Raw genomic sequence first — 228456 nt, 5'->3', positions numbered from 1 at the left:
TGAGCGCAGGCCGGTCCACGGCGTAGATCTGCCAGAGCGCGGACAGATCGAGCAGGCCGGGCACTTCGATGACATCGCCGGGAGCCACATCGAGCTCGCGCAACAGCAGTTCGAGCATGCTCTCGGTCATGTCGTCGGACACTTCCAACCGCACCGGTGAGCCGAATCGCCGGCGCGCCAGTTCACGTTCGAGGGCCTGCAGCAGGTCCTCGTCGCGATCCTCCTCGACCTCGAAGTCGGCATTTCGGGTGATCCGGAACGCGTGGTGCTCGACGATCTCCAGGCCAGGGAACAGCACGGGCAGGAACGCCGCGATGAGTTCCTCCATCGGCAGGAAACGCACGACGGCCGATCCGTCGGCGGGCGGGCTCAGTTCCACGAAGCGGCCGACGTTGTCGGGCACCTTGATCCTGGCGAAGTGCTGTCCGCCGTCTTCGGGATGCTTGACGGTGATCGCCAGGTTCAGGCTCAGTCCGCTCACGAACGGGAACGGATGGGCCGGATCGACCGCGAGCGGGGTGAGGACCGGGAACACCTGCTCGTGGAAGTAGGTGGAGAGCTTGGCGCGTTCGGTTTCGTCGAGCTCCGCCCAGTTGACGATGACGATGCCCTCTTCGGCCAGCGCCGGGCGCACCGAGCTGAGGAACACCTTGGCGTGCCGGTTGGCGATCTGCTGGGTACGTTCGTTGATGCGGCGCAGCTGTTCGCGCGGGGACAGGCCGTCGGCCGAGCGCACCGAAAGTCCCATCTCATCGCGGCGTTTGAGCCCCGCCACCCGGACCATGTAGAACTCGTCGAGGTTGGACGCGAAGATCGCCAGGAACTTGGCCCGCTCGAGCAGGGGCAGCGACGGGTCGGCGGCCAGCGCCAGGACGCGGGCGTTGAAGTCCAGCCAGCTCAGCTCGCGGTTGAGGTAGCGATCCTCGGGCAGCGCGTCGTCCACCGCCGGCGACGTGGCCGCCGGTGGCGCTTCTGGTGTCGCCGACTCGATGGGCGCGCCCGATCCAGCCGAGGCGCTGCCCAGGTGGGAGTTGTCCGAACGGGTTCCTGGCGCGGCTTCGGTGGCTTCGCTCATCTGTCCGATCATTCCCTATCCCACGGGTGCGCGGCTACCTGCCGACGTGCCTGCCGAGGGTGCGTGTGGTGGCGGTACCGACCCCGAGTCGTCGCGCCGCCTGAAGGTCGTCGGGTGTATCGATGTCGCAGCGCAGGCCAGGCCACGCCCCGGTGAGTTCGATCGCGCCGGAGTGTCGATGGCGCGCAGCCGAATCGGATCCGAAGTGCGGGGCCAGCGAAGTCCCGAACGCGAACAGTGCGGACGTTCCCGTCCCGTGCCGGTCCCCGACGAAACTCCGTTGATGACCACGGGCCATCGCGAGGGCCTCGGCCAATTCCTGGGATTGCAGGGCGGGCAGATCCCCTTGGAGAACAACGATATTCGATGCGGTGGAGCGAAGTTCGGCCTCGGCCGCGGTGATGGCGTTGTTCAGTGGGTCACCATGGCCGGGCGGAGTCGGATCCTTCAATACACCGGCACCGAGTTGGCGGGCGGCGTCGGCCGCGGTGTCATCGGGGGTGACGACGGTCACCGGGGCGATCGCGGACGCGGCGTTGATGGTGTCGACGAGCATCGCCAGCACGACGGCCTCCCGCGTGGACGCGGAGAAGATGGGCGCCAGCCGGGTTTTGGCGGCCGACAGCCGCTTCACCGCGATGATGAGGGAGACGTCAGCGGCCTGCGTTGCTGCTGCGGCGTTGTCGCTTCTGGAGCCGCTCATGGGTTCATCCTGCCAGCCCGGCCGGTGTCGGCGGGTGGCGCGGCCGCCGGGTTAGGGTGATCGGGTGGTAGAGGCTGCGGTGATGGGTGCCGGTGCGTGGGGGACGGCGCTGGCCAAGGTGCTGGCGGACGCGGGTAATCCGGTGACGGTCTGGGCACGACGCCCCGAGGTTGCCGACGAGATCAACACCGATCATCGCAACAGTCGCTACCTCGGTGACGTCGTTCTGCCGTCGACGGTCAAGGCCACCACCGATCCGGCGGAGGCACTTACCGGCGCCTGCACGGTGCTGCTCGGTGTTCCGGCGCAGCAGCTGCGCGCCAACCTCGAGGGCTGGAAGCATCTGATCGGTGACGACGTGACATTGGTCAGCCTGGCCAAGGGAATCGAGCTCGGCTCGCTGATGCGGATGAGCCAGGTCATCGTCCAGGTGACCGGTGTCGATCCGTCCCGGGTCGCTGTCGTGACGGGACCGAACCTGGCCAGCGAGATCGCCGAGGAGCAGCCGGCGGCCACCGTCGTCGCCTGCAGCGACTCCGGACGCGCGGTCACCCTGCAGCGGGCCTTGGCCACCGGATACTTCCGGCCCTACACGAACGCCGACGTGGTGGGGGCCGAAGTCGGCGGGGCGTGCAAGAACGTCATCGCGCTGGCCTGTGGCATGGCGGTGGGTGTCGGGCTGGGGGAGAACACCGTTGCCGCCATCATCACTCGCGGCCTGGCCGAGGTCATGCGGCTGGGTATTGCGCTGGGTGCCACACCCGCCACGCTGGCGGGGCTGGCCGGCGTGGGAGATCTCGTGGCCACGTGTACCTCCGAGCACTCCCGTAACCGCACCTTCGGGGTGCGGCTGGGCAAGGGCGGCACCATGGAATCGGCGTTGGCTGCGGCGGGTGGACACGTGGCCGAGGGCGTCGCCTCGTGTGAATCAGTGCTCGCGCTGGCATCCAGTTATGGTGTCGAGATGCCGCTGGCCGACGCCGTTCATCGGGTGTGCCACAAGGGATTGTCGGTCCACGAGGCAGTCTCGGGGCTTTTGGGTCGCAGCACCAAACCGGAGTAGGGATCCTCCGGGACGAGGAGGAAAAACAGGTATGGACGGCTTGTACGGGGATTCCACCCGGAGCGTCAAAGCTGTTGGTCTGGAATCGGTTCCGGGACAGCCAGTGGCGCCCATGCCGGTGCCGGCGTCGGCATACCACCTCTCACCCGACGAGGCTGAGCCGCTGGACAGCTACGGACGCAGTTCCAACCCGTCGTGGCGGCAACTGGAATCGGCGCTCGCCGAACTGGAGGGGGCGGCCGCAGCGCTCACGTTCGGATCCGGGATGGCTGCGATCACCTCGGCGCTGCGGGTGCTCGCCAAACCGGGAACCACCCTTGTGGTCCCGGCCGACGGCTACTACCAGGTGCGCCGGTACGCATCTGAATACCTTGCGCCACAAGGCGTCACGGTGATCGAGGCCCGGGTTGCCGAGATGTGTGAGGCCGCTGCTCGTGCTGATGTGGTGCTCGCCGAGACGCCCGCCAACCCGGGGCTCGATGTCGTCGACCTGCACCGGCTGGCCATGACCTGCCGTAGTCGCGGAGCCACCCTTGTCGTCGACAACACCACTGCCACACCGCTTGGCCAGCAACCACTTTCGCTCGGCGCAGACCTCGTGGTGGCCAGTGCCACCAAATCACTGTCGGGGCACAGCGATCTGGTGGCCGGTTATGTCGCCGGCAGCCAGCCCGAGCTGATGGCCGCGATGGAGTCCGACCGACTGCTGGCCGGGCCGATCCTGGGCGCATTCGAGGCCTGGCTCGTGTTACGCAGCCTCGGCAGCGCCGGGCTGCGCTTCGAACGCCAGTGCCAGAACGCCGCAGCCCTGGCGATGATGCTGCGCAGCCATCCCGCGGTGCGCTCCGTGCGCTATCCCGGGCTGCCCGGCGATCCGGCACACGAGCTCGCGGCCACCCAGATGAAGCGGTTCGGCGGATTGGTGTCGATCGAGCTGGCCGATGCCGCCGCCGTCCATGCGCTGGTGGAGCGCAGCACTCTGCTCATCGCCTCGACGAGCTTCGGAGGTATTCACACCTCGGTGGATCGCAGGGCCCGCTGGGGTGACCCGGTTCCGGCCGGCTTCGCCCGCATCTCGGCCGGGATCGAGGACACCGAAGATCTGATCGCCGACATGGAGCAGGCCCTTCGGGGGTGAAAGTCCAGGTCGGGATGCGCCGACAGGCAGGAACCGACCGGGGCGGTAGCCTCTCTAGGTTGTGACAGCCCGCAATCAGACCGGATCCCGCACCCGCGTCGCCGTCGTCTACGGCGGGCGTAGCTCCGAGCACGCGATCTCCTGCGTGTCGGCCGGCAGCATCCTGCGCAATCTCGATCCCGAGCGGTTCGAGGTGATCGCCGTCGGGATCACCCCGGATGGTTCCTGGATGTTGACGGACGGACGCCCCGAAACGCTGGCGATCACCGACGGCCGGCTGCCCGAGGTCACAGAGACTTCCGGAACCGAGCTGGCGCTGCCCGCCGCCCCGAACCGCAGCGGCCAGCTGCTGGCGCTGAGCAACGGCCCCGGTGAGCTGCTGGCCGCTGTCGACGTGGTTTTCCCGGTGCTGCACGGTCCCTACGGCGAGGACGGCACCATCCAGGGGCTGCTGGAGTTGGCCGGGATTCCTTATGTTGGCTCCGGCGTGCTGTCCAGCGCCGCCGGGATGGACAAGGAGTTCACCAAGAAGCTGTTGGTCGCCGAGGGCCTGCCGATCGGTGACTTCGTGGTGCTGCGCCCCAACCAGCCCACCATGGACCTGGAGCACCGCGAACGGCTCGGCCTGCCGGTGTTCGTCAAGCCCGCGCGGGGCGGCTCGTCGATCGGCGTCAGCCGGGTCGCGGCATGGGACGAACTGCCCGGGGCGATCGAACTGGCCCGCCGCCACGACCCGAAGGTCATCGTCGAGGCCGCGGTACCGGGCCGCGAACTGGAATGCGGTGTGCTCGAGTTCCCCGACGGCAGCGTCGAAGCCAGCACGGTTGGCGAGATCCGGGTGGCAGGAGTGCGCGGACGCGAGGACGGTTTCTACGACTTCGCCACCAAATACCTCGTCGACGCGGCCGAATTGGATGTGCCGGCCAAGATCGACGACGACGTTTCCGAGGAGGTCCGCCGGCTGGCGGTGCGCGCGTTCACCGCGATCGACTGCCAGGGGCTGGCCCGTGTCGACTTCTTCCTGACCGACGGTGGCCCGGTGATCAACGAGATCAACACCATGCCGGGGTTCACCACCATCTCGATGTTCCCGCGGATGTGGGCGGCCAGCGGCGTCGACTACCCGACATTGCTGACCGCGATGGTCGAGACCGCACTGGCGCGCGGCACCGGCCTTCGCTGATCCGCGGGCGACGTAACGGAGCGTTTCAGCGCGCCGGCGCCGGCGCCGGCGCCTGGGCCGGCATCGTGCGAGCGACCTGACCGGAGATCTGCTGGATGGGTGTCGGCCCGGAGCCGGCAGGCAGGGTCAACGCGACGTACACCGGGCGGTCCACCGCATACCAGGTGCTGCGGGCCTGATCGTCGGCGACGTCACCCGGGCCGGCCACGCCCGTGTCTCCCACCCGGAACCACTGCACCTCGTCGACCACCTGCAGTGGGGTGCCCACGACGAAATCGGCAGGGCGTTCCAGCCCGCAGCGCAGGACGACCGGCTCGGTGTCCGGCTCGGCGCGCCAGGCCGCGGTGGCCGGTGGCGTCGGATCGACGGTCGGGGCGCGCCGGAAATCGCCGAGTTGCTCGGGCAGCGCGTTGAGCAGGTCGTGACATTGTTGGCTGTCGGCCTGGGGCGCCGGGATCGCCGGGATGGCGACGGGCTGCTGGTCAGGGGACTGCTGTCGTGACGCCGCGATGCCGAGGACGGTGATCAGCACCGAGACCGCGACGACGACCGCCGCGATGAGTAAGGCGCGGGGAGGTCCGTCGACGGCATGCGAATCGGTCACACCACCAACTCTATGGCTGGCCCGTGTTGGCGATCGGGCAGGTCAACGTCCGGGTGATCCCGGGGACCTGCTGCACCGCGGGCACCACGTCGGACTGCAGCACGGTCAATGTGTCGGCACTGATGCGCAAGACCACGTCATAGGGCCCGGTCACGTATTCCGCGGACACCACGCCCGGCAGGCCGGCGAGTTGTTTTGCGACGACCTCGGCGCGGCCCACCTCGGTCTGGATCAGGACAAAAGCCTCCACCACCGGCTGTCTCCTCCATCTCGCTGCATAAACTGCTGGCCGCAGGCACCAAACGTACCGCAGGTCGGGTCCGGGTTCAGGACGCGGCAGCCGACCGGCAGGAGGCCATATGACGGGTGAGACCATCGGCGACGATCCCGGTGACGACAACGCCGACACCCTGGCGGGAGCCGGCGAATTCGTCGTCATCGACCGCTTGGTGGCCGGGCGCGCGCAAGCCGACGCCGTGACTCTCGGTCCGGGCGACGACGCGGCGGTGGTGACGGCCGCCGACGGCCGCATCGTGGTCTCCACCGATATGTTGGTGCAGGACCGTCATTTCCGGTTGGACTGGTCGTCGCCGCACGACATCGGGCGCAAGGCCATCGCCCAGAACGCCGCCGACATCGAAGCCATGGGCGGGCGGAGCACCGTATTCGTGGTGGCGTTCGGCGCACCGTCGGACACCCCCGTCGGCGCCGCGGCGGAACTGGCCGACGGTCTGTGGGACGAGGCGCGTCTGCTGGGCGCGAGCATCGCCGGCGGAGATCTGGTGAGTGCCCCGCAATGGGTGATATCGGTCACGGTCCTCGGTGATCTCGGTGGCCGGGAACCGGTGTGTCGCAGCGGTGCCCGGCCCGGCGACACCGTGGCTGTGGTGGGGGAGCTGGGTCGTTCGGCGGCCGGATACGCGCTCCTGCAGCGTGGAGTCGACGGATTCCCGGAACTGCGGCAGCGACACCTGACACCGCAGCCGCCCTACGGGCAGGGTGCGCACGCCGCCGCCGGCGGAGCCACCTCGATGACCGACGTGTCCGACGGCCTGCTCGCCGATCTGGGCCACATCGCCTCGGCGTCCGGGGTCGGCATCGACGTGGCTCGCGGTCTTCTCGACGGAGATCGAGAAGCGGTCGCCGAGGCTGCCGCGGCCGTGGGAGCCGATCCGTGGCAGTGGGTGCTGGGCGGCGGTGAGGACCACCCGCTGGCTGCCACATTCCCGGATGTGCTTCCCCCAGGCTGGCGGGCCATCGGACGGGTGATCGACAGCCCGGCCGAGGTGCTCGTCGACGGCGCGCCGTGGGGCGGCAGTGCGGGATGGCAATCGTTCGACTGATGGCACGCTAGGTTGGTTTGTCGTGATGCGGACGCGAGGGGCGAAACGATGACGACGGACGCGAGGAGCGAGACAGTTACGGCGGACGCGACGGGCGGTTCAACGGGTGCGCGTCCCCTCGACGAACTCGTCGACGCCGGCTGGGCGCGCGCCCTGGAGCCGGTCGGAGTGCAGGTCGCACAGATGGGGCAGTTCCTGCGCGACGAACTGACCGCAGGCAGGCGCTATCTGCCCGCGGGCCAGAATGTTCTGCGCGCCTTCACCTTTCCGTTCGAGAAGGTGCGCGTACTCATCGTCGGGCAGGACCCGTATCCCACACCGGGGCACGCCGTGGGTCTCAGTTTCTCGGTCGGTGCCGACGTGCGCCCGCTGCCGCGCAGCCTGTCGAACATCTTCACCGAGTACTCCGAGGATCTCGGCTATCCGCAGCCTGCCAACGGCGATCTCACCCCGTGGGCGGAACAAGGGGTGATGTTGCTCAACAGAGTGCTGACCGTGTCCCCGGGCACTCCGGCCTCGCACCGCGGCAAGGGCTGGGAAGCGGTGACCGAGTGTGCGATCCGGGCTTTGGTCGCGCGGGAGCAGCCGATGGTGGCGGTGCTGTGGGGCCGTGATGCGTCGACGCTGAAACCGATTCTGGCCGAAGGCGACTGCGCCACGATCGAATCACCGCATCCGTCACCGTTGTCGGCGTCGCGGGGATTCTTCGGATCACGCCCGTTCAGCCGGGCCAATGAACTGTTGCAGCAGAAGGGCGTCGATCCGATCGACTGGCGGTTGCCCTGACGCGGTCAGGGCATCGGAACCGCGGGCGGGGCGGGGATCGCAGGCGGCGCCGGGATCGGCGGGGGTGACGGGATGCCCGGTGAAGGAATCTGGACGGTGACGTCGCCGCCGCCCTCGGTCGGAGGACTGGGCATCTGAGCCGACGGCGATGCGGGTGCGGGCGACACCGGGGTTTCGATAACCGTGGTTTCGGTGCGAGTCGCCGGCCCCTCCGAGGTCACCGGAGCCTCGGTCGTCGTAGGCGTCTCCGAGGTGGTGGTGTCGTTGCCGGAGGTATTACCGCCACACGCGGTCAGCATCGAGCCGACCGCGAGTGCGGCAGCAAACACGTAGAGCGGTGTATGTGATGCACGACATGGGGTCATGACGGTAGTAAGTACCCGCCGTGACCTCAGATAAACAAGACTGCCGCGCACCGATCAGGCGCGCGACGTCAGCCGCGCGAGACCTTGCCGGCCTTGATGCAGGAGGTGCAGGCGTTCACGCGCTGCTTGTTGCCACCCGGACGTGACACGGTACGCACCGACTGGATGTTCGGATCCCAGCGCCGGCTGGTCCGCCGATGCGAGTGCGACACCGACTTGCCGAAGCCAGGCGCCTTTCCGCAGATATCGCACACGGCAGCCATATCAACAACTCCTCGAAATCAGTACTTGGGGGCTGGGCCCGCTCGCCGTAGAACGGCGGGGCTCGACCCGACAACCTGATCAGAATACCGGGAGCCCTGAGGATCGCCAAAACGGCTCGTGAACACCATTCCAGGTTGTCCACAGGCAGTGGTGCTCTGATCGGGTTTGTCGCCGGCAGTGGATAGGCTGGCGCCCACGGCGGTGACCGCGTCGCACACGGGTCGCACAGGGTTTCGGTGGGAATCTGATTCGGGGATTGGGAGGTCCGATGTCGGCACGGCGGCTGGATGCCCCTGCGCTGCGGGCGTGGGCCCACGCTGCCGTCGATGACCTGATCATCCACACCGACGAGATCAACCAGCTCAACGTTTTCCCGGTGGCCGATGCGGACACCGGGACAAACATGCTGTTCACCATGCGTTCGGCGTGGGCGCACGTCAAAGCCGAGCGCGACGATCAGGACATCCCCGCGGTGGCCAGCGCGTTGGCGGCCGGCGCTTTGCAGGGCGCCCGGGGCAACTCCGGGGTGATCCTGTCGCAGATTCTGCTCGGGCTGGCCGAGGTGATCACCAACGCGGCGGCCCAGCGCGACGGCGCCCTGCCCGCCGTCGATGGCGCGCTGTTCGCTGCGGCGCTTCGCCACGCCGCGGCGCTGGCCGGTACCTCGATGGGCGCGCCTGTGCCTGGCACGATCGTGTCGGTGCTGGAGGCCGCGGCAGAGGCTGCCGAGCATTGTGCGGCCGAGGGCGGCGATGTCGCCGATGCGGCGGCCGCAGCCGGTGACGCCGCGTCGGCAGCCCTCGATCGCACTCCGCAGCAACTCGACGTTCTGGCCAGGGCCGGTGTGGTCGATTCCGGGGGCCGCGGCCTGCTCGTTCTGCTCGACGCGATGACCGCGACGCTGGTGGGCCATGCGCCCCGCAGGCCGGTCTACGCCCCTGCCTCTCCGCAAGCGGTTTCGGCGGCCGCGGACCTCGCCGCCACCGAGGCGCCGCCGCAGTTCGAGGTCATGTACCTGCTGACCGGATGCGGCGCCTCCGCTGTCGAGGGATTGCGCGCGACGCTGGAGCAGATGGGTGAGTCGGTGGCCATCGCCGCCTCGGGAAGTGATCAGTATTCGGTGCACGTCCATGTGGACGACGCCGGCGCGGCGGTCGAGGCCGGGCTCGCGGTCGGGTCGCTGAACCGCATCCAGATCACGGCGCTGACCGGCGCTCCGGGCCTGAGGTCCGCCGGTGGCTGGGCCCGGGAACGGGCGGTGCTGGCCGTCGTCGACGGGGACGGCGGCGTCGAACTCTTCGCGGGGGAGGGTGCGCATGTGCTGCGGCCCGAGGAGGGTGAGCCGATCAGCGCCCAACAGTTGCTGCGTTCGTTGATCGACGTGGGCGCCGCCCAGGTGATGGTGTTGCCCAACGGATACGTCGCCGCCGAGGAGTTGGTGGCCGGCTGCACCGCCGCGATCGGCTGGGGCATCGACGTCGTACCGGTGCCTGCGGGTTCGATGGTGCAGGGACTGGCCGCGCTGGCTGTGCACGACGAGAGCCGGCAGGCGGTCGACGACGGATACACGATGGCTCGAGCCGCCGCGGGCGCGCGGCACGGCACGGTGCGGATCGCCACCGAAGAGGCCTTGACCTGGGCGGGCGGTTGTAAACCGGGCGACGGCCTCGGCATCGCCGGCGATGAGGTGTTGATCGTCGGGCCCGATATCACCGCGGCGGCCGCCGGGTTGATCGACCTGTTGATGGTGGCCGGTGGCGAGCTGATCACGGTGCTGACCGGTGAGGGTGTGGATGGCGCCGTGGGGGAGGCGTTGCAGGCGCATGTGCACCGCGAGCACCTCGGCGCCGAGCTGGTCACCTATCACACCGGTCACCGCGGCGACGCCTTGCTGATCGGGGTGGAGTAGTGGCCACCCTCGGCGACCGGCTGGACTTCATCCTCGGCAAGAAGGGCGCGGACAAGCTCTTCGACAATTTCGGTCTGCGGACTGTCAACGACCTGCTGCGCCACTATCCGCGCAAGTACAGCGAGGGCATGTCGGTACGTGGTGAGGACGACGCCCTCGACCTCGAGGAAGGTGAGCACGTCACGTTCGTCGACGTGGTGACCGACACCAAAGACGGTCTGATGCGCAGCCAACCCGGCAAGCGTGCCCGCAAATGGCTGCGCGTCACGTTGGGAGAACACCGGCCCAAGGTGACCGCCACGTTCTTCAACGCCGGCTGGATGATCGATCAACTGCCCACCGGTACCCGGATCATGCTGTCGGGGGAGGTTGGATTCTTCAAGGGCACAATGCAATTGACGCACCCGGCCTATCTGGTGCTGGATTCCCCGACCGGCAAGACCCCCGGTAGCAAGGCGATGAAGGCGATCGCCACCAGCTCAGGGGCGACTGGTGACGAATTGCTGTCGGCGTTCGAGCGGGACTTCTTCCCGATTTATCCGGCCAGCGCCAAGGTGCAGAGCTGGGACATCTACGCCTGCGTGCGTCAGGTGTTGGACGTGCTCGATCCCGTCCCGGATCCGCTTCCGGAATCCTTTGTGCGCGAGCGGGATCTGATGAGCGAGGACGAGGCGCTCCGGGCCATCCACCTGGCCGAGAACTCGGCCGACCGGGATCGGGCAATGGAGCGGTTGACCTACGACGAGGCGATCGGGCTGCAATGGGGTCTGGTGGCACGGCGTTACGGCGAGCTGAGCGAATCCGGGCCCGTTGCGGTGCGCAGGAACAACGGGCTTGCCGCCGAGATGGCGACCCGCCTGCCGTTTGCGCTCACGCAGGGCCAGGCCGAGGTGCTCGACGTGATCTCGGACGAACTGGCCGCGACGCGCCCGATGAACCGGATGCTGCAGGGCGAGGTCGGGTCGGGCAAGACGATCGTCTCGGTGTTGGCCATGTTGCAGATGGTCGACGCCGGCTACCAGTGTGCGCTGCTGGCGCCGACGGAAGTGCTTGCCGCCCAGCATGCCCGGTCGGTCCGCGATGTCCTGGGGCCGCTGGCCATGGCAGGCCAACTCGGTGGGGCCGAGCACGGTACCCGGGTTGCGTTGCTGACCGGTTCCATGACGCCGCAGCAGAAGCGGGAGGTTCGCGGCGAAGTGGCCTCCGGCGCGGCGGGCATCGTCATCGGTACCCACGCACTGCTGCAGGAGGCGGTCGAGTTCCACAACCTCGGGATGGTCGTGGTTGACGAGCAACACCGATTCGGGGTGGAACAGCGGGATACCCTGCGCGCCAAGGCACGTGACGGAGTGACCCCTCATCTGCTGGTGATGACCGCGACGCCGATTCCGCGCACCGTGGCACTGACCGTCTACGGTGACCTGGAAACCTCGACGCTGCGCGAGCTACCCCGGGGTCGCCAGCCCATCACCACCAACACCATCTTCGTCACGCAGAAGCCGACGTGGCTCGACCGGGCGTGGGCCCGGATCCGGGAGGAAGTCGGCGCCGGACGCCAGGCCTACGTGGTGGCCTCGCGCATCGACGAGTCGGACAAGTCCAAGGACAACAACGGTGGCGAGGGCGGCCCCCCACCGGTCACGGTCCTCGAACTGTTCGACCGACTCAGCGCGGGACCGTTGGCAGGGTTGCGGCTCGGCCTCATGCACGGCCGGCTGTCCGGGGAGGACAAGGACCTGGTCATGGGCGCGTTTCGCGCGGGAGAGATCGACGTTCTGGTGTGCACCACGGTGATCGAGGTCGGCGTCGACGTCCCCAATGCGACCGTCATGGTGGTGATGGATTCCGACCGTTTCGGGATCAGCCAGCTTCATCAGCTGCGCGGCAGGATCGGTCGCGGTCAGCACCCCAGCCTGTGTCTGCTCGCCACCCGGCTGCCGGAGACCTCGAAGGCCGGCGAACGGATCAAGGCCGTCGCCGCCACGCTCGACGGGTTCGCCCTGGCCGATCTCGATCTGCGGGAGCGCCGTGAGGGGGATGTGCTGGGGCTCAACCAGTCCGGGCGCACCATCAATCTGCGTTTTCTGTCGCTCGCCGATCACCTGGGTGTGATCACCGATGCCCGGGAGTTCTGCGAGTCGCTGTATGAGAAACGGCCTGACGATCCCGGGATGGCGCTTCTGGCGGCCCAGTTCGTCGACACCGACCGCGTCGAATACCTGGACAAGGCATGACCCGCAGCCGGGTGTGGTGGCTGGCTGCCGCCGTCGCACTCGCGGTGGTGGTCGCCATCCAGGTGAGCACCTCGGCTGACCGCTCCACGCGGTTCGCGGCGCAGGCGCAGCCGCCCACCGTCGCTGCAGGGTTCGATCTGTTGGCCGGAGTACCGGAGGTGCCGATCCGATTGCACGGCAACGACTATCGTCGTGCGGCATTCGGTGAGTCCTGGGACGACGACAACAGTGCGCCGGGCGGGCACAACGGCTGCGACACCCGCAACGACATCCTCAACCGCGATCTCGTCGAGAAGACCTTCGTCGCGATCAAGCGATGTCCGGCGGCTGTGGCGACGGGCACCCTGCACGACCCCTACACCAATGCGGTGGTGCCGTTCGTGCGCGGCAATCAGACCGGCGCCTCGGTCCAGATCGATCACATCGTCCCCCTTGCGTTGGCCTGGGATCTCGGAGCGCGTGACTGGCCGGACGATCTGCGGCTGCGCTTCGCCAACGACCCGGCCAACCTGCTGGCCGTCGCCGGCAAGCCGAATCAGGACAAGGGCGATCGGGAGCCCGCGCACTGGATGCCGCCCAACCAGGCGTTCTGGTGCCAGTACGCGGTGCAGTTCGTCGAGGTGCTGCGTGGCTACGCACTTCCGGTCGACACCGCGTCAGCCGGGGTCCTGCGTGACGCCGCGGGTACCTGTCCTACCGGCTGAGCGGCTGCGCGTCTACAGATCCACGATCCAGTTCTGGCCGTTGAGGTCGTGGCCGAAACTGTGGTGAGGCTCCTCGTCGACAAGGCGGAATCCAAAGGTTTGGTAGATCTTTCGAGCCGCCACGAGCACATCGTTGGTCCACAGGGTGACCTTGCGGTAACCGGCTTCGCGGGCGAACCTCAGGCACTCCTCGACCAAGCGGGTGCCCAGTCCGAGTCCGCGGGCGTCCGGGGTGACCAACAGAATCCGCAACTTCGCCACCGTCGGCTCGTCGCCCGCCATGCAGAAGATGCATCCGGCTCGCTTGCCGTCGACTTCCGCGATCCAGCCGGATTCGCGTGCCGGATCGTTGTTTTCGGCGAAGTCGGCCACGATCTTGGCGACGAGGGTCTCGAAGTCGGTATCCCAGCCGAATTGCCGGTCGTAGATTTCGCCGTGCGCCATGATCACCCAGCCGAGATCGCCGGGGTGATCCGCGCGGCGCAGAACGACCTGCCTTTCATCGACGGCCTGCGACATGGTGTGGACCTCCGCGTCAGACTACTGACACACTCGTTTCAGTAGCGGTAGGCTACCAACGTGCCAGCGGATACGACAACCCCGTCAGCCCGGCAGGTCGAACTCCTTGAGGCGTCCTACCAGTACGCACTCGCCCACGGCCTGGGTGACTTGTCGCTGCGGCCGCTGGCGGCCGCGATCGGATCCAGCCCGCGGGTGCTGCTGTTCCTGTTCGGCAGCAAGGACGGTTTGGTGCGCGCGCTTCTGGCGCGGGCGCGCACCGATGAGCTCGCGCTCCTGCAACGGCTTCGGGAAACTGTCGGCACCGACCGGGTCGGGCTGGCCGTGGCTGTCGAAGAGATCTGGAATTGGCTTGCCGCCGTTGAGCATCGGCCACTGTTGGCGCTGTGGGCCGAGGCCTACGCCCGCTCGCTCGTCGAACCCGACGGCGCATGGGCCGGGTTTGCGCGCGCGACCGTCGAGGACTGGCTCGACGTGCTGTCCGAATGTCAGCCGGCGCACGAGAAGGGCGGCAAAGACGGCGCCGCGGCCCGGACGCTGGCATTGGCGGTGTTGCGCGGCGGGCTGCTCGATCTGTTGGCCACCGGCGACACCGAACGGGTGGCCATGGCTATCCGCCTGCAGCGGGCGCTGCTGGTGAATAGCGGACAGCCGTCGGGAACTCAGCCCGTATAGGTTGCCGGGTCCGGCCGGAACCGGGTGCCGTCGTCGAGGCCGTTGAGGCTGTTCATCTGCTCGTCGGTCAGCTCGAACCCGAACACATCGAGGTTGGACGCGATCCGTTCCGGGTTGGTCGACCGGGAGATCACGATGTTGCCCAGCTGGATACTCCAGCGGATCAGCACCTGCGCGGGCGTCCTACCGTGCGCTTCGGCGATGGCCGTCACGGCCGGGTTGTCGAGCAGATTGCCGACCCCGAGCGGGCTGTAGGCCTCCGTCACGACGTTGTATTTGGCGTTGGCCTCGCGCCATGCGCTCTGATTGAGCAACGGGTGCAGCTCGATCTGGTTGACCGCGGGCGCCGTGAAGGTCAGGTCGACGATGGTCGAGAGGTTCTCGGGGCTGAAGTTGGACACACCGGTGGAGCGCGCCAGGCCTTCCTGCTTCAGCGCCATCAGGCCACCCCAGCTGTCGACGTACTTGCCGATGTCGCTGCCGGGCCAATGGATCAGGTAGAGGTCCACGTAGTCCAAGCCAAGCCGCTCCAGACTGGCCCGCCCGGCGTTCTGGGCGGACTGGAAACCGTGATCGGTCACGGCCAGCTTGGTGGTGACCGACAGTTCCTCGCGCGGGATACCCGATGCCGCGATGGCACGTCCCACGCCCGCCTCGTTGTCGTACGCGGCGGCCGTGTCGATCAACCGGTGGCCCGCCTCCAGCGCTGCGGACACCACGCCCTCTGCCTCGGAGTCCGAGAGTCCGCCGACGCCGAAGCCGACGACCGGCATCGTACGGTCGTCGTTGAGCGTGACGGTGGGAATCGCTGCCCCGTCCGAGGAGGTCATGTCACCTATCCTGTGAAGTTGAAGGTTCGGGGATCGGGCCCCAGGCGTGTGTCCGTCTCCAACGTGGCGATGGCCGCCATGTCCGTTTCGTCCAGATCGAAATCGAACACGTCGAAGTTACTCACAATCCGCTCGGGGTTGACCGACTTGGGGATGACGATATTACCCAGATGTATATGCCACCTAATCAGTACCTGTGCGGGGGTTTTGCCGTGCCGTTCGGCGATGCCGGCGATCACCGGATCGGTGAGCAGCGACCCCTGACCGAGCGGGCTCCACGCCTCGGTGGCGATGCCCAATCTGGCATGCACCTCGCGAAGCTCGTGTTGTGGTAGCAGCGGATGCAATTCGATCTGATTGACCGCGGGCACGATGCCGGTGGAGTCGATGAGCACGGTGAGGTGCTCGGGTTCGAAGTTGCTCACGCCGATGGAGCGCACCCGACCCTGATCGTGCAGGTGGGCAAAGGCCTTGAAGGTGTCCACGTAGTCGTTGTTGGCCGGCACCGGCCAATGGATCAGATACAGATCGAGGTAGTCGACACCGAGCCGGTCCAGGCTCGCGTCGAATGCGGCCAGCGCCGCGTCATACCCCTGATCGCTGTTCCACAGCTTGGTCACCAGGAACACGTCCTCGCGGGGCACCCCGGAGTTGACCAGGCCGCGGCCGGTCTCGGCCTCGTTGCGGTAGGCGGCGGCGGTGTCGATGTGCCGGTAACCCGCCTGCAGGGCCGCGGTCACCGCGCGCTCGGTCTCCTCGGCAGGGGTCTGCCAAACCCCCAACCCGACTTGCGGTATCGAATTACCGTCGTTGAGCGTGACACGAGGACTCGAAGAGGGAGCAGCCATGACTGAAAGTCTGCCAGGCGGACCGGCCCGAGGCGGATCTGACGGTCAGCGGCGGGACGCCGTCCGACAGATGCTGCTCGGACGGGCGACCGCGTTCACCTTGGCGGCGATTCCCCGGATTTCGGATCGGACCAAGCGTCTGCTGCTGGGCGGGCGTTCGGTCGTCGTCGACGGAAACACCCTGGACACCACCCTGCAATTCACCCTGGCCGCCGAGCACGCGGCCGGAGTGGGTGGTCTGGTCGCCGATTACCGCCCCGGTTCCGGCGTCGAGGTCTCGCGGGCCGCGCTGCGTGAGACGGCCGCAATGATGAAGGTCCGGATCCATGCGGACGTCACCGACATTTCGATTCCCGGGCCCGCCGGGCCGATCCCGGCGCGACGGTATGTCCCTGACGGCACCGGAGCCTCGCCGATCTCGGCGTTGCTGCTGTATTTCCACGGTGGTGGCTTCGTCCTCGGTGACCTCGACACCCACGACAGCCTGTGTCGCTTGATCTGCCGGGACGGCGGAGTCCAGGTGATCTCCGTCGGCTACCGGCTGGCGCCCGAGCACAAGGCGCCGGCCGCCACCGACGACGCCTACGCCGCCTACCGCTGGGCACTCGACCACGCCGCCGGCCTTGGAGCCAACCGAATCGTGGTCGGGGGAGACAGCGCGGGCGGCAACCTGGCCACCGTGGTGGCCCAGCAGGCTCGTGACTCCGAACTGCCGCTGCCCGCGCTGCAGTTGCTGCTCTACCCGGTGACCGACGTGTCGAGCGAGACGCGATCCAAGACGCTGTTCGCCGACGGCTACTTCCTGAGCAAGCGTGACATGGAGTGGTGCACCGCGCACTACCTCGACGGCGCCGAGGTGTCCGCCGAGGATCCGCTGGTGTCCCCGTTGCTCAGCGAGGATCTTTCCGGCCTGCCGCCGGCCCTGGTGGTCACCGCCGGGTTCGACCCGTTACGCGATGAGGGCAATCGGTATGCCAGGGCCATGCAGGACGCCGGGGTGGTGGTCGATCTCCGGGAGGAGCGGTCGATGATCCATGCGTTCGCCAACTTCTTCCCGCTGGGAGGCGGCAGCGCCACTGCCACAGGCGCACTGATCTCCGCGCTGCGCGCACATCTCAGCCACGCCGAAAGTTGACCTGACCACGCCGGTACGCTTGTCGACGTGGCCAAACCGAAGAAGACCGCGAAGTACGACCTCAAGGCAGCTGACCGCAAGCGCAACCTGTGGGTGCAGATCGGGCTGACAGCCGTGGTGGTGCTGTTCGCCGTCGGCCTGGTGCTCTACATCGTGACGACCGGCCACAAGCGGCCGGCCTCCGGGGAAGCCCGGGCGGTGCACGTCTCCGCGCCCAATGTGATCACCAAAGAGGGCACATCGGAGCCCAAGGTGACGCTGAGCCTCTTCGAGGATTTCCTGTGCCCGGCGTGCGGTCATCTGGAGCAGCAGTTCGGCCCGACCATCAACAAGCTCATCGACAGCGGTGCCATCGCCGTCGATTACCACATGGTGGCGATCCTGGACAAGGCCGGCAACGGTTACTCGTCGCGGGCCGGCGGCGCCGCGTACTGCATCGCCGATGAGTCCATCGACGCCTTCCGCCGCTTCCATTCCGCGCTCTACACGCCTGGAATCCAGCCGGAGGAAGGCGGCGGTGTCTACCCGGACAACGCCCGGATCATCGAGCTGGCCCGTCAGGCCGGCGCGGCCGGTGAGGTGCCCGACTGCATCACCAAGGGCCGCTACGTGGAGATGGTGCAGGGTATGGCCGCGGCCACCGGCATCAACTCGACACCGACGGTTCGTTTCAACGGCGAGGAATACAACCCGACCACTCCTGACGCGCTGATCGCGAAGGTCAAAGAGGTCGTCGGCGACCTGCCCGCGCTGAAGGGCCCGGCTCCCGGCCCCGCCGCACCCGCCCCCGGTGCGCCCGCTCCCGTAGCGCCCGCGCCGGCCGCACCCGCCCCCGCAGCGCCCGCACCCGCTCCGGCGCCGGCCAACCCATGAGTGACACCGCCGCCGAGCTCGACGAACTTGGGACCGAGGATTCCTCGGGAGTAGCCGTCGGCAAGCTCAGTGCCGTCTGGGTGCTGATCGCAGGTGTCGTCGGCCTGGCGGCGGCGATGGCGTTGACGGTCGAGAAGATCGAGCTGCTGATCGATCCGTCCTACGTGCCGTCCTGCAGCATCAACCCGGTGATCTCCTGCGGCTCGGTGATGACCACCCCGCAGGCATCGGTCTTCGGATTCCCCAACTCGCTCATCGGCGTGGTCGCATTCACGGTCACTCTGGTCACCGGAGTGTTGGCGGTCGCGGGTGTTCGGCTGCCCCGGTGGTACTGGGCCGGGCTCGCGGCCGGGAGCTTGCTGGGTGCCGTCATGGTGCACTGGCTGATCTTCCAGAGCCTCTACCGCATCGGCGCGCTGTGCCCGTACTGCATGGTGGTGTGGTCGGTGACCATCCCGCTGTTGGTGGTCGCCGGTTCGATCGCACTTCGGCCGCTGCACACCAACACGGTGGCCCGGGCGATCTACCAGTGGCGGTGGTCGCTCGTGGCGCTCTGGTTCACCTCACTTTTGCTGTTGATCTTGGTGCGTTTCTGGGAATACTGGTCAACGCTGCTGTAACACTTCCGAAACAACTTGTCGGTTAGGTCTACCCGTGATTTCCAAGCTGTTAGTCGCCAATCGTGGCGAGATCGCGATCCGCGCGTTTCGTGCTGCTTATGAGATGGGCATCGCGACGGTGGCCGTGTACCCGTATGAGGACCGCAATTCGTTGCATCGGCTGAAGGCTGATGAGTCCTACCAGATCGGTGAGATCGGCCATCCGGTACGGGCGTACCTGTCGGTGGACGAGATCATCAGGGTCGCCAAGCATTCGGGCGCGGATGCGGTGTATCCGGGTTACGGGTTCTTGTCGGAGAATCCGGAGTTGGCGTCGGCGTGCGCGGAGGCCGGGATCACCTTCGTGGGGCCTTCGGCGCAGGTTCTTGAGTTGACGGGCAACAAGTCGCGGGCGATCGATGCTGCCCGGGCTGCGGGGCTGCCGGTGCTGGCATCTTCTGCGCCGTCGTCGTCGGTGGATGAATTGGTCGCTGCGGCAAGGGATATGGCGTTCCCGGTGTTCGTCAAGGCGGTGTCCGGCGGTGGTGGGCGCGGGATGCGCCGGGTGAGCGATCCGGATGCGTTGGCCGAGGCGGTGGAAGCGGCTTCGCGTGAGGCGGAGTCGGCGTTCGGCGATCCCGCGGTGTACCTGGAGCAGGCGGTGATCAATCCGCGCCACATCGAGGTGCAGATCCTGGCCGATACGCAGGGCAACGTGATGCACCTGTTCGAGCGGGATTGCAGTGTGCAGCGGCGGCATCAGAAGGTGATCGAGCTGGCCCCGGCGCCGAATCTGGATCCTGAATTGCGGGAACGGATTTGCGCGGACGCGGTGGCCCTGGCCCGCCAGATCGGCTACAGCTGTGCTGGCACCATCGAGTTCTTGCTCGATGAGCGCGGTCATCACGTGTTCATCGAGTGCAATCCACGGATTCAGGTGGAACACACGGTGACCGAGGAGATCACCGATGTGGATCTGGTCGGCTCGCAGTTGCGGATCGCGGCGGGGGAGAGCCTGGCCGATCTGGGGTTGGACCAGGATTCGTTGGTCATTCGCGGGGCGGCGATGCAGTGCCGGATCACCACCGAGGACCCGGCCAACGGTTTCCGTCCGGACACCGGCCGGATCACCGCCTACCGCTCGCCCGGCGGTGCCGGGGTCCGGTTGGACGGTGGCACCAATGTCGGGGCCGAGGTGTTGGCGCATTTCGACTCGATGCTGGTCAAGCTGACCTGTCGCGGACGTGACTTCTCCACGGCGGTGGCCCGGGCGCGGCGCGCGCTGGCGGAGTTCCGCATCCGCGGAGTGTCGACGAATATCCCGTTCCTGCAAGCGGTCATCGATGATCCCGATTTCCGCGCCGGACGGGTCACCACGTCGTTCATCGACGAGCGCCCGCAGCTGCTGACCGCGCACACCCCGGCTGATCGCGGCACCAAGATCTTGAACTATCTGGCCGATGTCACGGTGAACAAGCCGAACGGGGAGCGCCCGACGGGGGTGTACCCGCAGGACAAGTTGCCGCTGCTGGATCTGTCGACGGTGCCGGCGGCGGGTTCGCGGCAGCGTCTGATCGAGTTGGGTCCGCAGGGTTTTGCGGCCTGGATGCGTGACAGTAAGGCACTCGGGGTCACCGACACCACGTTCCGTGATGCGCATCAGTCGCTGTTGGCGACCCGGTTGCGCTCGACCGGGCTGCTCAAGGTGGCGCCGTATGTGGCGCGGATGATGCCGCAGTTGCTGTCCATCGAGTGCTGGGGTGGAGCGACTTACGATGTGGCGCTTCGGTTTTTGAAGGAAGATCCGTGGGAGCGGCTGGCCGCGCTGCGCGAGGCGGTGCCCAACATCTGTCTGCAGATGCTGCTGCGGGGCCGCAACACGGTGGGCTATACGCCGTATCCGGAATTGGTGACCTCGGCGTTCGTTCAAGAAGCCACCGGAACTGGCATTGATATCTTCCGGATCTTCGACGCGTTGAACAATGTCGAGTCGATGCGCCCGGCGATCGATGCGGTCCGCGAGACCGGCACGGCGATCGCCGAGGTGGCGATGTCCTATACCGGAGACCTGTCGGATCCGGCGGAGAATCTGTACACGCTCGATTACTACCTGAAGCTGGCCGAGCAGATCGTCGACGCGGGTGCCCATGTGCTGGCGATCAAGGACATGGCCGGATTGTTGCGTCCGCATTCGGCGCATCTGTTGGTCAGTGCGTTGCGGTCGCGGTTCGACCTGCCGGTGCACGTACACACCCATGACACCCCGGGTGGGCAACTGGCCACCTATCTGGCGGCTTGGCAAGCCGGTGCGTCGGCGGTCGACGGGGCCGCGGCGCCGTTGGCCGGCACCACCAGCCAGCCCGCGTTGTCCTCGATCGTGGCCGCGGCCGCGCACACCGAGTTCGACACCGGGCTGTCACTGGACGCGGTGTGCGATCTGGAGCCGTACTGGGAAGCGCTGCGCAAGGTGTACGCACCCTTCGAATCTGGCCTGCCTGCTCCCACCGGACGGGTGTACACCCACGAGATCCCCGGCGGTCAGTTGTCCAATCTGCGCCAGCAGGCCATCGCGCTGGGGCTGGGGGACCGGTTCGAGGACATCGAGGCCAACTACGCCGCCGCCGATCGGGTGCTGGGCCGGTTGGTGAAGGTGACGCCGTCGAGCAAGGTGGTCGGCGATCTGGCGTTGGCGTTGGTGGGGGCCGGTGTCAGTGCCGAGGAGTTCGCCGCGGACCCGGCGCGGTTCGACATCCCCGACAGCGTGATCGGGTTTTTGCGGGGCGAGCTCGGTGACCCGCCGGGCGGGTGGCCGGAACCGTTGCGCACCAAGGCACTTGAGGGCCGGGGCCCGGCCAAGCCGATCCAGGAGCTCTCGGTTGAGGATGAGCAGTTGTTGGCGGCGCCGGGGCCCAAACGTCAGGCGGCGTTGAACCGGTTGTTGTTCCCGGGGCCGACCACGGAGTTCGAGGCACACCGCGAAACCTACGGTGACACCTCCAGCTTGAGCGCCAACCAGTTCTTCTACGGGCTGCGCTACGGCGAGGAGCATCGCGTGGAGCTCGAGCGCGGTGTGCAGCTGCTGATCGGTCTGGAGGCCATCTCCGATGCCGATGAGCGCGGGATGCGCACGGTGATGTGCATTCTCAACGGGCAGCTGCGCCCGGTACTGGTGCGCGATCGCAGCGTGGCCAGTGAGGTGCCCGCCGCGGAGAAGGCCGATCGCAACAATCCCGATCATGTCGCAGCCCCGTTCGCCGGTGTGGTCACCGTCGGTGTCAGCGCCGGTGACACCGTCGAGGCCGGCGCGACGATCGCCACCATCGAAGCGATGAAGATGGAAGCCGCGATCACCGCCCCCAAGGCCGGCACCGTGCAACGTGTCGCGGTGGCCACCACAGCACAGGTCGAAGGCGGTGACCTCCTGGTGGTGGTCGGTTCGGCGGGCAGGAGCGAAGCGACCGGGGGATCGGGTTCGGCGGGCAGGAGCGAAGCGACCGGGGAATCGATCTGACTCGCATCATCGCCGGTGCACTCGGCGGCCGCCGGATTCGGGTGCCCCAGCACGGGTCCGGGCTTGGCACCCGGCCGACCTCCGACCGGGTCAGAGAGGCCGTCTTCAACGCATTGGCGGCGCGACTCGATTTCGCCGGATTGTCGGTGCTTGACTTGTACGCGGGTTCGGGAGCGCTTGGCCTGGAAGCCCTTTCGCGTGGTGCGACCTCGGGGGTGTTTGTCGAGGCCGATCAGCGCGCGGCCGCTGTCATCGCCGAGAACATCGCGTCGCTGGGCGTCCGTACCGCGGCGGTGCGCCGGGGCAGTGTCGACAAAGTGTTGGCAGGCGGTGCCACGCGGCCGGTGGATCTGGTCTTCGCCGACCCGCCGTACGACCTCGACGACGCTTCGGTCGATGCGATGCTCACGGGGCTGGTCGATGGCGGGTGGGTGGCTGTCGGCAGCGTCGTCCTGGTGGAGCGGCGCGCATCGAGTGGGCCGGTCAACTGGCCGGAAGGCTGGGATGCGCTGAGTGCCCGGCGCTATGGCGATACTCGGGTGGAACTGGCCGAAGTGGGTTAGCGGTTCGGTCGATGCCCATACGGTGCCGGCCGGCCTGTAGCGTCGTCACCCATGAGTGGCGCGGTATGCCCCGGCTCCTTCGACCCGGTGACCCTTGGCCATGTCGACGTTTTCGAGCGTGCGGCGGCGCAGTTCGACGAAGTCGTGGTGGCGGTTCTGGTGAATCCCAACAAGAAGGGCATGTTCGATCTCGACGAGCGCATGGCGATGATCACCGAGTCGACCACGCACCTGCCGAATCTGCGGGTCGAGTCCGGTCAGGGCCTGGTGGTCGATTTCGTCAGGACGCGCGGGCTGACCGCGATCGTCAAGGGATTGCGTACCGGCACCGACTTCGAGTACGAGCTGCAGATGGCGCAGATGAACAAGCATGTGGCCGGTGTCGACACGTTCTTCGTGGCGACCACGCCGCAGTACTCGTTCGTGTCGTCGTCTTTGGCCAAGGAGGTCGCATCGTTGGGCGGCGACGTCTCGGCGTTGCTGCCCGAGGCGGTGAACCGCAGGTTGCAGGAAAAGCTGAGCGGTTAGCCCGCGACCGCGACGGGTATTGGTTCGGGTGGCGCTCAGCCCATGGCGCCCTACTTCGAAAACCGATTCCGCGGAGGTCCGTGCCGTGCCCAAGACATTCGTCCAATCCACCGAAGATGTCGTGAAGTTCCTCAAAGACCAGCATCACCTGATCGAGGATTTGTTCGAGGAGGTGTTCTCCGCCTCCACCGCCAAGGCGCGCGAAACGGCGTTTGTCGAACTGCGCCAACTCCTTGCTGTGCACGAGACCGCCGAGGAGATGGTGGTGCACCCGCGGGTTCGTCGGGTGGTCGCCGGCGGCGACGACATCGTCGACGCCCGCCTGCACGAGGAACACGCCGCCAAGGAACAGCTGTCCAAGCTCGAGGGCATGGATATCGATTCCGAGGAATTCATCGATGCGCTCGCCAGCTTCCGCGAGGCTGTGATCGATCATGCCGAGCACGAGGAGCATGAGGAGTTCGACAAACTGCATCGCAAGCTCGACGCAGATGAGCTCGAAGCGATGGTCAAGGCCGTGCAGGCGGCCGAGGCGATCGCACCCACCCGCCCGCATCCCGGGGTGGAATCGGCCGGGCTCAATTTCGCTGTCGGGCCGTTCGCGTCGATGCTCGACCGCGCGCGAGACCTCATCGGCGCGGCGATGCGCTGATGGTGCCGGTACTCACAGCCGGTGATGGCTCGGGCGACACACCGATTGTGCTCCCCAGTCACAGGCGTAACACCAGGCACACTAGTCACTAACAACGAGGCCTGGAGGGTTTTGCCGTGTACCGAGTTTTTGAAGCGCTCGACGAGCTCGGCGCGATTGTGGAAGAAGCGCGCGGTGTGCCGATGACCGCTGGTTGCGTGGTCCCGCGCGGGGATGTGCTGGAACTGATCGACGACATCAAGGACGCGATCCCCGGCGAGCTCGACGATGCCCAGGATGTGCTCGATGCACGTGATTCGCTGCTGCGCGAAGCCAAGGAGCACTGCGAGTCGGTGATGTCGAAGTCCAACGCCGATGCCGACGGCATGCTCAACCACGCCAGGGGTGAGGCTGATCGGCTGCTCGCAGACGCCAAGGCGCAGGCTGACCGGATGGTGGTCGAGGCCCGGCAGCACAGCGAACGCATGGTCGGGGAGGCACGCGAAGAGGCGGCCCGCCTGGCGGCCTCGGCAAAACGCGAATACGACGCGAGCACCGGCCGGGCCAAGGCGGAAGCCGATCGCCTGATCGAGAACGGGAACCTTTCCTACGAGAAAGCCGTGCAAGAGGGCATCAAGGAGCAACAGCGCCTGGTTTCGCAGACCGAGATCGTGTCGACGGCGACCGCCGAGGCCACCCGGCTCATCGATGCGGCTCACGCGGAAGCCGACCGGTTGCGCGGCGAGTGCGACATCTACGTCGACAGCAAACTGGCCGAGTTCGAGGACTTCCTCAACGGCACGTTGCGGTCCGTCGGCCGTGGACGTCACCAGCTGCGCACGACGGCCGGCACGCACGACTACGCCACCCGCTGACCCCCGCGTGCGGCATCGTCGCGCACTGCGTCGTGGTGCGATCTGACGTCGCCGTAGGATCGATGCATGGCGACGCATGCGAAATCAGGCAGGCATGGCGCGGGCCACAGAGGCCCCCGATCGCCCTTGGTGATCGATGTCTCCCGGCTAGGTCGGCGGCCGGGTTCGTTCCTGGCCCACCAGGAGACGGTGCCCAGTCCGGTCCGGATCGGGGCCGAACTGGTTGCCATCGAGAAGGGTGCACCACTCGAACTCGATCTGCAGCTGCAGGCGGTGTCGGAGGGCGTGCTGGTCAGCGGAACCGTCTCGGCTCCCACGGTCGGTGAATGTGCCCGCTGTCTGACCGCACTGACCGGTGACGTCGAGATCGACCTCACCGAGTTGTACGCGTACCCGGACAGCACCACCGACGAGACCACCGAGGCCGACGAGATGGGTCGGGTCGGCGCCTCTGGTCAGGCCGACACGGTCGATCTGGAACAGCCGATCATCGACGCTGTCGGATTGGCTCTGCCGTTCTCGCCGTTGTGCCGTCCGGACTGCCCGGGCCTGTGTCCTGACTGCGGGGTCGCGCTCGCCACCGCCGAGCCGGGCCACCACCACGACAAGATCGATCCGCGCTGGGCCAAGCTGAGTGCCATGCTGCCCGACGACGACCGGCCCAGGGGCGACGAGTGACCGACTCGCACGACGCGCTGCTGGGCGTACTCGGTGTCGACCTGCCAGACGACCTGCTCACCATTGCGTTGACCCATCGCAGCTACTCCTATGAGAACGGCGGCCTGCCGACCAACGAGCGGCTGGAGTTCCTCGGAGATGCGGTGCTCGGGTTGACCATCACCGAGGAGCTCTATCACCGCCATCCCGAACGCTCGGAAGGCGATCTGGCGAAGCTTCGGGCCAGCATCGTCAACACCCAGGCGCTGGCCGATGTCGGTCGCGGGCTTACCGACGGTGGCCTCGGCAGTCACCTGCTGCTCGGCAAGGGGGAGGAGAACTCCGGTGGTGCCGACAAATCCAGCATTCTCGCCGACGGTGTCGAATCCCTGCTCGGCGCAATCTATTTGCAGCACGGCCTGACCACTTCGCGGGAGGTGATCCTGCGGTTGTTCGGTGAGCTGCTCGACACGGCGCCGACGCTGGGCGCCGGACTGGACTGGAAGAGCAGCCTGCAGGAGCTGACGGCCTCCCGCGGGCTCGGTGCCCCGAGCTACGTGGTGACCTCCACCGGGCCCGACCACGACAAGGAATTCTCGGCCGTCGTGGTGGTGGCCGATGTCGAATACGGCAGGGGTGTGGGGCGTAACAAGAAAGAAGCCGAGCTCAAGGCCGCCGCGGCGGCCTGGAATGCGCTCGACGATGCGTGAGTATCGATGCCCGAGCTGCCCGAGGTAGAGGTAGTCCGCCGGGGTTTGCAGGAACATGTTGCGGGCAAATCGATTTCGGCGGTGCGCGTGCATCACCCGCGTGCGGTACGTCGTCATGAGGCCGGCCCGGGCGATCTGACGGCGCGGTTGCTCGGTGCCCGCATCACCGGAACCGGCCGACGCGGCAAGTACCTGTGGCTGACGTTGGGCGAAGACGGCGGCGACGACGAGACTGACGCCTTGGTGGTGCATCTGGGGATGAGTGGCCAGATGCTGCTGGGTCCCATCCGCGACGACCGGCATCTGCGGATTGCCGCGGTGCTCGACGACGGCACGGCCCTGAGTTTCGTCGACCAACGTACGTTCGGTGGCTGGCAATTGGCCGAGTTGGTGACGGTGGACGGCACCGCCGTGCCACAACCGGTGGCACACGTCGCCCGCGATCCGCTCGACCCGCTCTTTGACCGCGACCGCGTGGTTACGGTATTGCGCCGCAAGCATTCCGAGATCAAACGTCAGCTGCTCGATCAGACCGTGGTATCCGGTATCGGCAATATCTACGCCGACGAGGCGCTGTGGCGGACCAAGATCAACGGCGCCAGAACCGCTGCGCTGCTGCCGCGCCGCCGGCTGGCCGAGGTACTCGACGCGGCCGCCGAGGTGATGACCGACGCGCTGAGCCAGGGTGGTACGTCGTTCGATTCGCTGTATGTGAACGTCAACGGCGAATCCGGTTACTTCGAACGGTCTTTGGACGCCTACGGCCGTGAGGGTGAGCCGTGCCGGCGGTGCGGAGCGGTGATGCGCCGCGACAAATTCATGAACAGGTCATCGTTCTACTGCCCGAAATGTCAGCCCCGCCCCCGGGGCTGACCCCAAACCGATCAAGGCATGCTGGGCATGCCCGGCATGTCGGACATGCAGATCTTCCACGATCCGCTTTCCTTGCGCAGGTACAACTTGCCGGGGCCCGCGCTGCTGGAGATGTCGACGACCGCTTTGTTGCCGTTCACCGTGATCTTGGTGATCTCCGCCGTACCGCTGGAATCGGTGGTCTTCGGAATGTCGATGGCATCCAGCCCGCCGATCTTCTCGAAGAGGTCCTGATCGGCCTGGCAGAAATAGGGGAGCGCCTCGTTGAGGTCGCTGCTGCTCGACATCACCTCGTCGAGGAAATCCCGGACCTCCTGCTCGGCAGAGCTCTCGCCGGACTGTGAGGAGCCCGCGCTGTTGCGGCTGCCTGAATCCGAACCGCCACCGAACGCGAAGAAGGCGATGCCGCCGACCAACACCAGCACGGCCACAACCACACCGATGATCGCGAACAGTTTCCCGTTGCCTCCGCCGGGCGGCTTGGGGGTGGGGTAGCCGTACGGCTGTTGCGGTGCACCGTAGGGCTGGGCACCGTAGGGGGGGCCGTACGGCTGCTGGGGCGTTCCGTACGGCGAGCCGTACGGCGCCTGAGGCTGCTGCGGTGTCCCGTACGGCGAGCCGTACGGATCCTGAGGTTGCTGTGGCGCTCCATACGGTGACCCGTAGGGCTGCTCGGGTTGCTGTGGCGCTCCATACGGTGACCCGTAGGGCTGCTCAGGCTGTTGCGGTGATCCGTAGGGCTGAGCAGGGTTGGCACCGGTGTTCGGATATCCCTGAGGACCGCCCTGCTGATACGGCTGCTGCCACGGCCCGGGAGAACCCGATGGCGGGGTGGGCGGATTGCTCGGCGGATAGGTCACGGTGCTCCTTGGCGAAGTCGGTCTACCGAGTCTATCGTCGCTGCCTGCCTCACCGTCGTGGTGAACGGGGGCCGCTGGCGTGCTGGGCGGACCATCACCGCTGGAATAACCGGGTGTCGCGGCGTGTAGAAATACCGCATGACCGAACTTTGGGTTGACCGCACCGGCGTCCGCAGGTATGTAGGGCGCAGTTCACGGGGCGCAGAGGTACTCGTGGGCAGTGAGGATGTCGAGGGCGTGTTCACGCCGGGCGAATTGATGAAGATCGCCCTCGCGGCGTGCAGTGGTATGTCGAGCGATCAGCCGTTGCGTCGACGCCTGGGCGACGACTATCCGGCGACGATCCGGGTGTCCGGGCCGGCGGACCGTGAGCAGGAGCGCTACCCGCTGCTGGAGGAGAAACTCGAGATCGACGTGTCCGGTCTGTCCGAGAGCGATGTCGCCAGGCTGTTGACGGTGGTCGAGCGGGCGATCGATCAGGTCTGCACAGTCGGACGCACGCTGAAATCGGGCACCGAGGTGAAGTTCGAGGTCGCCACTCGATGACCGGACCGGGACTCCCCGCGGCAGGAACCGAGTCCGAGGTGCGCCTGAGCGCCTGGGTGCACGGTCATGTGCAGGGCGTGGGGTTCCGCTGGTGGACCCGGTCACGGGCTCTTGAACTGGGACTGACGGGGTTTGCCTCGAATCGGCCCGACGGCAGGGTCCATGTCGTGGCGCAGGGATCGCGGGCGAACTGTCAGCGATTGCTTGAGCTGTTGCGGAGCGGTCAGACCCCGGGGGTCGTGGATAACGTCGTCGCAGATTGGGCGGATTCCGACGCCCCGATGACGGGGTTTCACGAACGGTAGCCGAGTCGGCGGTAGGGTAAGACGCCGTGCACCTCAAGAGTCTGACGCTGAAGGGCTTCAAGTCCTTCGCCTCGCCGACGACTCTGCGCTTCGAACCCGGAATCACCTGCGTTGTCGGTCCCAACGGATCGGGCAAGTCCAACGTCGTGGACGCCCTGACCTGGGTGATGGGTGAGCAGGGCGCCAAGACTTTGCGCGGCGGCAAGATGGAGGACGTCATCTTCGCCGGCACGTCCTCGCGGGCGCCGCTGGGTCGCGCCGAGGTGACGCTGACCATCGACAACTCGGACAACGCGCTGCCCATCGAGTACTCGGAGGTGTCGATCACCCGCCGGGTGTTCCGTGACGGCGCAGGCGAATACGAGATCAACGGCAGCAGCTGCCGGTTGATGGACGTCCAGGAGCTGTTGAGCGATTCGGGCATCGGCCGCGAGATGCACGTCATCGTCGGCCAGGGCAAGCTCGCCGAGATCCTGGAGTCGCGTCCTGAGGACCGCCGCGCCTTCATCGAAGAGGCCGCCGGTGTCCTCAAGCACCGCAAGCGCAAGGAAAAGGCGGTCCGCAAGCTCGACTCGATGGCGGCGAACCTGGCCCGGCTGACCGACCTCACCACCGAATTGCGCCGCCAGCTCAAACCGCTGGGTCGCCAGGCCGAAATGGCGCGCCGTGCGGCGACCATCCAGGCCGACCTGCGTGACGCCCGCCTGCGACTGGCGGCCGACGACCTGGTGAGACGCCAAGTCGAGTTCCACAACACCAACCAGGCCGAGACCACCCTGCGCCGCGAGCATGACGAGGCGACCGTCCGGCTGGAAGCCTCGACCGTCGAACTGCAGGCGCACGAGGCCGCGGTGGCCGAACTGACCCGCCGCGCCGAGGCCGCCCAGCAGACCTGGTTCCGGGCCTCGGCCCTGGCCGAGCGGGTGAGTGCGACCGTGCGCATCGCGACCGATCGGGCCCAGTTGTTCGAGGCTGAGACCGAGTCGTCCACCGGGCAGGATCCCGAGGCGCTGGAAGCCGAAGCCGACGAGGTTGCCGAGCTCGAGATGGAGCTGCTCGGCGAGCTCGAGGAGTCGCGCATCGTCTTGGAAACCGCTCGCGCTGAGCTGGCCGAACGTGAGCGAATCGCCGCTGAGACCGAACGGGCGGCGCGTGAGGCCGCACGTGCGGAGGCCGACCGTCGTGAAGGGCTGGCCCGGTTGGCCGGTCAGGTCGACACGATGCGCATCCGGGTCGAGTCGATCGATGAGGGCGTCATGCGCCTGTCGGTCAACATCGAGGAAGCTGCCGCCAAAGCCCAACAGGCGCAGGCTGAATTCGAGACGGTGCAGAGTCGGGTCAGCGAACTCGATGCCGGCGAAGTCGGTTTGGACGAGCAGCACGATCGCTCGGTGACCGCGTTGCGACTTGCCGACGAGCGGGTGGCCGAACTGCAGACTGCCGAGCGTGCCGCGGAGCGACAGGTCGCCTCGTTGCGGGCCAGGATCGAGGCGCTTTCGGTCAGCCTGGACCGGCGGGACGGTGCCGCCTGGTTGCAGAAGAACCACAGTGGCGCAGGACTTTTCGGCAGCATCGGTGAGCATCTGAAGGTGCGGCCGGGGCATGAGGTGGCGGTGGCCACGGTGCTGGGTGCGGCAGCCGACGCGTTGGCGGCCGAGGATTTCGGGGTCGCCGCGGCCGCCGTCGCCGCGCTCAAGGAATCCGACGGCGGCCGGGCGGCGCTGTTGCTGGGGGACTGGAAGACCAACGGCTCGGCCCCTTCGGGTGTGCTTCCCGACGGTGCGATCTGGGCCAACGACGTGGTCTCCGTCCCGGATCGGTTGCGCGGTCCGATCACCGCGATGCTCGCCGGAGTGGCCGTGGTGGCCGATCTGCCGGCCGGTGTGCAACTGGTGTCGGCGCGACCGGACCTGCGTGCGGTGACGGCGGACGGTGACCTGGTCGGCGCCGGCTGGATCAGCGGCGGCTCCGACCGCAAGCCCTCCACCCTCGAGATCAGTGCCGAGATCGACAAGGCCCGAGCGGAATTGGAGGTCGCCGAGCGGCAGACCGGCGAGCTGGCGGCCGCCTTGTCGGGTGCGCTGGCCGAGCAGGCGGCGCGGCAGGAGTCAGCCGAAGAGGCGATGGCCGCGCTCAACGAATCCGACGCCGCGATCTCGGCGATCTATGAGCAACTGGGCCGCCTGGGGCAGGACGCCCGTGGTGCCGGTGACGAATGGCAGCGCCTGATCCGCCAACGCGACGAGCTGGAGGCCGGGCGTACCAAGACGGTCGAGGAACTCACCGAACTCGAATCCCGGCTGCACAACGCGGAACGGCTTCCGACATTCGAGGCCGAGCCTGTCGACCGTCAGGCTTCGGTGGCCGCCGCCGAGGCCGCGCGTTCGGTCGAGGTCGAGGCCCGATTGTCGGTGCGTACTGCCGAGGAACGCGCGAATGCGGTTCGCGGGCGCGCTGATTCACTGCGACGGGCCGCTGCGGCCGAGCGCGAGGCGCGAGTGCGGGCACAACGCGCCCGTGAGGCTCGTGAACACGCGGCGCGGGTGGCTGCAGCGGTGTCCGAGTCCGGGCGCATCGTCGCCCAGCGATTGAGCGCCGTGGTGTCGGTGGCCTCGCGGATGCGCGACGAGCTGGCCACCGAACGTCAGATGCGCGGCACGGCGCTGTCGCAGGCGCGGGAGGCGGTCACCGAACTCAACGCGAGGATCACCGCGCTCACCGACGCGCTGCACCGCGACGAGATGGCCAAAGCCCAAGCGTCGCTTCGTATCGAGCAGCTTGAGGCCCAGGTGCTCGAGCAGTTCGGAATGCCCGCCGCGGACCTGGTCGCCGAGTACGGTCCACAAGTCGCTCTGCCGCCCACCGAGCTGGAGATGGCGGAGTACGAGCAGGCACGGGAACGCGGCGAGCAGGTCATGGCACCCGCTCCGATGCCGTTCGACCGGCCGACCCAGGAGCGCCGGGCGAAGAAGGCCGAACGCGAACTCTCCGAGCTGGGACGGGTCAATCCGCTTGCGCTGGAAGAGTTCGCGGCGCTGGAGGAACGCTACAACTTCTTGTCGACCCAACTTGAGGACGTCAAGGCCGCGCGGACCGATCTGCTCGACGTCATCGCCGACGTCGACAACCGGATCCTGCAGGTGTTCACCGAGGCCTACGTCGACGTGGAGCGCGAGTTCGAGAAGGTGTTCGCCACCTTGTTCCCCGGCGGCGAGGGCCGGCTGCTGCTGACCAATCCTGCCGACATGCTGACCACCGGCATCGAGGTCGAGGCCAGGCCGCCCGGTAAGAAGATCAAACGACTGTCGCTGCTGTCCGGCGGTGAGAAGTCATTGACGGCGGTCGCCATGCTGGTCGCCATCTTCCGGGCCCGGCCGTCGCCGTTCTATGTGATGGACGAGGTCGAAGCCGCCCTCGACGATGTGAACCTGCGCCGACTGATCAGCTTGTTCGAGCAGCTGCGTGAGCGTTCCCAGCTGATCGTGATCACACACCAGAAGCCCACCATGGAAGTCGCCGACGCGCTCTACGGCGTGAGCATGCAAGGTGACGGCATCACCACGGTGATCTCGCAGCGCATGCGCGGGCAGGAACTGGCGGCGAGTTCAGGCTGAATACCGTTCGCTACGAACCTGTTCGATAGATCGACGGCGGTCCCCAGCCTGGCCCGGCAAAGCAACTGTCGGCAGCCTGAGCGGGGCAGGCATGCACCTGTGCCGGGGCCGGCGGGGGTGCCGTCGACGTGGTCGAGTCCGACTGGAATGTCACGTACGACGACTTCATGACCGGCACGGCAGCGGCGGTGCGCTCCTTGTAGTACGCCTTGATCTCGACATCCGACGGCATCTTCTGGTCGGCTTTGACAACCGCACTCCATTTGCCGTCCGAGACATTCGCGCCCGCGGACCAGGTCGGGTCGGCTGCGTCCGGCGGGGTGATCAGCACGCCGACCGCCTCGACGCGAGGTACCGCCGTCCCTGCGACGGTGACCTTGGTACCGGAATCGCTGAACTTCACCGAGTCAACCCAGACGTGGCCAGAGCCTTGGATCTCCGTGACGGGCGTCGACGAGACGTTGCTATCTCCGGGGCCGCCGATCTTGTCGAGAATCGACGGCATAGCCGCGATCAGCGCTCCACCGAGGGTGCCGATCAGACCGATGACGGCCGCGTTGGCCGCCGTCGGTTTCTTGCTGGTGGTGCTCGTGCGTCGCCGTCTGGGACGCGCCTGGTTCGCGGTACTGACGGCTGGGGTGTTCGTAGTCATGGCGGTGCGCCTTGTGTCTGGTGTTGTCCCCGCCGACGGGTTGCCGGCTGCGGTACCGAAATGATCACGCCATGATCAGGTACCGCGCATGCGTAGTGGACTACTCGAATGTGCCGGTGCACCGCGTTCTGGGATCTCACTTCGGGGACATGTCACGTCGGGAACATGCCACTTCGGGAACAGGGTGGCGAGCGTGGGGGTGAGGTCCGGATTCCCCCGCGGGTCCGGGCCCCACCCCCACGCTCGAGCCGGCCGCGGGTCTATGCCGCGTCGGAGTGCGCGGCGCGATGGCCACCGCGCGGCGTGGCCTGTGAACCGTTGCCTTTCGTTTCGGTGGTCGCGGATTTGGTTTGGGGCGAATCGCTTTCGTTCCGGTGATGGACCCTGTGGCTCGGCCGCGGGTCGTCTGAGCCCTGCGGCTTGGCGCTGTCCACCTCGGGGGAGAGGGCCTGGCGCACCGACTGCCGGATTCGCTCGGCCGTCGATCTGGGCGGCGTCTTGGTCTTGAGCTTGGCCTTGATGCCGGTTTCGGCTTTCTCGGAGGTATTTACGTCGGTATCGAGCTCAGGGTTGTTCGCCTCGACATCGGACTTCGGGGTGTCGGCCTCAGGCCTGGCGAGGGTGTCGTCATCCGTCGCGGGGTTCGTGTCGGTCGCGTGCTTCCGGGTGGATTCGGGCTGGGGCTCCCGCGGCGTCGACAGATCGGATGTCACCTTGTTCGGTGTCGAACTATCCAGTGTAGCAACGCGTTCCGTGCGGCGAAGAGTGTCATCGGCGGTGTCGAATCCCAAACCGGCGAGCGCATCGCGCACACCCTGCTTGGCTGCGGCGCTCAGATCCGACGCCAACTTGTCGAGATCGACGTGGGGTATGAGCCCAGCCCGCGTCGGGACCCCCATGTTCTCCGGAGTGCGGTCGTAGGCGAGATCGATGAGCACCCTCAGGGTGGGCTCGACCAGGTCGAGCACGGGCGACGGAACTCCGATGTCGCGCAACGGCTGAAGTAGCGGAAGGTGTTCGGTGTGCACCAGGTAGTAGGTGGTGTTGCCGGACGTGTGGGACTGGAATGTGCTCGGATCGTTCAGGTTGACCACAGAGGACCCATAGTTCGGATGCAGATAGAAGTACCCGAACAAGGCGTTGAGGTCGGCCAGCAGATTCAGTGGGTATTTGGGGAAGTCGGCGATCAGGTCGTACTCGCGGGCGACGTCGATCGTCTGGTATTCGTCGTCGGGTGTGGCGCCGTCGAAGCTGACGCCGAGGATCGGGACGAAAAGACCACCGAACCGGGCCAGGATGCCGCCGTTGGGGCGGTTGGGGTTGGCCACGAGCACAAACGACAGTTCGTCGGCAGAGGGCACGATGGCGCCCTGTGCTCGCAGATCGGCGAGATTGCGCTTCTCCCGGGTGGCGATGTTGGCGCTCTGCGAGTAGCCGACGACGACCTTCTCTCCCGGTGTGGCCGATATGGCGTTGTTCAGGCTGAGTACACCGCGGGCGACGGAGGTGTCGAAGCTGATGTCGGTCAGGCTGGTTGCGGGCCAGAACTGCTCGGGCGTCGACACCCAGTGCAGGTCGTCCTCGTCGAGGTGCCGGTCGGACAGATAGGTGTTGTTCACCTGGTCCACATACGTCCCGGTGCCCCATTGGTGCGGGGCTCCCAGCGCCTTCATCCCGGTCCCGCCCATGATGAGCGCCGTCGCCGCGAGCTGAACCAACGTGCTCATGCTCGCGGTCAGCACGAGCCCGACGGTCCCGACCAGGGCGACCAGCATCAGTGCCGGCACCCGAAGCACACGAATGCGCATCCTTGTCCTCCCTTTCGCGAAAATCCCAAGGGAAGGACCACATGCCGATCGACCGCTGAAGCCATTCCCGACCCATTTGGATGATGGACCATGTCAACGCCAGGCGTCAGCAATTTCACAAAAATGAGCTGATAAAACGAATATTGCAGTCCAGGGCGACAATTGGTCGCGAAATAGGCCAGTTCCAGCTAAGTCGTAGTGGGATTTACGGCTCGCTTGAGAATGTGGGATCACTCGCCTGGTGAGTAGAAGATACAACTGTGGTACGTCCATGTACCGAGGAATTGGGCAATTTGGTCTGCCGACAGTTCGGCCGGCATGGGCGTCCGCGGTGGCCGTCGGCGAGCGGGCGAGAAACGGGGGCGGTCGTTCCCGGGCGGCTGCCCTGAGACAATGGCGGCGTGTCAGAAGGTGCGTTGTTGGGTCTGTGGATCGCTATCGCGGTCGTCGCCGTTCTTGTCGTCGTTGCACTCACCGTGGGGCTGGTGCGTTACCGGCGGCGGCGGATCAGCCTCTCTGAGCGCGACACCACCAAACCGATCGACCGCTCCGGGGGCTACACGGCCTCCTCCGGGATCACGTTCAGCCAGGCGAAATCTCCGACGGCCGAGCCCATCGACACCAGTGGGCTGCCCGCGGTCGGCGATGACGCCACCATTCCGCGTGATGCACCCAGACGCACCATCTCTGATGTTCAGCTGCCGGAACCGCCGGCGGAACCGGCCGCACCGGCGAAGCCGGAAGTGGCCGCCGAGCCTGCCGAGCCTGCCGAACCGGAAACGGCCCCAGAGCCTGAACCTGTCGTGCCCACCGAGGCGCCCGATCCTGTCGCCGCAGCCGTCGAGGAAATCGCCCCGGCCGAAGGGCGGATGGACCGGCTGCGAGGCCGCCTGTCCAAGTCACAGAACGCTTTGGGGCGCAGCATGCTCGGATTGCTCGGCGGAGGCGATCTGGACGAGGACTCGTGGGAGGCGATCGAGGACACCCTGTTGATCGCCGACCTCGGCCCGGTGATCACGGAATCCGTTGTCGCGGCGCTGCGTGAGCGGATGGCCAGCAAGAGCGTGCGTAGCGAAGCGGATGCGCGCGCGGTGCTGCGCGAGGTGCTGATGTCGGAACTGCGACCGGAACTGGACCGGTCGATCAAGGCGCTGCCGCACGCTGACAAGCCTTCTGTGTTGTTGGTGGTCGGAGTGAACGGCACCGGCAAGACCACCACCGTGGGCAAGCTGGCCCGAGTGCTGGTCGCCGATGGCCGCCGCGTGGTGCTCGGCGCCGCCGACACGTTCCGCGCCGCGGCCGCCGACCAATTACAGACCTGGGCCGCGCGCGTCGGCGCAGAGGTGGTGCGGGGCGCCGAAGGCGCCGATCCCGCATCGGTGGCGTTCGACGCGGTCGACGAGGGCGTCAAGGCGGGGGCTGATGTCGTCGTCATCGACACCGCGGGACGCCTGCACACCAAGACCGGCCTGATGGATGAACTCGGCAAGGTCAAGCGGGTGGTGGAAAAGCGGGCCACTGTCGATGAGGTGCTGCTGGTGCTCGACGCCACCATCGGCCAGAACAGTCTCCCGCAGGCCAAGGTGTTCGCCGAGGTCGTCGACATCACCGGAGTGGTGCTGACCAAGCTCGACGGCACCGCCAAGGGCGGCATCGTCTTCCGTGTCCAGCAGGAACTCGGCGTCCCGGTCAAGCTCGTCGGGCTCGGCGAAGGCCCTGACGACCTCGCTCCGTTCGAGCCCGCGGCCTTCGTCGACGCCCTACTGGGGTGACCAAAAACCCAGGCAAACGCACGGTGTAACACCGGCGAAACGCAGCCTGCCTATCCGTTCACACGAGCGAAACGCAACGGCGCCGTGGCTGAAACATCCACTCAGCATTGTCTTGGACCAGGTCAATGGTCGTAAATCCTTGCGACCGTGGCGTGGTGAAGGAGGAAACTGCGAGTGGAGCAATTCCCGATATTGGGTGCGCCGGACACCGGGGACACAGCATGGATGCTGGCCAGCGCCGCACTTGTGCTGTTGATGACGCCGGGTCTGGCCTTCTTCTACGGCGGCATGGTGCGTGCCAAGGGCGTGCTCAACATGATCATGATGAGCGTCAGCGCGATGGGTGTCGTGACTGTGTTGTGGGCGCTGTACGGCTATTCGATCGCGTTCGGTGACAACACCGCCGGGGTGATCGGCGATCCGGCACAGTTCTTCGGCCTCAAAGGCCTGATCGGTGGGAACGGTTCGGCCGATGCGCCCATCGCGCTGGCCGGGACGATTCCGGCCACCGTGTTCGTGGGATTCCAGCTGATGTTCGCGATCATCACCGTCGCACTGATCTCCGGTGCTGTCGCCGACCGCATCAAGTTCGGCGGCTGGCTGCTGTTCGCCGCGCTGTGGGCCACCTTTGTCTACTTCCCGGTCGCCCACTGGGTCTTCGACTTCGATGTCAAGGGTTCCGATGGTGAGACGGTGATCCACCACGGGGGATGGATCGCCAACCAGCTCAAGGCGATTGACTTCGCGGGCGGCACCGCGGTGCACATCAACGCGGGCACCGCAGGCCTGGTCCTGGCCATCATCCTGGGCAAGCGGCTCGGATGGCCCGGTACGCCGATGCGCCCGCACAACCTTCCGTTCGTGATGCTGGGCGCCGGCCTGCTCTGGTTCGGCTGGTACGGGTTCAACGCCGGATCTGCCGTGTCGGCCAACGGAATTGCCGGTTCGACCTTTGTCACGACCACGGTGGCGACCGCGACGGCCATGCTGGCCTGGCTGCTCACCGAGCGACTCCGCGATGGACATGCCACGTCTCTGGGTGCGGCGTCGGGCATCGTCGCCGGGCTGGTGGCGATCACGCCGTCCTGCTCGTCGGTGAATGTCGTGGGCGCGCTGGTGATCGGTGCTGTCGCAGGTGTGCTGTGTGCGCTGGCGGTGGGCCTGAAGTTCAAGTTCGGCTTCGACGATTCGCTCGACGTCGTGGGCGTGCACTTGGTCGGCGGCATTGTCGGCACGTTGCTGGTGGGCCTGGTGGCGACCAAGGAAGCGCCTGCCGCGGTCGCCGGTCTGTTCTACGGCGGCGGGTTCGACCAGCTGTGGCGACAGGCGGTCGGGGCCGGTGCGGTTCTGCTCTATTCGGCGGTGGGTACCGCTATCTTGGCGTTGATTGTGAAATACACCGTGGGCCTGCGCCTGGACAAAGAAGAGGAGGCATCCGGTATCGATGAGGCCGAGCACGCCGAGAGTGCCTACGACTTCGTCGCTGTCGGAACCGGTTCTGTTCTTGGTCGTCACGGCGGGGAGGAATAAGGGAATATGAAGCTGATCACTGCGATCGTCAAGCCGTTCACGCTGGAGGATGTCAAGACCGGCCTGGAGCAGACGGGCATTCTGGGCATGACCGTCAGCGAGGTACAGGGCTACGGCCGTCAGAAGGGCCACACCGAGGTCTACCGAGGAGCCGAATACTCGGTTGACTTCGTGCCCAAGGTTCGGGTGGAGGTCGTAGTCGACGACTCTGCCGTCGACAAGGTCGTGGACGTCATCGTGCAGGCCGCACGTACCGGCAAGATCGGCGACGGGAAGGTCTGGGTCAGCCCCGTCGACACCGTGGTTCGGGTGCGTACCGGCGAGCGGGGGGCTGACGCCCTGTAGGCGGAGCGTCCATCGAGGCGTCCTCTCCCGGCTGGCAATCGCGTGAGCACTACCCGGCGATCGGCCGGGGAGGAGTCGAAATGACAGAGAACAACCGAGAATTCACCGGAGCCTCCCCAAAGGAGGCTCCGGTGCCTTCATCGCGTCCCGCCAACGATCTGGCGGCGGCCACCCGACAGTTGCTCGGCGGAGGGGCGCGTCAGCTGGATGCGGCGGCTCTGCGCAACGCACTACTCGATTTGCACGAATTCTGGCTCACGACAAAGGCCGCCGAGATAGGGATCACGGCCACCAGCGGATTCTCGATCGTGGCAACCGGCGGTCTCGGCCGCGGCGAGATGTTGCCGTACTCCGATCTGGACCTCACGTTGTTGCATGACAACATGCCGGTCGAGCTTGTCTCCGAGGTCGCCGAGAAACTCTGGTATCCCTTGTGGGACGCCAATATTCGTATCGATCACAGTGTGCGCACCGTGCCCGAGGCGCTGAAGGTGGCCGGTGAGGACATCTCGGTGGGCCTGGCGATGCTCGACGCGCGTCACATCGCCGGCGATGCCGATCTGTCGGCGCTGCTGGTCGGCGGCTCGCGCCGGCAGTGGCGGATCGGAATCGCCTCGCGTTTCGACGAGCTCGTCGAGCATGCGCGGGCGCGGTGGGAGCGCAGCGGCCAGATCGCGCACCGCGCCGAACCGGACCTCAAGTCGGGCCGGGGCGGCCTGCGCGATGTTCAACTGCTCAATGCGCTCGCCATAGCGCAGCTGGCTGACGTATATCCGAGTCGAGCCCTGGCTTCGCCGACCGGAACGCTGGGTGATGCCCATCTGGCGCTGCTCAATGTGCGCACCGAACTGCACCGGGTCTCCGGCCGCGGCCGGGAGCTCTTGCTGGCCCAGCATGCCGACGAGATCGGCGCGGCCTTGCGAATCGGGGACCGGTTCGATCTGGCCCGCATGCTCTCGGATGCGGCCCGCACCGTGAGCTACTACGTCGACTCGGGAATTCGCACGGCCGCCAATGCCTTGCCGCGCCGCGGGTTTGCGGCATTGCGCCGTCCGGTGCGCCGCCCACTCGACGAAGGGGTGATCGAGTTCGCGGGCGAGGTGATCCTGGCCCGCGATGCCCGACCGGAACGCGATCCGGGGTTGATTCTGCGGGTCGCGGCCGCATCGGCCAGCACCGGATTGCCCATGGCGGTGTCCACGCTGAGCAGGTTGGCCGAAACCGCGCCGGAACTGCGCACACCCTGGCCGCGTCAGGCGCTCAAGGACCTGCTGGTGCTGCTGGCGTCCGGTCCCGCCGCGGTGGCCACCATCGAGGCCCTGGACCGAACGGGCCTGTGGGGCCGACTGTTCCCGGAGTGGGGTGCGGTGCGCGACCTTCCGCCACGCGACGTGGTGCACATCTGGACGGTTGACCGCCACCTGGTTGAAACCGTCTCGCGGGCAGCCGCTTTCACCACACGGGTATCTCGGCCGGATCTGTTGCTGCTGGGGGCGCTGTGCCACGACATCGGCAAGGGCCGCGGTGGCGACCACAGCGTGATCGGCGCGGAGCTGGCCACCCAGATCGGCACCCGGCTCGGTCTGTGGCCGTCCGACATCGAGGTGCTGTCGAAGATCGTCCGGTACCACCTGCTGCTCCCCGACACGGCGACGCGCCGAGATCTGCAGGACCCCAAGATCATTGACGGGGTAACCGACGCTCTCGGTGGCGATATGGTGCTGCTGGAGCTGCTGCATGTACTGGCCGAGGCCGATTCGCTGGCAACGGGTCCGGGGGTGTGGGGTGACTGGAAGGCATCGCTGATCGGGGACCTCGTCAGACGGTGCCGGCTGGTGATGGCGGGCGAACCGCTGCCGCAGCCCGATCCGATCGAGCCTCGGTTCATGGAGCTGGCCGCGGACGCGGGGATCCATGTCGAACTCGCGCCGGGCGAGGGCCCGCACATCTACGACGTGACGATGATCGCCCCGGACCGGCGCGGGCTGCTGTCCAAGGCGGCCGGCGTGCTGGCATTGAATTCGCTGCGGGTCCATTCGGCATCGGTCAACAGTCACGAGGGCTCGGCGATCAACACCTTCGTGGTGTCCCCGCACTTCGGTGCTCCGCCGGCGGCCGAACTGCTGCGCCAGCAGTTCATTCTGGCGCTCGAAGGGGAACTGGACGTGATCGGCGCCCTGGAGCGGCGCGATCAGGAAGCCGCCCAGTATCCGACCACCCGGGCCGGCGAGATCCTCGCGTCGGTGCCGGCCAACCACGTGCCCGCCCCGCCGCGCATCCTGTGGTCGCCCGGCGCCGCACCTTCAGATCTGGTCGTCCAGATCCGCACGATCGACCGGGCCGGTCTGCTGGCGCGGCTGACCGCGGTCTTCGAGCGTGATGGTGTGGACGTCGCCTGGGCCAAGGTGACCACGCTGGGCTCGTCGGTGGTCGACGTGTTCTGCGTCACCGCACCGGCTTTGGCCGCCGACGAAGCGGCTCGGGCCGCATTCCGTGCGGAATTGGAACGTGACATGTTCGCGATCCTGCCCGCGCCGCCACCGGCCAAACCGGTGCAGCAGGCCGGCTGACGGGTAAGCGAAGATTGGCCGCATGACCAATTTCGCGGGCCCGCACTTCGGGCACGGTGTGCCGCCTGGCTATAGCCACAGCCCGCCGCAGCAGTACCCATACGGGGCTCCGTATGGGTACCCGGCCCCGATCCCGGCTCCGGAGCCCGAGCGGTTGTCGCCGGCCTTGCAGGCCCTCATCAGCGCCTTGCTGCTGTTGCCCACGATCCTGATCTTCTTCCTGCACTCGTCGCTCAGGCAGGCGCCCTGGGTGAAGGACTGGTCTGAACCGCTGCGCAATGCGTGGGCCTTGGGTTCCAACGCCGTGCTTTGGCTGTACTTCCTGGTTGTCATCGCTTTCTGGGCACGGCGTAACCGACGCGTTGCCGCCGTCAGCACCGTCATCGCGATGACGGTGCTCGACACGGCGGTGGTGGCTGCGTACCTGTGGTACCCGTCCCTGTATCGGATGACGGGCGGCTCAGATGCGCTGATGTGGGTGCTTGACGCGTGTCCCGTGCTGATCGCAGTGGGTCAGGTGAGCGCCTGGGGCATAGCGCGTCGACGCAACAAGATCTGGGCCGTCGGCCTGATCGCGACTGTGGTGCTCGCGACCATCGATCAGGTGGTTCGTCGAGCGCTGATCCGCGACGCGGTTCACAACCACGACTCTTTCGACGATGCGTGGTGGAACCAGTGGTGGGGCGCGGCGGCCACGAAGCATAGGTATCTTCGTGCTTTCCTGCCTGATCTGCTGGGCGGCGGACGCCATGAGCTCCGGCTCGCGGCGCACGGCCGCGCCACAATTCGGCGGCCCGCTAGGCTTACCACGTGTTTGAGAGCCTGTCTGACCGGTTGACCGGAGCCCTGCAGGGCCTACGCGGCAAGGGGCGGTTGACCGACGCCGATATCGACGCCACGGCGCGCGAGATCCGGTTGGCCCTGCTGGAGGCCGACGTCTCGCTGCCGGTGGTGCGTGCCTTCGTCGCGCGGATCAAGGATCGCGCCAAGGGCGCCGAGGTCTCGGCCGCGCTGAACCCCGCGCAGCAGGTGGTCAAGATCGTCAACGAGGAGCTGATCGGCATCCTCGGCGGCGAGACCCGTCAACTGGCCTTCGCCAAGAACCCGCCGACCGTGATCATGCTGGCCGGCCTGCAAGGCGCCGGTAAGACCACGCTGGCCGGCAAGCTGGCGAAATGGCTCAAGGGACTGGGTCATACCCCGCTGCTGGTGGCGTGTGACCTGCAGCGACCCGGCGCGGTCAACCAGCTGCAGATCGTCGGTGAACGTGCCGGCGTGGCAGTCTTCGCCCCGCACCCCGGCACGGCGCCCGGCGCGCACGAATCCGACGGCGCGGGGGATCCGGTGGCGGTGGCCGCGGCCGGCCTGGCCGAAGCCCGGGCCAAGCACTTCGATGTCGTCCTCGTCGATACCGCGGGCCGGCTCGGCATCGACGACGAACTGATGAGCCAGGCGGCCGCGATCCGTGACGCCGTGCGCCCGGACGAGACCCTGTTCGTCCTCGACGCCATGATCGGCCAGGACGCCGTCGCCACCGCCGAGGCGTTCCGCGAGGGCGTCGGATTCACCGGTGTGGTGCTGACCAAACTCGACGGCGATGCCCGCGGTGGTGCGGCCTTGTCGGTCCGCGAGATCACCGGCATGCCGATCCTGTTCGCGTCCGCGGGGGAGAAGCTCGAAGATTTCGATGTCTTCCACCCCGACCGGATGGCCAGCCGCATTCTGGGGATGGGCGACGTGCTCACCCTCATCGAGCAGGCCGAGCAGGTCTTCGACCAGCAGAAGGCCGAGGAGGCCGCCGCCAAGATCGGCTCGGGTGAGCTGACGCTCGAGGACTTTCTTGAGCAGATGCTGGCGATCCGCAAGATGGGCCCGATCGGCAACCTGCTCGGCATGCTGCCCGGGGCCGGTCAGATGAAGGACGCGCTGGCCGCGGTCGACGACAAGCAGCTGGACCGCGTGCAGGCCATCATCCGCGGCATGACTCCCGCCGAGCGGGCTGATCCCAAGATCATCAACGCGTCCCGGCGGCTGCGCATCGCCAATGGCTCCGGGGTGACCGTGTCCGAGGTCAATTCGCTGGTCGATCGGTTCTTCGACGCCCGCAAGATGATGTCGTCGATGGCCGGCCAGATGGGCATGCCGTTCGGTCGCAAGAACACGCCCCGTAAGGCCGCCAAGGGCAAGAACAAGCAGGCCGGTAAAAAGGGCCGTAAGGGCGCGGGCCCGACGCCACCCAAGGTGCGCAACCCGCTGGGTGCGGCCGGGCTTCCTGCCGGGTTCCCTGACCTGTCCAACATGCCCAAGGGCCTGGACGAATTGCCGCCCGGCCTGGCCGATTTCGACCTGTCCAAGCTGAAGTTCCCGGGCCAGAAGTAATTCGGTGCACGCGCTCCACCTCCGGGGACGCGGGCTCCCCGATGGTGAGCCCGTCCAGTGGTGGGTGGCTGGCGGCGTGCTGTCAGCGGAGCCGATTGCCAACGCCGACACGGTGTTTGACGGCGGCTGGATCATTCCTGGACTGGTCGACGCCCACTGCCACGTCGGCCTGGGCCCCGGTGGTGCCGTCGACCTCGACGAGGCGGTCACCCAGGCCGAGACCGAGCGTGGCGCCGGTGCGCTGCTGCTGCGCGACGCCGGTTCGCCGGTGGACACCCGCAGCTTCGACGACCGTGAGGACCTGCCGCGCATCATCCGGGCCGGCCGGCATCTGGCCCGGCCCAAGCGCTATTCACCCGGTTTGCCGATCGACATCGAGGACGAGTCGCAACTGCCGGCGGCCGTGGCCGAGCAGGCCCGCTTCGGTGACGGCTGGGTGAAGCTGGTCGGCGACTGGATCGACCGCGGCATCGGAGATCTGGCACCGCTGTGGTCCGACGAGATCCTGAAAGCCGCGATAGACGCTGCCCACGCGGAGGGGGCACGAGTCACGGCGCACGTGTTCGGCGAGGATGCCCTGCCGGGTCTGATCAAGGCCGGCATCGACTGCATCGAGCATGGGACCGGCATCACCGACGACACCATCGAATTGATGCTCGAGCACGGCACGGCGTTGGTGCCCACGCTGATCAATATCGAGAACTTTCCCGGCATCGCCGATGCGGCCGGCAAGTACCCGGCATATGCCGGGCACATGCGCGATCTCTATGCGTCCTGCCGCAGCCGGGTCGGCGCGGCCCACGAGGCGGGGATCCCGATCTACGCGGGCACCGATGCGGGAGGGATGATCGCCCACGGCCGCATCGCCGACGAGATCGAGGCGCTCAAGGGCATCGGGATGAGCCCGACCGCCGCGCTCGGCGCGGCCAGTTGGGATGCCCGGACCTGGCTCGGCCGACCCGCACTGGAGCACGGAGCGTCCGCCGACCTGGTGTGTTACACCGACGATCCGCGTGACGGTGGGGTCAGCCACCCGGATCTGGTGATCCTGCGCGGTCGCGTGTTCTGACCGGCGCACGCCGCCGCAGGTACCGGCGAGATCAGGCCGGCCGGGTTCCCAGAAAGATGGGATCCGTCTGCAGCAGCGTCAAGTTGCGGATCATGTGTTGAGTTTCGGTCTTGTACTTCAGGAAGTGCGGTGACTGGATATGCGAGTGGTAGGCGTCCATGTCGGCGTAGGTCTCGAAGATCCTGATGTGCGTCGGCTCGTCTTTGATCGAGACGGCGTTCAGGCTCAGCACGCCGGGTTCGACACTGATGGAGGCGTTGATCTCCTCGGTGAGCGCCGCCTTGTACTGCTCGATGTAGTAGGGATCGATCTGCAGCTCCGCGATGCGCACGATCGGAGTCTGGGTTTGGGATGGTTGGCCGGGGCTGGGTACGGGATCAGCGAGGGCGGTTCCCGATGACACCAGCATCCAGAGGCCAACGATGACTGTGCCCAGGCCGGACATGAGTCGATATTTCATCATGACCCTCCTGCCATTGCCGCGTCGGCGACTCTGTCCAGCAAGGCTCGCAAGCGTTTGGTGTTTGCGGGTCCGAGTTGCGTGCCGATTTCGTCCTCTACTTCGGCAACGATGGCATCGGCGCGGCGCAGGGCGTCCCGGCCTTCGTCGGTGAGGTGCAACTCCTGCACATGGCGGTGGCGTGGGTGCGGCCTGCGCTCCAGTTGGCCGCGTTTCTCCAGGCGGTCCACCAACGAGGCCACTGCTTGTGGAGTGACGTTCAGGCGCCGGGCCACCTCCGCGCCGGTCAAGCCCGGATCGGAATGAACCGAGATCAGGAGTGAATAGTGCGCCACGGGTATGCCCAGCGGCCGCAGTCGCTGCTCCTTGAGTGTCTGCACGGCGCCTTCCGCTTTACGCAGTGCCCAGGTGACGCGGTTTAGCGCATCGGGACCGACGGGTCCGTGGTCATCGCCCTTCACTCGTCGAGGGTACGACATTGGACGCGCTGTAGACGTTTGCTAAGAGTCAACCCACTGACAGCAACGTGATTCGGTCGTCAACGCCTAACTGTGGACTTCGCGTGCTGACCTGGGCGAACAATGCCCCGATTCCTTGTACGCAAGACCTTGTCTAGCATCAAACGTTTGATATAGATACGATGTTTTATAGTTGCCTTGGATGGTCGGCGCGGCTCAATCGGGAAGGCGTTGCCATGCGGTGTGGTCGACGTGTGCCGCTGACCTGGGTGACGTTGAGAAGCGTTTGACGGCCCGGCTCACGAAGAGGACTTGAGATGGAATTGACGGATAGGACCTGGCTCATCACAGGTGGTGCGACCGGTATCGGGCTTGCGTTGGCGAAAGCGGTCGGTGCGCGGGGCAATCGCGTCATCATCTGTGGGCGTAGTCAGGAGAAGCTGGACAGAGCGTGCAGCGAGGATCCTAATTTGATTGCACGCCAATGCGATGTTGCGAATACGGCGAGTAGGGACGCGCTGGTGAACTGGCTGGCTGCCGAGCACCCCGACCTGAGCGTGCTGGTAAACAACGCGGGGATACAGATTCCGCGGGACTTCAGTGGCGATGATGCGGCTCACGATCTGGATGCCGAGATCGCGATCAACCTTGCCGCACCGGTACATCTGATCGACGACTTGTTGCCGAAGCTGCGCCGGCAACCTGAAGCGACGATCATCAACGTGACGTCGGGATTGGCCTTTGCGCCGCTGGCCGTCTTTCCCGTCTACTGCGCGACGAAAGCGGCGCTGCACTCGTTCACTCTGAGTCTTCGCCACCAGCTTCGCGGCAGCCATGTCGAGGTCATAGAAATGGCACCGCCGATTGTTGCGTCGGGTCTTCGGTCGCAATCCAGCGCAGAACGTAATCCCGCTGCGAGTGCGGCGGTGACGGCTGAAGAGTTCGTCGCAGAAGCCTTGCCGCTGCTGGAGCGTGGCGACGCGGAGGTGTTGGTCGGCCAGTCGGTCGGCACCCGCCGCGATGGTGAGGCGTTGTTCGACCGGATGAACCCGTGAGGAGCGTGCGGTGAAGGTATTGATGGTGGGCGCGACCGGGCTGCACGGTGGCTTGGTGTTGGGGGAATTGGTTCGTCGCGGGGTGTCGGTGCGTGCGCTGGTGCGCAACCCGGAGCGGGCGGAGTTGGCGCGGAACAACGGTGCCGATGAGGCCGTGATCGGTGACCTCGCACGCGAGGCCAGCCTTCGTGACGCAGTTGCCGGTATGGATGGTGTCTTTCATCTCGGTCCCGCATTCGTGCCCGGCGAGACGGAGATGGGCGTGGCGATGGTGCGTGCTGCACAAGACGCCGGCGTACGAAAGTTCGTTTTTTCCGGTGTGATTCACCCATCGATCTCCTCGCTGACCAACCACACCGCAAAGCTGCCGGTCGAAGAGGCGCTGTGCGAGTCGGGCATGGAGTTCACCATCCTGCAGCCGGCCCGGTTCATGCAGAATCTGAGGTGGTCGTTACCCGAGGTCCTCACCGACGGCAAGATCACGGTGCCGTACTCGGTGACATCGAAGATGTGCTGGGTGGACTATCGGGATGTCGCAGAGGTGGCCGCGCGTGGGCTGACGGGAGATGAACTCGCATATGGCACGTTCGAGCTGTCTGCACCGGGCCTTCTCGACAGCAACGAGACCGCCGAACTTGTCGGCACCCTCGTGAACCGACGTGTTGTGGCCGCACAGATCCCGCGGGAAGTCTTCGCATCACGCATCTTCGATGGTCCGATGCGGGAGGGCATGTTGCGCATGCTGACCTACTATGACGAGCACGGCCTGTCCGGCGGCAACGGCCTGGTACTGCGAGCAATCCTGGGCCGCGAACCCCGCACACTAACCGACTACATTCGCGAGTGCTTCGCCGACGTTGACGGGAAATGACGGCACCTGCTGTCGTCCGGATCACTCCGCAGCAGGCGGGCTGGCTACCTATGGCCGCCGACGTGTCCCCGGCCTGCGGCGCGAAGAGGTTGCCATGTTGGCCGGCGTCAGCACCGACTACTACCGAAGCCGGACGCAACCCATACGACCGTAGTCTGACCGATCTCATCGGCGAACTGGTCACGCGGAGTGAAACATTCAGAACCCGGTGGGCCGCCCATAACGTGCGGATGCATCGTTTCGGAACGGAGAGGTTCAATCACCCCGCCGTGGGCCAACTGAGCCTGACGTTCGAGGCCATGGCGTTGTCAGCAGACGACGGACTCACATTGGCCGTCTACACCGCTGAACCGGAAAGCTCGTCGGCCGACGGATTGAGACTGCTCGCCACCTGGGCGGCGAGTCGCGACGTTACGGTTCCCGATCGACTCAGTAGACATCGCGCAGATAGCGATGGGTCTTAATGAGGTCGTTGACGTACGCATGCGCGGAGTCGGCGTCCATACCGCCGCTCTCGGCGACGATCTCGTGCAGGGCGGCATCGACATCCTTGGCCATGCGGTCGGCGTCGCCACATACGTAGAGGTACGCGCCGTCCTGCAACCAGGCGAACAACTCGGCTGAGTTCTCCCGCATGCGTTGCTGCACATACACTTTCGCATCCTGATCGCGGGAGAAGGCCATGTCCAGTCGCGTGAGAGTGCCCGACTCGACGAATGCCGTCAGCTCCTCGCCGTAGAGGAAGTCCGTGGCCCGGCGCCGGTCGCCGAAGAACAGCCAGGACCGACCCGTCGCAGCGGCAGCCTGCCGCTCCTGCAGGAACGCCCGGAACGGCGCGATGCCCGTGCCCGGCCCGATCATGATGATCGGTACGTCGCCGGTCGGCAGCCGGAAATGGTGGTTGGGACGCAGGTGAATCCGGACGGTCTGGGTGCGCTCGGCCAGATAGGTCGATGCCACCCCGCCGTGCCGGCGGTCGGCGCCAGGGTAGCGCACCGTGGCCACGGTCAAGTGCACGTGATCGGGATGTACCAGCGGGCTTGAAGCGATCGAGTAATCGCGGAACTGCAACGGGCGCAACGTATCGATGACCTCTTCGACCGTCAGCTCGGTCCGTCTGATGAGGTCGAGCACGTCCTCGCCGTAGGCGGCGGTCCCGGCCAACTCCTGTAGCGCGCGCGAGGGCGTCCGGATCTCGAGCTGATCGGTGAGCAGAACTCCCAACGTCTCATCCGCATCGGCGACGCGATATTCGGGACCGATGTTGAGTTCGGTCAGGATCGCTGCGACCAGTTCAGGGTCGTTGGTCGGGTGGACGGCCAGCGAGTCGCCGGCCTGATAGGTGATTCCAGACCCGGTCAGGTCGAGCTCGTAGTGCCGCACCTCTTTGTCGGATTCTGATGAGGTGAGTAGACGATTGACTCTCAGCGGTGCGGCGAAGGGCCGGTTGCGCTCCTGGCCGCGGGGTGAGGGCGCGGCGACGGCGACGGGTGGGGCGGTGGGACCGGCCTGTGCTGCGGTGAGCTGCTTGACGAGGTCGGTGGTCCAGGCGGCAGCGGCTTCTTCGTAGCGGCCGTCGATGTCGACCCGCTCGGCCAGGCGGGTCGCACCGAGCTCTTCGAGCCGGGTGTCCAGGAGTTTCCCTGCGTTGCAGAACAATTCGTAGGATGTGTCGCCGAGGGCAAGCACCGCGAAGCTCATGTGCTCGAGCCGCTCGGTCGAGGTGCTGATCGCCTCCCAGAACAACGTGGCGGTGTCAGGGAACTCGCCGTCACCGAATGTCGACGTCACCACGATGAAATGCGTTGTGGTACTGAGAAGGCCGATTTCCACCTGATTGAGTTCGACGGCCTCGGCCGGGATTCCGGCGGCAGTGGTGGCTTCGGCGAACGACATGGCGGCGTCTTCGGCGTTGCCCATGTCGGTGCCATAGGCGACGACCAACGAGAACTCACGGTCCGACACATCGGCTCCCCTCGTCGCGCGCGGGTACTCCACGCGAATTTAGGGTCACCTTAGTTTGGCGCCAGTCTCGCTGGGGCCCTACCTTTTACCGCAGGCGGGCACGGTCAGTGGGAGAACCCGTAGTCGAACAACTCGATCGCCTGACCATAGAGATCGCCCGTGCCGTACATCTGGACCACAACCAGGCGCCGGTTGCCGCGTTGGGCGGCACCCACATACGTCTTGCGGGCGAGATCGGTGTACCCGGTCTTGCCTGCGATATCGCCGGGGTAGCGCTGGAGCAGCTCGTTCTGATTGGTCAGAGTCTTACCGGGGAACTGCGTCGAGGGTTGGCGCATGATCTGGGCGATCAACGGATACCGCAGCGCCGCCCGCAGGATCACCGCGAGATCGTGCGGAGTGGTGACGGTCTCCCAGCCGGGACCGTCGAGGCCCGACGGGGACGAAGCCCGGGTATTGCGGGCGCCGACACTGGCGGCCTTGCGGGTCATCGCCGCGACCGTGGCGGGCCGTCCACCCAGCATGTCGGCGAGCATGTTCGCCGCATCGTTGCCTGACACCATGAGCAGGGCTTCGAGCAGTTGGCGGGTGGTGTAGGGCTGTCCCGGCGTGAGACCCACGCATGAGCACTCGACCTTGGTGTGGGACTCGTTGGCCCTGGCGAAATTGTCGGGCCGAAGGTGGTCGAGCACGACCATCGCCAACAGTGGCTTGATGGTGCTGGCCGGGGCGTACGAACCGTTGGGATCTTTGGACGCCAGCACCTGGCCGGTGTCCAGATCGGCGACCAGCCAGGCCTTGGCCGGTCCATCGGGAATCTGGGCGCCGGCGGGCTGACCACTTGGCTGCGCGACGACCGGCGGAGCCCCGATGGCCGCGGCCGTCATCGCCGTGCCGAGGCCGAGCGCGAGCGTCACGAACAGTCTTCGCACGAGCGCCGACGCTACGCAGCGTTGGACTCTTTCAGCGCGCGGTCAGGTTTCCTTCAGGTATCGGACTGGCCGGAAAATCTAGAGCGCGCCGATGCCGGCCGAGCGGTCTTGCGCGAAACCCCAGTCCAACAGGCTGGTGGCCTGGTCCCAGTAGGTCGGTCCGCCTTCTTTCACCAGCCCGTACATCATCGCGATCACCAACCGCCGGCCGTCGCGTTGTGCCGCGCCGACGAATGTCTTTCGCGCCACATCGGTGAAACCGGTCTTACCGCCGAGCATCCCCGGATAGCGGCCCAGCATCTCGTCCTGGTTGACCAACGTGACGGGCCCCGCGGCACCGGGGAACGACGCCGACGGCGACGATGTGATCGCGGCGAACACCGGATTGGCCAGTGCGGCGCGGAAGATGACGGCCAGGTCCCGCGGCGTGGTGGCCCCGTCGATGCCGGGCCCGTTCAGTCCCGACGGCGATCCGGCATGGGTGGCGTTCGCGCCGAGCGCCACGGCCTTGGCATTCATCTTGTCGACAGCGGCGCCCTTTCCGCCGAGCATGTGCGCCAAGGTGTCGGCGGCGTCGTTCCCGGAGACGAGCAGCAGGGCGTCCAGCAGCTGTCGCGTGGTGTAGGTACGGCCGGCTTTGATCCCGACGCAGGTGCACTCGACTTTCCCGTCGGCTTCGTCGGCGACGACGGTGGCGTCCAGCGGAAGTTCGTCGAGAGCGACCAGCGCCAGCAGTGTTTTGATGGTGCTGGCGGGTGCGTGCGGGACGTTCTGGTCCCGACCGGCCAGGATCTGGCCGGTATCCATGTCGGCGACGATCCAGGCCGGGGCGGGCCCGTCGGGGATCGGCGCCGCGCCGACCTGCTGCACACCGGCGTCGGCCGAGGCGGTGGGCGAGCCGGCCACCGCGCCGACTACAACTGTGGGAAGGAGTGCTGCGAGACAGAGGGCGACTATTCCGACGAGCCTGACCATGTGCACTGACCCTAAAGCGTGCACGTACTCGCGCATAGGCGCGCACGAAGATTCGACGAATTCGAGGGGAGACACCGTGGCAGAACCCGCCACCATGCCCGAGGCGGAACGCAAGTGGATGGTCGACACCTTGCTGGCGTTGCTGCAGACGCCGAGCCCGTCGGGACGCACCGACGCGGTGATGCAGTTGATCGGCGACATACTCAACGATGTCGGCGTGCCGTTCACGTTGACCCGGCGCGGCGCGTTGACCGCCGAGCTGCCAGGTGAGTCGGCCACCATCGACCGGGCGCTGGTGGTGCACTCCGACACCATCGGATGCATGGTCCGGAATCTGAAGGACAACGGCCGTCTCGAATTGGTCCCGGTCGGGACGTTCTCCGCGCGGTTCGCTGCGGGCGCCCGGGTGCGGATCTTCTCCGACGACCCCGACGAGTTCTTCACGGGCACGATCATGCCGCTCAAGGCCAGCGGCCACGCCTACGGCGACGAGATCGACACCCAGCCCACCGACTGGGACCACGTCGAGGTCCGGGTGGACCGCAACGTGTCGACGCGTGCGGATCTGGAGCGTCTGGGTCTCAACGTGGGCGACTTCGTCGCGCTGATCGCCAGCCCGGAACTGACCGAGGACGGATTCGTGGTTTCCCGGCATCTCGACGGGAAAGCGGGGGTGGCGGTCGCGTTGGCCCTGGCCAAGTCCATCGCCGAGCAGAAGATCGTGCTGCCGCACCGCGCGACTCTCATGGTGACCATCACCGAGGAGGTGGGGCACGGCGCCAGTCACGGCCTTCCGCCGGATGTGGCCGAGTTGGTCTCGGTGGACAACGCGGTCTGCGCCCCCGGGCAGCACTCGATCGAGCACGGTGTGACGATCCCGATGGCCGATCTGCACGGCCCGTTCGACTATCACCTGACCCGCAAGCTCTGCCGCCTGGCCAAGGGACAGGGCATCCCGTTCGCGCGTGACGTGTTCCGTTACTACCGGTCCGACGCGGCAGCCGCCATCGAGGCGGGCGCAGGTACGCGGGCGGCGTTGGTGGGGTTCGGTCTGGACGGCAGCCACGGCTGGGAACGGACCCACCTGGACTCGCTGGAGGCCACCTATCTACTGCTGAATGCCTGGCTGCAGACCCCGTTGACGTTCGAGGCGTGGGATTCCAGCCCGACCGGTGCGCTGCGTGATTTCCCGTCCTCGAAACAGCCGGCGCCCAGTGAGCAGTGGGTGCCGCTGTCCCGCGGCGACTACACCGAGCCGGGCGACGCCTCGCCGGGGGAGCATTGGCCGCCTTCGGAGGGCCCGCAATCCTGACGCGGACGTGAGGAGCAATCTGGGTCGGCGCACGCGAGGAGCAATCGGGGCCGGTGGTGTTGAATCGAATGGTGCTGAGCCTGGAAGAGATTTCGGACCGCCTGGAGATCCAGCAGTTGTTGATCGACTACTCCACGGCGATCGACCGACGACTGTTCGACGACCTGGATGCGGTCTTCACCCCCGACGCCTATATCGACTACCGGGCGATGGGCGGCATCGACGGTCACTATCCGGAGGTCAAGGCCTGGCTGGCCGAAGTCTTGCCGAACTTTCCGGCCTACGCCCACATGCTCGGCAACTTCGATGTCCGCATCGAATACGACCCGGCGGGTGACACCGCCTCGTCCCGCACCATCTGCTTCAACCCGATGGTGCTGCCCGGCCTGGAGCAACAGGTGTTGTTCTGCGGGCTCTGGTACGAGGACGAGTTCGTCCGCACCGCGGACGGTTGGCGGATGAGCCGCCGTGTCGAGACCAAGTGCTTCGACAAGGTCGTCTGAGTCGCCCCCGGCGACGTGTCGTCTGAGTCGCCTCCGGCCTGGCGCAATTTTGGTCCGTACTGCCTGCTCTGGCACAATTGGCGGCTGTCTGCCGCGCGACTCGTTCAATGCGCTGCGCGGCGGTCACACACGTAAGGCAAAACCGGATCGGGCAATTCCGCCCGCATCGCCGAATTGCAGCGTGACATTCGAGGAGAAGTGCTTAACCATGGCTGTCAAGATCAAGCTCACCCGGCTTGGCAAGATCCGCAATCCCCAGTACCGCATCGCTGTCGCCGACGCGCGCACCCGCCGCGAAGGTCGCGCCATCGAGGTCATCGGCCGTTACCACCCCAAGGAAGAGCCGAGCCTGATCGAGATCGATTCGGAGCGCGCGCAGTACTGGCTGGGTGTCGGTGCTCAGCCCACCGAGCCGGTTCTGGCCCTGCTGAAGATCACCGGTGACTGGCAGAAGTTCAAAGGCCTGCCGGGCGCCGAGGGCACGCTGAAGGTCAAGGAGCCCAAGCCGTCCAAGCTGGACCTGTTCAACGCGGCGCTTGCCGAGGCCGACAGCGGCGCCGGTGCCGCGGCTGTGACGCCCAAGAAGAAGAAGGCGCCGAAGAAGGATCAGCAGGACGAGGCCGCTACCGAGGCGACCGGCAGCGAAGCTGAGGCACCCGCGGCCGCTGCCGACGAAGCCGCAAGCGAGAGCTGAGCATCGCAGTGAGTTCTGTCGTGGTCGACGCCGTCGAGCACCTGGTCCGCGGCATCGTGGACAATCCCGACGACGTACGTGTCGACATGGTCACCAGCCGCCGTGGGCGGACTGTCGAGGTGCATGTGCACCCCGATGATCTGGGCAAGGTCATCGGGCGCGGCGGCCGCACGGCCACTGCGCTGCGGACCCTGGTCGCAGGCATCGGTGGGCGCGGTATTCGCGTCGACGTGGTGGACACCGACCAGTAGCGTCGGATTCATGGACCTGGTTGTCGGGCGGGTTGTCAAAGCTCACGGCATTACCGGCGAGCTTGTCGTCGAGATCCGCACCGACGACCCCGACGCCCGGTTCTTCCCTGGCGTGGCCCTTCGTGGCCGCGCCAAGGGAGGGGCCGAGCGTAATTTTTCGGTTGAGTCGGTGCGTGATCACGCGGGTCGGTTGCTGATTCGTCTGGCCGGCATCGCCGACCGCAATGCGGCTGACGCGTTGCGTGGCACGGTGTTCGTCGTCGACACCGCCGAATTGCCTGCGATCGACGATCCCGACGAGTTCTATGACCATGAACTCGAAGGGCTGCGGGTCGTCACGGTCGACGGCACCGCCGTCGGGGTGGTCCGCGAGGTACTGCACACCGCGGCGGGAGAACTGTTGTCGGTCAAGGCCGACGCCGATGGCCGCGAGATACTCGTCCCGTTCGTGAGCGCCATCGTCACCTCGGTGTCACGGGACACCGGCACTGTTGTCATCGATCCTCCGGATGGTCTGCTGAATCTGGACCTGGTCTGACGGGCCGCACTGTGCACATTGATGTCCTGACGATCTTCCCGGCCTATCTCGATCCGATCCGGCAGTCGTTGCCGGGCAAGGCGATCGAGGCCGGAATCCTCTCCGTGGCCGTGCACGACCTGCGGAACTGGACCCGTGACGTGCACCGGTCGGTCGATGATTCGCCGTACGGTGGCGGTCCGGGAATGGTCATGAAGGCGCCCGTATGGGGCGAAGCGCTCGATGAAATCTGTTCTGAAGAAACACTTCTGGTTGTACCTACTCCCGCGGGGCGACCGTTCACCCAAGCCGTGGCCGAGCGTTGGAGTACCGAGTCGCATCTGGTGTTCGCCTGCGGCCGGTACGAGGGGATTGACCAGCGCGTGGTCGAGGACGCCGCTCGCCGGATGCGGGTCGAAGAGATTTCCATCGGCGATTACGTGCTCAACGGCGGCGAATCCGCGGCCCTGGTGATGATCGAGGCAGTGGTCCGGCTGATGCCCGACGTGTTGGGCAATCCAGCATCGCACCAACAGGATTCGCACTCTGACGGCCTGCTTGAGGGGCCGAGCTACACCCGTCCGCAGAGCTGGCGTGGGCTCGACGTGCCCGATGTGCTGCTGTCCGGGGATCATGCCAAGGTCGCGGCCTGGCGTCATGAACAATCGTTGCAACGCACCCGCGAGCGCCGGCCGGATCTTCTCGACGAATCCTAGATCCGGCCGCCGGGGAACATCGTCTTGACGGCGTCGGTGATGGTGTCGCGTGCGGTGGCGGCGTTGGTGGGCTGCAGTGAGCCGATCACCATGATGAAGCGACGGTCGGGCCCGATCACGCCGGTCGACAGGTGCATCCAGTCCGAACCGATACAGCACATCCAGCCCTGTTTGACCGCGACCGGTTCGGAGTAGAGGCCTTCGGGGATGCCGAATCGTTGGGGGTAGATCCCGCCCGGTTGCGTGCCGTCGATGGCGTTCGGGGTGGACTGGGCCAGGTTGGACAGGATGACGTTGGCCTGTTCGGCGGGCAGGCTGCCGCTGCCGTTCATCAACATGTCGTAGTAGCGCACCAGATCGGCGGCGGTACTGATGGTGTTCCACCACCGGCCGTCATTCGGTGGCCGCGTCGAGCTCAAGCCATAGCGGGCGGTTACCCGGTTGATGATCGCGCTGCCGCCGCTGCGGTTCCAGAAGACCTCGGCGGCACTGTCGTCGGAAGACCGCAGCATGACGTCGAGGTTCTTGCGGTCCTCGGGACTGAGGACAGTCTGGCCCTTCGCTTCCTGTAGCAGCAGATCGTCGGCGATGAACAACTTGACCACCGACGCGATGGCGATGGTCGTCCCGTTTCCGTTTGACACCAGCTGGCCGGTGTTGCGGTCGAGCACCAGCACGGTGATCTCGGCGCCCGCGTCGGCGGCGTCCTCGGTGGCTTGTTGCGTGCGGTCTTCGAGCCCGGTGAAGCTGGCGGCGGGTTCACCGGGCGACGCCTCGGGCAGCGGAGCCATGCCGCCCTGGGGGACGACGACGGTCAGCTGAGGTGCGTCGGGGGCGACCGGGGGAGTTCCGTAGACCCGGGCTTCGCAACCGACGGTTACGACGGCCGCGGCGACCACCGCTGTCATGCTGACCGCGCTCGCCATCATCCGCTTCGACGGCCGCCCTGGCATGGTCCTCCTTGAACCGTCAACAAATCCGATGGGCTCTGCGGGACCGGCCCATCGGGTGGGTGAAGCCTAACTGTTCGCCGTGCGGCGCGCGTCGTTAGTCGTGCTCGAAGTATGCTGCCGGAGTCGATGCGGATGGGTGCCGTGACTCACCGGATTTCACGGTATGGGGACCCGTCTGGCACAATTGAGCAGTTGTCTGCGCAGGGCTGGGCCGGCTTGTCCGCGTTCCGCTGCGAGATACACCCCGATACACCCGAAAATAGCTTCGGCTGCGCACGAGTTCCGCGCAGATCCGGAGCCGCGAACAACAAGGAAGTGTCACCGATGAACACGCTGGACTTCGTCGATCAGGCGTCGCTGCGCGACGACATCCCGACCTTCAGCCCCGGCGACACCGTCAATGTGCATGTGAAGGTGATCGAGGGCTCGAAGGAGCGCATCCAGGTCTTCAAGGGTGTCGTGATTCGTCGCCAGGGTGGCGGCATCCGCGAGACCTTCACCGTGCGGAAGGAGAGCTACGGCGTCGGCGTCGAGCGGACCTTCCCGGTGCATTCGCCCAACATCGATCACCTCGATGTCGTGACCCGCGGTGACGTGCGTCGCGCCAAGCTCTACTACCTGCGCGAACTGCGTGGCAAGAAGGCGAAGATCAAGGAAAAGCGCTGAGCCCGCTGCTCCGCCTGACGAAGCTCTCGTCGCGGGACCGGTCACGACGCTCGCTACTGTGGTGCCTGTGACCGGACCCACCGACTCTGCCGACGCGCGCTCGGAGGGCAACCTCGAAGCCGACTCTGATTCAGATTCCGCCTCCGCTTCAGATGCGACGGAGTCTGCCACCGGTGAAGCGCCGGACGAGTCACCCGAACGCAAGCACTCCACGGCGCGTGAGATCGCCATTCTGGCCGCCATCGCCCTGGTGCTCTACTACGTCACGCTGACGTTCATCGCGCGGCCCTACCTGATTCCCTCGGAATCCATGGAGCCCACCCTGCACGGCTGTGCCGGCTGCGTGGGTGATCGCATCATGGTCGACAAGGTCACCTACCGGTTCTCCAAGCCGGAGCCCGGCGATGTGGTGGTGTTCAAGGGCCCGCCGTCGTGGAACGTCGGCTACAAGTCGATCCGCTCGGACAACACCGCGATCCGCTGGGTGCAGAATGCCCTCTCGTTTGTCGGGTTTGTGCCGCCGGACGAGAATGACCTGGTCAAGCGGGTGATCGCGGTGGGTGGTCAGACGGTGCAATGCCGTGCTGACAGCGGGCTGACGGTCGACGGCAAGCGCCTGAACGAGCCGTACCTGGATCCGGCGACCATGATGGCCGACCCGGGGATCTATCCGTGCCTGGGCCCTGAGTTCGGGCCCGTCACCGTCCCGCAGGACCGGTTGTGGGTGTTGGGTGACAACCGAACCCACTCGGCCGATTCGCGGTTCCACTGCACCAATCTGACCGAGGACACGCGTCCCGACGCACGGGAACGTGTGTTGTGCACCGGCGATCCGATGGCCGGCACCGTTCCCGTGGAGAATGTAATCGGAAAGGCACGGTTCATCGCCTGGCCACCGTCCCGCTGGGGCGGTATCAATGGCGTGAACCCGCAGACCAACTCTTAGGAGCTGCCCTGTGCCGCCAGTGGTGAAGGCGTCGTGGCCGCCGCGAACGGTGATCCGAAGGTCGTCGGGTCTGCGCACCCTGGAATCCGCGCTCTATCGCAACGGTCTCGGCCCGGTCGCCGGGGTGGACGAGGTGGGACGCGGAGCCTGTGCGGGACCGCTGGTGGTCGCAGCCTGCGTGCTGGGCCCGAATCGAATGGACAGCCTGGCCGCCCTCGATGATTCGAAGAAGCTCGGTGAGCGCGAACGCGAGCGGTTGTTCCCTCTGATCCGCCGGTATGCCCTGGCGTATCACGTGGTGTTCATTCCGTCCGATGAGGTGGACCGCCGCGGCGTCCACGTCGCCAATATCGAAGGCATGCGGCGTGCGGTGGCGGGGTTGTCCCTACGCCCCGGTTACGTGCTGTCCGACGGGTTCCGGGTTCCTGGCCTGGCGGTGCCGTCTCTGCCGGTGATCGGTGGAGATGGCGCGGCTGCCTGCATCGCTGCGGCCAGTGTGCTGGCGAAGGTCAGCCGGGACCGGCTGATGGTCGAGATGGAACGCGACCATCCGGGCTACGGGTTCGCCGAGCACAAGGGCTACAGCACCCCGGCGCACTCCGCGGCGTTGGCGGAGTTGGGGCCGTGTGCGGAGCATCGCTACTCGTATGTGAACGTGCGGCGGGCCGCAGAGATGACGGACGTGCGGCGGGCCGCAGAGATGACGGACGTGCGGCGTGCCACAGAGATGACGGACGTGCGGCGGGCCGCAGAGATAACTGGAGTGCGACGGGAAATGGCACCAATGCGGCATGCTGAAAAGGCGTACGCAAAGATGGGCGACAAGGCATCAGCACAACGAGAAGGACAGCACACCAGATGAGCGCCGAGGATCTCGAGAAGTACGAAACCGAGATGGAGCTCTCGCTGTACCGCGAATACAAGGACATCGTCGGGCAGTTCAGCTACGTCGTCGAGACCGAGCGCCGGTTCTACCTGGCCAACAGCGTGGAGCTGATTCCGCGCAACTCCGAGGGCGAGGTGTACTTCGAGTTGAGGCTCGCCGATGCCTGGGTCTGGGACATGTACCGCCCGGCCCGGTTCGTCAAGCAGGTGCGGGTGATCACGTTCAAGGACGTGAACATCGAAGAGGTCGAGAAGCCCGAGCTGCGGTTGCCGGAGTAACAGCGAACGGAGGGCGAGGCGATGGCGAATGTCAGTGGTGGACCCGACGATATTCGCGGCCGTGCCGACGCGGTGCTGGCGCACTTGCCCGACGTACGTACGTGGCAGGAGCCGCTCTACCGCGACTTGCACGAGCATCCCGAACTCTCACATCAGGAGCGGCGCACCGCTGATGTGGTGGCCGCGCGGCTGCGGGATTCAGGGTTGACCGTCCATGAAGGTGTCGGTGGCACCGGCGTGGTCGGCGTGCTGGGTAACGGTGACGGCCCTCGGGTGTTGATGCGTGCGGATATCGATGCGCTGCCGGTGACGGAGGCGACCGGGCTGCCGTACGCGAGCTCTCACGAGGGCGTCATGCATGCGTGTGGGCACGACGTCCATGTGACCTGCCTGTTGGGAGCGGCCGAACTGTTCTCTCGCGCAACAGAACACTGGACGGGCACGTTGATCGCGCTGTTCCAGCCCGCCGAAGAAGTTGGCGACGGAGCCCGCACGATGATCGATGACGGTCTGGCCGAGCTCGTCGGCCAGGTGGATGTGGCGTTGGCCCAGCACGTTTTTCCGGCGCCGGCCGGGCAGGTGCGCACTCGCAGCGGTCCGGTGTTGTCCGCGGCCGACAGCATGCGCATCACGGTCTACGGTCGCGGCGGGCACGGCTCGATGCCACAGGCGACGGTGGACCCGGTGGTGTTGGCGTCGATGATCGTCATCCGGCTGCAGACGATCGTGTCGCGCGAGGTCGATCCGACCCAGACGGTCGTGCTGACCGTCGGCAGTATCCGGTCGGGGACCAAGAGCAACGTCATCGGGGACCACGCGGTACTCGAACTGAACCTGCGCACGTTCGACGAATCGGTGCGCGCCGCGGTGCTCGCCGCGATCCGACGTGTGGTCGTCGCCGAGTGCCAGGCTTCCGACTCACCGCGCGACCCGGAATTCGAGCTGTACGACAGCTTTCCGCTGACCGTGAACGACGCGGAGGTGACGGCCCGGGTCGTGTCTGCTTTCGGCGAATACTTCGGCGACCGGGCACAGTCCATGCCGGCCGCGTCTGCCAGCGAGGATTTCAGCGAGATTCCTGTGGCGCTGGGGGCGCCGTACACCTACTGGGGGTTCGGCGGCGCCGACGAGCAGGCCTACCGCGACGCGGTGGCCGCGGGTCGGGTGAGCGCGGACATCCCAGTGAACCACTCACCGCGGTTCGCCCCGGTGCTTCAGCCGACGCTGGACACCGGTACCCAGGCGCTCGTGGTGGCGGGGCTCAGTTGGCTTTAGCCGTGAGGTGCTGGTCGAAGAAGGCGAACACCCGCGACCAGGCATCAGCGGTGGCGGCCTCGTTGTAGCCGAAGCCGGCGATTCGCAGAAAGGACTGTCCCGGTAGCTGATTGGCGAAGCTGTGCCCGGCCTCGGGGTAGACCTTGATATCGGCCGGGATGTTCTTGGTGTCGACGATGCGTCGTAACCGGTCCGGTGCACCGACGCCCATCGGGTCGCGGCGGCCGAAGCTGGCCACCACCGGGCATGAAGCGTCCAGTGTCTCGTCGAGCCGCCGTGGCAGTGGAGTGCCATAGAACGGTGCTGAGGCACCAAAACCCTTGGGGCCCAGGATGAGGGCGAACTGTCCGCCCATGCAGAACCCGGCGATTCCGATGGTTCCGGTGCATTGCGGGTGCGTTTGCAGGTGGTCGCGGGCGGCCAGGATGTCGTCGAGCGCCCGGCCGCGCTGGGTGAGCAGCTCACGGAACACCCGGGTGATGCACCGGGCCCGGCCACCGCGGGAGTAGAGATTCGGCGTGAGCGCGAGATAGCCGGCGGCCGCGACGCGTTCCGAGATCGACTGATTGTCCGGTCCATAGCCGATCGCGTCATGGATGATGACGACCCCGGGCCACGGCCCTTCACCACCAGGAACGTCCAGCAGCGCATCGATCGGACCGGCTGGGGTGTCCACGGTGATCGTCGTCACCAGACCCAGGGTAGCGGGCGACCGTCAGGTTCCGCAGAACGTGCGGTAGGCGCCGAAGTCGGCGGGCGCGGGCTGGGCATACCGTTCGAGCCCGGGACGCTCGTCGTAGGGTGCCGCGACGGCGTGCATGAGGTGTTGGACGGGTTCCAGGTCACCTTCGGTCGCGGCATTCAGGGCCTCTTCGACCAGATGGTTGCGCGGAATGTAAACGGGGTTCACCCGGTCCATCGTGTCGGCATCGGGCTCATGGGCACGCCACCGCGCCAGCCACTCGTCGAATTCGCCGGCGATCGTGTTCTCTCCGCGGGCGGCACGGCCGAGGTCGCGGAAGAACGACGTGTAGTCAATTCGGTTCTGCTGCAACAGGGCAAGCAGGTCGTCGATCAGTGCGCGGGCCGCCTCGCCGTCGATATCTGCGGGCAGTCCGAGCTTGGCGCGCATCCCGGACGACCATGCCGAGTCGAACTGCTGCCCGAAGCCGTGCAGCGCTTGGGTGGCGAGTTCGACGGCCTGCTCACCGTCCTCGGCGAGCAGGGGGAGCAGGGTCTCGGCAAATCGGGCGAGGTTCCATGCCGCCACCGTGGGTTGGTTGCCGAAGGCGTAGCGGCCGCCGTGGTCGATCGAGCTGAATACCGTTGCGGGATCGAAGGTGTCCATGAAGGCACACGGCCCGTAGTCGATGGTCTCGCCGGAGATGGTCATGTTGTCGGTGTTCATCACGCCGTGTACGAACCCGACCATCATCCACTGGGCGATCAGCTTGGCTTGCGCGGAGATCACTGCCTCGTAGAGCGCCAGGTACGGATTGGCGGCGTCCGCCGCGCCGGGGTGGTGGCGTGCGATGGCGTGGTCGGCCAGCCGGCGCAGGAGCCCGATGTCCCCGGCGGCCTGGCTGTACGCGACGGCGTACTGGAAGCTGCCCACCCGCAGATGGCTGCCGGCCACCCGGGCCAGCACGGCCCCGGGCAGCAGGGTCTCTCGCCGGACCTGTCGTCCGGTGGCCGCGACCGCCAGCGCGCGGGTGGTCGGAATGCCCATGGCGTGCATCGCCTCGCTGACGATGTACTCGCGCAGCATGGGCCCGACGACGGCGAGACCGTCGCCACCCCGGGCGAACGGGGTCCGTCCCGATCCTTTGAGGTGCAGGTCACGGGGATTGCCACCGGTGCCGACGAACTCGCCGAGCAGCAGCGCACGGCCATCGCCCAGGCGCGGGACGTAGCCGCCGAACTGATGACCGGCGTAGGCCTGCGCGACGGGTGTCGCTCCGGCGGGGACCACGGTGCCCAGCAACAGGCCGAGGCCGTCGGGGCTGCGCAGCCAGACGGGGTCGAGGCCGAGTTCGGCCGCCAGCGGTTCGTTGAGCACGAGCAACCGCGGCGCCGGAGCCGCCTCGGCCTGCCACGCGACGGCCATCTCGGGCAGGGCCCGGGCGAATCGATTGTCCAGGATGACAGCCGGATCGGATGTGACGCTCACGTCTCGAGCCTACGGAGCTTCAGAGGCTGCCCAGGTCGTCGGGGACATCGACGGCGTACTGCCGGAGAATGTCGAGCGGTACGACATCGAGGGTGCGTTCGTGGGTGGCGGCCAGCACCACCGGTGCGGCATTACCGTCGTTGTGCGCACGCAGCCAGTTGACCGCGGTGACACACCAGCGGTCACCCGGCGTCAGGCCGGGAAATCGGAACTGCGGTGCCGGTGTCGACAGGTCGTTGCCGATCGACCGCTGATGTTCGAGGAACTCGGCGGTGACCACGGCGCAGATGGTGTGCCGGCCCGCGTCGGCGTCTCCGGTCGAGCAGCACCCGTCGCGGTAGAAGCCGGTGAGCGGGTCGGTGCCGCACTCTTCGAGCGTGCCGCCCAGTACGTTGCGGTCAGCCATTCAGGTATCGCCCCTTCGCCACTTCGCGCTGCTTCACAGTGCCGCCGAGATTCGATGTGCGGTCTCGCGCACCGCACTTCCGAACCTGGCGAACTTGTCGGCCGTAATTCTGCTGCTCGGTCCCGATATCGAGACCGAGCCGATGGGTTCGCGTTGGGCATTGACGATACTGGCGCCGAGCGCGGTGATGCCGGTATTCAGGCCCTGTTCGTTCACCGAGTATCCACGGGTGCGCACCAACTCGATGGTCTCGCTCAACCGGTCCGGATCGGTGATGGTGTGTTCGGTCTGCGGGTCCAGCGGCTGCGAAAGATATCGCGTGACAAAATCGTCGGTGCTGGCGGCGAGAAATGCGATTCCGGTTGCGGAGGCGTGCAACGGAATTCGTGATCCCAGCGGCATGAAGGCACGTAGTGGGTGCGGGGTGTCCAGGCGCTCGATCAGGACCAGCTCTGGTCCGTCCGGTGCGGCGAGGTGGATGGTCTCGGTGGTATCCAGCTGCAACTCGTTGAGGAACGGGAGCGCGGTTTCGCGCATCGGCTGATGATCGCCGGCCCGGCTGCCGACGGAGAATGCGCGGTAGGTCAGGTTCCACCGGGTGGGTTGCGTGGAAGTCGGTCGCAACCAGCCGATCTCGTGCAGCGTGAGCAAACACCGCTGCACGGTGCTCTTGGGGAGGCCGACCGTACGGGTGAGCTCGGACAGTCCGACCGGCTGCAGCTTTGCGACGGTTTCCAGCACCTGAAACGCGGACACCACGCTGTTCGTCGACATGTGCCTCCTCGGCGATCCACATTGACCGGCGACGCGGATGTGAGCTAGCTTACCCGGACCGGTTCATACAGTAGACCACTGTGCCACATAGTGGACCAGTTGGGAAGCGGGTCCAACGTTTCGAAAGGCGATGGAATGACAATTCAGCTGCTGGCGCTGGCGATCTTTGTCGGCGTATTCGCGGTGTCGGCATGGCGCAACGCCCATTTGGGTGTGTTGATGTTCGCGGCGGCCTCGGCGGTGGGGCTCGGGCTGGCGGGCATGCCGATCGACGACATCATCGACGGCTTCCCGATCGACATCCTCGTGCTACTGGTCGGGGTGACCTACTTCTTCGGCATCGCACACGCCAACGGCACCATCGACCGGATCATCGAGGTGACCCTGGCCAAGGTCGGGCACCGCACAGTGCTGTTGCCCGTGGTCTTCTTCCTGCTGACCGCGGCGATCTCGGCGATGGGCTCCCCGCTGGGCGGGTTGGTGATGGCGCCGATCGGGATGATGGTGGCGGACAAGCGGGCGATCGATCCGATGCTGATGGCACTGTCGATCGGTACCGGTCTGAGCGCCGGGGCGTTCGCACCCACCAGCCTGTTCGGCATCGTCACCTACGGCACCGCACACCAGGCCGGCATCGATCTCAACCCGTTCGTGCTGTTCGTCGTCGCCCTTGTGGTCAACCTCGTGTTGCTTGCCGCGGCTTACGTGCTGTTCGGAGGGCTGAAACTGCGGCACCGCAACACGGTCGCCGAGCCGGCGGTGGCGCTCGCAGCCGAGGACCGGCTCGTCACAGTCGGCGGCGGAGGTGGGCTCCCTGCGGCTCACGGTGGCGCGTCGAGTGCGGACCTGCCCTCTGATACCGAACGTAAACCCTTCGCGCCCAATCAGATTGCCACCGTGGCCGCCATGGTCGGCCTGATCGGCGCGGTCATCGGAATGTCGCTGGCAGGCATGGATCCCGACATCGGCGTATTGGCGTTCGCTCTTGGAGCCGTCCTGACCCTCGTGGATCCACGATCGGGCAACAAGGCGATTCCGCGGATCGACTGGTCGACAGTTCTGCTGGTGGGCGGCATCATCACGTTCGTCGGCGTACTCGACAAACTCGGCTCGGTCGACCTGCTCGGTGAGTTCGCCGGCCATATCGGCGTTCCGCTGCTGGCCGCGTTGTTCATCTGCCTTGTGGCCGGGCTGGTCTCGGCGTTCGCCTCGACCACCGGAATGCTGGCGGCACTTGTTCCGCTCGCGTTGCCCCTGGTGGCCGCCGGAGGCATCCCCGGCTGGGCTCTGATGTGTGCGCTGGGCGTGTGTGCATCCATCGTCGACGTGTCGCCCTTCTCCACCGTGGGCGCGACATTGGTGGCGACCACGGTCGACGAAGCTCAGAGGCCGCGCATGACCAGGCTGTTGATGCGCTGGGGGCTGTCGATGGTGGTGATCGGCCCGGTTCTGCTGGTCGGCGCCCTCGTTCTCCCGGGCACGGTGTTGTAAGTGTCCGTCAACGATGAAAGGACTTGTCCGCCGATGCTTTTGACGTCCCTCGACCCTGCCGGGATCGACTCGGTCGACACCGCTGCCGCCGTCTCGGTGGGCGCACGGAGCATGTCGCGGGGGCAGCTGTTCGATGCCGCCTGCGCGCTTGCCGGCGCCCTGCCCGACGGGGGACCGGTTGCGGTGTGTGCCCAACCGACGCTGGAGACGGTCGTCGCCGTCGTCGGCTGCCTGTTGTCCGGGGTGCCGGTGGTGCCGGTTCCGCCTGACTCCGGCCCCGCCGAGCTGCGGCACATGCTCACCGATGCCCGGGTCACGTGTTGGGCGGGACCGCCTCATCGGGACTCGGAACTCCCGGCGATACCGGCGACTGTCCTGGGTCGCGGGAGCGGGGAGCTGCCGGCCGCACCGTCGCCCGAGGCGCTCGCGATGATCCTGTACACGTCCGGTACCACCGGGGCTCCCAAGGGTGTCAACCTCAGCCATCGGGCCCTGGCGGCAGGTATCGACGCCGTGGCCGACGCGTGGCGATGGACAGCCGACGACACGGTGGTGCACGGTCTGCCGCTGTTCCATCTGCACGGACTGATGCTCGGCGTGCTCGCCTCGCTGCGCATCGGCTCCCGGGTGATCCATACCGTCAAACCACGACCGGAGCGATATGCCGCCGCGACCGGCACGATGTACTTCGGGGTGCCGACCGTGTGGTCGCGCATCGCGGCCGACGAAGTATCGGCTCGGGCGTTGCGTGGTGCGCGGTTGTTGGTGTCGGGCAGCGCACCGTTGGTCACCCCGGTTTTCCACCGCATCGCCGAGCTCACCGGTTGCACTCCGATCGAGCGCTACGGGATGAGCGAAACGATGATCACCTTGTCCACCCGCGCCGACGGTGAACGCCGGCCCGGCTCGGTCGGCCAGCCGGTCCTCGGCGTCGAAACGCGCTTGCGCACAGAGGATGACGAGGTTGTTCCGCACGACGGCGCCAGTATCGGACGGCTCGAGGTGCGCGGACCCATGCTGTTCGACGGCTATCTCAACCGGCCCGAGGCTACGGCGGATGCATGGACCGGCGACGGCTGGTTCACGACCGGAGATGTCGCCACCCGCGACGGGGACGGGTTCCACCGGATCGTCGGTCGGGAATCGGTGGATCTGATCAAGTCGGGCGGCTATCGAATCGGTGCGGGTGAGGTCGAAACTGCGTTGCTCGCACATCCGTCGGTGCGTGAGGCGGCCGTTGTCGGGCGCACCGACGCCGACTTGGGGCAGCGGGTGGTGGCGTATGTCGTGACCGATGACGGCAACCGGCCCGCACTCGCGGACGGCCTCATCGAGTTCGTGGCCGACACGCTGTCGCAGCACAAGCGACCGCGCGAAGTCGTGTTCGTCGGCGAGCTACCGCGAAACGCCATGGGCAAGGTGCAGAAGAAGCTCCTGGCCGATTGAGCGGATCACGGTGCCGGTTGCGGGCTGGCGCTGCGCTGCGCGTCGAGAATGAGCAGCGCGACGTGCAATGACGTCATCGATTCGCCGTCGTCGAGGTTGACGCCGAGCCGGCGCTCGATGGAGGCCAGTCGGCTGTAGAGCGCCGGCCGGCTCATGTGCAGGCGTTTGGCCAGCGCGGACTTGTTGCCTGCGAGTTCCAGGTAACCCCGCAGCACCGCCACGTCGTCGCTGCCCTGTTCGGCGTCGTGGATGAGCAGGTTCTTGAGTTCGGTCTCGGCGAACATCTGGACTCGCGGATCGTCGAGGAGCAGGGTGATCAGCCCGCGCAGCCGGACATCAGAGGCCCGGACGAACGGGCGGGCCAGATCTGACATCGATGCGGCGACCTCGGCGACATGGGCGGCTTCACGCAAGCCATGGACGGCGTCGGCGAACGCGCCCGCGCTCGCGCCGACAGCGATGACCACCTTGTCGGTGTCGCCGCCGCGGGCGATCGCCTCGCGCCAGCCTTCGGCCAGACGGCTGAGCGCGGCATCGACGCTCAGCCCGCGTCGGGGATTCAGTGCGAGCACTAGGCCGATCTCGCCGTCCCGCCGGATCGAGCAGATCGCGCTGTGGCCTTGAGCTTTGACACTGTGGACGACCGCGTCGAGGATTCGGATGTTGCGGCGTTGGGTGCCGACCGGGTCGAGTCGGTCCGGCGGCGCACCGACCCGGATGGTGGTCGGTAGGTGGGGCCCACCGGCCCGCAGGCCCAGCGCCAGGGCGCGGGCGTCGGCCTCACGGTCGTCGGCGATCCGTCCACCCAGGACGTCGTCGATCAGCCCGCTCTGAGCCTGATGTTCGAGGCCGGACCGGCCGCGCTCGGCCATCCTGTGCAAGGCCAGCGCTTGTGCGGCACGTTCCAGCACCATCGTGGTTTTCGCCGGTGCGGACGGGGCGTGCGGAACGATGAGCCGTCCCCACTCCTCGGCGCGAGGGCCCACGGCGGTCGTGGCCCACGGTTCTGCCATCGTCCGGGACCGCCGTTGCCAGTCGGACAGCACGGTGGTGGCGGGCTCATTGCGCGGTGAGATCGCCAGCACCTGGTGCGACAGGTCCTCCAGCACCACCGATTCGTCGAGCATCTCGGCGGCTGCGCGCACGATGTCAGCCATGGTGGGCCGCTTCATGCTCAGCTCGGTGAAGGTCTTGTGGGTCCGGTGGGCGAACTCGAGTTCTTCGTATTGGTCGGCGACGATGAGCCGGTGCACCGCTTCGGTGACTTCGACGAACTTGGTCTCCCGGTGCAACACCACGAGTGCCAGACCGAGAGTTTGGGCCATGCCGCCGACGCTGTCGGGCAGCGATTCGATGCGGGTGCCCAGTTCGACCACCACGCCGACGACGCCGGCGCGCTGCATGCGCCGTAGGTAGTCCCTTGGCGCGTCACGCAATGCGGCTCCGGTGGTGAGCACCAGCTCGCCGCCCTGCAGCAGGCCGGCAAGGTCGGGCATGTCGCTGACATGGACCCAGCGCACCGGTCGATCGAGCTGTTGGGCGCTGAGTACCTCAGGCTCCCCGGCCTGCACCACGGGGAGCGTGATGATGTCGCGCACTGTCGGGATCATTTACAAAGTGTAATGAACAAGTCCATCGGGCTTACAGGATGACGGTTCTGACGCATCCGATGTTGGCCCAGAGTAATACCCGTACCCCAAGCTACAGAGAGGTTCGGACCCCATGAGCAATGTCATCCAGCACTGGCGCGACGGCAAGATCTTTGCCGGCACCTCGACTGCCACCGCCCCGGTCACCAATCCGGCCACGGGCGCGGTCACCGGTGAGGTCGCCCTGGCCAGTGTGGATGACGCACGTGCGGTGATCGACGCCGCCGCGGCCGCCTTCCCGGCCTGGCGTGACACGTCGCTGGCCAAGCGCACCTCGGTCCTGTTCGCGTTCCGCGAATTGCTCAACGCTCGCAAGGAGGAGGTGGCCGCGCTCATCACCGCCGAGCACGGCAAGGTGCTCTCCGATGCCCTCGGCGAGGTCAGCCGTGGCCTCGAGGTCGTCGAGTTCGCCTGCGGCATCCCGAATCTGCTCAAGGGTGGATTCACCGAGAACGCCTCGACCAACGTGGATGTGCACTCCGTGCTGCAGCCGCTGGGACCCGTCGGCATCATCTCGCCGTTCAACTTCCCGGCCATGGTGCCCATGTGGTTCTTCCCGATCGCGATCGCCGCGGGCAACACCGTGGTGCTCAAGCCCTCGGAGAAGGATCCGTCGGCAGCGCTGTGGATGGCCCGGCTGTGGGCCGAGGCCGGCCTGCCCGAGGGCGTGTTCAACGTGCTGCAGGGTGACAAGACCGCGGTCGACGAGCTGCTGACCAACCCGAAGGTCAAGGCCATCTCCTTCGTGGGCTCCACTCCCATCGCGCAGTACGTGTACGCGACCGCCACCGCGGCAGGTAAGCGTGTGCAGGCCCTCGGCGGGGCCAAGAACCACGCGGTGATCCTGCCCGACGCCGATCTGGACCTGGCCGCCGACGCGATGGTCAACGCCGGTTTCGGTTCCGCCGGTGAGCGCTGCATGGCGATCTCGGCCGCCGTCGCCGTCGGCCCGATCGCAGACGAGCTGGTGGCCAAGATCGCCGAGCGCGCCGCCACCATCAAAACCGGTGACGGAACCAAAGATTCGGACATGGGTCCGCTGGTCACCAAGGTTCACCGCGACAAGGTGGCCTCCTACATCGATGCCGGCGAGGCTGACGGCGCCAAGGTGGTGCTCGACGGTCGCACCGTGCTGGACGGGGCGGGCGAACGGTCCGAAGGCGGCTTCTGGCTGGGACCGACCCTGCTCGACAACGTCACCCCCGAGATGAGCGTCTACACCGACGAGATCTTCGGACCGGTGCTGTCGGTGCTGCGCGTCGAGACCTACGACGAGGCCATGGAATTGATCAACAACAACCCCTACGGCAACGGCACCGCCATCTTCACCAACGACGGTGGCGCAGCCCGGCGTTTCCAGAACGAGGTCGAGGTCGGCATGGTCGGCATCAATGTGCCGATCCCGGTTCCCATGTCGTACTACAGCTTTGGCGGCTGGAAGGCGTCGCTGTTCGGTGACAGCCATGCCCACGGCGCCGAAGGTGTGCACTTCTTCACCCGGACCAAGGCCATCACCACCCGCTGGCTGGACCCCAGCCACGGCGGCATCAACCTCGGCTTCCCCGAGAACAAGTGAGAGAATTCCACTCATGACTGTGACTCAAGAGTCCTCCGTGCTGCCCAACGGGTTGACCGTCGAGGCGGCCAAGGCCGAGGCCGCGCGGGCCTACGAACTCGACCGCGCACACGTGTTCCACTCCTGGTCGGCGCAGGAGGAGATCTCGCCGATGACCATCACCGCCGCCGAGGGTTCCTACGTGTGGGACGGTGACGGTAACCGGTTGCTGGACTTCTCCTGCCAGCTGGTCAACACCAACATCGGCCACCAGCACCCCAAAGTTGTTGCCGCCATTGCCGAACAGGCCGCCAAGCTGTGCACGGTGGCTCCGCAGTACGCCAACGCGGCACGCTCGGAGGCGGCCCGGCTGATCGCCGAGCGCACCCCCGGTGACCTGAACAAGGTGTTCTTCACCAACGGCGGTGCCGACGCCGTCGAGCACGCGGTGCGGATGGCGCGACTGCACACCGGCCGCTACAAGGTGCTGTCCCGCTACCGCGCGTACCACGGCGGTACCGACACGGCGATCAACCTGACCGGTGACCCGCGGCGCTGGCCCAACGATCGCGGCAACGCCGGCATCGTGCACTTCAATGGACCGTTTCTGTATCGCTCGTCGTTCTACGCCGAGACCGAGGAACAGGAATCCCAGCGCGCGCTGGAGTACCTCGACAAGCTGATTCAGATGGAGGGCCCGTCCACCATCGCCGCGATCATCCTGGAGTCGATTCCGGGCACCGCCGGCATCATGGTGCCGCCGCCCGGATACATGGCCGGGGTGCGGGAGATCTGCGACCGGCACGGCATCGTGTTCATCGCCGACGAGGTGATGGCGGGATTCGGGCGCAGCGGAAAGTGGTTCTCGATCGACCATTTCGATGTGGTGCCCGATCTGCTCACCTTCGCCAAGGGCGTGAACTCCGGATACGTGCCGCTCGGTGGTGTGGCGATCAGCCCGCAGATCTACGAGACGTTCGCGCATCGGGCCTACCCGGGTGGGCTGACCTACTCCGGGCATCCGCTGGCCACCGCGGCCGCCGTGGCCACCATCAACGCGATGGCCGACGAAGGCATGGTCGAGAACGCGGCCACGATCGGCGCCGAGGTTCTGGCCCCGGGGCTGGCCGAGCTGGCTGCCAAGCACCGCAGCGTCGGTGAAGTCCGCGGTGCCGGTGTGTTCTGGGCCGTCGAACTGGTCGCCGACCAGCAGACCCGGGAGCCGCTGGCGCCCTACGGCGGCTCGAGCCCGGCGATGAACGCCGTCGTCGGTGCGTGCAAGGCCAACGGCCTGCTGCCGTTCGCCAACTTCAACCGCATCCACGTGGTGCCGCCGTGCAACGTCACCGCAGAAGAGGCGCGCGAAGGTCTGGCGATCCTGGACAAGGCACTCGACGTCGCGGATCAGCACGCGGTTTAGCGTCTTTCTCCATCGAAATTGCGCTCAGGGACGAATTTCTCGTGATTCTTGTTCCTGAGCGCAATTTCGTTATGCGGTACCGAGTCTCATGCTCATGACTGCGCTCTCATGATCAGGAGGCGCAATGCGCGATCTCACCGGGGGTCTTCTCAGTGCCGTCAATGTTCGCTGTTGCCATCGACGATCGCTTGACCGGCTCAGATGTATATGCCGCCGTCGACCCCGATGGCGTGTCCCGGTGATGTAGCACGTGGCAACGGCGCCGGCCCATGGCCGACGTTCAGCGCGCCTGTCGTCATCGAGATTGCCCTCAGGGACAAGAATCGCGAGAAATCTGTCCCTCAGTTCAATCTCGGTGTACGGACTTGACGCCCGTCCTTGCATCGGGTTGAGACACTGGACGGGTGCGTTCACCTGCCCAGTGCTGGCTAACCGACATGGACGGCGTCCTGGTGCGCGAAGAACACGCGCTCCCGGGAGCCGCTGAATTCCTGCAGACCCTGGCCGACAAGGAACGGCCATTCCTGGTGCTGACCAACAACTCGATCTTCACGCCGCGCGATCTGGCCGCCCGGCTGGCGCGTTCGGGATTGCTGGTACCCGAGGCGTCGATCTGGACGTCGGCCCTGGCCACGGCGGCGTTCCTGCGCGATCAGCAGCCGGGCGGTTCGGCGTATGTGATCGGTGAGGCCGGGCTCACCACCGCGCTGCACGAGGCCGGCTACACATTGACCGACATCGATCCGGATTACGTGGTGCTGGGGGAGACCCGCACCTATTCATTCGAGGCGATCACCAAAGCCGTCCGGCTGATCCTCCGCGGAGCACGGTTCATCGCCACCAACCCCGACGTGTCGGGACCGTCGGCGGAAGGCCCTCTGCCGGCGACCGGATCGGTGGCCGCGATGATCACGAAGGCCACCGGACGTGACCCGTATTTCGTCGGCAAACCCAATCCGATGATGTTCCGCAGCGCGCTCAATCGCATCCAGGCACACTCGGAGACCACCGTGATGGTCGGGGACCGGATGGACACCGATGTGGTGGCGGGGATCGAGGCCGGGTTGGACACCATCCTGGTGCTCACCGGGTCGACATCGGTCGACGACATCGAGCGATATCCGTTCCGGCCGAGCCGGGTGCTGCCGTCGATCGCCGAAGCCATCGAATTGATCTGAGGCACTGAGGGCGGCGCGCCGGCATCTCACCCCGAATCTGGCATTGCGACGCGCTGATCGCATAGAGTATCCAATATTAGCGAAAGCGAGACCCGATGCCACCGCGAACAGTCACCCGGCGTGCAGCCGCAGCGTCCGACGCCGCCACGAGCACGCGGTCGGATTTCGTCCGGCCCAAAACCGCTCAGCAGGCGGTGGCGGAAGCACTCCGACGTGACATCACCAGCGGCAAACTCGCGCCCGGCAGCTGGATCGTCCAGGAGAGCCTGGCCGAGCAATTCGGCATGTCGCGCATTCCGGTTCGCGAGGCCCTGAAAACGCTTGAGGCCGAGGAATACATCACCTATGTGCCACACAGCGGGTACCGCGTCGCCCAACTCGGGCTGGACGAACTCGTCGAGGTGTTCCGGATTCGCGACATCCTCGAGGCCGAGCTCATCCGCGATGCGATGCCTGCGGTCACCGATGAGCTGATCGATGCCATGCGCGAGCAGATGTCCGTGATGGACCGGGCTGCCGCGGACGGTGACCTGATCGAGGTCGGGCTGGCCAACCGTAGGTTTCACTTCCTGTCCTTCGAGGCCAGTCGGATGGCGCGCACCAAGCGCATCGTCACCCAGCTGTGGAACACCGCCGATGCGTATCGCCCGATGTACGCGCATCTGATGGATTTGGAGCAAGTCAACAGCGAGCATGTGCTGTTGGTCGAAGCAATGGCGGCGCGCGACCTCGAACGCGTGGTCGCCTTGAACCACCAGCATCGCGTTCATGCCATCGACCATCTGCGCACCGTGTTCGGTAACCGGGACTCCGGAGAGTGACGCCCTGGGAACGCTTGGCTGCCTTGGGAATCGAGCTTCCGGCTGCGGTGGAGCCCAAAGGTGCCTACTTTCCGAGCCGTCGGTGTGGAAACCAACTGTGGATTTCGGGAACCACCGCACGGCGTCCGGACGACCCGGGCGCGGTCGGCGTGGTGGGTGACGGCGTGACTTCCGCGCAGGCAACGGCGCAGGCGCGCTTGGCTGCCCTGAATCTCGTGTCGGCACTGGATGCGGCCGCGGGACTGGATTCGATCGCCGGTCTGGTGCATCTGCGTGGATATGTGCGCGCCGCTTCTGATTTCGATTCCCACCCCCGCGTGATCGATGGAGCGTCCGAACTGTTGCTCGATGTGTTCGGTGAAGAGCGTGGTGCGCACGCCCGCACGGCCATCGGAGTCGCATCGTTACCCGGCGGCGCGTGTGTGGAACTCGAGCTCGTCGCCACCGTGCGCGACTGATCAGGCCGGTCGCTGAGCCATGCGTCCGATCGCCAGGCCCAGCGCGATCCCGGCCAATGTGGTCAACAAGATTGAAAGCCAGTCATTTTCGGTGGACTCGGCTGGTTGTCGTGCCACGATCGCCTCGGCAACCTGCGCATCTTGGGCACCGTCTGGCCCGACGATCATCGTGTTGAGCTTGCGGACGAACTGCCCGATGATGCGGTTGCTGACCTGAGAGATGACACCGCTGCCGAACTGTGCGATGCGGCCGCCGAGTTCGAGGTCGGTGCGTACCGTGACTTCGGTCTGTGCGCCCCGTTCGCAGGCCGACATGGTGACGGTGGCCTCGGCCGAGCCATTGCCCTTCCGGTCGCGGGCCCGCCCGCGGACCACCATCTCGTGCGCGCTGTCGTCGCGGCGGATCACGGTCGCCGTGCCGGAGAGCGTGAGTCCGACCGGCCCCACCTTGACGGCGACGTTGGCGCGGTAATCGTTGCCGCCGTCGTGGCTTTCGAGTGCTGCACCGGGGATGCACTCGACCACACGGGGTACGTCGGTCAGCACCGCCCAGGCGATGTCCAATGGGGCATCGACGGAGAACTCGTTGATCAGCTGCATGGGGTTCTGTCTCCTCAATTCCGCGTTGCGGTTGTGCCTCCCGGAGGCCCGACCTACGATTGGATACGATATCCAACGTCGCCCAGGAGGTCGATAGTGCTGAGTAAGGGAGTCGGTCTGTTTCCGACCGAACCGGTGGGCACGATGTGCGAATACGTGCGATTGAGTGAATCGCTCGGCTACGACAACGTGTGGTTCGGGGATTCGCAGAACATCTGGCGGGAGTCCTCCACCGTCATGGGGGCCGCGGCCGTCGGAACCGAACGCATCATCTTCGGCACCGGTGTCACCAACGCGGTGACACGTCACCAATCTCTGCTGGCCTCGACGTGGGCAACGCTGGCCGAGTACACCGGCGGCCGGGTGGCATTGGGCATCGGCACCGGCGACTCATCTTTGCGGACAATGGGTCTCAAGCCGCTCAAGCTGGCGGAACTCGAAGAGTCGATCCGCGAGCTTCGCGCGTTGTTCAGGGGAGAGAAGGTGGTGGAGCCGTCCAGCGGTGCCGAATACCACCTCAACTACCTGACCAAGCCGATGGACGTTCCGATCTACATCGCGGCTTCCGCCCCGAAGATCCTGCGAATGTCGGGCCGCATTGCCGATGGCGTCATCGTGCTGGTCGGCACTGCCCCCCACTTCATCGAGGCGGCGTTGCGGACGATCGAAGCCGGCGCGGCCGAGAGTGGTCGTTCCCTCGATGACATCCATATCGTGCTGTGGACACCGACCGCCATCGACGACGATCGGACCAAGGCACGGGATCTGGTGCGTGCGCACGTGTCGCGCGTGGCGATCCGGCCGCTTCCTGCCAAGGTGGAGCCCGCTCTGGAGAAGGCCATCGATCGGATCCGCGACTCCTACGACTACTACCAGCACATGAACCCCGAGGCCTCGCACGCCGACCTGGTGCCCGACGAACTGGTGGACCTGTTTGCGCTGGCCGGGACCGCGGACGAATGCGCGCAGCGTCTCAAAGAGATCGAAGCTCTTGGTGTCGACCAGGTTTCGATCGTGCCGTTCGTGGCCCCGGGGGAGAGCCGGGCGCCGACCATTCGTACCTTCGCGGACATCGTCGACGGCCGTGGCTGAGCGCCCCGTCGGTGAGTTTCCCGCGCCGGGAAGTGCGGTGCCGGGCGCTCCGCCACCGCTGAACCGGAAACTGACTGCGGCCGACGGCATTTCGGTTGCGGCCGTCCAAAGTGGGGAGCCGGTCCTCGTGGGCACGGTGGCCCCAGCGGTACCTCGACCTTCGGGGACGAGGTTCACCACGGCGGCGGCGCTGATCGGGGTGGCTGTCGGCCTCGAACTGTCCCGGTTCTGGACGAGTGGCGGCGCCGCTCACAATGGTCCAAAATGTTGACCTAGATCACAGTGATTCGTATAGTGTATCCAATATTCAACCCTCCGGAGGTTTGCGTCCATGGCCTGGTTTCGTAAAGTGTTCGCCGCGGCGGGTACCGCGGTGGCACTCGTCGCGGCAGTGTCCGCATGTGCCGACGAATCGACAGGCCCGGAAGGTGGCGGAGCGGACAAGCTGAGCATCTCGGCCACCGGCGTCGACAGCTTGCCGTTCATGGCGATACTGCAGGTCGGTATCGACAAGGGCTGGTTCAAGGAACAAGGTCTCAACGTCGACCTCTATTCCGGTGGCGGTGGCGGCAACACTCTGCGGGTGGTCACCAGCGGTGACGCCGATATGGCGATCGCGGGCAACAGTTCGGTGATTCTCGCGGCGCAGCAACCGAATTCGAACCTCAAGGTGGTCGCTCCCTGGTTCCAGGTCAACGACTTCTCATGGATCTCGCCTCCCGGCCGGAAACTGGAGAACGCCACCCTCGGTTTCAGCTCCGCGGGCTCTTCCACCGAACTGATCGTCAAGGGACTTGAGCGCAAGCTCGGTGTGAAGTCGCAAGCGGTCGGCCCGATGGGTGACAACTGGACTGCCGCCAAAGCCGGCCAGATCACCGGGGGCTGGGCCATGCAGCCGTTCATCGCCGACAAACAGGCTTCGGAACATGCTGAGGTGCTTGTCGATTCGAGGGATGTGGTGGGTGACCTGCCGGCCGACCTCGTGGCCGTGAACGCCGACTACGCTCAGCAGAATCCCGACAACGTGCGTGCGTTCTTCACCGTCGCCGACCGACTGAACGATTGGCTGGTGGCCAATCCCGATGAGGCCGCCGACCAGATCGCGCCCCTGGTGGGGGTGACTCCCCAGGTGATGAGGTCCGCGTTCGCCAGTAATCCGGATCTGGCGAAGGGTTATTCGCTGAAGGTCGACGCGGACGGTCTCAAGAACCTCTCCGAGTTGATGGTCGGCGCCGGTCAGATTCCGGCGCAGATCGACTGGGCCGCAACGCTGGATCAGCAGTACCTGCCCGACGACGCGCAGACCGACATCTGAGCTTGACCAGGGTCAGTACCTCTGAAAGGCGTACCTATGGATCGTGACGGTATCCGCATCGACGACGTCTCGGTGGTCTTCGATACACCGGCCGGCAAGGTGACGGCAGTGGCCGATATCAAACAGCATGTGCCGCATTCCAGTTTCGTGTCCATCGTCGGACCGAGCGGATGCGGTAAGTCGACCCTGCTGGCGGTGATCTCCGGGTTGCAGGAGGCGTCGACGGGACTGGTGCGCGTCGCCGGGCGGCCGGTCAACGGGCCTGACCCCTCGATCGGTGTGGTGTTCCAGGAGGATTCCACGTTGCCGTGGCGCACGGTCGAAGAGAACGTGGCGTTCGCGATGGAGATGATCGGCACGGACAAGGCCGATCGCCGGAAACGGACCAGGGAGACGATCGAACTCGTCGGTCTCGGTGGTTTCGAAAAGTCCTACCCCTCCATGCTTTCCGGTGGGATGCGGCAACGCGTCGCGCTGGCGCGCACCTTGGCGGTTCAGCCGGAGGTGGTGCTGATGGACGAGCCGTTCGCGGCGCTCGACCAGCAGACCCGGCTGTTTCTCGGCGCCGAGGTGAGACAGATCTGGGCCAGGACCAATCAGACCATCGTGTTCGTCACCCACGACATCGCCGAGGCGATTCTGCTCTCACAACAGGTTTGGGTGATGTCGTACCGGCCGGGTTCGATCATCGATGTCGTCGACATCGACCTGCCCGACGAGCGTGACGCGAGCATGGTCTCCACCCCGCGGTTCAATGAACTCCAGAACCGGATCTGGACATCGCTGCAGGCCGAATCCATGCGTGGATTCCGACAGCAGGAAGCCCAGAAGAAGGTGGCTACGTGACGACCTCATATGTCGCGAAGGACGACCTGCCCACCGAGAGCATGAGTACCGGCGCCGGTCGCCCGGAGCCGGAGCGGCGCAGGAGGCGGTTGAGCAACTCGGCCATCAGCATGCTCTCGACGCTCGTGCTCATCCTTGTCTTCGTGCTGGCGGCCGAACTGGGTGCCCGGACCGGGATGTGGAGCGACCGTATTCTGCCCGCCCCATCGGTGATCCTGTCCGAACTGGGGCATCTGCTCGGCGAAGGGCAGTTTTGGAACGACGCGGCCAGAACCGGTGTGGAGGTGGCGTTCTCGATTCTGTTCGGCAGTCTTTTGGGTTTCGTGGCCGGGCTGACGTTCTGGAAACTGCCTGCCATCGGGCGCGTCTTCGAGCCGTACCTGGTGTCGTTCTATGCGGTGCCGCTCGTGCTCTTCTATCCAGTGATGATCGTGATCGTCGGGATCAACGCGTTGTCCGTGATCATCCTAGCGACCGTCATGGCAGCCATCCCCATGGCGCTGAACACAGCGGTCGGGCTCAACACCATGCCGCCGGTGTACATGAAACTGGCCCGATCGCTGAAGGCCTCGCCCCGACAGACCTTGTTCGCGATCGCGATCCCAGCGGCCGGACCGTACATCGTCGCGGGCCTGCGCTTGGCCGTCGTGTACGCCCTGATCGGCACCATCGCGATGGAATTCACCACTGCGCAGGCAGGTCTGGGCTACCGCATCCGGTACCTCTACGAGATTTTCAACAACGACGAGATGTTCGCCTACATCGCGGTTGTGCTGGTCCTGTCGTGCGTTCTCACCGCGGCGCTGGCGACGGTCGAACGCATTCTGCTGCGCGGGAGGAACCGATGACCTCGACCCTGCGGTCACCTGCCGGACAACCTCCACTGGACGCGACGCGACCCACGTCGCAGCGGTTGCGCGCAATCCTGGGTAATCAGGCCGTCGGAGCGACACTGCTGGCACTCGTGGTGGCGATCGTCTGGGAGGTCTTCTCCGCTCTGACCTTCGTGATTCCCTCCCCGGTGGAGACTTTCCGCGTGCTGGCCCGCAACCTTGCCGATCCCGGGTACCTGTTCGATCTGCGGGTCACCGCGCAAGCGGTGTTCCTGGCGTTCGTGATCGGCACTGCGGTCGGCGGGGCACTGGGGCTCATACTCGGTCTCTCGCAACGGTTGCGCGTGCTGTTCGAACCGATGCTGATCGTGCTGAACGGAATACCGAAGATCGTGCTGTACCCGGTGCTGCTGCCGATCTTCAGCCTGTCCGGTTCCAAGATCGTCATGGGAGTGCTTTTCGCACTGTTTCCGGTATTGATCAACGTGACCACCGGGGTGCAGGAAATCCCGCGGGTGTATTGGAAATTGGCCCGGTCGGTCCGGGCCAACCCCTGGCAGATGCTGGTGCACATCATCATTCCCGCGATCCGGCGGCCGCTGCTGACCGGGATCCGGCTGGCGGTGAGCCTCGCGGTGGTCGGGGTGGTGCTCTCGGAGTTCTTCGCAACCAGGCGGGGTCTGGGCCGCGTGGTACTGCAGTCCTACAGCCATGGCGACTATCCCTCCATGGTGGCCACCATCATGCTGTTGATCACCATTTCGTTCGGCATCTCGATTGCGCTGTGGCAGTGGGAGAAACGACTTCATTGACCGCGAACGAATCGGCGCAGGGACACATCGGAAGTTCGGTCCGGCGCCGCGAAGACGAGCGCCTGCTCGGCGGCCACGGTCGATTCGTGGCGGATTGCGCAGCGGGTGCCCACCACGCCGTGTTCCTGCGGTCAGCCCAGCCGCACGCCAGGATCGTCGGGCTCGACACATCGGCTGCCGAGCAGATGCCTGGTGTGATCGGCATCTACACCGCCGATGATCTGGGGCTGCACGGTGTCCCCATCCCGTCGCTGACCACTCCGGATCCGCATTTCGCGGCGGCAACGTCATGTGTGCTGGCCGAGCAGCGTCTGCCGATTCTGGCCCACGACCGCGTGCACTACGCCGGGCAACCGGTGGCTGTGGTGGTCGCCGAGGACAGATACCGGGCCGAGGATGCACTGGAGGCCATCGAGGTCGACTACGAGCCGCTCGCCGCTGTGACCGATCCGTTCAGTGCGCTCGATCCCGGGTGCACGCCGCTGTTCGAGCACCTCGACAGCAACGAAGCGGCGCGGCTGCACTATTCGTTCGGTGACGTCGAGCGCGAGTTCGCTTCGGCTGCAGCGGTGGTCAGCGGTACCTACCGGATGAACCGGCACGGCGCGGTCCCGCTGGAATGCCGAGGCGTGCTGGCGCAGTTCGACGCCCGGCGGCAGCGGGTCGAGGTGACCACGTCGACCCAGGTTCCGCACATGGTGCGTAACGCGATCTGCGCGGTGACCGGATGGTCTCGCCAGGACGTCAAGGTCGAGGTTCCCGACGTGGGCGGCGGCTTCGGTACGAAGGCCAACGTGTACGGAGAAGAGATCCTGCTGGCGCTGCTCGCGCGGCACACCGGCCGCCGGCTGATCTGGGTCGAGGATCGTCAGGAGCACCTGCTGGCCAGCGCGCAGGGCCGAGACCAGGTGCACCGCACCAGACTCGCGGTCGATCGCGAAGGCCACATCCTGGCCTGGGCGGACGATTTCGTGGTCGACATCGGCGCCGGAAGCCTGTGGGTGGCCGGCATCATCGCCAACACCGCGATCCATCTGCTCGGCCCGTACCGGATACCGGCCGCACAGATTTCGGGCCGCGCGGCGCTGACCAACAAGACGCTGGTCGCGCAGTACCGCGGTGCCGGCAGGCCCGAGGCGACGTTCGCCCTGGAACGCAGCCTCGACGCCGCGGCCCGCGAGATCGGCCTGAGCACCGACGAGATCCGGCGGCGCAACCTGCTCACCGAGGCCGACATGCCGTACCCACGGCCGATTCCCTACCGTGACGGGGTACCGATCCGCTATGACGGGCGCGATTACCGGGCCTGTCTGGAATCGGTGCTCGACGCGCTCCCACGTGATGAGTTGGCCGGCTGCGCAGCTGAATTCCCGCAGTACCACGTCGGCTACGGGCTGTCGTCCTACTTGGAGGCCACCGGCCGGGGCCCGCACGAGACCGCGCGGATGCGTCTGCTGCCCGACGGGCACTTCGAGGTCACCGCCGGAGCGGCGTCGGCAGGTCAGGGGCACGAGACCGTGTTCGCACAGGTGGCCGCCGAGGCATTGGCGGTGCCGTTCGATCAGGTCCACTACGTGCCCGGCGACACCGAGCGGCTACCCGACGGGGTGGGCACGTTCGCCAGCCGCTCGGCGATCCTCGCCGGCTCGGCGGTGCACAAAGCCGCAGGCGCACTGATCGAGCTGGCCACCGAACGGGTGACAACCCTGTCGAACGCCGAACCCGGGGACGTCCAGTACGCCGAGGGCCGGTTTCACATCGCCAGGGACCACTCGATCAGCTGGTCCGAACTCGCCCGCGCGGCCGCGGTGGGCGGGGAACACGAGAGTGGCGGTGCCCTCGACGTCACTGCCGTGCACCGTGTTTCGACCGTGACCTGGACGATGGGTGTGCACGCTGCGATCGTCGGTGTGCACCGGCGGACCGGAATCGTGAAGGTGCTGCGCTATGCGGTTTCGCACGAGGGTGGACGCGAGATCAATCCGAAAATCGTCGAGGGGCAGATCATCGGTGGTGTCGCGCAGGGGGTCGGCGGCGCGCTGTTCGAACAATGGAAGTACTCCGAAACCGGTCAGCCCCAATCGACCACGTTTGCCGCCTACCACCTGCCGTTGACCACCGACATGCCGATGGTGCGGGTGCGTCATCTCCATGTCGATACCCCGGCGAACCCGATCGGGGTGCGCGGGGCGGGGGAGAGCGGGACCATCGCCGTGTACGCCGTGCTCGCCGGTGCCGTCGACGATGCACTCGGCGGGCGGATCCAGATCGACAGCACCCCGATCTCCACCGGACAATTGTTCCGGGCGCTCGATCGGCAAGCATCATGAAACCAGCGCCCTTCCACTACTTCCGGCCGGATTCGGTCGGCGAGGCCCTCGAGCAGTTGGCGCGCTATCCAGATGCCAAGGTGATGGCCGGCGGACAGTCCTTGATGGCGTTGATGAACCTGCGGCTGGCCCGGCCCAGTGTGGTCATCGACATCGGCCGTCTCGACGAACTCAAGCGGCTCTTCGACGACACCGACGCCCTGATCCTCGGGGCGCTGGTGACCCACCGCACCGTTGAGGTCGATCCGCTGATCGGCGCTCGCACACCACTGCTGGCCGCTGCTGCCGGCCATATCGGGCACATCGGTATCCGGAACCGTGGAACTCTCGGCGGATCGGTGGCTCACGCCGACCCGGCAGCCGAGATGCCCGTGGCCACCTTGGTTCTCGGCGCGACATTTCACACCGAATCCGCGCGCGGCGGCCGACGAGAGGTCGCGGCCGAGGACATGTTCGTGTCGTTCTACACCAACGCGCTCGAACCGGACGAGATGATCACGTGGGTATCGGTACCGGCCATCCGGCGGGGCCAGGGTTGGGGATTCGTCGAATACGCCCGGCAGCACGGTGATTACGGTCTGGCCGGCGCCGGTTGCCTGCTGAGTGTCGACGGGGACGGCCGAGTCGAGTCGTTGCGCGCCGGAGTGCTCAGCGCGGCGGATCGGCCGCTGTTGTTCGTGGGCGACGATGTGGTCGGCGAGCGCCCCTCGGCACGACTGTGGCGAACGTTGGCGCAGCGCTGGGCAGGTACCACCCAACCGTCCTCCGACGATCCGGACTACTCCCGGCGGTTGTGCGCCGAGGCGCTGGCGCAATCGCTCGCAGAGGCTCAACGGCGCATCGAAGAGGGACAGGAGGCCGTCCATGCAGGCAATTGAGACGTCTGCGACGGATATGTCGAAACCCCCGGCGGGAGTGCCGATATCAGCCGTCGTCAACGGCAGGCTGATACAGCGGACGGTGGCGCCCCGGTTGACGCTGGCCGACTTTCTGCGCGACGAACTGGCCTTGACCGGAACGCATCTGGGTTGCGAGCACGGTGTGTGCGGCGCGTGTTCGGTATTCCTCGACGGCCGGAGTGTGCGCACCTGCCTCATGCTGGCAGTACAGATCGACGGCATGCGGGTGACAACGGTCGAGGGTCTCGAGGAGTTCGAGGAGACCAGGAAACTCCGGCAGGCCTTCTCCGAACGGGGCGGCCTGCAGTGCGGCTTCTGTACACCGGGATTTCTGGTCACTGCCGTCGAACTGTTGCGCGATCCCGACACCGAGAAGCCACTGACCGAGGGTTCGGTACGAGAGGCGTTGTCGGGCAACATCTGCCGTTGTACCGGGTATCAGGGCATCGTGCAGGCGGTGCTGGACGCCGCCGACCAATCCGGGTGATGACGCCGCGGCCGGGATCGGCGGGCGACGCCGTGGGCGTCGGCCGGATCCGCACTCCCGAGTTGCTGCGCCCGGTCGGCAACAGCCGGTGGGGCATGGCCGCCGCGTTGGCCATCGCCCTGGGTGCCGTCCTTTCGGCTACCGCGCTGTTGGGGCGGGCCGAGTGGGGATCTGCGGTGGGGCTGGGGTTCGTGCTGACCGCCGTTCCCGAAATACCCACGGCCTGGCGGGCTGCCGTGCGCACCATGGGTGTGCGGGCGGTGACGGTGATGGCCGGTGGGGCACTCGTGGTCGCCAGTGCGCACAACGCCGCTGTGCTGGCGGCGCTCACCGTGGTGGCGGCGATCGCGGGTGCTCTGATACCCGGTGTCGGGGCGACGGCCGGCCTCGCGGTGGTACTGATATCGATCGATCTGGGTTACGGCACCGAGAGTTCGGCCGCACTGTGGCCATATCTCGTCGGTATCGCCATCGTGTTCGCGGCCTGGGTGACGTGGTTCGGGGTATCCCGGCTGCGGCACCGCGGCGAGGACGAGGCCACCGGGACGGGTGTGTCGGCCGGTATGGCTCACGCGGTTCGTGTCGGGGTCGCCGTGGCACTGGCCGTGTCGATGGCGGCGCTGTTGCCCGCGGACTTGGTGGGCGGCCATTGGCTGGTCACCAGCGTGCTGCTGACCATTCAGCCGAGCCAGTCGCAGACCGGCCAGCGGTTGGCTCAACGGCTTTCGGGTAACGCGGTCGGTGCGGTGATCGCCGCGGTGCTGCTGGGGACACGCCCGCCGGCGCCCGTGATGATCGGACTGACCGTGGTGTTGTTTCTGCTCGCGATGGCACTGCGGCCGGTCAACTACACGTGGTGGGCGATCACCGGCCCGCCGGTGCTGCTGGTGATCAGCGAGTACCCGGAATTGTTCCCGTGGTACGAGGGGGCCGTGCGGCTGGCGATGAATTTCGCCGGCGCGCTCATCGTGGTCCTCGTCGTGTTCGTCGCGCCTCTGTTGGCTCCGATGTGGTTGCGGCAGCGTTGAATTCGATCCGTGGCGCACCGTTCGGTGCCGAGGCCGTGTTCCCGGGACATCCCCGTTGCACTATGCCGAATCGAAGGCATCGGATAGTGTATACAAAATCCAATGGTGGGAGGATTTGTGACCACACTGCTCGTGGAGGACATCGGTCTGCTGGTGTCCGGCGATGTGTCGACGCCGCCGCTGCGTGACACCACGCTGCTGATCGAAGACGGACGCATCGCAGGTATCGGTGTCGACCATTCCGGCCCTGACCACGTGATGTCCGCCGGCGGACTGACGGTGATGCCGGGCCTCGTCGACGGGCACGTGCATCCGACGTTCGGCGAGTGGACACCGGCGCAGAACTCGATCGGCTGGATCGGCAATTACCTTCAGGGCGGGACCACTTCGATGGTGTCGGCGGGCGAATTGCACATTCCGGGCCTGGACTTCGGTGCGCTGACGCCGGAACTGGTGCTGAGCATCGCGATCACGTCCAAGCACACCACCGGGCGTGCGCGTCCGTCCGGAGTGAAGGTCAACGCGGGCACGGTGCTCCTGGTACCGGGCATGACCGAGGAGCACTTCGACCGGGCGCACCGCGAAGGCATCGAGCACCTCAAGTTCATCTTCTACGACTGGAACCGGCTGGGAGACGGCGAAGCTCAGCGCTATGTCCACTGGGCGCATGAGCGCGGCATGACGGTCAAGATGCACTCCGGCGGCGTGTCACGGTCGGGGTCGAGCCGGGTGGCAGGACGTGACGTCGTGGTGACCGTCAAGCCGGACATCGTGGGCCACATCTCGGGTGGGCCGATACCGCCACCCGACCAGGACATCGTGGCGATCATCGCGGACCTGCCTTCGGCTCATGTCGAGGTGTGCAGCTCGATGAACTACCGGGCGACCAAACTGGTCGTCGATCAACTGTCCGCCCGCGGTGAACTCGGCCGGCTCACGCTCGGCACGGACACTCCCGGCGGCACGGGCGTGATCCCGCGGGGAATGCTGCGCAACGTCTGCTTCCTGGCGTCGATCTGCGGCGTCGATCCGCTGCGCGCCGTTGCGGCTGCCACCGGCCAGACCGCGCGGGCCCACGGCCTCGACACCGGGGTGCTCGCGGAAGGGCGACCGGCCGACCTGCTGGTTCTCGGGCCGGTCACCGGATCGACCGCCGACGACGCCCTGGAATGCTTTGCCCTCGGTGATCTGCCCGGCATCGCGACCGTAATCGTCGACGGTGTTCCGCTGGTCAAGACCCGCAGCGAACAGACCCCACCGCCGAGCCGCGCGGTGAGATGGCGCGGCGAGCCCGTGCCGGCCGCACAATCCACGCCGCGCCGCATCGGGTGCTGCTGAACCGACAATCACCAGGAGTCCAGAAACATGGCTGAAGCCGCTGTGGCCCAACGCAGTTCCGACACCGTCCGCGCCGACGCGATGTTCGGTGTCGATGCGCTGCTCACGGCCGAAGAACGCGAGATCCGCGACACCGTGCGCTCGGTCGTGCGACGGAGAATCAGTCCGTACATCGCGGGCTGGTACGAGAGCGGCGAACTGCCGGCCCGTGAGTTGGCCGGTGAGCTCGGCGAGCTGGGGCTGCTCGGTATGCATCTGCAGGGTTACGGGTGCGCGGGCACCAGCGCGGTGGCCTACGGTCTGGCCTGCATGGAACTGGAGGCCGGCGATTCGGGGATCCGATCGCTGGTCAGCGTGCAGGGCTCGCTGGCGATGTTCGCCATTCATGCGTTTGGCAGCGATGAACAGAAGAACCACTGGCTTCCGGAGATGGCCGCGGGTCGTGACATCGGGTGCTTCGGCCTCACCGAACCCGACCACGGTTCCAATCCGGCGGGGATGCGAACCCGAGCCGAGCGGGCCGGCGGCGATTGGGTGCTGACCGGCACCAAGATGTGGATCACCAACGGGTCGGTGGCTGACGTCGCGGTCATCTGGGCCCGCACCGACGAGGGTGTCCGCGGCTTCGTCGTCCCCACGGACACACCGGGTTTCACCGCCAACACGATCAAGTCGAAGATGTCGCTGCGGGCGTCGGTGACCAGCGAGCTGGTGCTCGAAGGCGTCCGGCTGCCCGACAGCGCGCGCCTACCCGGGGCGACCAGTCTCGGCGCCCCACTGCGCTGTCTGAACGAAGCCCGCTTCGGCATCGTGTTCGGTGCTCTCGGTGCGGCGCGGGACTGCCTGCAGACCGCGCTGGACTATGCGCGCTCGCGAGAACAGTTCGGCCGGCCGATCGCCGGCTTCCAGCTCACCCAGCAGAAGCTCGCGGACATGACGCTGGAGTACGGAAAGGGACTCCTGCTGGCACTGCACCTCGGCAGGCGCAAGGACGCCGGCGACCTGGTCCCGGATCAGGTCAGCCTCGGCAAGCTCAACAATGTCAGGGAAGCCCTGGAGATCGCCCGCACCGCCCGCACCATCCTGGGTGCCAGCGGTATCACCGCCGAATATCCGGTGATGCGGCACGCCAACAACCTGGAATCGGTGTTGACCTACGAAGGCACCAGCGAAATGCATAGTCTGATCATCGGGCAGGCGCTCACCGGAATTCCGGCGTTCCGCTGACGAGTCGGCGTTGCGTATCGTCCACCCACCGCGAGCTCAGGAGGCCAGGTGGCCAGTCGTCACCACGAAGCCATCGACGAATACTTCTGCACCACCGTCTCGGCGCTGACCGGACCTGGTGACCAGCCGTGGCCTGTCGGGTCGGCGTTGACCGAACCGGATGCGTTGGCTCTCTTCGATGCCCAGCTGGGCAGTCGGCACCTCGATCTGGCCGCGCGCTGGCTGCGGGCGCAGGGCAAGGGTTTCTACACCATCGGGTCATCCGGGCACGAGGGCAATGCGGCGGTCGCCGCGGCGCTGCGCGCCGACGATCCGGCGCTGTTGCACTACCGCTCGGGGGGCTTCTACCTGGCCCGCGCCGCTCAGGTGGCCGGCAGTGATCCGGTGCGCGATGTGCTGCTGGGTCTGGTCGCCGCAACCGACGAACCGATTTCGGGCGGCAGGCACAAGGTGTTCGGCCGCCACGACCTCGGGGTCATTCCGCAGACCTCGACCATCGCGTCGCATCTACCGCGTGCGCTGGGGGTCGCCTTCTCGATCGCCAGGGCCCGCAAGCTCGATGTCGCGTGCCCATGGCCGGATGATGCCGTCACGGTGTGCAGCTTCGGAGACGCCTCGGCCAACCACTCGACGGCCGTCGGCGCGATCAATGCCGCGCTGCACGCCTCCTACCAGGGGCTGCCCATGCCGTTGCTGTTCGTCTGTGAGGACAACGGCATCGGGATCAGCACCAAGACGCCGCGCGGATGGGTGGCCCGGACCTATGCCCACCGCGAGGGACTCCAGTACTTCGCCGCCGACGGCTCCGACCTGATCGCGGCCTTCGAGACCGCGCTGGCCGCCGCGCAGTGGGTACGCAACCATCGCAAGCCCGCTTTCCTGCACCTCGGCACGGTTCGGTTGATGGGCCACGCCGGGTCCGACTACGAACCGGCGTATCGCAGGCCAGACGAAATCCTGGCCGACTACGACCGTGACCCCGTCCTCAATACGGCGAGAATCCTTGTGACACACGGCGTACTCACGCCAGAACAAGCCGTCGAGCGCTATGAGGCCAAGCGCACCGAGGTGATCGGGCTGGCGGGGGAGCTCAGCCGGTCCGCACAGCTCGACAGCGCGCCGGCGGTGATGAAACCGCTGCGTGACACTCTCGACGAAGCCCGGGCGGTCTCCGTCACCGGCCCGGGGGCCCCGGACGGTGCGCCGCTGACCCTGGCCCTGGCGATCAACCGGGCCCTCAAGGATGTGCTGCAGGCGCACCCGGAGACGATCGTGTTCGGGGAGGACATCGCCCGTAAGGGCGGGGTTTACGGGGTGACCCGTGGCCTGCAGGCGGCTGCCGGGCCCGCGCGGGTGTTCGACACGCTGCTCGACGAACAGACGATTCTCGGCCTGGCCCTGGGCGCCGGTGTCTCGGGCCTGCTACCGATCCCGGAGATCCAGTATCTCGCCTACCTGCACAACGCGGCCGATCAGATCCGCGGTGAGGGAGCCACCCTGCAGTTCTTCTCCAACCGTCAGTACCGCAACCCTATGGTGGTACGGATTGCGGGCTACGGCTACCAGAAGGGGTTCGGCGGACACTTCCACAACGACGACTCGATCGCGGCAATCCGTGACATTCCAGGGGTGGTGATCGCGTCACCGGCCCGGCCCGATGACGCGGCAGCGATGCTGCACACCTGCGTGGCTGCCGCGAAAGCCGCTGGCGCGGTGTGTATTTACCTCGAACCGATCGCTTTGTACCACACCAAGGACCTGTACGACGACGGCGATCAGCAGTGGCTGGCGAGCTATCCGGCCCAGCCGGTGCGCATCGGTGCGGCCCGCACCTACGGCGACGGTGCCGACCTGACCATCCTCACCTTCGGGAACGGACTGTGGATGAGCCTGCGGGTGGCCCGTCGCCTCGAACAGGCCGGGATCGCGGCCCGCGTGGTCGACCTGCGTTGGCTGTCGCCGTTGCCGGTCGAGGACATGCTGCGGGAGGCGGATGCGACCGGCCGCGTGCTCATCGTGGACGAGACCCGCCGCACCGGGGGTGTGGGGGAAGGTGTGCTGGCCGAACTCACCGACCACGGCTTCTCCGGCCCGTTACGGCGCGTGGCCAGTGCCGACAGCTTCATCCCGCTGGGCGATGCCGCGCTGGAGGTGCTGCTGTCGGAAGACACCATCGAGGCCGCCGCGGTGAAACTGGTCGGCGAACGGCCTTGATAGCTTGACCTGATGGCAGAACCTGCAGTGCCGGATCAGACCCGTCCGCTGGCCGGAATGCGCATCATCGAGATCTCCAGCTTCGTCGCGGTGCCGCTGGCCGGCATGACCTTGGCCCAGTTGGGCGCCGAGGTGGTGCGCGTGGACCCCATCGGGGGTGCTGCCGATTATCACCGCTGGCCGCTCACCGACGGCGGCGACAGCATCTACTGGGCCGGGCTGAACAAGGGCAAGCGCTCTCTGGCCGCCGATATGCGCTCACCCGAGGGGCAGCAGCTGGTACAACGGTTGATCGCCGAAGCCGGCGTGCTCATCACGAATGTAGCCGGGCGGCAATGGCATTCGTACGACGTGCTGGCGGCGCTGCGGCCCGACCTGATCCACGTCGAGGTGTCGGGGCGCGCCGACGGTGGCACCGGGGTGGATTACACGGTCAACGCCGGGCTGGGCTTCCCCATGGTCACCGGGCCTGCGCAGTTGGCCACCCCGATCAACCATGTGCTTCCCGCCTGGGATGTCAGCTGCGGTCTTTACGTGGCGCTGGCAGTCAGTGCCGCGCTGCGTCACCGCGATTCGACCGGTGAGGGTGCGCGGATCAGCATTCCCTTGGAGAACGTCGCCCTCGCCACGGCAGGCAATCTCGGATTCCTGACCGAGGTGATGATCAACGGTACGGGGCGCGAGCGACTCGGCAATACCCTGTACGGCACCTACGGACAGAACTTCACCAGCAGCGACGGGGTCGGTTTCATGCTCGTGGCGCTGACCGGTCGGCATTTCCGCGACCTCACCGAAGTCACCGGGACCACGAAAGCCGTTGCCGCCCTGGCTGAGGCGTTCGGGGCGGACTTCACCGACGAAGGTCAGCGCTACATCCACCGCGACGCCCTGACGGGACTTTTCACGTTGTGGTTCAGCCAGCACACCGCCGACGAGATCAGTGCGGCGCTCTCGGGCACCTCGGTGCTCTGGGAGCGGTACCGCAGCTTCGCCGAGGTCGCCGTCGACCAACGGGTGGTCGCCAACCCGCTTTTCACCCCGCTGGAGCAACCGCGTATCGGCACCTACCTGGCGCCGGGCCTGCCGGTGTCGATCGGCGGCCTGTATCCGCCCGCCGTCGCTGCCCCCGCGCTCGGTGACGACACCACCGCCGTGCTCGCCGAACACCTCGGACTCGGTGCCGACGAGATCGTGGCACTGACCGAATCCGGCACCGTCGCAACGGGTGCCGCTCAGTGAGCACCCTGCTGAAGCTATTGAACGTGCGCGCCGACACCGCCGCCGACGGCGAGGTGTTCACCGGACAGGCCAGCGGCCCGGCCGGCAAGCGGGCCTACGGCGGCCTGCTGGCCGCACAGAGCCTGGCGGCTGCCTGCCGGACAGTGGGCGATGACCGTGCGCCCACCAACATGCACCTGCAGTTCCTGCGCGGTGGGGACGCAGGGGAGGCGGTCGAGCACCGCGTGCGGCGCGTGTACGACGGGCGCACCGCCTCGGCCCGCAGCGTCGAATCGTATGAGCACAACCGCATGCTCACCACGGCCACGGTGTCGTTCGCGACGGCGCTCGCCGGACCCGAACACGGGCTGGGCGCGATGCCGCACGATCCAGAGGTGCTGCCGTGCACCGGCCCGCCCGGCCCGGCCCCCTCTCTGCCGCTCGACGAGTTCGACATCCGCATCGCCGACGACGGGTCAGGTGAGGGGTTCGTGCGCAGGATGTGGTGGCGGGTCACCACCGACTTGCCCGAGGATCCGTTGGTGCACATGCTCATCGCCGTGTACATCACCGACCTGTACGGCATCGACCCGGCTTTGGCTGTACACGGGCACAGCATGCGGTCGCGCAGTCACCGCAGTGGCACCACCGATTCGTCGATCTGGTTTCACCGTCCGGTGCGCGCCGGAGAGTGGAACCTGTTGGAGTCGCGCTCGCCGGCCGCCGCGCGGGGCCGCGGGCTGATCACGTCGAGCCTGCTGCGCGCCGACGGTGCGGTCGCCGCCACCCTGGTGCAGGAGGGGCTGGTCGCGGAGCGCCCGGCGGACTGACCGGCGCGACGGTGGCCCGGGCGCGCTTCCCGGGGCGGAAACTCCGGACTCGACCACGGTCAGAGTCCACGGGCCAAGCGGAACGGCTCCATCGCCATGTCGAGAATCTCCGGGGTGAGCAGGCCGTCAGCGTATTCCACCCAGCACCAGCTGCGGGCCGGCACGCAGCCCGACGAGCTGGCGGTGAGGCGGCCGAAGTAATGGATGTAGCTTCCCGACCTGTCGAACGTGAAAGTGTATGATTCCGAGCCGATTCCGGCTTCGAGACGGATCAGCTTGCCGGCATCGTCGAAAGTCGGCGTTGCCGTGACGTCATCGTGCGCCGTCGTGACGCCGTCGATGACGTGGTAGCCCGGGCCGAATGTGACTCCGTCGCGTCCTTGCCAGAAGCAGCCACCGCCCCATTGTCCGTCCTGGTCTTCGTGAAGCCATGACACCCACATACCCTGCAGGCCGCGGACGATCGGCAGCTCCGGATACACCGCTCCGCCAGGCCCGTACGCATAGTCCTGATGCAGGTAGCCGGAGACCGGTACTCCCTGGATGGTCCCGGCGGCGGCCATCAGCTCGTGCCGGTAGTAGACCTGTTCGGCGTCACCGTCGCGGACCGAGACGTGAACCGTGAACACATCGGTGACGTTGGTGCCGTGCATCTCCCAGCGGCCTGCGGCGTCATACCAGTGCAGCCCGCCGGTATCGCGTTCGATACGACCGCTCGGGTAGCTCAGAGTCACCTTCTCGTCGATATCGGTGTAGGTCATGGGTTCGAACCAGTCGATCGTCGAGTATTCGGCGAACAGGTGCGGCGGATCCGGGTCGAATGATGCAGGCAGCCGCTTGAAGCCGGTGATCGGCGACACCACGTGCGTCATGCCGGGAACGAAGTCATCGGCCCCGCGTAGCCCCCAGTATGTGTGCCCCGCGGCATCGCTGACCACCGCGCCGATCCACATACCGGCCAGCCCGACACCGGACCCCGGTGTCCAGTCCCGACGGTAATGATCCAGTGTGGGCGATTGCGTCGCCACGGTGAACCGAACGCTGTCCTCCTGTTGGCTGCCGGCTGCTTCGGTCATGGTCAAGCCCCCCTGTGTGAAGTAGATGGCATCCCTGATTCAGCTGTTCTCACGCAGATCCTTTGTGGCAGTGAAGATTGTTCGAACACCTTCGGCGGCGCGGACCAGTTCGACAACAGATTCGGCGTCCAGGATTACATTTAAATCTCTAGAGATATCCTTGTAAAGGATGTGCTTGCGCCACGGACTCTCGGCCACTGGCGGTTTTCGGGCCATCGGACAGCTTCATCTTTGGTCCAGATCGATTGGACGGTAGGGAGACAAGTGGCCAAGCCGAATACAGACAAGGGCGGGGCGTCTGGCGGCTCCGCGTCTGGAAAACCCAAGCAGATAGCCGACGAACTGCGTGACTTGATCATCTCCGGCGCGCTCGACGAGGGTGACCTCCTCGGCACCGAGGCCGAGTTACTGGAACGCTTCAAGGTGTCCCGCCCGTCGCTGCGCGAGTCGTTGCGCATTCTCGAGGCCGAAGGCCTGATTTCGGTGTTGCGCGGCGCCTTGGGCGGCGTGGTCGTCCACCGGCCCGATCAACGGATGACCGCGCGGGCTGCGGCACTCGTGATGCAGGCCCGCAGCATTTCGCTGGTCGACGTCTTCGAAGCGAGTGCCGTGATCGAACCCGCCATGGCGCGGATGGTGGCCATGTCCCGCGGACGCGAACGTGGCGCTGCGCGTTTGCGCGAGTTCGTGATCGAGATGAAGCGCACCGTTCAGGATCCGGTCGGCTGCACCACCGCAATGGTCGGATTCCACAGCGAGATGGTGCAGTTGGCGGGAAATCAGACCCTGATCGTCATCTGCGAGATGATCAATGAGGTCATCACCCGCGCCGCGGTGGCTGACATCTTGACGCGAAGCCAGGGTGAGCCGGTCGCTTCGCGGCGTCGCACCATCCGCGAATTCGAACAACTCGTCGACCTGATCGCCGCGGGGGACGGAGACGCCGCGCAGGCCCACTGTGCCGCACATATGGCCCGGCTGCGCCGGGGCTTGCTCGGGGAACGTGGCAGTTCGACCATCGAGGTGAACCGCCATCGGTGACGATGGCCATCATGTCCCACTCATGACCTGACGGGGCTTTCTCTGGACTCCGGCCCGGTGCTGGGTTAGTTTTGGAGCCGTTCGAATTGTCAGATGTTTCGCCGGATAGTGCTGTCGGCGCTCGACATGCTGGAGGCGCACATGGCTGACGTCACCCCGGCCCGCATCGGATTGCTCATCGACTACCTGGATGAGGATGGCGGCTACGACGAGAACATCCTTCCGGCACTGCAACTGGTCGCCGGCGAGTATCCGGAACGTGGAATCCTGGAGCGGCCGGTCGAATTCGTCGTCCGCGCGGTACAGGGCCTTCCACAAGGATCGTTCCGGGCGGTGCGCGCCGCCTTCGACGAGTTGATCGAGCAGGATGTGCTGGTGATCTTCGGGCCGTGGGTTTCGGAGAACGGTGTCGCTCTGCGTCGCTACGTAGAGGATCTGGCCGAAATCCCGATCATCACGATGGCTGCTTCCGAAAGCATGCTCGGCGAATGGGTTTTCGGTCTCCCGGCAGGTTCCATGGAAGAGGAGCCGATCATCATGGCCACCGTCGCGGCGCTCGACGGTTGCCGACGCGTGGGCCTGGCCTTCGAGGACAGCCTCATCGGCCGCGAGTATTTGCGAACCACGCGCGAAGCCTGCCGTGACGCCGGCTTGACGATCACGGCCGAGGTGGCGATTCCTCAGCTCGAGCGCGAGAAGCGGACGGCGGTAGCCGTGCTGGCCGCCGACAAGCCCGACGCCATCATGCACGTCGGCTTCGGACTCGGGATCATCGGCATGAACGCGGCCTTGTCCGACGTGGGCTGGATGCCGCCGCGCTACACCACGACAGCATTTGAGTTCGCCGCGACCGGGCAGTGGTGGCGTGAGCAGCTCGCAGGGTGGATCGGGCTCGATCAGTACGACGAACGTAACCCGACCGGGCAGGCGTTTCTCGACCGATTCGAGCAGGCCTACGGCCGCCGTCCGGAGTACTTCTTCCCGCTCTACACCTACGACGTGGGTCGGCTGATGATGACCGCACTTGCCACGGCCCGGCCGTTGACGGGTCCGGCCGTCAAGGAGGCGCTGGAGCGCATCAAGATGCTGCCTGCGGCGACAGGCGCACCCGGAACACGTATGAGGTTCGGAAAATTCATCCGCCACGGCTGGGTGGGCAGTGAGTTTCTCGTCGCCCGGCGCGTGCTACCCGACGCCAGCGCCACGGTGCTGCACGCGACGATCGAAGGTCGCGTCGTCAGCTGAGCCGCGCACTGACGATGAAGTAAATATCTACATAGATATAGACGTCGATGCCAGCCGGTGGTCCTGGACCTGTTGGCCGCGATATGCCGCTGGCGCCCTCGATATTGACGTCGATCACCGAATCTTTGAGGCGGAAAACCACTCGTCATTCTCAGCATCGTGCGGTATACATCTAGATGTATCGATGATCGTCGCCAGTTGACGTACCGGTCGTTTCCGGTGACGGGCCCTGGCCGGTGTCAGACGCTGCAACGCTCGGCTTGGGGAGGATCGTGGGGCGACACAACGGTATTCGGCACGGGATCATGCCGGTGCCGGCACTGAGGCCGCTTGCCGGGCTGTTCACAGTGGTGGCAATCGGGCTGATCGTGGCGCTGGTGGCCGTGCTCTTCCAGGGTGGATTGACTCCGACCGTGCCGGTGACGGTGTTCGCTTCGCGGGCCGGTCTGGTGATGAATCCCGACGCGAAAGTCGAGCTACGGGGTGTGCAGGTCGGTACCGTGTCGTCGTTGGAAACGCTGTCCGACGGCCGGGCGATCTTGCACCTGGCGATGGACCCGGCGCAGCTGCCCTCCATTCCGGACAACGTGAGCGTCAACATCGCCTCGACCACCGTGTTCGGCGCCAAATACGTTCAACTTCTCGATCCGGCAGAACCGTCGGCGCAGGCGCTGCATCCCGGGCAGGTCATCGACACCCGTCAGGTCACCGTCGAGATCAACACCGTCTTCGAACAATTGACCCAGGTGTTGTCCGCCATCGAACCGGCGAAGCTGAACGAGACCCTCGGTGCCATCGCGGCAGCGGTGAATGGACGAGGCCGCGAAATCGGTCAGATGTTGGTCGATCTGGACGCCTATCTGGCGGCGCTCGAGCCGAGTCTGCCCGCGCTGAGTCATGTCCTTGCCGCCATGCCGACGGTCGCCGGCGCCTACGCCGACTCCGCGCCCGATCTGTTGGCGGTGGCAGGACATTCCAGCAAGATCAGTCAGGGCATCATCGACGAGCAACACAACCTGGATGCGCTGTTGCTCAGCGTGATCGGGCTGGCAGACAACGGAAATGACGTGTTGTCGGCCAACCGTGCACCGCTGACCGACGTGGTCCATCTGTTGGCACCCACCACCGACCTGACCAACGAATACAACCAGGCCCTGTATTGCCTGATGGGCGGATTGGTGCAGGGCGCGTACCTCAAGCAACCGCAGGTCCCCGGGGCACTGGTGAACGCCGGCTTCACGATGGGGCGTGAACGTTACCGCTACCCAACGGATCTGCCCAAGGTCGCCGCGACAGGCGGCCCCCAATGTGTCGGGGGCTTGCCGAACGTCCCCTTCGAGGCCAGACCGCCGTATGTGGTGGCCGACGTCGGCATCAACCCGTCCCGCTATGGCAACCAGGGAATCCTGCTCAACACCGATGCTCTCAAACAATGGTTGTTCGGACCGCTCGCCGGACCGCCGCGCAACAGTGCCCAGATCGGTCAACCGGGATGAGGGCCACCCGGGCGCCCCTGCTGAAATTCGGCACATTCGCCGTGGTGATGGTCATGGTGACCGCACTGCTCTTCGCGATCTTCGGCCAGTACCGGCCGGGGCCGGCCAACGGGTACTCGGCGGTGTTCGCCGATGCCTCACGGCTCAAAGTCGGAGATTCGGTCCGGGTGGCGGGCATTCGTGTCGGCACCGTCAACAGCGTTTCTCTGCAACCCGACATGACCGCATTGGTCGGGTTCGACGCCGACCGCACCGCGGTACTGACGTCCGGGACGAAAGCGGTCGTGCGCTACCTCAACCTCGTGGGGGACCGCTATCTCGAACTCACCACCGGGCCAGGGGAGAGCAGAATTCTCAAGGCGGGATCCCGGATTCCCATCGAACGCACTGCACCCGCTCTGGATCTCGACCTGCTGCTCGGCGGGCTGCGACCGGTGACCCAGGGGCTCAATCCGCGTGACGTCAACGCGCTGACCCAGTCACTGCTGCAGGTGCTGCAAGGCCAGAGCGGTGCCCTGCAATCCCTGTTCTCGCACACGTCGTCGTTTTCCAACGAGTTGGGAAACAACGATCACGTGGTTCAACAGTTGATCGACAATCTCAACTCGGCGGTCGGCACGCTCACGAAGAACGGCGACGACTTCGCGGCGACAGTCGACCGTCTGCATCAGTTCATCGGACAGCTGGCATCCCATCGCGATCCGGTCGGTGAGGCGATCGAGGCGCTCGACAACGGAACCGCGACACTTGCCGACCTGCTGACCCAGGCACGTCCGCCGCTGGCCGGCACGGTCAACGAACTGAATCGGTTGGCCCCCAACATCGAAGCACTCAAGGACCACCTCGACGTCGGTCTACAGAAGGCGCCCGGGAACTACCGCAAGCTCAAGCGCCTGGGTGCCTACGGCAGCTTCTTCAACTACTACCTGTGCGGGATTTCCGTCCGCGTCACCGACCTGCAGGGCCGGACGGCGGTATTCCCCTGGGTCAGACAGGAAACGGGGAGGTGCTCGGACAACTGATGCTGAAATACCGCGGATCCCAACTCATCCGACGCGGAGTCGTCGGAGTCGTCCTGGTACTGCTGGCCGTGGCAGTCGGACTGCAACCCCAGCAATTGCTGTCCCGGGCCACGCACCTGCACTACCAGGCGCTGTTCGACCAGGCCGGTGGCCTGACCGAGGGAAACGACGTCACCATCTCCGGTATCAACGTCGGGTCGGTGTCCGATGTGGAGCTCCGCGACGGGCAGGCACTGGTCATGTTCGCCGTGGAAGCACGCATTCCGCTGGGCAACCAGACGCGTGCCCACATTCGCACCGGCTCACTGCTGGGACAGCGGGTGCTGACGGTAGAACCCGTGGGCCCGGGCAGGTTGCGGCAGACCGACGTCATCCCGTCCAGCCGGACTTCGTCCCCCTATTCACTGACCGAGGCGGTCGGGGACCTCACCACCGACGTCGCAGGCACCGACACCGCCACTCTCAATCAGTCTCTGGATGCGCTGTCGACGACCATCGACGCTGTCGCTCCCGAGTTGGGGTCGACTTTCGATGGAGTGACACGTCTGTCACGGGCCCTCAACGCCCGCAACCAGACCCTGGGCGAATTGTTCAAGAACGTCAGTGATGTGAGTGCCATCCTGTCGACCCGCAGCCAGCAGGTGAACTCACTGATCCTCAATGCGAACGATCTCCTGGATGTACTGGTCCGGCAGCGGCGCGCGATCGTCGACCTGTTGGCGAACACCTCGGCCGTGGCTCAGCAGTTGTCGGGAATGGTGCACGACAATCAGGCCAAACTCGCCCCGACCCTCGACAAGCTCAACACGGTGACGGCCGTACTGCAGAAAAATCGGGACAACATCGCCAAGGCGATTCCCGGCCTGGCGCAATACGAGCTCACCACCGGTGAACTGGTCGCGAGCGGGCCGTATTACCAAGCCATGATCGCCAACCTCGCCATTCCGCAGATGCTGCAACCGTTCCTCGACTACGCCTTCGGCTTCCGCAGAGGCGCCGGCGCCGGGCAGCCGCCGGACAATGCCGGTCCCCGGGCGGAATTCCCCATACCGCGCAACGGCATTCCACAGACGCCAGAAGGGTCCGGGCCGCCATGACCCACCACCGTGCGACCGCGATTCTCGCGAGTGTGCTGATCGCACTGATCGGTGCCGCCACGTTCCTGATCCAGCAGGGAATTCCACGGACCATCATCGCGTATTTCACCTCCGCGACGTCGATCTACCCCAAAGACGAGGTGCGGGTGGCCGGGGTGAAAGTCGGTACGATCACCGGCATTACACCGGAAGGTGGCCGCGTCAGGCTGGAGCTGCAGGTTGACCAGGGTGTGCCGATTCCGGCCGACGCCAAGGCGGTCATCGTCGCACCGAACCTGATATCGGCCCGGTACGTCGAACTCACCCCCGCCTACCGCTCCACGGATCCCGCGGCCAACGGCCCCACGATGGCCGACGACGCGGTGATCCCCATCGATCGCACCGCGGTACCGGTCGAGTGGGACGAGGTCAAGAACCAACTCATGCGGTTGGCCACCGAACTCGGTCCCAACAGCCAAGTTTCGACGCCGGCGATCGCGCGCTTCATCGAAACCACCGCCAACGCACTCGACGGAAACGGTCAGAAGCTGCGCCAGACGCTGTCTCAATTATCAAGCGTGGGAAGGATCTTGGCCGACGGTAGCGGGAACATCGCCACCACGATCAAGAATCTGCAGACCCTCGTCTCGGCCCTGCGTGACAGCGCCCCGCAAGTCGTCGAATTCCAAGGGCGGTTCGCCACCCTCACCAGCGTTCTCGACGACAACCGGTCGGATCTCGACGCAGCGTTGAAGAACCTCTCCTCGGCCATCGACGACGTGCGGGGGTTCCTGGCCGAGACCCGCGACCGGACCAGCGAACAAGTGCAGCGCCTCGGCGAAGTGACCGGCAATCTCGTCGAGCATCGCAAGGATCTCGAACAACTGCTCCATGTCGCAGGCAATGCCATCGCCAACGGATATGCCGATTACAACCCCGATACCGGAACGATCCTGGGCTCGGTATCGTTCAACAACTTCTCGAACCCACTCCAGTTCATCTGTGGGGCAATCGGTGCCGTGAAGAACACCACCTCGACGGAGACGGCGAAGCTGTGTGCACAGTATCTGGGGCCCGCGCTGGAGTCGCTGAATTTCAACAACGTGCCGTTTCCGGTCAATCCGATCCTCGCTCCCGCGCCCACCAACGTCATCTACACCGACCCCAGCCTGGCGCCGGGCGGGACGCCGGACCCGGGCGTACCTGAACCGCCCCCGGCAATTTCGGCCTTCACGGGCGCTGACGGCGATGTCGCACCACCGCCAGGCTGGAATCAGCCCACCGGTCCTCCCGGCGTACTCGGCCCGCTACCGGCCGCACCGTCTCCGGCGATCTACCCGGGGGCGCCTGCGCCCACACCGCCGAGCACGGAGAACCTGTTGCTGCCGTCTGATCGACCACTGCCGCCGGCACCCGGTGAAGGGGTACCACCATCGTGACGAGACGCCGTATCTTTCACACCGTTCTGGTTCTCTCCGTCACGGCGACCTTGAGCGGATGCGGATTCGGCGGGCTGAACTCGCTTCCGCTGCCGGGTACCGAGGGGCGCGGGAGCGGCGCGGCCGTGTACCACGTTGAGATTGCCAATGTCGGTACCCTGGAGTCCAATTCACCGGTCATGGTCGACGACGTCGTGGTCGGCAGCGTCGGCAAGATGACCTTGCGGGGACAGCACGCCGATGTCGAGGTGCACGTGAAAGAGGGCACCGTTGTCCCTTCGAATGTCGTTGCCACCATTGGTCAGACGAGTCTGCTGGGGTCGATGCACCTGCAGCTCAATCCACCTCCCGGCAAACCCCCGACGGGCCGCCTGGCGGTCGGTGCCACCATCGGGCTCGACAAGTCGTCGACCTACCCGTCGACCGAACAAACCCTCGCGTCGTTGTCGGCGGTGGTCAACTCCGGCGGTCTGGGCCAGATCGGCGATATCACCCATAACTTCAACGCCGCCCTCTCCGGTCGTGAGGACACGGTTCGCGACCTCATCGCGAGGCTGGACACCTTCGTCGGCGTCCTCGATCAGCAGCGTGGCGACATGGTCTCGTCGATCCAGCAGCTCAATCGGTTCTCGGGCACCCTGGCCGGGCAGCGCGTGGTCATCGCACAGGCGATGCAGGCCCTGCCGCCGGCGCTTGACGTGCTCATCGCCGAAGAACCTCGATTCGTCGCCGCGCTGACGAAGCTGCGGGCCTTCAGCGAAACCGCGACCGGCCTCATCAACGACACACAGGACGACCTGGTGCGTAATCTGCACAACCTGGAACCCACGCTTCGCGCCCTGGCCGACGTCGGTCCCGGTCTCGTCGACGGGCTGATGTTCGCGACGGTGTTCCCGTACGGGCAGAACATCGTCGATCGCGGCCTCAAGGGCGACTATCTGAACCTGTTCGCCGTCGCGGACATCACCGTCCCGCGCCTGAAGCGGACCGCGTTCCTCGGTACGCGATGGGGGATGCCCGGAGCCGAACTCGTCCCCGCACCGGGCGATCCCGGCTACGACTGGTATTACACCAAGAACCCACTCGGGCAGCCGGTTGCAGTACCGCCCGGCGGCAGTGAGGTCCCGGCGCCGGCTCCTCCCGTGGGGCCGCCGGTCATGCTTCCGGGTGGGTTGCCGCAGTCGGCACCCCCGCCGTCGACTGCGCCGGTGCCGGCCGCGGGTGAGGGTGGGCGCTGAATGTTGACCCGATTCGTCCGCATGCAACTGACGATCTTCGCCATCGCGTCACTCATCGGAATGGTGGCCATGGCGGTGGTCTACATGCGTGCGCCCACGATGCTGGGCATCGGCCGCATCACCGTCACCGTGGAGCTGCCCGCCACCGGCGGGCTCTACCGGTTCTCCAATGTCACCTACCGGGGTGTGCAGGTCGGCAAGGTGACCGCTGTCGGGCTGCACGGTCGCGGCGCCAAAGCGACCTTGTCGCTGGACAACTCACCGAAGATCCCGCAAGATCTGACGGCTCAGGTCCGCAGCGTCTCGGCGGTCGGTGAGCAGTACCTCGACCTTCTCCCGCGAAGCGACGCCCCGCCCTACCTGCATGACGGTTCGGTCATCGCGATGGCACACACCACCGTCCCGCAGCAGGTCGGTCCGCTGCTCGATCAGACCAGCGCACTGCTCACGAGCATCCCCAAGGACAAGCTCGCCGCGCTGCTCGACGAGTCGTTCCAGGCGTTCAACGGTGCCGGTTACGATCTCGCCTCCCTGATCGATTCGTCGGCGAAACTGTCGGGCAGTCTCAACGGCGTCCGCGAGCCCAACCGTGCTCTGGTGGAAGATGCGGTGCCCCTGATGGATTCACAGGTTGCGGGCGTCGAGGACTTGCGCGCCTGGACTCACGCCCTGGCGGGGGTGACCGGCCAACTGGCCGATTCCGATCAGGATGTGCGTTCGTTGTTGAGAAACGGACCGGCCACGGCCGACGAGGCGTCACGGCTGCTGCAACAACTCAGGCCCACTCTTCCGGTGCTACTCGCCAACATGACATCGCTCGGCCAGGTGGCGCTGACCTACCGGCCGAGCCTCGAACAGATCCTCGTGCTGCTGCCGCCGTTCATGGCCAATCTGTTGTCCGAGGGCCCTGACCACAATCCGACCGGCCTGGGGCAAGGAGATTTCACTCTCACGGTCGGTGACCCACCGACGTGCACGGTGGGGTTTCTCCCGCCGAGCGCGTGGCGCTCACCGGAGGACACCACCGAGGTGGACACCCCCGACGGCATGTACTGCAAACTGCCCCAGGACTCTCCGCTGGCAGTACGGGGCGCGCGCAACTACCCATGTATGGGCAAGCCCGGCAAAAGGGCACCGACCGTCGAGATCTGCGACAGCGACGAGCCGTTTCAGCCGCTTGCGATGCGTGAGCACATGCTCGGTCCCTATCCGCTGGACCCGAACCTGATCTCGCAAGGCATCCCGCCCGACGATCGTGTTGAGCGGGACCGGCATCTCGAGGGGCCGGTCGGTGGGACCCCGCCGCCGGCTCCCGGTGCGGCCCCCGCCGAAACACCCGTGACTCCAGGGGAATCCGCGCCTGCGCCGCCACCCGTCGACCCGGGTGCGATCCCCGTGGCGCCCAGTGCCTACGGCGGGGCCGGCGAAACGGGACCGTCTGTCGCATTCGCCCGCTATGACCCGGCCTCCGGCCGTTACGTGGATCCTGACGGCCGGACCTTCACCCAGACCAACCTGGTGGCCTCAGCCAGGGCGGAGACATGGAAGGACCTCATCATGGCGGAACACGCATGAGATCGATGACGGCGGTGATGACATGTGTCGCAGCCGTCGTCGTAGCCCTCGGGTGGGCGCCGCAGGCCGGTGCTGACTTCTGCGATCCCTTGCCGAACGGACGCTTCACCGCGACGTCGGACGGTGTGTGGGCCAAAACCAACGATGTCTTTCGCGATGAAGCCACTGTGACGAGCACGTGGACCATCACCTCGTCGTGTACCGGCGAGCCGCTCGACTGCGCCGGACATGTCGCCAGCAGCCAGGGATGGGACGCCCCGATCCACTGTGAATCCGCCGGCCTCTGGAATATGCGGCGTAATCACGACAATTGGCAGATCTGCCCGGACGGCACCGCGGTTCCCGGTCGGCAGCTTCTGTATTTCTCGGCCGATCTGACCGGTGCACCGAGCTTTTCCGCTGTGCGGAAGTACTCCGGTTGGGATCGCACTGTCGGTGTCAGCGGCGGGTGCGGGCTCAACCAACCCTTGGTCATCGAGATGCCGTTCCGGTTGGAGTCATCTCCGTAGTGCTGGCGCGAGCCGCAGCCATTCATCAAAGCGCTTCGGCCGCAACGGCAGTCGGCAAACCCGCGCATGGCGTGCGCGTCGGCGCGTGCGAAAAATGTGTAGAGGTATACGACTCGGGTCTGGCCATCCGGATCAGGCCCACTGTGTTAACGTCGATAAATACTTCAGAATATGAAATAAACCTGGTGTCAACGGAGGTCTGGGATGGGGCGCGCACGGGTGAGCAAAGATTCGGCCGGCCTGGGGACGGCAGACTACGTGGTGGTGGGCTCGGGTAGTTCCGGCGCGATCGTGGCCAGGCGGCTGGCCGACACCGGCGCCATGGTCACGCTGATCGAGTCGGGGCTGCGCCGCCGCGGCCCGCTGGTCACGGTTCCCGGCATGTGCGGGGCCATTCACGCCGCCACCGCGCTGCAGCGGTTGGTCACCTGGCCGGCCTACAGCGTCCCGCAACGGCACATGTTGGGCCGCAGGCTTCCTCAATCGCACGGCCGCGTACTGGGTGGGGGCAGCGTGATAAACGGGATGGCGTTTGTCCGCGGAAACCGGCAGAACTACGACGACTGGGCGGCCGTCGGAGCCACCGGTTGGGGGTTTGGCGATGTGCTTCCGTCGTTTCGTCGGCTGGAGAGTTTCGAGGACGGCCCGAGCGAACTGCGCGGCGGTGACGGACCGATTGCGGTGGAACGGGCCACGGGCCTGGCGACGATCACCGAACGCTATATGGTCGCGTTGGGGGCGACTGCCGGTGTTGGGCAGAATGACGACTACAACGGTGTGCGGCAGGCTGGGGTGGCGCCACTGCAACAGAGTGTCGGGGCCGGCCGCAGAGCGGGCACCGATCGCGGCTATCTGCGGGACGCCCCACCAAATCTGCGGATCCTCACCGGTGTGACCGCGACGCGCGTGGTGGTCCGGAATGGCCGCGCCGTGGGGGTGGAGCTGGTCGCGGACCGCAATCGACGCGAGATCGGTTGCGTGCGCGCGAGCCGCGAGGTGATCGTCAGCGCGGGCGCGCTCGGGTCGCCGCGGCTCCTGATGCTCTCCGGCATCGGCCCGGCGGCCCACCTGCGCGAGCATGGGATCACGGTGACGGCCGACCTGCCGGTCGGCGACAATCTGCACGATCATCTGTTTGTCCCGATGTCGTACAAGGCGACTGGCGGCCGGAGCGCGTCGCCATTGAGTTTCGGCCGAGCGGCGGTCCGTGAATGTGTACGGCCACGATCGACCTATCTGGCGCATACCTTGTTCGAGGCAGTGGCATTCGTAGACAGCGGAATACGAACGGGCACCGACGTTCCGGACTTGCAGATGTTCATCCTTCCGATGAGTTATCCGGCGAACCAAGACGCGCCGGGCCTGCACTTGGCCGCCGACTCGGCGCCGTCGTTGACCTTGATGCCGACGATGATCTACCCCGACAGCCGGGGCACCCTACGGTTGGCCTCGACCGATCCGTTCACCGCTCCTCTCATCGATCCCAATTACCTGGCCGAGCCCCGCGATGTGGAGACCCTGGTGGCGGGGATGGAACTGGTGAGACAGACCTTGGCGCATTCGGAAATCGCCGGGGTCGTCGGACGCGAAGTGTTGCCCGGTTCCGATCGGACAGGCGCCGAACTCGCGGAGTTCGTCCGGAACAATGCTTCGGGTGTGTACCACCCCGTCGGAACCTGCCGGATGGGTACGGACGAACGCGCCGTCGTCGACCCAACACTGCGCGTCCGGGGCATATCGGGGCTGCGCGTGGCCGATGCGTCGATCATGCCGAACATCGTGGGCGGCAACACGAACGCCGCGGCGATGATGATCGGAGAGCGGGCCGCCGAGCTGATAGCAGGTGCCTGAGCTTCGCATGGCTCACGCCGGCGGGCAGCACACGCTCGCACGTGCGCTGCCGGCCGGCGGGAGTGATCCGGCGACCCGGAGGCTACCGGGGCTTGCAGCGGTCGGACTCCACGACGATGTCCGTCGGGCGGCCTGCGGGCTGTCCGATCTGCCACGTGCTGGCGGCGCCTGCGGTGAACGGTCCGGGGGCTCCTTGCGATTCGTAGTATCCGCGCGGGTCCCAGGTCTTGGCCTGCGGGTAGGGCCAGGGGCAGGCGACGGCGGACGCCGCGCCGGTTGCACGTACCAGCCAGAACGCGGAGCTGAAACTGATCATCGCAATGTTCAGGACAATCGCCATGATCAGAAAACTGGCCAACTTGGGGCGGCGCGCGGCAAGCGGCACGCGCAGGACGATCTTGTCTGCCAGCGACTTTCCGCTGTCGTCGCGGTAGAGCAGTACCGACGCCGGGATCATGATGATGGTGATGAGCACGCTGGCCATCAGCAGCGGGAACTGACTGTTCTTACCCACGTCGATCGATCCGAAATCGACGACATGGGTATAGGTGAGGAACTGGGTCCGGGTGAGCAGGATTTCCTGGGCCGCATCCCAGATGACGCCGATGACGAACGTCAGCATGGCTATGGAGATCAGCGGATGGCGCCACACGAAGGCGTCGGCGCCGCGGCGTCGTTGTGCGGCCCGCAGGATCGGCATCGCCAGGAAGTAGGGGAGCAGGACGTAGGGGGCGTAGATGACCGAGGTCAGCGGTTCGATGACCGGAGAAATGTTGAGCCACGGCCATTCTCGCGGAAAGTGCCAGAGGTTCGGGTTGTAGACCAACCCGATTGCCCAGTTGTTGATCGGATCCCACCAGAACAGCGTGGTGGAGGCGAGGATCATGAGGATCACCGGGTGCCCGGGATTGCGCCTCCAGACCACCACCGAGACGACGATGGTGACCACGAGCAGCAGTGCGCCCAATATCTGGCCCCACAGGACGAAGTCGATGGCAGGCCACAGGGGTTCCACCGGTGGCGGTTTGCCGATGCCGCCCGGATTCACGTTCTCCGGGGAGGCGGCGCCGTGCTTTTCCGCGGTGAGCAGAACGAAGACCGCCAGGGCGGCGACGACAGCCCAACAGCCGAGGGCCTTCCAGGACAGTGTGGTGCGTGCGTGGTCGGTGACCGTTGACGGCTCGACACGAACTGATGGCTTCATTGCACTCCGCGCTGTTCTTCCGCGCACTGTGGTGACGCGTCAGGCGAATCTCACCCTGTGATCGAGCGTAACCCATATTGTTCAGATTCTGAACTAACTCTCGGAAGCCGCTGGCAGGGAAAGCGGCCGGGTATCCTATGGCATCGTGACCGAGACCATTGGGGCTGCCGACGACGGGGACATCATCGACTTCCTCGGCGCCGCCACCGATGTCCGGCGGATGATCTCGATGCTCACCCTGCCCGTGGCGCGCGAGTACGGAATCTCTGAACGAGCACTGGGCATCATCTTTCTGGTGTATGCGGGGCTCGACCGGCCCGGCCTACTGATCGACTATCTCAACGTGCTGCCCAGCACGATCACCTCCGACATCGACAAATTGGTCGCCGCGGACATGCTGCGACGCACATCGTCGACCGATGACCGGCGGGTCACCCGCATCGAGGTGACCCCGCGAGGTCTTGCCGCACAACAGAAGTCATTGCGTCAGCTGCACGAGTTCTTCCGCGCCAAGGCGGCCGGCGTGGCCCTCGACGAGCTTCAGGCGTGCATCGCCACGCTGCGCAAGCTCAGCGGGTTCGCGCAGTCGGCGGTTCCCAATCCACTGCGCAAGGCCGACGACGACAAGTGACGCTGCCGCGTCGCGGGTGGGCGATGTCCGTCCGGGCTCGCGTTCCACAGTCGTAGCCTGTGGATGAAATCGGCGCTGGGGATAACCAGCCGTGACCGGACGGTTCTGTCGGACCTGTTCTGCACGGTGGGGCCATGAGTTCTCTGACACGGGCCGAGATCGGCGCACTGGGTGAACAGTTGGCGTCCGAGCACCTGGCGGCACAAGGGTTTCGGACGTTGGCCCGGAACTGGCGGTGCCGTTACGGCGAGCTCGACGTCATCGCGGAGGAGGTGACCACCAATACGGTGGTCTTCGTCGAGGTGAAGACCCGCACCGGGGACGGGTTCGGCGGGCTCGCCGAGGCGGTCACGGAGCAGAAGGTACGCCGCATCCGGCGATTGGCGGCGCTGTGGCTGGCTGAGCAGGAAAGTCGGTACGCGGCGCTGCGCATCGATGTGATCCGGGTGCGCCTCGGACGCCGCCGGGAGCCGGAGCTCACGCACCTCAAGGGGGTGGGCTGAAATGGGTTTGGGTAGAGCATATTCGGTGGCTGTGCGGGCCGTGGACGGCGTCATCGTGGAGATCGAGGCAGACATCAGCTCGGGGCTACCCAGCGTGAACCTGGTGGGCCTGCCGGACACCGCGCTGCAGGAATCACGAGATCGGGTGCGAGCGGCGATCACCAACTGCGGCAACGAATGGCCGATGTCGCGCCTGACGTTGGCATTGTCGCCGGCCACATTGCGCAAGGTCGGTTCAGTGTACGACCTGGCACTGGCCGCGGCGGTGCTCTCGGCGCACACCAAGACGGCCTGGGCACGATTGGAGAAGTCGGTGCTGCTCGGTGAACTCGCGCTGGACGGCCGGGTCCGTCCGGTGCACGGTGTGTTGCCCGCGGTACTGGCCGCCAAGCAGGAGGGCTGGCCCATGGTCGTGGTTCCCGTCGAGAACTTGGCTGAAGCCAGCCTGGTGGACGGGATCGAAGTGTGCGGTGTGCGCACGCTGCGGCACCTGCAGGCGTGGCTCGACGGCAAAGAAGATCTGCAACCGCGGGTCGCGGCGCCAGGATGCGCACCGCAGCCCATGGCGGATCTCGCCGATGTGGTGGGGCAGGGTCAAGCACGCTACGCCGTCGAGGTTGCCGCCGCGGGTGCCCACCACCTGATGCTCACCGGGCCGCCGGGCATCGGGAAAACAATGTTGGCCCAGCGGCTTCCGGGGCTGTTGCCGTCATTGTCGTCCACTGAATCGCTTGAGGTCACCGCCATCCATTCCGTGGCGGGCTTGTTGGCGGGAGACACACCGCTGATCACGCGACCTCCGTTCGTGGCACCGCATCACACGTCGAGCGTTGCGTCCTTGGTCGGCGGCGGAAGTGGGTTCGCCCGGCCTGGAGCGGTCAGTCGGGCCCACCGGGGGGTGTTGTTTCTCGACGAGTTCGCCGAAATGGGTTCAAGTGCTCTCGAAGCGTTGCGAACTCCATTGGAAGACGGCGAGATCCGGCTGGCTCGCCGTGACGGGGTGGCATGTTATCCGGCGCGGTTCCAACTGGTCCTGGCGGCCAACCCGTGCCCGTGCGCCCCGCCTAATTCGGCCGACTGCGTCTGTTCGGCCCAAGCCAAGCTGCGCTACCGCGGCAAGTTGTCGGGGCCACTGGTGGACCGGGTCGACTTGCGTGTGGAGCTGTACCCGGTCACCGCGGGGGCGTTCATGCCGCAATCCGGTGAAGCCAGTGATGTGGTCCGTGAGCGTGTCGCCGCGGCGCGGCTCGCCGCCCAGGAACGGTGGAAACCCTATGGGATCGGCACCAATGCCGAAGTCGGCGGCTCGTTGCTGCGGCGCGAATTCCGGTTGGCGAAAGCTGCGATGGAACCATTGCGGTCCGGGCTCGACCGCGGCGTGATCAGCATGCGCGGTGCCGACCGGTGTTTGAGAGTCGCCTGGACTTTGGCGGACCTGGGCGGACGCAGCATGCCCACCCTGGACGACGTCGCCACGGCACTGAGCTTCCGGCAGGCCGGGGGTATGCCATGACCGACGAAACGCGGCGGGCATGGGCCTATCTGTCGCGGGTCGCCGAGTCGCCGTGTCCCGAGTTGGCCTCCCTGGTCGAGCAGGTAGGTCCCGTAGAGGCGGCCGGCCGCGTCAAGGCCGGCGATATCGACCGGGAGGTGTTGTCCCGGGTCGAGGCACGCCGAGAGTTCGATTGTGCGGCAGATGACCTGGCGGTACTCGACAGAATGGGTGGGCGGTTGATCACGCCCGATGACGATGAGTGGCCGCTGCTGCGATTCCGGGCCTTTCGGGGAGATGGGGTGGCCAAGCGCCGCAACGGTCATCCGCCGTTGGCGCTGTGGGCGGTCGGGCCCGTGCGCCTGGATGAGGCAACCGAGCGCGCCGCGGCCATCGTCGGCACCCGTGCGGCCACGGCCTACGGCGAGCACGTGGCCGCCGAGTTGTCCGCCGGACTGATCGAACGGAATGTGACGGTGGTGTCCGGCGGGGCCTATGGCATCGACGGCGCAGCGCATCGCGCCGCGCTGGCCTGTGAAGGCGTGACGATCGCGATAGTGGCCGGCGGCATCGACAATCCTTATCCGGCCGGACACAGTGCACTGTTTCACCGGATTCGCAAGGAATGCCTGCTGGTCAGCGAATATCCGCCGGGGACAGCGCCGGGCCGGCTGCGATTCCTGACCCGCAACCGTCTGGTGGCTGCCCTGTCCGGGGCGACAGTGGTGGTGGAGGCGGGGCTGCGCAGCGGTGCGGCCAGTACGGCGGCGTGGGCCCGAGCGCTGGGCCGCGAGGTGTGCGCGGTACCGGGTCCGGTGACCTCGGCCGCATCGGCCGGTTGTCATGCGCTGCTGCGGGACGGCGCCGTCCTGGTGGACCGGGCCGAGCAGATCGTCGAAATCGTCGGTCGGATAGGCGAACTGGCGCCGGAAGAGCCACATCCGTGCGGGCCGCTCGACGGACTCACGCCGGTCGAGAAACAGGTGTACGACGCGCTGCCTGCGCGCGGCGCGCACACGGTGGACGACATCGCGATGCTTGCCGCCCTCGCCACGCACCAGGTACTGGCGCCGTTGACGATGCTCGAGTTGGCCGGGCTCGTCGAAAGCGTCGACGGCTGCTGGCGGATCGTGCGTCGGCGTCGGCAGTCCGTGCGTAAATGACGCATACGTAGACCTCGATGGATTGGCCCCGATTAGCTGTCGTGAACGCCGGCCCGGTGTTAATTTGCCTTCATCGAGTGAGCTCACAGACCCAGGCGTACCGGGACTACGTCGGCCGTACGCCGGGCATGGGGGAGGGTGTGACATGAGCACAGCCGCTGACCGCGCTGCCCAGTTGGCATTGGTCGCTCGCCTGCGATCGGCATATCCGGAGTTGCCCGATGCGCCGACACCGGATCTGCTCGACCATGACCGCTTCACCGCATACATGAAGCCGGTGCACGACGTCGGCGGGGAGCCGGACGCGCCCATCAAGTACGAGAACAAGGATTACGAGTACTGGGAGCACATGACCTATGTCATCTGCGAAGTTCTTGCCTGGCGGGGCATCTGGCTCTCGGAGGAACGGCGACGGATGGGCAACGTCGACGTCGGGCGGGCGGTCTATCTGGGCTTCCCCTACTACGGCCGCTGGCTCTTGTCCGTGGCGCGGGTTCTCGTCGAGAAACACCACATCGGACTGACCGAACTGTCGGAACGGATGGCCGAAGTCCAGGAACGCTACGCCGGCGGGCTGGCCGGTAGACGTCTTGAAGCCCGGCCGAGATTCGAAGGCGACGGCTCGAACGTCAAGCGCAACAGCCATATTGTGCACGCCAAGGGCAAGGGAGATCCGCAGGTGTACGCCGGCCGGGCGGGGGAGCCGAAGTTCAAGGTCGGCGATCCGGTGCTGGTGCGCGAGCTCCCGGTGCTGTTCTACACCCGCACTCCCGAATATGTCCGCGGTGCCCGCGGTGAGATCGCCGCGGTGGCATACGAAAGCCCGGCGGCCGAGGACGAAACCTGGGACCGTACCGACGCCACCCCTGAGTGGTTCTACGTCGTGAGTTTCACCATGGCTCAGTTGTGGGACGGCTACACCGGAACGGCCGCCGACACGTTGAGAACCGAGATTCCCGAGCACTGGCTGCAGGCAGCCGGCTGACCTCTACCGCCGATCAGCTTCCTCACGAAGGGCGCACCATGGCAGAGCACGATCACGATCACGATCACGAGCGCACCGTCAAGCCGATGGTCGACGAGATCACCGATTTCGAGGTACTCGAGATCGCGCTGCGCGAATTGTGTATCGAGAAAGGCATTTTCACCGCGGAGGAGCACCGGCTGTTCACCGAGTTCGCCGAACAGATCGGACCGACTCCGGCCGCCCGGCTGGTCGCCCGGGCATGGCTGAACCCCGACTTCAAACGGCTGGCGGTGGCCGAACCGATGACCGCCAGCAAGGAGGTGGGCGTCGACTGGCTGGAACCCACCGGTTTCGGTACACCAAGCGACTTCACGGCATTTCAGATTCTCGAAGACACCCCGACCGTGCATCACGTGATCGTCTGTGCGTTGTGTTCCTGCTATCCGCGCCCGATTCTCGGCAACTCACCTGAGTGGTACCGGACACCGAACTACCGGCGCCGTCTGGTGCGCTGGCCCCGGCAGGTCTTGTCCGAGTTCGGGCTGTGTCTGCCCGACACAGTCGAAGTGCGGGTGCAGGATTCGAATCAGAAGCACCGCTTCATGGTGATGCCGATGCGCCCGGAGGGTACCGACGGCTGGACCGAGGACCAGCTCACCGAGATCATCACCCGCGACTGCCTCATCGGTGTCGCACTGCCCAAGCCCGGGGTGACCACCAATGTCGTCACCGACACCCGGCCTGCGATGCACCCCGCCGGTGAGTGAGGAGGGCACGGTGACTGAGGAGGGCACGGTGAGTGCGCCGAACGAATCGGGACCGCTCGGAGACGGCCCTGTACCGACCCTCGCGCGGATCGTGGAACGCAATCAGGTCTGGCCGCTGATGGCCGCCAAATACGGCGTCGAAAATCTGGTTCCGCCGTGGAAGACGAGCCTCGACGGTTTCTGCGATGCCCTCGACCAGGCCTCATGCGAGGCCAAGGTGCCGGATTTCAAACAGCGTCGCGATGAGGAGGACCTGCTGTCGGCGACGGTCTATGCCGAGCTGCCGTATCCCGAGAACCAACTCGTCGCCCTCGCGCATTCGCTGCTGGCCCGCGGCGTGATCACCGAGGCCGAGCTGCAAGAACGGCTCGCTGTGGTCAGGAGAAGGCTAGAGGCCTGATTCACGTAGCCCCCGGGCCGGCCGGTGACCTCCGTATAGTCGATGAGGTCGGCTAACAACCGAGCAGCGGATGATTTTGGAGGCGCCATGGCAGGACGGCCCGTGCACACGTTTCAGGTGGTGCATCGCGAACAGCTGACCGACCATTTGGTCAGACTGGTGCTGGGCGGATCAGGTGAGGGCACAGGCTTCGACACGTTCTCGCCCAACGACTTCAGCGATGCCTACGTCAAATTCGTCATCGTTCCCGAGAATGTGGACGTATCAGTGCTGCCGAAACCGTTGACACTGGACAGTTTTCAGGATTTGCCCGCCGAACTGAGACCGACTGTGCGTACCTACACGGTGCGCAAGTTCGACACGGAGCGTGGCGAGATCACGGTCGATTTCGTCGTGCACGGTGAGCAGGGTGTGGCCGCACCCTGGGCGGCCGCGGCGGTGCCCGGACAACCCGCCTACCTGATGGGGCCCAGCGGGGCCTTCACCCCGGACCCGGCTGCCGACTGGTACCTGCTGGCCGGCGACGAGGCTGCTCTACCGGCCATCGCCGCAGCGCTGGAAGCCTTGCCGGACAACGCGATCGGCAAAGTCTTCATCGAGGTGGGCGGCCCCGACGACGAGGTCGAGCTCACCGCCCCCGCCGGCGTGGAGGTCAACTGGGTCTACCGAGGGGGACGCGCCGACCTCGTCGGCGACGACCGGGCCGGGGACAACGCGCCACTGATCGCCGCGGTCAAGGACGCGCCCTGGCTGCCGGGCCAGGTGCAGGTGTTCATCCACGGCGAGGCCCAGGCCGTCATGCACAACCTGCGCCCCTACATCCGCAAGGAACGGGGTGTCGCCGCGAAGTGGGCCGCGTCGATCTCGGGATACTGGCGCCGCGGGCGCACCGAGGAAACCTTCCGGCAGTGGAAGGCCGAGCTGGCAAAAGTCGAGGCCGACACCGCCGGCTGAGCGCAGGCTGCCACCCCGGATGGCTCCGGAGTGGCAAGGTAGCCGTCATGGCATACGGCGATTACCAACTCGAGATCTACCTGCAGGGGCTGTCGGGCGTGCTGCCGAGCATGCCGATGGACTATGCGGGGCTGGAGGCCAAAGCCCAAGCCGCCATGCCGGCGTCGATCTGGTCCTACGTGGCCGGCGGTGCCGGCGATGAACGCACGCAGCAGGTCAACCGCACCGCCTTCGACCGGTGGGGGTTGATGCCGCGGATGTTCAACGCCCACCGGGAACGGGATCTGTCCGTCGACCTGTTCGGGCTGACGCTGCCCTCCCCGTTGTTCATGGCGCCGATCGGGGTGCTGGGCATCTGCGGGCAGGACGGCCACGGCGATCTGGCCGGTGCACGCGCCGCCGCTCGGACCGGAGTGCCGATGGTGGTGTCGACTCTGACCGAGGACCCGATGGAAGACGTCGCCGCCGAATTCGGTGACACCCCGGGCTTTTTCCAGCTGTACACCCCGACCGACAAAGAGCTGGCGGCCAGCCTGGTGCGGCGCGCGGAGAAAGCCGGGTTCAAGGGCATCGTCGTCACGCTCGACACCTGGGTGCCGGGTTGGCGTCCGCGGGACCTGACCACCTCGAACTTCCCGCAACTGCGGGGCAAGTGCCTGGCCAACTACACCAGCGACCCGGTGTTCCGGGCCGGTCTGTCCCAGCCGCCCGAGGAGAATCCGCAGGCGACCGTGCTGCGCTGGGTGAGCTTGTTCGGTAACCCGCTCACCTGGGACGATCTGCCGTGGCTGAGGTCGTTGACCGAGTTGCCCCTCATTCTCAAGGGCATCTGCCACCCCGACGACGTGCGGCGCGCCAGGGATGGCGGTGTCGACGGCATCTACTGCTCCAATCACGGTGGGCGCCAAGCCAATGGCGGCCTGCCCGCGATCGACTGCCTGCCCGGCGTGGTTGAGGCAGCCGACGGACTGCCGGTGTTGTTCGACTCGGGGATCCGCAACGGAGCCGACATCGTCAAAGCACTTGCGCTGGGCGCCACCGCCGTCGGCATCGGCCGCCCGTACACGTACGGACTGGCATTGGGCGGGGTGGACGGCATCGTGCACGTGCTGCGTTCGCTGCTCGCCGAGGCCGACCTGATCATGGGAGTCGACGGATATCCGACGCTGGCAGATCTCACGCCTGAGGCGCTGCGCCGGGTGGACTGACCTTCAACGGCGGGGACCGGTTCACGGTAAAAGCCGCAGGTAAAGCTGCAGATGTAAAGGCAGCAGACGATTGCTGGCCAATGATTATTCATAGGTGTAGCATTTTCCTCCATGAGTGTAGAAACCGTCCGCGAGCGGGCTGCCCACCTGGGGCCCGAGCGGCGGCGCCCGCAGGTGCTGGATGCGGCCCTCGCAATTGCGGTGACCGACGGGGTCGCGGCTGTCACCATCGGCGCGGTGGCGCAGCGACTCAAGGTCACCCGTCCGGTGGTGTACTCGTGTTTTCCCGACCGGGTCCAATTGCTGAGGGCATTGCTCGAACGGGAGTTGGCGCTGCTGGTCCAGGGGGCGATCGATGCGCTGCCCCATGGCCGGGCCGACGCCGACGCAATGGTGTTCGTCGAGGGCTTCCAGGCCCTGCTTGAGACGGTCGCCGGCAGGCCTGATTCCTGGCGGCTCGTGATGAGCGCCGACCCGGACCCGGCCGTAGCGAAACACTTCCGCGACGGTCGCGCCCTGATGGTGGGCAAGGTCTCCCGACGGCTGGCGCCCACGCTGGAACGTTGGGGCACCACCGACGCCGGCAAAAAGCTGCCGGTGCTGGTCGAGCAGTTCGTGTCCACCTGTGAAGGCGCGGTGCGGACGTTGTTGCAAGACGACGGAAAAGACTGGACCCCAACCACATTGGGTGAATTCATCGGATCGGCCACCTACCGGGCGTTTCGCGCCGCCTGATCCAGAACAGAGGAGTTGTCACATGTCTGATCTCCAGCCGATGGCTGACTACGGGTTCTTCGGGCCGGATTCGGTGACCTGGAAGGTCTGGGGCCATGCCACCACGCCGATCATCGGACTGCAACGCGCCGTGGTGGTCGAGGAACTCGACCCCGCCCTGATCGCCGCGGTCGACACCACCGGCGCCAATTACGACCGACCACGTACCCGTTACGACCGGACGGTGCGTTACTTCGCCATGGTGGCCTTCGCCGACACCGAATCGGTGCTCAAAGCCGCCGATGTGCTGGTGAAGGTGCATTCGAAAGCTATTGGTACCGAACCCGTGAGCGGCAACAGGTACGACGCCAATGACCCGCAGTCGCAGCTGTGGATCCTGCTCACCGGCTGGCACTCGGTGCTCAAAGCCTACGAGCTCTACGGCGGCGGAAAGCTGACGGTCGAGGAGGAGGCGCGCTACTGGCAGGACTGTGCCCGGGCCGCCGAGTTCCAGACCTGCGATCCGGCCGACGTCCCGCGGACCCGCGATGGCATCAACGACTACTTCGAGCAGATGCGGCCGCGCCTCGCCGTCAGTGAGGCGGCCCGCGCGATGATGGACCACCTGCTCGATGCCAAGGTGGTGTTACCGCCCGCGCCGCGTGCCGCGAGACCGGCAGTCGAGGTACTCAACTGGTTCCTGCGTGCGGGCACCATCGCCACGATGCCACGGTGGATGCGCCGGCTCAGTGGATTCGACCAGCCACGGATCGTCGATTGGGCCGTGCGGCCGGTGCTCAAGCTCGGTTTCGGCGTGGTCGACCGTGTTCCGCGGCTCAAGCTGTTGGTGGCCAAGATCATTGCACCGTCGGTGGTGCCTATCGCAGGCCCTTACATCATGGGCATCCCGCCACGGTCGGCTGAGGTGCTCAGCCCCGCGGAGGGCCGCTCGCGCTACGGCTACGTCAAACCCGCCGACGCGCACAAGGAGCTGCGGGCCCGGCAGCACGAGCGGGTTTTCGGACAGGGACAACTGCCCAGCGACGAAGGCCTCATCGAATCTCAGTCCTACCTGGGGAGTTTGGCGTGACCGCACGATCCGATGTCCTCTTCGACCCGAACCGGACCGATTTCGGCCAGTTCGACACCAGGACTCGGGAGCTCTTCCGGGCCACCGTCGATTTCTTCGAGTCCCACGGCAAGCGGTGGCTCAAGCAGCAGGACCGGGATCGGGTCTGGTACAGCGATTTTCTCGACCTGGTCAAGCGGGAGGGCATCTTCGCGACGTTCCTGACGCCGGCGTCGGAGGCCGGCGGCGATCCCGACAAGCGCTGGGACACCGCCCGCAATGCCATGTACAGCCAGATCCTCGGGTTCTATGGCATGCAGTACTGGTATGTCTGGCAGGTCACGATCCTCGGACTCGGCCCGATCTGGCAGTCGGAGAACACGGTGGCGCGGAAGAAGGCTGCCGCCCTGCTGGATTCGGGCGAGATCTTCGCGTTCGGACTGTCCGAGCAGGCCCACGGTGCCGACGTCTATTCGACTGACATGGTGCTGACGCCCGACGCCGGCAACGCGGCAGACGGGTCCTATACCGCGACCGGCGGCAAGTACTACATCGGCAACGGAAACCTGGCCGGCATGGTCTCGGTGTTCGGCCGTCGCTCCGACAAGCCCATCATCGACAGTTCCGATCTCGACCGGCGCCGTCCCGAGCAGGACTTCGAGGGATACCTTTTCTTCGCCGCCGACAGCCAACATTCGAAGTACCACCTCCGCAAGAACGTGGTCGACGGCCAGATGTACGTCGCCGCGTTCGATCTGGAGGACTATCCGGTCAGTGCCGACGACATCCTCCATGCGGGCAAGTCCGCCTTCAACGCCGCGATCAACACCGTCAACATCGGCAAGTTCAACCTCGGCTTCGGGGCGATCGGTGCCTGCGAACACGCCATGTACGAGGCCGTCACCCACGCGGAGAACCGCGTGCTGTTCGGCCATCGGGTCACCGAGTTCCCCCAGATCCGACGAATGCTCGCCGACGGCTACGTCCGCCTGATCGGGATGAAGCTTTACAGCGAGCGGGCCATCGACTACCTGCGCAGCGCAAGTCCGGATGACCGGCGCTACCTGTTGTTCAACGCGATCGAGAAGATGAACGTCACCCGCGAGGGTGAGAAGATCGTCACGCTGCTCGCCGACACCATCGCGGCCCGCGCCTTCGAATCCGACATGTACTTCACCATGGCGCTGCTGGGGCTCACCGGCCTGCCGCGACTGGAGGGCACGGTGCACGTCAACATGGCCCTGTCGCTGAAGTTCATGCAGAACTACATGTTCGGGGCAGCGGATGCCGCGCTCGCCGCGCTGTCGGTTCTGCCTGTCGGCCGCGCCCCGGCGCCGCTGGTGAGCGCGCTCGCCGGAGGTTTGCGTGCGGCCGGCGGTGCCATCGCGGGGTCACCTGTGGCGCAACGTATTCCGCAACTCAAGCCGCTGCTGGCCGACGTGCCGCAGATTCCGACGCGCAGAGATGCGGCCAATGACGACTTCTTGTTCCGGCAGGGGCCGAGCAGCGGGTTGGCGAAGATCCGGTTCGGGGACTGGCAGTCAGTGCTGCGCAGGTTCTCGTCGACACCGAATGTCGCGGTCTTCCTCGACCAGGCCCTGGCGCTGCAGACCCTGCTCGTGGTGGCCACACCCACCACCGATCAACAACGCAACGTCGACTTCCTGTTCGCGATCGGAGAGATGTTCACCCTCGTCCCATACGCCCAGCTGATCCTGGAGCAGGCGGAGATCGAAGCGATCGACACCGATCTGATCGACCAGCTGTTCGAGGTGCTCGTCACCGACATGTCCACGCACGCGACCAAGCTCCATTGCCATCCCGACGCCACCGCCGTTCAGAAGCAGCGTGCCCTCGACATCGTCGAGCAGCCTGTCGCCGATGCTGCGCGACGCGATCGCGTGGTGGCAGGCGCGCGAGCACTGGCCGGCCGCTACGAGATGAACCCGTGATGGTCACGCGACGGTAGCGGCCCGGCGCGTCGGATGCAGCGCGGGCGTACTTCTGCCACCGTGGCACGGTGCCCGCAGTCCAGGATGTGCTCGCCGAGTTCGATGAATACCTGGCGTTGCAGTGCGGGCGGTCCGAGCACACCCGACGGGCCTACCGGGGAGACCTGAGAGCACTGTTCGACTACACCGGCGGTGGTCTGGAGACCTTGGCGCTGCCGACGCTGCGTTCCTGGCTGGCTAACCAGGCCGCGGCCGGAACCGCGAGAACCACCCTGGCTCGGCGCACCTCGACGGTCAAGACCTTCTGCACATGGGCGGCCCGGCGGGGCCTTCTCGCGGAAGACGCCGCGGCCCGGTTGCAGGTACCCAAGGCCCACCGCACCCTACCTTCGGTGCTGCGCCGCGATCAGGCGATCGACGCCATGGAGGCCATCAATTCCGCTGCGCGCGAAGGCGACCCAATGGCACTGCGGGATCGGCTGATCGTGGAGATGCTCTACGCCACGGGTATTCGCGTCAGCGAGTTGTGTGGGCTCGACATCGACGACGTCGACACCTCACGCCGGGTGCTGCAGGTGCTGGGCAAGGGCAACAAGCAGCGCACGGTCCCGTTCGGCGAACCGGCGCGCATCGCCTTGACGGCCTGGCTCGCCGAGGGCCGGCCCTCATTGGCCACTGACGATTCCGGTCCCGCGTTACTGCTCGGGGCGCGCGGCAAACGGCTCGACCCGCGCCAGGCCCGCACCGTGGTGCACCAGACCATCTCGGCCGTGGACGGCGCACCCGACATCGGCCCGCACGGACTGCGCCACAGCGCGGCCACCCACCTGCTCGAAGGGGGCGCCGATCTGCGCATCGTGCAGGAACTGCTGGGTCACACCTCATTGGCCACCACGCAGCTCTATACCCATGTCACCGTCGAACGTCTGCGCGCTGTGCACGACCAAGCCCACCCGCGGGCCTGAACAGGGGGACAGTGCGCGACATTCTCGAGCCGACCCGAAGAACCGTCGAGTTGTCGTCGGGGCCGGTGTCCTACCTCACCTGGGTTCCCGAGCGGCAGGCGGCCGCGGTCGTGTTGCTGCACGGCGGCGGTGTGGACAACGCATCGCTGTCATGGGGTGGTATCGGTCCTCGACTGGCTGAAGCGGGTTACCGCGTGATCGCCCCGGACCATCCGGGCTACGGTCACAGTCCGCCGGCGCGGCTGCCGATGACGCAGGAACGCCTTGTCGCCTACGTGGGGCAGTTCATCGACGCGATGGAGTTGGACCGCTATGCGATCGGCGGTTTGTCGCTGGGCGGCGGCATGACCATCGGCCACCTGCTGGACCGCCCGGACCGCGTGACGGGAGCTGTCCTGCTGGGCACCTACGGCGTCATGCCCCGGTTGTCCGACGGGCCGCTGTCGGGCGTGCGTCAACTCATCACCTGGGCGATGGTGCGGACGGGTGTGCTCGGTGCGGTGACCCGTTGGGCCGGCACCAGCCGGTCTGCGATGACCCGCAGCATGCACGCCTTGATCAGAAACCCAGGTCAGTTGTCCGACGCGTTGATGGACGAGATCATGGCTGCGGCAGGGCAACCCGACGGATTCGACGCATTCGAACAATGGCAACGCGATCAGGTGCGGTGGAACTCGCTTCGCACCGAATACACACCGCGGCTGGGCGAGGTGAGATGCCCGGTACTCGTGATCCACGGCGACCGTGACTCCGGCGTGCCCCTGGCTCGGGTCCGCGCCGCTGTTCGTTTCATGCCGGACGCGCACCTGAAAATCATTGGTGGCGCCGGACATTGGGTTCAGCGCGACCAGCCGGATCTCGTGCTCGACGCCCTCATCGGATTCCTTGAGCGCATCAACGCAGAAGCTTGAGCACCTCGGCGATGTGCGGCAGGGCTGATTCGCGGCCGGGCCATTCGTCGAACACCGTCCAGTAGCTGATGCCGAATCGGTTTTGACGGTCGGCCAATGCCTCGGCCATCTGCTGATGGGTGCCCAGCAGCACGAAGGGGGAGTCCAGCAGCAGCTCGGGATCTGCGCCGAGCGGCGCGGCGATTTCGGCGGCAGCCTCCGCAGGGTTGTCGGTGTGCACCACGAACTGGATGAGCGCGTTCAGTTCGATGTCCTCGAAGCGATCGCCTGCCGCATCGCGCAACACCGAGATGCGGTCCTGTAGGCCCGCCGCGTCGAAGTGGGTCAACCGGACTTCGGTGGCGTCGTGGTTGTGACTGAAACCCGCCAGTCCGGCGATATCGGCCACCCGCCCGGCCAGCCGCAACACCCGGGTGCCGTTGCCCCCGACCAGCAGTGGAACGGCCACGTCCGGAGCCGCGACCAGCTCACCGCCAGCGGCGCGCACACAGTAGTGCGCGCCGTCGACGTTGATCGCCTCACCCGCCAGTAGTGCGCGGATCACCTCGACCGACTCGACCAGGCGGTCCACGCGCGTGCCGGCGGAATCGAACCTGAGACCGGCGGCGTCGTACTCGGACTTCATGTGGCCCGCGCCAAGACCCAGCTCGAAGCGACCTCCCGACAACGCCGCTGCTGTCGCCACTTCGCGCGCGACGTCGACCGGGTGACGTAGGTCGTTGTTGAGCACCAGAGTTCCGGTGTGAAGTCGACTCGTCACCGCGCACGCGGTGGCCGCGCCGGTGAACGGTGACAGCGACGCCATCAGGTGGTCGGGGATGGTCAGGACGTCGAATCCGGATTGTTCGACAGTGACGGCGAATTCGGCGAAGTCCCCGCCTCGGGGCAGCGCGGTGTGCAGGCCGAATCGCATGGGGCGGTTGCGGTGGGCTTGTGACGCCACGGTCATGTTTTCGACAGTAGGCCGCTCTGACTGCGGTGTGAGGGTGTGCGGACTGCTAGTCGGTGGTCGTTGTGCTGCCCGCGGCTTCGCGCTTGAAGTGCAGGTGCGAAACAACCAACCCGAATACCAACAGCACACCGGCGAACAAGAGGATGCCGCCGAAGCTCAGCAGATGGAAGCCCTCATCCCGATTTCGCGATCGTTGCTCTTCGTAGTCATAGAGCCACGATGAGTGCCGAATGAGATTGCGGCACTGATCCCCCTGGTGCATCACCCAATTACCGCAGGTGACATCAGTGCCGAAGGCCAGTTCAAAACCGGGGATGGCCAATGCCAGACCGACGCCGAAGCACACGACTGTGAATATCGACAGGAAGATCCATCGCGCCTTGCTCACATTGGGCACCTTTCGTGTCCGAGGCCAGGAATGAAACTAGCGGCACCATCAGCGCCGCATCAGCACCAAATTCCAGATAGCGCGCTGCCAGAATGGCCGGCTGCCGCCGGAGATTGCAGGTGCTATGTGTCCTTCAACCGCCCAGCGGCTTGAGCCGGATCGGGGTTTCGGCCAGGAGCCCCAGCGGATCGACGTAATCGGCCCGGGCGGCCGCGCCCCACATCGCTCCCCAGTGCAGGCAGGCCCGCGCCGGACAACCGGGGTGACCTGCCAGCAGAGTGCCGAGCAGCTGCCCGGCCGTCACCGTCTGACCGGGGCGTACCGCGGCCTGCACCGGCTCATAGCTGGTCCGCAGGCCGCCCGGATGCGCGATGGAGACCACCGGACGTGCTGCCAGCACGCCGGCGAACACCACCGTGCCGGGCCCGGCCGCATACACGGGTTGCTGCGGTGCGCCCGCCAGGTCGACACCCCGATGGCCGCGTTTCCAGTTGGGGGAGGGAGCATCGAAATACCTGGTCACGGCGGGTGGAGGGGTCAGCGGCCAATGTAGTCGCGAGCCCGTGGCGTGGGCGTGTGCCGGCCAGAGCGATGCCGCACCCAGCATCAGCACGGCGACGGCAAACCTCACGCCCTCAGTTCAGCGCCACGCCGGGTTGTGCGGAAGCCCCAACATCCAGGGCTGTGGATAAATCCGTGCGGCTTCGCCACCTGGTAAAAGCACCCCTGTTCAGCGTGTAAACTTCTACCCGCAGCTCGCTAGCGGGCTGACTTCGCGTGTCTGCGCATTCGGCTGCCTCAACGGGGTCGTACCTGGATGCCGACGGTCCTGAACTGGGATTTCCAGATCAGGTTCGGCAGCCAGCGGGCACCAGGGCTTGGCATCACCCGACGCCGGGCGACAACCGACAGATAAAGGAACCATCTACTCATGGCTGTTGTAACCATGAAGCAGCTGCTTGACAGCGGCGCCCACTTCGGGCATCAGACCCGACGCTGGAATCCCAAGATGAAGCGGTTCATCTTCACCGACCGCAACGGCATCTACATCATCGATCTGCAGCAGACGCTGACCTACATCGACAAGGCCTACGAGTTCGTCAAGGAGACGGTGGCCCACGGCGGCACCGTCCTGTTCGTCGGCACCAAGAAGCAGGCGCAGGAGTCCATCGCCGCAGAGGCCACCCGCGTCGGCATGCCCTACGTGAACCAGCGCTGGCTGGGCGGCATGCTCACCAACTTCTCCACCGTGCACAAGCGCCTTCAGCGTATGAAGGAGCTCGAGGCCATGGAGCAGACCGGTGGCTTCGAGGGTCGCACCAAGAAGGAAATCCTCATGCTCACGCGTGAGAAGAACAAGCTTGAGCGCAGCCTCGGCGGTATCCGTGACATGCAGAAGGTGCCCTCGGCCATCTGGGTCGTCGACACCAACAAGGAGCACCTGGCGGTCAACGAGGCCATCAAGCTCGGCATCCCGGTCATCGCGATCCTGGACACCAACTGCGACCCCGATCAGGTCAACTACCCGATCCCGGGCAACGATGACGCCATTCGTTCCGCTGCACTGCTGACCAAGGTCGTGGCCTCCGCGGTCGCCGAGGGCCTGCAGGCCCGCGCCGGCCAGGGCGCCGGTGAGAAGCAGGCCACCGAGGGTGTCGAGCCGCTCGCCGAGTGGGAGCAGGAGCTGCTGGCCGGTGCGACGGCAGGTGCCGCCGAGGGTGAGGCCGCTGCTGCACCCGAAACATCCACTGACGCTTAGTAATTCCAGGAGAAGTCTTAAATGGCTAACTACACCGCTGCCGACGTCAAGCGACTGCGGGAGCTGACCGGCGCCGGCATGCTCGCCTCGAAGAATGCTCTGGTCGAGGCCGGCGGCGACTTCGACAAGGCTGTCGAGCTGCTCCGTATCAAGGGCGCCAAGGACGTCGGCAAGCGCGCTGAGCGCGCCACCGCCGAGGGTCTGGTCGCGGCCAAGGACGGCGCACTGATCGAGCTGAACTCCGAGACGGACTTCGTCGCCAAGAACGCCGAATTCCAGGAGCTGGCCGACCAGGTCGTCGCGGCTGCCGCCGCTGCGAATGCCGGCGACGTGGATGCACTCAAGGCTGCCAAGGTGGGAGACACCACGGTCGATCAGGCCATCGCCGACCTGAGCGCAAAGATCGGCGAGAAGCTCGAGCTGCGTCGTGCCGCCTACTTCGACGGCACGGTCGAGACCTACCTGCACAAGCGTGCCGCGGACCTGCCGCCGGCCGTCGGTGTGCTGGTCGAGTACCAGGCCGGCGACGCGGCGAAGGGCAAGGAGGCCGCGCACGCGGTCGCCCTCCAGATCGCCGCGCTCAAGGCCAAGTACCTCACCCGTGAGGACGTGCCCGAGGACATCGTCGCCAACGAGCGCCGGATCGCCGAGGAGACCGCGAAGTCAGAGGGCAAGCCTGAGCAGGCGCTGCCCAAGATCGTCGAAGGTCGCGTCACGGGCTACTACAAGGACGTCGTGCTGCTCGACCAGCCGTCGGTGTCCGACAACAAGAAGACCGTCAAGGCTCTGCTGGACGAGGCCGGAGTCACCGTGACCCGCTTCGTGCGGTTCGAGGTCGGCCAGGCCTGACACCAGAAGACCCGGGCGGCATATTCACACCCGATTGACGGCTAGGCCGCACACCGATTGACGGCTCGGCCGTCAGCCGCCCGCCGCAAAACCCCGCACTCATTCCGGCGATCCCGGAAAGTGCGGGGTTTTGTTCATTCGTGATGTGGTCGGTGCCGGGTAGTTGCCCACGCTGGGGCGGGGAGCTTTGCCGATGTGGGAGTGTGGCAGGTACCAATGGTGTTGGAGGTGACATGCGCATAGGTGTGGTTTTTCCGCAGACGGAACTCGGCGGAGATCCGGGAGCCGTGCGCGCATACGGCCAGCGTGTGGAGGAATTGGGCTTCACGCATATCGTGGCCTACGACCACGTCGTCGGCGCCGATCCGGCCGTTCACCGCGACTGGGCGGGTCCCTACGATCTGTACACCACATTCCACGAGCCCATGGTGATGTTCGGTTACCTGGCCGCCGTCACGTCGTTGGAGCTGGTGACCGGGGTGGTGATCCTGCCGCAGCGCCAGGCCGTACTGGTGGCCAAACAGGCGGCCGAGGTGGACCTGCTCACCGGCGGGCGGCTGCGGCTCGGCGTCGGGCTCGGCTGGAACGCGGTCGAGTACGAGGCACTGGGCCAGGATTTCGGGAACCGTGGCAAGCGCTCCGAGGAGCAGGTCGAGCTGATGCGCAGGCTGTGGACCGAATCGTCGGTCACCTTCGAGGGCCGTTACCACCGGGTGACCGGTGCCGGACTGGCACCGTTGCCCGTGCAGCGTCCGATCCCGGTGTGGTTCGGAGCCGCCTCAGCCCGGGCGTTCGAGCGTGCCGGACGTCTGGGGGACGGCTGGTTTCCCATGGTTGGCCCCGGCCCCGAGCTCGAGGACGCCAGGGCCAGGGTGGAACGTGCTGCTGTCGCCGCCGAGCGCGATCCGGCGACCATCGGGATGGAGGGGCGCGTGTCCTGGTCCGGTGATCCGGAGCAGACCGTGGCCGACATCGCGGCATGGGCCGACGCCGGGGCCACCCACGTCGCCGTGAACACGATGGGGGCTGGACTGCGGACAGTCGACGAGCATCTGGCCGCGCTGCAGAGCGTGGCTCGGACGCAGTGACGTCGGCTGCTAGCGTCGCAGCGTGACTAGCGGTCCGCGCGCGGCGCGAAAAGCAGCGACCCGTTGTAACGCCTTCGGCGACGACGCGCTCGGTGAGCACGATGCCGTCGGCCTGGTAGAGGAACTGCGGTCGGGTCGGGTATCGGCAGCCGACCTGATCGAAGCCGCCATCGCCCGGGTCGAGGCGGTCAATCCGACTCTCAACGGTCTGGCGTTCGAAGCCTACGACCGGGCCCACGCCCGCGGCGCCGCACCCAGCCCTTACGGCGGGTACTTCGACGGCATACCCACCTTCGTCAAGGACAACGCCGCGGTCGAGGGCATGCCGACCATGCGCGGTACCGACGCGTGGGAACCCCGGCCCGAGACGGCCAACGGCGACTTCGCCCGTGCCTTCCTCGCCACGGGCCTGGTGCCGCTGGGCAAGACCCGGCTCTCGGAGTTCGGCTTCAGCGCGTCGTGCGAGCATCCGCGACTCGGGCCGGTCCGCAATCCGTGGAATCCTGCCTACACCGCGGGCGCCTCCTCGTCGGGTTCCGGCGCGTTCGTCGCGGCGGGAGCGGTTCCCATCGCCCACGCCAACGACGGCGGCGGCTCGATCCGGATTCCCGCGGCGTGTAACGGGCTGGTCGGGCTCAAGCCGACTCGGGGCCGCCTGCCGCAGGACAAGGATCTGCGCCAGATGCCGCTGCGGATCGTGTCCGATGGCGTGCTGACCCGGTCGGTGCGTGACACGGCGGCGCTGTTCCGGGAGATGGAACGCGTGTACCGCAATCCCAAGTTGCCGCCGATCGGCGACGTCAGCCGTCCTGGCAAGCAGCGCCTGCGCATCGCGGTGTGCACGCAGTCCGTCGTGCATGATGCCGGCCCGGAGATGACCGAGCTGACCCACAAGACCGCGGCGCTCCTCGAGGAACTCGGGCATCGGATCACGGTGATCGGCAACCCGGTCCAAGCGCGTTTCAAGGACGACTTCTTGTTGTACTGGGCGTTTCTGGCGTATGCGTTGGTGCGCGGCGGGAAGCGGTCGTTCGGCCCGAGTTTCGACCGAGACAAGCTGGACCACCTCACGCTGGGACTGGAACGGCACGCATCGCGCAATCTGTATCGTGTGCCGGCGGCGATAGCCCGGCTGGCACGGTCACGGCGGATCACCGAGCGGCTGTCCGCCAGCTACGACGCGGTGCTCATGCCGACCCTGGCTGAGCCAACCCTGGAGATCGGGCGCCTCGATCCGACGGCGGATTACGAGCAGATCATCGACCGGTTGCTCGGCTGGGTGGCGTTCACGCCGCTGCAGAACGCGACCGGAGACCCGGCGATCTCGCTGCCGCTGACCCAGACCGCAGCCGGTCTTCCGGCGGGCATGATGCTGTCGGCCACTCGCGGCCGCGAAGCCCTGCTGTTGGAGCTGGCCTACGAGCTCGAGGAGGCCCGGCCCTGGGCGCGGATTCAGGATGCGGTCGAGGCCCCACTTAAACGGGTGCGAAAAGCAGTGAAATAGGCTCGTTTTGAGCTCGACGCCGTAGGTTGACGACGAAATCCGTTGTGTCGGCGACATCATGACGTAACGCCGATCAGTGGGTGTTAACTCGCGTGACACCGCGATCTGCTCCAGGTGAAACACGCGGCTCGCAGCATTCCCCACTGTGGAGACCGTAGCTTCGATACCGTCGTCTCAAGCATCCACAGCCCGTCGATCGCCGGAGATCGCGACGACTGTGGGGCGGACCGGGGGTACCTTCGGGTGCCTGATTCGATTCGCACTGGCGAACATTCGTCGCCGGCCCGAACGGTTCGTGCTGTCGGTGCTCGGGATCGCACTGGCGATCGCCTGCGTCACCGTGGTGCGCACCATCTCATCGAGTTTTGCGATCACGGGAGCTGATTCGGTCACCGACGTGCTCGGTGGCGCCCAGCTGTGGGTGGTGCCGGCCGCCGGTGTGCACTACGACAACGAGGTCCGCGCCCTGGTGGCCGATGGGCCGCCGCCGGCGCTCGACCTGCCCGACGGCTGGCATGGCCGAATGACGATCTCCGGGGTGACGATGATCGACGGTGCTGCGGTGTCGCTGCGCAGCGGTGACGAAATATCTTCTGGACAAGCGGTTTTGGGCTCCGGTTTGGCTGATCGTTTGGGTGTCGCGTCGGGAGACGTGATCGATGTGGGCGCACTGCCGCTGACCGCGAAGGTCTCAGGCCCGGGGGAGTCGATGATCGTGGCACCCGCGTTGGCGCGGCTGCTGGTCGGCGACAACGGCTGGTGGACGATCAACGCGCCGCCGGGCGACGAACATCGCCGGGACCTGGCCGAAACCTTCGGCGCCGCCGTCGGATTGCCGTCCACGGCGGATCCGTCGGTGCGGCCGGAACCCGGTGGGAGCGGCCTGATCTACGACACGGTCGGCGGATCGGGTCCACTGAGCTTCGAACAGAAGTTCTCGGCGTTGTTCTCGGGGCAGGTGACCGGCTCGACCCTCGGCCTGATCTCGACCATCGGGCTGGCTCTGGGCTTCGTCATCGCGGTCTCTTCGTTTCTCGCCGCGGTCGCCGAACGCAAGCGCGAATTCGGCATCATGAGCAGTATCGGACTGGCCGACGAAGTGCTCTATTTCTTCCTGGTCGAATCGGCGATCGTCTTCGTGGTGGCCTATGTTGCCGGTGTGCTCGGCGCGGGAGTCGCTGTGGCACTGGTTATCCCAGAAATCGCCACACCGACCGCGTGGGCACAGGCGGCCGGCATGGTGGCCGCGTTCCTGCCTGCCATGGCCATCGTCGGCGCCCTGGTGCCTGTGCACCGGCTTCTGCAGCAACGTCCGGTCGATCTTCTGGGGGCAAGGTGACGAACGCTCGCGTGAGGAACAGACGGCAGGGGATCGCAAAGGGTCTGGCCTACGGCTGGTTGGCGGCACTTCGGCGTATCCGCGAAATGGTCCTGCCCGTGGTGACCACCGCCACCGGCTCCTTCTTGGTGGTGCTGGTGTTCGGGATGTCGGCCGGAATTCGCGCGCAGTCAGCGACACTCGGACACGCCGAGGAGATCGACCGGGCGGTGATCCTGATCGCGGTCACCGTGCTGCTCGTCGGGGTGGTCGAAGTTGCGGTGGCCACCACCCGAACCGTGGCGCACCGGACCCGTGAGCTCGGGGTGCTCGGAGCCAACGGCATACCCCGCGCCCCCGTGATCGCCGCTCTTCTCGTCGAACCGGTGGTGGCGGCGGTCCTGGGCGCGCTGCTGGGTGCGGTCTCCGCAGGTGTCACCGGCATCGTGGTGGAGCTGGTGGGTCTGGCGCCGACCGGGGTGTCCTACGCCGGGTTGGCAGTCGGCGCGGCGATCGCCCTCGGGGTCAGCGTCGCTGCCGCGGTCGCAACGAGTTTCGTGCCGACCTTCAACGCCGCATCACGTCCGCCCATTCGATCCCTTACCGCGGGAGGTTAACCCGATCATGACCGCACTCGACGATGCCGTAACCACCGCTGCACCTGACACCGGGCCCGTCACCAAGCCTGTCATCGAGGTCAGCAATGTATGGAAACTGCACAAGCTCGGCGACGAGGTGGTCAAGGCCCTCGTCGCCGCTGAACTCCAGGTGATGCCGGGGGAGTTCGTCTGCCTGATGGGACCGAGCGGCAGCGGAAAATCCACCCTGCTCAATATCATCGGCGGGCTGGATCGTCCGACGAAGGGCACTGTCTCGATCAGCGGTCAGGACACCGCGCAACTGACCGAGAGCCAGTTCGCGGCATTGCGTCACGACACCATCGGGTTCATCTTTCAGAGTTACAACCTGATCCCGTTCCTGTCGGCGGTCGAGAACGTCGAACTTCCCCTGATGTTCGAACCCTATGACCGGAAGTCGTTGCGCAAGCGTGCAACCGAACTGCTGGAGCTGGTGGGGCTGGGGCATCGCATCCACCATCAGCCCACCAAGATGTCTGGTGGTGAACAGCAGCGCACCGCGATAGCCCGGTCGCTGATCAGTAACCCGACGCTGGTACTGGCCGACGAGCCGACAGCCAACCTCGACCACCGCACGGGGGAGACGGTGGTGCGCATGCTGCGCGACCTGTGCTCGACATTGGGCGTCACGGTCGTCGCAAGCACCCACGATCCCACGGTGGCCGATGAAGCGAGCCGTGTCGTCCGGATGCGAGACGGACAAATCGTCAGCTGAATCAACGGTATTGGGAGACGACACACATGACACAAGAACTGACCGCGCACGCGAGGAGCAATCCAACCGAGGCCGCGGCGCCGTCAGAGCGTGACAAGCTGATGACGACCGAGCTGGTCCCTGAACAGATCCTGCCCAAGGTGATGAGCACGTTCGGCCTCACTGCGGCCTACGTGTTCATCATCTGCTGGGTGACCGGCTCCTCGGTGATGGCCGCAGGAGGATGGACTGCGATCCCGATGTGGGTGCTGGGCATCCTGACGTTCCTGATCCCTGCCGGAATGGCCGTGGTGGAGCTGGGCAACCTCTGGCCGGGGCAGGGCGGGGTCTACATCTGGGCCACCCGCACGATGGGGGAGACCTGGGGATTCATCGGCGGGTACCTGTCGTGGGTGCCGGTGATCCTCAACGCCGCATCATCGCCCGCGGTGGTGTTGCAATTTCTGCTACTGGCTTTCCACACCGAACTCGGCCTGACCACCAGCATCATCCTGCAATTGGTGATTCTGTGGACGGTCATCGGGCTGGCGCTGGCGAAACTCGCCGCCAATCAACGGATCATGAACGTCGTCTTCGTGGTCTACGCGATCTTGACGCTCACGATCTTCATCTGCGGCGTGCTCTTCGCCACCAAGAACGGCTCGGCCACCCCGTTCAGCTGGTCCGACGCGACGATTCCGAACTTCGCAGTCGCGGGCTTCCTGTACGGCACGGTGCTGCTGTATCTGCTCGGTGTCGAGACCCCGTACAACATGGGCGCGGAGTTCCTGTCGGTGCGCAAGAGCGGGCCGAAGATGATCTTGTGGGGTTCGGCCGCGCTGGTGGCGATCTACCTGATGACCACGCTCGGCACGATGATGGCTCTTCCCGGCGACCAGATCAATCCGGTGACCGGTGTCATCGGCATGCTGGATGTCGCCGGCTTCCCGGGTCTGATGGAGATCTGCGCCGTCGTGTTGGCCTTCATCATCATCGTGGCGCTGATGACCTACCAGGTCGCGTACTCGCGGTTGATCTTTGTCTCCGGGCTGGAACGTCACCTGCCGCGCATCTTCACCCACCTCAATCCGCGCACCCGCAATCCGGTGACCGCGATTCTGATCCAGGGCGTCATCTCGTCGCTGATACTGGTCGGGCTCTACTCGCAGTCCAGCATGGCCAACGTCACCATCTACCTGCAGGGCGGCCTGTCCACGGTGTGGCTGTTGTCCGGGTTCTTCTTCTTGATCCCGGTGCTGGTGGCGCGCAAGAAGTACGCCGATCGCTATGAGACCGAACAGTTCTGGCGTATCCCCGGCGGAATGGTCGGGGTATGGATCACCGTCGTGGTGGGCACGCTGGCCACCATCGGTGGCGTCTACTACTCGTTCGTGACGCCGTGGATCAAGGGAGTCTCCACCGCCAACTGGATGACCTGGGTGGGCAGCATCAGCCTGGGCATGTTCGCCCTCGGTCTGGTGGTGTACGTCTTCGGCCGCCGCTCGGCACACAAGGTATCGCAGGAAGATGCCCTGGCCCATCTCGCCGTATTCGACCTCGACAAGACTGAAGCGGAGGACACACCCAAATGACCATGGACAGCACCCTGGTGCCGACCGAATCGACCGACGCCGCCGGCCGCTATCCGCTCGATCCGCTGACCGGCGCCGAGATCGAGGCGGCCGCGGCCGTCATCACCGAATCGGACTACGCCACACCGACCTTGAAGTTCGTCATGATCCAGCTGGCCGAGCCGGCCAAGACTGCCGCGCTGTCCTTCACAGCGGTGACCGAGGTCCCGCGTCAGGCGTTCGTGACGATGTATGACGGTGCCGCCAAGCTGATCTACGAGGCCGTCGTCGACCTCGATGCGCGGGTGATCGATTCGTGGACCCCGATTCCCGGCCGGTTCCCGTCCTATCTCGTCGAACACATGACGGGGGTGGAGGAGAAGGTGCGGGAGGACCCGCGATGGCAGGAGGCCATGCGCAAACGGGGTGTCACCGATTTCAGCCTGGCGATGATCGACCCGTGGCCTGCCGGCTATTACGGCGCACAGGACCACTACGAGAACTCGCCGCTGATCTGTCGGCCGCTGACCTTCATGCGCGCGGCACCGTCGGAGAACGGCTACGCGCGGCCCGTCGAAGGCCTGATCGTCACGTTCGACCTCGACAATATGGAGATCGTCGACATCGAGGACCACGGTGCGGTCCCACTACCGTCCAAGAGCGGCAACTACTCCGGGCAGTTCATGTTCACGCCCGACAACCGGCCTGCATTCACGCAGTTTCGTGACGACGTCAAGACAATCGACATCGCCCAACCCCACGGGCCCAGCTTCACCGTCGACGGATGGAACGTCACCTGGCAGAAATGGTCATTGCGGGTCGGGTTCAACCCCCGTGAGGGCCTGGTGCTGCATGAGGTGACCTACACCGACCGTGGCGAGGTCCGGCCCATCATGTATCGCGCCGCACTGTCGGAAATGGTGGTGCCATACGGCGATTCGTCGCCGACACACTGGAACAAGAACGTCTTCGACATGGGTGAGGTGGGGATGGGCTTCTCAGCCAATCCGTTGACCCTGGGTTGTGACTGTCTCGGTGAGATCTTCTACTTCGACGGTACGGTCAACGACTCCAGCGGCAACGCCGTCACCATCCCCAACGCGATCTGTATGCACGAGGAGGACTACGGGATCTCCTGGAAGCACACCGATTTCCGCACCGGCGAGGTTGAGGTGCGGCGGTCCCGGCGGTTGGTGATCTCGATGATCTGCACGGTGGGCAACTATGAGTACGGCTTCTTCTGGTACTTCTACAACGATGCGTCCATCGAGATGGAGGTCAAACTCACCGGCGTGCTGACCACCGGCGCGATTCCCGACGGCGAGACCCCGCGCTGGGGCAAGATGGTGGCACCCGGGATGTACGGACCCAACCACCAGCACTTCTTCAACTTCCGCATGGATATGAGCATCGACGGTCCGGGAAACAGTGTGTACGAGGTGGATTCGATCCCCGAGCCAAACCCGGAACTGAACCCGCACCACAACGCCTGGATAACCCGGGACACCCTGGTGGCCTCGGAGTCCGAGGGCGCCCGCGACTGGGAGCATTCGACCGGTCGGTACTGGAAAGTGGTCAACCCGTCCAAGCTCAACGAATTCGGCGCACCGGTCGGCTACAAGCTGATGCCCAAGGACATCGTCCCGGTGATGGTGCAGGAAGGCTCGGTGATCTATGACCGGGCCAGATTTGTCCAGCACAATTTGTGGGTCACCCGTTATGACGCGAGGGAACTCTACGCCGCGGGGGACTACATGTATCAGAGCGCCGAGGCCCAGGGGCTACCGCAGTATGTGGCCGACGACGCGCCGCTCGCGGACACCGACGTCGTGCTCTGGTACACCGTGGGTGCCCACCACGTGGTGTGCCCGGAGGACTGGCCGGTGATGCCGTGCCACTACACCGGCTTCAAGCTCAAACCGGTGGGATTCTTCGATGGCAACCCGGCACTGGACGTTCCCCCCTCACCGCCGGCGGCCTGCCATCACCACTGAGATGGCGTCAACCGATAGGGCTCACGCGCGTTCGATCTCAGATTGCGCTGCCGCCGCCATCGGCGTGCAGCGTCGAACCGGTGATGAAACTCGAGCGTGGTGAGGCGAGGAACAGCACTGCGTGGGCGATTTCCTCAGGATCGGCGGTGCGTCCCAACGGCAGTGAGCGGCCGAGCTCTTCGTTGGTCTCGCCCCACTCCGCCGCGACGCCCTCGGTTCTGGTGGGGCCCGGCGCGACGCTGTTGACCCGGACGCCACCCGCTCCGAACTCGGCAGCCCAGGTGCGGGTGAGCGATTCCACGGCCGCCTTCGAGGCACTGTAGGCGGATGCACCCGGGACTCCCTTGGAGGCGACCATGGTCGTGACGTTGATGATGCTGCCGCGTCCCCGTTCCAACATGCCCGGCACCAGCCCGGCGGCAAGGAAGTAGACCCCGCGAACATTGGTGTCGAACGTCTTCTCGAATGCGCCGAGTTCCTGGTCCACGGTCAGCGCTGCGGGGAAGCTGGCGGCGTTGTTGACCAGGATGTCGACGTTACCGGCCTGCTGGATAAGTGTTTTCACCGAATCCATGTCGGACAGGTCGGCCCGCACAAAGCGAACGTTGCCGTCGACAGCGGCAGCGGCGGCCTGTCCGCGGCCTGGGTCCCTGCCGGTGATGATCACTGATGCGCCCGCGCCGGCAAGCAGCCGGGCGGACGCCAGGCCGATGCCTGCGGTGCCGCCGGTGACCAATGCGGTCTGGTCTGACAGTTCCACTGTCCACTCCTTCATGCGATGTGTTGTGAGATGTCGGAATACCGATCGGGGGCGAGGGGAGCCAGGGAAGCCCGGAGTCGCTGCCGACTCCGCGACACCCGGGACATCACCGTGCCGACAGGGACGTTCATGATCGCCGCTGTCTCTGCGTAGGTGTATCCCTGGACCTCGGCGTAGTACAGCGCCGTGGTGAACCCTTCGGGCAACGCGGCAAGCGCCTCTCGAAGTTCGTTGTGCGGCAGGTTGTTCAGGACCTGTGCCTCGGCCGACTGCAACCCGATCGCGGAATGCGCCGCCGCCTGGATAAGGTCGTGGTCGGTGATCTCGTCGACCGCGACTTCCGCCGGCCGCCGTTGAGCGCGGCGGTGGGCACTTACCCAGCGGTTGTAGAGGATCCGGAACATCCAGGCCTTGAGGTTGGTGCCCTCCTTGAAAGTCCGAAATCCTGCGTAGGCGTGCAGCAGGGTGTCCTGCAGCAAGTCTTCGGCGTCGGCTTCGGTGCGGGCCAGGCGCCGCGCGCCGCGCGCCAGTGCGTCGAACAGCGGCACCGCCTCTTGGGCGAATCGTGCCGCGAGGTCTGGGTCGGGATCGGACCCGCCGGCGAGCTTCATGTTGGACCTCCAGGTGCTGCGATGGTGGGGTGAAAGCCCGCTCGGACTGTCGAATCAAGACTGCTGGTTGTGCGAGCGGAGCGGACCCCTGGAAGTCCGTAGTCCGTGGTCAGTAGTGGCCGACGGTGTCGGTGCGCGCCGGCGTGGTGCAGGCCGGTTTTACCTCGGGGCAAAGGAGGGTTACTCCGGCGTCAGGACGGTTTCCATCCTGACGCCGGAGAACCCACCCCGGACGCCTCAACCCGCGCCGCCGTCTACAACGGCATGACGCGCACCATCCCGTTCGGCTTTCGCCTCACACGAGGTCAGTAATCCCAGACTGCGGGCACGCACCGGAATACGTCGCCTGTGACTGCCACTCGGCAGACGGACGGGAACGGAAGGTGAGTTGCCACCAGCGACTCGCCCGTCGCTGCCAGCTCCCGCAGCAGACGGATGCGGACGCGGGCCGCTTCCTCGGGGTCGTGTTCGAATCCGTTCTGCCACTCGGGATTGTCAAATCCGGGGGCGAACACGGCGTCGCCGGCGAATGTCAGCTTCTCGCCGCGGGACTCCAGGCGGACGACGCTGTGCCCCGGGGTGTGACCACCGGTACGAGTGATGAGGACCCCCGGTGCGACCTCGTACTCCGTCTCGAACGTCTGCAGTTGGCCCCGGTATTCGTCCAAGAATTGCGTGGCGACCCTCCGAAGCACGTCCGGTATCGGCTGCGGCATGACGGTGCGGGAGAAATCGGGTGCCTCCCAGAACTCGGCCTCCGCGGTGGCCGCGTGAACCCGCAGGTCTGGACGCAGGCGCGCCTTCAGCCCGTCGGTGAGCAGCCCACCCACGTGGTCCATGTGCATGTGGGTGAGGACCACGTCGGTCACGGATGCGAGATCGACACCGGCGGCCTCCAGTCGCTGGACCGTCTGGCCGGCCCGGGGGAAATCCGGGAACTCGAGCCCGAGACCGGCGTCGACCAGGATGGTCTGGTCGCCGCTGCGCACGACGACCACGTTCAGCGGCCAGTCGACGACCTCCGGCGGCAGGAAATTGTCACCCAACCAGCTCGCCAGTTCGGCAGGCTCGGTCTTGGTTGCCAAGGTCGAGGCGGTGATCGGCAGCACTCCGTCGCTGATGACCAGCACTTCGATGTCACCGACTTGCTGCGCGTAGCGCGACGGAACCAACTCGTCGAGACCCGAACTGCCGAGCCGCGAAATGTTGTCCAAGCTCATGTTTCTCCTCCTGATGGCGTGACCGAAGAAATCTTCGAAATGGGTGTTCTGTCTGTGGAACGCCCTCCGGTGGCGCGAACTATCCAGGCGATCAGACACCGGTCACGCCTGGCAATCGCGTCGATGAGTGCTTCGAGAACCGGTCCGCGAGGAGTGGATGTCGAGTGGGCTTCGCAGTCCCGGGTAACTGGCGGCCGCCGGTGCGATGATCGGGCCCTATGCTTTCCTGCAAGTGGAGGAACCGAACGCGGGTTGTCCTCCTATGATGACCGGCAGGTATCACTGTTGCGGGGGGTGTGAATGACGTCTGGGCCGAATGACCCGAACCACTCGATGAGCTATGACCCGCCAGGGGAGGATCGAGGATCGATTCGCTGGCAGGATCCGGCCACCGCCACGCCGCGACCTCCGACCGTGGCCGAGGCGCGCCAGCGAGACAAGGCACAGAAGGCCCGTGAGGCCGCCGAGCGATTCGCGGCCGTGCAGGAGCAGAAGGCCCAGGAGCGCAAAGCCAGGAACGGCAAGATCCTGATGGGCTCGGCTGCCGTGGTCGGTGTGGTGGGCGTGGTCGCGTTGGGCTACCACCTGCTGCACAAAGAGGAAGTCGCGGCGTCGTGCGTCAAGGACGGCACCAACGAGGTGGTGCCCGACTCATATTGCTCCAGTGGCCACAGCAGCTCCGGCGGCACCTTCATCTACCTCGGCTCGCCGTACCGGTACTACTACGGCGGCAACAACGGCGGAGTAGGCACCATCGCCCGTGGCGGAACGCTGGAGATGCCCAAGGGCGCCACCGCCAAGACGAAGTCGGGCACCTCCATCTCGCGGGGCGGATTCGGCTCGTCATCCAGCTACGGCGGAAGCTCGGGCAGCTGAATGCGCCGTGAACGCAGTTCCCCGCGAGCCGGCTGGGAACAGATCGTCGCCGACCAGGGCATGTGCTTCGGAACTCCGGCGCGCGACGCGACCGGTGCCGACCGCCCGTACTGGGACGAATCGGTTCACTATGTCTTCGACATGGACGAGGTGCTGTCGATCGAGGCCTCGGTGGAAGTGCTGCACTCGATGTGCCTGGAGGCGGTCGAACACGTCGTACTGACCGAGCGCTACCGCGACTTCGGGTTGCCCGAATGGAGCTGGGAACACATCGAGAAGTCCTGGCGGCGCAGTGACCCGCACCTCTACGGCCGGTTCGACCTGCGCTACGACGGCCGCAGGCCCCCGGTGCTGCTGGAGTACAACGCCGACACCCCGACCACATTGTTGGAAGCAGCGATCCTGCAATGGCACTGGAAGACCGACGTGTACCCGGCCGATGATCAGTGGAACTCGTTGCACGAGAAGCTGGTTGAGCGCTGGACTGAGATCCGGGACCGCCTCCCTGGGCCGGAGACCTACTTCACCTGGTCGGGTGCCGAGGTCAGCGGCGAGGATCACGTGACCGTGGCCTATCTGCAGGAGTGTGCGGCCGAGGCGGGCCTGCGCACGGTGGGTCTGGCCATCGAGGACATCGGCTTCGACGCAGACCTCGACAGGTTCGTCGACCTGGAGGAAGCACCCATGTCGTCGATCTTCAAGCTCTACCCGTGGGAGTGGATGCTGGACGACGATTTCGGCCGCCGGGCCGTCGAACAGATGCCTGCCACCATGTGGGTGGAACCGTTGTGGAAGACGCTGCTGAGCAACAAGGCGATCCTGGCGGTGCTGTGGGAGATGTACCCCGGGCATCCGAACCTGTTGCCCGCCTACGTCGACGATCCGCATGAGCTGACCGACTATGTGCGCAAACCCAAACTGGGACGCGAGGGCGCCAACATCACCATCGTGGGCGCCGGCTTCGAGACCGAGACGGGTGGTGTGTACGGCGAAGAGGGCTACGTGTACCAGTTGCTCGATCCGCTACCGCAATTCGACGACATGCGGCCCGCTTTGGGTGCGTGGATCGTCGGCGACGAATCCGCCGGCCTCGGCATCCGCGAGACGTCTGGTCTCGTCACCGACAACGGCGCTGCCTTTGTGCCGCACCGCATCCCGCTGTGACCTGGAAGGAATAACCCTATGACAACCACTCTGGTTGCGCTCGACTCCGATTACTGGTCGGTTCTCGGCCACGGGGTCTCGGCGATCGTGTTGTACACGATTGTCGGTGTGGCACTGATGGTCCTGGGTTTCTACGTGATCGACTGGACCACGCCAGGGCCACTGCGTACCTTGGTGCGAGCCGGCCGGCCCAATGCCGCCGCGGTGACGGCCTCCGGCGTGGTGTCGATGGCGTTCATCATCGTTCTCGCCATCTACTCCTCGTCGGGCGACCTCATCCACGGTCTCATCATGACTTTGGTGTTCGGGCTCTTGGGAATTGCGGCCCAGGCATTCTCGGTCCGGCTCATCGGCGCGATCAAAGGTATCGACATCGGCATGGTGCTGGCTTCCGAGCGGTTCACTCCCCAGGTCCTGGTCGTGACAGCCTCCTACCTGGCGTTCGGGCTGATCGTCGCCGCCGCGATCCTCTAGTCCGCGCTACAAGGCGCGGCAGACTTCGGCGGCCGCACTCGTCAACGCGGCCGGGCCGTCACGCAAAGCCTGTTCCAGTGGGGTGCCCGGCGCGGTGATGGGGACCAGTTTCTCGACTCCGTTGGCCAGCAATACGTCCGCGTCGGCCGCCACGCGGCCCGCGAAGATCACCACCCGTGCACCGGCATGTGCGGCCAGCTGGGCGACACCGAACGGTGTCTTGCCCAACATGGTCTGGGCGTCGACACTGCCTTCACCGGTGAACACCCAGTCCGCACCGGCCAGCGACTGCTCCAAGCCCACAGTCTGGGCGACCACTTCGACACCCGGAGCGCATTCGGCCGCAAGGAATTCCATCAGGCCGAAGCCCAGTCCGCCGGCAGCGCCGGCACCCGGGCGGTCGGGCAGGGCGTGGCCGAGCGCGGCGCGGGTCACCTCCACCAACCGGGCCAGCGCGGCGTCGAGCACCTCGACATCTGCCGGCGTAGCTCCCTTTTGCGGGCCGAAAACCGCACTGGCGCCGGCGTTTCCGAGCAGCGGTGCGCTCACGTCGGAGGCGATCCGGACATTGACATCGGCCAGCCGGGGGTCCAAACCCGAGACGTCGATGTGCTGCAACCGGGCGAGTGCGGCGCCGCCGGGTGGCAGTGCGGCACCGTCGCCATCGGTGAACACCACACCGAGACCGGCGAGCATACCGGCCCCGCCGTCGTTCGTCGCCGAACCGCCGATCCCGATCAGCAACTCGGCCGCACCGTGATCCAGAGCCGAGGTGATCAGCTGCCCGACGCCGAATGTGCTGGCGCGCAGAATATCCCGATCCGCAGGGGCCACCAGCTCCAGACCGGAGGCGCCGGCCATCTCGATCACGGCCAGGCGGCGCCCGGGGACGTAGCCGTATGTGGCGCGTGCGGGCCGGCCCAGCGGATCGCTGACGTCGACCGTGATGCGGTCGCCGCCGAGCGCGTCGACGACGGCGTCCACCGTCCCTTCGCCACCGTCGGCCATCGGCACGCCGATGCACTCGGCACCGGGCAGGACCGACCGGACACCGTCGCGCATCGCTGCCACCGCGCGCGACGCGGTCATCGACTCCTTGAAAGAGTCCGGGGCCAGAACGATCTTCATCGGAACTGGGACACTACCGACTGCGGCGCCACGGGGCGCGGCGGAGCGAGTCCCTCAGATCACGGCTTGGGCCAGGAGTCGCTTGAGTTCGCGCCGCTGGCCCGAGTCGAGTCGGTCGAGGACCTCATCCTCAGAGGCGAGGACCGCCACTTCGGCCCGTTTGAGCAACTCGGCTCCTTCGGCGGTCAGTTCGGCCGGAAGTGCTCGTCCCGAATCGACGGTGGCGGGTCTGCGAACCGCACCGCGCTCCTGCAATCCGCGCACCACGTTGTTCATCGCCTGCGGTGAGACGTTGGTGTGGCGGGCGAGTTCGGCGTTGGACTGACCGGGGGCCATGGACAGTATTCGCAGGCAGACGAATTCCGGCAGCGTGAGTCCGAGCGGTTGCAGCTGCATGGTGACCTTCGGCTGCAGCACCGCAACCACGCGGTAGATCAGGTATCCGAGGGGCTGCTCCTCGAGGCCGCTCGCCAGGTCGGAATTCATATCAAGCATATTGACACATATCAACCAGGTTGATATACCGGACGCATGACCACACCAAGCGAGATGTCAGACGCAATGTTCGAATCGGCTTACCGCGGTGAGGCTCCCGAGTTCGCCGGGGCGCGCCCGCCGTGGAGCATCGGCGAACCGCAGCCGGAGATCGCGGCACTCATCGCCGAAGGCAAGTTCCACGGCGACGTGCTCGATGCCGGCTGTGGTGAAGCCGCCACGGCGCTCTATCTGGCCGAGCAAGGATTCACCACGGTCGGGCTCGACCAGTCGGCCACCGCCATCGAGCTGGCCCGGGCCGAGGCCGCAAAGCGGGGGCTGGAGAACGCCAGCTTCGAGGTTGCCGACATCAGCGCGTTCACCGGTTATGACGGCCGCTTCGGGACCATCGTCGATTCAACGTTGTTCCACTCCATGCCGGTGGAACTTCGTGACGGCTACCAGCGGTCGATCGTGCGGGCCGCGGCGCCCGGCGCCTCGTACTTCGTGCTGGTGTTCGACAAGGGGGCGATGGGCGACACCGGGCCTGCAAACCCGGTCAGCGAGGACGAATTGCGGGAGGTCGTCGGCAAGTACTGGGTGATCGATGAGGTCCGCCCGGCCCGTATCCACGCCCACGTGCCACCGGAATTCGCCAACTTTGCCGGCTTCGCCGGTGCGGACCTCCGCGACGAGGCCAACGGCCGCAAGTCGATGGCGGCCTGGCTGCTTCAGGCACACCTGGGGTAGGTGCAGGCCGGCGCGCCCGCCGGCGACACTCGGTCCGCGAACGCTCCCCGAGCTAGGTGTGCTGCCCGCCATAGGGCAGGATGGAGAGGCCGTCCAGGGTGAACCCGGGTGGCTCTCTACATGCGAGGAGTGCCGAGGAGACCGATGGCGGATCCGAATATCGCCGGCGAGGGCGCAGCACCCATTCGTCCCTTCTATACAAGGGTTCTGCTGAAGCTTGGCGGAGAGATGTTCGGCGGTGGCCAGGTCGGCCTCGACCCCGATGTCGTGCACCAGGTGGCCCGCCAGATCGCCGCAGTGGTGCGCAGCGGCGTCCAGGTCGCGGTCGTGATCGGCGGCGGCAACTTCTTCCGCGGCGCCCAACTGCAACAGCGCGGCATGGAACGCACGCGCAGCGACTACATGGGCATGCTCGGAACTGTGATGAACAGCCTTGCGCTGCAGGACTTCCTGCAGAAGGAAGGCATCGACACCCGCGTGCAGACCGCCATCACCATGGGCCAGGTGGCCGAGCCGTACATCCCGCTGCGCGCCGTGCGTCACCTGGAAAAAGGTCGCGTCGTCATCTTCGGGGCAGGCATGGGCCTCCCGTACTTCTCCACCGACACCACCGCCGCGCAGCGGGCCCTGGAAATCGGGGCCGACGTTGTGCTGATGGCCAAGGCCGTCGACGGTGTCTACACCGCCGACCCGCGGGAGGACCCGACCGCCGAGCTGCTCACCGAGGTAAGCCATCGCGAGGTCATCGATCGCGGCCTGCGCGTGGCCGACGCCACCGCCTTCAGTTTGTGCATGGACAACGGGATGCCGATGCTGGTCTTCAACCTGCTCACCGAAGGCAATATCGCCCGCGCGGTGGCGGGTGAGAAGATCGGAACACTGGTCACCACCTGAACGGGAAACGGGAGAAGCCGACGTGATCGACGAAACTCTCTTCGACGCCGAAGAGAAGATGGAAAAGGCCGTAAGTGTGGCCCGTGACGACCTGGCCACCATTCGGACCGGCCGGGCCAATCCGGGCATGTTCTCCCGTATCAACATCGACTACTACGGGGCGATGACGCCGATCACGCAGATGGCGAGCATCAACGTCCCCGAGGCGCGCATGGTCGTCATCAAGCCCTACGAGGCGGCCCAGCTCAAGCCGATCGAGGACGCGATCCGCCACTCCGACCTCGGGGTCAACCCGACCAACGATGGCAGCATCATCCGTATCTCCATTCCGCAGCTCACCGAGGAACGCCGCCGCGAGCTGGTCAAACAGGCCAAATCAAAGGGCGAGGACGCCAAGGTTTCGGTGCGCAACATCCGCCGTAAGGCGATGGAAGAGCTCAGCCGTATCAAGAAGGACGGCGAGGCCGGCGAGGACGAGGTCGGGCGCGCGGAGAAGGACCTCGACAAGTCCACCCACACCTACACCAGCCAGATCGACGAGCTGGTCAAGCACAAGGAAGGCGAACTGCTGGAGGTCTAGTGGCCGATCAGCAAGTACCTTTCGTGGCAAAGACACCGGTCGGAGAACCGAAGAAGAAGCAGTCCCGGGCCGGCCGTAACCTTCCGGCCGCCATCGCCGTCGGCGTCGTTCTCGGCGCCATGGCGATCGGCACCCTCCTGTTCGCGCCGATATGGTGGCTGCCGTTGCTCGCGGTGGCCATCGCCATCGCCACCCACGAGGTGATCCGGCGGCTGCGTGAGCACGGATATGTGCTGCCCGCCGTGCCGTTGCTGCTCGGCGGCCAGGCGATGATCTGGCTGACCTGGCCTTTCGGAGCGGTCGGGCTGCTGGGCGCGTACGGCGGGACGATCGTCGTCTGCATGGTGTGGCGTCTGGTCGGCCAGGGTCTGAATCAACAACCGGTCAATTACCTGCGCGACATCGCCGCCACGGTTCTGCTGGCCACGTGGGTGCCGATGTTCGCCGCCTTCACCGCCCTGCTCATCTTCGCCGACCACGGCGGTGCCCGGGTTTTCACCATCATCGTGACGGTGGTCTTCGCCGACATCGGCGGTTATGTCGCGGGCGTCCTGTTCGGCAAGCACCTGCTGGCCCCGGCGATCAGCCCCAAGAAGTCCTGGGAGGGTCTCGGCGGTTCGCTGGTGTTCGGCATCGCCGCGGCGGTCCTCTCGGTCGCATTCCTGCTCGACAAGCCCGCGTGGGTGGGCGCGCCGCTCGGCTTGCTTCTGGTCATCACCGGCGTGCTCGGCGACCTCGTCGAATCACAGATCAAGCGCGACCTCGCCATCAAGGACATGGGCACGCTGCTACCCGGTCACGGCGGGATCATGGACCGTATCGACGCGATGCTGCCCTCGGCCGTCGTCGGCTGGATCGTCCTGACGCTGCTGGCGTAGGCCGCGTTGACCGCGCGCGCCGGATGCGTTCAGCCAGCACGCCATCGCGCCCAGGACCAGACCGGCGGCGATGCCGATGTCCATCCGTTCCCCGAGCATCAACCAGGACAGCACCCCCGCGACCGCGGGGATCACGCAGAACAACATCGCGACCGCCGAAGCGCCGTGCAGATTGATGGCCCGCACGTACAGCGACACCCCGAGTATGGCGTTGAGCAGTACCACGCCGGTCACCGCCAGCACTGCTTTGGTGGCGTCATGCACCTCGACCGGCGTGCTGAGCGCGAGCGCCAACGCCGGCACGAATGCGACCGCGTTCTGCACGGAGGTCGAGGCCCGAAAGTCGACGTCTGAGCAGAACCGTTGCTGGTAAACACCGCCTGCCGCCAGTCCGAGCAATGCCACCAGAAGCAATCCGACCACCGGGTCGATCCCGCCCGAGCCGATCAGTCGCGTCGCGCACGCTGCCAGCACGGCGGCCACCCCGAGCACCAAGGCGACCACACGCCGTGGCGTCAACCGGTCGCGCAAGAACATCGCGGCCAGCAGTGCGGTCGCAACCGGATTCATCGCTATGACAACCGCGCACAACACCGCCGGTGCCCCATGCTCGATCGCGAGGTAGAGCGCGCAGAACTGCACGGCCTGCATGAGCAGACCCGCCACGGCGACGTGGAAAAGCTTGCGGCCGGTGGGGAAGCCGACCCGGGCCACGCCTGCCCAGGCGCCGAGGACCAGCCCCGCGAGCCCGAACCGAACAGCCAGTACCGCCATCGGGGAGAGGGCGTGCACGGCCAGGTTTCCGATCGGGTACCCGAGGGCGTAGAAGAACGTCACGGTCGTCGCCGTGCTCGTCGGCATCGGCTGAATTGCCCCTCGCGTGCGCAGCGCAGTGGTCGCCATGATGCCCATGGTGGTTGAGCCCCGTGCCGCCGGTCCAACGATTATCGCCAATCGCGATCGATCGCTGATGCTGATCAATTACCAGGAATAACACGGCGAATACCACTAACTTCCTCGTTTTTGATCGTAAGCACTGATCGGAGTACCTTTGCGGCATGGGACAGGTGCTGGACATCGCACCGCTGCGCAGCCTGGTCGCGGTGGCGGACTGTGGCGGGTTTCACCGCGCAGCGGCGGTGTTGCACATGACTCAGTCCGCGGTCAGTCAGCACGTACGGCGTATCGAGGCCGTCGCGGGGGGTCCCGTCGTCGAACGGTCCGGACGCGGTGTGGCGTTCACCGAACTTGGGCATCGCGTTCTCGGTCACGCTCGGGCAATCCTCGCCGCGCACGACGCGGCGCTGGCCGATCTCGGTGCGGCCGAGGAGCAGGTGCTGCTGATCGGCGCCACCGAACACGGCGCCGATGTCATGTTGCCCGCCCTCACCGCGGCGCTGGGCGAGCGGTTGCCCAACTGGCGTCTACGGTTTCGTCTCGACCGCAATGTCACGCTCGCCGAGGCCATCGAACACGGGCTGGTCGATCTTGCCGTGATGCTCGACGGTTCCGGACTGGATCCCGCTCACGCCTCCGGAACGGTTGCGCTGAAGTGGGTTTCGGGCCGCACGTTCGCTGCGGTGAACCAGCCATTGCCGGTGGTGATGTTCTCCGAACCCTGCACGCTGCGCGAACCCACATTCGCCACGCTCGACCGGTGCGGGATCGACTACCGCATCGCCGCCGAATCCGCGAACCTGGCCGGCCTGTTCGCAGCGGTGCGCTCTGGCCTGGGCGTCGCGCTGCTGCCGATGATCGGCCGACTTCCCGACGGGCTGTGTCTGGCCGAGGGGCTGCCCCCGGCCAGCCGCGCATCGGTGTTCGTCCGCGGTCGCGCCGGAGTGGACGCCGAGGTACTGAACACCGTCGAGCAGACAGTTCACGACGTTCTCGCCGCACAAGCCTGATACTGGAAAAGACATGAAGCAGGAATTGGTCTTCGAAGCACCCCGACGCGGCATGCCGCCGCGGCACCTTGCCGACCTCGACGAGGACGGCCGTTCCGCCGCGGTCGCCGAGCTGGGATTGCCGAAATTCCGGGCCAAACAGCTGGCCAATCAGTACTACGGCCGGCTGATCGCCGACCCGCAGCAGATGACCGACCTGCCCGCGGCCGTGCGCGATCAGGTGGCCGACGCGCTGTTCCCGACATTGATCACGCCGGCACGGGAAATCCAGTGCGACGCGGGGGAGACCCGCAAGACGCTGTGGCGCGCGGGCGACGGCACGACCTTCGAGTCCGTCCTCATGCGTTACCCGCAGCGCAACACCGTGTGCATCTCCTCGCAGGCCGGCTGCGGCATGGCCTGTCCGTTCTGCGCGACCGGACAGGGCGGCCTGCAACGCAATCTGTCCACCGCCGAGATCCTCGAGCAGGTCCGGGCGGCCTCCTCGGCCATGCGTTTGGAACATGACGGGCGGCTGTCGAACATCGTGTTCATGGGCATGGGCGAGCCGCTGGCCAACTACAACCGGGTGCTGGCCGCCGTGAAGCGGATCATCGCGCCGCCGCCCAACGGGTTCGGGATCAGTGCGCGATCGGTGACGGTGTCGACGGTGGGGTTGGCGCCGGCGATCCGGAAACTGGCCGACGAGCGTCTCGGTGTCACGCTGGCCGTGTCGTTGCACACTCCCGACGATGAACTGCGCGACACGTTGGTGCCGGTGAACAACCGGTGGAGTGTCGACGAAGTTCTCGACGCCGCGCGCTACTACGCCGACGTCACGGGCCGGCGGGTGTCCATCGAGTACGCGCTGATCCGCGATATCAACGACCAGCCTTGGCGCGCAGACCTTTTGGGCAAGAAGCTACACAGCAAGCTGGGGCCGCTGGTGCACGTGAACCTCATCCCGCTCAACCCCACACCGGGTAGCAAGTGGGACGCCAGTCCCAAACCCGTCGAACGGGAGTTCGTCAAACGTGTTCAGGCCAAGGGCGTGTCGTGCACAGTGCGCGATACCCGGGGGCGTGAGATCGCCGCGGCATGCGGCCAGTTGGCCGCCGAGGGCTGAGCCCTCAATTCAGCACGAGGGCTGAGCCCTCAATTCAGCACCGAGGGCTAGTGTCTCTGCGTTGACTCTGCGGGTACGGCGCCCTCTACTCGCGTTTTGTCGCCATAGTTGCAGGATCGATGGGCTTTGGTGGACTCCGCCCGCCCCCGACTCTCCCGAGATTGAACGCAGGGACGATTCCGACGCGGATATGGTCCCTGAGTTCAATCTCGGCGAGGAGCCGTCACGTGGTCGGCGGGTTGGTGAACCAGAGGTTTTCCTCGCGCAGGCTGCGACTGCGCCAGCCGTCGGGCGTGCGCACCAGTTCGTGGTGGTAGTACCCGCCGCACGCGCTCATCTCCGTCATGCCCGGTAACTGCATGGGGTTGTAGAACATCGCGCGCACGGTCGCGTTGTCGCCGTCGCTCTCGAGGATCTCGACGTTGGTGATGTAGTGCATGCTCCACGGGATGACACCGAAGTTCGCGGCGAACCAGTCGACGACGTCGTCGCGGCTGCCCACGACGGCGCCCGCCGACGAGTAGTCGATCTGGGCGTCCTCGGTGAACACCGACCGGTACAGCTCCCAGTCCTTGGAGTCGACTGCCCGGGCGTATCGGTACAGCAGGGCTGCGATATCGGAATGTCGACTCACCCGGGCATGCCGATGGTCTTGGACTCGAAGTACTCCTTGAAACCTTCCTCGCCGTTGCGCCGTCCCAGTCCGCTCTGCTTGGAGCCGCCGAACGGGCTGTTGATGCCGAAGTGGCTGCGGCTGTTGATCGTGACGTTGCCGGTCCGGATACGCCGCGCGATCGCGAACGCGCGGTCCACGTCGCCGGACGAAACCTCCCCGGACAGGCCGTAGATGGAGTTGTTGGCGATGGCGACCGCCTCGTCGTCGGAGTCGTACGGCGTGACCGTCAGCACCGGTCCGAAGATCTCCTCCTGGGCCACCTGCGAATCGGGGTCGACGTCGGCCAGCAGCGTGGGCTGGGTGTAGTAGCCCGTGGGCAGGTTCTCCGGAACGCCGCCGCCGGTGACCAGCCTTGCACCCGAGTCGATGCCGGATTTGATCAGCCCGAGGACCTTTTCGCGCTGGGTCTGGCTGATCTGCGGACCCTGCATGATGCCCGGGGTCCACGGGTCGCCGACCGGGAAGTTCTCCATCGCGCCCTTGAGCATCTCTACGCCCTCGTCGTAGCGGCTGCGGGGGAGCAGGATCCGGCTCGGCAGGATGCATGACTGCCCGCTCATGACGCAGGCCATCATCGCCGCGATGGGCAACGCCGAGTTGAAGTCGGCGTCGTCGAGGACGATGTGGGCAGACTTGCCGCCCAGCTCGAGCATGGTCTTCTTGACGGTGGACGCGCCGGCGGCCAGGATGGCGCGCCCCGTGGCCGTCGACCCGGTGAAGGTGATCATGTCGACCCGCGGGTCGGCGGACAGGGCGGCGCCCACCTCATTGGCATTGGATACGACGACGTTGAACACGCCGGCCGGGATGTCGGTGTGCTCGGCGACGATGCGGCCCAACTCGGTCCCCGACCACGGCGTGAGCTGCGCCGGCTTGAGCACCACCGTGTTGCCCGCCATCAGCGCCGGAACCGTCTCGGCGATGTTGAGGTAGAACGGCACGTTCCAGGGGGTGATCGCCCCGACCACGCCGACGGGCTCGTAGGCGATCTTGCGCCGCGCCGGCCCCAGCTGGGTTTGGTGCACCCCGTTGTCGACGACGTACTCGAAATTCCTACCGTGCTCTGCCCAGTGCTTGACCTCGCCGATCGGATCCTCGATCTGCGAGCCGGTGACGGTGATCGGACAGCCGACCTCGGTGACCAGCACCCGCCGCAGCCGCTCCTTCTCGGCCTCCAGCGCATCGTGCAGCTGCATCAGGCAGTGGTAACGGAATTCGACGTCACGGCTCCAGTCCGTTTCGTCGAAGGCACGCCGGGCAGCGGCCACCGCACGCTCGACGTCGGCCACCGTGCCATCGGTCGCCTGGCCGGCCACCTGCTCGCTGGCCGGATGGATCACGTCGAATTTCGCACCGCTGCCGGTGTATTGGAGCTCACCGTCGATGAGCATCCGTTCGTCACCGGCGAGCACGCCGGTGTCGCTCTGCACCTGAGTCATACCGACAGCTTTACAAAAATTGCGTCTCGTGTCACCCCTTTGGAGAAACGGTTGACCGATCGGCAAGTCTCTGCGATCGTAGAGTCTCGCTCAGGACGACGGAGTGGAGGTGCCCAAGGGCCAATGCACAAGACCGGTCAGTTCGCGTCGGGCTGTTTGATGCCGACGGCGTGGCGCAGCTGCGCGAGGAACTGATCGCCGTCATCGCTGCGCACGATGTAGTGCGAGACCGCGACCCGGATCGCGGTGGCAGCCTTTACCGGGGCGTTGGCGCCCGACAAGAGTTTGAGCAGCCGCGCCCGCATCAGTGGTATGACGTTGGCCAGCTGGGCGATCACCACTTCGGGTTCGATGTCGACCAGCCGGACACCGGAATACGACTGCTGATATTGCACGATGAAACGCAGTGCGGCGTCGAGCTTCTCGGTGCCCCGAAGGCCGACGGTGGCGCGGCTCATGCCATGGTCGAACATCTCGCGCTCGTAGGTGCCGAACGCGTCGAGAAGTTCCTGCTTGTCGGCGAACCAGCGGTACAGCGTGGGGCGGGAGACACCCGCCTGCAGCGCCACTTCCGAAAGGCTCAGCTTGGTCTGGCCGCTGCGGGCCAGCACCTCGGCCGTCGCGACGAGTATCCGGTGTCGCGTCGAGGTGTCTTCGACTGATACGTCCCGCTGCGCGGGTACAGGTTCATTCACGTCCAGGCCTTGGTTCATGGTGGTTCACCAAATGGTAGGACCATCAGAGCAACTTCTTGAGTATTGCCACAGTCTCCAGGTCGGCCAAAGCTGCCACACCCCGCCTGGCGCCTTCCAGAGCGATGCCTTCGTCCTGCATCCCGCCGAGGCCGGCAGTGATCACCGGGGCGGCGTACGCGTAGATCGCGCCCAGCCGGTACCGCTCCCACAGGTCGTCGCGATCCAGCGTCGGACCGCCCGCCGCGGCCAGCGCGCGGCGGTACTCGTCGAGCAGGTCACGTTCGGCGGCTTGCCGGTCGAGCGTGGTCATGCAGGTGGCGAGGGTGTACGCCAGCTCACGGCCGGGATGGCCGCGGCGTACGGCCTGCCAGTCGAGCAGTCCGGCCGCACCGTCGCGGAAGAACAAATTGCCCGGGTGCGCGTCACCGTGCATCACGGTGTGCGGCGGACGGTCGAGGAGTTGGGCCGCCGCCCGATAGTTCTCATCGATGAACCGGCCGTCGGCCACGGGGATGTCGGTGGTCTCGGCGAGTCGCTTGGTCGCGAGCTTGAGCAGTGCGCCGGTCATCAGCGAGGTGTGGTCACCCGATGCCGAGTAGAGCCATCCGAGCGGCCCGCTGCCGCTGCGCGCCGGCAGCCGATTCCAGAACGCCGCATGCACGCGGGCCAGCAGCTCGACGGTCTGTGCCGCTCGGTCCTTGTCCAGTGGGTGCAGGGTGTCGGGGAATTCGCAGGGACTCGACGCCAGGTCCTCCAGCACCACCACGTACCGCCCGGTGAGGCCGTCGAAGGCCGCGCCGTAGGCACGCGGAACTCCGGGCAGCCCGCCGGCCAGCTGTTGGTAGAAACGAACCTCGGTGTGGCCCAGCCTGCCGAGCTCGCCCATCATGCGCGTGGCCGCGGTTTCGGCCGGCATCTTCACGAACACCGATTCGGGCACCCCGGAACCTGTCAGCGCCAGCCGGGCGCGCGACGACGTACCCGCATCGCCGCCGATGACCGACACCGATTCGACCCTGCGTCCGGTCAGTTCCGACAGGTATGCCGGATCCAGGTCGGCGATCCGGCGTGGCAGTGCCCGCATGCGCCCGATGACCGCATCGGTTGCGATACGTTGCACGCCGTGGCCGATATGTCCGGCCAGACCGGCGACAGGGACGAGACGGCGGGCCGGTGTAAGCATTCGCCAAGTTTACAAATGCGCGGCAAATTGTAAAGCGTTTTCGGAAAGGAACGGCGATGGCGGGTCCGTTGGAGGGGTTTCGGGTCATCGAGTTGGGTGTGTGGGTGGCCGCCCCGGCCGCCGGAGCAATCTTGGCCGACTGGGGCGCGGACGTCGTCAAGATCGAGCCGCCGTCGGGCGACCCGGCGAGAACGTTCGGGCGGATGCTCGGCCTGGATCCGGACCTGGGTGTGGCGGCCAATCCGCCTTTCGAGATGGACAACCGGTCCAAACGAAGCATCGTGCTCGACCTCGGTACCGCCCAGGGGCGTGACATCGCAGGCGAATTACTTTCCAGCGCGGACGTTTTCCTGACAAACGTGCGGCCTGCCGCGTTGCGGCGGCTGCAACTCGACTTCGACACCGTCGCAGCGCGCAATCCACGCCTGGTGTACGGACTTGTCACCGGATACGGATTGACCGGACCCGAGGCCGACCGGGCGGCCTACGATGTCGCCGCTTTCTGGGCCCGCGCGGGCTTGGCCGACCTGCTCACCCGCCCGGGGGACACCCCACCGTTCCAGCGCGGCGGCATGGGGGACCACTCCGCGGGAATGACGCTGGCCGCAGCGGTGTGCGCCGCGCTGCTGGCCCGAAATCGCACGGGCACAGGTCAATTGGTCAGCACCTCACTCTACCGCCAGGGCGCCTACACTGTCAGCTTCGACCTCAACACGCTGCTGATGAGTGGTCAGCAGATCGCGATCGGACAGCGCGAGGCGATGGCCAACCCCTGCATGAACAACTACACCGCAGGTGACGGGAAGCGGTTCTGGATCGTCGGACTGCAAACCGACCGGCACTGGCCCGCGCTGTGTCGGGTGGTGGATCGCAAAGAGTGGCTGACCGACGAGCGTTTCGCCACGGCGCGGGACCGATACATCAACGCCCGCAGGTTGATCAGCGATCTGGACGCCATCTTCGCGGGCCATCCGATGGATCACTGGGCTGCCCGCTTCGACGAGGAACCCGATTTCTTCTGGTCACCGATCAACAGCCTCGACGACGTCATCGCCGACGAACAGTTCCATGCGGCGGGCGGCATCGTCGAAGTCCCCGATGGGATTTCGACCGTACCGATGGTGGCCAGCCCGGCGGACTTCTCCGACACCCCATGGCAACCGCGCATGGTCGCCCCGGCACTCGGCGCGCACACCGACGAAATTCTTGCCGAGCTGCAGGCGGTCAGGGTCGCTGAGCGTTGATGCCCGCGAGCAGTTCGTCGAGCTGCTCAACTGTGACCTTGCCCGCCGAGAATCCGGCCAACCGCCCGATCGGTACGGATTCCAGCATCCGCAGCAGGTTCATGCCGAGTGCGGAATCGTCCGTGCCGAACGGGGAAGCGCTGCTCAGCACCGTCGCGATCGTTTGTGCGGCTACCGGGTCGGCGAGCAGCTCACCCAGGGTTGATTCGCGGGTGAACGGCCGCATCGGCTCGTCACCCTCCACTGTCACCGACGCACTCAACCGCAGGTCGCGGCTCGACGCGCCGACCGACACCAGATACTCGCCGGATTCGACCACCCAGCGCTCGGCATCGATGCTCCAATACGCGAGATCTGTTCGGCCGACCGGAATCTCGACGGCACGTCGCTCGCCCGGTGCGAGCGTGACCGAAGTGAAGCCGGCCAACCATCGGACCGGCCTGCCGACAGCGGAACCGGGCAGCCCGGCGTAGACCTGCACCACCTCACGACCCGTCCGGGTTCCGATGTTGGTCACGGCCAGGCGCACGGACAGCCCGTCGCCGGTGTCGGCCACCTCAAGGCCGGAGTAGTCGAACCGGGTGTAGGACAAGCCGTGTCCGAACGGGAAGGTCACCGGCATGTCCCGGGCGTCGTACCAGCGGTAGCCCACGAATATCCGTTCGCCGTAGACGGTATGGCCCGCTTCGGACGGAAAGTTGAGATACGCCGGGGAATCCTGCAGCCGGACAGGCACCGTCTCGGTCAGCCGGCCCGACGGGTTCACGATTCCGAACAGCACGTCGGCCAGTGCGCCGCCTCCGGCTTGTCCGAGCAGCGCTCCGTCGACGATGGCCGGGGCCAGTCCCGCGACAGCGTCCAGCCGCACCACGCCGCCATGGGCCAGCACCACCACGGTGCGCGGCTGGGCCCCGACCACGGCGCGCAGAAGTTCGATCTGGGCGGCGGGCAGGTCGATATGGTCGCGGTCGTAACCCTCGGATTCCGCTTCGGCGGTGAGACCCAGGAATACGATTGCGGCACCGGCGGATTCGGCGGCGGTGACCGCGGCGGCGACGTCGGTTTCCGGGCAGTAGGTCACCGCGTGATCGCCTGCCAGCCTCCGGATTTCGTCCAGGGGAATGTCGAGACGGGTCGGATTCACATGAGAGCTTCCACCACCTTGGTATCTAGGCTCTTGGGCGAATCCGCCGATGACCGCCAGCGGTGACGGCGTCAACGGGAGCAGATCGCCCTCGTTCTTCAGCAACACGACCGCCCGCTGCGCGGCCTCGCGCGCCAGCATGTGATGTGCATCGACATCGAAAGATGCCGCTGTGCTTACTGTTTCAGTGGCCTTCGAAGCCAGGCGGCTCACGCGGGCCGCGGCGCGCTCGACGATATCGGCGTCCAGGGCGCCCGAACGTACCGCGTCCACCACCTCGGTGTCGGAGACGCCGCCGGTGGCCGGCATCTCCAGATCCAGGCCCGCGGCCACGGCGGCCACCCGGTCCGCCACCGCGCCCCAGTCGCTGACCACCACGCCGTCGAAACCCCATTCGTCGCGCAGCACCGTGGTCAGGAGCCAGGCGTTCTCCGAGGCGTAGACCCCGTTGATCCGGTTGTAGGAACACATCACCGTCCACGGCCGGGCCTGGCGCACCACGATCTCGAAGGTTCGCAGATAGATTTCGCGCAGCGTTCGGAGATCGACGTCGGAACTGGCGCGCATGCGGTCGTGTTCGGCGTTGTTGGCCGCGAAGTGTTTGACCGATGCGCCGACACCTCGGCTCTGCACCCCGCGCACCCACGCGGCGCCCAGCGTCCCCGACAGCAGTGGATCCTCCGAGTAGTACTCGAAGTTGCGCCCGCAGCGTGGATCGCGCTTGATGTTGACGCCGGGGCCCAGCAGCACATGGACACCGAGTGCACGGCTTTCGTCGCCCAGTGCCTGACCGATGCGTTCGACCAGATCGGGGTCCCAGGTCTGGCTGAGGCCCACCGCGGGCGGAAAACAGGTGGCCGGTTCACTTCCGGACAGGCCCAGATGATCTGTGGCGCTGCCGGATTGCCTGCGCACACCGTGCGGGCCGTCGGTCAGCACGATTGCCGGCACGGGTCCGACGGCCTTGGTGGTCCAGAAGCTCGCGCCGCTGCCCAGCGCGGCCTGTTCGGCCAGGCCGAGCCCGGCGTTGGAGTCAGCTGATTCGGTCACCGAGCCCAGGGTAGCGTCGCGCGGATAAATCCCTGGTCAATGCTGGTTCTTGGCCCTGGCAGCATGACGGAGCTGGGCGAGAAAATCGTCGGCGTCATCGCTGCGCACCAGGTAGTGGCAGACCGCCACCCGCACCGCGGTGGCCGCGGCGACGTCGGCATCCGGTCCGTTTGTCAGGCGTTGCAGGCGTTCCCGCATCAGCGGGATCACCTGGGTGAGTCGTTTGATGACGTGTTCGGGTTCGATGTCGACCATCCGCAGACCCGGATAGGACTGCTGATATTCGACGACCGTACGCAGCGCCGCGTCCAGATGTTCGTTCTCTGGCAGATCGGCCGACGCCTGCGCCACAGCCTGTTCGTAGGTCTTTCGCTCCCACACCACGAACGCGTCGAGCAACTCCTGTTTGGAGCCGAACCAGCGGTAGAGCGTGGGCCGGGAAACCCCGGCCTGCAGGGCGACCTCGGACAGGCTGAGTTTCGTCATCCCGTTGGCCCCGAGGACCTCGGCGGTGGCAGCCAGGATCCGTGCTCGGGTGCTGCTGTCGTCGTCCGTCGACGATATTTCCGCCATGCCCACAGCTTTACAAATTATTGGCCAACTGTCACGCTAATTCGTGGCGCGACATCGTCGTCGGACGCCCGTGCAGGAGGGAATCCCAGTGACAGTTGCCAGCTCACCGCAGGCGCGCGAGTACAGCCCATTCGACATCACGTCGCACGACTTCTGGAGTCGGCCCTTTGCCGAACGTGACGAGACGTTCGCGCAGTTGCGGTCCGGTGACGGCCTGAGTTGGCACCAGCCGCTGCCGACACTCTTCGACGTCGAGGAGCCCGGGTTCTGGGCGGTGACCCGGCGCGCCGACATCCAATTCGTGAGCCAGCATCCTGAGCTGTTCACCTCCACCAAGGGCGTGGCGCTGGATCCGATGCCGGCCGACGTACAGAAATTCGCGACCTTCTTTCTCATGATGGATCCTCCCGAGCACACCACCTACCGGCGCCTGATCAGTTCGGCGTTCACCCCACGCAACGTGCGACGGATCGAGGAGCAGATCCACGCAAACGCGGTCGCTGTCGTCGACGACCTGATCGGTGCCGGGGACGTCGACTTCGTCGAGGCATGTTCGGCGCAGCTGCCGATGCGGACCATCTCCGACATGCTCGGCGTGCCGACCGCAGATCAGCCGGCTCTGGCCAAGGCCGCCGAGAAGTTGTTCAGCATGAGCGACGACGAGTACTCGTCGCTCGAAGAACGCGCGATGGCCACCATCAACGAGATCATGCTGATCTCGAACACGGGCGTGGAGCTGGCCAAGTTCCGGCGCGCCAATCCCGGTGACGACTTGATGACCAGCATCGTCAACGCCGAGGTCGACGGTCACCGGCTGACCGACGAGGAGATCGGGGCCTTCCTCATCCTGCTGGCCTCGGCCGGCAACGACACCACCAAGCAGACCACCACCCACGCGATGATGGCCTTGGCGGCCAATCCTGATCAAAAGGATTGGCTGCTGGAAGATTTTGACAACCGGATCGGCTTGGCCACCGAGGAGTTCGTGCGGTGGGCCACCCCGGTGATCCAGTTCGCCCGCCATGCCACCGAAGATGTCGAGCTGGCCGGCCAGCAGATCGCCGCCGGCGACAAGGTGGGTTTGTTCTACTGCTCGGGCAACCGGGACGAATCGGTGTTCACCGAGCCGCAGCGGTTCGATCTGAGCCGGTCACCCAACCCGCAGGTCGGGTTCGGCGGCGGCGGGCCACATTTCTGCCTGGGCAACCAGCTGGCCAAGACCGAGCTACGACACCTGTTCCGCGAATTGCTGACCCGGCTCAAGACCGTCGAATTCGGCGAGCCCGAAATGCTCTACAGCAGCTTCGTGCACGGCATCAAGCGCGTCCCGACGCGCATCGCGTAGATCGGTACACGATGCGTGTCGAAGTCGATCTCGGCAAGTGCACCGGGCACGGCATCTGTGAATCGATCGCCGAGGACGTGTTCGAGGTTTCCGACGGGGGCATGGTGCACATTCACGGTGACGATCACCCGGAGAATGATCGAGAACGGTTGCAGACGGCGGTAACTCAGTGCCCGGCCGGGGCGTTGCGGCTGCAGGGCTGAACCACCCTGTGCTGACCGGGTTTCAGTCCAGGGCCACCAGCACCCGGCTTGGGCCGCGCACTGTGTAGTTGGTGCCATAGTCCAAGGGACCGGCCAGCTGCCAGTCGCGGACCTCCTCGACCAACTCCTCGACAAAGATCTGGGCCTCCAGGCGGGCCAGATTCATCCCGAGGCAACTGTGCAGACCGAAGGCGAATCCCAGATGCGACAACTTGCGGCGGGTGATGTCGAGTTCGTCGGGGCGCTCCCAGCGTCGTGGATCGCGGTTGGCCGCTCCCAGTAAGAGGGTGATGCGCTCGCCACTGCCGAGCACTGCGTTTCCGACGGTGGCAGACTGGCCCACCACGTCGCGGAAGATGGAGTGCGTCACCGTTTCCAGGCGGTGGACCTCTTCGACTGTGTCGAGGGCCAAGGTGCGATCGGCGTGCAGAAGGCGGCGCTGATCCGGGTGGACGGCCAGTGTCGCCACGATCTGTGCGAGAAGCTTGGCGGTGGTCTCGTTGCCGGCGAACACCAATTGCGTATTGCTGGCAACGATTTCCTGCTCGGTCATGTGCTCACACGCATACTGGTGGCCGACCATGGTCCCGATCAGATCCCAGTTGTCTTCGGCGGGGCAGCCACGGCGGGGCAACTGCTCGCGAATGTAGGAATTCAATTGAGCTGTCGCGTGTTTCCCGGCGGCGATCAACTCGGCGCCGTGCTCGCCGGGCATGCTGTAGCCCTCCGCGGAGGCGCCCATCGCGTCACTCCACGCCGTGAACTGGCCGACCATCTCCGGCTCGACTCCGAGCATGTGCGCGATCACCTCGGTCGGGATGCCGCGGGTGAGTTCGGAGACCACCTCGACGGTCTCGCCGTCGCGCAGTCTGGCGGCGACCGGCAACATCCTGGACCGCACGATGTCGGTGATCACCGGCCGCAGCCGCGCCAAGGTCCTCGGCCGGAAATCACTCGACCAGATCGCTCTGATCCGGTCATGGTGCGGGCCGTCGTAGAACTCCATCGTCGGCCCGCCGAACACCGCCGCGTGTTCGATCTGGCCGCGTTCGGAGCCGAACCGTGAAGGTGCGCTGAGGATCTCCTTGGCGAGGTCGAATTCGCCGACCATCCATCGGTTTATCCGCTCGTTGAAGACCACGCCGCCCAGTTCCCGGATCTCGCGGTAGCGCGCCCACGGGTCGGCGACGAAGGCCGCGTCGGTGGTGTCGAACGACAGCAGCGGGAAATGGGTGGCGGCCATGGCTGTCATGTTGACAATTTTGTGCAATTCTGTAAAGCGTGAGTTTCAAGGACCTGGGCCGCGAACTGTCCAACTGGGGCCGATGGGGGCCCGACGACCAGATCGGTACCCTCAACCTCGTCGAGCCCCGTCACGTGCGGGCCGCGGCGCGCGAGGTGCGGACGGGCAAGGTGTTTCAGCTCAGTATCCCGGTCGGAAAGGATGGACCGCAAAGCGGTATCGGCGGTCGCCTCAACCCCGTCCACCTGATGTCGATGCAGCCCGGGGACTGGGAACCGCACGGATTGCAGGTCGCTGACGACTGGATCATCATGCCGCTGCAGTCCGGCACCCAGTGGGACGCGCTATCGCACGTGGCCTACGACGACAAGCTCTACAACGGGTACTCCACGGACGAGGTCCGCACCCGGGCCGGCGCCCGTCAGCTGGCCGTCGACGCCTTCACCGACCGGATCGCCGGCCGCGGCGTGCTGCTGGATATCGCCCGGCTGCATGGGGTGAGCTGGCTCGAAGGCGGCACACCCATCACGCCGGCCGACCTCGAGGCCGCCGAACGGGAACAAGGCGTGACCGTCGGGGAGGCGGATTTCCTCTTGGTGCGTACGGGCTGGCGGGCTCGGCTGTTGGCGCAGGGACGCGAGGACTGGATGTCCACCGAGCCGGGTCTTGGCATCGATTGCGCGCGCTGGCTGCGTGACCGCGGCGTGGCAGCGGTGGGCAGTGACAACTGGGCCATCGAGGTGATCCCCAGCGAGTCAGGGGAGACGCTGCCGCTGCACTGCATCCTGATCCGCGACATGGGCATGCCGCTGGCCGAGATCCTCGACCTCGATGCCCTGGCCGCCGAGTGCGCGGGTGACGGGGTGTGGAGTTTCATGTTCGTGGCGCCGCCGTTGCACATCAGCAATGCCGTGGGTTCACCGGTCACGCCAATCGCGATCAAATGAGTTCGGCGTTTCAGTACCGTCTGCGTACCCGGGCTCCGCTGGTGAGTGTCGACGACTACCGGCGCGCGGCGCGCCGGGCGCTGCCCGCGATGGTGTGGGCCTATCTCGACGGCGGGGCCGAAGATGAGCGCACGCTACGCGCAAACCGTGCCGCCTTCACGAATTGGATGGTGCGGCAACGGGTTCTGGCGGGACATTCCAGCCCGGACCTGTGCGTCACGATCGACGGACAGAATCTTGAGCTGCCGGTGATCCTGGCGCCTACCGGGCTCACCGGCCTCGCCCATTGGTCCGGTGAGTTGGCAGCCGCGCAGGCAGCCGAACGCGCCGGGACCCGGTTGACGTTGTCCACGGCGTCGTCGTACTCGATCGAAGAAGTCGCGGCGGGCACCTCGGCCGACCACTGGTTCCAGCTCTATCCATGGGGCGACGGTCCGTTCTCCGACTCCATACTCAGCCGGTCCCGTGATGCGGGTTATCGGACCTTGGTGGTGACCGTCGATGTCCCGGTGCAGGGAAACCGCACCGGGGAGCGGCGCACCGGTATGGGGTATCCGCCGATCCTGACTCCGCGGCGCATCGCCGATGCCGCCATCCGCCCGCGGTGGTGGTACGGGCTGCTGCGACATCAGCGGATGACGATGCGCAGCCTGACCCACGCCGCGGGGGCCAAGGGCGCCGTGGAGTCCGTCGGCATCCAGAACCGCCGGATCCGGCCCGATCTGAGCTGGCCCGACGTGGCCGCTTTACGCGAGCGGTGGGACGGCCCGTTCGTGGTCAAGGGCGTGCTGGAACCCGAGGATGCGGTGCGCGCGGTCGACGATGTGGGAGCTACCGGGGTGGTGGTGTCCAATCACGGTGGGCGCCAACTCAATGGCGCGATGGCTTCGTTGGATGCGTTGCCCGACATCGCCGACGCGATCGGCGGGCGCGCCACCGTGTTCCTGGACAGCGGCGTGCGATGCGGCAGCGATGTGGTCACCGCGCTGGCCCTCGGTGCCGACGCGGTCATGATCGGCCGGCCCTACATCTACGGCCTGGCCGTGGCGGGTGGCACCGGTGTGGGCGCGGTGCTCGATATCCTGGCCGCAGAGATCCGCTCGACGCTCACCCTGATGGGAGTGGCGAGTGTGGCCGACCTGAGCCCCGCGCATATCCGCCGAGCAGACACAAAACTGCCCGAAAACCCTTGAAAAAGGGCAGTTTTACGTCTGCTCGCGCTAGGAATTCTTGGGTGGGCGGGGCCGCACCAGTACCGACTGCTGGATCGCGCCGACAGCGCCCGTCTGGTCGAACAATGTCCCGACCGTGGTGCCGATGCCATCGGGCCCGTAGTTGGTGTCGGCGCGAATGCCGATCCACTCCCCATCGGGCACCCGGTGAATGTGCACCACCAGGTCGGTGTTGAGGAATGTCCACTTGCGGATGTCGATCTTGGAACCGATGCCGTTGGCGTCGTCGGCCACCGCGAACAGCCGCTGAAGCGGCGTCATCGATTCACCCTTGACCACGTCGACCGTCGGTTTGAGCCAGGATTCACCCGGGCCGGGCGACTGGGGCACTGTCAGCCAGCGCCAGTCCACGCTGTGCACGTAGTTGGGCTCCCAGTTCTTGGCCATGTCGCGGCTGCGCGCGCGCTCCAGCGGCGGCAGTGGCTCGACGCCGGTGTGCGCGATCGCGCTGGTGTCCAGTTGCAACATCCGCCATCCGCTGGCCCGTGCCACTGTCCGGGCTGCTCCATCTGGCCCGGGGGCCAGCATTTCGGCGCTGACCAGTTCGATCTGCTTGCCCGGCCGTTCCAGCTGCGCACGGACCCACAGATCGCCCTCCGACGGCACCCCGCCCATCAGGTCGATGGCCACCCGGCTCAACCGGGTGTCGGTGCGGTGGTCGCAGCGTTCCAGTGCACGCACCAGCAAGGCCGACACCGGGGCGCCGTGCTGGATGGAAGCCGACCAGGTGCCGCGGGCCATGTCGGTGGCAGCGAATTTCTCGCCGATCGGGTCGTTCTCGTCGATCAGCTCGTAGTAAGAGTCGGACATATCTACCGTTCGAGTGGTGGTGGTCGTCAATGATGGTGAAGCAGGTCGTGATCGCCCGGTGCGGGCGTTTCCACGATGAGCGCGTCGACCCGCGACAACTTGGTGCCGATCAGGCGCTCTGGATAGGCGTCGGTGGTGGTGACCATGAACAGGGTGCGCCCCTCAACGCCACCCAGTGCACACGCGATCGCGGTACGCCCGTCGGTGCCGATCCGGTGCGTGACGCCGGATCCGTCCGGGGCGATGCGCTGGAACTCCTGGGCCAGGGTCAGTGCCGTCCACACCCCGCCTTCGGCGTCGATGGCGAGACCGTCGGGCGGGCCGTCGAGACCGTCAGCGAACACCCGCCGGTCGGTGAGGCTGCCGTCGTTGCGGATAGTGAAGGCGCTCAATCGCCGCGCGGTGGACTCCGCGACGATCAGGGTGCTGCCGTCTGGGGTGATCACCAAGCCGTTCGGGAAGTCGAGATCCTCGGCCACCACCGTCACCCGGTCATCGGGGTCGATACGCACGATCACCCCGCCCGTTCGAGCCTGGGATCCGACATAGGCGCGGCCGTGCTCGTCCACCACCATGTCGCCGAGGGCTGCTGGGACCAGATCGCTGAGGTCCACCAGCAGTTCGACGGTGTCGCCGTCGTAGCGCAGCACCTGTCGGCGCTCGGTCGACACGATGAGCAGGGTTCCGTCGGGCCGAAAGCCCAAACCCGACGGGGCATGTCCGGGTACGGGCAGGGTGGTCATGGAACCTGACAACGTGACCGTGTGTACGGCCTCGCCCAGCATGTCGGAAAACCACAGCAGGCCTTCGAACCACCGCGGCCCCTCACCGAAACAGAAACCATGCGCCAGTTCGGTTGTCCCGGTCTGTTCCGTTCCTGCCGTCATGTCCGCGCACCTTTACAAAACACGCCCCAAGTGTCACGCTCGCATGGTGTCACTGTCAACCACCGGAGTGCGGTAGATGAAGAAGTTCTACGGCCACACGCTGCTGTATCTGCACGAGACCATCGACCTGGGGTCGGGGCGCCCCGACCGGTTCGTGGAGACGTTCGGTGAGATCTACCAGCCGATGATGGAGGATCTCGGCGCCCGGTTGTTCGCGATCTGGGAAACCACGCCCTACAACGGACACTGGCCGCAGGTGACGATCATCTGGGAGATCGACGCATTCGCCGATTACGCACGGATCGGCAAGGCGCAAGCGGCCGGTGGCAGTCACGAGAAGCCCGCATTGCAGTGGGCGGCATACCTGTCCGAGCTCGGCGCACGTGGCGAGGGCCGAATCATGTACGCGGGCAAGTACAACAGGACGCTCGCTCAGCTGAAAGAGGCGAGTTTCGGGGCCGGACTGGTGATCCAGGAGATCATGCAGACCAAACCCGGGCGTCAAGACGATTACATTCGGGAACTGGAGCGGCTGTACGTGCCGTGGTCGGAAAGCACCGGCAAACGCTGGCTGGGCTCCTTCATCACCACCTTCCGATTCAACGAGGTGATCCACTACTGGGCCCTCGACGACGACTGGGATTGTTTCGAGAACCACTACCCGTCGTGGAAGGGCAACCCGCCCGCGGAGATCGTCACCTGGATGAGCGTGGCCCCCGCCCTTCGTGACGGCTGGGAGGACTCCATCCTCTCGGCCTTGCCACCCTCGCCGCTGAAGTAGGTCATGCCGTGAATCAACCTGTGCTGCAGGACTTCACCTACGATCCGTTCGATCCCGATGTGATGGCCGACCCGCTGCCGTACTACCGGATCCTGCGCGACGAGTACCCGGTGTACTACATCGACAAATGGGACACCTACGCGCTGTCCCGGTTCGGCGACATCTGGGACGTGCTCGGGGTCAACGACGGAACCTTCGTGGCGTCCGAGGGCACGCTGCCCGCCGCGAACGTGCTGGCGCAACGCAACGACGGCGCGGTGCCCGACCCTTCGCTCCACCCGATGCCCTTCCACGCCAACTTCGATTCGCCGATCTACGAGGACGTGCGGCGCTGCACCTCGGCACAGTTCCGGCCGCGATCGGCGGCCAAGCTGGCCGATCGGATCAGGACGCTGGCCAACGAGCGCCTCGACGAACTCCTGCCGCGCGGGACCTTCGACCTGACCCAGGATTACGGCGGCATCGTCGCGGCCGCGATGGTCTGTGAATTCGTAGGTTTACCAGTCGATCTGGCGCCGGAAGTGCTGGCCACCGTCAACGCGGGCAGTCTCGCGCAGCCCGGGGAAGGGGTCGAAGTCGGCAACGCCCGCCCCGGCTACCTGTCCTACCTCACCCCGATCATCGAGCGCCGGCGCGCAGAAGGCCACGACGGCAGCGTGCCGATCGCCGACGCACTGATCGATTACCGGTTGCCCGACGGCTCGGCGTTCGGCGACATGGAAGCCGCCGTGCAGATGCTGGGTGTCTTCATCGGCGGTACGGAAACCGTCCCGAAGATCACCGCCGCCGGTCTGTGGGAGCTGCTCCGCCACCCTGACCAATTGGCCGCGGTACGTTCAGATCTCGACGGCAACGTGCCCGTCGCCCGCGAAGAGATCATCCGGTACAGCGCTCCAGCGCAGTGGTTCGCCCGGACCGTGCGACGGCCGTACACCGTGCGCGGCACCACGATCGAACCGGGTCAACGCGTCATCACCCTGCTGGCCTCCGCCGCACGCGACGAACGGGAGTACGACAATCCTGACGCATTCGTGTGGAACCGGCCCATCGAACGGCTGCTGTCGTTCGGTCACGGGCAGCATTTCTGTCTCGGTGTGCACGTGGCCCGGCTGGAGATCACGATCATGATCCAGGAGTTCCTCAAACGTGTGCCCGACTACCGCATCGACGAGGCCGCGGCACTGCGGCCACCGTCGAGTTTCCAGTGGGGCTGGAACAACATTCCGGTGGAGGTCTGACGTGTGGTCGTATCGGCTCGTCGCTCCCTACGCGTTTGAGCGGAGCGAGGTTTCGGAGCCCTCACCGGAATCGTTGACGGACGGTCAGGTGCTGCTCGACTTCCTGGCCGCCGGAATTTGCGGCAGCGATCTGCCCGGATTCCGTGGCACCCAGGGCAAGCTGCCGGGTGACACCGGATGCTGCGCGGCAGAGATGAACGGCTTCCCGATCCACGAGATCGCGGGCGAGGTACTGGCCAGCCGGCACCCGGATCACCGGCCGGGGGAACGCGTGGTGGGCTGGGCGTCGGGCTTCGACGGTCTGATGGGCCGCGTGATCGCCGACGGAGCCGGGCTGGTGTCCTACGACCCGGTGCTGGCTCCGGAACTGGCCGTCGGCCTGCAACCGTTGGCCTGTGTCCTCTATGCCGTCGAGCAATTGCCGGATCTTCGCGGCCGCCATGTAGCCGTCATCGGGCAGGGCTCGATCGGGTTGCTGTTCTCCTATGTGGCAAAGACTTTCGGTGCGTCTCGCATCACCGGTGTGGATCCGGTGGACCGCTCGTCGGTGAGTGCCTGCTTCGGGGTCGATAACCCCGTCCGGGCCACCAGCGACCGTTGGGTGAGGCACCTGGGGTCGACCGGCAAGCCCGACGTCGTCATCGAGGCTGTCGGGCATCAGGTCGCCACACTCAACCACGCGTTGGAAGCCAGTGCATTCGGGGGCACGGTGTTCTATTTCGGAGTACCCGACGACGACAGCTATCCCATCAGTATGCGCACCATGCTCCGCAACAATCTGACCCTGAAATCCGGTGTCACACTGGACCGTCAGCGGGTACTGCGCCGCGCCGGCGAATTCGCCCGGGAGCATCCCGACCTGCTACCGAACTACGTGACCCACACCTTCGGCTCCGACGATGTGCAGGCGGCATTCGAACTCGCCTGCCGTCCGGTGCCAGAACGCGTCAAGATCGCGATCACCCGATGAACCCCAGCAGGCTGCAGGAAGCTCTGGCGGCTCATGCCCAGGTATGGGGTGGATGGGTCGTCGGTCCGACCATCCTGGGTCCCGAGGAGTTCGCGGCGGCCGGCTACCACTACGTCGGATTCGACGTGCAGCACGGCTATCTCGACGACGCCGACGTGGCGCTGCTGCTTCGCCGCCTCGAGCATGTCCCGATCGCCACCGCGGTACGGCTGCCCTCGGCTGATCCCGCTCCGATCGGCCGGGTGCTCGACGCGGGTGCCGACGCGGTGATCATCGCCATGGTCGAATCCGCCGAGCAGGCCGCCGCGGCGGTCGCGGCCACCAGGTACGCCCCGGCCGGCGTGCGCAGCTTCGGGCCGCTGCGAGCCAGCCTCGGACACGACACCGCCGAGTTGGAACGCCGAGTGAGTGTGTTCGCGATGATCGAGACGGCGCGCGGTCTGGCCGCGGTCCACGAGATCTGCGCGGTACCGGGACTGACCGGGATCTACGTCGGCCCGGCGGATTTGGCGATCTCCATGGGATACCAGCTCGCCGACGCCTGGACGCACCCCGAAGTACGTGCCGCGATGGCCGGCATCCACACCGCCGCTCACGGCGCCGGGTTGATCGCCGGAATCCACGCCGGGGCAGGGAAGCTCGGAAAGACCGTGGCCGACTTGGGGTTCCAGATGGTCACGCTGGCCTCGGAATCTCAAGCGCTGCGCCGCGGTGCCGCCGAGCACCTCGCCGAGGCAACAGGACATGCCGGCGGTGCGACCGTATCCGGGAGCACCGCAACCGGCACAGAACGAGGTGGCTACAACTGAACGCAGCAGCAGGGCATGGCAGCCGCGTCGCGCTGGTGACCGGTGCTGCCCGTGGCCAGGGCGCGGCCATCGTGCGCAAACTGGTGACCGACGGCTACCGGGTTACCGCCGGGGATCATCTGATCGACGAACTCACCCCTACCACAACCGAGTTCGGCGACAACGTGTTGGCAGTCGAACTGGACGTGACATCGCCAGAGCACTGGCAGGCCGCGGTAGCAGCCACTGTGGCCCGATTCGGCGGGCTCAACGCACTGGTCAACAATGCCGGCGTATTGCACCGAGCCCCGATCGCAGAGGAAACGCCGGCCGGGTTCGAAGGGGCCTGGCGCGTCAACTGTCTGGGCCCGTTCCTGGGATTGCAGGCAGCCCTTGAACCGCTGCGTCGCGCAGAAGGCGCCGCTGTGGTGAACACCTGCAGCACCGGCGCGATCCGCCCGTTTCCGCACCACGCGGCCTACGGTTCGTCGAAGTGGGCGCTGCGCGGGTTCACCCAGGTGGCCGCCGCCGAACTGGGCCGTGACGGGATCCGGGTCAACGCGATCTTTCCCGGACCCGTCGAGACGCCGATGCTCGACGCGTCCACCCAGGCCAGGCTGGCCGAGCGGGCTACGTTGGGGCGGCTGGGCAAGCCGGGCGAGATGGCGGACGCTGTGGCGTTCCTGTTGTCGGACCAGGCGGCGTTCATCACCGGCTCGGAGCTCGTCATCGACGGCGGCCAATGTCTGCAGATCGGATAGCGCGGATGTCCCGTTCACCCACTGTCGGGATCATCGGCGCCGGTCCGGGTGGCCTGGCACTCGGAATCTTCTTGAAAAAGGCGGGTTTCGGAGACTTCACCATCTTCGACCGCGAAGACGGGGTCGGTGGAACCTGGCGGATCAACACGTATCCGGGGCTGGCCTGCGACGTGAAATCGCACCTCTACTCGTATTCGTTCGATCTCAACGCCGACTGGAGCCGGCTGTGGGCCGGGCAACCGGAGATCTTGGCGTACTTCGAACGGTGCGCCGAGCGCTATCGGTTGGATCCCCATCTGCGGCTGAACACCGAGATCACCGCGGCGCGGTGGGATGCCGGTGCCAACAGTTGGTTGTTGACCACCGGATCGGGGGAGCAGCACCGGTTCGACATCGTGGTGTCGGCCATCGGCCTGTTCACCCAACCGTTACGGCCGAATCTGGTGACCGAAGAGCCGTTCACCGGCACCCTCATGCACACCGCCGAATGGGATCACGATGTCGCACTCGAGGGTGCACGGGTGGCCGTGCTCGGAACCGGATCGACTGCCTCGCAAGTGGTTCCGGAGCTGGCGAAGGTGGCCGAGAAGGTGTACTCGGTGCAGCGCTCGGCGACCTGGGTACTGCCGAAACCCGACCGCCCGTACACCGAGCGGGAACGCTGGCTGTTCGCCCACGTGCCGTTCGCGAAGAAGATCTACCGAACTCGGCTCTGGCTGCGCAGTGAGTCCAACATCGCCGTCATCGAGAACGGCAGCGACAAGACACAGGAGTTCAAGGCACTCGCGCTCAACCTGCTCGAATCGACCGTGGCCGATGAGGAACTGCGAGCCCAGCTGACCCCGGACCATCCACTGGGCTGCAAACGGCTGGTGTTCTCCCCGGATTTCATCGCGACCCTGACCAGGCCCAACGTCGAGGTGGTGTCCAGCCCGGCCCGCGCGCTACGGGCCCGGTCGTTGGTCACCGAGGATGGTCGGGAACTCGAGGTCGACGTGGTGGTGTGCGCCACCGGGTACGCGGCCGCGGACTACCTGGGGCAGATCGAGGTGACCGGTGAAGGCGGGTTGTCGCTGCACGACACCTGGAGTGACGGGGCATTCGCCTACCTCGGGATGACGGTGCCGGGGTTCCCGAATTTCTTCATGCTCTACGGGCCGAATACGAATGTCGGATCCAACAGCGTCATCTTCATCCTGGAGGCACAGGCCCGTTATGTCGTGCGAGCGCTGAAATATCTTCGGCGCAAACGTAAGTCATACCTCGCGGTGCGTCCCGCGGCGATGGCGGCGTTTCTCGCCGACATCGACAAGTGGATGCAGGGCACAGTGTGGCTGACCCGGTGCAGCAGCTATTTTCGGGCCCCAAGTGGCCGGGTGGTCACCCAGTGGCCACGCAGTGCGCGGGCTTTCTGGTCGATGACCCGCCGGTTCCGGTCGGCGGACTACACTTTCGAACCGCCCACCAACTACCCGGCCCCGGTGACCGCGGCCGCCGATCGGACGGACGGCTGAGCCATGGCCTGGCTGGACCGCCTCGACACCGCCCTTCACGGGTTTGCCGAGGCCCGCACGGACCTGACCACTGACCAATTGGGTGTGGTGCGTGCCTCGCTGGATCAACGCCGCCGCGATGCCGCGCAGGTGCTGGACACGCCAGGCGTGGAGATCGTCGGGGCGCGCGTCGCGCTCGGACGACGCAGTATCGCGGTGCGGATCTACCGTGGCGGGCCGTCGCCGTCACCCGCGGTGGTCTACTGCCACTCGGGCGCCTTCGTCCTCGGCAACCTCGACACCGACCAGATCCAATGTGTGGAGTTGGCCCGGCGGGCCCGCTGCACGGTGATCGCGATGGACTACCGGCTGGCGCCCGAGTATCCCTATCCGGCTGCCTTCGACGACGCGATGATGGTGCTCAATTGGACGGCCACGTTGGCCGGCGAGCTCGACATCGACGCCGGACGCGTCGCGGTGGCCGGAAGCAGCGCCGGTGGCGCGCTCGCCGCACTGCTGGCGCAGCACTCCGCGGCCGGTTCCGCACCGCCGATCGTGTTCCAGGCACTGCATCAGCCGGTGCTCGACGACCGGCCCACGCGGTCGAAGGAGGAGTTCGCCGACACCCCGGGCTTCGACGGTCCGGCGACGGTGGCGATGTGGCGCCACTACGCCGGCGGCCGGGATGTGCCGGAGTCCGCCGTGCCCGTCCGGGCGGCCGCCCTGACCGGTGTGGCGCCGGCGCTGATCACCTGTTCGGAGCTGGATCCGCTGCGCGACGAAGCGCTCGACTATGCGCGCCGGCTGTTGGCCGCGGGGGTGGCCACCGAGCTCCACCTTTTTCCCGGTACGTGCCACGGCTTCGATTCGCTGCTGCCGGACTGGGAGCTCAGCCAACAGCTTTTCGCGCTGCAGGGCGCGGCGCTGCGCCGTGCGCTGCATGGTTGAGCCGGTAGCTGGGGCACCCCGGCCCACGCTCGGCTGTGGTTGTGATCGACGTTGTGGGCAATAATGCAGGTCTGTTGCAAGTGAAACTCGCGCGGACAGTCGAGGCGGCCGGTGCGACGATGGCCTCGGTGGTACGGCGGCACAACCGAACGGTCAATCGGGTGTGCCGAAGCGAGTGAGCGATTGAGAGGTAAATATGTCGGCCGACGACGACCGGCTTATGTACTCCGGAGACGCCAAACACGCCAGGGACCCGCTGGGCTACGGCGGGCTTGATGCCCTGCTGGGCGGCCCGGTGGCAGCGCTGCCCAACGGGCGATCCCGGCACGGCGACGCCAGGGTGTCGACCCCACCGGTCGTGCTGACCTCGAATTTCGCCGCTCCACGCGAAGCGGAGATCACCACCAAGCTCCCGGTGGTGCCCGGCCGTCCGATCAGCGGGTCGTCCTCGGCCGGTAGCTGGATCCTGGAACAGCCGATTCCCGCGGCCGCACCGGGCGAGGCACGTGCCATCGACAATCTGTCCCGTGTCGGCGTGCGCTCCTCGGTCAAGATGCAGCCACGGCGCGGCTGGCGGCGGGCGGTCTATGTCACCACCCGGCTCAATCTCGGGCTTTCCCGTGACGAACACTACGAACTGGATCTGTACGCCAGGGTGCGCCGCACGGCTCGTGAGTCCCACCAGATCGGCGTCTTCGGTCTCAAGGGCGGCGTGGGCAAAACAGCCGTCACCGTGGCGCTCGGATCCGTGCTGGCCGCGGTGCGCGGCGACCGGATCCTCGCTGTCGACGCCGACCCCGCCGGCGGCAACCTGGCCGACCGGGTCGGACGGCAGTCCGCGGCGACCGTACGCGACCTCCTGGCCGCGGGCGACCTGTCGCGCTACAACGATGTCCGGGCGTTCACCAGCATGAACGAGTCCAAGCTCGAGGTGCTGTCCGGCGACGAGTACAGCGGCGCGAGCCGGGCCTTCAACGATGCGGACTGGAACGCCGCGACCGCCGCCGTCTCCAAGCACTACAACCTGGTGCTGGCCGATTGCGCGGCGGACATGTTCGCCCCCGCCGGCCGCGGCGTCCTGGCGACGGTGTCCGGCGCGGTCATCGTCGCGAGTGCCTCGATCGACGGTGCCCGGCAGGCCGCGGTGACCATGGACTGGCTGCGGCACAACGGCTATCAGGATCTGCTCAACCGCTCCTGCGTCGTCGTCAACCACGTCGGACCGCGCAAACCCAACGTGAACACCGGCGACCTGGTGCATCAGTTCCAGAAGCATGTGGCACCGGGCCGGGTGTTCGTACTGCCGTGGGACAAGCACATCGCGGCGGGCACCGAGATCCATTTCGACCTGCTGCGGCCGGTGTTCCGCCGCCGCACGCTGGAGTTGGCGGCCGCGCTTTCCGACGATTTCGACGGCGGGGCGGCGCTAGCTTGATTCTCGGCTCGCCGAGGTAGCTTGATTTCTCGGCTCAGCCGAGCGCCAACTCCCGGGCCACGGCGGCGTGATAGGCGTCGATGTTGGCCGGATTGACCACGCGGAACAATGCGTCAGGCAGCGGCGCGTCCTTGTAAGCCTCGATGGTCATCGTTCTGCTGAACAGCGTGATGTCGTTGCCGGGCCGGGTGAACTGGTACTGCACGGTGATGCGGCCTTCCATACCGCCGTTGCCGTCACTGTCGTGGCCGAGCCGGCCCACCGAGTTGAACACCCACATGCGCGGCCGCATGGCGATCGCCAGGTGCCAGGTATAGATGTGCGCCCCGTCCGGCCCGGCCTCGGTCCAGGTGTCACCGACCCGCAGCGGCAACCGCTCCGGTAGTCCGGCGATGTGGGCGCTGCCCGGGTAGGTCTTGACCCAGTTCGCCGGATTGGTGACGAAGTCGTAGATCTCCTCGGCGGGCTGGGTGAAAGCCGTCTCGGAGCTGGTGGTCACGATTCCCAATGGTGTTCGCCTTCCTCGGTTTTGCCGGTCAGAGTTCGCAACCGCAGGCGGCCGTCGTCCCGGACGAAGGGAGTTCGGCCAGCACGTCCACGCGTGTCGCGTCGAAGCTGAGGAACCCCTGGATGGGCAGGGACTCCGGTGGGGTGTCGGGGTAGCTCCACGCCACATCGGCGATGACGGTGTCCCCGACGACGGCTGACCAGTAGGTGGCCGTGCCCTTGTAGTTGCAGTACGACGTGGTCTGACTGGCCTGCAGGAGATCGGTGCGGACCCGGGAGGGTGCCACGTAGAGCCGCGGCTCCAGGGCCGTCTCGAAGACGATCACGGTGTCGTCGGTGTCGACCAGAACGCTGTCGCCTGCCGTGACCCGCAAGCTGCGGCGGGTGGGCAGGCAGTCGACGCGGTGGTACGGGTTCGGCGGATAGTGCACCAGCCTGCGGCCCTCTTCGAACCACTCGTCGACGGCATCCCAGGGCACCGAGACGTATCCCGGTGCCTCGACCACCGGCTCGTTCGGCAGGTTGCCGACCTGATCGCTGGGAAACGCGTAACTCAGCGGGTGACCGGCCCGGTGGACCATCAGGGCGTGCTCGGTGTCGAGCTGTGCGGCACCGCCGCGGAATGCCTGAATACGGCGCGGGTGCGGCTCGATGTAGACCGTGCTTTTTGCCAACGGAGGGGTGAACCAACCGGCCGGTTGTGTACTCAATGGTCCCCGCCCCGCAACGAGACTCATTGCAGCACCTCCATTTTGACTGATCGAACTGCGCGGACAGCTTTGTCGGGCGCATCGGCGCCCGTACCTGCGGCCGGTCGACGCGTCAGGATAGAAGCTTTACAGATTCTCTTGAGAATGTCACGCTGTTGGGTGAGGCGGACCGCACCGCAACAACCTGTCGAGAGTGCCGGCCGATCAGGCCTTGGACCCGGATTGGATGCCCTATGTCCCTACAGCCAGGAATGTCCGCGCAGTTGTCCGAAATTCGTGGCGGCAACACGGTCGCAGTCCCGTTCACCCGGCCGCGGGTACGCCCTGAAAAGGCGCTGCAGTACGAGTTGCACGTGGTGGCTGCCGATGTCGCCGGCACGGTGTCGGGAATCGGGGGATGGTTGTTCGACAGGGCGATGGCAGGTTGGCGGGTCGGCGTCGTCGTCGACGACGACGGAGACGAACGCGCACTGCGCGTCCTTGGCCTGAATGCCGTTGGCCTGAACGACTTGTGGCGGTCGGCAGAGGCCGACTCGGCGGCCGTGACGGCGATCGGCACGTCCTGCTTCGAATCCGGCCGGCACGGGCTCACGCCGAGCGATTACACGGGTGACGTCGTCTTCTTCGGGTCATACGCGCCGGACGGCGTGGGCGAACAGACCCGGCGGGTCGAGTACCGTCCCAGCGCAGCGGCGCTGGCGTTCAAGGCTCACGCGTGGGCCATCGCCGGGGGAGACCCCGGGTCGGTGGGCAGTGTCGAGACCCTGTTCCGGTGCGGCCGGTCGGCGGGCCTGCCCGACGCCGACCTGGCTCCGGTGTGTTGATTCCGGCGCAGGCGTCGGTCGAGGGCCTGCTCGAGGTGTTCGACGTGTCGGCCGCCGGAGCGGATCGATTCGTCGGCGTGACGGGACCGGCCGGAAATGACGGCAGGCGGGTGGCCAAAGGGGCGCAGGCGCTGGGTCAGGCCATTGTCGCGACGGCAAAGCGATTCCCCGGCAAGACGATTCGGTCGGCGCATGCGGTCTTCGCCAGGCCGGTCGACATCGATTCCACTGTCGAGTTGTCCCTCGGTGTCGTGCACGAGGGCCGTTCTGCGGCGACAGCTGTCGTCACGGTCGGCCAGGATTCGCGGGTGTGCGCAACGGTGACCGTGTTGTCGGATGTGCCCACGCTCGATGTGGTCAGCCACCATGCCTTGCGGCCCGACGTCGAGACTCCTGACGATGCCCACCCCGGCGGGCCGGCCATGGCAGGCCATGAGCTTCGCCTCGTCGACGTGGTCGATGTCAACAGCCCCGACGAGGTGGGGCCGCCGGAACTCTATGCCTGGCTGCGCTGTGACCCGATACCCGAACGGGACGACCTCGCGAAGGCGCTGCTGGCGTATTTCACCGGGCAGCTTGGTATTTCGACCACCATGCGGCCGCACCGGGGGATCGGCACAGCGCAGGCGCACGCGACGCTGTCGACCGCCCTGATATCGACGTCGATCAGTTTCCACGAGCCCGTGGAGTGGGATGGTTGGCTGCTCTACAGCCATGAGAGCACCGCGGCCGGACGCGGCATGTCGTATGTCCGCGGTCAGGTGCACACCGAGGACGGTGAGCTGCTGGCCTCATTCGCCCAGGAGGGGATGATCCGGCCGATGCGACCGGTGGACACCGCGATCGACATGCCGGCCCGATTGTAGGCCCGGCGTGCGCGGTGGGCGGCTAGCGAATCCAGCCGCGGCGACGCAACCAGATGTTGCGGAACACGGCCAGCAGGATGAGTACCGCGAACGTGATGAGGAACCAGTTCTCGACGTGTCCGATGTGGTTGCCGTGCATCATGACCAGCAGGAAGATCGCGGAGAGAATCCCGCCGAGGTGGATCACCTTGATGTTCAGCTCCGACCAGCCCCACGCTGCGGACGGCACTTCCTCGACGTCGACGCCGTTGTTGCGCTCCACTTCGGTGCTGGCCACGGTTGCTCCTCCGGATCGAACTGGCTTCAGGCTTGGCTTGCGGACATTCTGACATACGACGCTGCGTCGTATGCCGGCCCTGGGGGGTCAACCCAGGTGTCGGTATCTGCGCAATGCCTCGAGCCGCTCCTCGCTGTGGTCGACGATCGGTTCCGGATAGGACACCGGCCGGTCGACACCGAGTTTGTGTACGTCGACGACATCGGCCAACTCGGGTACCCAGCGTCGGATGTAGGCGCCGTCGGGGTCGAACTTCGACCCCTGCAGGGTCGGGTTGAAAACGCGGAAGTAGGGCGCGGCGTCGGTGCCGCAGCCGGCCGCCCACTGCCACCCGTGTTGGTTGTTGGCCATATCGCCGTCGATCAGCTGGTCGAGAAACCAGCGTGCTCCCCATTGCCAGGGCAGGTGCAGGTCTTTGACCAGAAACGACGCCACGATCATGCGCACACGGTTGTGCATGAATCCGGTCGAGGCCAGCTGGCGCATCCCGGCATCGACGATCGGGAATCCGGTCCGGCCCGCCTTCCACGCCTCGAAGGCCTGTCGAGCCGGCTCGTCGTCGTCCACCTCGATCGCATCGAAATCGCGGTTCCAGTTTCGCCAGGCGCTGTCGGGCCAGTGGTACAGGACCGTCGCATAGAAATCGCGGAAGGCCAGCTCCCGCAGGTAGGCGTTGTCGCCGGAGTCGAGGTCGACTGCCAGGGTCCGTGGGTGGATGGCGCCGAACTTGAGGTGCGCCGACATGCGGCTGGTGGCGTCGAGGTCTGGGCGATCGCGCTGGCTGGGGTAGTCGGCCAATCCCTGCTCCACGAATTCCCGCCACTCCGACCTTGCTGCCCGCTCACCCGCATCGAACGTGAGAGGGTCTGTGGCAGAAGGAATTTCGACGCAGTCGCAGATCTCGGCGGGTATTCGCGCGGGGTCGATCCAGCGTGCCGACGCGGCCCCGGAGGCCGCGGGAGCACGCCAGCCGTGAGTGCGCCAGGCGCGGAAGAAGGGCGTGAACACCCGGTAGGGCGCGCCGTCGGCTTTGGTTATTCGACCGGGCGACACCAGATGGCCCGATCCCGTCGCGCACAGGGCGGTCTCGCCGAGGGCCGCCTGGACCGCGAGGTCGCGACGTCGGCCGAACGGCGAGTAGTCCTCCGAGATGTGCACCGAGGTAGCGCCGACGGCACGGGCGAGCGCCGGAATCCGTTGTTCGGGACGGCCGCGGGTGACCAGCAGATTCCCGTCGAGGCTGTCGGACAATTCGCGCAGCGCCCGGTACAGATACTGCAGACGGCGCGCGCCCGACGAGGCCTCCAGTCGGGGATCGAGCACGTAACAGGCCAGTACCTCATCGCCGTGCTCGGCGGCCTCGAGCAGGGCTGGATGATCGGAGCAGCGCAGGTCTCGCCGAAACCAGAGCACGGTGGGCATGCACTACATGCTGCCCACGAACACACCGGAAAACACGGAAGGTCTTCAGATGCAGTTTTGGAGCGGTACGGCGTTCATGGACACCACCGAGGCGCTGACGGTGGCGCCGTTGCTCGACGAAGCCGGCTACCACGGCATCGTGTGCTCCGACCACATGATCTACCCGCGCGAATTGTCTTCGCCCTACCCGGATTCTCCGACCGGCAAGCCGCCGTGGTCACCGGAGACCGGTTGGCCGGACTCCTGGGTCCTGATCGGCGCGATGGCCGCCCTCACCCGCCGGCTGCGCTTCTCCAACGCCGTGTACGTGGCACCGGCGCGTCCGTTGCTCGAGGTGGCCAAGCAGGTGGCGACGGCCGCGGTGATCTCCGGCGGTCGGGTGTCCCTCGGTGTGGGCGTCGGCTGGATGCGGGAGGAGTTCGAACTCATGGGCCAGGATTTCGACACCCGCGGTAAGCGCCTCGACGAGATGATCCCGGCGCTGCGCGAGATCTGGCGCGGCGGCTGGGTGTCCTATGAAGGGCACTACTACCGGGTTCCCGAGATGATGATCGAACCTCACCCGCCCGCGCCGGTCCCCATCTTGTGCGGTGGCGAATCCGAGGCGGCACTGCGCCGTGCGGCCCGATCGTGTGACGGCTGGATCGGTTACGCCTACACCCTGGAACAGGCCGCCGGTTACACCACTCGACTGGCTGAACTGCGCCGTCGCTACGGCCGGGAGCACGAGCCGTTCGACGTCATCCTGGCCCTGCTGGATCCGCCGTCGACGGACCTCTACAAGCGCGCCGAGGATCTCGGCATCACCGCCGTGATGTGTGCGCCGTGGCTGGCGATGCCCAACGGTGCCACGGGCGTCGACCGGTTCCGCGGTCCCATCGAGCAGTTCGCGGAGGACATCATCGCGAAGGCGGGATAGCGCCGCGGCGTCGGCCCGCTGTCAAAGTGACAGTTGCAATGACATCACTATGATGTCACCATGACAGCATGGATTTGCAGCCGTATGTAGACGCCGTCCGGCATGAACTCGGAGTCGCCGCCGCGGCAGGTGGCGCCGAGGCCGAGGCGCTGGCCCAGCGGCTGACGGCTCCGCTGGAATCCGCGTTACGGCTCGCGCTGCTGGAAGCCCTGTCCGAGGCGGCCGAGCAGATCACGCGCGAACTCGCGCCCGGATCCGTGCATGTCCGGCTCGACGGCCGCGATCCTGAGTTCGCCGTCGAGACCGCCGAGCCCGACGGTCCTGTGGCGCCGTCGGGCGTGGACGTTCCTGACGACGACGGCGGCGGGACCTGGCGGGTGTCCCTGCGACTCCCGGAGAGCCTGCGTGCCGGCGTGGAGGGCGCCGCTCGCCGTGACGGCGTGTCGGTGAACGCGTGGCTCGTCCGTTCCGCTGCCGCCGCCCTCGGCGGAACCGGGCGCCCGAGCCGTGGCGGCGACAAGACGTTCAGCGGCTGGGTCCGCTGAACCCGACAGAGCTGAACCCGACGGATAGGAGATTCCGATGCCCACTTTCCGCACACCCGAACCGATCACCGCTGTCGTCGAAATCGTGGCCGGTGCGGTGCACCTGGCATCCACCGACCGCAACGACACCGTCGTCGACATCACGCCGCGCGATCCCGACCGCGCCTCTGATGTGCGCGCGGCCGAGCAGGCCCGCGTCGATTTTCACAACGGCACCCTTGTGGTGACCGCAGGCAGAAAGGTCTTGTCGTTCGGACGCGGGGGAGCGGTCCGCATAGACATCGCCTTGCCGAAAGGCTCCCGGCTCAAACTCTCCTCGGCATCGGCAGACATCGATGCGGACGGTGTCTATTCGGATTGCCGCTGCGCCTCGGCCAGTGGCGCGATGCGGGTCGCGGCAGTCACCGGAAACATCAAGGCGGACAGTGCATCCGGAGATATTGCGATCGGTGATGTCGTGGGTAACGCACGGGTCGCCACGGCTTCGGGCGACGCGACAATCGATCGGATCGACGGAGACATCAATTTCCAGGCGGCCAGCGGCAGCCTGTCGATCGGAACTCTGCGCGGCAACGTCAAACACCAGGCAGCATCGGGCTCTGTCACCGTCGCAGTCGGGGTCAGCGGTGCCCTGAGCGCCCAGACCGGCAGCGGTGAGGTCGAAGTCGGCATTCCGGAGGGCACTGCCGCACGACTAGAACTCAAGAGCCACTCCGGCACCGTCGACAACGGCCTGCAGGCTTCGGAAGGCCCACTAGACGGCGACGAGAGGTTCATCGTGCAGGCCAGGACCGGCTCGGGTGACATCTCGATCCGCCGCGCCGTCGCATCGGCGGCCACCTCCTAAGCGGGGTCGAACCGGAACACCGTCAAACGGCCGGCCAGTGCCTCGAATTCGTCAGGCGTGCCGTCGACGACGAGGCCGCTGCGCTTGGCGAACCCGACGCCGACGGGCACTTTGACCGCGAACGCACGCAGCACCGGGCGCGACTGGTCAGGCGTGAGCTCGACGATCCTGACCGGCCGCGACCGGCGGCCACGCGTCAGCGTCCCGGTGCCGGCGGCACGGGCGTTGGCCGCCCAGTCGGAGCCCGGATAGCCCGCGACCGTATAGAGCCCACCGTCGAGATCGAATGGCGTCATGGGCGTGCTGCGCGGCGCTCCGGTCTTGCGGCCGGGAACCGTCAGCACCATCGCCGGGCCGGTTGGGATGCCGAGGCGTTGCACCGCCATCATCAGTTTGTTCATCGGCTTGAGCCACCGTGGCGGCCGCAGGTCGGTCTTTCGTTCAGACATGTTTTGCGCCCCTTAACTATTGGCGAAGAACTCGCGATGGCCGGCCACCCAGTCGGCGAACGTGGTCGCCGGCCGGCCGAGAATCTTGTCCACCTCATGAGTGACGAGTGCGGGCCGTTCGACGGTGTCGGCAAGCAGGCCCATGTACGCGTCGGCGAACGCGGCGCCGAAGCCGAGATCCACGAACCGCTGCCGCACCACATCGGTTGGCGCCTCGTGGTAGCGCAGCGGCCGGCGCAGTACCCGCCCGAGCGTCTCCACCAGTTCGGTGTTGGTCAGCGCCTGCGGGCCGGTCAGTGGAATGCGCTGCCCCACAAGATCGTCGGTGAGCAGAGCCACCGCGGCCACGGCCGAGATGTCGGCGTCGACGATGACCGCGGTAGAGGCTGCGGCGTACGGGCCGCTCACCACATCGCCGGCCCGGATCTGTGCCGACCACATACCGGCGAAATTGGAGGCGAAAACCGTGGGGCGCAGGCTGACCCATTCCAGTCCGGAGGAAACGGCCAGCTGCTCTACTTCGCGGTTGCGGTCCCCGCGCACGCGCGACGGCTGCCGGGAATCGTCGTCATCGGCGTTGATCGCCGACAGCGCGACAAGGCGTTGCACCCCCGCCGCGCGGGCGAGGTCGACGGTCGCGGCCAGTTCCTGCCCCAACGCCCGGGAGTTGAGGAAGACCGCCGACGCGCCGGCCACGCCCTCGGCGGCCGATCGCACCACCTCGACGCCGGGCGGAAACCCGGTCGTTTCGGGACTGCGGCTGACCGCCCGCACGTGGGCACCGGCACGGAGAAGTTCGGCGACGAGCGGGCGGCCGACGTTACCGGTTGCGCCCGTGACGAGAATTGTGTTCATGCCATCAAGGACGGGGCGGTCGTCCGAAAAGTTACAGCGGAAGCCGATCGGACATCCGGTAACTTTCCGGCCCCCGGATTCGTCGTAATCACATGAACGAATCCGCGGCCCTCGAAGCGGCGTGGCGCGACCATCACCCGTATCTGGTCAACCTCGCCTACCGGATGCTGGGCGACATCGGCGACGCCGAAGATGTCGCACAAGAGGCATTTCTGCGGCTGGCCCGGACCGACCCGGACCACCTCGACGATGTCCGGGCCTGGTTGACCGTGGTGGCCGGCCGGCTGTCCCTGGACATCCTGCGGTCCGCACGCGCTCGATTCGAACGCCCGGACGGCTCGGCCGCGCTCGAGGTGACCGCGGCCCACGGTTCCGACCCCGCCGACCGCGTCACGCTCGACGATCGGGTCGGCTCGGCGCTTTTGGCGGTGCTCGCCCGCCTCAGCCCCGGTGAGCGCGTCGCGTTCGTGCTCCACGACATCTTCCGGATCCCGTTCGACGAGATCGCCGACACGGTAGGACGGCCGATCGGGACGTGTCGGCAGTTGGCGCGCCGGGCCCGAATGAAGGTGACCGGCGCCGCGCCGGCGCTGGCCGAGGTCAATGCCGATGAACACCGGCATGTCACCGATGCGTTCATCGCAGCATGCGCCAACGGCGATCTGGAGGCACTGGCCTCGGTTCTCGACCCGAGCGTCTGGGGTGTCGGCACGGTGCTCACCGACCCGGCGCTACGTCAGGTCAACCACGGCCGCCGCGACGTCGCGACGAATCTGCTGCGCTACCTCGGCCCTGGGGCGACGGTGGTGTGCGCGGCTGAGCCGGTGTTGCTGGCCTACGACCGACGCCGGCTGTTCGCCGTCGTGGTGCTGACCATCCGCGACGGCCTGGTGCACAAGATCGAGGCCACCGCCGACCCTTCCGCACGGCAGGCTCCGGACTCGGGTCAGGCCTGAGCCCGTCGGGACGGTTGGCACGCGATGAGCGCACATTAGGGAACGCCCGTCACAGCGCGGCACAATGGACTGGTGAGCGACAGAATGCGCGTGCTGATACTCGGAAGCACCGGATCGATCGGCACCCAGGCGCTCGAGGTCATCGCGGCCAACCCCGACCGGTTCGAGGTCGTCGGTCTGGCCGCCGGCGGCGGAAATCCCGAGCTGCTCGCGGCCCAGCGCGCCGCCACCGGCGTCGGGAACGTCGCCGTCGCCGACAAGGCCGCGGCAGACCAGATCGGCGACGTGACGTACGCCGGGCCCGACGCGGCGACCCGTCTGGTCGAGAACACCGCCGCCGACGTGGTGCTCAACGCGCTGGTCGGAGCATTGGGCCTGGCGCCGACACTCGCCGCCCTGGGCACCGGCGCGCGCCTGGCCCTGGCCAACAAGGAATCGCTGGTCGCGGGCGGCCCGCTGGTGCTCAAGGCGGCCGCGCCGGGGCAGATCGTTCCCGTGGACTCCGAGCATTCCGCGATGGCGCAGTGCCTGCGCGGTGGCACCGCCGACGAGGTCGCCAAGATCGTGCTCACCGCCTCGGGCGGGCCGTTCCTGGGATGGTCGGCCGCCGATCTGGAGTCGGTCACCCCGGAACAGGCCGGCAAGCACCCGACCTGGTCGATGGGCCCGATGAACACACTGAATTCGGCGACCCTGGTCAACAAGGGTCTGGAGCTCATCGAGACGCATCTGCTATTCGGCATCGACTACGAGCGGATCGAGGTGGTTGTCCATCCGCAGTCGATCGTGCACTCGATGGCCACCTTCACCGACGGTTCGACACTGGCCCAGGCCAGCCCGCCGGACATGAAACTGCCGATCGCACTGGCGCTGGGCTGGCCGGAACGGGTTCCCGGCGCAGCCCTGGCCTGTGACTTCACCACCGCCTCCACCTGGGAATTCCTGCCGCTGGACAACGAGGTGTTCCCCGCGGTGCAGCTTGCCGCCCACGCCGGAACCCGTGGTGGCTGCCTGACCGCCGTGTACAACGCCGCCAACGAAGAGGCGGCAGCGGCCTTCCTCTCCGGCGGCATCCCGTTCCCGGCGATCGTGCAAACCGTCGGTGACGTGTTGCACGCTGCCGACCAGTGGGCTGCCGAACCCGCTACCGTGGAAGACGTACTCGATGCGCAGCGGTGGGCCAGAGAAAAGGCACGGCAGGCCATCGAGACGCGCCTTGAGCAGAAATCCGTCAGAAAAGGGCTCGTCACCAAATGATGTTCGTCATCGGCATCGCGCTTTTCGCGCTGGCCATCCTGGTATCGGTGGCTCTGCACGAATGCGGGCACATGTGGGTGGCGCGCGCCACCGGGATGAAGGTCCGTCGCTACTTCGTCGGTTTCGGCCCGACGCTGTGGTCGACGCGGCGCCCCAATGCGCTGGGCGAGACCGAATACGGCATCAAGGCCATCCCGCTGGGCGGCTTCTGCGACATCGCGGGCATGACGTCGGTCGATGAAATCGCTCCGGAAGACCGGCCCTACGCGATGTACAAGCAGAAGGTCTGGAAGCGCGTCGCGGTGCTGTTCGCCGGGCCCGCGATGAACTTCATCATCGGCCTGGTGCTCCTGTACGCCATTGCGATCATGTGGGGCCTGCCCAACATCAAGCAGCCCACCACCGCGATCGTCGGCGAAACCGGCTGTGTCGCAGCACAACTGAGCCTCGACAAAATGGGTGAGTGCACGGGGCCCGGCCCCGCGGCCCAGGCCGGTATCCGGGCAGGCGACGAGATCGTCAAGGTCGGCGACACCAAGGTCTCCGATTTCAGCCAGATGGCCGCCGCGGTGCGCAAGCTCAACGGCCCGGTGCCCATCGAGCTCAAGCGTGACGGCCAGACCATCAACACCGTTGTCGACGTGACCCAGACGCAGCGCTTCACGAGTGCGGACGCGAAGACGCCCGCCACCGTCGGCGCGATCGGCGTCAGCGCGGTCGCGGTCGCGCCGCCCACCCCGTACAACCCGATCGAGGCGGTGCCGGCGACGGTGTCGTTCACCGGCGACATGATCGTCGAGTTGGGCAAGTCCCTGGCCAAGATCCCCACCAAGATCGGCGCCCTGGTGCATGCCATCGGCGGCGGTGAGCGGGACAAGGAAACCCCGATCAGCGTGGTCGGCGCGAGCATCATCGGCGGCGAGACCGTCGAGGCCGGCCTGTGGGTGGCGTTCTGGTTCTTCCTGGCGCAGTTGAACTTTGTGCTCGGCGCGATCAACCTCGTGCCGCTGCTGCCGTTCGACGGGGGCCACATCGCGGTGGCGACGTACGAGAAGATCCGCAACATGATCCGTGCCGCCTTCGGCAAAGTCGCCGCGGGCCCGGTCAACTACCTCAAACTCATGCCGGCCACGTACGTGGTGTTGGTGGTCGTGCTGGGCTACACGTTGCTGACCGTCACGGCCGACCTGGTCAACCCACTCAGCATCTTCCAGTAGGAGATCCCACATGACAGCGTCCATCGGTTTGGGAATGCCCGCACCCCCGGCGCCCACACTGGCGCCACGGCGTAAGACCCGGCAGCTCGACGTGGGTGGCGTCGGCATCGGCAGCGAGCACCCGATCGCGGTGCAATCCATGTGCACCACAAAGACTCACGACGTCAACTCGACGCTGCAGCAGATCGCCGAGCTGACCGCCTCGGGTTGCGACATCGTGCGGGTGGCCTGCCCCCGCCAGGAGGACGCCGACGCGCTCGCCGAGATCGCCCGGCACAGCCAGATCCCGGTGATCGCCGACATCCACTTCCAGCCCAAGTACATCTTCGCCGCGATCGACGCCGGCTGCGCCGCCGTGCGCGTCAACCCCGGCAACATCAAGGAGTTCGACGGCCGGGTCAAAGAGGTGGCCAAGGCCGCCGGGGAAGCCGGCATCCCCATCCGGATCGGTGTCAATGCCGGTTCGCTGGACCCGCGGTTGATGAAGAAATACGGCAAGGCCACACCCGAGGCGCTCGTCGAGTCCGCGCTGTGGGAAGCCTCGCTGTTCGAGGAGCACGGCTTCGGCGACATCAAGATCAGCGTCAAGCACAACGACCCGGTGATCATGGTCGAGGCCTACACCCAGCTGGCCGCCCAGTGCGACTACCCCCTGCACCTCGGTGTCACCGAAGCGGGCCCGGCATTCCAGGGCACCATCAAGTCCGCCGTGGCATTCGGCGCGCTGCTGTCGAAGGGCATCGGCGACACCATCCGGGTGTCCCTGTCGGCGCCGCCGGCCGAAGAGGTCAAGGTCGGAAACCAGATCCTGGAGTCGCTGAACCTGCGGCCCCGCGGCCTGGAGATCGTGTCGTGCCCGTCCTGCGGACGGGCCCAGGTCGACGTGTACACCCTGGCCAACGCGGTGAGCGCGGGCCTGGATGGTCTCGACGTGCCGCTGCGTGTCGCGGTGATGGGATGCGTCGTCAACGGCCCCGGCGAGGCCCGTGAAGCTGATCTCGGGGTCGCCTCCGGCAACGGCAAGGGTCAGATCTTCGTCAAGGGTGAGGTCATCAAGACCGTCCCGGAAGCGCAGATCGTGGAGACGCTGATCGAAGAGGCGATGCGGTTGGCCGAACAGGCGGGTACAGATGATGCCAGCGGTTCGCCAGTGGTGACCGTAAGCTGATAACGACCCTGTGAGCGGGGTCACCCAGCCTCGGCTTCAACAGAGAGAATCGTCCATGTCGGCTCCGCCACTGTTCCGCCTCGTCGACGAGCGCCGAGTTTCGGTGGTGCGTGACGCCGCCGCGTGTCTGCAGGTGTTCGACGACGATCCGGTGGGTTCCTGCATGGTGGCCGCCCGCGTCGCCGAGTTCGGTGTCGAACCGGGCGCCATCGGCGGGGAACTGTGGACCAGGCGGGGTGTCACCGAGTCGCTGTGTTACGCCGGGCCCAATCTGATCCCGTTGCGCGGGGATGCCGAGGATCTCAAGGCATTCTCGGACAAGGCGATGAGCACCGCTCGTCGCTGTTCATCCCTGGTCGGTCGGGCCGAGCTGGTGCTGCCGATGTGGCGGCGGCTGGAGTCGGTGTGGGGCACCGCGCGTGACGTCCGCGAGCAACAGCCGTTGATGGCGCTGGACTCGATGCCGCAGTCCGTGATCGACCCGGCGGTCCGTCCGGTGCGCATGGACGAGCTCGACGCCTACCTGGTGGCGGCCGTCGACATGTTCATAGGCGAGGTCGGTGTCGACCCACGGCTGGGCGACGGCGGCCGCGGCTACCGCCGCCGCATCGCCGGCCTGATCGCCGCGGGACGGGCATGGGCCCGGTTCGAGCGGGGTGAGGTGGTGTTCAAGGCCGAGGTCGGTTCGCAGTCGCCGTCAGTCGGTCAAATCCAGGGAGTGTGGGTGCACCCGGAGTGGCGCGGTCACGGGATGGGCACTGCCGGCACAGCGGCGCTCGCGGCAGCTGTGGTGAGTTCGGGCCGCATCGCGAGCCTGTACGTCAACAGCTACAACACCGTGGCGCGAGCAACGTACGCCCGCATCGGATTCGAACAGATCGGCACGTTCGCGACGGTGTTGCTGGACTGAGCGCCAGGCTGAATCGCCCCGCTACGACCGGGATTTGGCTGTCTTGTATTCGGCCGCGTACTGCTCGGCCGCCGCGATCATCGCCTTTCCGATCTCCTCGTACTGGACGTCACGAAGGTTCGCCAGTGAGACGCGTATCGACCACTCCGGCCCTTCGAAACCGCCGCCGTTCAACAACACCACGCCGGTCTGCTCGGCCAGCCGGAACAGAATGTCGGTCGGCTCGTAGTTCGCCTTCACGAAATCGATCAACCCGGGGTCGCCGCGCTCGGCGGCCCAGTTCAGGAAGTCCAGTTCGACGTAGTACGCGACGCGGTTGGGATCCTTCGCGAGCTGGATCTGCATACCGCCCTGCAGCGAAGTGAACCGCCTGGCGATCAGCTCCTGCGCCTGATGCTTGTAGTGGTCCGCCTGGTCCAGCAGGCAGTAGGCGCTGAACAGCAGCATCTGGCACTGCTGGGGCAGAGACAGCCCCGCGGTGTGGTTGAGCGCGACGTTGCGGCTGTCGGCGACCAGCCGGTCGATGAATCTGATCTCGCGAGGCTGCAATGTCAGCGGGTTGTACCGCCTGTCGAGGACAACCTTGTCCTCTTCCGGGAGATCGGCGAGCATCTCGTCGAACACGTTGTCCCGCGCGATACCGATGGTGCCCAGGCGCCAGCCGGTCGCTCCGAAGTACTTGGAGAACGAGTAGACCGTGATCGTGTTGCGTGGTGCGACACCCATGAGCGACCGGAATCCGTCGATGAACGTGCTGTACACGTCATCGGTGATGACGATCAGATCCTGCCGCTTGGTCTTGACGATCTCGGCGATCCGGTCGAGCGTGTCCGGAGCGATGCGCACCGACGGCGGATTTGTGGGGTTCACGCAGTAGAGCACCTTGATATCGGGATCCAGGAGCTTGTCGATCTCGGAGTCCGGGAACTGCCAGTTGTGCCGTCCGTCTTCGTACGTGCCGGACGCCTGGATGAAGACCTGCTCGAAGCTGAACTCGTCGAGTTCGGTGATCTCGAGGTAGGGGGTGAAGATCGGTGTCATCAGCGCGACCTTGTCACCGCGGTGGACCAGCCGGTTGACCATGAGTGAATTGAAGATGTAGCACATCGCGGCGGTTCCGCCTTCGACGGCGAACAGGTCGTACTGGCCGAGGTCTGTGTCCGGAGCCAGTTCCTGCATGAGATACCGCTTGGTGATTTCCTCGTTGTGCACGAGCATCCGGTCCGGCGAGGGGTAGTGGTCACCGATGATCGAGTCGGCCAACTCCCACACGAAGGAGTCGGGGTTGAAGTCACATTGCTCGATCCCGTATTTGAGGACGCCACTGAGCAATTCGATGCCCGGTTCACCTTGGTGCTTGTCCAGCCAGACGCGGAACCGATCGGCGATGCCGTTCTTCTGCGGTACGCCGACGAGTTCGGGATCCCACTCCCGGTTGGCCCGAGATTCCTCCAGGGCGAATCCCCCCAGCGCGAAGAACGCCTCCCTGGGTGTCGGGGCGATGAAGTTCGGATTGCCGCGTCCGGCGTTGAGCATCTGGAACGTGGTGCGTTGCTCGTGCTCACCGGCGAGCTCGATGAGCTTGGATTTGAGTTCGAACGGCGAGAGATGTTGCAGCTCGGCGATTTCCTCGCGAGAGATGTGCTTGATGGTCACGTGCGGTCCTTCCGGTCTGTTCGAGTAGGGGCTGAGCCGGTGCTATGCCATGAAGGCGACGACGATTGCGCCGCCGACGGACAAGAAGATGTTGCCGATCGCGTAGGGGACGGTGAATCCCAGAAGCGGCACACTCGATTTCGCCGCTTCACGGACCGATCCGACCGCCGCGGTCGTGGTTTGCGCACCGGTGAGCATGCCCAGTGTCAACACCGGATCGAACTTGAACACGTAGCGGGCCAGGTAGGTCATCACCACCAACGGGACCATCGTGACCACCACGCCCGCCACGAACAGCGACAGGCCGTAGCTCTGTAGGCCCTTCACGAAGCCTGGGCCGGAGGTGATGCCGACCACCGCGATGAAGGCAGTCAGCCCGACTCCTTCGAAAAACCACTGGGCGCCCGGCGGGATCCGGCCGAACGTAGGAGATTTGGCCCTGCGCCAGCCGATGAGCAGACCCATCAGCAGCGCGCCCACACTGGTCGTCAGCGACATCGGGATGTTGTGGATCATCACGGTCGGCAGGCCGATGATCGCGCCGGCCGCGATACCCAGCCCGATGGTGACCATGTCGGTCTCGGGGGTGGTTCGCTCCGGATAGCCGATGGCTTTGATGGCGCTCTCGATGAGCGCACGTTCGCCGACGAGCCGAACCTCGTCGCCCCGTTGCACTTTCATCTCCGACGCGACGGGGATCTCCTGGCCCGCGCGCAAGATGCGTTTGAGGTACACACCGCGGAATGCGGGGTCGACATAGGCGTCCCGGACGGTGATCCCGTCGATGTTGTCGCTTGTGACGACGACGTCGAGCTCCTCGAGCGGGTACGAGAGCAATTCGGGGTCATCGGTTTCGACGCAGAGTTCGGTAACCGGGCCGGCGATCACCCACTCCCGGCGGCCGTTGACCGCGACGTGATCACCCGGGGTCACCAGGAGGTCGGGTTCGGCGGGTACCAAGGTGTCCCCGTGCCGCACCCGGGAGATGAACACCCGGCCGCCGGTCTCGTCGAACAGGTACTGCTCGATCTCTGCGACCGTCATGCCCTGGCCGTGCCGGTCCGGTCTGCCGCGAACGATCGCGTAAGACCGCCGCACGATCTGGTCGTAGGCCGGTACGACATTGGCGACTTCTTCCTCAAAACCCAGGCGTCGTTCCAGATCTCGCGCCGCAGCCGGAAGGTTCTTGATGCCCAGCAGTCGGGGAGCGATGTTGCCGCAGTAGATCGCCGCGCCGATGGTGCCGAAGATGTAAGTGACGGCGTACCCGACCGACACCAGATCTTGCCATTGCGCAATCGTTTCGGCGCTCTCGCCGAGGCCGGCGATAGAGGTCTGCGCGACGCCGATGATGGCCGACTGGGTGAGCGCGCCCGCGGCCAGGCCCGCTGCCAGACCGGGGTCGTACTTCAGCACCTTGGCCAGCGCGATCACCGCTCCCAGCCCGACAACGATGAGCACCACGGTGAAAACCGCCTGAGGCAGGCCGTCGCCCTTCAAACCCGCGAAGAACTGAGGGCCGAGCTTGTAGCCGAGGGCGAACAGGAACAGTAGGAAGAACACCTGTTTGATCACGCCGTCGATGTGGATTGTGTGGCCGCCGGTCTGCAACACGGCGCCGATGAGGACGCCGCACAACAACGTTGCCGTGACGGCTCCCAAGCCCAGCCCTTTGTATTGGAATTTCCCGAAGTAATATCCGCCGGCGAGCGCCAAAAAGATGGCTATTTCGGGATGATCGATAAAAACCTGGGCAATCGTATGCAACGGCGAACTCCCGTCGGGCGGGTGGATTTCGATGCAGTGCGGTCCAGCAGATAGTGGCACAAATCAGTCGGAATGCGGGGCGCATTGCCCGGGTGATGTTCGGCGACGGTGAGAACGGGAATTTGCTGTATGTCGCTGTGGGTGCGTGAAAATGCCGTAATTGCCGGACAATTGAGTAGTCAGTGCGCCTGACTCGCCCGACAAGGGTGAGCCGCTCGAAATTGGCCCCGGACGCCCCGGGTAGGAATGGGCGGCTGTGATCCAGCCGGGTGGTCGCCGGTACCCGTCATCGCGGGGCGCTGCGGAGGTCGGGTTGGGGTAGATCTCGCGAGAGTCTCGGTTCGGTATCGGTGCGCCTCCGACGAATCGGGCGTCGAGGTTTCTAACATCAGCCTCAATGGCAACTCAAACATCACCAGTCACACGGACCACAGGCCTGTTCGCTGTCCTCGTGGTTCTGGGGGCAACCGCGCTGAGCGCCTGCACCCCGCGGCCCGACGGGCCCGAGCCCACTGCCGAGCAGTTCTTCGCGGCACTGGCCACTGGTGACACCGCGGCTGCCGCGGCACTGGCCGACCGGCCCGAGGATGCCAAGACCGCCCTCAGCGAGGCGTGGAACGGCTTGCAGGCCACCCGGCTGGACGCACAGATCATCGGGTCGAAGTACGCCCAGGACACGGGCAGCGTCACCTACCGCTACACCTGGCACCTGCCGAAGGACCGCACCTGGACCTACGACGGCCAGCTCAACATGATCCGCGACGAGGGCCGCTGGGAGGTGCGCTGGAGCGCGACCGGGCTGCACCCGAAACTGGGCGAGCACCAGACCTTTGCCCTGCGGGCCGACGCGCCGCGACGGGCCTCGGTCAACGAGCGCGGCGGAACCGATGTGCTGGTGCCCGGCTACATCTATCACTTCGCGTTGGACGCCAGGGCGGCCGGTGCCGCACTGATGCCGACGGCCCGGGCGGTGGCCGACGCGCTGCGGGGCTTCGACCCAGTCCTGGGCGACCCCCAGCGACTTGCCGAACAGGCCAGCGCGTCAGCACAGCCGATGAGCCTGATCACGCTGAAGCAAGCGGACAACGACCGCGTCGCGCCTGCGATCGGCCGGCTGCCGGGCGTCGTCGTCACCCCGCAGCCCGAAATGTTGCCCACCGACGAGTCTTTCGCCCCGGCGATCGTCAACGAGGTCAAGCGGTCGGTGGCCGACCAACTCGACGGTCAGCCGGGCTGGCGGGTGGTGTCGGTCAACCAGAACGGCGTCGACGTCGATGTGCTCAACGAGGTCGCGGGCGATCCGGCCCCGTCGATCACGATCAGCCTCGACCGCGCCGTGCAAGAAGCCGCGCAGAACGCCGTCAACACCACGGGCAAGCAGGCGATGATCGTCGCGATCAAACCGTCCACCGGTGAGATCCTGGCGGTGGCGCAGAACGCGGCCGCCGACGCCGTCGGGCCGCTTGCGACCATGGGACAGTTCCCACCCGGCTCGACCTTCAAGATGATCACCGCGGGCGCCGCCATCGAGCGCGATATGGCAACGCCCAACACACTTTTGGGCTGCCCCGGCACACTCGACATCGGGCACCGGACCGTCACCAACTATGACGCGTTCGACCTCGGCACGGTGCCGCTGTCACGGGCATTCGCCAATTCGTGCAACACCACCTTCGGCGAACTCGCCAGCCGGATGCCGCCGCGCGGTCTCACCCAGGCCGCGGCACGCTACGGCATCGGCACCGACTATCAGGTGGACGGCATCTCCACGCTGACCGGTTCGGTGCCGCCGACGGTCGATCTGGCCGAGCGCACCGAGGACGGCTTCGGCCAGGGCAAGGTTCTGGTCAGCCCGTTCGGTATGGCCTTGGCCGCCGCCACAGTGGCCGCGGGCAAGACGCCGGTGCCGCAACTCATCGTGGGACGCCAGACGATGGTCGACCGCGCCGGGGCCCCGATCAGCCCGAAGATGGTCGACGGGCTGCGACCGATGATGCGACTGGTGGTGACCAACGGCACGGCCAAGGACCTCAACGGGCTAGGTGATGTGCGCGGCAAGACCGGTGAGGCCGAATTCCTGGGCGGCTCGCATTCCTGGTTCGCCGGCTACCGCGGGGACATGGCCTTTGCGGCGCTCATCGTCGGCGGCGGTAGTTCGGAATACGCGGTGCGGATGTGCAAGACCATGTTCGACGGGTTGCCCCCGGCCTACCTGGCCTGAACGGCGGTACCGTTGAACCTGCCATGACAGGGATCAATGACCAATCCGTGGATCTGCGCGTCTCAGATGCCGATCGCAACGGCACATTGCGGCGACTGCACAATGCCGTCGCACTCGGACTGATCGACATCGCCGAGTTCGAGGAGCGCTCGGCGATGGTGTCGCACGCCCGCCTGCATGCTGACCTCGATGCGTTGGTGGGGGACCTGCCGGGGCCCGGAGCGATCGTCACCACCGCCACCGACCGGGTCGAGTTGCGGGGCGTGCTCGGCTCGCTGAAACGCCAGGGGGAATGGACCGTGCCGACCCGGCTGGCGCTGGTGCGCCGGATGGGCTCGGTCGAGCTGGATCTGACCAGGGCCCGGTTCGCCGGTCCGATGGTGGTCATCGAGCTGGACATGAAATTCGGGTCCGTGGAGCTGCGGCTGCCCGAAGGCGCCAGTGCGTCGATCGATGACGTCGAGGTGATCGTGGGCAGCGCCGACGATCACCGCCGCGACGCGCCGGCCGAGGGAACCCCTCACATCATCCTCACCGGCAAGGTGGTGTGCGGTTCGGTGGATATCCGGGGGCCGCGCCGGAATTGGAAGCTGATGCTGCGCCGGTCCTGATCCGGCAGTATCGGCGCGCGGCGCGCGTCACCGCGGTTCGAGCACGGCGAACGTCAGCGTCGCGCGGGCGGCGAGCCGTTCGCGGGTGATGTCGGTGACATCGACCGAGGTCACGATCAGTCGTCTGCCCGCCCGCACCACCTTCGCCTCGGCGCGGGCCGTGCCCATGATCGGCGCCAGGAAGTGAATGTTGAGATCGGCGGTCGTCACGTCGTAACCGACACCGCTGGCATTGCCGGCCAGCATGCCCGCGGCGATGTCGATCAGGGTGGCCACGAGCCCGCCCTGCATGGCGCCGCGGACGTTGGCGAGGTCGGGCCGGTTGTCCATCTCCAAGACCAGCCGGTCAGCGGTCGACTCCACCTCGCGGTAGTCGAGCAGGTCCAGCACATGAGCGGTTTCGGTCATCGCCGCGCCTCGATCATCCCCGTACGGTAACACCATTACCGGTTGCCGAGAGGGGCGCTCTCCCTGGATGTCACCGCAGCGCTCTCGGCAGGTAAGCGGACGATTAAGCTGTCCACATGCCTGTTCGTACCGCCCTGCGCCCCGGCGTGGTCACGCCAACGCTGCCGGTTCCCAAGTCGATCCCGCGCCCGGAGTATGCCTGGCAGCCCACCGTGCGCGAAGGTAGCGAACCCTGGGTGCAGACCCCTGAGGTGATCGAGAAGATGCGCGTCGCGGGACGCATCGCGGCCGCAGCGCTGGCCGAGGCCGGCAAGGCCGTGGCGCCGGGCGTCACCACCGACGAGCTGGACCGCATCGCGCACGACTACATGACCGACCACGGTGCCTATCCATCGACGTTGGGCTACAAGGGCTTTCCCAAATCCTGCTGCACCTCGCTGAACGAGGTCATCTGCCACGGCATCCCTGACTCGACCGTGATCGAGGACGGTGACATCGTGAACATCGATGTCACCGCCTACATCGACGGGGTCCACGGCGACACCAACGCCACCTTCCTGGCCGGCGACGTTTCGGAGGAACACCGCCTGCTCGTCGAGCGCACTCACGAAGCGACCATGCGGGCCATCAAGGCGGTCAAGCCGGGAAGGGCCCTGTCCATCGTCGGCCGCGTCATCGAGGCTTACGCAAACCGGTTCGGCTACAACGTGGTTCGCGATTTCACCGGCCACGGCATCGGCACCACGTTCCACAACGGACTGGTGGTGCTGCACTATGACCAGCCGTCGGTCGAGACCGTGCTCGAGCCGGGGATGACCTTCACCATCGAGCCCATGATCAACCTCGGCTCACTGGACTACGAGATCTGGGACGACGAGTGGACCGTGGTGACCAAGGACCGCAAGTGGACCGCTCAGTTCGAGCACACCCTGGTGGTCACCGAGGACGGCGCCGAGATCCTGACCCTGCCGTGAAAACCCCCTCAAATCGCCATTTTTGGGGGTGTTCACTGGGGGCACCTCCCGCTTGCGGGGGACTGGTCGTACAAGGAACGCACGGAAAATGAGCGGGGCGCTGCTTGTCGCGGGGACCACCTCCGACGCCGGCAAGTCGATGGTCGTGGCGGCCCTCTGCCGGCTCCTGGCCCGCAAGGGCCTGTCCGTGGCGCCGTTCAAGGCACAGAACATGTCGAACAACTCGGCGGTCACCGTCGAGGGCGGCGAGATCGGCCGTGCCCAGGCCATGCAGGCCCGTGCGGCCGGGCTGGCGCCGAGCACCCGGTTCAACCCGATCCTGCTCAAGCCCGGCGGGGACCGCACGTCGCAGTTGGTGATCCGGGGACAGGTGGCCGGAACCGTGGCCGCGGGCGACTACTTCACCCACCGGGACCGGCTGGCCACGGTCGTCGCCGAGGAACTGGCCTCGCTGCGATCCGAATACGACGTGGTCATCTGTGAAGGTGCGGGCTCGCCGGCCGAGATCAACCTGCGCGCCACCGACCTGGCCAACATGGGGCTGGCCCGCGCCGCGGACCTGCCGGTGGTCGTGGTGGGCGACATCGACCGTGGCGGCCTGCTGGCCCACCTGCACGGCACCGTGGCCGTCCTGGAGCCCGAGGATCAGGCGCTCATCGCCGGTTTCATCGTCAACAAGTTCCGCGGTGATCCGGCCCTACTGGAACCCGGGTTGCGCCGGCTGCAGGAGCTGACCGGGCGCCCCACCTACGGGGTGATCCCGTTCGACGACGGAATTTGGCTGGACACCGAGGATTCCGTGTCGGTCCGGCCGGGCGGCATGGTGGGGACACCGCAAGCGCCCCAGGGCACGCAGACGCTCACCGTCGCCGCCATCCGACTGCCCCGCATCTCCAACTCCACCGACATCGAGGCGCTGGCCTGCGAGCCGGGTGTCGTGGTGCGGTGGGTCGCCGACGCCGCCGATCTCGCAGGCGCACACCTTGTGGTGATCCCCGGGAGTAAGGCCACCGTGAGCGATCTGGCCTGGCTGCGTCAACGCGGGCTGGCCGAGGCCATCGGCGCGCACGCCGCACAGGGCAGGCCCGTGCTCGGGGTGTGCGGCGGATTCCAGATGCTGTGCCGTCGCATCGACGACGCCGTGGAAGCGGGAGCGTCCGCGGCGGTCTGCGTCGAGGGGCTGGGTCTGCTCGACGCCGACATCGAGTTCGCCGCCGAGAAGACCCTGCGGCATTGGGAAGAACCCCTGTGGGGCTACGAAATTCATCATGGTCAGGTGACCCGTGCGGGCGCCGATGACTGGCTCGGCGTCGGGCTGCGCCGTGGCGCGGTCTACGGCACCCATTGGCACGGTCTGCTCGACAACGACCGGTTGCGCCGGGCCTGGCTGACCGAGATCGCCGACAGTGCCGGGCGGGACGGATTCGTGGTTGCCGACGACACCGACGTGCGGGGCCGCCGCGATGCGCAGCTGGACCTGATGGCTGACCTGCTGGCCGCCCATCTCGACATCGACGCGGTGATCGACCTCGTGCGGCACGGGTCGCCACCGCGGCCCACGATGCGCACTGCGCTGCTCGCTTCACCCCGGTAACCTGGGCAGATGATTCGGTGCCATCGATCGGTGGCAGCTTTGGCGGGACTGGCCGCACTCCTCGTCTCCGGCTGCGCGCCGGTGATCGCCGGTACGCCCACCTGGCCGGGCGCCACCTTGGAGAAGGTGTTGCTGACGCCCGCCGACTTCCCGCCCGGCGTGCAGATCGATCGGGTCACCGACGACGGCGCCGGCCCAGGCGAGCCAACCGGTCCGCCGCCGATGCTGTCCACACCGGCCGGGTGCAGTGACGGGCTGACCAGAGTGATCGCCGGCTCCGCGGAGCGGGGTCCGGGCAGCGCCGCGCAGATCATCGCCGCATACGACGGGGCGCGCATGGTGCTGACCGTGATGACCTCGCCGCTACCGCTGGACCAGTTGGCGGCCACGGCGGAGCGCTGCGCGAAGTTCTCCACCTATTTCGATCCGGCGGACAAAGGCATCCCGTTGACCACCACCAAGTTGCCTGCACCGCGTGCCTCGGCGCTGGCCTATCAGCAGACCATGCGGCTGGGCGGTAGTGAGCAGAGCATCTTCTTCGCCTTCGAAAACGTCGGCAACTGGGCGGTTTTCGGCATTGCGTTCCCCGCGCAGAATCCGTCGATCGTCGCCAAAGGTGTATTGCCGCAGACATTTCTGGATGTTTTCGGTGCCCAGGCCGAGCGTCTGGCCGGCCGCTGACGCAGGCGTCAGGACAATGGTGATTCCGGCCCGCACGCCGCTACTGGACGGTAGTTTGTCCGAATGCTTACGACCGTCGCGACGATCGACGGATACACCACACCCGTCGACGTCTCGGGGCCCGAGAAGGGTTCCACCGTGGTGGTGCTGAGCGCAGGCCATCACGGCCCGGCCGCGTACGAGCCGATCTGCCGGCGCCTGCACACCGCTTCACTGCGCACTGTGATCATCGGTCCCGACCCCCGCCTCACCGCCAAGTCGGTGGTCGGCATTCTCGATTCACTCAACATCAAATGGGCGCTGCTGGTCGGCGACCGGCTCGGGGGAGAACTCGCCTGGGAGCTCGCCGCGACCCGGCTGGACAAGTTCATCGGTCTGGTGGTGGTGGATCGCGGCCACCCTCGCGTCGCCGACGCCACCGGCGCGGTCCGCGACGACGAATGCCCGCCGGTGGAGATGAACACCACGGTGCTCGTCAGCACACCCGCGGCCCGCGCCGTCGCCAAGGCCAGCCAACGCTACGTGTACGGCGACTTCCGGCTTGTGGAGATAGCCGGTCGCCGCAGCGCCGGCGACTCGACCGCGCAACTGGCCGCCGAGATCGTGCTGCGCACCAGTAGTTGGTGACCAGCGCTCAGTCCCCACCTCGCGCAAGCGCTCAGTCAGCCGCCACTGGGCTCGATACTCGGCGGCCTGCCTTCGCGCAAGCGCTCAGTCAGCCGCCTCGGAAGGCGTCCAGGCTTGCGGCAACCCCGGCTGCTGCGGAAACAGAAAGTCCACGAACGCCGCGGCCGTCGGCTGCGGCTCGTGATTGGCCAGCCCCGGGCGTTCATTGGCTTCGATGAAGACGTACTCCCGGCCCGTGACATCGGGCACCAGTAGATCGATCCCCGTCACGGGGATACCGATGGCCGCTGCCGCGGTCACGGCAACTCGGCACAGCTCGGGGTTCACCTCCGCGGTGACGTCGTGAATCGTCCCGCCCTGATGCAGATTCGCCGTCCGGCGCACCCGTAGGCGCTCGCCCTCGGGCAGTACGTCGTCGAACGACCAACCGGCATCGGCGACCGTTCCCACGGTGACGTCGTCGATCGGGATGCGTGATTCCCCGCCGGTGGCCGCCGACCGGCGCCGTGACTGGGCCTCGATCAGCTCGCCCACGGTGTGCTTTCCGGTGCCGACGACCTCGGCGGGCCTGCGGATCGCCGCGGCCACCACCTTGCCGTCGATCACCACCAGACGAAGATCGTCGCCGGCGGCCCGCTGCTCGATCAGCACCTCGGGATACTGCTCGCGAGCCCGGTGCAACGCCGCGTCCAGCTCTTCGCTGCCGTCCACCCCGACGGTGATGCCCTTACCCTGCTCGCCGCGGGTGGGCTTGACCACCACATCGCTGACTTCGGACAAAAAGTCGTGGTCTTCGTGGTCGAAAGTCGCCAGCCGGCCCTTGGGCACCGAGATGCCCGCTTCGGAGACGATCCGACGGGTCTGGCGCTTGTCGTCGCATCGGGCCATCGCCACCGCGGAAGTGAACTCCGACAGCGACTCTCGGGTGATGACCGTGCGGCCGCCGTGGGACAGCCGCATCTCGCCCGCACCCGCGTCGAGCACCTCGACCCGGATGCCGCGACGCATCGCCTCGTCGGCGATGATGCGTGCATACGGATTCAGATCGTCGACCGTTTCGGGCGGGTGGGTGAACAACGGCTCGTTGATCGCGTTCTTGCGCTTGACGGCCAGCACCGGGACGCGCTGGAAACCCAACTTCTCGTACAGCCCGATCGCCGCGGAATTGTCATGTGCCACTGACAGATCCAGGTACGCCCGGCCCCGCTCCCGGAAGATTCCGGCCAGCGTGCGGGTCAGCGCATCTCCGACGCCGGGCAGGCCGGCCGCGGGGTCCACGGCCAGGCTCCACAGGCTCGACCCGTCCTCGGGGTCGGCGAACAGGCGCTTGTGGTCGACGCCGGTGACCGTGCCCACCACGGTGCCGTCATCGTCGCGCACCGCGACCAGGTAGACCACGGCCGGGGTCAGGGTGTGGTTGTGCCAGATGACATCGACGGGCGCGGGCACCATCCCGCACCGCACGTACACGCGGTTCATCGCGTCCGCGTCGCTCGGCGTCTGCAGGGTGCGCACGGTGAACCCGAGGGGCTCGGCGGCCGTGAACTCGTCGGTGAACCGCAACCGGTACGTGTGACTCGGGTCGATGAACAGCTCGGCGGGGGAGCGGGCGATCAGCACGTGCGATTCACGGGCGTAGATGCAGATGTCGCGCCGGCCCGGGCCTTCCTGCTGCAACACCTCGGCAAGTTGCTCGGGGTCGGCGAAGGTCTGCCCGAAGATGAGGCGGCCCCAACCCAGTTCGAGCACCACGTCATCGGCCATGGCGTCGACCAGGTGTTGCGGCGAGGCATCGTGCAGCCCCAGCGTTATCGCCTCGGTGTGATCATCAGATCCAAACGAGGCAGCCGACGCGTCATGGTCAGTTGCGGTCACGCCGCGGCCCCCGTCACACCGTGGCGCTGCAGCCACAACTCGAGCAGCGCGATCTGCCACAACTCGTTACCCCGCAGCGGGGTGAGCCTGCCGTTCGGGTCGGCCAGCAACCGGTCGACGGCGTCGGGCCGAAACAGGCCGCGCTCCTTGGCTTCTGGCGCATACAGCGCATCGCGGACCATATCCAGGTACGGCCCCTCGAGGTGGGTCAGCGCCGGGACCGGGAAGTAGCCCTTCGGACGATCGATCACCGCTGACGGAATCACCCGGCGCGCAGCCTGTTTGAGCACACCTTTGCCCCCGTACGCCGTCTTCAGGCCCGGCGGGCAGGTGGCGGCCAATTCGACGAGTTCGTGATCGAGGAACGGCACGCGGCCTTCCAGGCCCCATGCCATGGTCATGTTGTCGACCCGCTTGACCGGATCGTCGACCAGCATCACGGTCGTGTCCAGACGCAACGCCCGGTCCACACCCGTCTGCGCTCCCGGCGCGGCGAAATGCTCGGTGACGAACACCCCGCTGGGATCGCCGTCGGTCCGGTATGCCTCGCTGATCAGCGCGCTCACGCCCGTGCTGTCACGGTCGAAGAACGCGCCGCGGTAACTGGCCACGGAGCCGTCGAGGCCGGCTGCGCCCGGCTCGGCCATCGGCGGATACCAGTGGTAACCGGCGAAGACCTCGTCGGCGCCCTGCCCCGACTGCACCACCTTGACGTGTTTGGCGACTTCCTGGCTCAGCAGATAGAAGGCCACGCAGTCGTGGCTGACCATCGGCTCGCTCATCGCGGCGATGGCGCCGTCGAGAGCGGGCAGCATGCGGTCGGTGCCGATGCGGATCTGGTGATGGTCGGTCTCGAAATGCTCGGCGATGATGTCGGAGTACTTGAACTCGTCACCGGCCACCCCGCCGACCGACTCGAAGCCGATCGAGAAGGTGGACAGACCGTGCTGGCCGGCCTCGGCGAGCAGTCCGACGATCAGGCTGGAATCGACGCCGCCGGACAGCAGACATCCGACGGGCACGTCGGCCACGAGCCGTCGCTCGACCGCGCGCCGCAGCGACTCAAGGACCGCGTCTTCCCAATCCCGTTCCGACCAGTCGGCCCGGTCGGCGTGCCGGGTGAAGTCCGGCGACCAGTACACCGTGGTGTGCCGGCTGCCGTCGGGTTCGATCGCGACCACCGAGGCGGGCGGCACCTTCTTGATGCCCTGCAGGATCGTCAGCGGGGGCGGCACCACCGAATGGAACGTGAGGTAGTGGTGCAGCGCGATCGGATCGATCCGGGTGTCGACGCCACCGCCCGCCAAAAGGGCGGGCAGCGAGGACGCGAACCGGATCCGGTGCGTGTCCTCGGTGATGTACAGCGGCTTGATGCCCAGCCGATCGCGGCCCAGGAGCACGCGGCCGGTGTCACGCTCGACGATCGCGAACGCGAACATCCCCATCAGGTGCTCGACGAACCGGTCACCCCAGTGGTGATAGGCCTTGAGCAGCACTTCGGTGTCGCTGTGCGAGAAAAAGCGGTACCCGTGCCCCGACAGTTCGCGGCGCAGCTCCTGATAGTTGTAGATGCAGCCGTTCCAGCAAACGGTCAACCCGAGTTCGGGATCAACCATGGGCTGGGCGCCCGCTTCGGTCAGGTCAATGATTTTCAGGCGGCGGTGACCCAGCGCGACCCGGCCTTGCGACCACACACCGGCCGCGTCCGGACCTCTGGGTGCCATCGCGTCAGCCATGGCCGACACCGCGGAAATATCCGGTGTCCGGCCATCGAGACGCACCTCCCCGGCGGCTCCACACATCGATATCGACCCTACAAGGATCTCGCTGCGGTGTCGCACCCAAGGTGGGTCGGCCCGTCGCGACGGTGTGTCCCGGTCTTGTCGGCAGTCAGCCGTATTCTCCTCGCATGAGGCCTGGATTCGGCTTCCGGATAGCTCGTGACGAGCTGATTCGCGATTTCGGCGCGCAGGCGACCGTGCGGGGTGAGCGCTATGCCGCCGAGGGCCGCGTGCGTGACATCGAGTTCGATGACGCCGAGCGCCTGCTGCGTGGACGGTGCGTGGGGTCGCATGGTCAGCTCTATGTCCTTGAGGTCGGGCTGTCACCGGGCAGCCGGGCTGTCGTCGAATGGGCTCTGTGTTCATGCCCGGTCGGCTCGTTCTGCAAACACGCGGTCGCCCTGGTGACGGCGGCCTCACCCGCCGACCCGGCCGCCCCGCCGGTCGAGCGCTGGCGCTACCTGCTCGACAAGGTGCTCGACGAGGTGGCGGTTCCCGCGGGTGGTGGCAAACCGATCGCGCTGGAGTTCTCCGTGGGTGCCCCGACGCGTTACCGCCCGGGGACATTGCTGACGCTGCGTCCGCTGACGCTGGGGAAGCGGGGCACCTGGATCACCCGGGCATTGACGTGGCGGCGCGTCATGGATCATCCCGAGCCGGGCGAGTTCGACCGTGACCAGTACCGGGCGGTGCGGGCGCTGGTGTCGGAGATGGAGCGGTACTACCCATCGCACGGCAGCGACGGGATGCTGCTCAACGGAATGCCTGCGACGCTGTGGCCCCGGCTCGACGAGGTGCTGGATGCGGGGGTGACGGTTCTGGCCGACGCCGCGAGCGGGATCCGTGCGGTCGAATTGGTCAAGAACGTCCACCTGCGGTTGGACTTCGCCGCCGAGAGCGGTGGCGGGGCGGTGATGTCGGTGGCACTGATCGTCGACGGAGAGGACAGCGAGCCCGACGGCGTCGGACTGATCGGGATGCCCGCTCCGCACGGGATGTTCCAGGTCGTCGATTCGGTACTGCGCCTGGGCGCCTTCGACCCGGTGCCGGGTCGCACCATGGCCGAGTTGCTGGGCCACCACGAGGAGGTGCACATCCCGGCCGATATGGCGCGCGAACTCGCCGTCGACATCCTGCCGCGCCTGGCCGGCACCGTGGACACGGAAGTCGCCGACGGTCTGTTCGTCCCGCCGACCATCACGGGTCCGATGCCCGCTCTGACGGTCAAGGTGGCCGACGGCGGCGCACGGGCGTTCTGGAGTACGCGCTACCAAGTCAACGATCAGCATCACGACTTCGACCCGATGTCGTCGGCGGGATTGATCGGTTACCGGGATGCCGCCGCCGAAGAGGTGCTCTGGCAGCGGGTGACGCCCGCGTTGCAGGCGGTCGCAGCGGCCGCGCAGGACTGGAAACGGCAAGCGACACAGCATGTGAACCGCCGGATCACCACGACACTGGACACCGAGGCCGTCCACGAGATGCGCGCCATCGTCAACGCCGCGAGCGCCCGGGATGCGGTGGCGGTGGCGTCCCGGCAGACACTCCTGGGCGGGGTGAACCTCACCCTGGTGGAGGCCGCGGTGCTGTGCGATCAAACCTTGCCCGAGCTGGACTGTTTCGCCGATCTGACGCTCGACGCCGATGAGCGGTACCGCGCCGCCGGGGCCGATCCGGTCCTGTCGTTCTCCGGGGACACCTCGCTTCCGGGGGATTGGTTCAGCCTGAACGTCACCGTGAGCGTTGACGGCGAGACGGTTGCCCTGGCCGACGTGATTCGCGAATTGTCCTCCGGGGCAACACACATGTTGCTTCCGTCCGGCATCTACTTCCGGCTGGACACGCCCGAGCTGGTCCGGTTGAGAGCCTTGCTCGACGAGGCGCGTGCCCTCGGCGAGATCGACGGGGACCGGGTCAATGCCGCGTCGATGAACATCACCCTGTGGGACGAACTGCTCGAGCTCGGTGTCGTCGACGAGCAACTGGGCCGGTGGCGGGCCAACCTGGCGCGGCTGGCCGCGGCCCGTCCTCCGGTCCCCGTCGACCTCCCCGCGGGCCTCGATGCCGAACTGCGCGACTACCAGCGTGACGGGCTGGATTGGCTGTCGTTTCTGTGGGACAACGGGATCGGCGGAGTCCTCGCCGATGACATGGGCCTGGGAAAGACCGTGCAGACCTTGGCGCTCATCGCCCGCGCGGTGACGGGCGGGGCAGGCAAGTTCCTGGTGGTGGCGCCGACGAGTGTGGCGCGCAACTGGGTGGCCGAGTGCCGCAAGTTCACTCCGGGGCTGAACGCGGTGGTGGTGACGGCCACCGATGCGCGGGCAGCCATGGGATTGGCCGAGCAGGTGGCCGAGGCGGATATCGTCGTCACCTCCTACACGCTGCTACGCATGGATGTCGCCGCCTATTCACAGATCACTTGGGCCGGAATGGTTCTCGACGAAGCGCAGTTCGTGAAAAACCACCACAGCAAGACCCATCAGGCCGCACGGCTGCTCGATGTGCCGTTCAAGCTGGCGATCACCGGCACCCCGATGGAGAACAACCTGATGGAGTTGTGGTCGCTGCTGTCGATCACGGTGCCCGGGCTGTTTCCGTCGCCGAAGGTGTTCGAGACGTATTTCCGCAAGCCGATCGAATCGGGTCAGGCCGGCGACCTGCTCCCGGTACTGCGCCGGCGGATCAAGCCGGTGCTGCTGCGTCGGACCAAAAGCCAGGTGGTCCGCGAGCTTCCGCCGAAGAGCGAGCAGGTCCTCACCATCGGGCTGAGCGCCAAACATCGCAAGATCTACGACACCCGGCTGGCCAGGGAACGGCAGAAGGTGCTGGGACTGCTGGGGGACTGGGAGAAGAACCGATTCCAGATCTTCCGGTCGCTGACCCTGCTGCGGCAGTTGAGTCTGCATCCGGGGTTGGTCGACGACTCCGCACGCTCGGTGGGCTCGGCCAAGATCGACTTCCTGGTCGAACAACTCGATCAGTTGGTCGCCGAGGGACACAGCGCATTGGTGTTCAGCCAATTCACCGGATTCCTCGCCATCGTGCGGGCCCACCTGGACTCGGCGGGTATCGCCTACAGCTACCTCGACGGCTCCGTCGATTCGGACGGAAGGGCCAGAGCCATCGAGGAATTCGGCGACGGTACCAAGCAGGTGTTTCTGATCAGCCTGAAGGCGGGCGGCTTCGGGCTCAACCTCACCGCCGCCGACTACTGCTTCCTGTGCGACCCGTGGTGGAGCCCGGCCGCCGAGGCGCAGGCCGTCGACCGGGCCCACCGCATCGGGCAGACCCGGCCGGTCAGCGTCTACCGTCTGGTCGCGGAGAACACCATCGAGGAGAAGGTGGTCGCCCTGCAGGACCGCAAGCGGGCCCTGTTCGCCGCCGTCGTCGATGACGGAGATCTGTTCGGCTCCACCATCTCCGCCTCCGACATCCGCGAACTGCTGGGGTGATCAGCCGGGCAGTTCAGCCGTCGGGGCGTCCACCTGCTTGATCGGACCGGTGAACCAGTGCTTCACCGACACGTGCCAGTAGACGAACAGCAACACCAGCACGCCGCCGACCAGCAGCGGGGTGTAGTTCACGAACTTCCATTGGAAGCTCGGGTCCCACGGCATGCCGCCCAGCGAGGTCGGGAACATCGCGATGATGGAAGTCACGATGATCTCGATGATCGCCACCGGTGCCATCCACTTGTACCTGTTGCCGACGTTCCAGCGGCCCTGCTCGAAGGAGCCACCGGCCTTCCACCGGTAGTAGATCGGCACTGCGAAGCACAGGTAGAGCCCGACCACTCCGATCGAGACGACCGCATAGAACGCCACCGGTGAGGGCACCTCCACACCGTTGACCGGAATCTTCACCGGCACGATGGCAGGCAGTGTGATGATCGCCGCGATCACCGCGGTGATCATGACGGCATTGGCCGGCACACGCGTCGCGTTGACCTTCGACCACAGTTGGTGCCCGGGCACTGCGCGGTCCCGGCTGAATGCGAACAGCATGCGCGATGCACTGGTCTGGCAGGCGGTGGTGCAGAACAGCTGACCCGCGGTGGCGATCAGCAGCACCACGCCGGCCCATTTCGATGTCAGCGCCTGGGTGAAGATGGTCGCGACCGCTCCGCCGTTGGCCGACACCTCGTCAGAGTTCTGCACGGCAAACAGGAACGAGAGCAACAGGATCCAGCCGCCGATCGCCGAGTAGAAGATCGACTGCCAAATCCCCTTCGCGGCGGCATTTGCCGCGCTCTTCGTCTCTTCGGACAGATGCGCGGACGCGTCATATCCCGTGATGGTGTATTGGGTCAGGATGGCCGAGATCGGCAGCACGAAAAGCAGGAAGCCCCAACCATTGGTGGAGCCGGAAAAGATCCCGGAGTTGTTGATGGTCTTGGCGAAAACATCGGAGACGCTTGCGTGTTGGTCCGGGAGCAGCCAGAGAATGGCGATCACCGCGGTGGCGCCCGCGACATGCCACCACACCGAGACATTGTTGATGACCGCCAGCAGGTGCGACGAGAAGATGTTGATCACGGCCGAGGCCGCCAGAATGATCAGGAACATGATGAACACCCGGGTCAGGCTGTAACCGGCCAGCCAGGTTTCACTGAAGGTGCCCAGGGTCAGGTCAAGGAATGTCGCGCTGCCGTAGGACACCGACGCCAGAATCGCGATCAGCCCGATGAGGTTGAGCCAGCCGGTGTAGAAGCCGGCCTTGGGACCGCCCAGTTTGGATGCCCACCAATAGATTCCGCCCGAGGTGGGATAGGCGGAGACGAGTTCGGCCAGGCAGAACCCGATGATGAGGATGAACACCGAGAGGATCGGCCAGCCCCAGGCGATGGCGGCCGGTCCGCCGTTGTTCCAGCCGAGCCCGAACGAGGTGAAGCAGCCCGCCAGGATCGAGATGATCGAGAACGAGATGGCGAAGTTGGAGAATCCGGACCAGGACCGTTGAAGTTCCTGGACGTAGCCGAGCTTGGCGAGATGTTGTTCGTCGTCACTGAGATGAGCGATGGGTTCTTCGTGCCCCTCGGGCATGGCGGCTCCTCGTGTGCAGGGCGGTGGGCGATCTGAACACGGAGAATAGAGCGTTATTGGTCTGCTGTCCTACCTTTTGGGCGTGACAATCATGCTAAATCGGGGCACGATCGTCAGGTCATAGGCGAGACAATGGTCGGCTTGAGGGCGAGTTGGCCGGCGAGCCCCACACGGGCAGGAGGGTGCGCAATGAGCCAGAACCCCGGCATGCTGGCACAGGCCGACCTGGAGCAAATGGTGGCCGCCGGTGAGATCGACACCGTGATCGTCGCGTTCTGCGATATGCAGGGCCGGCTCACGGGCAAGCGGGTTTCCGGCCGGCTGTTCGTCGAGGAGGTCGCCGCGCACGGCGCCGAGTGCTGTAACTATCTGCTCTCGGTGGATGTGGACATGAACACCGTGGGCGGTTACTCGATGTCGAGTTGGGACACCGGGTACGGCGACATGGTGATGACCGCCGACTTCACCACCCTGCGGCTGATCCCGTGGCTACCCGGCACCGCGCTGGTGATGGCCGATCTGTCGTGGCTCGACGGACGTCCTGTCGAGCAGGCGCCGCGCAGCATCCTCAATCGCCAGATCGACCGCCTGGCCGAGCGCACGCTGATTCCGTACGTCGGTACCGAGCTCGAATTCATGGTGTTCGACAACACGTTCCGTGAGGCCTGGGCCGCGGGTTACCGCGATCTGACACCGGCCACCGACTACAACGTCGACTACGCCGTGATGGCATCCACCCGGATGGAGCCGCTCCTGCGCGACATCCGGCGCGGCATGGAGGGTGCCGGGTTGTATTGCGAGGGCGTCAAGGGCGAGTGCAACCTGGGCCAGCAGGAGATCGCGTTCCGCTACGACCACGCCCGCACCACGTGTGACAACCACACCATCTACAAGAACGGTGCCAAGGAGATCGCCGAGCAGCACGGCAAGAGCCTGACGTTCATGGCGAAATTCGATGAGCGCGAGGGCAACAGCTGCCACATCCACATCTCGCTGCGCGGCGAGGACGGCAGTACGGTGTTCGCCGACCCCGACGACGCGCACGGGATGTCGCCGTTGTTCCGCAGCTTCGTGGCCGGCCAGTTGGCCACGTTGCGCGAACTGACGCTCATGTACGCGCCGAACATCAACTCCTACAAGAGGTTCGCCGACGGAAGCTTCGCGCCCACGGCTGTCGCCTGGGGGCTGGACAACCGCACCTGCGCGCTGCGTGTGGTCGGCCACGGCTCCGGCATGCGCGTCGAATGCCGGGCGCCCGGCGGTGACGTCAATCAGTACCTGGCGGTCTCGGCGCTGATCGCCGGTGGCCTGTACGGCATCGATCACGAGTTGACGCTGACCGATCCGTTACCGGGCAACGCCTATGCCAGTGAGGCGCAACGGTTGCCCACCACACTGGCCGCGGCGGCCGAGCTGTTCGAGAAATCCGAGGTGGCGCGCACCGCGTTCGGTGACGACGTCGTCGAGCACTACCTCAACAACGCGCGGGTCGAACTGGTGGCTTTCAACTCGTCGGTGACCGACTGGGAAAGGGTGCGTGGCTTTGAGCGGCTCTGAGACGGGTGCACGCCCGGTGCGCCCGGTCATCGGCATGACCACCTATCTGCAGCGGGCGCAGACCGGTGTGTGGGACGTGCAGGCGAGCTTCCTACCCCAGATCTACTTCGAAGGTGTCACCCGTGCCGGCGGCGTTGCGCTGCTGCTGGCGCCGCAGCCGGTGGACCACGACATCGCCGACCGGGTGCTCGACAGCATCGACGGTCTGGTGCTCACCGGGGGCCCGGACGTCGATCCGGCGCGCTACGGACAGAAGCCGCATCCGACCACCAACGAGCCGGCCACCGCGCGTGACGACTGGGAGTTCGCGCTTCTGGAAGCGGCACTGCGGCGCGGTATTCCGGTGCTCGGGGTGTGCCGGGGCGCGCAGGTGCTCAACACCGCTCTGGGCGGCACCCTGCACCAGCACCTGCCCGACGTGATCGGGCACACCCACCATCAGAAGGGCGATGCGGTATTCGGCACCTCGGCGGTGCACACCGTGCCCGGCACCCGGCTGGCCGATCTGATCGGCGAGACATCCGACGCGCAGTGCTATCACCACCAGGCCATCGACGAGCTGGGTGACGGCCTGGTGGTCAGCGCACGTGACACCGACGGCGTGGTCGAGGCGGTCGAGCTGCTCGGCGACGCCTTCGTCGTCGGCGTGCAATGGCATCCGGAGGAAACCCTCGACGATCTGCGGCTGTTCGCCGCGGTGGTCGAAGCGGCCAGAACCTATGCGACAGAAAGGGTCTCATGACATCCAGTCAGGTCGTCAACCCCGCCACCGAGCAGGTGCTGACCACCGTCGATCACCTGGACGTGGATGGCGTCGACGATGCGGTGGCCCGTGCCGCCGTGGCACAACGGTCGTGGGCCCGGCTGGCGCCCGCCGACCGGGCCGCGGCGCTGCGTGCGTTCGCCGCCGTCGTCGACGCCCACATCGACGAGCTGGCCGCCCTGGAGGTGGCCAACTCCGGGCACCCGATCGGTCAGGCCGAGTGGGAGGCCGGGCACGTCCGTGATGTCCTGCAGTTCTATTCGGCCGCCCCGGAACGGTTGAGCGGCAAACAGATCCCGGTGGCCGGCGGGCTCGATGTCACGTTCAACGAGCCGCTGGGCGTCGTCGGGATCATCACGCCGTGGAATTTCCCGATGACCATCGCCGCGTGGGGTTTTGCCCCGGCGTTGGCGGCCGGGAACGCGGTCGTGCTCAAGCCCGCTGAGTGGACCCCGCTCACCTCCATCCGGCTCGGGGAGCTCGCCATCGAATCGGGGCTGCCGGCGGGGCTCTTCCAGGTGCTGCCGGGCCGGGGCGCGGTGGTGGGAGAGCGCTTCGTCACGCATCCCGGTGTGCGCAAGGTGGTGTTCACCGGATCCACCGAGGTGGGCATGCGGGTGATGGCCGGGGCCGCGGCTCAGGTCAAGCGCGTGACACTGGAACTGGGCGGCAAGAGCGCCAACATCGTGTTCGACGATTGCGACCTGGAGAAGGCTGCGGCCACCGCGCCGTACGGGGTGTTCGACAACGCCGGGCAGGATTGCTGTGCGCGTAGCCGGATCTTGGTGCAGCGCAGCGTCTACGACCGATTCATGGAACTGCTGGAACCGGCGGTCAAAGGTGTTGCCGTCGGGGACCCCACGGTGCGCGACACCGAGATGGGGCCTCTGGTCTCACGTCCGCATTGGGAGTCGGTGTCGGCCTATGTGCCCGACGGCGCCCCGGTGGCATTCCGGGGCAGCGCCCCCGACGGCCCAGGGTTCTGGTTCCCTCCAACGGTTTTGACGCCGGAGCGCACCGACCGGACGGTGACCGACGAGATCTTCGGCCCGGTGGTGACGGTGCTCGCCTTCGACGACGAGGCCGATGCGATCGCACTGGCCAACGACACTCCCTACGGATTGTCGGGCTCGATCTGGACCGATAATCTCTCGCGTGCCCTCCGGGTGTCGCGGGCGGTGGAAGCGGGCAATCTCAGCGTCAATTCGCACTCGTCGGTGCGCTACAACACACCGTTCGGCGGTTTCAAGCAGTCCGGGCTGGGACGCGAGTTGGGGCCCGACGCGCCACTGTCGTTCACCGAGACAAAGAACGTCTTCATCGCCGTCCAAGACTCACAGTAGAGATTCGCAGCAGAGGAGCAACAGATGGATCTGACCCAACGCCTGGCCGGCAAGGTCGCCGTCATCACCGGCGGCGCCAGCGGTATCGGCCTGGCCACCGGCAAGCGGCTGCGGGCCGAAGGGGCCACGATCGTGGTGGGTGACATCGACCCCACCACCGGAAAAGCCGCGGCCGACGATCTCGGCGGATTGTTCGTCGAGGTCGATGTCGCAGACGAGGCCGCAGTGGACAACCTCTTCGACACTGCCGCAACCACATTCGGCTCGGTCGACATCGCATTCAACAATGCCGGTATCTCCCCGCCAGAGGACGACCTGATCGAGAACACCGAATTGCCGGCCTGGCAGCGGGTGCAGGACATCAATCTGAAATCGGTGTACCTGTCCTGCCGGGCGGCGCTGCGGCACATGGTTCCGGCCGGCAAGGGCTCGATCATCAACACCGCGTCGTTCGTGGCCGTGATGGGTTCGGCCACCTCCCAGATCTCCTACACCGCCTCCAAGGGTGGCGTCCTGGCGATGTCGCGCGAGCTCGGCGTGCAGTACGCGCGGCAGGGGATCCGCGTCAACGCCCTGTGCCCGGGACCGGTGAACACCCCGCTGCTGCAGGAGCTTTTCGCCAAGGATCCGGAGCGGGCCGCGCGCCGCCTGGTGCACATACCGCTGGGGCGCTTCGCCGAGCCCGAGGAACTGGCCGCCGCGGTGGCGTTCCTGGCCAGTGACGACGCATCGTTCATCACCGGCTCGACATTCCTGGTCGACGGCGGCATCAGCTCCGCGTACGTGACGCCGCTGTGACACCCTGGTAACTCACCATGACAGCCGAACCGGATCCACAGCAGCTCGCCGCGTCAGCTGATTCGCGGCTCGCCGCGGAAGCGGCCGCGGGTGCACTTCTGCGCCCGGTCCGGCTCGGCAACGCCTTCGAGGACACCGTCGGCCGGCTGTTGGAGACCATTCGGCTCGGGGTGCTCGGTCCGGGGGAGTCGTTGCCGCCCGAGCGTGAACTCGCCGCACGCCTCGGCGTCAGCCGCGACACGGTTCGCGATGCCATCAAGTCGCTGGCCGACGCCGGCTACCTGGTGTCCAAGCGGGGGCGCTACGGGGGCACGTTCCTGGCCGCCGAGTTGCCCCGGCACACCGCCGACGGGCCGCGCCCGACCCGCGCGGAGATCGACGATGCGTTGCGGTTGCGCGAGATCCTGGAAGTCGGGGCGGCCCGCATGGCGGCCGGACGGACCTTGAGCGCGCTCGAGCGGGATGGGTTGTGGTCGAGGCTGGCCGATGTCCGCGCTGCCGAACCCGACGACTACCGCCGGCTGGACTCACGTCTGCACCTGGCCATCGCCGAGGCGGCGGGGTCCCCGTCGCTGGTGCCGCTGGTGGCCGAGAACCGGATGAGGCTCAACGCCCTGCTGGACCAGATCCCGCTGTTGTCCCGCAACATCGCCCACTCCGACGAGCAGCACGAGGCGATCGTCATGGCGATCCTGGCCGGTGACAGCGAGCGGGCCGCGGCGGCCATGCTGGCCCATGTCGGCGGATCGTCGGCCCTGCTGCACGGCTTCCTGGACTAGATTCGAACGGTGGACCAGCCCGGGAACGAGGTCCAGGTCGAGCGCGCGTCCTCGGCCCTGGCCGACGTCGACACCTCAGGGTGGGCGCAGCGCTTCGACCTGCTGTCCGACCCGCACCGGCTTGCGATCCTGCTCGGTCTGCACCGGGCGCCCGGTATCTGTGTCGGCGATCTGGCCACGGCCCTGGGTCGATCGGAGAACGCGGTGTCCCAGGCGTTGCGGGTACTTCGGGACCAGGGCTGGGTCACCTCCAGCCGGGCCGGCCGCACCGTGAACTACCGGCTGGCGGACGAGACCGTGCACGACCTGCTGCACTGGATCGGGGCACGGCACGGCTGAAACCGTGTTCATCTGTTCATCTGGACAGATATCCGGTGCCGTCTTAGGCTCGACAAATGACCATTGGCGCGGCTCCCGAGCTGACCACGAGCAAGCCGCAGCCATTCGACCGCGCAGATTGGGCTTCGATCGCGATGGTCACCGCGGTGGTGTTATTGCTGCACGTATTCGGCTGGGGTGTACTGATTTTCGGGGTTGCGCCGCAACACATCACGCTGGGATCGGCCGGAGTGTTCGGAGTCGGGCTCGGTGTCACCGCCTATTTGCTGGGTGTGCGGCACGCTTTCGATGCCGACCACATCGCCGTCATCGACAACACCACCAGGAAGTTCGTCGGTGAGGGCACACGATCGCTCTCGGCGGGATTCTGGTTCTCGCTGGGCCATTCCAGTGTGGTGTTCGGTCTGGCCCTGTTGTTGGCGTTCGGAGTCCATGCGCTGGCCGGGCCGGTGCAGAACGAGGATTCGCCGATGTTGCAGACCCTGGGATTGATCGGGTCGTTGGTGGCCGGGACGTTCCTCATTCTCATCGGCCTGACGAACCTGTTCGCCGCCGTCGGCATCGCCAAGATCTTCCGCGCCATGCGCAGCGGGCAGTTCGACGAGGCCGAACTCGAACGCCAACTTCAACAGCGAGGATTCCTGGCCCGTCTGCTCGGCAGGGTCATGCGACGGGTGAGCAAACCGTGGCACCTGTACCCGGTCGGTTTTCTGATGGGCCTGGGCTTCGACACCGCCACCCAGGTGGCGCTGCTGGTGCTGGCGGCGGGTGCGGCCGCATTCACGTTGCCCTGGTACGCCATCCTTGTACTGCCGGTGCTCTTCGCGGCCGGGATGAGTCTGTTCGACAGCCTAGACGGAATCTTCATGTCGCGGGCCTACGGCTGGGCGTTCCTGCAGCCGGTGCGCAAGGTCTATTACAACCTGACGGTCACCGTGTTGTCGGTCATCGTGGCGCTGGTGATCGGCGTCATCGTTCTGGCCGGTCTGCTGGTCGAGCGTCTCGGCATCACGACGGGTCCGCTGGCATTCATCGGTTCGGCCGACCTGGAGTTCGTCGGATTCGCGATTGTCGGGCTCTTCGTATTGAGCTGGCTTGTGGCCCTGGGGATCTGGCGATTCGGCCGGATCGAGGAGCGCTGGGCCGCGCGGGCCTAGTGCGCACAGCATTCCCTGTTGGCTCCGCCTGGTCCTTCGGTGTGTGATCGGAGCGGCGGTCGAGGGCGGGATCCGAAGGCGGCGTGATGGAGCGCTTCCGGATGCGGCAGGCGAGGTGCCGATCTAGTTTCACTTGATGGACCTCCACTCCGTCGAGGCGGTCAGCAGGCCGACCCAACGCTCTGAGCTGTGGCCGCTGGGTCGCGGCGACGCGGTCCTCGCCGGCGGGACTTGGCTGTTCAGCCAACCGCAATGGCGGCTGCGCCGCCTCGTCGACCTGACCAGCCTGGGCTGGCCCCCGGTCACCCTGAGCGACAACGGCTTCGAGCTGTCCGCCACCTGCACGCTCGCCGAGCTGTCCGAACTGTCGGGGCGGCTTCCGGGGTTTCGTCCGGAGTGGACTGCTGCACCGTTGCTACACCAGTGTTGTACTGCTCTGCTGGCATCTCACAAGATCTGGCGCACCGCCACCGTCGGCGGCAACATCTGCCTGTCGCTACCGGCCGGTGCGATGATCTCGCTCGCTGCCACGCTCGACGGACATGCCACCGTGTGGCGGGCCGACGGCAGCGAGTATCGGCTGCCGGTAGCCGAATTCGTCACTGGCGCGGGTGTCAACGCACTGGCCCAGGACGACGTGCTGCGCTCGGTGCACCTGCCCGCCGCCGCGCTGCGGGCCACCACCGCCTTCCGCAGGCTGGCGCCGTCGCCGCTGGGTCGCTCCAGTGCCGTGGTGATCGGTCGCCGGGACCGGGCAACCGACGGCGGCGGGTTTGTGCTCTCGGTGACGGCGGCGACGGTGCGGCCGTACGTGTTCTCCTTCCCGGCGGTGCCTGACCACGACACGCTGCGGACCGCGCACGCGTCGATCGCTGGTGGCGATTGGTTGCACGACCCGCACGGCGATCCGGAATGGCGCGCAGCGGTCACCCTCGTGCTGGCCGAGCAGATTCGTGCGGAGCTCGCATGAACGTCACCGTCAACGGGGCAGAACTGCGCGCCGACCCGAGTCCGGGGCAGTGCCTCCGGTCCTTTCTGCGCGAACACGGGCACGTGGAGGTCAAAACCGGATGCGACGCGGGGGACTGCGGTGCCTGTTCGGTGCTGCTCGACGGGGCGCCGGTGCATTCGTGCGTGATCCCGGCCTTCCGGGCGGAGGGGCGGCAGGTGACCACCGTGGCGGGCCTGGGCACCCCCGAGGATCTGCACCCAGTGCAGCGCCGGTTCCTCGAGGCGGCCGGGTTTCAGTGCGGGTACTGCACGGCAGGCATGATCACGACGGCATCGACGCTGACGGCCGGCCAACTCGACGATCTGCCGCGCCACCTCAAAGGAAACCTGTGCCGGTGCACCGGCTACCGGGCCATCACCGATGCTGTCGCCGGCAGCGTCAACATCGAGAAGTCAGGCGGTGCCCGATGTTCGATCGGGGCGCCGGCGAGCCTGCGGATCGTCACCGGGACCGAGCAGTTCACGATGGACAGCACGCCACCGGGACTACTGCATCTGGCGGTGTTGTCCAGTCCGCTGGCGCACGCCCGCATCACATCGATCGACACGACGGCCGCCGAAGCGCTACCCGGTGTACGGCTGGTCCTGACCCACCGGGACAGCCCGGCCGTGGCGTTCTCCACCGCCCGCCACGAAAATCGCGACGACGACCCCGACGACACCTACGTGCTCGACAACACGGTGCGGTTTGTCGGGCAGCGCGTGGCCGCCGTGGTCGCAGACAGCCTGGGGGCGGCCGAAAAGGCCTGCCGGGCGATCACTGTCGAGTACGAGGAACTGCCGGCGGTGTTCGATCCCGACGAGGCGCGATCGCCCGGAGCGCCGCTGCTGCACGCCGACAAAGGGCCGCGGGCCCGTATCGCAGACCCGTCGCGCAACATCGTCGCCGAACGTCACGGCGGCACAGGTGACATCGACTCCGGGCTGGCGGCCGCCCACGCCGCCGGCGGCGCGGTGGTGACCGCGCGCTACGCCACGCAGCGCGTCCAGCACGCACATCTGGAGATGCACGGCTCCACCGGCTGGATGGACGACACCGGGCGACTGGTGCTTCGCACCAGTTCACAGGTGCCGTTCCTGGTGCGCGACGAACTCTGTCACGTGTTCGGCCTGGAGCGGGACGCGGTGCAGGTCTTCGCGGCCCGAGTGGGCGGTGGCTTCGGCGCCAAGCAGGAATTGCTCACCGAAGATCTGGTGGCACTGGCGGTGCTTCGTCTGCGCCGCCCGGTGCGATACGAATTCAGCCGCTCCGACGAGTTCACCAGGGCGCCCTGCCGGCACCCGTTCCGGGTCGATGTGACCGCCGCCGCCGGTGCCGACGGGGTGCTGACCGCATTGGCGATCGACGTGCTGACGGATGCCGGCGCCTACGGCAATCACAGCCCGGGTGTGCTGTTCCACGGCTGTGGTGAGTCGATATCGCTGTATCGCTGCGCGAACAAACACGTGGACGCGCAAGCGGTCTACACGAACAACCTGCCCTCGGGTGCGTTTCGCGGATACGGCCTGGGACAGGTCACCTTCGCCGTCGAGTCTGCGCTGGACGAGCTGGCCCAGCGGCTCGCGATAGGTCCGTTCGACCTTCGCCGCCGCAATGTCGTGGTGCCGGGGAACGCGCTGGTCGATGCCGAGCCGGCCGAGGATCTGACGTTCGGCAGTTACGGTCTCGATCAATGCCTCGACGCCGTGCAGGACGCGTTGGCCAAGGGCAACGGTGTGCCGGCTCCGGACGGCTGGGCCGTCGGCGAGGGCATGGCCGTCGCGATGATTGCCACCATCCCGCCTCGCGGCCACCGAGCCGAGGCATCGGTCACCGTCGACACCGACGGCGGTTACACGCTGTCGGTGGGCACCGCGGAATTCGGTAACGGGACCTCCACCGTGCACACCCAGTTGGCCGCCACTGAGCTGAACACCTCCGCCGACCGGATCCGGTTGCGCCAATCCGATACCGACGCAGTCGATCACGACACAGGTGCGTTCGGTTCGGCGGGGACCGTGGTGGCCGGTCAGGCCGTGCTGTCGGCCTGTCGTGAGCTGCGGTCGGCGATAGTTGCCGCGGCCGCGCAGAGCGCCGGCGTGCCACCGGAGTCCTGCACGCTCGATCCGCACGGTGTGGACTGTGGTGCGGGCCGCCTGGTGCCGTTCGCGGAGCTGCCGGCGCCCCTGACCGGGCGCGGCCGCCACGGCGGGACGCCCCGTTCGCTGGCGTTCAACGTGCACGGCGTTCGAGTCGCGGTCAACACCGAAACCGGCGAGCTGCGGATCCTGCAGTCGGTACAGGCGGCCGACGCCGGCGTGGTGCTCAACCCCGAACAATGCCGGGGTCAGGTGGAAGGCGGTGTCGCGCAGGCCATCGGCTCCGCGTTGTACGAGGAGATACAGATCGGCTCAGACGGCACGGTCATCACCCAGACGCTGCGCGATTACCACATCCCGCAGCTGGCCGACGTACCGGTCACCGAGGTCCACTTCGCCGTCACTTTCGACACGCTCGGCCCCCTGGGCGCCAAGTCGATGGGCGAATCCCCGTACAACCCGGTGGCGCCTGCGCTGGCCAATGCCGTCGCCCGAGCGTGCGGTGCGCGTCTGCGCCGGCTGCCGATGACCCCGGCCCGGATCTGGCGGGGACTTCGTGGCTGACGGCCGCCCGCTCGGCTCGACGTGCGAACTATCCGTCTCTGCAGGATCCTGAACCGATGACAGTCGCCGTGACGTCGGAAAAGCTCGGCAAGGACGCCAAACGGCAGCACCCCGTGGACCAGGTGCTGCCGCTGCCCGCACTGGTCACCTACGGCTTCCAGCATGTCGTGGCTTTCTATGCGGGCGCGGTGCTGGTGCCGATTCTGATCGCCAGCGCCATCGGCCTGCCCAACGATGACCTGGTCAAGCTGATCACCGCGGATTTGTTCACCTGCGGGATCGCCTCGATCATCCAGGCGGTCGGGATCTGGAAGATCGGCATCCGGCTGCCGCTGTTGCAGGGCGTCACATTCACCGGAGTGGCGCCGATCATCGCGATCAGCCTCGCGCACGGCGGCGGTCCGGCCAGCTTGCTCTACGTCTATGGTGCTGTCATCGTGGCGGGCGTCTTCACGATCGTGATCGCCCCGATCTTCGTGAAGTTGTTGCGGTTCTTCCCGCCGGTGGTCACCGGCACGCTGATCACCATCATCGGGTTGTGTCTGGTCCCGGTGGGTGCCGGGGACGCCGTCACCAACCCGCACACCGGTCAGCACGATCCGGCGAACCTGCGCTGGCTGCTGTACGCACTCGGCACCATCGTGGTCATCGCGGCCATCCAACGGCTGCTGCGCGGTTTCCTGGCCACCATCGCGGTACTGCTCGGCCTGGTTGTCGGCTGCGCGGTGGCATTTGCGTTGGGCGACATGAATTTTGACAAAGTCGGCGCCGCTCCGGTCGTCGGCTTCACCGAGCCGTTCCTGTTCGGGCTTCCCAAGTTCGACCTGGTGGCGTGTCTGACCATGATCATCGTGCTGCTCATCACCGCGGTGGAGTCCACCGGCAGTGCCTACGCCACCGGTGAGATCGTGGGCAAGCGCATCAAGGCCTCCGACATCGGCAATGCGCTGCGTGCCGACGGGGTGGCCACCACGATCGGCGGCATCTTCAACTCGTTTCCCTACACGGCCTTCTCGGAGAATGTCGGGCTGGTCCGGCTCACCGGGGTGAAGAGTCGCTGGGTGGTCGCGGCGGCGGGCGTCATCATGATCCTGCTCGGCTTCCTGCCCAAGGTTGCCGCGGTGGTGTCCTCGATTCCGCAGCCGGTACTCGGCGGTGCGGCGCTGACGCTGTTCGCCACCGTGGCCGTGGTGGGCATCCAGACTCTGGGCAAGGTCGACTTCACCGACCACCGCAACCTGATCATCGTGGCCACAAGCTTGGCGCTTGCGTTCTGGGTGACCGCCTATCCTCAAGTGGCACAGGCCCTTCCGGTAGGAGTCGACCTACTTTTCGGCAGCGGCATCAGTATCGGCGCTGTCGCCGCGATCGTGCTCAACGTGGTGTTCTTCCATATGCCGTTCCTGCCGGGCGGGCAGAGTCCACGGGTGGCCGGCGGCGGAACGATTACCTTGGACGAAGTGAACGCAATGGACAAGCAGCGCTTCACCGAGGCGTTCGGCGGTGTGGTGCAAAACGTTCCGTGGGCCGTCGAGCGGGCTTTCGAGCAGCGCCCCTTCGTCGACGTGCGGGCGTTGCGTGAGGCGTTCCAGGACGCCCTGCTCACCGGTTCGTCCGAACAGCAGCTCGAACTCATCCGGGCGTTTCCGGATCTCGGTGCCGAGGACGACGGGGGACATGTGCTGGCCGTCGACCATGTCGCGCTGTCGAGCCTCGACGACGACGACCACAACGATGTCGTCCAGCTGGCCACCGCCTACCGCGAGCATTTCGGCTTTCCGCTGGTGATCTGCGCCCGCGAGACCGAACATTTCGACCGGGTGCTGCAGAACGGTTGGTCGCGCATCGACAATTCGCCCCCAGCCGAGACGGCGTTCGCACTGATCGAGATCGCCAAGATTGCCAACCACCGGTTCGAAGATCTGGTGGCCGATGCCAATCCGATTGCCTCCGCTCGGTTTGGGCGGCTGCGCGAGCTGACGTAATGCCCAATCCCACCGCATTCGGACTGGCGGAGTTCAACCGGCTGTCTGAACGGCAGCGCATGCACATGCTGTTCGAGGTGTGCTCGTCGCCGATCTGGGCCCGCCGGGTACTGGCGGGTGGGCCGTTCCGCGACACCGAGGCAGTGCTGGACCGTGCCGACCGGGTCCTCGCCGAGTTGCCCGACACCGAGATCGACGCGGCCCTGGACGGCCATCCGCGCATCGGCGGACGAGTGGATAACGCATCGTCGGCACGAGAGCAGGCCGGCATGACGACTGCCGGTGATGATGTGCGTGCCGAACTCGCCGCGAAAAACCATGCTTACGAAGACAGGTTCGGTTACGTGTATCTGGTGTGCGCCAGCGGACGATCGGCCGGTGAGCTGCTGGACATTCTCACCGAGCGGCTGGACAACGATCCGGAGACCGAGCGGCGGGTGATGCGCAACGAACTCGCGAAGATAAACAGATTGCGGTTGCAGCGATTGCTGGCCGAACGTGAGGAGGAGTGATGACGCACGTCAGCACGCATGTGCTGGACGCGGTCAGCGGGCGTCCGGCCGCTGGGTTGCCGGTGTCGCTGGCCGATGCCGCCGGTGTCGTGCTCGCTGATGCGAACACCGACGCCGACGGGAGGGTCGGCGAGCTCTTCGCCGGCGAGATGGCAGGGGTCTACAGACTGCGTTTCGACACGGCGGGGTATTTCGCGGAGAAGGGGCTCACCGCGTTCTACCCCGAGGTCGTCATCGCCTTCGAGGTAACCGAAACCGGCGACACCACAGCCAGATACCACGTGCCCTTGCTGCTGTCGCCATACGCCTATTCGACGTACCGAGGGAGTTGAAGACGTGTCCGACATCATTCTGGGCAAACACCAGTACGGCAAGGCTGAGAACCGGGTGGTGCGAATCTACCGCGATTCTCCGCGTCACGAGATTCGCGATGTCAACGTATCTACCTGTTTACGAGGCGATTTCAGCGACGCCCATCTCATCGGTGACCAGTCGGCCGTGCTTCCCACCGACACCCAGAAACAAACCGCCTACGCGTACGCCAAAGAAAAGGGACTGACCGCGATCGAGGAGTACGGACTGGCGTTGGCCCGGCACTTCGTCGCCGACGTTGTCCCGGTACAGGCGGCGCGCATCGAGATCGACGAATACGCCTGGGAGCGTGCGGTTGTCGATGGTGCAGAGCACGACCACACTTGGGTGCGCAGCGGGCAGGAGGTGCGCACCGCCGCCGTCACCGTGGACGGCGCGGGCGAGTGGGTGATCGGTGGATTGAAGGATCTGGTGCTGCTGAAGTCCACGGGCTCGGAGTTCGCCGGCTTCCTCAGCGACGAGTACACGCTGCTCGAACCCACGCACGACCGGGTGATGGCCACCTCGTTGGTGGCGCAGTGGCGGTTTACCGCCACCACGGGAATCCCGTGGAACGAGGTGTACGCGGGCGTCAAGGCACTGTTGGTGAAGCGATTCGCCGTGGTGCATTCGCGGGCTTTACAGCAGACGCTCTACGAGATGGGCAAAGCCGTGCTCGAGCACTATCCGGTGCTCACCGAGGTCCGGCTGTCGGCGCCCAACAAGCACCATTTCGTCTACGACCTGGCGCCGTTCGGCCTGGAGAACAACAACGAGGTGTTCAACGCCGACGACCGTCCCTACGGACTGATCCAGGCCACCGTCACCCGCGACGACGCGCCGCCTGCCGGATCCGCATGGGACCTGCAGCAGGGCTGGTTGGGCTGACGGATGCCGGCGCTGGTTGTCGAGGGAGCCGCTATCGCGACGGTCGATGCCGCCGACCGCGAGTATCGAGACGGCCATATCGTCGTCGAGAACGGGATCATCACGGCGGTCGGCGAGGGTGCGGCGCCCGACCTTCCTGGTGCCGAAACCGTCGACGCAGCGGGGTGCCTCGCAACGCCGGGTCTGGTCAACACCCATCACCACCTCTACCAGTGGATCACCCGCGGCTATGCCCAGGACGGCACGCTGTTCGAGTGGCTGACCGAGCTATACCCTGTGTGGGGCCGGCTGGACGCCGAACTCGAGTTCGCCGCCGCCAGTGCGGCGCTGGGCATGCTGGCGCTGACCGGCTGCACGACGACGATGGACCATCACTACGTCTTCCCGCGGGGCGGGGGAGACATGCTGGGCGCGGAAATAGCTGCGGCACAGCGCGTCGGCCTCCGGTTTCACCCCACTCGGGGCTCTATGGACCTCGGTGCGTCGTCGGGCGGTCTGCCACCCGATCACGTGGTAGAGGACATCGACACAATTCTCGCGTCCTGTCAGGATGCGGTCAGCAGATATCACGATCCCGGTTTCGGTTCGATGTTGCGGATCGCATTGGCGCCGTGCTCACCGTTCTCGGTGACCGCGGAGTTGATGCGGCAGTCCGCCCTGCTTGCCCGTGAGCTCGGGGTACGGCTGCACACCCACCTGGCGGAGACCGCCGACGAGGACGACTACTGCCGGCAGCACTTCGGCATGCGGCCGGTCGACTACGTCGACTCGCTCGGGTGGCTGGGTGACGACGTGTGGCTGGCGCACTGCGTCCACTTGGACGCCGGTGACATCGGCAAGCTCGCCGCCACGTCGACGGGAGTGGCGCACTGCCCGAGTTCCAACGGGCGGCTGGGCTCGGGTATCGCGGCGATCCCCGAACTGCTGACCGCAGGGGTTCCGGTCGGTCTGGGTGTCGACGGTGTCGCGTCGAACGAGAACGGTGGGCTGGCCACCGAACTGCGGGAGGCGATGCTGGCGGCGAGGTTTCGGCGCGGGCCCCGCGCCCTGACCGCGCGCCAGGTGCTGCAGATGGCCACCATGGGTGGAGCCCGTTGCCTGGGGCGCGCTCAAGAGCTGGGGTCCCTGGAGGTCGGCAAGGTGGCCGATATCGCGCTGTGGCAGCTCGACGGGCTCGGCCACGCCGACATCGATGACCCGGTGTGCGCGTTGGTGTTCGGGCCTGCCGCACCGGTGCGTCTTTTGCTGGTGGGAGGTGAGCCGGTGGTCGTCGACGGTCAGTTGCAGACCGCCGACGTCACCGTCCTGGCACGCGAGGCCCGGCATGCTGCCCGGGTGTTGCGCGGGCGAGCCGGGTGAGTCAGCCCGCGAAATTCGCAGAGATACGTTGCTGCAGATACTCTTTCGCGCTTATATCCGGATACTTGCGGCGCGGTCCTGAGATCGTGGTTTCGCTGTTGGCTTGCGCGAAGAAGGCGATGCTGTAACGCGCCCCCCGGTGCTCATCGGGCCTCGGGCTTCGCACCCGATGAAAGTTCGATGGCAACAGGTCGTCGCTCCAACGCATCAGCATGTCGCCGATGTTGCATGTGATCGCCTCGTCGGAGGGCTCGATCGACGTCCATTGCTGCGCTTCTTGCTCCTTGCCCGGGCAGACCTGCAATCCGCCCTGCCCGTTGCGCTGGAACAGCAAGGTGAGGCAGTCGAAGTCGGTATGTGCTCCGGCTCGCCACATTCCGGTCAGGTCGGCGTCGGCGGGTAGTGGGAAGTAGTGCAATAACCGCAGAGTGCTCTGGTAGGTAGCGGACGCAGGGTCGTGTGCCCGGGTGAAGAAGTCGCGGTCGAAACCGAGCTTGTCGGCGAACAACGACAGCAGATCCATCGCCACCGTCCAGCACCGATGCTCGAAATCCAGCATGGTCGACCGAAATCCGGCCAACTCGTCCTCGGTCGGCCACAGCCCGTCCATGTCCGAGAGGGTGATCTGATAGGACTCCTTCTGGTCGGGGGTGCCGACCGAGGGCCGGATCTGAGTCAGGCTCTCCCAGCCTGAGTTGAACCGCTTGGGCCGGCGCGACTTGACCTCCGCCGGGAGCGCGAAGAAGGCCTCCGCCGCATCGAACACGCGCCGCACTGCATCGATGTCGATGCCGTGGTCGACAATCTGGAAGAAGCCGATATCGGTTGCGGCCGACCAGAGCTCGTCGGCAACCTGGGCCCGGCGTGAGCCCAGTCCGGCCAGTGAGATGCGGCGTATCTCGCGGTCGCGTTCGGTGCCCACGTGGCCCATCCGGCGTTCGCGGTTCAGTTCGGTCAGATCGTAGGTCATGCTTTCTCTTTCGAATCGATCGGCAGGGTCAGGAGATCTTGATGGATGGGTCGACGAATCGGTTGGTGAAGAGTTGCTCGTTCGTCGTGGCCGGCGGCACCCGATTGCCGGTCTCTGCCAGCACCGTACGAAGGTCGTCGAGATTGCGCTGGGTCCGAGTCTCGTCATAGACCCCGAATGTGCCGGCCAGTGAACCGTGATCCTCGTTGGCGAACAGGCCCTTCTGGGAGAGCAATGTGGCGCTGTAGTCGGCCTCGGCCTTCGTGTACGGCGAGTATGTACTGTCCTGCTCGACGATGTCGACGATCGTGTCGTTGACTCGTTCGGGGGAGGCGGCATAGTCGACACCAGCCCGCTGGATGATCGGTACCAGCTTCTCCAGACATGGTGCCAGCTGGTCCACCTTGTCCGCCCGCACCACCATGTTGGATGCGTAGATGTCGTAACCCGCATCCTTTATCAGGCCGTAGGACACCGGTTTGTTCCACGCCGGGGTGTCGTGTTGATAGGTGAAGGGCTCGGAGTTGGCGAAGCCCTGCTGCGCGATCTGCGGGTCGCCGACGAACCGCGACGGTGCGCCGTCGTAATTGGTGTCGATCTGGTCGGCCTTCAGCAGGCCTTTACCGACCATCCACTGTGGAAAAATCTGGTCCTTCGACACCACGACCGTGGCGTCGGACTTGCCGATGTCGGTGACTGTCCGCCAATCCGGATGGCTGTTCGGATCCCACATGAGAATTGCCGGGCTGTACTTCAACAGAGGCGTCACGCCAACCATCGGCTGTTTGGCGGCCGCCGCGACCAGTTGATCGCCGTGCACGACGCCGAGCATCGATGAGTCGTCCACGTAGAGCTGTGAGGTGACCGACTGGAAGCCTATCGCGGGGCCACCCGACTTCAACGTGAGTTTCACGCCGGTGTCTTTGCCGCCTGCGACCAGCGGACCGGTGACCGATTTCGCAGACGTGTCAACGTGATACCCGGATCCGAGCATCGCGAAGAGGGCACCCATATCGGACTGCGGCTGCCACTGCAGTTGAATTCCGACGTCGTGGGGGCACACGTCGGCCAGGCTCTGGTTCTCGGGCGCGGGGTCGAGCGATGTGGCCTGGTCGGCTTCTGGTGATCCGTACGCACAGCCCGACAGGACCAGAGCGGTGGCGGCGACGGCGGCCGTGCAGAGACTGCGAAGCAATGAGATTGAGGACCCGGGGGACTGCGAGAGATGGGGGAACTGCACGGTTCTCCTTGCTGACTGGTTGAGTGGTCTGGGATGTAGCGACGATGTGCCGGCCAGGTTCACTGGCCGTGATTACATGCAGTCGTCTCGTCGATTACGTTCCTGTTACCTGTCTCCAGATCGCCGAATCGGAATCGAAATGACCTGGAATCGAGGTAGTTTGGCGGAGTTGCTTACGTTCCTGTAACCGAGGGCAATCACCACGTCATACATGTAATCGATGCTGAATCGCGACAGCCAACCCCTGTTACATGCACCGAGACGTTTGGGAGTGCCGATGGACCTGGCCGATCGCATGCGCGATGGGAATCCGCGCCGGCTGACTGAGAACCCCCGCATCGTGTTCGACGAGGTCGTCAAGTCCTTCGCGAACGGCACGGTGGCGGTCGAACACGTCGACCTCGGGGTCGAGAAGGGTGATTTCGTCGCAGTGGTCGGACCGTCGGGTTGCGGTAAGTCGACGCTCTTGCGGATGGCGGCCGGTCTCGAACCGCCGACGTCCGGTTCGGTCGTCCTGGACACCGACTCGGTGGGTTTCATCTTCCAGGAGCCGACGCTGTTGCCCTGGCGTACGGTGCGGGCAAACGTCGAGTTGTGCGCCGAACTCGGCGACATGAGCAAGGCTCAGACCAAACAGCGTGCGGCCGAAGCGATTTCCGCAGTGGGGTTGGCGCAGTTCGCCGATCAGCTGCCGAATGCCCTGTCCGGTGGCATGAAGATGCGGGCATCGTTGGCGCGCGCTCTCACGCTCTCTCCGGAAGTGATGCTGCTCGACGAGCCGTTCGGCGCACTCGATGAGATGACACGATTGGACATGCAAGTCGAGTTGCAGCGGCTCTATACCGAACGCGGCTTCACCGCTGTGTTGGTCACTCACTCGGTGTCAGAAGCGGTGTACCTGGCCAATCGCGTGGTGGTGATGACGCCTCGGCCCGGCCGCATCGCCCGCATCGCGGATGTGGATTTCCGCTACCCGCGCACTCCGGATCTTCGTTTCGATGCCAGGTTCACCGACTACGTCGCAGAGGTTTCGGCGACCCTGCACGGGTGCATGTCATGACCACGGCGGGTATGACAGTTGGGGCGGTGCCGCGGCGCGGAGTACACGGACAGACCTCGGCGACAACAACAGTCAGACGCAAGAGCGCGCGCGCCGGCCATTTTGCGGGCGTGGTGGGATACCCGCTGCTGTCGTTGGGGATCGCTCTGGGTTTGTGGTCGGCGGTCAGTTATTGGGTGCTGCCACCACAACGACGGTTTCTGCTGCCACCGCCGGCTGACGTGCTGCGCAACTCACTGATGGATTGGAACCATCTGCGCCCGATGCTCGCTGCGCTGTCGGTGACGGCACAGGTGACACTGGTCGGCTTCCTGGTCGCGGTGGTGGTCGGTGTCGGCACCGGAGTGCTGATGAGCCAAGCACGATGGATCGAACGCACCGTCTATCCGTACGCGGTTGTGATCCAGGTGATTCCGATCCTGGCCATCGTGCCGCTGATCGGGCTGTGGTTCGGCTACGGCATGGCAGCTCGCACACTGGTATGTGTGTTGATCGCGGTGTTCCCGATCATCACCAACACACATTTCGGCCTCCGTTCGGTGGACCGCGGAATGCAGGAACTGTTCACGCTGTCGGGCGCATCGCGATGGGACAGACTGGTCAAACTTGAGCTGCGATCGGCCCTTCCGTCCATTCTGACGGGCATCACCACGGCCGCCGGGCTCGTCGTGGTCGGAGCGATCATCGGTGACATGTTCTTCGCCAAGGGCCAGGCGGGCATCGGCACTTTGCTCGACGTTTATCGCGGCCGGCTGCAGTCCGATGACCTCATTGCCGCGATCGTGCTCGCATCGCTGTTCGGCGTGCTCGTCTTCGGCGCCATGCGCGTCGTCACGCTGGCGGCGGTCGGGAGTTGGCATGAGTCCGGGCGGCGGAACCGATGAGCGCTTGCGCGAACAGCATCCGGCAATACCGAAGGGAGAATTCGTAGATGAGCACACCGGTGTTCAATGTTCCGGTTATCGATGTCGCGCCGTATGTGCGCGGCGGTGACGCACGATCCGACGTCGACTGCGCCCGGGTGGCGCGCGATCTCGACGCTGCCTGCTGTGAACCCGGATTCATGCAGATCGTCGGCCACGGTATCGACGGGCATGTGCTGGATGGGCTTGCCGCAGCGCTCGACGAGTTCTTCGCGCTTCCGCTGGCGGACAAGTCCCAGTATCGCCGTGAGCCGGCGGCGAATCGCGGCTACTCCCCACCCAAGAGCGAATCGCTGAGCATGAGCCTGGGAATAGCGAATGCGAATGAGATGAAGGACTACTACGAGGCCTTCACGGTGGGTACCGAGGCGTCCTGGTTCCCGGAGCTGGGATTGCCGGAAAACGGCTACGCTCACAACAACTGGCCCATCGGAGCGCCGGACTTTCGGGCAGGTGTCGAACGGTACTTCACCGCGGCGCAACACTTGGCCCGAATCATGCTGCGGGCATTCACCGACGCACTCGGCTTGGTACCTGGTTACTTCGACTCGATGACCGACCATTCCATCGAGGTGCTGAAGATGAACAACTTCGCGCTGCCCGAGGGCGACATCGAGATCAGCGGTGAGCTCACCGGGATGGGTGCCCATTCTGACTTCGGCATCCTCACCGTGCTGTGGGCCGACCAGGTTCCGGGTCTGCAGGTTCTGGGACGCGACGGAGTGTGGCATGACGTCGCGCCAGCGGACGGCGCGTTGTTGATCAATCTGGGTGACGCGATGGCGCGGTGGACCAATGACCGCTGGATGTCGACGGTCCACCGGGTAGACCCGCCGATACGCAACGGCCGCATTCAGCGGCGTCGTTCGGCAGCGTTCTTCTTCGACGGCAACCACGATGCCGTGGTCGAACCTCTGCCCGGCGCTCTCGCCGACGGTGTGCCCGGCTACGAGCCGATCACCATCGCGGACCATATCGCGATGAAGGTCGCGGGCCTGCGCGCCGGGGTGGCACCGCGCGGCGATTTGCGTGAGGCAGCGCGAGTCTCGGCGGCCAAGGGGAGCGCGTGACCACGAGTGAACGGGCGCTGCTCAATGACTCCGTGCACGACGCGCTGCAGGAGATGATCTTCAGCGGTGCCCTGGCACCGGGCAGTCCGCTGAGTGTCCCGGCGCTGGCGGCCCGGCTCAACGTCAGCCGCACACCGGTACGGGAGGCGGTGCAGCAGCTGATCTACGAGGGGTTGGCCGACCACACCCGCAACGCCGGAGCGCGGGTGGCGGCACTGGATGCCGACGCGGTCAGGGCGGTGTTCGATGTTCGTGAGGTCCTCGACGGCCTCGCGGCACACGGCGCCACCCTGCTGGCCACCCATGCCACGGTGGAACAGCTGCGTAAGATGCTGCGGGTGCAGCGGGATCTCCTCGACGAACCCGCCGATCAGCACCGCGACGCCGCGCTGGACCTGCAGTTCCACACCCTGATCCGGGAGACGTCGCGAAACCGCGCCCTGTGTGACGCGTTGAAGCGCCTCGACGGTCAGGCTCACCTTTTCCGGTCCGACATGTGGAGCAGCGAGCTGAATCGCCAACTGGCAGTGCATGAACATGACCGCATCGTGTCCGCCATCGAAGCGGGGGACGCCGACGCGGCGCGGGCCGCTGCTTGCGCGCACGTCGCCGGTCTCTACGTACGTACCCGCCGGTCATGACGGCGGTGATCGACTCGATGGTGAAACATCAGCTGCCGCAGAAGATTTCAAAAATCGCCGGTGCGCGGCTGGCTGACGGTTCCCTCGTCGACGTCGAGCTGGGACCCGAAGGCGATCACGTTGTCGTGACGAGCGTGAGACCCGCTGCCGAGCCCGGCCCGCCTGCTGATGGGACGCTGAATCTACGCGGATATGTATTGATCACTGCGGCCGCCGAACCGCACGCTCATCTCGACAAGGCGCTGTCCTGGGATGTGCTGCGTCCGGCACTGGGCGATCTGCCGGGTGCCATCGCGGCGTGGAAGGAGGGCTCGGCGCGATTCGACGAGGACTCGTTTCGGGAACGGGCGGCCAGCGCCGCGCTCGCCTTGGTGCGCAACGGAACCACAGCGGTACGCACTCATGTAGATGTGCTGCCCAGCGGTGATCCCCTGCGTGGCATCCGGGCGGTGGCGGCGGTGCGTGAGCAGCTTCGTGACCTGATCGACATCGAGATCGTCGCTCTGATCAAGGACTATTCGGCCGTCGAGTTGTTGCATGGTGCACTCGATGCCGGCGCTGACCTGGTCGGCGGCTCACCGCACAGCACTGCCGACCCGGTGGCAGAGCTCAACCGGCTTCTCGACGTCGCCGAGGAGCGTTGCGTCGGTACGGATTTGCACACCGACGAATTCCTGGTCGGCGATCACCACACTATTGCCGACTACGCGGCACGAGTGCGCAGCTGGCCGAAGAATCGCATCCGTACGGCCAGTCATTGCACCCGTCTGGGCACGCTACCCCGAAGCGAACTCGATGAGCTCGTTCCACAGATCGCGGACGCCGGGCTGGGAGTGGTGACCAACCCGATCACGAACCTCTACCTGCAGGGTCGTGACCATCAGGTGGCCACGCCGCGCGGGATCACCGCAATCGAGCCACTGCGCCGCGCAGGCATTCCCGTCGCTGCCGGAGCCGACAACGTCCGTGATCCGTTTAACCCGCTTGGCCGCAGCGATGCGCTGGAGACCGCGGCACTGACCGTCATCGCGGGCCACGTCCCTCCCGATGTCGCCGTCGAGATGGTCACCGACGAGGCGCGTCGGGTAATGGGACTGCCACCGGCCGGGCCCCGGGTCGGGGCCCGGGCCGAACTGTTGGCAGTGCGTGGTGTGAGCTTGCTCGACGTCCTCGCCAACGCGCCCGCGGATCGGTTGGTGATCCATCACGGTGCAGTCGTCTCGGTCAGCGAAACCACGACATGGACGGCGCAGGTCGAGAGAAACCGGTGACCGCCAGGGCCGGAGACCGGTGCCAGTTCCTCAGTCCGTCAGACCCAGCAGCGCGTTCTCGATCACCTCGGGCAGTGCCGGGTGAATCCAGTACTGGCCCCGGGCGATCTCCTCGGCGGTCTGCCCGAAGCTCATCGCCTGGATCAGCGGCTGGATGATCGAGGATGCCTGATAGCCCATGATGTGTGCGCCCAGGATCTTGCCGGTGTCACGGTCGGCGATCAGTTTGGCGATGCCGGTGGTGTCCTCCATCGCCCAGCCGTATGCGGTGTCGCCGTAGGCCTGCACCTTGGTGACGTAGTCGTAACCCTCGTCGCGGGCCTGTGCCTCGGTCAGTCCGACCATGGCGATCTGCGGTTCGGTGAACACCGCCGAGGGCACGAACCGGTGATCGCTGCGCACCATCGTCTCGGTGGCATCCCAGTCGTGCAGCAGGTTCTCCTTGACCACGCGTGATTCGTGGTTGGCCACATGTTTGAGCTGATACTCCGAGGACACGTCACCGAGTGCGAAAATGCCACGCGCCGTAGTGCGTTGGTAGCCGTCGACGATGACCAGGCCGTCCTCGTCGACCTCCACCCCGGCCAGTTCGGCGTCGAGCAGATCACCGTTGGGAACGCGGCCGGTGGCCACCAGCAGCATGTCGGCGGGAATTGTCTTGCCGTCGTCGAGTTCCAGCACGATGCGGTCGCCGTCGTGGTGCGAGCCGATCACGTTCTCGTGCGTCCGCAGATCCCACTTCTCGGCGGCCAGCACGCTGAACCGGTGGCAGATCGTCTCGTCGCAATGACTGAGAACGCAGTCACCACGCACCACGATGGTCACCCGCACGCCCAATGCCGAGAACACATGGGCGAATTCGGCAGCGACGAACCCGCCGCCGACGATCACCAGGTGTTCGGGCAGTTCGGGGATCCGCATGATGTCGTCGCTGGTGTAGTACGTGACACCGCAGTCCACGATGGCCGGCGGGACGTAGGCGCGGGATCCGGCCGCGATGACCACCTGATCGCTGCTGAATTCGTCGCCCGCCTCGGTGCGCAGCGTGTAGCGCCCGTCAGCGGTCTTCGGGCCGAACCGGGTGTGGCTGGCGTAGACCGTGATGTGCGGGTCGTTGCGGCGGTAGTCTGCCCCGCCGGCTGCGATCGGGTCGATGCGACCGAACACCCGCGAGACGATATCGGGCCAGCGCACCTTGTCGACGTGGGAATCGACGCCGTACCGGGCGGCGTCGGTCACCGTGCTCGCGACATCGGCGGCGTAGACGAACATCTTGGTGGGTATGCAGCCGACGTTCAGGCAGGTGCCGCCGAACGTGCCCTGCTCGCAGATCGCCACCTTCTTGCCGGCGTAGCGCTCGTCGAGAATGCTGTTGCCCGAGCCCGTGCCGATGATCGTCAGGTCGTAATGCTCCATGTGCGCTCCCTATCCGGAAGGTGTTGTGCTCGGCAGGCTTTGCAGGCTCAGGTAGAAATCGAGCCAGCGGTCGAGCTCGCGGTAGGCCGCCGCCCGGGCGTCGGCCGTCGACAGGAAGACGTCGTGCTTGGCATCGGTGATCGGGGCCACCGTGGTGTGGTTACCCACGCAACCGGACCATCGCGCGATCTGACGGACGTCGAGCACGGCATCGCCGCGCTGCATCGCTGCCGGATCGGACGATTCGGTGACACTGCGGTCCGAACGCAGGATCAGATTCGGTACGCCGACGTCCAGCCCTCGATGCAGCCGCGCCTGCCCGCGACGGATGGCGTTGATCCAGCCGAGGGTGATGGGGAAGCCGCCCAACGGTTTCCAATCGAGGTTGTAGTCGAACTCGCCGTCGTAGTCGCGGTGCAGCGTGGTGCCGTAGCCGCCTTCGGTGGGTTTACGGATCACCGACAGCTTGCGCAGCCGGGACAGGGCGATCAGAGCGGCCGACGTGGGTGCGGTGCGCAGGACGGCCGGCCCGTGCAGATCGAAGAAGGGGCTGTTGAGGACCAACCCGCCGACGTGGTGGGCGGCCAGCCTTCCGCTGCGGCGCAATCGGTCGGCGAACAAGGTGAGAATCAGCCCGCCCGCCGAATGCCCGTACAGACACACCCTGGCGTTGCCGGTGTCGGCGGCGATGGCGGCCAGGGCACGCTCCAGTTCGGTGTCGTAGCGCGCCAGATCGGTGGTGAAATGCGGGGTCTGTCCCTCGTGGCGGGAGCGTCCGCACTTGGGTAGATCCAGCGCGTAGAACGCGAACCCGCGGTCGGCGAAGCGATCCGCGAGCTCGGTGTGGAAGAAGTAATCCGTGTAGCCGTGCAAAGCCAGCACGGCGTGGGCCTGAGGCGCCCCTTCGCCGTCGGCACCGCGGCGCACCAGAGTGGCGACCAGGTTGCCCTCGCCGTCGGGATCGGGCCCTGCGTCAATGGTCTGCTGCCAGTACCCCGGCAATACATCCGGCTCCCATGCGGGCTCCCGTGACGTCACGGCTCCACCCTAGCCGCGCGCCGAAACTCAGAGCCGCAACGAGTGCTGGAATTCGGCGGTCCCCGTCATGGCCACGGCGCACCGCCCAGAGGCCGACTTTTTCCGTCGAGGCGCGCACCCGAAAGATGTGGACACTGTCTCCGTTTGGCGGGGGCAATCCGGGGGAATCGATACAGATGCCCCCCGGGGCACCTCGTCGACGGGTTGCGGGTGACGGACAGCACTACCATGCCCGGCCAACTGCGATTCGTCGCGCGATAACCTGGGCATAACAGCAAGCCGTCGACGTCGACGGGCAGCGCGATACGAAGGACGAGCGATCAGGGTGTCTGAGGCAAACGTGGGTACGACCGTGAAGACAGACGTCGTGCTGGTTGGCGCCGGCATCATGAGCGCCACCCTGGGCGCCCTGATCCGGCTGCTGGAGCCAGACTGGTCCATCACCATGATCGAGCGGCTCGACGGTGCCGCGGCCGAGAGCAGTGACCCGTGGAACAACGCGGGCACCGGTCACTCGGCGCTGTGTGAGCTGAACTACACCCCCGAGCTGTCCGATGGCACGATCGACACCGCCAAGGCCATCAACGTCAACGAGCAGTTCCAGGTGTCGCGCCAGTTTTGGGCCTACGCGGCCGAGAACGGCGTGCTGCCCGACGTGCGCGGCTTCCTCAACCCGATCCCGCACGTCAGTTTCGTGCACGGCGCCGCCAACGTCGACTACCTCAAGCGTCGCCACCAGGCGCTCGTCGGCAATCCGCTGTTCGCCTCCATGGAATTCATCGACGACAAGGACGAATTCGCCCGCCGCCTGCCGTTCATGGCGGCCAAGCGGGACTTCTCCGATCCGGTCGGGCTGAACTGGTCGCAAAACGGCACTGACGTCGACTTCGGCGCGCTCTCTCGCCAGTTGATCGGCTTCACCGCGCAGCGCGGTATGGAGACACTGTTCGGCCACGAGGTACGCAACCTGCGCAAGGAATCGGACGGCACCTGGACGCTCAAGGTGACCAACCGGCGGACCGGACTCAAGCGCAAGTTCAACGCCAAGTTCGTGTTCGTCGGGGCCGGTGGCGGTGCGCTGCCGTTGCTGCAGAAGTCCGGCATCCCGGAGGCCAAGGGCTTCGGCGGATTCCCGGTGGGCGGCGCATTCCTGCGGACCAACAACCAGGCGCTGACGGCAGGCCACCAGGCCAAGGTGTACGGGCTCCCGCCGTTGGGCGCCCCGCCGATGTCGGTGCCGCACCTGGACACCCGCGTGATCAACGGCAAATCCTGGCTGCTGTTCGGTCCGTTCGCGGGCTGGACACCGAAGTTCCTCAAGCAGGGCAAGTTCACCGACCTGCCGTTGTCGGTCAAGCCCAACAACATCATGTCCATGCTCGGCGTCGGCGTCACCGAGATGGGCCTGGTCAACTACCTGGTCGGCCAGCTGCTGCTCAGTGAAGCCGCGCGGGTCGACACGTTGCGCGAATTCGCGCCCAGCGCAGTCGATTCCGATTGGGAGCTGGACATCGCCGGCCAGCGTGTGCAGGTGATCCGCCGCAAGGGCGCCGGTGGTGTGCTCGAGTTCGGTACCACCGTGCTCACGGCGGCCGACGGCAGCATTGCCGGCCTGTTGGGCGCCTCGCCCGGCGCGTCCACCGCGGTGCCCGCCATGCTCGACGTGCTGGAGCGCTGCTTCACCGATCGGTACCAGAGCTGGCTGCCCAAGCTGAAGGAGATGGTGCCGTCGCTGGGCACCAAGTTGTCCGACGAGCCGGGCTTGTTCGAGGAGGTCTGGGCGTGGGGTAGTAAGGCGCTCCTACTGGACGCCCCTGTGACTGCGTGACCGGGGCGGGCGCATGACGGTCGCACTACGCCGCAGCTGGGCCAAAGACCTCGACGTACCAACGCTTTACGAGCTGCTCAAGCTGCGTGTCGAGGTGTTCGTGGTCGAGCAGGCGACTCCATATCCGGAGCTCGACGGCCGCGACCTGCTCGCCGAGACCCGCCACTTCTGGTTGGAAAGCCCCGATGGGGAAGTCATTTCGACGTTGCGGCTGATGGAGGAGCACCCCGGCGGTGAGAAGGCGTTCCGGATCGGCAGGGTGTGTACCAAACGCAGCGCCCGGGGGAGCGGACACACCACCCGGCTCATGCAGGCCGCGCTGGCCGAGGTCGGCGACTACCCGTGTCACATCAATGCCCAGACCTACCTGATCGATATGTACGGCCGGCACGGATTCGTGCGCGACGGCGACGAATTCCTTGATGACGGGATCCCGCATGTGCCGATGGTGCGCCCTGGAGTCGATGTGACGCGAGAGCGAGTCTGATGACGGCGGAGACCTATACCTACCCCTTCAGCGCACTGGTGGGGCAGGACCGGCTGCGGCTGGCCTTGCTGCTGTGCGCGGTCCACCCGGAGATCGGCGGCGTGCTGATCCGCGGTGAGAAGGGGACGGCG

General features: G+C 66.3%; 219 protein-coding genes (2 of these 219 only partly in view). 159 read left to right on the top strand and 60 right to left on the bottom strand.

Annotated features, from left to right (window positions below; genetic code table 11):
- Nucleotides 1-1087, bottom strand: partial view of an RNA degradosome polyphosphate kinase gene (locus tag H977_RS0130320; RefSeq protein ID WP_029111381.1) — the 5' portion only. It extends 1121 nt beyond the left edge of the window; the window shows 1087 of its 2208 coding nt (coding positions 1-1087); it begins with the start codon at nt 1085-1087; its stop codon lies off the left edge, out of view.
- Nucleotides 1088-1109: 22 nt separating this feature from the next.
- A complete protein-coding gene (cofC, locus tag H977_RS0130315) occupies nt 1110-1778 on the bottom strand; it encodes a 2-phospho-L-lactate guanylyltransferase (protein WP_029111380.1) in 669 nt (222 codons plus the stop codon).
- Nucleotides 1779-1860: 82 nt separating this feature from the next.
- Between cofC and H977_RS0130310 the strand changes: the two genes are divergently transcribed.
- The 3 genes from H977_RS0130310 to H977_RS0130300 all read left to right on the top strand — a co-directional run bounded on the left by H977_RS0130310 (nt 1861) and on the right by H977_RS0130300 (nt 5162).
- Nucleotides 1861-2841, top strand: a complete 981-nt coding sequence (locus H977_RS0130310) for an NAD(P)H-dependent glycerol-3-phosphate dehydrogenase (RefSeq protein ID WP_036477734.1) — start codon at nt 1861-1863, stop codon at nt 2839-2841.
- A 31-nt stretch (nt 2842-2872) separates the two neighbouring features.
- On the top strand, nt 2873-3979 hold the full coding sequence (locus H977_RS0130305; RefSeq protein ID WP_029111378.1) for a cystathionine gamma-lyase: 1107 nt from the start codon (nt 2873-2875) through the stop codon (nt 3977-3979).
- Between the two features lie 61 nt (nt 3980-4040).
- A complete protein-coding gene (locus H977_RS0130300; RefSeq protein WP_029111377.1) occupies nt 4041-5162 on the top strand; it encodes a D-alanine--D-alanine ligase family protein in 1122 nt (373 codons plus the stop codon).
- A 25-nt stretch (nt 5163-5187) separates the two neighbouring features.
- Here the strand turns inward: H977_RS0130300 and H977_RS0130295 are convergent, their stop codons facing one another.
- Together H977_RS0130295 and H977_RS0130290 are read right to left on the bottom strand one after the other, a co-directional pair.
- A complete protein-coding gene (locus tag H977_RS0130295) occupies nt 5188-5766 on the bottom strand; it encodes a DUF3515 domain-containing protein (protein ID WP_029111376.1) in 579 nt (192 codons plus the stop codon).
- A 10-nt stretch (nt 5767-5776) separates the two neighbouring features.
- Nucleotides 5777-6019: an Lrp/AsnC ligand binding domain-containing protein gene (locus H977_RS0130290; RefSeq protein WP_029111375.1), complete on the bottom strand. Its 243-nt coding sequence runs from the start codon at nt 6017-6019 to the stop codon at nt 5777-5779.
- A gap of 106 nt (nt 6020-6125) precedes the next feature.
- Between H977_RS0130290 and H977_RS0130285 the strand changes: the two genes are divergently transcribed.
- Entirely contained in the window at nt 6126-7109 is a 984-nt protein-coding gene (locus H977_RS0130285) for a thiamine-phosphate kinase (protein ID WP_036477730.1), read from the top strand.
- A gap of 48 nt (nt 7110-7157) precedes the next feature.
- A complete protein-coding gene (locus tag H977_RS0130280) occupies nt 7158-7895 on the top strand; it encodes a uracil-DNA glycosylase (RefSeq protein WP_051289227.1) in 738 nt (245 codons plus the stop codon).
- Nucleotides 7896-7900: 5 nt separating this feature from the next.
- Here H977_RS0130280 and H977_RS0130275 read toward each other — a convergent pair whose 3' ends face one another.
- Nucleotides 7901-8224: a hypothetical protein gene (locus H977_RS0130275; RefSeq protein ID WP_029111372.1), complete on the bottom strand. Its 324-nt coding sequence runs from the start codon at nt 8222-8224 to the stop codon at nt 7901-7903.
- Nucleotides 8225-8328: 104 nt separating this feature from the next.
- A complete protein-coding gene (gene rpmB, locus H977_RS0130270; RefSeq protein WP_029111371.1) occupies nt 8329-8523 on the bottom strand; it encodes a 50S ribosomal protein L28 in 195 nt (64 codons plus the stop codon).
- Between the two features lie 269 nt (nt 8524-8792).
- On the opposite strand from rpmB, the gene H977_RS0130265 reads away from it, so the two are divergent.
- From H977_RS0130265 to H977_RS0130255, 3 genes are read left to right on the top strand one after another with little or no spacing between them, the layout of a single operon-like run.
- A complete protein-coding gene (locus tag H977_RS0130265; protein ID WP_029111370.1) occupies nt 8793-10433 on the top strand; it encodes a DAK2 domain-containing protein in 1641 nt (546 codons plus the stop codon).
- Nucleotides 10433-12667, top strand: a complete 2235-nt coding sequence (gene recG / locus H977_RS0130260; protein ID WP_029111369.1) for an ATP-dependent DNA helicase RecG — start codon at nt 10433-10435, stop codon at nt 12665-12667. Before H977_RS0130265 ends, recG begins: the two co-directional genes overlap by 1 nt.
- Nucleotides 12664-13371, top strand: a complete 708-nt coding sequence (locus H977_RS0130255) for an HNH endonuclease family protein (protein WP_029111368.1) — start codon at nt 12664-12666, stop codon at nt 13369-13371. Before recG ends, H977_RS0130255 begins: the two co-directional genes overlap by 4 nt.
- A gap of 12 nt (nt 13372-13383) precedes the next feature.
- Here the strand turns inward: H977_RS0130255 and H977_RS0130250 are convergent, their stop codons facing one another.
- Entirely contained in the window at nt 13384-13890 is a 507-nt protein-coding gene (locus H977_RS0130250) for a GNAT family N-acetyltransferase (protein ID WP_029111367.1), read from the bottom strand.
- A gap of 60 nt (nt 13891-13950) precedes the next feature.
- On the opposite strand from H977_RS0130250, the gene H977_RS0130245 reads away from it, so the two are divergent.
- Entirely contained in the window at nt 13951-14565 is a 615-nt protein-coding gene (locus tag H977_RS0130245; RefSeq protein WP_029111366.1) for a TetR/AcrR family transcriptional regulator, read from the top strand.
- Here H977_RS0130245 and H977_RS0130240 read toward each other — a convergent pair.
- Nucleotides 14553-15395 (bottom strand): aldo/keto reductase, encoded by an 843-nt coding sequence (locus H977_RS0130240; protein WP_029111365.1) that lies wholly within the window; start codon nt 15393-15395, stop codon nt 14553-14555. The two genes, H977_RS0130245 and H977_RS0130240, sit on opposite strands and share 13 nt — an antisense overlap.
- A gap of 5 nt (nt 15396-15400) precedes the next feature.
- Complete coding sequence (locus tag H977_RS0130235; protein WP_029111364.1) at nt 15401-16243, bottom strand: aldo/keto reductase; 843 nt, start codon at nt 16241-16243, stop codon at nt 15401-15403.
- On the opposite strand from H977_RS0130235, the gene H977_RS0130230 reads away from it, so the two are divergent.
- The 11 genes from H977_RS0130230 (at nt 16242) to mutM (ending at nt 27198) form a co-directional block, all read left to right on the top strand.
- On the top strand, nt 16242-17378 hold the full coding sequence (locus tag H977_RS0130230) for an alpha/beta hydrolase (protein WP_029111363.1): 1137 nt from the start codon (nt 16242-16244) through the stop codon (nt 17376-17378). The genes H977_RS0130235 and H977_RS0130230 overlap by 2 nt on opposite strands.
- A 27-nt stretch (nt 17379-17405) precedes the next feature.
- Nucleotides 17406-18251: a DsbA family protein gene (locus tag H977_RS0130225; protein ID WP_029111362.1), complete on the top strand. Its 846-nt coding sequence runs from the start codon at nt 17406-17408 to the stop codon at nt 18249-18251.
- Nucleotides 18248-18871, top strand: a complete 624-nt coding sequence (locus tag H977_RS0130220; RefSeq protein ID WP_036477720.1) for a vitamin K epoxide reductase family protein — start codon at nt 18248-18250, stop codon at nt 18869-18871. The genes H977_RS0130225 and H977_RS0130220 overlap by 4 nt, the downstream gene beginning before the upstream one ends.
- Nucleotides 18872-18905: 34 nt before the next feature.
- The gene (locus H977_RS0130215; protein ID WP_029111360.1) at nt 18906-22361 is read left to right on the top strand and encodes a pyruvate carboxylase; all 3456 of its coding nucleotides are present in this window, start codon (nt 18906-18908) and stop codon (nt 22359-22361) included.
- On the top strand, nt 22358-22924 hold the full coding sequence (rsmD, locus tag H977_RS0130210) for a 16S rRNA (guanine(966)-N(2))-methyltransferase RsmD (protein ID WP_081681910.1): 567 nt from the start codon (nt 22358-22360) through the stop codon (nt 22922-22924). The genes H977_RS0130215 and rsmD overlap by 4 nt, the downstream gene beginning before the upstream one ends.
- Nucleotides 22925-22975: 51 nt before the next feature.
- The gene (coaD, locus tag H977_RS0130205; RefSeq protein WP_029111358.1) at nt 22976-23452 is read left to right on the top strand and encodes a pantetheine-phosphate adenylyltransferase; all 477 of its coding nucleotides are present in this window, start codon (nt 22976-22978) and stop codon (nt 23450-23452) included.
- Nucleotides 23453-23537: 85 nt separating this feature from the next.
- On the top strand, nt 23538-24104 hold the full coding sequence (locus H977_RS0130200) for a hemerythrin domain-containing protein (RefSeq protein ID WP_029111357.1): 567 nt from the start codon (nt 23538-23540) through the stop codon (nt 24102-24104).
- A gap of 116 nt (nt 24105-24220) precedes the next feature.
- Nucleotides 24221-24958, top strand: coding sequence for a cell division protein SepIVA (sepIVA, locus tag H977_RS0130195; protein ID WP_029111356.1), 738 nt, complete (start codon nt 24221-24223; stop codon nt 24956-24958).
- A 66-nt stretch (nt 24959-25024) separates the two neighbouring features.
- Nucleotides 25025-25636, top strand: a complete 612-nt coding sequence (locus tag H977_RS0130190; RefSeq protein WP_029111355.1) for a YceD family protein — start codon at nt 25025-25027, stop codon at nt 25634-25636.
- Complete coding sequence (rnc, locus tag H977_RS0130185) at nt 25633-26325, top strand: ribonuclease III (protein WP_029111354.1); 693 nt, start codon at nt 25633-25635, stop codon at nt 26323-26325. Before H977_RS0130190 ends, rnc begins: the two co-directional genes overlap by 4 nt.
- A gap of 6 nt (nt 26326-26331) precedes the next feature.
- Nucleotides 26332-27198 carry a bifunctional DNA-formamidopyrimidine glycosylase/DNA-(apurinic or apyrimidinic site) lyase gene (mutM, locus tag H977_RS0130180; RefSeq protein WP_029111353.1) on the top strand — a complete coding sequence of 289 codons (867 nt, stop codon included), beginning with the start codon at nt 26332-26334 and terminating at the stop codon, nt 27196-27198.
- Nucleotides 27199-27209: 11 nt separating this feature from the next.
- On the opposite strand, the gene H977_RS0130175 is transcribed toward mutM, so the two are convergent.
- Complete coding sequence (locus H977_RS0130175; RefSeq protein WP_029111352.1) at nt 27210-28058, bottom strand: Rv0361 family membrane protein; 849 nt, start codon at nt 28056-28058, stop codon at nt 27210-27212.
- Between the two features lie 138 nt (nt 28059-28196).
- On the opposite strand from H977_RS0130175, the gene H977_RS0130170 reads away from it, so the two are divergent.
- From H977_RS0130170 to smc, 3 genes are read left to right on the top strand one after another with little or no spacing between them, the layout of a single operon-like run.
- Nucleotides 28197-28604: an OsmC family protein gene (locus H977_RS0130170; RefSeq protein ID WP_029111351.1), complete on the top strand. Its 408-nt coding sequence runs from the start codon at nt 28197-28199 to the stop codon at nt 28602-28604.
- The gene (locus H977_RS0130165) at nt 28601-28909 is read left to right on the top strand and encodes an acylphosphatase (RefSeq protein ID WP_029111350.1); all 309 of its coding nucleotides are present in this window, start codon (nt 28601-28603) and stop codon (nt 28907-28909) included. Before H977_RS0130170 ends, H977_RS0130165 begins: the two co-directional genes overlap by 4 nt.
- Nucleotides 28910-28935: 26 nt before the next feature.
- Nucleotides 28936-32523, top strand: coding sequence for a chromosome segregation protein SMC (gene smc, locus H977_RS0130160; RefSeq protein ID WP_029111349.1), 3588 nt, complete (start codon nt 28936-28938; stop codon nt 32521-32523).
- A gap of 10 nt (nt 32524-32533) precedes the next feature.
- Here smc and H977_RS0130155 read toward each other — a convergent pair whose 3' ends face one another.
- Nucleotides 32534-33175, bottom strand: coding sequence for a hypothetical protein (locus tag H977_RS0130155; RefSeq protein WP_029111348.1), 642 nt, complete (start codon nt 33173-33175; stop codon nt 32534-32536).
- A 260-nt stretch (nt 33176-33435) separates the two neighbouring features.
- Complete coding sequence (locus tag H977_RS34590) at nt 33436-34983, bottom strand: PE-PPE domain-containing protein (RefSeq protein WP_051289225.1); 1548 nt, start codon at nt 34981-34983, stop codon at nt 33436-33438.
- 416 nt (nt 34984-35399) lie between these two features.
- On the opposite strand from H977_RS34590, the gene ftsY reads away from it, so the two are divergent.
- The 7 genes from ftsY to H977_RS0130115 all read left to right on the top strand — a co-directional run bounded on the left by ftsY (nt 35400) and on the right by H977_RS0130115 (nt 44648).
- Nucleotides 35400-36755 (top strand): signal recognition particle-docking protein FtsY, encoded by a 1356-nt coding sequence (ftsY, locus tag H977_RS0130145; RefSeq protein WP_155946911.1) that lies wholly within the window; start codon nt 35400-35402, stop codon nt 36753-36755.
- A gap of 174 nt (nt 36756-36929) precedes the next feature.
- Nucleotides 36930-38285, top strand: a complete 1356-nt coding sequence (locus tag H977_RS0130140; protein WP_029111346.1) for an ammonium transporter — start codon at nt 36930-36932, stop codon at nt 38283-38285.
- 6 nt (nt 38286-38291) lie between these two features.
- Nucleotides 38292-38630, top strand: coding sequence for a P-II family nitrogen regulator (locus H977_RS0130135; RefSeq protein ID WP_003881099.1), 339 nt, complete (start codon nt 38292-38294; stop codon nt 38628-38630).
- 80 nt (nt 38631-38710) lie between these two features.
- The gene (locus H977_RS0130130; protein WP_029111345.1) at nt 38711-41200 is read left to right on the top strand and encodes a [protein-PII] uridylyltransferase; all 2490 of its coding nucleotides are present in this window, start codon (nt 38711-38713) and stop codon (nt 41198-41200) included.
- A gap of 166 nt (nt 41201-41366) precedes the next feature.
- The gene (locus tag H977_RS0130125) at nt 41367-42038 is read left to right on the top strand and encodes a hypothetical protein (protein WP_155946893.1); all 672 of its coding nucleotides are present in this window, start codon (nt 41367-41369) and stop codon (nt 42036-42038) included.
- Nucleotides 42011-43579, top strand: coding sequence for a signal recognition particle protein (ffh, locus tag H977_RS0130120; RefSeq protein WP_029111343.1), 1569 nt, complete (start codon nt 42011-42013; stop codon nt 43577-43579). Before H977_RS0130125 ends, ffh begins: the two co-directional genes overlap by 28 nt.
- 4 nt (nt 43580-43583) lie before the next feature.
- Nucleotides 43584-44648 (top strand): metal-dependent hydrolase family protein, encoded by a 1065-nt coding sequence (locus H977_RS0130115; RefSeq protein WP_029111342.1) that lies wholly within the window; start codon nt 43584-43586, stop codon nt 44646-44648.
- Nucleotides 44649-44679: 31 nt separating this feature from the next.
- Here H977_RS0130115 and H977_RS0130110 read toward each other — a convergent pair whose 3' ends face one another.
- Both H977_RS0130110 and H977_RS0130105 read right to left on the bottom strand, forming a co-directional pair.
- On the bottom strand, nt 44680-45108 hold the full coding sequence (locus H977_RS0130110) for a putative quinol monooxygenase (RefSeq protein WP_081681909.1): 429 nt from the start codon (nt 45106-45108) through the stop codon (nt 44680-44682).
- Complete coding sequence (locus H977_RS0130105) at nt 45108-45569, bottom strand: MarR family winged helix-turn-helix transcriptional regulator (RefSeq protein WP_029111340.1); 462 nt, start codon at nt 45567-45569, stop codon at nt 45108-45110. Before H977_RS0130105 ends, H977_RS0130110 begins: the two co-directional genes overlap by 1 nt.
- 314 nt (nt 45570-45883) lie before the next feature.
- Between H977_RS0130105 and H977_RS0130100 the strand changes: the two genes are divergently transcribed.
- The 3 genes from H977_RS0130100 to H977_RS35715 are packed head-to-tail and all read left to right on the top strand — an operon-like array spanning nt 45884 to nt 47956.
- A complete protein-coding gene (locus H977_RS0130100; protein ID WP_029111339.1) occupies nt 45884-46621 on the top strand; it encodes an SDR family oxidoreductase in 738 nt (245 codons plus the stop codon).
- A 10-nt stretch (nt 46622-46631) separates the two neighbouring features.
- Nucleotides 46632-47492 (top strand): SDR family oxidoreductase, encoded by an 861-nt coding sequence (locus H977_RS0130095; RefSeq protein WP_029111338.1) that lies wholly within the window; start codon nt 46632-46634, stop codon nt 47490-47492.
- Nucleotides 47489-47956 carry an MmyB family transcriptional regulator gene (locus H977_RS35715; RefSeq protein ID WP_081681908.1) on the top strand — a complete coding sequence of 156 codons (468 nt, stop codon included), beginning with the start codon at nt 47489-47491 and terminating at the stop codon, nt 47954-47956. Before H977_RS0130095 ends, H977_RS35715 begins: the two co-directional genes overlap by 4 nt.
- Here the strand turns inward: H977_RS35715 and H977_RS0130090 are convergent.
- From H977_RS0130090 to H977_RS0130080, 3 genes are all read right to left on the bottom strand, one after another.
- Nucleotides 47922-49412, bottom strand: a complete 1491-nt coding sequence (locus H977_RS0130090) for a diflavin oxidoreductase (protein ID WP_051289297.1) — start codon at nt 49410-49412, stop codon at nt 47922-47924. The two genes, H977_RS35715 and H977_RS0130090, sit on opposite strands and share 35 nt — an antisense overlap.
- A gap of 149 nt (nt 49413-49561) precedes the next feature.
- Nucleotides 49562-50389 carry a D-alanyl-D-alanine carboxypeptidase gene (locus H977_RS0130085; protein WP_029111336.1) on the bottom strand — a complete coding sequence of 276 codons (828 nt, stop codon included), beginning with the start codon at nt 50387-50389 and terminating at the stop codon, nt 49562-49564.
- Between the two features lie 78 nt (nt 50390-50467).
- Nucleotides 50468-51364: a D-alanyl-D-alanine carboxypeptidase family protein gene (locus H977_RS0130080; protein ID WP_036477934.1), complete on the bottom strand. Its 897-nt coding sequence runs from the start codon at nt 51362-51364 to the stop codon at nt 50468-50470.
- A 94-nt stretch (nt 51365-51458) separates the two neighbouring features.
- Between H977_RS0130080 and H977_RS0130075 the strand changes: the two genes are divergently transcribed.
- The 6 genes from H977_RS0130075 to trmD all read left to right on the top strand — a co-directional run bounded on the left by H977_RS0130075 (nt 51459) and on the right by trmD (nt 55357).
- Entirely contained in the window at nt 51459-52676 is a 1218-nt protein-coding gene (locus H977_RS0130075; RefSeq protein WP_502691240.1) for an osmoprotectant NAGGN system M42 family peptidase, read from the top strand.
- A gap of 71 nt (nt 52677-52747) precedes the next feature.
- A complete protein-coding gene (locus H977_RS0130070) occupies nt 52748-53179 on the top strand; it encodes a nuclear transport factor 2 family protein (RefSeq protein ID WP_029111333.1) in 432 nt (143 codons plus the stop codon).
- Nucleotides 53180-53387: 208 nt separating this feature from the next.
- Nucleotides 53388-53873 (top strand): 30S ribosomal protein S16, encoded by a 486-nt coding sequence (rpsP, locus tag H977_RS0130065; RefSeq protein WP_029111332.1) that lies wholly within the window; start codon nt 53388-53390, stop codon nt 53871-53873.
- Between the two features lie 8 nt (nt 53874-53881).
- Nucleotides 53882-54124, top strand: a complete 243-nt coding sequence (locus tag H977_RS0130060; protein ID WP_003881089.1) for an RNA-binding protein — start codon at nt 53882-53884, stop codon at nt 54122-54124.
- Nucleotides 54125-54134: 10 nt separating this feature from the next.
- Nucleotides 54135-54662: a ribosome maturation factor RimM gene (gene rimM / locus H977_RS0130055; RefSeq protein ID WP_029111331.1), complete on the top strand. Its 528-nt coding sequence runs from the start codon at nt 54135-54137 to the stop codon at nt 54660-54662.
- Between the two features lie 11 nt (nt 54663-54673).
- Nucleotides 54674-55357 carry a tRNA (guanosine(37)-N1)-methyltransferase TrmD gene (trmD, locus tag H977_RS0130050; RefSeq protein WP_029111330.1) on the top strand — a complete coding sequence of 228 codons (684 nt, stop codon included), beginning with the start codon at nt 54674-54676 and terminating at the stop codon, nt 55355-55357.
- Here trmD and H977_RS0130045 read toward each other — a convergent pair.
- Entirely contained in the window at nt 55354-56310 is a 957-nt protein-coding gene (locus tag H977_RS0130045) for a serine hydrolase (protein WP_029111329.1), read from the bottom strand. The two genes, trmD and H977_RS0130045, sit on opposite strands and share 4 nt — an antisense overlap.
- A gap of 324 nt (nt 56311-56634) precedes the next feature.
- Between H977_RS0130045 and rplS the strand changes: the two genes are divergently transcribed.
- From rplS to H977_RS0130020, 5 genes are all read left to right on the top strand, one after another.
- On the top strand, nt 56635-56976 hold the full coding sequence (rplS, locus tag H977_RS0130040; protein ID WP_029111328.1) for a 50S ribosomal protein L19: 342 nt from the start codon (nt 56635-56637) through the stop codon (nt 56974-56976).
- A gap of 67 nt (nt 56977-57043) precedes the next feature.
- A complete protein-coding gene (gene lepB / locus H977_RS0130035) occupies nt 57044-57922 on the top strand; it encodes a signal peptidase I (RefSeq protein WP_029111327.1) in 879 nt (292 codons plus the stop codon).
- A gap of 22 nt (nt 57923-57944) precedes the next feature.
- Nucleotides 57945-58784, top strand: a complete 840-nt coding sequence (locus tag H977_RS34225) for a ribonuclease HII (RefSeq protein WP_051289293.1) — start codon at nt 57945-57947, stop codon at nt 58782-58784.
- Nucleotides 58781-59086 carry a DUF2469 domain-containing protein gene (locus H977_RS0130025; protein WP_003881082.1) on the top strand — a complete coding sequence of 102 codons (306 nt, stop codon included), beginning with the start codon at nt 58781-58783 and terminating at the stop codon, nt 59084-59086. The genes H977_RS34225 and H977_RS0130025 overlap by 4 nt, the downstream gene beginning before the upstream one ends.
- A 72-nt stretch (nt 59087-59158) precedes the next feature.
- Nucleotides 59159-60361 carry an amidohydrolase gene (locus H977_RS0130020; RefSeq protein WP_029111326.1) on the top strand — a complete coding sequence of 401 codons (1203 nt, stop codon included), beginning with the start codon at nt 59159-59161 and terminating at the stop codon, nt 60359-60361.
- Here the strand turns inward: H977_RS0130020 and H977_RS0130015 are convergent.
- The 4 genes from H977_RS0130015 to H977_RS0130000 are packed head-to-tail and all read right to left on the bottom strand — an operon-like array spanning nt 60348 to nt 63711.
- Nucleotides 60348-61052, bottom strand: a complete 705-nt coding sequence (locus H977_RS0130015) for a dienelactone hydrolase family protein (protein ID WP_029111325.1) — start codon at nt 61050-61052, stop codon at nt 60348-60350. The genes H977_RS0130020 and H977_RS0130015 overlap by 14 nt on opposite strands.
- A 24-nt stretch (nt 61053-61076) precedes the next feature.
- Nucleotides 61077-62531, bottom strand: coding sequence for a protein adenylyltransferase SelO (locus tag H977_RS0130010; protein ID WP_029111324.1), 1455 nt, complete (start codon nt 62529-62531; stop codon nt 61077-61079).
- 19 nt (nt 62532-62550) lie between these two features.
- Nucleotides 62551-62937 (bottom strand): DUF2237 family protein, encoded by a 387-nt coding sequence (locus H977_RS0130005; RefSeq protein WP_029111323.1) that lies wholly within the window; start codon nt 62935-62937, stop codon nt 62551-62553.
- A gap of 33 nt (nt 62938-62970) precedes the next feature.
- A complete protein-coding gene (locus H977_RS0130000; protein WP_029111322.1) occupies nt 62971-63711 on the bottom strand; it encodes an IclR family transcriptional regulator in 741 nt (246 codons plus the stop codon).
- 135 nt (nt 63712-63846) lie between these two features.
- Between H977_RS0130000 and H977_RS0129995 the strand changes: the two genes are divergently transcribed.
- Both H977_RS0129995 and H977_RS0129990 read left to right on the top strand, forming a co-directional pair.
- Nucleotides 63847-65202: an SLC13 family permease gene (locus H977_RS0129995; protein WP_029111321.1), complete on the top strand. Its 1356-nt coding sequence runs from the start codon at nt 63847-63849 to the stop codon at nt 65200-65202.
- 33 nt (nt 65203-65235) lie between these two features.
- Nucleotides 65236-66648, top strand: coding sequence for an acyl-CoA synthetase (locus tag H977_RS0129990; RefSeq protein WP_029111320.1), 1413 nt, complete (start codon nt 65236-65238; stop codon nt 66646-66648).
- Between the two features lie 5 nt (nt 66649-66653).
- Here the strand turns inward: H977_RS0129990 and H977_RS0129985 are convergent, their stop codons facing one another.
- Entirely contained in the window at nt 66654-68258 is a 1605-nt protein-coding gene (locus tag H977_RS0129985; RefSeq protein WP_029111319.1) for a PucR family transcriptional regulator, read from the bottom strand.
- 112 nt (nt 68259-68370) lie between these two features.
- On the opposite strand from H977_RS0129985, the gene H977_RS0129980 reads away from it, so the two are divergent.
- The 5 genes from H977_RS0129980 to H977_RS0129960 all read left to right on the top strand — a co-directional run bounded on the left by H977_RS0129980 (nt 68371) and on the right by H977_RS0129960 (nt 73729).
- On the top strand, nt 68371-69873 hold the full coding sequence (locus tag H977_RS0129980; protein ID WP_029111318.1) for a CoA-acylating methylmalonate-semialdehyde dehydrogenase: 1503 nt from the start codon (nt 68371-68373) through the stop codon (nt 69871-69873).
- Nucleotides 69874-69886: 13 nt separating this feature from the next.
- Nucleotides 69887-71272 carry an aspartate aminotransferase family protein gene (locus tag H977_RS0129975; RefSeq protein WP_029111317.1) on the top strand — a complete coding sequence of 462 codons (1386 nt, stop codon included), beginning with the start codon at nt 69887-69889 and terminating at the stop codon, nt 71270-71272.
- Between the two features lie 404 nt (nt 71273-71676).
- Complete coding sequence (locus H977_RS0129970; protein ID WP_029111316.1) at nt 71677-72450, top strand: HAD-IIA family hydrolase; 774 nt, start codon at nt 71677-71679, stop codon at nt 72448-72450.
- Nucleotides 72451-72545: 95 nt separating this feature from the next.
- Nucleotides 72546-73271, top strand: a complete 726-nt coding sequence (locus H977_RS0129965) for a GntR family transcriptional regulator (RefSeq protein ID WP_029111315.1) — start codon at nt 72546-72548, stop codon at nt 73269-73271.
- A gap of 14 nt (nt 73272-73285) precedes the next feature.
- On the top strand, nt 73286-73729 hold the full coding sequence (locus H977_RS0129960) for a RidA family protein (protein WP_231396095.1): 444 nt from the start codon (nt 73286-73288) through the stop codon (nt 73727-73729).
- Here the strand turns inward: H977_RS0129960 and H977_RS0129955 are convergent, their stop codons facing one another.
- Nucleotides 73730-74329 carry an SRPBCC family protein gene (locus H977_RS0129955; RefSeq protein ID WP_029111313.1) on the bottom strand — a complete coding sequence of 200 codons (600 nt, stop codon included), beginning with the start codon at nt 74327-74329 and terminating at the stop codon, nt 73730-73732. It lies immediately after the preceding gene.
- A 96-nt stretch (nt 74330-74425) separates the two neighbouring features.
- On the opposite strand from H977_RS0129955, the gene H977_RS0129950 reads away from it, so the two are divergent.
- The 14 genes from H977_RS0129950 to H977_RS0129885 all read left to right on the top strand — a co-directional run bounded on the left by H977_RS0129950 (nt 74426) and on the right by H977_RS0129885 (nt 90798).
- Complete coding sequence (locus H977_RS0129950) at nt 74426-75421, top strand: LLM class flavin-dependent oxidoreductase (protein ID WP_231396094.1); 996 nt, start codon at nt 74426-74428, stop codon at nt 75419-75421.
- A gap of 331 nt (nt 75422-75752) precedes the next feature.
- Nucleotides 75753-76736 carry an ABC transporter substrate-binding protein gene (locus H977_RS0129945; RefSeq protein ID WP_029111311.1) on the top strand — a complete coding sequence of 328 codons (984 nt, stop codon included), beginning with the start codon at nt 75753-75755 and terminating at the stop codon, nt 76734-76736.
- A gap of 36 nt (nt 76737-76772) precedes the next feature.
- Nucleotides 76773-77582: an ABC transporter ATP-binding protein gene (locus tag H977_RS0129940; RefSeq protein ID WP_029111310.1), complete on the top strand. Its 810-nt coding sequence runs from the start codon at nt 76773-76775 to the stop codon at nt 77580-77582.
- Nucleotides 77579-78430, top strand: a complete 852-nt coding sequence (locus tag H977_RS0129935; RefSeq protein ID WP_029111309.1) for an ABC transporter permease — start codon at nt 77579-77581, stop codon at nt 78428-78430. Before H977_RS0129940 ends, H977_RS0129935 begins: the two co-directional genes overlap by 4 nt.
- Nucleotides 78427-79227, top strand: coding sequence for an ABC transporter permease (locus tag H977_RS0129930; protein WP_029111308.1), 801 nt, complete (start codon nt 78427-78429; stop codon nt 79225-79227). Before H977_RS0129935 ends, H977_RS0129930 begins: the two co-directional genes overlap by 4 nt.
- Entirely contained in the window at nt 79224-81557 is a 2334-nt protein-coding gene (locus H977_RS0129925; protein ID WP_036477707.1) for a xanthine dehydrogenase family protein molybdopterin-binding subunit, read from the top strand. The genes H977_RS0129930 and H977_RS0129925 overlap by 4 nt, the downstream gene beginning before the upstream one ends.
- The gene (locus tag H977_RS0129920) at nt 81554-82435 is read left to right on the top strand and encodes an FAD binding domain-containing protein (protein WP_029111306.1); all 882 of its coding nucleotides are present in this window, start codon (nt 81554-81556) and stop codon (nt 82433-82435) included. The genes H977_RS0129925 and H977_RS0129920 overlap by 4 nt, the downstream gene beginning before the upstream one ends.
- Entirely contained in the window at nt 82422-82943 is a 522-nt protein-coding gene (locus tag H977_RS0129915; RefSeq protein WP_051289221.1) for a (2Fe-2S)-binding protein, read from the top strand. The genes H977_RS0129920 and H977_RS0129915 overlap by 14 nt, the downstream gene beginning before the upstream one ends.
- On the top strand, nt 82943-83971 hold the full coding sequence (locus H977_RS0129910) for an FUSC family protein (protein WP_029111304.1): 1029 nt from the start codon (nt 82943-82945) through the stop codon (nt 83969-83971). The genes H977_RS0129915 and H977_RS0129910 overlap by 1 nt, the downstream gene beginning before the upstream one ends.
- A gap of 117 nt (nt 83972-84088) precedes the next feature.
- The gene (locus tag H977_RS0129905) at nt 84089-85309 is read left to right on the top strand and encodes an amidohydrolase family protein (RefSeq protein WP_029111303.1); all 1221 of its coding nucleotides are present in this window, start codon (nt 84089-84091) and stop codon (nt 85307-85309) included.
- 27 nt (nt 85310-85336) lie between these two features.
- Nucleotides 85337-86536 (top strand): acyl-CoA dehydrogenase family protein, encoded by a 1200-nt coding sequence (locus H977_RS0129900; RefSeq protein WP_036477704.1) that lies wholly within the window; start codon nt 85337-85339, stop codon nt 86534-86536.
- 48 nt (nt 86537-86584) lie between these two features.
- Entirely contained in the window at nt 86585-88750 is a 2166-nt protein-coding gene (locus H977_RS0129895; RefSeq protein ID WP_029111301.1) for a thiamine pyrophosphate-dependent enzyme, read from the top strand.
- 12 nt (nt 88751-88762) lie between these two features.
- On the top strand, nt 88763-89989 hold the full coding sequence (locus H977_RS0129890) for a CoA transferase (RefSeq protein ID WP_029111300.1): 1227 nt from the start codon (nt 88763-88765) through the stop codon (nt 89987-89989).
- The gene (locus H977_RS0129885; RefSeq protein ID WP_029111299.1) at nt 89986-90798 is read left to right on the top strand and encodes an acyl-CoA thioesterase; all 813 of its coding nucleotides are present in this window, start codon (nt 89986-89988) and stop codon (nt 90796-90798) included. Before H977_RS0129890 ends, H977_RS0129885 begins: the two co-directional genes overlap by 4 nt.
- A gap of 59 nt (nt 90799-90857) precedes the next feature.
- On the opposite strand, the gene H977_RS0129880 is transcribed toward H977_RS0129885, so the two are convergent.
- Entirely contained in the window at nt 90858-91874 is a 1017-nt protein-coding gene (locus H977_RS0129880; protein WP_029111298.1) for a hypothetical protein, read from the bottom strand.
- Between the two features lie 264 nt (nt 91875-92138).
- On the opposite strand from H977_RS0129880, the gene H977_RS0129875 reads away from it, so the two are divergent.
- From H977_RS0129875 to H977_RS0129830, 10 genes are all read left to right on the top strand, one after another.
- On the top strand, nt 92139-92915 hold the full coding sequence (locus H977_RS0129875) for a FadR/GntR family transcriptional regulator (protein WP_029111297.1): 777 nt from the start codon (nt 92139-92141) through the stop codon (nt 92913-92915).
- 93 nt (nt 92916-93008) lie between these two features.
- Nucleotides 93009-94160: an ABC transporter substrate-binding protein gene (locus H977_RS0129870; protein WP_051289219.1), complete on the top strand. Its 1152-nt coding sequence runs from the start codon at nt 93009-93011 to the stop codon at nt 94158-94160.
- Between the two features lie 236 nt (nt 94161-94396).
- Nucleotides 94397-95656: an MCE family protein gene (locus H977_RS0129865; protein WP_502691232.1), complete on the top strand. Its 1260-nt coding sequence runs from the start codon at nt 94397-94399 to the stop codon at nt 95654-95656.
- Nucleotides 95653-96678, top strand: coding sequence for an MCE family protein (locus H977_RS0129860; protein ID WP_029111294.1), 1026 nt, complete (start codon nt 95653-95655; stop codon nt 96676-96678). The genes H977_RS0129865 and H977_RS0129860 overlap by 4 nt, the downstream gene beginning before the upstream one ends.
- Nucleotides 96678-97775, top strand: coding sequence for an MCE family protein (locus H977_RS0129855; protein ID WP_029111293.1), 1098 nt, complete (start codon nt 96678-96680; stop codon nt 97773-97775). The genes H977_RS0129860 and H977_RS0129855 overlap by 1 nt, the downstream gene beginning before the upstream one ends.
- On the top strand, nt 97772-99193 hold the full coding sequence (locus H977_RS0129850) for an MCE family protein (RefSeq protein WP_029111292.1): 1422 nt from the start codon (nt 97772-97774) through the stop codon (nt 99191-99193). Before H977_RS0129855 ends, H977_RS0129850 begins: the two co-directional genes overlap by 4 nt.
- A complete protein-coding gene (locus H977_RS34220) occupies nt 99190-100431 on the top strand; it encodes an MCE family protein (protein WP_081681906.1) in 1242 nt (413 codons plus the stop codon). Before H977_RS0129850 ends, H977_RS34220 begins: the two co-directional genes overlap by 4 nt.
- Entirely contained in the window at nt 100432-102006 is a 1575-nt protein-coding gene (locus H977_RS0129840; RefSeq protein WP_029111291.1) for an MCE family protein, read from the top strand.
- A complete protein-coding gene (locus H977_RS0129835) occupies nt 102003-102515 on the top strand; it encodes an Rv2253/PknI dimerization domain-containing protein (RefSeq protein ID WP_029111290.1) in 513 nt (170 codons plus the stop codon). Before H977_RS0129840 ends, H977_RS0129835 begins: the two co-directional genes overlap by 4 nt.
- Nucleotides 102516-102734: 219 nt before the next feature.
- Complete coding sequence (locus H977_RS0129830; RefSeq protein ID WP_029111289.1) at nt 102735-104366, top strand: GMC family oxidoreductase; 1632 nt, start codon at nt 102735-102737, stop codon at nt 104364-104366.
- Between the two features lie 82 nt (nt 104367-104448).
- Here H977_RS0129830 and H977_RS0129825 read toward each other — a convergent pair whose 3' ends face one another.
- Entirely contained in the window at nt 104449-105570 is a 1122-nt protein-coding gene (locus H977_RS0129825; RefSeq protein WP_029111288.1) for a spirocyclase AveC family protein, read from the bottom strand.
- 145 nt (nt 105571-105715) lie between these two features.
- Here H977_RS0129825 and H977_RS0129820 point away from each other — a divergent pair, with 145 nt between their 5' ends.
- From H977_RS0129820 to H977_RS0129755, 14 genes are all read left to right on the top strand, one after another.
- The gene (locus H977_RS0129820; protein ID WP_029111287.1) at nt 105716-106201 is read left to right on the top strand and encodes a MarR family winged helix-turn-helix transcriptional regulator; all 486 of its coding nucleotides are present in this window, start codon (nt 105716-105718) and stop codon (nt 106199-106201) included.
- A gap of 134 nt (nt 106202-106335) precedes the next feature.
- The gene (locus tag H977_RS0129815; protein ID WP_029111286.1) at nt 106336-106704 is read left to right on the top strand and encodes a YraN family protein; all 369 of its coding nucleotides are present in this window, start codon (nt 106336-106338) and stop codon (nt 106702-106704) included.
- A gap of 1 nt (nt 106705) precedes the next feature.
- Entirely contained in the window at nt 106706-108217 is a 1512-nt protein-coding gene (locus tag H977_RS0129810; protein ID WP_029111285.1) for a YifB family Mg chelatase-like AAA ATPase, read from the top strand.
- Nucleotides 108214-109359, top strand: a complete 1146-nt coding sequence (gene dprA, locus H977_RS0129805; protein WP_029111284.1) for a DNA-processing protein DprA — start codon at nt 108214-108216, stop codon at nt 109357-109359. The genes H977_RS0129810 and dprA overlap by 4 nt, the downstream gene beginning before the upstream one ends.
- A gap of 145 nt (nt 109360-109504) precedes the next feature.
- Nucleotides 109505-110344, top strand: a complete 840-nt coding sequence (locus tag H977_RS0129800; protein ID WP_029111283.1) for an SH3-like domain-containing protein — start codon at nt 109505-109507, stop codon at nt 110342-110344.
- Between the two features lie 38 nt (nt 110345-110382).
- Complete coding sequence (scnC, locus tag H977_RS0129795; protein ID WP_029111282.1) at nt 110383-111093, top strand: thiocyanate hydrolase subunit gamma; 711 nt, start codon at nt 110383-110385, stop codon at nt 111091-111093.
- A 118-nt stretch (nt 111094-111211) separates the two neighbouring features.
- A complete protein-coding gene (locus H977_RS0129790) occupies nt 111212-111493 on the top strand; it encodes a thiocyanate hydrolase (protein ID WP_155946908.1) in 282 nt (93 codons plus the stop codon).
- Nucleotides 111494-111580: 87 nt separating this feature from the next.
- Nucleotides 111581-112447: a siderophore-interacting protein gene (locus H977_RS0129785; protein WP_029111280.1), complete on the top strand. Its 867-nt coding sequence runs from the start codon at nt 111581-111583 to the stop codon at nt 112445-112447.
- A gap of 47 nt (nt 112448-112494) precedes the next feature.
- Entirely contained in the window at nt 112495-113655 is a 1161-nt protein-coding gene (locus H977_RS0129780; RefSeq protein WP_029111279.1) for an alpha-hydroxy-acid oxidizing protein, read from the top strand.
- A 111-nt stretch (nt 113656-113766) separates the two neighbouring features.
- Nucleotides 113767-114390: a TetR/AcrR family transcriptional regulator gene (locus H977_RS0129775; RefSeq protein ID WP_029111278.1), complete on the top strand. Its 624-nt coding sequence runs from the start codon at nt 113767-113769 to the stop codon at nt 114388-114390.
- Between the two features lie 22 nt (nt 114391-114412).
- The gene (locus tag H977_RS0129770) at nt 114413-115459 is read left to right on the top strand and encodes an oxygenase MpaB family protein (RefSeq protein ID WP_029111277.1); all 1047 of its coding nucleotides are present in this window, start codon (nt 114413-114415) and stop codon (nt 115457-115459) included.
- The gene (locus H977_RS0129765) at nt 115456-117390 is read left to right on the top strand and encodes an acyl-CoA dehydrogenase family protein (protein WP_029111276.1); all 1935 of its coding nucleotides are present in this window, start codon (nt 115456-115458) and stop codon (nt 117388-117390) included. The genes H977_RS0129770 and H977_RS0129765 overlap by 4 nt, the downstream gene beginning before the upstream one ends.
- A gap of 68 nt (nt 117391-117458) precedes the next feature.
- A complete protein-coding gene (locus H977_RS0129760) occupies nt 117459-118355 on the top strand; it encodes a tyrosine recombinase XerC (RefSeq protein WP_029111275.1) in 897 nt (298 codons plus the stop codon).
- Between the two features lie 11 nt (nt 118356-118366).
- Nucleotides 118367-119266, top strand: coding sequence for an alpha/beta fold hydrolase (locus H977_RS0129755; protein ID WP_231396093.1), 900 nt, complete (start codon nt 118367-118369; stop codon nt 119264-119266).
- Here the strand turns inward: H977_RS0129755 and H977_RS0129750 are convergent.
- The 3 genes from H977_RS0129750 to H977_RS0129740 form a co-directional block, all read right to left on the bottom strand.
- The gene (locus tag H977_RS0129750) at nt 119250-120215 is read right to left on the bottom strand and encodes a TIGR03621 family F420-dependent LLM class oxidoreductase (RefSeq protein ID WP_029111273.1); all 966 of its coding nucleotides are present in this window, start codon (nt 120213-120215) and stop codon (nt 119250-119252) included. The two genes, H977_RS0129755 and H977_RS0129750, sit on opposite strands and share 17 nt — an antisense overlap.
- 49 nt (nt 120216-120264) lie before the next feature.
- Nucleotides 120265-120606 carry a hypothetical protein gene (locus H977_RS0129745; RefSeq protein ID WP_155946890.1) on the bottom strand — a complete coding sequence of 114 codons (342 nt, stop codon included), beginning with the start codon at nt 120604-120606 and terminating at the stop codon, nt 120265-120267.
- Between the two features lie 133 nt (nt 120607-120739).
- Nucleotides 120740-121213 (bottom strand): M23 family metallopeptidase, encoded by a 474-nt coding sequence (locus tag H977_RS0129740; protein WP_036477922.1) that lies wholly within the window; start codon nt 121211-121213, stop codon nt 120740-120742.
- 324 nt (nt 121214-121537) lie between these two features.
- On the opposite strand from H977_RS0129740, the gene rpsB reads away from it, so the two are divergent.
- From rpsB to H977_RS0129695, 9 genes are all read left to right on the top strand, one after another.
- Nucleotides 121538-122365, top strand: coding sequence for a 30S ribosomal protein S2 (rpsB, locus tag H977_RS0129735; protein ID WP_029111270.1), 828 nt, complete (start codon nt 121538-121540; stop codon nt 122363-122365).
- Between the two features lie 21 nt (nt 122366-122386).
- Entirely contained in the window at nt 122387-123214 is an 828-nt protein-coding gene (tsf, locus tag H977_RS0129730; protein ID WP_029111269.1) for a translation elongation factor Ts, read from the top strand.
- 233 nt (nt 123215-123447) lie between these two features.
- Nucleotides 123448-124302, top strand: a complete 855-nt coding sequence (locus H977_RS0129725; protein ID WP_029111268.1) for an LLM class F420-dependent oxidoreductase — start codon at nt 123448-123450, stop codon at nt 124300-124302.
- A gap of 22 nt (nt 124303-124324) precedes the next feature.
- Complete coding sequence (locus H977_RS34215) at nt 124325-125806, top strand: amidase (protein ID WP_051289215.1); 1482 nt, start codon at nt 124325-124327, stop codon at nt 125804-125806.
- A gap of 163 nt (nt 125807-125969) precedes the next feature.
- Entirely contained in the window at nt 125970-127145 is a 1176-nt protein-coding gene (locus H977_RS0129715; RefSeq protein ID WP_502691239.1) for an ABC transporter permease, read from the top strand.
- Between the two features lie 86 nt (nt 127146-127231).
- Entirely contained in the window at nt 127232-127741 is a 510-nt protein-coding gene (locus tag H977_RS0129710) for an ABC transporter permease (protein ID WP_051289289.1), read from the top strand.
- A 7-nt stretch (nt 127742-127748) separates the two neighbouring features.
- Entirely contained in the window at nt 127749-128477 is a 729-nt protein-coding gene (locus H977_RS0129705) for an ABC transporter ATP-binding protein (RefSeq protein WP_029111265.1), read from the top strand.
- A 26-nt stretch (nt 128478-128503) separates the two neighbouring features.
- Complete coding sequence (locus H977_RS0129700) at nt 128504-130048, top strand: APC family permease (protein WP_029111264.1); 1545 nt, start codon at nt 128504-128506, stop codon at nt 130046-130048.
- Nucleotides 130045-132021 (top strand): primary-amine oxidase, encoded by a 1977-nt coding sequence (locus tag H977_RS0129695; RefSeq protein ID WP_029111263.1) that lies wholly within the window; start codon nt 130045-130047, stop codon nt 132019-132021. Before H977_RS0129700 ends, H977_RS0129695 begins: the two co-directional genes overlap by 4 nt.
- A gap of 37 nt (nt 132022-132058) precedes the next feature.
- Here H977_RS0129695 and H977_RS0129690 read toward each other — a convergent pair whose 3' ends face one another.
- The 3 genes from H977_RS0129690 to H977_RS0129680 all read right to left on the bottom strand — a co-directional run bounded on the left by H977_RS0129690 (nt 132059) and on the right by H977_RS0129680 (nt 134612).
- Nucleotides 132059-132781 carry an SDR family NAD(P)-dependent oxidoreductase gene (locus H977_RS0129690; RefSeq protein ID WP_029111262.1) on the bottom strand — a complete coding sequence of 241 codons (723 nt, stop codon included), beginning with the start codon at nt 132779-132781 and terminating at the stop codon, nt 132059-132061.
- 11 nt (nt 132782-132792) lie between these two features.
- Nucleotides 132793-133392, bottom strand: a complete 600-nt coding sequence (locus tag H977_RS0129685; protein ID WP_029111261.1) for a sigma-70 family RNA polymerase sigma factor — start codon at nt 133390-133392, stop codon at nt 132793-132795.
- A gap of 305 nt (nt 133393-133697) precedes the next feature.
- Nucleotides 133698-134612 (bottom strand): MBL fold metallo-hydrolase, encoded by a 915-nt coding sequence (locus H977_RS0129680; protein WP_029111260.1) that lies wholly within the window; start codon nt 134610-134612, stop codon nt 133698-133700.
- Between the two features lie 333 nt (nt 134613-134945).
- Here H977_RS0129680 and H977_RS0129675 point away from each other — a divergent pair, with 333 nt between their 5' ends.
- Genes H977_RS0129675 through H977_RS0129665 form a run of 3 tightly spaced genes read left to right on the top strand, consistent with a single transcriptional unit; the run spans nt 134946 to nt 137126 of the window.
- Entirely contained in the window at nt 134946-135488 is a 543-nt protein-coding gene (locus tag H977_RS0129675) for a hypothetical protein (protein WP_196808364.1), read from the top strand.
- Complete coding sequence (locus tag H977_RS0129670; RefSeq protein ID WP_029111258.1) at nt 135489-136652, top strand: glutathionylspermidine synthase family protein; 1164 nt, start codon at nt 135489-135491, stop codon at nt 136650-136652.
- 18 nt (nt 136653-136670) lie between these two features.
- Entirely contained in the window at nt 136671-137126 is a 456-nt protein-coding gene (locus H977_RS0129665; RefSeq protein WP_029111257.1) for a DUF350 domain-containing protein, read from the top strand.
- A gap of 6 nt (nt 137127-137132) precedes the next feature.
- Here the strand turns inward: H977_RS0129665 and H977_RS0129660 are convergent, their stop codons facing one another.
- Complete coding sequence (locus H977_RS0129660) at nt 137133-138254, bottom strand: glycerate kinase (protein ID WP_029111256.1); 1122 nt, start codon at nt 138252-138254, stop codon at nt 137133-137135.
- Between the two features lie 54 nt (nt 138255-138308).
- Complete coding sequence (locus tag H977_RS0129655) at nt 138309-138749, bottom strand: MarR family winged helix-turn-helix transcriptional regulator (protein ID WP_036477697.1); 441 nt, start codon at nt 138747-138749, stop codon at nt 138309-138311.
- A 36-nt stretch (nt 138750-138785) separates the two neighbouring features.
- Between H977_RS0129655 and H977_RS0129650 the strand changes: the two genes are divergently transcribed.
- From H977_RS0129650 to H977_RS0129635, 4 genes are all read left to right on the top strand, one after another.
- On the top strand, nt 138786-139478 hold the full coding sequence (locus tag H977_RS0129650; RefSeq protein ID WP_036477694.1) for a class I SAM-dependent methyltransferase: 693 nt from the start codon (nt 138786-138788) through the stop codon (nt 139476-139478).
- Nucleotides 139479-139622: 144 nt separating this feature from the next.
- Nucleotides 139623-140372 (top strand): UMP kinase, encoded by a 750-nt coding sequence (gene pyrH / locus H977_RS0129645; protein ID WP_029111253.1) that lies wholly within the window; start codon nt 139623-139625, stop codon nt 140370-140372.
- A 22-nt stretch (nt 140373-140394) separates the two neighbouring features.
- Complete coding sequence (gene frr, locus H977_RS0129640; protein ID WP_029111252.1) at nt 140395-140952, top strand: ribosome recycling factor; 558 nt, start codon at nt 140395-140397, stop codon at nt 140950-140952.
- A 23-nt stretch (nt 140953-140975) separates the two neighbouring features.
- Complete coding sequence (locus H977_RS0129635) at nt 140976-141830, top strand: phosphatidate cytidylyltransferase (protein ID WP_029111251.1); 855 nt, start codon at nt 140976-140978, stop codon at nt 141828-141830.
- Here the strand turns inward: H977_RS0129635 and H977_RS34210 are convergent.
- Nucleotides 141741-142691, bottom strand: coding sequence for a DMT family transporter (locus tag H977_RS34210; RefSeq protein WP_051289288.1), 951 nt, complete (start codon nt 142689-142691; stop codon nt 141741-141743). The genes H977_RS0129635 and H977_RS34210 overlap by 90 nt on opposite strands.
- 197 nt (nt 142692-142888) lie before the next feature.
- On the opposite strand from H977_RS34210, the gene H977_RS0129620 reads away from it, so the two are divergent.
- Both H977_RS0129620 and rlmN read left to right on the top strand, forming a co-directional pair.
- Entirely contained in the window at nt 142889-143737 is an 849-nt protein-coding gene (locus H977_RS0129620) for a LysR family transcriptional regulator (protein ID WP_029111250.1), read from the top strand.
- A 13-nt stretch (nt 143738-143750) separates the two neighbouring features.
- On the top strand, nt 143751-144842 hold the full coding sequence (gene rlmN, locus H977_RS0129615) for a dual-specificity RNA methyltransferase RlmN (RefSeq protein ID WP_029111249.1): 1092 nt from the start codon (nt 143751-143753) through the stop codon (nt 144840-144842).
- A gap of 223 nt (nt 144843-145065) precedes the next feature.
- On the opposite strand, the gene H977_RS0129610 is transcribed toward rlmN, so the two are convergent.
- From H977_RS0129610 to H977_RS0129595, 4 genes are all read right to left on the bottom strand, one after another.
- Nucleotides 145066-145476 (bottom strand): nuclear transport factor 2 family protein, encoded by a 411-nt coding sequence (locus tag H977_RS0129610; protein ID WP_029111248.1) that lies wholly within the window; start codon nt 145474-145476, stop codon nt 145066-145068.
- Complete coding sequence (locus H977_RS0129605; RefSeq protein WP_029111247.1) at nt 145473-146957, bottom strand: aldehyde dehydrogenase family protein; 1485 nt, start codon at nt 146955-146957, stop codon at nt 145473-145475. Before H977_RS0129605 ends, H977_RS0129610 begins: the two co-directional genes overlap by 4 nt.
- A gap of 137 nt (nt 146958-147094) precedes the next feature.
- On the bottom strand, nt 147095-147670 hold the full coding sequence (locus H977_RS0129600) for a TetR/AcrR family transcriptional regulator (RefSeq protein ID WP_155946889.1): 576 nt from the start codon (nt 147668-147670) through the stop codon (nt 147095-147097).
- Between the two features lie 25 nt (nt 147671-147695).
- Entirely contained in the window at nt 147696-148835 is a 1140-nt protein-coding gene (locus tag H977_RS0129595) for a phosphotransferase (RefSeq protein ID WP_029111245.1), read from the bottom strand.
- A gap of 56 nt (nt 148836-148891) precedes the next feature.
- On the opposite strand from H977_RS0129595, the gene H977_RS0129590 reads away from it, so the two are divergent.
- On the top strand, nt 148892-150079 hold the full coding sequence (locus tag H977_RS0129590) for a CoA transferase (protein WP_029111244.1): 1188 nt from the start codon (nt 148892-148894) through the stop codon (nt 150077-150079).
- On the opposite strand, the gene H977_RS0129585 is transcribed toward H977_RS0129590, so the two are convergent.
- A complete protein-coding gene (locus H977_RS0129585; protein WP_029111243.1) occupies nt 150060-152273 on the bottom strand; it encodes a glycoside hydrolase family 3 C-terminal domain-containing protein in 2214 nt (737 codons plus the stop codon). The two genes, H977_RS0129590 and H977_RS0129585, sit on opposite strands and share 20 nt — an antisense overlap.
- 36 nt (nt 152274-152309) lie before the next feature.
- Entirely contained in the window at nt 152310-152846 is a 537-nt protein-coding gene (locus H977_RS0129580; protein ID WP_029111242.1) for a TetR/AcrR family transcriptional regulator, read from the bottom strand.
- An 88-nt stretch (nt 152847-152934) separates the two neighbouring features.
- Here H977_RS0129580 and H977_RS0129575 point away from each other — a divergent pair, with 88 nt between their 5' ends.
- Together H977_RS0129575 and H977_RS0129570 are read left to right on the top strand one after the other, a co-directional pair.
- Entirely contained in the window at nt 152935-154191 is a 1257-nt protein-coding gene (locus H977_RS0129575; RefSeq protein ID WP_029111241.1) for a cytochrome P450, read from the top strand.
- 11 nt (nt 154192-154202) lie between these two features.
- Nucleotides 154203-154394, top strand: a complete 192-nt coding sequence (locus tag H977_RS0129570) for a ferredoxin (RefSeq protein WP_029111240.1) — start codon at nt 154203-154205, stop codon at nt 154392-154394.
- A 22-nt stretch (nt 154395-154416) separates the two neighbouring features.
- On the opposite strand, the gene H977_RS0129565 is transcribed toward H977_RS0129570, so the two are convergent.
- Nucleotides 154417-155646, bottom strand: a complete 1230-nt coding sequence (locus H977_RS0129565; protein WP_081681905.1) for a cytochrome P450 — start codon at nt 155644-155646, stop codon at nt 154417-154419.
- Between the two features lie 29 nt (nt 155647-155675).
- Between H977_RS0129565 and H977_RS0129560 the strand changes: the two genes are divergently transcribed.
- Entirely contained in the window at nt 155676-156584 is a 909-nt protein-coding gene (locus H977_RS0129560) for a cyclase family protein (protein WP_029111238.1), read from the top strand.
- Entirely contained in the window at nt 156581-157777 is a 1197-nt protein-coding gene (locus H977_RS0129555; RefSeq protein WP_051289211.1) for an alpha-hydroxy acid oxidase, read from the top strand. The genes H977_RS0129560 and H977_RS0129555 overlap by 4 nt, the downstream gene beginning before the upstream one ends.
- Nucleotides 157778-157804: 27 nt before the next feature.
- Here the strand turns inward: H977_RS0129555 and H977_RS0129550 are convergent, their stop codons facing one another.
- A complete protein-coding gene (locus H977_RS0129550; RefSeq protein WP_029111236.1) occupies nt 157805-158626 on the bottom strand; it encodes a thioesterase family protein in 822 nt (273 codons plus the stop codon).
- 26 nt (nt 158627-158652) lie between these two features.
- Entirely contained in the window at nt 158653-159513 is an 861-nt protein-coding gene (locus H977_RS0129545) for an SMP-30/gluconolactonase/LRE family protein (protein WP_036477689.1), read from the bottom strand.
- 76 nt (nt 159514-159589) lie between these two features.
- Between H977_RS0129545 and H977_RS0129540 the strand changes: the two genes are divergently transcribed.
- The 8 genes from H977_RS0129540 (at nt 159590) to H977_RS34205 (ending at nt 167927) form a co-directional block, all read left to right on the top strand.
- Complete coding sequence (locus H977_RS0129540; RefSeq protein WP_029111234.1) at nt 159590-160294, top strand: hypothetical protein; 705 nt, start codon at nt 159590-159592, stop codon at nt 160292-160294.
- A gap of 62 nt (nt 160295-160356) precedes the next feature.
- Nucleotides 160357-161532: a cytochrome P450 gene (locus tag H977_RS0129535; protein ID WP_036477909.1), complete on the top strand. Its 1176-nt coding sequence runs from the start codon at nt 160357-160359 to the stop codon at nt 161530-161532.
- Between the two features lies 1 nt (nt 161533).
- Nucleotides 161534-162502 carry a zinc-binding dehydrogenase gene (locus H977_RS0129530; RefSeq protein WP_029111232.1) on the top strand — a complete coding sequence of 323 codons (969 nt, stop codon included), beginning with the start codon at nt 161534-161536 and terminating at the stop codon, nt 162500-162502.
- Nucleotides 162499-163311 (top strand): HpcH/HpaI aldolase family protein, encoded by an 813-nt coding sequence (locus H977_RS0129525; RefSeq protein WP_029111231.1) that lies wholly within the window; start codon nt 162499-162501, stop codon nt 163309-163311. Before H977_RS0129530 ends, H977_RS0129525 begins: the two co-directional genes overlap by 4 nt.
- A gap of 35 nt (nt 163312-163346) precedes the next feature.
- On the top strand, nt 163347-164051 hold the full coding sequence (locus H977_RS0129520; protein WP_231396092.1) for an SDR family NAD(P)-dependent oxidoreductase: 705 nt from the start codon (nt 163347-163349) through the stop codon (nt 164049-164051).
- Nucleotides 164033-165565, top strand: coding sequence for a flavin-containing monooxygenase (locus H977_RS0129515; RefSeq protein ID WP_036477686.1), 1533 nt, complete (start codon nt 164033-164035; stop codon nt 165563-165565). Before H977_RS0129520 ends, H977_RS0129515 begins: the two co-directional genes overlap by 19 nt.
- Before the next feature lie 3 nt (nt 165566-165568).
- Complete coding sequence (locus tag H977_RS0129510; protein ID WP_029111228.1) at nt 165569-166492, top strand: alpha/beta hydrolase; 924 nt, start codon at nt 165569-165571, stop codon at nt 166490-166492.
- Between the two features lie 196 nt (nt 166493-166688).
- On the top strand, nt 166689-167927 hold the full coding sequence (locus H977_RS34205; RefSeq protein WP_081681904.1) for a MinD/ParA family ATP-binding protein: 1239 nt from the start codon (nt 166689-166691) through the stop codon (nt 167925-167927).
- A gap of 34 nt (nt 167928-167961) precedes the next feature.
- Here H977_RS34205 and H977_RS0129495 read toward each other — a convergent pair whose 3' ends face one another.
- Both H977_RS0129495 and H977_RS0129490 read right to left on the bottom strand, forming a co-directional pair.
- Nucleotides 167962-168435, bottom strand: a complete 474-nt coding sequence (locus H977_RS0129495) for a hypothetical protein (protein WP_029111227.1) — start codon at nt 168433-168435, stop codon at nt 167962-167964.
- A gap of 28 nt (nt 168436-168463) precedes the next feature.
- Nucleotides 168464-169171 carry a DUF427 domain-containing protein gene (locus H977_RS0129490; RefSeq protein ID WP_029111226.1) on the bottom strand — a complete coding sequence of 236 codons (708 nt, stop codon included), beginning with the start codon at nt 169169-169171 and terminating at the stop codon, nt 168464-168466.
- Between the two features lie 206 nt (nt 169172-169377).
- Between H977_RS0129490 and H977_RS34200 the strand changes: the two genes are divergently transcribed.
- Both H977_RS34200 and H977_RS0129480 read left to right on the top strand, forming a co-directional pair.
- Nucleotides 169378-169968, top strand: coding sequence for a hypothetical protein (locus tag H977_RS34200; protein WP_231396091.1), 591 nt, complete (start codon nt 169378-169380; stop codon nt 169966-169968).
- On the top strand, nt 169968-170834 hold the full coding sequence (locus H977_RS0129480) for an acyl-CoA thioesterase (protein WP_029111225.1): 867 nt from the start codon (nt 169968-169970) through the stop codon (nt 170832-170834). Before H977_RS34200 ends, H977_RS0129480 begins: the two co-directional genes overlap by 1 nt.
- A gap of 22 nt (nt 170835-170856) precedes the next feature.
- Here H977_RS0129480 and H977_RS0129475 read toward each other — a convergent pair whose 3' ends face one another.
- Together H977_RS0129475 and H977_RS0129470 are read right to left on the bottom strand one after the other, a co-directional pair.
- The gene (locus H977_RS0129475) at nt 170857-171111 is read right to left on the bottom strand and encodes a DUF2631 domain-containing protein (protein ID WP_029111224.1); all 255 of its coding nucleotides are present in this window, start codon (nt 171109-171111) and stop codon (nt 170857-170859) included.
- A gap of 87 nt (nt 171112-171198) precedes the next feature.
- Nucleotides 171199-172533, bottom strand: coding sequence for a cryptochrome/photolyase family protein (locus tag H977_RS0129470; RefSeq protein ID WP_029111223.1), 1335 nt, complete (start codon nt 172531-172533; stop codon nt 171199-171201).
- A 49-nt stretch (nt 172534-172582) separates the two neighbouring features.
- Here H977_RS0129470 and H977_RS0129465 point away from each other — a divergent pair, with 49 nt between their 5' ends.
- The 3 genes from H977_RS0129465 to H977_RS0129455 all read left to right on the top strand — a co-directional run bounded on the left by H977_RS0129465 (nt 172583) and on the right by H977_RS0129455 (nt 174844).
- A complete protein-coding gene (locus H977_RS0129465; protein WP_029111222.1) occupies nt 172583-173452 on the top strand; it encodes a TIGR03619 family F420-dependent LLM class oxidoreductase in 870 nt (289 codons plus the stop codon).
- A 68-nt stretch (nt 173453-173520) separates the two neighbouring features.
- Nucleotides 173521-173997, top strand: a complete 477-nt coding sequence (locus H977_RS0129460; RefSeq protein WP_029111221.1) for a hypothetical protein — start codon at nt 173521-173523, stop codon at nt 173995-173997.
- Between the two features lie 37 nt (nt 173998-174034).
- Nucleotides 174035-174844 (top strand): DUF4097 family beta strand repeat-containing protein, encoded by an 810-nt coding sequence (locus H977_RS0129455; protein ID WP_051289207.1) that lies wholly within the window; start codon nt 174035-174037, stop codon nt 174842-174844.
- On the opposite strand, the gene H977_RS0129450 is transcribed toward H977_RS0129455, so the two are convergent.
- Together H977_RS0129450 and H977_RS0129445 are read right to left on the bottom strand one after the other, a co-directional pair.
- Nucleotides 174841-175293, bottom strand: a complete 453-nt coding sequence (locus H977_RS0129450; RefSeq protein ID WP_029111219.1) for a nitroreductase family deazaflavin-dependent oxidoreductase — start codon at nt 175291-175293, stop codon at nt 174841-174843. The two genes, H977_RS0129455 and H977_RS0129450, sit on opposite strands and share 4 nt — an antisense overlap.
- Nucleotides 175294-175305: 12 nt before the next feature.
- Nucleotides 175306-176148, bottom strand: a complete 843-nt coding sequence (locus tag H977_RS0129445; RefSeq protein ID WP_029111218.1) for an NmrA family NAD(P)-binding protein — start codon at nt 176146-176148, stop codon at nt 175306-175308.
- 92 nt (nt 176149-176240) lie between these two features.
- On the opposite strand from H977_RS0129445, the gene sigI reads away from it, so the two are divergent.
- From sigI to H977_RS0129420, 5 genes are all read left to right on the top strand, one after another.
- On the top strand, nt 176241-177104 hold the full coding sequence (gene sigI, locus H977_RS0129440) for an RNA polymerase sigma factor SigI (RefSeq protein WP_029111217.1): 864 nt from the start codon (nt 176241-176243) through the stop codon (nt 177102-177104).
- An 84-nt stretch (nt 177105-177188) separates the two neighbouring features.
- Nucleotides 177189-178361, top strand: coding sequence for a 1-deoxy-D-xylulose-5-phosphate reductoisomerase (dxr, locus tag H977_RS0129435; RefSeq protein ID WP_036477679.1), 1173 nt, complete (start codon nt 177189-177191; stop codon nt 178359-178361).
- Entirely contained in the window at nt 178358-179578 is a 1221-nt protein-coding gene (locus H977_RS0129430) for a M50 family metallopeptidase (RefSeq protein WP_029111215.1), read from the top strand. The genes dxr and H977_RS0129430 overlap by 4 nt, the downstream gene beginning before the upstream one ends.
- A gap of 10 nt (nt 179579-179588) precedes the next feature.
- Nucleotides 179589-180746 (top strand): flavodoxin-dependent (E)-4-hydroxy-3-methylbut-2-enyl-diphosphate synthase, encoded by a 1158-nt coding sequence (gene ispG, locus H977_RS0129425; protein WP_196808354.1) that lies wholly within the window; start codon nt 179589-179591, stop codon nt 180744-180746.
- Nucleotides 180747-180801: 55 nt separating this feature from the next.
- Complete coding sequence (locus H977_RS0129420) at nt 180802-181656, top strand: GNAT family N-acetyltransferase (protein ID WP_029111213.1); 855 nt, start codon at nt 180802-180804, stop codon at nt 181654-181656.
- 21 nt (nt 181657-181677) lie between these two features.
- On the opposite strand, the gene aspD is transcribed toward H977_RS0129420, so the two are convergent.
- Together aspD and aspT are read right to left on the bottom strand one after the other, a co-directional pair.
- Nucleotides 181678-183312: an aspartate 4-decarboxylase gene (gene aspD / locus H977_RS0129415; RefSeq protein ID WP_051289205.1), complete on the bottom strand. Its 1635-nt coding sequence runs from the start codon at nt 183310-183312 to the stop codon at nt 181678-181680.
- Nucleotides 183313-183354: 42 nt separating this feature from the next.
- A complete protein-coding gene (aspT, locus tag H977_RS0129410; RefSeq protein WP_036477676.1) occupies nt 183355-185079 on the bottom strand; it encodes an aspartate-alanine antiporter in 1725 nt (574 codons plus the stop codon).
- Between the two features lie 397 nt (nt 185080-185476).
- Here aspT and H977_RS0129405 point away from each other — a divergent pair, with 397 nt between their 5' ends.
- A complete protein-coding gene (locus H977_RS0129405) occupies nt 185477-187300 on the top strand; it encodes a penicillin-binding transpeptidase domain-containing protein (protein WP_029111210.1) in 1824 nt (607 codons plus the stop codon).
- Nucleotides 187301-187323: 23 nt separating this feature from the next.
- Complete coding sequence (locus tag H977_RS0129400) at nt 187324-187911, top strand: DUF1707 SHOCT-like domain-containing protein (protein WP_029111209.1); 588 nt, start codon at nt 187324-187326, stop codon at nt 187909-187911.
- Nucleotides 187912-187938: 27 nt separating this feature from the next.
- Here the strand turns inward: H977_RS0129400 and H977_RS0129395 are convergent, their stop codons facing one another.
- Complete coding sequence (locus H977_RS0129395; RefSeq protein WP_029111208.1) at nt 187939-188319, bottom strand: PaaI family thioesterase; 381 nt, start codon at nt 188317-188319, stop codon at nt 187939-187941.
- A 116-nt stretch (nt 188320-188435) separates the two neighbouring features.
- On the opposite strand from H977_RS0129395, the gene map reads away from it, so the two are divergent.
- The 4 genes from map (at nt 188436) to H977_RS0129375 (ending at nt 192195) form a co-directional block, all read left to right on the top strand.
- On the top strand, nt 188436-189293 hold the full coding sequence (map, locus tag H977_RS0129390) for a type I methionyl aminopeptidase (RefSeq protein ID WP_029111207.1): 858 nt from the start codon (nt 188436-188438) through the stop codon (nt 189291-189293).
- Nucleotides 189294-189381: 88 nt separating this feature from the next.
- A complete protein-coding gene (locus tag H977_RS0129385; RefSeq protein WP_029111206.1) occupies nt 189382-190887 on the top strand; it encodes a cobyric acid synthase in 1506 nt (501 codons plus the stop codon).
- Between the two features lie 9 nt (nt 190888-190896).
- Nucleotides 190897-191568 carry a hypothetical protein gene (locus H977_RS0129380; RefSeq protein ID WP_036477670.1) on the top strand — a complete coding sequence of 224 codons (672 nt, stop codon included), beginning with the start codon at nt 190897-190899 and terminating at the stop codon, nt 191566-191568.
- A 63-nt stretch (nt 191569-191631) separates the two neighbouring features.
- Entirely contained in the window at nt 191632-192195 is a 564-nt protein-coding gene (locus H977_RS0129375) for an alpha/beta fold hydrolase (protein ID WP_029111204.1), read from the top strand.
- Nucleotides 192196-192279: 84 nt separating this feature from the next.
- On the opposite strand, the gene ngg is transcribed toward H977_RS0129375, so the two are convergent.
- The gene (ngg, locus tag H977_RS0129370; RefSeq protein ID WP_036477666.1) at nt 192280-194070 is read right to left on the bottom strand and encodes an N-acetylglutaminylglutamine synthetase; all 1791 of its coding nucleotides are present in this window, start codon (nt 194068-194070) and stop codon (nt 192280-192282) included.
- Nucleotides 194067-195872 (bottom strand): N-acetylglutaminylglutamine amidotransferase, encoded by a 1806-nt coding sequence (locus H977_RS0129365; RefSeq protein WP_029111726.1) that lies wholly within the window; start codon nt 195870-195872, stop codon nt 194067-194069. Before H977_RS0129365 ends, ngg begins: the two co-directional genes overlap by 4 nt.
- 107 nt (nt 195873-195979) lie before the next feature.
- Here H977_RS0129365 and H977_RS0129360 point away from each other — a divergent pair, with 107 nt between their 5' ends.
- On the top strand, nt 195980-199306 hold the full coding sequence (locus H977_RS0129360) for a DEAD/DEAH box helicase (protein ID WP_029111202.1): 3327 nt from the start codon (nt 195980-195982) through the stop codon (nt 199304-199306).
- Here H977_RS0129360 and H977_RS0129355 read toward each other — a convergent pair whose 3' ends face one another.
- Nucleotides 199307-200896, bottom strand: coding sequence for an amino acid permease (locus H977_RS0129355; RefSeq protein WP_029111201.1), 1590 nt, complete (start codon nt 200894-200896; stop codon nt 199307-199309).
- Nucleotides 200897-201085: 189 nt separating this feature from the next.
- Between H977_RS0129355 and H977_RS0129350 the strand changes: the two genes are divergently transcribed.
- From H977_RS0129350 to H977_RS0129285, 14 genes are all read left to right on the top strand, one after another.
- A complete protein-coding gene (locus tag H977_RS0129350; protein ID WP_029111200.1) occupies nt 201086-202453 on the top strand; it encodes a glutamine synthetase family protein in 1368 nt (455 codons plus the stop codon).
- A 34-nt stretch (nt 202454-202487) separates the two neighbouring features.
- Nucleotides 202488-203195: a gamma-glutamyl-gamma-aminobutyrate hydrolase family protein gene (locus tag H977_RS0129345; protein ID WP_036477900.1), complete on the top strand. Its 708-nt coding sequence runs from the start codon at nt 202488-202490 to the stop codon at nt 203193-203195.
- Nucleotides 203192-204559 (top strand): aldehyde dehydrogenase family protein, encoded by a 1368-nt coding sequence (locus tag H977_RS0129340; RefSeq protein WP_029111198.1) that lies wholly within the window; start codon nt 203192-203194, stop codon nt 204557-204559. Before H977_RS0129345 ends, H977_RS0129340 begins: the two co-directional genes overlap by 4 nt.
- Before the next feature lie 24 nt (nt 204560-204583).
- On the top strand, nt 204584-205357 hold the full coding sequence (locus H977_RS0129335; RefSeq protein WP_029111197.1) for a 3-oxoacyl-ACP reductase: 774 nt from the start codon (nt 204584-204586) through the stop codon (nt 205355-205357).
- Between the two features lie 17 nt (nt 205358-205374).
- Nucleotides 205375-206136: a FadR/GntR family transcriptional regulator gene (locus tag H977_RS0129330; protein WP_029111196.1), complete on the top strand. Its 762-nt coding sequence runs from the start codon at nt 205375-205377 to the stop codon at nt 206134-206136.
- Between the two features lie 9 nt (nt 206137-206145).
- Nucleotides 206146-206475, top strand: a complete 330-nt coding sequence (locus H977_RS0129325) for an ArsR/SmtB family transcription factor (protein WP_029111195.1) — start codon at nt 206146-206148, stop codon at nt 206473-206475.
- Nucleotides 206476-206531: 56 nt separating this feature from the next.
- The gene (nicT, locus tag H977_RS0129320) at nt 206532-207632 is read left to right on the top strand and encodes a Nickel transporter NicT (protein ID WP_029111194.1); all 1101 of its coding nucleotides are present in this window, start codon (nt 206532-206534) and stop codon (nt 207630-207632) included.
- A 136-nt stretch (nt 207633-207768) separates the two neighbouring features.
- Nucleotides 207769-208602: an FAD binding domain-containing protein gene (locus H977_RS0129315; protein WP_029111193.1), complete on the top strand. Its 834-nt coding sequence runs from the start codon at nt 207769-207771 to the stop codon at nt 208600-208602.
- On the top strand, nt 208599-211286 hold the full coding sequence (locus tag H977_RS0129310) for a molybdopterin-dependent oxidoreductase (protein WP_029111192.1): 2688 nt from the start codon (nt 208599-208601) through the stop codon (nt 211284-211286). The genes H977_RS0129315 and H977_RS0129310 overlap by 4 nt, the downstream gene beginning before the upstream one ends.
- 56 nt (nt 211287-211342) lie before the next feature.
- Entirely contained in the window at nt 211343-213271 is a 1929-nt protein-coding gene (locus tag H977_RS0129305) for a solute carrier family 23 protein (protein WP_029111191.1), read from the top strand.
- Nucleotides 213271-213783 carry a 2-oxo-4-hydroxy-4-carboxy-5-ureidoimidazoline decarboxylase gene (gene uraD / locus H977_RS0129300; protein WP_029111190.1) on the top strand — a complete coding sequence of 171 codons (513 nt, stop codon included), beginning with the start codon at nt 213271-213273 and terminating at the stop codon, nt 213781-213783. The genes H977_RS0129305 and uraD overlap by 1 nt, the downstream gene beginning before the upstream one ends.
- Entirely contained in the window at nt 213783-214115 is a 333-nt protein-coding gene (uraH, locus tag H977_RS0129295) for a hydroxyisourate hydrolase (RefSeq protein ID WP_029111189.1), read from the top strand. The genes uraD and uraH overlap by 1 nt, the downstream gene beginning before the upstream one ends.
- 4 nt (nt 214116-214119) lie before the next feature.
- Entirely contained in the window at nt 214120-215022 is a 903-nt protein-coding gene (pucL, locus tag H977_RS0129290) for a factor-independent urate hydroxylase (RefSeq protein WP_029111188.1), read from the top strand.
- Between the two features lie 3 nt (nt 215023-215025).
- Nucleotides 215026-216381: an 8-oxoguanine deaminase gene (locus H977_RS0129285; protein WP_029111187.1), complete on the top strand. Its 1356-nt coding sequence runs from the start codon at nt 215026-215028 to the stop codon at nt 216379-216381.
- A 1-nt stretch (nt 216382) separates the two neighbouring features.
- On the opposite strand, the gene H977_RS0129280 is transcribed toward H977_RS0129285, so the two are convergent.
- Both H977_RS0129280 and H977_RS0129275 read right to left on the bottom strand, forming a co-directional pair.
- A complete protein-coding gene (locus H977_RS0129280; RefSeq protein ID WP_029111186.1) occupies nt 216383-217351 on the bottom strand; it encodes an isopenicillin N synthase family dioxygenase in 969 nt (322 codons plus the stop codon).
- Between the two features lie 28 nt (nt 217352-217379).
- Nucleotides 217380-218504 (bottom strand): nitrate ABC transporter substrate-binding protein, encoded by a 1125-nt coding sequence (locus tag H977_RS0129275; protein ID WP_231396112.1) that lies wholly within the window; start codon nt 218502-218504, stop codon nt 217380-217382.
- A gap of 364 nt (nt 218505-218868) precedes the next feature.
- Between H977_RS0129275 and H977_RS0129270 the strand changes: the two genes are divergently transcribed.
- From H977_RS0129270 to H977_RS0129250, 5 genes are read left to right on the top strand one after another with little or no spacing between them, the layout of a single operon-like run.
- Nucleotides 218869-219651, top strand: a complete 783-nt coding sequence (locus tag H977_RS0129270) for an ABC transporter ATP-binding protein (RefSeq protein WP_029111184.1) — start codon at nt 218869-218871, stop codon at nt 219649-219651.
- Entirely contained in the window at nt 219648-220535 is an 888-nt protein-coding gene (locus H977_RS34195) for an ABC transporter permease (RefSeq protein WP_231396090.1), read from the top strand. The genes H977_RS0129270 and H977_RS34195 overlap by 4 nt, the downstream gene beginning before the upstream one ends.
- Before the next feature lie 47 nt (nt 220536-220582).
- Complete coding sequence (locus H977_RS0129260; protein ID WP_081681902.1) at nt 220583-221644, top strand: isopenicillin N synthase family dioxygenase; 1062 nt, start codon at nt 220583-220585, stop codon at nt 221642-221644.
- Nucleotides 221641-222285 carry a GntR family transcriptional regulator gene (locus tag H977_RS0129255; RefSeq protein WP_029111182.1) on the top strand — a complete coding sequence of 215 codons (645 nt, stop codon included), beginning with the start codon at nt 221641-221643 and terminating at the stop codon, nt 222283-222285. Before H977_RS0129260 ends, H977_RS0129255 begins: the two co-directional genes overlap by 4 nt.
- Nucleotides 222282-223556, top strand: a complete 1275-nt coding sequence (locus H977_RS0129250; protein ID WP_231396089.1) for an amidohydrolase family protein — start codon at nt 222282-222284, stop codon at nt 223554-223556. The genes H977_RS0129255 and H977_RS0129250 overlap by 4 nt, the downstream gene beginning before the upstream one ends.
- 30 nt (nt 223557-223586) lie before the next feature.
- Here the strand turns inward: H977_RS0129250 and mtr are convergent, their stop codons facing one another.
- Both mtr and H977_RS0129240 read right to left on the bottom strand, forming a co-directional pair.
- Complete coding sequence (gene mtr / locus H977_RS0129245) at nt 223587-224972, bottom strand: mycothione reductase (protein WP_029111180.1); 1386 nt, start codon at nt 224970-224972, stop codon at nt 223587-223589.
- Nucleotides 224973-224981: 9 nt separating this feature from the next.
- Nucleotides 224982-226010, bottom strand: coding sequence for an alpha/beta hydrolase (locus H977_RS0129240; RefSeq protein WP_029111179.1), 1029 nt, complete (start codon nt 226008-226010; stop codon nt 224982-224984).
- Between the two features lie 388 nt (nt 226011-226398).
- Here H977_RS0129240 and mqo point away from each other — a divergent pair, with 388 nt between their 5' ends.
- The 3 genes in view from mqo to H977_RS0129225 are tightly spaced (at most 13 nt apart) and all read left to right on the top strand, a layout consistent with a single transcriptional unit that may run on beyond the window.
- Entirely contained in the window at nt 226399-227838 is a 1440-nt protein-coding gene (mqo, locus tag H977_RS0129235) for a malate dehydrogenase (quinone) (RefSeq protein ID WP_502691238.1), read from the top strand.
- Between the two features lie 13 nt (nt 227839-227851).
- Nucleotides 227852-228325, top strand: coding sequence for a GNAT family N-acetyltransferase (locus H977_RS0129230; RefSeq protein WP_029111177.1), 474 nt, complete (start codon nt 227852-227854; stop codon nt 228323-228325).
- On the top strand, nt 228325-228456 hold the beginning of the coding sequence (locus tag H977_RS0129225) for a magnesium chelatase subunit D family protein (RefSeq protein ID WP_029111176.1). The gene runs 1746 nt beyond the window's last position; only the first 132 of its 1878 coding nucleotides appear in the window; its start codon is at nt 228325-228327; the stop codon falls past the right edge of the window. Before H977_RS0129230 ends, H977_RS0129225 begins: the two co-directional genes overlap by 1 nt.

The organism is Mycobacterium sp. URHD0025, from assembly GCF_000426065.1.
In the GTDB taxonomy this organism is placed as follows: Bacteria; Actinomycetota; Actinomycetes; order Mycobacteriales; family Mycobacteriaceae; genus Mycobacterium.
Note: the sequence above shows the minus strand (reverse complement) of the source record. Positions and strands in the feature narration are given on the sequence as shown.

What these genes read in the sequence shown, in the direction of transcription:
- coaD (WP_029111358.1), top strand. Translation starts at nt 22,976, where the DNA reads ATGAGTGGCGCGGTATGCCCCGGCTCCTTCGACCCGGTGACCCTTGGC.
- H977_RS0130305 (WP_029111378.1), top strand. Translation starts at nt 2,873, where the DNA reads ATGGACGGCTTGTACGGGGATTCCACCCGGAGCGTCAAAGCTGTTGGT.
- H977_RS0129685 (WP_029111261.1), bottom strand. Translation starts at nt 133,392, where the DNA reads ATGAAGCTCGCCGGCGGGTCCGATCCCGACCCAGACCTCGCGGCACGA.
- H977_RS0129345 (WP_036477900.1), top strand. Translation starts at nt 202,488, where the DNA reads ATGACCACCTATCTGCAGCGGGCGCAGACCGGTGTGTGGGACGTGCAG.
- H977_RS0129860 (WP_029111294.1), top strand. Translation starts at nt 95,653, where the DNA reads ATGAGGGCCACCCGGGCGCCCCTGCTGAAATTCGGCACATTCGCCGTG.
- map (WP_029111207.1), top strand. Translation starts at nt 188,436, where the DNA reads ATGCCTGTTCGTACCGCCCTGCGCCCCGGCGTGGTCACGCCAACGCTG.
- H977_RS0130075 (WP_502691240.1), top strand. Translation starts at nt 51,459, where the DNA reads ATGCCCGAGGCGGAACGCAAGTGGATGGTCGACACCTTGCTGGCGTTG.
- H977_RS0129375 (WP_029111204.1), top strand. Translation starts at nt 191,632, where the DNA reads ATGCTTACGACCGTCGCGACGATCGACGGATACACCACACCCGTCGAC.
- H977_RS0129915 (WP_051289221.1), top strand. Translation starts at nt 82,422, where the DNA reads ATGCAGGCAATTGAGACGTCTGCGACGGATATGTCGAAACCCCCGGCG.
- H977_RS0129675 (WP_196808364.1), top strand. Translation starts at nt 134,946, where the DNA reads ATGAGCTATGACCCGCCAGGGGAGGATCGAGGATCGATTCGCTGGCAG.
- H977_RS0129365 (WP_029111726.1), bottom strand. Translation starts at nt 195,872, where the DNA reads ATGTGTGGAGCCGCCGGGGAGGTGCGTCTCGATGGCCGGACACCGGAT.
- H977_RS0129455 (WP_051289207.1), top strand. Translation starts at nt 174,035, where the DNA reads ATGCCCACTTTCCGCACACCCGAACCGATCACCGCTGTCGTCGAAATC.
- H977_RS0129660 (WP_029111256.1), bottom strand. Translation starts at nt 138,254, where the DNA reads ATGAAGATCGTTCTGGCCCCGGACTCTTTCAAGGAGTCGATGACCGCG.
- H977_RS0129595 (WP_029111245.1), bottom strand. Translation starts at nt 148,835, where the DNA reads ATGCTTACACCGGCCCGCCGTCTCGTCCCTGTCGCCGGTCTGGCCGGA.
- mtr (WP_029111180.1), bottom strand. Translation starts at nt 224,972, where the DNA reads ATGGAGCATTACGACCTGACGATCATCGGCACGGGCTCGGGCAACAGC.
- H977_RS0129305 (WP_029111191.1), top strand. Translation starts at nt 211,343, where the DNA reads ATGACAGTCGCCGTGACGTCGGAAAAGCTCGGCAAGGACGCCAAACGG.
- rpsB (WP_029111270.1), top strand. Translation starts at nt 121,538, where the DNA reads ATGGCTGTTGTAACCATGAAGCAGCTGCTTGACAGCGGCGCCCACTTC.
- H977_RS0129810 (WP_029111285.1), top strand. Translation starts at nt 106,706, where the DNA reads ATGGGTTTGGGTAGAGCATATTCGGTGGCTGTGCGGGCCGTGGACGGC.
- H977_RS0130265 (WP_029111370.1), top strand. Translation starts at nt 8,793, where the DNA reads ATGTCGGCACGGCGGCTGGATGCCCCTGCGCTGCGGGCGTGGGCCCAC.
- H977_RS0130240 (WP_029111365.1), bottom strand. Translation starts at nt 15,395, where the DNA reads ATGACCTCCTCGGACGGGGCAGCGATTCCCACCGTCACGCTCAACGAC.
- ispG (WP_196808354.1), top strand. Translation starts at nt 179,589, where the DNA reads ATGACAGCGTCCATCGGTTTGGGAATGCCCGCACCCCCGGCGCCCACA.
- H977_RS0129535 (WP_036477909.1), top strand. Translation starts at nt 160,357, where the DNA reads ATGGCCGACCCGCTGCCGTACTACCGGATCCTGCGCGACGAGTACCCG.
- H977_RS0130130 (WP_029111345.1), top strand. Translation starts at nt 38,711, where the DNA reads ATGACAGAGAACAACCGAGAATTCACCGGAGCCTCCCCAAAGGAGGCT.
- pyrH (WP_029111253.1), top strand. Translation starts at nt 139,623, where the DNA reads ATGGCGGATCCGAATATCGCCGGCGAGGGCGCAGCACCCATTCGTCCC.
- H977_RS0129540 (WP_029111234.1), top strand. Translation starts at nt 159,590, where the DNA reads ATGAAGAAGTTCTACGGCCACACGCTGCTGTATCTGCACGAGACCATC.
- H977_RS0129955 (WP_029111313.1), bottom strand. Translation starts at nt 74,329, where the DNA reads ATGCAGCTGATCAACGAGTTCTCCGTCGATGCCCCATTGGACATCGCC.
- H977_RS0129335 (WP_029111197.1), top strand. Translation starts at nt 204,584, where the DNA reads ATGGATCTGACCCAACGCCTGGCCGGCAAGGTCGCCGTCATCACCGGC.
- rplS (WP_029111328.1), top strand. Translation starts at nt 56,635, where the DNA reads ATGAACACGCTGGACTTCGTCGATCAGGCGTCGCTGCGCGACGACATC.
- tsf (WP_029111269.1), top strand. Translation starts at nt 122,387, where the DNA reads ATGGCTAACTACACCGCTGCCGACGTCAAGCGACTGCGGGAGCTGACC.
- cofC (WP_029111380.1), bottom strand. Translation starts at nt 1,778, where the DNA reads ATGAGCGGCTCCAGAAGCGACAACGCCGCAGCAGCAACGCAGGCCGCT.
- H977_RS0129590 (WP_029111244.1), top strand. Translation starts at nt 148,892, where the DNA reads ATGGCGGGTCCGTTGGAGGGGTTTCGGGTCATCGAGTTGGGTGTGTGG.
- H977_RS0129980 (WP_029111318.1), top strand. Translation starts at nt 68,371, where the DNA reads ATGAGCAATGTCATCCAGCACTGGCGCGACGGCAAGATCTTTGCCGGC.
- H977_RS0129750 (WP_029111273.1), bottom strand. Translation starts at nt 120,215, where the DNA reads ATGACCGTGGCGTCACAAGCCCACCGCAACCGCCCCATGCGATTCGGC.
- H977_RS0129670 (WP_029111258.1), top strand. Translation starts at nt 135,489, where the DNA reads ATGCGCCGTGAACGCAGTTCCCCGCGAGCCGGCTGGGAACAGATCGTC.
- H977_RS0129900 (WP_036477704.1), top strand. Translation starts at nt 85,337, where the DNA reads ATGGCTGAAGCCGCTGTGGCCCAACGCAGTTCCGACACCGTCCGCGCC.
- H977_RS0129920 (WP_029111306.1), top strand. Translation starts at nt 81,554, where the DNA reads ATGAAACCAGCGCCCTTCCACTACTTCCGGCCGGATTCGGTCGGCGAG.
- H977_RS0129840 (WP_029111291.1), top strand. Translation starts at nt 100,432, where the DNA reads ATGTTGACCCGATTCGTCCGCATGCAACTGACGATCTTCGCCATCGCG.
- H977_RS0129385 (WP_029111206.1), top strand. Translation starts at nt 189,382, where the DNA reads ATGAGCGGGGCGCTGCTTGTCGCGGGGACCACCTCCGACGCCGGCAAG.
- H977_RS0129700 (WP_029111264.1), top strand. Translation starts at nt 128,504, where the DNA reads ATGACACAAGAACTGACCGCGCACGCGAGGAGCAATCCAACCGAGGCC.
- H977_RS0129400 (WP_029111209.1), top strand. Translation starts at nt 187,324, where the DNA reads ATGACAGGGATCAATGACCAATCCGTGGATCTGCGCGTCTCAGATGCC.
- H977_RS0129620 (WP_029111250.1), top strand. Translation starts at nt 142,889, where the DNA reads ATGGGACAGGTGCTGGACATCGCACCGCTGCGCAGCCTGGTCGCGGTG.
- H977_RS0130250 (WP_029111367.1), bottom strand. Translation starts at nt 13,890, where the DNA reads ATGTCGCAGGCCGTCGATGAAAGGCAGGTCGTTCTGCGCCGCGCGGAT.
- H977_RS0129945 (WP_029111311.1), top strand. Translation starts at nt 75,753, where the DNA reads ATGGCCTGGTTTCGTAAAGTGTTCGCCGCGGCGGGTACCGCGGTGGCA.
- H977_RS0130310 (WP_036477734.1), top strand. Translation starts at nt 1,861, where the DNA reads ATGGGTGCCGGTGCGTGGGGGACGGCGCTGGCCAAGGTGCTGGCGGAC.
- sigI (WP_029111217.1), top strand. Translation starts at nt 176,241, where the DNA reads ATGAACGAATCCGCGGCCCTCGAAGCGGCGTGGCGCGACCATCACCCG.
- H977_RS0129270 (WP_029111184.1), top strand. Translation starts at nt 218,869, where the DNA reads ATGGACCTGGCCGATCGCATGCGCGATGGGAATCCGCGCCGGCTGACT.
- rpsP (WP_029111332.1), top strand. Translation starts at nt 53,388, where the DNA reads ATGGCTGTCAAGATCAAGCTCACCCGGCTTGGCAAGATCCGCAATCCC.
- H977_RS0129340 (WP_029111198.1), top strand. Translation starts at nt 203,192, where the DNA reads ATGACATCCAGTCAGGTCGTCAACCCCGCCACCGAGCAGGTGCTGACC.
- H977_RS0130285 (WP_036477730.1), top strand. Translation starts at nt 6,126, where the DNA reads ATGACGGGTGAGACCATCGGCGACGATCCCGGTGACGACAACGCCGAC.
- H977_RS0129800 (WP_029111283.1), top strand. Translation starts at nt 109,505, where the DNA reads ATGAGCACAGCCGCTGACCGCGCTGCCCAGTTGGCATTGGTCGCTCGC.
- H977_RS0130110 (WP_081681909.1), bottom strand. Translation starts at nt 45,108, where the DNA reads ATGAAATATCGACTCATGTCCGGCCTGGGCACAGTCATCGTTGGCCTC.
- H977_RS0129525 (WP_029111231.1), top strand. Translation starts at nt 162,499, where the DNA reads ATGAACCCCAGCAGGCTGCAGGAAGCTCTGGCGGCTCATGCCCAGGTA.
- H977_RS0129790 (WP_155946908.1), top strand. Translation starts at nt 111,212, where the DNA reads ATGGCCGCCAAATACGGCGTCGAAAATCTGGTTCCGCCGTGGAAGACG.
- H977_RS0129315 (WP_029111193.1), top strand. Translation starts at nt 207,769, where the DNA reads ATGGACCTCCACTCCGTCGAGGCGGTCAGCAGGCCGACCCAACGCTCT.
- H977_RS0130165 (WP_029111350.1), top strand. Translation starts at nt 28,601, where the DNA reads ATGACCGGACCGGGACTCCCCGCGGCAGGAACCGAGTCCGAGGTGCGC.
- H977_RS0130235 (WP_029111364.1), bottom strand. Translation starts at nt 16,243, where the DNA reads ATGGCTGCTCCCTCTTCGAGTCCTCGTGTCACGCTCAACGACGGTAAT.
- H977_RS0129655 (WP_036477697.1), bottom strand. Translation starts at nt 138,749, where the DNA reads ATGCTTGATATGAATTCCGACCTGGCGAGCGGCCTCGAGGAGCAGCCC.
- H977_RS0129565 (WP_081681905.1), bottom strand. Translation starts at nt 155,646, where the DNA reads ATGACAGCCATGGCCGCCACCCATTTCCCGCTGCTGTCGTTCGACACC.
- H977_RS0129450 (WP_029111219.1), bottom strand. Translation starts at nt 175,293, where the DNA reads ATGTCTGAACGAAAGACCGACCTGCGGCCGCCACGGTGGCTCAAGCCG.
- H977_RS0129890 (WP_029111300.1), top strand. Translation starts at nt 88,763, where the DNA reads ATGGCAGAACCTGCAGTGCCGGATCAGACCCGTCCGCTGGCCGGAATG.
- mutM (WP_029111353.1), top strand. Translation starts at nt 26,332, where the DNA reads ATGCCCGAGCTGCCCGAGGTAGAGGTAGTCCGCCGGGGTTTGCAGGAA.
- nicT (WP_029111194.1), top strand. Translation starts at nt 206,532, where the DNA reads ATGACCATTGGCGCGGCTCCCGAGCTGACCACGAGCAAGCCGCAGCCA.
- dxr (WP_036477679.1), top strand. Translation starts at nt 177,189, where the DNA reads ATGCGCGTGCTGATACTCGGAAGCACCGGATCGATCGGCACCCAGGCG.
- mqo (WP_502691238.1), top strand. Translation starts at nt 226,399, where the DNA reads ATGAGCGCCACCCTGGGCGCCCTGATCCGGCTGCTGGAGCCAGACTGG.
- H977_RS0129825 (WP_029111288.1), bottom strand. Translation starts at nt 105,570, where the DNA reads ATGAAGCCATCAGTTCGTGTCGAGCCGTCAACGGTCACCGACCACGCA.
- H977_RS0129280 (WP_029111186.1), bottom strand. Translation starts at nt 217,351, where the DNA reads ATGACCTACGATCTGACCGAACTGAACCGCGAACGCCGGATGGGCCAC.
- H977_RS0129710 (WP_051289289.1), top strand. Translation starts at nt 127,232, where the DNA reads ATGGTCCTGCCCGTGGTGACCACCGCCACCGGCTCCTTCTTGGTGGTG.
- H977_RS0129740 (WP_036477922.1), bottom strand. Translation starts at nt 121,213, where the DNA reads ATGCTGGGTGCGGCATCGCTCTGGCCGGCACACGCCCACGCCACGGGC.
- H977_RS0129355 (WP_029111201.1), bottom strand. Translation starts at nt 200,896, where the DNA reads ATGCCCGAGGGGCACGAAGAACCCATCGCTCATCTCAGTGACGACGAA.
- H977_RS0130025 (WP_003881082.1), top strand. Translation starts at nt 58,781, where the DNA reads ATGAGCGCCGAGGATCTCGAGAAGTACGAAACCGAGATGGAGCTCTCG.
- H977_RS0129285 (WP_029111187.1), top strand. Translation starts at nt 215,026, where the DNA reads ATGCCGGCGCTGGTTGTCGAGGGAGCCGCTATCGCGACGGTCGATGCC.
- H977_RS0129545 (WP_036477689.1), bottom strand. Translation starts at nt 159,513, where the DNA reads ATGACGGCAGGAACGGAACAGACCGGGACAACCGAACTGGCGCATGGT.
- H977_RS0129605 (WP_029111247.1), bottom strand. Translation starts at nt 146,957, where the DNA reads ATGACTCAGGTGCAGAGCGACACCGGCGTGCTCGCCGGTGACGAACGG.
- H977_RS0129260 (WP_081681902.1), top strand. Translation starts at nt 220,583, where the DNA reads ATGAGCACACCGGTGTTCAATGTTCCGGTTATCGATGTCGCGCCGTAT.
- H977_RS0129695 (WP_029111263.1), top strand. Translation starts at nt 130,045, where the DNA reads ATGACCATGGACAGCACCCTGGTGCCGACCGAATCGACCGACGCCGCC.
- H977_RS34200 (WP_231396091.1), top strand. Translation starts at nt 169,378, where the DNA reads ATGTCCCTACAGCCAGGAATGTCCGCGCAGTTGTCCGAAATTCGTGGC.
- H977_RS0129990 (WP_029111320.1), top strand. Translation starts at nt 65,236, where the DNA reads ATGCTTTTGACGTCCCTCGACCCTGCCGGGATCGACTCGGTCGACACC.
- H977_RS34590 (WP_051289225.1), bottom strand. Translation starts at nt 34,983, where the DNA reads ATGCGCATTCGTGTGCTTCGGGTGCCGGCACTGATGCTGGTCGCCCTG.
- H977_RS34210 (WP_051289288.1), bottom strand. Translation starts at nt 142,691, where the DNA reads ATGCCGACGAGCACGGCGACGACCGTGACGTTCTTCTACGCCCTCGGG.
- H977_RS0130230 (WP_029111363.1), top strand. Translation starts at nt 16,242, where the DNA reads ATGACTGAAAGTCTGCCAGGCGGACCGGCCCGAGGCGGATCTGACGGT.
- H977_RS0129855 (WP_029111293.1), top strand. Translation starts at nt 96,678, where the DNA reads ATGCTGAAATACCGCGGATCCCAACTCATCCGACGCGGAGTCGTCGGA.
- H977_RS0129420 (WP_029111213.1), top strand. Translation starts at nt 180,802, where the DNA reads ATGTCGGCTCCGCCACTGTTCCGCCTCGTCGACGAGCGCCGAGTTTCG.
- H977_RS0129310 (WP_029111192.1), top strand. Translation starts at nt 208,599, where the DNA reads ATGAACGTCACCGTCAACGGGGCAGAACTGCGCGCCGACCCGAGTCCG.
- H977_RS0129230 (WP_029111177.1), top strand. Translation starts at nt 227,852, where the DNA reads ATGACGGTCGCACTACGCCGCAGCTGGGCCAAAGACCTCGACGTACCA.
- H977_RS0129940 (WP_029111310.1), top strand. Translation starts at nt 76,773, where the DNA reads ATGGATCGTGACGGTATCCGCATCGACGACGTCTCGGTGGTCTTCGAT.
- H977_RS0129995 (WP_029111321.1), top strand. Translation starts at nt 63,847, where the DNA reads ATGACAATTCAGCTGCTGGCGCTGGCGATCTTTGTCGGCGTATTCGCG.
- H977_RS0129785 (WP_029111280.1), top strand. Translation starts at nt 111,581, where the DNA reads ATGGCAGGACGGCCCGTGCACACGTTTCAGGTGGTGCATCGCGAACAG.
- H977_RS0129570 (WP_029111240.1), top strand. Translation starts at nt 154,203, where the DNA reads ATGCGTGTCGAAGTCGATCTCGGCAAGTGCACCGGGCACGGCATCTGT.
- H977_RS0129250 (WP_231396089.1), top strand. Translation starts at nt 222,282, where the DNA reads ATGACGGCGGTGATCGACTCGATGGTGAAACATCAGCTGCCGCAGAAG.
- H977_RS0130045 (WP_029111329.1), bottom strand. Translation starts at nt 56,310, where the DNA reads ATGCCAGGGCGGCCGTCGAAGCGGATGATGGCGAGCGCGGTCAGCATG.
- H977_RS0130005 (WP_029111323.1), bottom strand. Translation starts at nt 62,937, where the DNA reads ATGGCTGACCGCAACGTACTGGGCGGCACGCTCGAAGAGTGCGGCACC.
- H977_RS0129515 (WP_036477686.1), top strand. Translation starts at nt 164,033, where the DNA reads ATGTCTGCAGATCGGATAGCGCGGATGTCCCGTTCACCCACTGTCGGG.
- H977_RS0129510 (WP_029111228.1), top strand. Translation starts at nt 165,569, where the DNA reads ATGGCCTGGCTGGACCGCCTCGACACCGCCCTTCACGGGTTTGCCGAG.
- H977_RS0129380 (WP_036477670.1), top strand. Translation starts at nt 190,897, where the DNA reads ATGATTCGGTGCCATCGATCGGTGGCAGCTTTGGCGGGACTGGCCGCA.
- H977_RS0129930 (WP_029111308.1), top strand. Translation starts at nt 78,427, where the DNA reads ATGACCTCGACCCTGCGGTCACCTGCCGGACAACCTCCACTGGACGCG.
- H977_RS34205 (WP_081681904.1), top strand. Translation starts at nt 166,689, where the DNA reads ATGTCGGCCGACGACGACCGGCTTATGTACTCCGGAGACGCCAAACAC.
- H977_RS0129460 (WP_029111221.1), top strand. Translation starts at nt 173,521, where the DNA reads ATGGATTTGCAGCCGTATGTAGACGCCGTCCGGCATGAACTCGGAGTC.
- H977_RS0130000 (WP_029111322.1), bottom strand. Translation starts at nt 63,711, where the DNA reads ATGTCGACGAACAGCGTGGTGTCCGCGTTTCAGGTGCTGGAAACCGTC.
- H977_RS0129550 (WP_029111236.1), bottom strand. Translation starts at nt 158,626, where the DNA reads ATGTCCGACTCTTACTACGAGCTGATCGACGAGAACGACCCGATCGGC.
- H977_RS0129405 (WP_029111210.1), top strand. Translation starts at nt 185,477, where the DNA reads ATGGCAACTCAAACATCACCAGTCACACGGACCACAGGCCTGTTCGCT.
- H977_RS35715 (WP_081681908.1), top strand. Translation starts at nt 47,489, where the DNA reads ATGACGGCACCTGCTGTCGTCCGGATCACTCCGCAGCAGGCGGGCTGG.
- H977_RS0130255 (WP_029111368.1), top strand. Translation starts at nt 12,664, where the DNA reads ATGACCCGCAGCCGGGTGTGGTGGCTGGCTGCCGCCGTCGCACTCGCG.
- H977_RS0129815 (WP_029111286.1), top strand. Translation starts at nt 106,336, where the DNA reads ATGAGTTCTCTGACACGGGCCGAGATCGGCGCACTGGGTGAACAGTTG.
- H977_RS0130080 (WP_036477934.1), bottom strand. Translation starts at nt 51,364, where the DNA reads ATGGTCAGGCTCGTCGGAATAGTCGCCCTCTGTCTCGCAGCACTCCTT.
- uraD (WP_029111190.1), top strand. Translation starts at nt 213,271, where the DNA reads ATGCCCAATCCCACCGCATTCGGACTGGCGGAGTTCAACCGGCTGTCT.
- H977_RS0129965 (WP_029111315.1), top strand. Translation starts at nt 72,546, where the DNA reads ATGCCACCGCGAACAGTCACCCGGCGTGCAGCCGCAGCGTCCGACGCC.
- H977_RS0129360 (WP_029111202.1), top strand. Translation starts at nt 195,980, where the DNA reads ATGAGGCCTGGATTCGGCTTCCGGATAGCTCGTGACGAGCTGATTCGC.
- rpmB (WP_029111371.1), bottom strand. Translation starts at nt 8,523, where the DNA reads ATGGCTGCCGTGTGCGATATCTGCGGAAAGGCGCCTGGCTTCGGCAAG.
- H977_RS0129725 (WP_029111268.1), top strand. Translation starts at nt 123,448, where the DNA reads ATGCGCATAGGTGTGGTTTTTCCGCAGACGGAACTCGGCGGAGATCCG.
- H977_RS0130135 (WP_003881099.1), top strand. Translation starts at nt 38,292, where the DNA reads ATGAAGCTGATCACTGCGATCGTCAAGCCGTTCACGCTGGAGGATGTC.
- H977_RS0129770 (WP_029111277.1), top strand. Translation starts at nt 114,413, where the DNA reads ATGTCTGATCTCCAGCCGATGGCTGACTACGGGTTCTTCGGGCCGGAT.
- H977_RS0130190 (WP_029111355.1), top strand. Translation starts at nt 25,025, where the DNA reads ATGGCGACGCATGCGAAATCAGGCAGGCATGGCGCGGGCCACAGAGGC.
- H977_RS0129680 (WP_029111260.1), bottom strand. Translation starts at nt 134,612, where the DNA reads ATGAGCTTGGACAACATTTCGCGGCTCGGCAGTTCGGGTCTCGACGAG.
- H977_RS0129880 (WP_029111298.1), bottom strand. Translation starts at nt 91,874, where the DNA reads ATGACCGAAGCAGCCGGCAGCCAACAGGAGGACAGCGTTCGGTTCACC.
- uraH (WP_029111189.1), top strand. Translation starts at nt 213,783, where the DNA reads ATGACGCACGTCAGCACGCATGTGCTGGACGCGGTCAGCGGGCGTCCG.
- H977_RS0129395 (WP_029111208.1), bottom strand. Translation starts at nt 188,319, where the DNA reads ATGACCGAAACCGCTCATGTGCTGGACCTGCTCGACTACCGCGAGGTG.
- H977_RS0129835 (WP_029111290.1), top strand. Translation starts at nt 102,003, where the DNA reads ATGAGATCGATGACGGCGGTGATGACATGTGTCGCAGCCGTCGTCGTA.
- H977_RS0129665 (WP_029111257.1), top strand. Translation starts at nt 136,671, where the DNA reads ATGACAACCACTCTGGTTGCGCTCGACTCCGATTACTGGTCGGTTCTC.
- H977_RS0130280 (WP_051289227.1), top strand. Translation starts at nt 7,158, where the DNA reads ATGACGACGGACGCGAGGAGCGAGACAGTTACGGCGGACGCGACGGGC.
- H977_RS0129975 (WP_029111317.1), top strand. Translation starts at nt 69,887, where the DNA reads ATGACTGTGACTCAAGAGTCCTCCGTGCTGCCCAACGGGTTGACCGTC.
- rimM (WP_029111331.1), top strand. Translation starts at nt 54,135, where the DNA reads ATGGACCTGGTTGTCGGGCGGGTTGTCAAAGCTCACGGCATTACCGGC.
- H977_RS0129430 (WP_029111215.1), top strand. Translation starts at nt 178,358, where the DNA reads ATGATGTTCGTCATCGGCATCGCGCTTTTCGCGCTGGCCATCCTGGTA.
- H977_RS0129490 (WP_029111226.1), bottom strand. Translation starts at nt 169,171, where the DNA reads ATGAGTCTCGTTGCGGGGCGGGGACCATTGAGTACACAACCGGCCGGT.
- dprA (WP_029111284.1), top strand. Translation starts at nt 108,214, where the DNA reads ATGACCGACGAAACGCGGCGGGCATGGGCCTATCTGTCGCGGGTCGCC.
- H977_RS0130170 (WP_029111351.1), top strand. Translation starts at nt 28,197, where the DNA reads ATGACCGAACTTTGGGTTGACCGCACCGGCGTCCGCAGGTATGTAGGG.
- H977_RS0130090 (WP_051289297.1), bottom strand. Translation starts at nt 49,412, where the DNA reads ATGGGCAACGCCGAAGACGCCGCCATGTCGTTCGCCGAAGCCACCACT.
- H977_RS0129350 (WP_029111200.1), top strand. Translation starts at nt 201,086, where the DNA reads ATGAGCCAGAACCCCGGCATGCTGGCACAGGCCGACCTGGAGCAAATG.
- H977_RS0129910 (WP_029111304.1), top strand. Translation starts at nt 82,943, where the DNA reads ATGACGCCGCGGCCGGGATCGGCGGGCGACGCCGTGGGCGTCGGCCGG.
- rlmN (WP_029111249.1), top strand. Translation starts at nt 143,751, where the DNA reads ATGAAGCAGGAATTGGTCTTCGAAGCACCCCGACGCGGCATGCCGCCG.
- H977_RS0129470 (WP_029111223.1), bottom strand. Translation starts at nt 172,533, where the DNA reads ATGCCCACCGTGCTCTGGTTTCGGCGAGACCTGCGCTGCTCCGATCAT.
- H977_RS0129985 (WP_029111319.1), bottom strand. Translation starts at nt 68,258, where the DNA reads ATGATCCCGACAGTGCGCGACATCATCACGCTCCCCGTGGTGCAGGCC.
- H977_RS0129705 (WP_029111265.1), top strand. Translation starts at nt 127,749, where the DNA reads ATGACCGCACTCGACGATGCCGTAACCACCGCTGCACCTGACACCGGG.
- H977_RS0129650 (WP_036477694.1), top strand. Translation starts at nt 138,786, where the DNA reads ATGACCACACCAAGCGAGATGTCAGACGCAATGTTCGAATCGGCTTAC.
- H977_RS0130220 (WP_036477720.1), top strand. Translation starts at nt 18,248, where the DNA reads ATGAGTGACACCGCCGCCGAGCTCGACGAACTTGGGACCGAGGATTCC.
- H977_RS0129465 (WP_029111222.1), top strand. Translation starts at nt 172,583, where the DNA reads ATGCAGTTTTGGAGCGGTACGGCGTTCATGGACACCACCGAGGCGCTG.
- H977_RS0129870 (WP_051289219.1), top strand. Translation starts at nt 93,009, where the DNA reads ATGTTTCGCCGGATAGTGCTGTCGGCGCTCGACATGCTGGAGGCGCAC.
- H977_RS0129445 (WP_029111218.1), bottom strand. Translation starts at nt 176,148, where the DNA reads ATGAACACAATTCTCGTCACGGGCGCAACCGGTAACGTCGGCCGCCCG.
- H977_RS0129775 (WP_029111278.1), top strand. Translation starts at nt 113,767, where the DNA reads ATGAGTGTAGAAACCGTCCGCGAGCGGGCTGCCCACCTGGGGCCCGAG.
- H977_RS0129580 (WP_029111242.1), bottom strand. Translation starts at nt 152,846, where the DNA reads ATGGCGGAAATATCGTCGACGGACGACGACAGCAGCACCCGAGCACGG.
- H977_RS0129780 (WP_029111279.1), top strand. Translation starts at nt 112,495, where the DNA reads ATGGCATACGGCGATTACCAACTCGAGATCTACCTGCAGGGGCTGTCG.
- H977_RS0129555 (WP_051289211.1), top strand. Translation starts at nt 156,581, where the DNA reads ATGAGTTCGGCGTTTCAGTACCGTCTGCGTACCCGGGCTCCGCTGGTG.
- H977_RS0130155 (WP_029111348.1), bottom strand. Translation starts at nt 33,175, where the DNA reads ATGACTACGAACACCCCAGCCGTCAGTACCGCGAACCAGGCGCGTCCC.
- scnC (WP_029111282.1), top strand. Translation starts at nt 110,383, where the DNA reads ATGGCAGAGCACGATCACGATCACGATCACGAGCGCACCGTCAAGCCG.
- H977_RS34195 (WP_231396090.1), top strand. Translation starts at nt 219,648, where the DNA reads ATGACCACGGCGGGTATGACAGTTGGGGCGGTGCCGCGGCGCGGAGTA.
- H977_RS0130100 (WP_029111339.1), top strand. Translation starts at nt 45,884, where the DNA reads ATGGAATTGACGGATAGGACCTGGCTCATCACAGGTGGTGCGACCGGT.
- H977_RS0129850 (WP_029111292.1), top strand. Translation starts at nt 97,772, where the DNA reads ATGACCCACCACCGTGCGACCGCGATTCTCGCGAGTGTGCTGATCGCA.
- H977_RS0129330 (WP_029111196.1), top strand. Translation starts at nt 205,375, where the DNA reads ATGACAGCCGAACCGGATCCACAGCAGCTCGCCGCGTCAGCTGATTCG.
- H977_RS0129600 (WP_155946889.1), bottom strand. Translation starts at nt 147,670, where the DNA reads ATGAACCAAGGCCTGGACGTGAATGAACCTGTACCCGCGCAGCGGGAC.